Annotated in this window: 153 protein-coding genes (1 of these 153 only partly in view); 89 read left to right on the top strand and 64 right to left on the bottom strand. The window is 70.2% G+C overall.

Going from position 1 to position 176,841, the window contains the following annotated elements; genetic code table 11:
* Both ABZS40_RS06515 and ABZS40_RS06510 read right to left on the bottom strand, forming a co-directional pair.
* The coding region (locus ABZS40_RS06515) for a cellulose binding domain-containing protein (RefSeq protein ID WP_354942338.1) at positions 1-1,168 on the bottom strand (1,168 nt) is incomplete at its 3' end.
* A gap of 282 nt (positions 1,169-1,450) precedes the next feature.
* On the bottom strand, positions 1,451-2,410 hold the full coding sequence (locus tag ABZS40_RS06510) for a PaaX family transcriptional regulator C-terminal domain-containing protein (protein ID WP_354942337.1): 960 nt from the start codon (positions 2,408-2,410) through the stop codon (positions 1,451-1,453).
* Between the two features lie 94 nt (positions 2,411-2,504).
* Between ABZS40_RS06510 and ABZS40_RS06505 the strand changes: the two genes are divergently transcribed.
* The 3 genes from ABZS40_RS06505 (at position 2,505) to ABZS40_RS06495 (ending at position 3,810) form a co-directional block, all read left to right on the top strand.
* A complete protein-coding gene (locus tag ABZS40_RS06505; protein WP_354942336.1) occupies positions 2,505-3,023 on the top strand; it encodes a YcxB family protein in 519 nt (172 codons plus the stop codon).
* A gap of 132 nt (positions 3,024-3,155) precedes the next feature.
* Entirely contained in the window at positions 3,156-3,530 is a 375-nt protein-coding gene (locus tag ABZS40_RS06500) for a cupin domain-containing protein (RefSeq protein WP_238679635.1), read from the top strand.
* Between the two features lie 67 nt (positions 3,531-3,597).
* Positions 3,598-3,810, top strand: a complete 213-nt coding sequence (locus ABZS40_RS06495; RefSeq protein ID WP_354942335.1) for a hypothetical protein — start codon at positions 3,598-3,600, stop codon at positions 3,808-3,810.
* Here ABZS40_RS06495 and ABZS40_RS06490 read toward each other — a convergent pair.
* Genes ABZS40_RS06490 through ABZS40_RS06480 form a run of 3 tightly spaced genes read right to left on the bottom strand, consistent with a single transcriptional unit; the run spans position 3,761 to position 5,013 of the window.
* Positions 3,761-4,105 carry a hypothetical protein gene (locus ABZS40_RS06490; RefSeq protein WP_354942334.1) on the bottom strand — a complete coding sequence of 115 codons (345 nt, stop codon included), beginning with the start codon at positions 4,103-4,105 and terminating at the stop codon, positions 3,761-3,763. The genes ABZS40_RS06495 and ABZS40_RS06490 overlap by 50 nt on opposite strands.
* A gap of 18 nt (positions 4,106-4,123) precedes the next feature.
* Positions 4,124-4,360: a hypothetical protein gene (locus ABZS40_RS06485; protein ID WP_354942333.1), complete on the bottom strand. Its 237-nt coding sequence runs from the start codon at positions 4,358-4,360 to the stop codon at positions 4,124-4,126.
* Entirely contained in the window at positions 4,357-5,013 is a 657-nt protein-coding gene (locus ABZS40_RS06480; protein ID WP_354942332.1) for a pyridoxamine 5'-phosphate oxidase family protein, read from the bottom strand. The genes ABZS40_RS06485 and ABZS40_RS06480 overlap by 4 nt, the downstream gene beginning before the upstream one ends.
* Positions 5,014-5,122: 109 nt before the next feature.
* Here ABZS40_RS06480 and ABZS40_RS06475 point away from each other — a divergent pair, with 109 nt between their 5' ends.
* Both ABZS40_RS06475 and ABZS40_RS06470 read left to right on the top strand, forming a co-directional pair.
* Complete coding sequence (locus ABZS40_RS06475; protein WP_354942331.1) at positions 5,123-5,680, top strand: CGNR zinc finger domain-containing protein; 558 nt, start codon at positions 5,123-5,125, stop codon at positions 5,678-5,680.
* Positions 5,681-5,720: 40 nt separating this feature from the next.
* On the top strand, positions 5,721-6,218 hold the full coding sequence (locus ABZS40_RS06470) for an N-acetyltransferase (RefSeq protein WP_354942330.1): 498 nt from the start codon (positions 5,721-5,723) through the stop codon (positions 6,216-6,218).
* Between the two features lie 58 nt (positions 6,219-6,276).
* Here the strand turns inward: ABZS40_RS06470 and ABZS40_RS06465 are convergent, their stop codons facing one another.
* Together ABZS40_RS06465 and ABZS40_RS06460 are read right to left on the bottom strand one after the other, a co-directional pair.
* Complete coding sequence (locus tag ABZS40_RS06465; RefSeq protein ID WP_354942329.1) at positions 6,277-7,731, bottom strand: alkaline phosphatase PhoX; 1,455 nt, start codon at positions 7,729-7,731, stop codon at positions 6,277-6,279.
* A gap of 113 nt (positions 7,732-7,844) precedes the next feature.
* A complete protein-coding gene (locus ABZS40_RS06460) occupies positions 7,845-8,720 on the bottom strand; it encodes an NmrA/HSCARG family protein (protein WP_354942328.1) in 876 nt (291 codons plus the stop codon).
* A gap of 103 nt (positions 8,721-8,823) precedes the next feature.
* On the opposite strand from ABZS40_RS06460, the gene ABZS40_RS06455 reads away from it, so the two are divergent.
* Positions 8,824-9,303: a MarR family transcriptional regulator gene (locus ABZS40_RS06455; protein WP_354942327.1), complete on the top strand. Its 480-nt coding sequence runs from the start codon at positions 8,824-8,826 to the stop codon at positions 9,301-9,303.
* A gap of 20 nt (positions 9,304-9,323) precedes the next feature.
* On the opposite strand, the gene ABZS40_RS06450 is transcribed toward ABZS40_RS06455, so the two are convergent.
* The 4 genes from ABZS40_RS06450 to ABZS40_RS06435 form a co-directional block, all read right to left on the bottom strand.
* Positions 9,324-9,920 (bottom strand): VanZ family protein, encoded by a 597-nt coding sequence (locus ABZS40_RS06450; RefSeq protein WP_354942326.1) that lies wholly within the window; start codon positions 9,918-9,920, stop codon positions 9,324-9,326.
* Positions 9,921-10,070: 150 nt separating this feature from the next.
* Entirely contained in the window at positions 10,071-11,009 is a 939-nt protein-coding gene (locus tag ABZS40_RS06445) for a hypothetical protein (protein ID WP_354942325.1), read from the bottom strand.
* Entirely contained in the window at positions 11,006-11,353 is a 348-nt protein-coding gene (locus ABZS40_RS06440; protein ID WP_354942324.1) for a PadR family transcriptional regulator, read from the bottom strand. The genes ABZS40_RS06445 and ABZS40_RS06440 overlap by 4 nt, the downstream gene beginning before the upstream one ends.
* Before the next feature lie 145 nt (positions 11,354-11,498).
* Complete coding sequence (locus tag ABZS40_RS06435; RefSeq protein ID WP_354942323.1) at positions 11,499-12,974, bottom strand: arabinofuranosidase catalytic domain-containing protein; 1,476 nt, start codon at positions 12,972-12,974, stop codon at positions 11,499-11,501.
* Positions 12,975-13,178: 204 nt separating this feature from the next.
* Between ABZS40_RS06435 and ABZS40_RS06430 the strand changes: the two genes are divergently transcribed.
* Complete coding sequence (locus tag ABZS40_RS06430) at positions 13,179-14,192, top strand: LacI family DNA-binding transcriptional regulator (protein ID WP_354942322.1); 1,014 nt, start codon at positions 13,179-13,181, stop codon at positions 14,190-14,192.
* Between the two features lie 10 nt (positions 14,193-14,202).
* Here ABZS40_RS06430 and ABZS40_RS06425 read toward each other — a convergent pair whose 3' ends face one another.
* The 4 genes from ABZS40_RS06425 to ABZS40_RS06410 all read right to left on the bottom strand — a co-directional run bounded on the left by ABZS40_RS06425 (position 14,203) and on the right by ABZS40_RS06410 (position 19,021).
* The gene (locus ABZS40_RS06425) at positions 14,203-15,915 is read right to left on the bottom strand and encodes a trehalase family glycosidase (RefSeq protein WP_354942321.1); all 1,713 of its coding nucleotides are present in this window, start codon (positions 15,913-15,915) and stop codon (positions 14,203-14,205) included.
* Between the two features lie 56 nt (positions 15,916-15,971).
* The gene (locus tag ABZS40_RS06420) at positions 15,972-16,796 is read right to left on the bottom strand and encodes a carbohydrate ABC transporter permease (RefSeq protein WP_354942320.1); all 825 of its coding nucleotides are present in this window, start codon (positions 16,794-16,796) and stop codon (positions 15,972-15,974) included.
* Positions 16,793-17,632: a sugar ABC transporter permease gene (locus ABZS40_RS06415; RefSeq protein ID WP_354942319.1), complete on the bottom strand. Its 840-nt coding sequence runs from the start codon at positions 17,630-17,632 to the stop codon at positions 16,793-16,795. Before ABZS40_RS06415 ends, ABZS40_RS06420 begins: the two co-directional genes overlap by 4 nt.
* Positions 17,633-17,782: 150 nt before the next feature.
* Positions 17,783-19,021: an extracellular solute-binding protein gene (locus ABZS40_RS06410; RefSeq protein ID WP_354942318.1), complete on the bottom strand. Its 1,239-nt coding sequence runs from the start codon at positions 19,019-19,021 to the stop codon at positions 17,783-17,785.
* A gap of 299 nt (positions 19,022-19,320) precedes the next feature.
* On the opposite strand from ABZS40_RS06410, the gene ABZS40_RS06405 reads away from it, so the two are divergent.
* From ABZS40_RS06405 to ABZS40_RS06390, 4 genes are all read left to right on the top strand, one after another.
* Positions 19,321-21,156 (top strand): RICIN domain-containing protein, encoded by a 1,836-nt coding sequence (locus ABZS40_RS06405; RefSeq protein WP_354942317.1) that lies wholly within the window; start codon positions 19,321-19,323, stop codon positions 21,154-21,156.
* A 187-nt stretch (positions 21,157-21,343) separates the two neighbouring features.
* Positions 21,344-22,918: an arabinofuranosidase catalytic domain-containing protein gene (locus ABZS40_RS06400; protein ID WP_354942316.1), complete on the top strand. Its 1,575-nt coding sequence runs from the start codon at positions 21,344-21,346 to the stop codon at positions 22,916-22,918.
* 584 nt (positions 22,919-23,502) lie between these two features.
* The gene (locus ABZS40_RS06395; protein ID WP_354942350.1) at positions 23,503-24,960 is read left to right on the top strand and encodes an endo-1,4-beta-xylanase; all 1,458 of its coding nucleotides are present in this window, start codon (positions 23,503-23,505) and stop codon (positions 24,958-24,960) included.
* A gap of 228 nt (positions 24,961-25,188) precedes the next feature.
* The gene (locus tag ABZS40_RS06390) at positions 25,189-26,571 is read left to right on the top strand and encodes an RICIN domain-containing protein (protein WP_354942315.1); all 1,383 of its coding nucleotides are present in this window, start codon (positions 25,189-25,191) and stop codon (positions 26,569-26,571) included.
* 71 nt (positions 26,572-26,642) lie between these two features.
* Here the strand turns inward: ABZS40_RS06390 and ABZS40_RS06385 are convergent, their stop codons facing one another.
* Positions 26,643-27,413, bottom strand: a complete 771-nt coding sequence (locus tag ABZS40_RS06385; protein WP_354942314.1) for a FadR/GntR family transcriptional regulator — start codon at positions 27,411-27,413, stop codon at positions 26,643-26,645.
* 147 nt (positions 27,414-27,560) lie between these two features.
* On the opposite strand from ABZS40_RS06385, the gene ABZS40_RS06380 reads away from it, so the two are divergent.
* The 8 genes from ABZS40_RS06380 (at position 27,561) to ABZS40_RS06345 (ending at position 35,614) form a co-directional block, all read left to right on the top strand.
* Positions 27,561-28,823: an extracellular solute-binding protein gene (locus tag ABZS40_RS06380; protein WP_354942313.1), complete on the top strand. Its 1,263-nt coding sequence runs from the start codon at positions 27,561-27,563 to the stop codon at positions 28,821-28,823.
* Positions 28,824-28,827: 4 nt separating this feature from the next.
* The gene (locus ABZS40_RS06375; protein ID WP_354942312.1) at positions 28,828-29,808 is read left to right on the top strand and encodes a sugar ABC transporter permease; all 981 of its coding nucleotides are present in this window, start codon (positions 28,828-28,830) and stop codon (positions 29,806-29,808) included.
* On the top strand, positions 29,808-30,635 hold the full coding sequence (locus ABZS40_RS06370) for a carbohydrate ABC transporter permease (RefSeq protein ID WP_354942311.1): 828 nt from the start codon (positions 29,808-29,810) through the stop codon (positions 30,633-30,635). Before ABZS40_RS06375 ends, ABZS40_RS06370 begins: the two co-directional genes overlap by 1 nt.
* Position 30,636: 1 nt before the next feature.
* Positions 30,637-31,860, top strand: a complete 1,224-nt coding sequence (locus tag ABZS40_RS06365; protein ID WP_354942310.1) for a mandelate racemase/muconate lactonizing enzyme family protein — start codon at positions 30,637-30,639, stop codon at positions 31,858-31,860.
* Positions 31,861-31,966: 106 nt separating this feature from the next.
* Positions 31,967-32,992, top strand: coding sequence for an alcohol dehydrogenase catalytic domain-containing protein (locus ABZS40_RS06360; RefSeq protein ID WP_354942309.1), 1,026 nt, complete (start codon positions 31,967-31,969; stop codon positions 32,990-32,992).
* Complete coding sequence (locus tag ABZS40_RS06355) at positions 32,989-33,750, top strand: SDR family NAD(P)-dependent oxidoreductase (RefSeq protein ID WP_354942308.1); 762 nt, start codon at positions 32,989-32,991, stop codon at positions 33,748-33,750. Before ABZS40_RS06360 ends, ABZS40_RS06355 begins: the two co-directional genes overlap by 4 nt.
* Positions 33,747-34,625, top strand: coding sequence for an amidohydrolase family protein (locus ABZS40_RS06350; protein WP_354942307.1), 879 nt, complete (start codon positions 33,747-33,749; stop codon positions 34,623-34,625). Before ABZS40_RS06355 ends, ABZS40_RS06350 begins: the two co-directional genes overlap by 4 nt.
* A complete protein-coding gene (locus ABZS40_RS06345; protein ID WP_354942306.1) occupies positions 34,622-35,614 on the top strand; it encodes an aldo/keto reductase in 993 nt (330 codons plus the stop codon). Before ABZS40_RS06350 ends, ABZS40_RS06345 begins: the two co-directional genes overlap by 4 nt.
* Positions 35,615-35,703: 89 nt before the next feature.
* Here the strand turns inward: ABZS40_RS06345 and ABZS40_RS06340 are convergent, their stop codons facing one another.
* Positions 35,704-39,246 carry a ThuA domain-containing protein gene (locus ABZS40_RS06340; protein WP_354942305.1) on the bottom strand — a complete coding sequence of 1,181 codons (3,543 nt, stop codon included), beginning with the start codon at positions 39,244-39,246 and terminating at the stop codon, positions 35,704-35,706.
* A gap of 522 nt (positions 39,247-39,768) precedes the next feature.
* On the opposite strand from ABZS40_RS06340, the gene ABZS40_RS06335 reads away from it, so the two are divergent.
* From ABZS40_RS06335 to ABZS40_RS06305, 7 genes are all read left to right on the top strand, one after another.
* Positions 39,769-41,280, top strand: a complete 1,512-nt coding sequence (locus tag ABZS40_RS06335; RefSeq protein ID WP_354942304.1) for a sugar ABC transporter ATP-binding protein — start codon at positions 39,769-39,771, stop codon at positions 41,278-41,280.
* 55 nt (positions 41,281-41,335) lie between these two features.
* A complete protein-coding gene (locus ABZS40_RS06330; protein ID WP_354942303.1) occupies positions 41,336-42,307 on the top strand; it encodes an ABC transporter permease in 972 nt (323 codons plus the stop codon).
* A 2-nt stretch (positions 42,308-42,309) separates the two neighbouring features.
* Positions 42,310-43,293, top strand: a complete 984-nt coding sequence (locus tag ABZS40_RS06325; RefSeq protein WP_354942302.1) for an ABC transporter permease — start codon at positions 42,310-42,312, stop codon at positions 43,291-43,293.
* 25 nt (positions 43,294-43,318) lie between these two features.
* A complete protein-coding gene (locus ABZS40_RS06320) occupies positions 43,319-44,491 on the top strand; it encodes a substrate-binding domain-containing protein (protein ID WP_354942301.1) in 1,173 nt (390 codons plus the stop codon).
* A 6-nt stretch (positions 44,492-44,497) separates the two neighbouring features.
* Positions 44,498-45,349: a sugar phosphate isomerase/epimerase family protein gene (locus tag ABZS40_RS06315; RefSeq protein WP_354942300.1), complete on the top strand. Its 852-nt coding sequence runs from the start codon at positions 44,498-44,500 to the stop codon at positions 45,347-45,349.
* Between the two features lie 80 nt (positions 45,350-45,429).
* Complete coding sequence (locus tag ABZS40_RS06310) at positions 45,430-47,823, top strand: RICIN domain-containing protein (protein WP_354942299.1); 2,394 nt, start codon at positions 45,430-45,432, stop codon at positions 47,821-47,823.
* A gap of 678 nt (positions 47,824-48,501) precedes the next feature.
* A complete protein-coding gene (locus tag ABZS40_RS06305) occupies positions 48,502-50,043 on the top strand; it encodes a polysaccharide lyase family 1 protein (protein WP_354942298.1) in 1,542 nt (513 codons plus the stop codon).
* A 54-nt stretch (positions 50,044-50,097) separates the two neighbouring features.
* Here ABZS40_RS06305 and ABZS40_RS06300 read toward each other — a convergent pair whose 3' ends face one another.
* The 5 genes from ABZS40_RS06300 to ABZS40_RS06280 form a co-directional block, all read right to left on the bottom strand.
* Positions 50,098-51,408, bottom strand: coding sequence for a radical SAM protein (locus tag ABZS40_RS06300; RefSeq protein WP_354942297.1), 1,311 nt, complete (start codon positions 51,406-51,408; stop codon positions 50,098-50,100).
* A 61-nt stretch (positions 51,409-51,469) separates the two neighbouring features.
* Positions 51,470-51,874, bottom strand: coding sequence for a superoxide dismutase, Ni (gene sodN, locus ABZS40_RS06295; protein WP_354942296.1), 405 nt, complete (start codon positions 51,872-51,874; stop codon positions 51,470-51,472).
* A gap of 114 nt (positions 51,875-51,988) precedes the next feature.
* Positions 51,989-52,786 carry an inositol monophosphatase family protein gene (locus tag ABZS40_RS06290; RefSeq protein ID WP_354942295.1) on the bottom strand — a complete coding sequence of 266 codons (798 nt, stop codon included), beginning with the start codon at positions 52,784-52,786 and terminating at the stop codon, positions 51,989-51,991.
* A gap of 78 nt (positions 52,787-52,864) precedes the next feature.
* Positions 52,865-54,262: a hypothetical protein gene (locus ABZS40_RS06285; RefSeq protein WP_354942294.1), complete on the bottom strand. Its 1,398-nt coding sequence runs from the start codon at positions 54,260-54,262 to the stop codon at positions 52,865-52,867.
* Positions 54,263-54,440: 178 nt separating this feature from the next.
* The gene (locus ABZS40_RS06280) at positions 54,441-54,887 is read right to left on the bottom strand and encodes a hypothetical protein (protein ID WP_354942293.1); all 447 of its coding nucleotides are present in this window, start codon (positions 54,885-54,887) and stop codon (positions 54,441-54,443) included.
* A 208-nt stretch (positions 54,888-55,095) separates the two neighbouring features.
* Between ABZS40_RS06280 and ABZS40_RS06275 the strand changes: the two genes are divergently transcribed.
* Positions 55,096-55,857 carry a GNAT family N-acetyltransferase gene (locus tag ABZS40_RS06275; RefSeq protein WP_354942292.1) on the top strand — a complete coding sequence of 254 codons (762 nt, stop codon included), beginning with the start codon at positions 55,096-55,098 and terminating at the stop codon, positions 55,855-55,857.
* Positions 55,858-55,900: 43 nt separating this feature from the next.
* Positions 55,901-56,620 carry a tetratricopeptide repeat protein gene (locus ABZS40_RS06270; protein ID WP_354942291.1) on the top strand — a complete coding sequence of 240 codons (720 nt, stop codon included), beginning with the start codon at positions 55,901-55,903 and terminating at the stop codon, positions 56,618-56,620.
* On the opposite strand, the gene ABZS40_RS06265 is transcribed toward ABZS40_RS06270, so the two are convergent.
* From ABZS40_RS06265 to ABZS40_RS06255, 3 genes are read right to left on the bottom strand one after another with little or no spacing between them, the layout of a single operon-like run.
* The gene (locus ABZS40_RS06265) at positions 56,617-57,333 is read right to left on the bottom strand and encodes an NAD(P)-binding domain-containing protein (protein ID WP_354942290.1); all 717 of its coding nucleotides are present in this window, start codon (positions 57,331-57,333) and stop codon (positions 56,617-56,619) included. The two genes, ABZS40_RS06270 and ABZS40_RS06265, sit on opposite strands and share 4 nt — an antisense overlap.
* 28 nt (positions 57,334-57,361) lie before the next feature.
* Positions 57,362-58,390, bottom strand: a complete 1,029-nt coding sequence (locus ABZS40_RS06260; protein ID WP_238686411.1) for an LLM class flavin-dependent oxidoreductase — start codon at positions 58,388-58,390, stop codon at positions 57,362-57,364.
* Entirely contained in the window at positions 58,383-59,432 is a 1,050-nt protein-coding gene (locus ABZS40_RS06255) for an LLM class flavin-dependent oxidoreductase (protein WP_354942289.1), read from the bottom strand. Before ABZS40_RS06255 ends, ABZS40_RS06260 begins: the two co-directional genes overlap by 8 nt.
* Before the next feature lie 109 nt (positions 59,433-59,541).
* Here ABZS40_RS06255 and ABZS40_RS06250 point away from each other — a divergent pair, with 109 nt between their 5' ends.
* The 4 genes from ABZS40_RS06250 to ABZS40_RS06235 all read left to right on the top strand — a co-directional run bounded on the left by ABZS40_RS06250 (position 59,542) and on the right by ABZS40_RS06235 (position 63,951).
* Entirely contained in the window at positions 59,542-60,033 is a 492-nt protein-coding gene (locus ABZS40_RS06250) for a MarR family transcriptional regulator (RefSeq protein WP_354942288.1), read from the top strand.
* Positions 60,034-60,230: 197 nt separating this feature from the next.
* On the top strand, positions 60,231-62,099 hold the full coding sequence (locus ABZS40_RS06245) for an ABC transporter ATP-binding protein (RefSeq protein WP_354942349.1): 1,869 nt from the start codon (positions 60,231-60,233) through the stop codon (positions 62,097-62,099).
* A 53-nt stretch (positions 62,100-62,152) separates the two neighbouring features.
* Positions 62,153-63,292, top strand: coding sequence for a sensor histidine kinase (locus tag ABZS40_RS06240; protein WP_354942287.1), 1,140 nt, complete (start codon positions 62,153-62,155; stop codon positions 63,290-63,292).
* Positions 63,289-63,951 (top strand): response regulator transcription factor, encoded by a 663-nt coding sequence (locus ABZS40_RS06235; RefSeq protein ID WP_354942286.1) that lies wholly within the window; start codon positions 63,289-63,291, stop codon positions 63,949-63,951. Before ABZS40_RS06240 ends, ABZS40_RS06235 begins: the two co-directional genes overlap by 4 nt.
* 58 nt (positions 63,952-64,009) lie before the next feature.
* Here the strand turns inward: ABZS40_RS06235 and ABZS40_RS06230 are convergent, their stop codons facing one another.
* The 3 genes from ABZS40_RS06230 to ABZS40_RS06220 all read right to left on the bottom strand — a co-directional run bounded on the left by ABZS40_RS06230 (position 64,010) and on the right by ABZS40_RS06220 (position 65,950).
* A complete protein-coding gene (locus tag ABZS40_RS06230) occupies positions 64,010-64,327 on the bottom strand; it encodes a DUF6223 family protein (protein ID WP_354942285.1) in 318 nt (105 codons plus the stop codon).
* A gap of 383 nt (positions 64,328-64,710) precedes the next feature.
* Positions 64,711-65,130 carry a nitroreductase family deazaflavin-dependent oxidoreductase gene (locus tag ABZS40_RS06225; protein ID WP_354942284.1) on the bottom strand — a complete coding sequence of 140 codons (420 nt, stop codon included), beginning with the start codon at positions 65,128-65,130 and terminating at the stop codon, positions 64,711-64,713.
* 61 nt (positions 65,131-65,191) lie between these two features.
* Positions 65,192-65,950 carry a hypothetical protein gene (locus ABZS40_RS06220; RefSeq protein WP_354942283.1) on the bottom strand — a complete coding sequence of 253 codons (759 nt, stop codon included), beginning with the start codon at positions 65,948-65,950 and terminating at the stop codon, positions 65,192-65,194.
* Between the two features lie 345 nt (positions 65,951-66,295).
* Here ABZS40_RS06220 and argS point away from each other — a divergent pair, with 345 nt between their 5' ends.
* On the top strand, positions 66,296-68,014 hold the full coding sequence (argS, locus tag ABZS40_RS06215; RefSeq protein ID WP_354942282.1) for an arginine--tRNA ligase: 1,719 nt from the start codon (positions 66,296-66,298) through the stop codon (positions 68,012-68,014).
* Positions 68,015-68,035: 21 nt separating this feature from the next.
* On the opposite strand, the gene ABZS40_RS06210 is transcribed toward argS, so the two are convergent.
* From ABZS40_RS06210 to ABZS40_RS06200, 3 genes are all read right to left on the bottom strand, one after another.
* Positions 68,036-68,377, bottom strand: coding sequence for a metalloregulator ArsR/SmtB family transcription factor (locus tag ABZS40_RS06210; protein ID WP_112585316.1), 342 nt, complete (start codon positions 68,375-68,377; stop codon positions 68,036-68,038).
* A gap of 199 nt (positions 68,378-68,576) precedes the next feature.
* A complete protein-coding gene (locus ABZS40_RS06205) occupies positions 68,577-69,770 on the bottom strand; it encodes an endo-1,4-beta-xylanase (protein WP_354942281.1) in 1,194 nt (397 codons plus the stop codon).
* A gap of 376 nt (positions 69,771-70,146) precedes the next feature.
* Positions 70,147-70,977 carry a PIG-L family deacetylase gene (locus ABZS40_RS06200; RefSeq protein ID WP_354942280.1) on the bottom strand — a complete coding sequence of 277 codons (831 nt, stop codon included), beginning with the start codon at positions 70,975-70,977 and terminating at the stop codon, positions 70,147-70,149.
* Between the two features lie 189 nt (positions 70,978-71,166).
* Here ABZS40_RS06200 and ABZS40_RS06195 point away from each other — a divergent pair, with 189 nt between their 5' ends.
* Positions 71,167-72,072, top strand: coding sequence for an alpha/beta hydrolase (locus tag ABZS40_RS06195; RefSeq protein ID WP_354942279.1), 906 nt, complete (start codon positions 71,167-71,169; stop codon positions 72,070-72,072).
* Positions 72,073-72,088: 16 nt separating this feature from the next.
* On the opposite strand, the gene prfH is transcribed toward ABZS40_RS06195, so the two are convergent.
* Positions 72,089-72,706, bottom strand: coding sequence for a peptide chain release factor H (gene prfH, locus ABZS40_RS06190; RefSeq protein WP_354942278.1), 618 nt, complete (start codon positions 72,704-72,706; stop codon positions 72,089-72,091).
* Entirely contained in the window at positions 72,703-73,890 is a 1,188-nt protein-coding gene (locus tag ABZS40_RS06185) for an RNA ligase RtcB family protein (RefSeq protein WP_354942277.1), read from the bottom strand. The genes prfH and ABZS40_RS06185 overlap by 4 nt, the downstream gene beginning before the upstream one ends.
* A 172-nt stretch (positions 73,891-74,062) precedes the next feature.
* On the opposite strand from ABZS40_RS06185, the gene ABZS40_RS06180 reads away from it, so the two are divergent.
* The gene (locus ABZS40_RS06180; RefSeq protein ID WP_354942276.1) at positions 74,063-74,593 is read left to right on the top strand and encodes an adenylate kinase; all 531 of its coding nucleotides are present in this window, start codon (positions 74,063-74,065) and stop codon (positions 74,591-74,593) included.
* A gap of 21 nt (positions 74,594-74,614) precedes the next feature.
* Here ABZS40_RS06180 and ABZS40_RS06175 read toward each other — a convergent pair whose 3' ends face one another.
* Positions 74,615-75,253: a methyltransferase domain-containing protein gene (locus ABZS40_RS06175; RefSeq protein ID WP_354942275.1), complete on the bottom strand. Its 639-nt coding sequence runs from the start codon at positions 75,251-75,253 to the stop codon at positions 74,615-74,617.
* 99 nt (positions 75,254-75,352) lie between these two features.
* Here ABZS40_RS06175 and ABZS40_RS06170 point away from each other — a divergent pair, with 99 nt between their 5' ends.
* Entirely contained in the window at positions 75,353-76,132 is a 780-nt protein-coding gene (locus ABZS40_RS06170; RefSeq protein WP_354942274.1) for an SDR family oxidoreductase, read from the top strand.
* 9 nt (positions 76,133-76,141) lie between these two features.
* Here the strand turns inward: ABZS40_RS06170 and ABZS40_RS06165 are convergent, their stop codons facing one another.
* Positions 76,142-78,373 (bottom strand): hypothetical protein, encoded by a 2,232-nt coding sequence (locus tag ABZS40_RS06165; protein ID WP_354942273.1) that lies wholly within the window; start codon positions 78,371-78,373, stop codon positions 76,142-76,144.
* Positions 78,374-78,659: 286 nt separating this feature from the next.
* Here ABZS40_RS06165 and ABZS40_RS06160 point away from each other — a divergent pair, with 286 nt between their 5' ends.
* The 18 genes from ABZS40_RS06160 to mmsB (ABZS40_RS06075) all read left to right on the top strand — a co-directional run bounded on the left by ABZS40_RS06160 (position 78,660) and on the right by mmsB (ABZS40_RS06075) (position 102,692).
* The gene (locus tag ABZS40_RS06160; protein WP_354942272.1) at positions 78,660-79,808 is read left to right on the top strand and encodes an FUSC family protein; all 1,149 of its coding nucleotides are present in this window, start codon (positions 78,660-78,662) and stop codon (positions 79,806-79,808) included.
* 91 nt (positions 79,809-79,899) lie between these two features.
* Complete coding sequence (locus ABZS40_RS06155) at positions 79,900-80,424, top strand: hypothetical protein (protein WP_354942271.1); 525 nt, start codon at positions 79,900-79,902, stop codon at positions 80,422-80,424.
* A 70-nt stretch (positions 80,425-80,494) separates the two neighbouring features.
* A complete protein-coding gene (locus ABZS40_RS06150) occupies positions 80,495-81,337 on the top strand; it encodes a DUF4097 family beta strand repeat-containing protein (protein ID WP_354942270.1) in 843 nt (280 codons plus the stop codon).
* Positions 81,338-81,370: 33 nt separating this feature from the next.
* Positions 81,371-82,348, top strand: coding sequence for an ATP-binding cassette domain-containing protein (locus tag ABZS40_RS06145; protein ID WP_354942269.1), 978 nt, complete (start codon positions 81,371-81,373; stop codon positions 82,346-82,348).
* Positions 82,345-83,133: an ABC transporter permease gene (locus ABZS40_RS06140; RefSeq protein ID WP_354942268.1), complete on the top strand. Its 789-nt coding sequence runs from the start codon at positions 82,345-82,347 to the stop codon at positions 83,131-83,133. Before ABZS40_RS06145 ends, ABZS40_RS06140 begins: the two co-directional genes overlap by 4 nt.
* A 598-nt stretch (positions 83,134-83,731) precedes the next feature.
* A complete protein-coding gene (gene araB / locus ABZS40_RS06135; RefSeq protein ID WP_354942267.1) occupies positions 83,732-85,414 on the top strand; it encodes a ribulokinase in 1,683 nt (560 codons plus the stop codon).
* Positions 85,411-86,103 carry an L-ribulose-5-phosphate 4-epimerase gene (locus ABZS40_RS06130; RefSeq protein WP_354942266.1) on the top strand — a complete coding sequence of 231 codons (693 nt, stop codon included), beginning with the start codon at positions 85,411-85,413 and terminating at the stop codon, positions 86,101-86,103. Before araB ends, ABZS40_RS06130 begins: the two co-directional genes overlap by 4 nt.
* A 138-nt stretch (positions 86,104-86,241) precedes the next feature.
* A complete protein-coding gene (locus tag ABZS40_RS06125; RefSeq protein WP_354942348.1) occupies positions 86,242-87,237 on the top strand; it encodes an ABC transporter substrate-binding protein in 996 nt (331 codons plus the stop codon).
* Positions 87,238-87,424: 187 nt separating this feature from the next.
* On the top strand, positions 87,425-88,966 hold the full coding sequence (locus ABZS40_RS06120) for a sugar ABC transporter ATP-binding protein (protein WP_354942265.1): 1,542 nt from the start codon (positions 87,425-87,427) through the stop codon (positions 88,964-88,966).
* The gene (locus ABZS40_RS06115) at positions 88,963-90,033 is read left to right on the top strand and encodes an ABC transporter permease (RefSeq protein WP_354942264.1); all 1,071 of its coding nucleotides are present in this window, start codon (positions 88,963-88,965) and stop codon (positions 90,031-90,033) included. Before ABZS40_RS06120 ends, ABZS40_RS06115 begins: the two co-directional genes overlap by 4 nt.
* Positions 90,030-91,019 carry a galactofuranose ABC transporter, permease protein YjfF gene (gene yjfF / locus ABZS40_RS06110; protein WP_354942263.1) on the top strand — a complete coding sequence of 330 codons (990 nt, stop codon included), beginning with the start codon at positions 90,030-90,032 and terminating at the stop codon, positions 91,017-91,019. Before ABZS40_RS06115 ends, yjfF begins: the two co-directional genes overlap by 4 nt.
* Before the next feature lie 26 nt (positions 91,020-91,045).
* Entirely contained in the window at positions 91,046-92,548 is a 1,503-nt protein-coding gene (araA, locus tag ABZS40_RS06105) for an L-arabinose isomerase (RefSeq protein WP_354942262.1), read from the top strand.
* Positions 92,549-92,891: 343 nt separating this feature from the next.
* Positions 92,892-95,000, top strand: coding sequence for a family 43 glycosylhydrolase (locus tag ABZS40_RS06100; RefSeq protein WP_354942261.1), 2,109 nt, complete (start codon positions 92,892-92,894; stop codon positions 94,998-95,000).
* 411 nt (positions 95,001-95,411) lie between these two features.
* Positions 95,412-96,398 (top strand): LacI family DNA-binding transcriptional regulator, encoded by a 987-nt coding sequence (locus ABZS40_RS06095; RefSeq protein WP_354942260.1) that lies wholly within the window; start codon positions 95,412-95,414, stop codon positions 96,396-96,398.
* Positions 96,399-96,712: 314 nt separating this feature from the next.
* Positions 96,713-98,368, top strand: coding sequence for a ricin-type beta-trefoil lectin domain protein (locus ABZS40_RS06090; RefSeq protein ID WP_354942259.1), 1,656 nt, complete (start codon positions 96,713-96,715; stop codon positions 98,366-98,368).
* Between the two features lie 312 nt (positions 98,369-98,680).
* Positions 98,681-99,823 carry a multiple monosaccharide ABC transporter substrate-binding protein gene (gene chvE / locus ABZS40_RS06085; RefSeq protein ID WP_354942258.1) on the top strand — a complete coding sequence of 381 codons (1,143 nt, stop codon included), beginning with the start codon at positions 98,681-98,683 and terminating at the stop codon, positions 99,821-99,823.
* An 83-nt stretch (positions 99,824-99,906) separates the two neighbouring features.
* Positions 99,907-101,445, top strand: a complete 1,539-nt coding sequence (gene mmsA, locus ABZS40_RS06080; RefSeq protein WP_354942257.1) for a multiple monosaccharide ABC transporter ATP-binding protein — start codon at positions 99,907-99,909, stop codon at positions 101,443-101,445.
* A complete protein-coding gene (gene mmsB / locus ABZS40_RS06075; protein WP_354942256.1) occupies positions 101,442-102,692 on the top strand; it encodes a multiple monosaccharide ABC transporter permease in 1,251 nt (416 codons plus the stop codon). Before mmsA (ABZS40_RS06080) ends, mmsB (ABZS40_RS06075) begins: the two co-directional genes overlap by 4 nt.
* A 58-nt stretch (positions 102,693-102,750) precedes the next feature.
* On the opposite strand, the gene ABZS40_RS06070 is transcribed toward mmsB (ABZS40_RS06075), so the two are convergent.
* Complete coding sequence (locus tag ABZS40_RS06070; RefSeq protein ID WP_354942255.1) at positions 102,751-104,130, bottom strand: DNRLRE domain-containing protein; 1,380 nt, start codon at positions 104,128-104,130, stop codon at positions 102,751-102,753.
* A gap of 220 nt (positions 104,131-104,350) precedes the next feature.
* Between ABZS40_RS06070 and ABZS40_RS06065 the strand changes: the two genes are divergently transcribed.
* The 4 genes from ABZS40_RS06065 to ABZS40_RS06050 all read left to right on the top strand — a co-directional run bounded on the left by ABZS40_RS06065 (position 104,351) and on the right by ABZS40_RS06050 (position 109,606).
* Positions 104,351-105,646: an MFS transporter gene (locus ABZS40_RS06065; RefSeq protein WP_354942254.1), complete on the top strand. Its 1,296-nt coding sequence runs from the start codon at positions 104,351-104,353 to the stop codon at positions 105,644-105,646.
* Positions 105,643-106,626 (top strand): hypothetical protein, encoded by a 984-nt coding sequence (locus tag ABZS40_RS06060; RefSeq protein WP_354942253.1) that lies wholly within the window; start codon positions 105,643-105,645, stop codon positions 106,624-106,626. Before ABZS40_RS06065 ends, ABZS40_RS06060 begins: the two co-directional genes overlap by 4 nt.
* A 122-nt stretch (positions 106,627-106,748) precedes the next feature.
* A complete protein-coding gene (locus ABZS40_RS06055) occupies positions 106,749-108,275 on the top strand; it encodes an alkaline phosphatase D family protein (RefSeq protein WP_354942252.1) in 1,527 nt (508 codons plus the stop codon).
* Between the two features lie 14 nt (positions 108,276-108,289).
* Entirely contained in the window at positions 108,290-109,606 is a 1,317-nt protein-coding gene (locus tag ABZS40_RS06050; RefSeq protein ID WP_354942251.1) for a hypothetical protein, read from the top strand.
* Here ABZS40_RS06050 and ABZS40_RS06045 read toward each other — a convergent pair.
* From ABZS40_RS06045 to ABZS40_RS06020, 6 genes are all read right to left on the bottom strand, one after another.
* Entirely contained in the window at positions 109,593-110,537 is a 945-nt protein-coding gene (locus ABZS40_RS06045) for an ATP-binding cassette domain-containing protein (protein WP_354942347.1), read from the bottom strand. The genes ABZS40_RS06050 and ABZS40_RS06045 overlap by 14 nt on opposite strands.
* A gap of 23 nt (positions 110,538-110,560) precedes the next feature.
* The gene (locus tag ABZS40_RS06040) at positions 110,561-113,599 is read right to left on the bottom strand and encodes an FtsX-like permease family protein (RefSeq protein ID WP_354942250.1); all 3,039 of its coding nucleotides are present in this window, start codon (positions 113,597-113,599) and stop codon (positions 110,561-110,563) included.
* A gap of 78 nt (positions 113,600-113,677) precedes the next feature.
* Entirely contained in the window at positions 113,678-114,325 is a 648-nt protein-coding gene (locus ABZS40_RS06035) for an ATP-binding cassette domain-containing protein (protein ID WP_354942249.1), read from the bottom strand.
* Positions 114,326-114,472: 147 nt separating this feature from the next.
* Positions 114,473-115,039: a TetR family transcriptional regulator C-terminal domain-containing protein gene (locus ABZS40_RS06030; RefSeq protein WP_354942248.1), complete on the bottom strand. Its 567-nt coding sequence runs from the start codon at positions 115,037-115,039 to the stop codon at positions 114,473-114,475.
* 51 nt (positions 115,040-115,090) lie between these two features.
* Positions 115,091-115,756: a hypothetical protein gene (locus ABZS40_RS06025; RefSeq protein ID WP_354942247.1), complete on the bottom strand. Its 666-nt coding sequence runs from the start codon at positions 115,754-115,756 to the stop codon at positions 115,091-115,093.
* A gap of 30 nt (positions 115,757-115,786) precedes the next feature.
* On the bottom strand, positions 115,787-118,195 hold the full coding sequence (locus ABZS40_RS06020) for a PEP/pyruvate-binding domain-containing protein (RefSeq protein WP_354942246.1): 2,409 nt from the start codon (positions 118,193-118,195) through the stop codon (positions 115,787-115,789).
* Positions 118,196-118,316: 121 nt separating this feature from the next.
* Between ABZS40_RS06020 and ABZS40_RS06015 the strand changes: the two genes are divergently transcribed.
* The 3 genes from ABZS40_RS06015 to ABZS40_RS06005 all read left to right on the top strand — a co-directional run bounded on the left by ABZS40_RS06015 (position 118,317) and on the right by ABZS40_RS06005 (position 122,451).
* A complete protein-coding gene (locus tag ABZS40_RS06015; RefSeq protein WP_354942346.1) occupies positions 118,317-118,976 on the top strand; it encodes a M23 family metallopeptidase in 660 nt (219 codons plus the stop codon).
* 73 nt (positions 118,977-119,049) lie between these two features.
* The gene (locus ABZS40_RS06010) at positions 119,050-119,280 is read left to right on the top strand and encodes a DUF2188 domain-containing protein (protein WP_354942245.1); all 231 of its coding nucleotides are present in this window, start codon (positions 119,050-119,052) and stop codon (positions 119,278-119,280) included.
* Between the two features lie 162 nt (positions 119,281-119,442).
* Complete coding sequence (locus ABZS40_RS06005; RefSeq protein ID WP_354942244.1) at positions 119,443-122,451, top strand: fibronectin type III domain-containing protein; 3,009 nt, start codon at positions 119,443-119,445, stop codon at positions 122,449-122,451.
* A gap of 166 nt (positions 122,452-122,617) precedes the next feature.
* Here the strand turns inward: ABZS40_RS06005 and ABZS40_RS06000 are convergent, their stop codons facing one another.
* The 4 genes from ABZS40_RS06000 to ABZS40_RS05985 form a co-directional block, all read right to left on the bottom strand.
* Positions 122,618-123,601 (bottom strand): hypothetical protein, encoded by a 984-nt coding sequence (locus ABZS40_RS06000; RefSeq protein WP_354942243.1) that lies wholly within the window; start codon positions 123,599-123,601, stop codon positions 122,618-122,620.
* A gap of 16 nt (positions 123,602-123,617) precedes the next feature.
* A complete protein-coding gene (locus tag ABZS40_RS05995) occupies positions 123,618-124,163 on the bottom strand; it encodes a hypothetical protein (RefSeq protein WP_354942242.1) in 546 nt (181 codons plus the stop codon).
* A gap of 159 nt (positions 124,164-124,322) precedes the next feature.
* The gene (locus ABZS40_RS05990) at positions 124,323-125,345 is read right to left on the bottom strand and encodes a DUF4331 family protein (RefSeq protein WP_354942241.1); all 1,023 of its coding nucleotides are present in this window, start codon (positions 125,343-125,345) and stop codon (positions 124,323-124,325) included.
* 172 nt (positions 125,346-125,517) lie between these two features.
* A complete protein-coding gene (locus tag ABZS40_RS05985; RefSeq protein ID WP_354942240.1) occupies positions 125,518-126,777 on the bottom strand; it encodes a family 16 glycosylhydrolase in 1,260 nt (419 codons plus the stop codon).
* A gap of 344 nt (positions 126,778-127,121) precedes the next feature.
* Between ABZS40_RS05985 and ABZS40_RS05980 the strand changes: the two genes are divergently transcribed.
* Positions 127,122-127,520: a hypothetical protein gene (locus ABZS40_RS05980; RefSeq protein ID WP_354942239.1), complete on the top strand. Its 399-nt coding sequence runs from the start codon at positions 127,122-127,124 to the stop codon at positions 127,518-127,520.
* Between the two features lie 9 nt (positions 127,521-127,529).
* On the opposite strand, the gene ABZS40_RS05975 is transcribed toward ABZS40_RS05980, so the two are convergent.
* The 3 genes from ABZS40_RS05975 to ABZS40_RS05965 all read right to left on the bottom strand — a co-directional run bounded on the left by ABZS40_RS05975 (position 127,530) and on the right by ABZS40_RS05965 (position 131,395).
* On the bottom strand, positions 127,530-128,987 hold the full coding sequence (locus ABZS40_RS05975; protein ID WP_354942238.1) for an aminotransferase class V-fold PLP-dependent enzyme: 1,458 nt from the start codon (positions 128,985-128,987) through the stop codon (positions 127,530-127,532).
* A complete protein-coding gene (locus ABZS40_RS05970; protein ID WP_354942237.1) occupies positions 128,977-130,662 on the bottom strand; it encodes an ATP-binding cassette domain-containing protein in 1,686 nt (561 codons plus the stop codon). Before ABZS40_RS05970 ends, ABZS40_RS05975 begins: the two co-directional genes overlap by 11 nt.
* Positions 130,663-130,774: 112 nt before the next feature.
* Positions 130,775-131,395, bottom strand: coding sequence for a TetR/AcrR family transcriptional regulator (locus tag ABZS40_RS05965; protein WP_354942236.1), 621 nt, complete (start codon positions 131,393-131,395; stop codon positions 130,775-130,777).
* A gap of 68 nt (positions 131,396-131,463) precedes the next feature.
* Here ABZS40_RS05965 and ABZS40_RS05960 point away from each other — a divergent pair, with 68 nt between their 5' ends.
* From ABZS40_RS05960 to ABZS40_RS05915, 10 genes are all read left to right on the top strand, one after another.
* Positions 131,464-132,195, top strand: coding sequence for an SDR family oxidoreductase (locus tag ABZS40_RS05960; protein WP_354942235.1), 732 nt, complete (start codon positions 131,464-131,466; stop codon positions 132,193-132,195).
* Between the two features lie 174 nt (positions 132,196-132,369).
* Entirely contained in the window at positions 132,370-132,762 is a 393-nt protein-coding gene (locus ABZS40_RS05955) for a PPOX class F420-dependent oxidoreductase (RefSeq protein ID WP_354942234.1), read from the top strand.
* Between the two features lie 171 nt (positions 132,763-132,933).
* Positions 132,934-134,109, top strand: coding sequence for a glutathione-independent formaldehyde dehydrogenase (locus tag ABZS40_RS05950; protein WP_354942233.1), 1,176 nt, complete (start codon positions 132,934-132,936; stop codon positions 134,107-134,109).
* Positions 134,110-134,641: 532 nt separating this feature from the next.
* On the top strand, positions 134,642-136,189 hold the full coding sequence (mmsA, locus tag ABZS40_RS05945) for a multiple monosaccharide ABC transporter ATP-binding protein (RefSeq protein ID WP_354942232.1): 1,548 nt from the start codon (positions 134,642-134,644) through the stop codon (positions 136,187-136,189).
* The gene (gene mmsB, locus ABZS40_RS05940; protein ID WP_354942231.1) at positions 136,186-137,484 is read left to right on the top strand and encodes a multiple monosaccharide ABC transporter permease; all 1,299 of its coding nucleotides are present in this window, start codon (positions 136,186-136,188) and stop codon (positions 137,482-137,484) included. The genes mmsA (ABZS40_RS05945) and mmsB (ABZS40_RS05940) overlap by 4 nt, the downstream gene beginning before the upstream one ends.
* Positions 137,485-137,536: 52 nt before the next feature.
* The gene (locus tag ABZS40_RS05935) at positions 137,537-138,640 is read left to right on the top strand and encodes a sugar-binding protein (protein WP_354942230.1); all 1,104 of its coding nucleotides are present in this window, start codon (positions 137,537-137,539) and stop codon (positions 138,638-138,640) included.
* Between the two features lie 112 nt (positions 138,641-138,752).
* The gene (locus tag ABZS40_RS05930; protein WP_354942229.1) at positions 138,753-140,015 is read left to right on the top strand and encodes an ROK family transcriptional regulator; all 1,263 of its coding nucleotides are present in this window, start codon (positions 138,753-138,755) and stop codon (positions 140,013-140,015) included.
* 170 nt (positions 140,016-140,185) lie between these two features.
* Positions 140,186-141,154: an ATP-binding cassette domain-containing protein gene (locus ABZS40_RS05925; RefSeq protein WP_354942228.1), complete on the top strand. Its 969-nt coding sequence runs from the start codon at positions 140,186-140,188 to the stop codon at positions 141,152-141,154.
* Positions 141,151-141,981, top strand: a complete 831-nt coding sequence (locus ABZS40_RS05920) for an ABC transporter permease (protein ID WP_354942227.1) — start codon at positions 141,151-141,153, stop codon at positions 141,979-141,981. The genes ABZS40_RS05925 and ABZS40_RS05920 overlap by 4 nt, the downstream gene beginning before the upstream one ends.
* Positions 141,982-142,134, top strand: a complete 153-nt coding sequence (locus ABZS40_RS05915; RefSeq protein WP_354942226.1) for a hypothetical protein — start codon at positions 141,982-141,984, stop codon at positions 142,132-142,134.
* Between the two features lie 48 nt (positions 142,135-142,182).
* On the opposite strand, the gene ABZS40_RS05910 is transcribed toward ABZS40_RS05915, so the two are convergent.
* The 3 genes from ABZS40_RS05910 to ABZS40_RS05900 all read right to left on the bottom strand — a co-directional run bounded on the left by ABZS40_RS05910 (position 142,183) and on the right by ABZS40_RS05900 (position 144,552).
* Complete coding sequence (locus ABZS40_RS05910) at positions 142,183-143,172, bottom strand: transporter (RefSeq protein WP_354942225.1); 990 nt, start codon at positions 143,170-143,172, stop codon at positions 142,183-142,185.
* Positions 143,169-144,059 (bottom strand): ABC transporter ATP-binding protein, encoded by an 891-nt coding sequence (locus tag ABZS40_RS05905; protein WP_354942224.1) that lies wholly within the window; start codon positions 144,057-144,059, stop codon positions 143,169-143,171. The genes ABZS40_RS05910 and ABZS40_RS05905 overlap by 4 nt, the downstream gene beginning before the upstream one ends.
* Positions 144,060-144,144: 85 nt before the next feature.
* Positions 144,145-144,552, bottom strand: a complete 408-nt coding sequence (locus ABZS40_RS05900; RefSeq protein ID WP_354942223.1) for a GntR family transcriptional regulator — start codon at positions 144,550-144,552, stop codon at positions 144,145-144,147.
* A 245-nt stretch (positions 144,553-144,797) separates the two neighbouring features.
* Here ABZS40_RS05900 and ABZS40_RS05895 point away from each other — a divergent pair, with 245 nt between their 5' ends.
* Positions 144,798-146,066 (top strand): Nramp family divalent metal transporter, encoded by a 1,269-nt coding sequence (locus ABZS40_RS05895; protein ID WP_354942222.1) that lies wholly within the window; start codon positions 144,798-144,800, stop codon positions 146,064-146,066.
* A gap of 119 nt (positions 146,067-146,185) precedes the next feature.
* Here ABZS40_RS05895 and ABZS40_RS05890 read toward each other — a convergent pair whose 3' ends face one another.
* Both ABZS40_RS05890 and ABZS40_RS05885 read right to left on the bottom strand, forming a co-directional pair.
* The gene (locus ABZS40_RS05890) at positions 146,186-146,458 is read right to left on the bottom strand and encodes a hypothetical protein (RefSeq protein WP_238677066.1); all 273 of its coding nucleotides are present in this window, start codon (positions 146,456-146,458) and stop codon (positions 146,186-146,188) included.
* Positions 146,459-146,634: 176 nt separating this feature from the next.
* Positions 146,635-147,219: a hypothetical protein gene (locus tag ABZS40_RS05885; protein WP_354942221.1), complete on the bottom strand. Its 585-nt coding sequence runs from the start codon at positions 147,217-147,219 to the stop codon at positions 146,635-146,637.
* Between the two features lie 423 nt (positions 147,220-147,642).
* On the opposite strand from ABZS40_RS05885, the gene ABZS40_RS05880 reads away from it, so the two are divergent.
* The 5 genes from ABZS40_RS05880 (at position 147,643) to ABZS40_RS05860 (ending at position 152,955) form a co-directional block, all read left to right on the top strand.
* Positions 147,643-148,752, top strand: coding sequence for a ricin-type beta-trefoil lectin domain protein (locus ABZS40_RS05880; protein ID WP_354942220.1), 1,110 nt, complete (start codon positions 147,643-147,645; stop codon positions 148,750-148,752).
* Between the two features lie 197 nt (positions 148,753-148,949).
* Positions 148,950-150,068 (top strand): hypothetical protein, encoded by a 1,119-nt coding sequence (locus tag ABZS40_RS05875; protein ID WP_354942219.1) that lies wholly within the window; start codon positions 148,950-148,952, stop codon positions 150,066-150,068.
* A 29-nt stretch (positions 150,069-150,097) separates the two neighbouring features.
* Positions 150,098-151,147 carry a nitronate monooxygenase gene (locus ABZS40_RS05870; protein WP_354942218.1) on the top strand — a complete coding sequence of 350 codons (1,050 nt, stop codon included), beginning with the start codon at positions 150,098-150,100 and terminating at the stop codon, positions 151,145-151,147.
* Between the two features lie 67 nt (positions 151,148-151,214).
* Positions 151,215-152,306 (top strand): SRPBCC domain-containing protein, encoded by a 1,092-nt coding sequence (locus ABZS40_RS05865; RefSeq protein ID WP_354942217.1) that lies wholly within the window; start codon positions 151,215-151,217, stop codon positions 152,304-152,306.
* A 13-nt stretch (positions 152,307-152,319) separates the two neighbouring features.
* Entirely contained in the window at positions 152,320-152,955 is a 636-nt protein-coding gene (locus ABZS40_RS05860; RefSeq protein WP_354942216.1) for a hypothetical protein, read from the top strand.
* Between the two features lie 45 nt (positions 152,956-153,000).
* Here ABZS40_RS05860 and ABZS40_RS05855 read toward each other — a convergent pair whose 3' ends face one another.
* A complete protein-coding gene (locus ABZS40_RS05855) occupies positions 153,001-155,037 on the bottom strand; it encodes a glycosyl hydrolase family 28-related protein (RefSeq protein WP_354942215.1) in 2,037 nt (678 codons plus the stop codon).
* Positions 155,038-155,256: 219 nt separating this feature from the next.
* On the opposite strand from ABZS40_RS05855, the gene ABZS40_RS05850 reads away from it, so the two are divergent.
* Both ABZS40_RS05850 and ABZS40_RS05845 read left to right on the top strand, forming a co-directional pair.
* A complete protein-coding gene (locus ABZS40_RS05850) occupies positions 155,257-156,351 on the top strand; it encodes a PIN domain-containing protein (protein WP_354942214.1) in 1,095 nt (364 codons plus the stop codon).
* A gap of 101 nt (positions 156,352-156,452) precedes the next feature.
* A complete protein-coding gene (locus ABZS40_RS05845) occupies positions 156,453-159,113 on the top strand; it encodes an AAA family ATPase (RefSeq protein WP_354942213.1) in 2,661 nt (886 codons plus the stop codon).
* A gap of 68 nt (positions 159,114-159,181) precedes the next feature.
* Here ABZS40_RS05845 and ABZS40_RS05840 read toward each other — a convergent pair whose 3' ends face one another.
* Complete coding sequence (locus tag ABZS40_RS05840; protein WP_354942212.1) at positions 159,182-160,027, bottom strand: hypothetical protein; 846 nt, start codon at positions 160,025-160,027, stop codon at positions 159,182-159,184.
* A gap of 91 nt (positions 160,028-160,118) precedes the next feature.
* On the opposite strand from ABZS40_RS05840, the gene ABZS40_RS05835 reads away from it, so the two are divergent.
* From ABZS40_RS05835 to ABZS40_RS05825, 3 genes are all read left to right on the top strand, one after another.
* The gene (locus tag ABZS40_RS05835; RefSeq protein ID WP_354942211.1) at positions 160,119-161,207 is read left to right on the top strand and encodes a hypothetical protein; all 1,089 of its coding nucleotides are present in this window, start codon (positions 160,119-160,121) and stop codon (positions 161,205-161,207) included.
* Positions 161,208-161,364: 157 nt separating this feature from the next.
* The gene (locus tag ABZS40_RS05830) at positions 161,365-161,586 is read left to right on the top strand and encodes a hypothetical protein (protein WP_030335934.1); all 222 of its coding nucleotides are present in this window, start codon (positions 161,365-161,367) and stop codon (positions 161,584-161,586) included.
* A 185-nt stretch (positions 161,587-161,771) separates the two neighbouring features.
* The gene (locus ABZS40_RS05825; protein WP_354942210.1) at positions 161,772-161,933 is read left to right on the top strand and encodes a winged helix-turn-helix domain-containing protein; all 162 of its coding nucleotides are present in this window, start codon (positions 161,772-161,774) and stop codon (positions 161,931-161,933) included.
* Between the two features lie 434 nt (positions 161,934-162,367).
* On the opposite strand, the gene ABZS40_RS05820 is transcribed toward ABZS40_RS05825, so the two are convergent.
* The 4 genes from ABZS40_RS05820 to ABZS40_RS05805 all read right to left on the bottom strand — a co-directional run bounded on the left by ABZS40_RS05820 (position 162,368) and on the right by ABZS40_RS05805 (position 166,247).
* Entirely contained in the window at positions 162,368-162,916 is a 549-nt protein-coding gene (locus ABZS40_RS05820; protein WP_354942209.1) for a DUF1062 domain-containing protein, read from the bottom strand.
* Between the two features lie 221 nt (positions 162,917-163,137).
* Complete coding sequence (locus tag ABZS40_RS05815; RefSeq protein ID WP_354942208.1) at positions 163,138-164,199, bottom strand: Gfo/Idh/MocA family oxidoreductase; 1,062 nt, start codon at positions 164,197-164,199, stop codon at positions 163,138-163,140.
* 102 nt (positions 164,200-164,301) lie between these two features.
* A complete protein-coding gene (locus ABZS40_RS05810; RefSeq protein WP_354942207.1) occupies positions 164,302-164,967 on the bottom strand; it encodes a response regulator transcription factor in 666 nt (221 codons plus the stop codon).
* Positions 164,955-166,247, bottom strand: coding sequence for a sensor domain-containing protein (locus tag ABZS40_RS05805; RefSeq protein WP_354942206.1), 1,293 nt, complete (start codon positions 166,245-166,247; stop codon positions 164,955-164,957). Before ABZS40_RS05805 ends, ABZS40_RS05810 begins: the two co-directional genes overlap by 13 nt.
* Before the next feature lie 162 nt (positions 166,248-166,409).
* On the opposite strand from ABZS40_RS05805, the gene ABZS40_RS05800 reads away from it, so the two are divergent.
* The 3 genes from ABZS40_RS05800 to ABZS40_RS05790 all read left to right on the top strand — a co-directional run bounded on the left by ABZS40_RS05800 (position 166,410) and on the right by ABZS40_RS05790 (position 169,575).
* A complete protein-coding gene (locus tag ABZS40_RS05800) occupies positions 166,410-167,105 on the top strand; it encodes an SDR family oxidoreductase (RefSeq protein ID WP_354942205.1) in 696 nt (231 codons plus the stop codon).
* Entirely contained in the window at positions 167,099-168,733 is a 1,635-nt protein-coding gene (locus tag ABZS40_RS05795; protein ID WP_354942204.1) for an MFS transporter, read from the top strand. The genes ABZS40_RS05800 and ABZS40_RS05795 overlap by 7 nt, the downstream gene beginning before the upstream one ends.
* Before the next feature lie 74 nt (positions 168,734-168,807).
* Positions 168,808-169,575, top strand: coding sequence for a TetR/AcrR family transcriptional regulator C-terminal domain-containing protein (locus ABZS40_RS05790; protein ID WP_354942203.1), 768 nt, complete (start codon positions 168,808-168,810; stop codon positions 169,573-169,575).
* 24 nt (positions 169,576-169,599) lie between these two features.
* Here the strand turns inward: ABZS40_RS05790 and ABZS40_RS05785 are convergent, their stop codons facing one another.
* Entirely contained in the window at positions 169,600-170,421 is an 822-nt protein-coding gene (locus ABZS40_RS05785; protein ID WP_354942202.1) for a helix-turn-helix transcriptional regulator, read from the bottom strand.
* Between the two features lie 131 nt (positions 170,422-170,552).
* Here ABZS40_RS05785 and ABZS40_RS05780 point away from each other — a divergent pair, with 131 nt between their 5' ends.
* From ABZS40_RS05780 to ABZS40_RS05770, 3 genes are all read left to right on the top strand, one after another.
* Entirely contained in the window at positions 170,553-171,494 is a 942-nt protein-coding gene (locus tag ABZS40_RS05780) for an SDR family NAD(P)-dependent oxidoreductase (RefSeq protein WP_354942201.1), read from the top strand.
* Positions 171,495-171,591: 97 nt separating this feature from the next.
* Positions 171,592-172,794, top strand: coding sequence for a low temperature requirement protein A (locus ABZS40_RS05775; RefSeq protein ID WP_354942200.1), 1,203 nt, complete (start codon positions 171,592-171,594; stop codon positions 172,792-172,794).
* Positions 172,795-172,802: 8 nt separating this feature from the next.
* Positions 172,803-174,971: a hypothetical protein gene (locus tag ABZS40_RS05770; RefSeq protein ID WP_354942199.1), complete on the top strand. Its 2,169-nt coding sequence runs from the start codon at positions 172,803-172,805 to the stop codon at positions 174,969-174,971.
* A gap of 32 nt (positions 174,972-175,003) precedes the next feature.
* Here the strand turns inward: ABZS40_RS05770 and ABZS40_RS05765 are convergent, their stop codons facing one another.
* From ABZS40_RS05765 to ABZS40_RS05755, 3 genes are all read right to left on the bottom strand, one after another.
* Positions 175,004-175,402: a hypothetical protein gene (locus tag ABZS40_RS05765; protein WP_354942198.1), complete on the bottom strand. Its 399-nt coding sequence runs from the start codon at positions 175,400-175,402 to the stop codon at positions 175,004-175,006.
* Entirely contained in the window at positions 175,399-175,848 is a 450-nt protein-coding gene (locus tag ABZS40_RS05760) for a hypothetical protein (RefSeq protein ID WP_354942197.1), read from the bottom strand. The genes ABZS40_RS05765 and ABZS40_RS05760 overlap by 4 nt, the downstream gene beginning before the upstream one ends.
* Positions 175,849-176,214: 366 nt before the next feature.
* Positions 176,215-176,841, bottom strand: the 3' portion of a protein-coding gene (locus ABZS40_RS05755) for an alpha/beta hydrolase (protein WP_354942196.1). It continues 252 nt past the right edge of the window; only the last 627 of its 879 coding nucleotides appear in the window; its start codon lies off the right edge, out of view — the gene reads right to left on this strand; it ends in the stop codon at positions 176,215-176,217.

The following is a 176,841-nucleotide window of genomic DNA, read 5'->3' as shown; positions in this document are numbered from 1 at the left end:
TGCCGGTGCCCTGGAAGCCGAAACTGGTGGCCTGGCCTGCGGCCAGTCGCCCGTTGTAGCTCTGGTTCGCGACGGTGATGGTCCCGCTGGTGCCGCTGCTGACCCCGTTCCAGAGCGAGCTGACCGACGCGCCGCTCGGCAGGGTGAGGGTGACCCGCCAGCCGGTCAGCGCCGTGGTTCCCGCGGTGACGCTGACGCTGGCGACGAATCCGCCGTTCCGCTGGTCCTGGACGGAGTACACCGCTGTGCAGCCGGGGGTGCCGGTCGGCGGCGGCGTGGTGGGCGGTGGAGTGGTCGGAGGTGGGGTGGTGGGTGGCGTGCCGTCGTCGAGCGTCAGGTTCTTCTGCTGGACGTTCCACTGGCTGCGGCACAGACCGCAGTCGGAGCCGACGAAGTTGCGGCCGGCGGTGGCGTCGCCCTTCAGTCGCCACTTCAAGTAGAGAGTCGCCACCCTGCCGAACTCGCCGCCGTTGGCCTGGTCGTAGGTGCCGCCATGCCCGACGTTCAGGTTGCCCATGAAGGCGGGCAGGCCCGCGGGCAGCTTGCCCCAGTCGTCCATGGCGTTCGGGTAGGCGATGTCGCTGGGCCCGCCGACGAAGTAGGCGATCGGCTTGGTCAGCCTCCTGAGCTGATAGTCGTCGGCGTCGTTGAGCAGACCGCTGCTGAAGATGCCGGTCGTGGTGACGCGCGGGTCGTTCGAGACGGCGTACGCCTCCAGACCTCCGCAGGAGAAGCCCGCGACGGCGACCTTGCTCGTGTCGATCTTGTTGTAGTACTTACTGCCCTGCCGGGAGTTCTCCGCGACCGCCCAGTCGATGGACTGGGTGAGCATCTGGGAGGTGGTGGAGCCGGACCCGTTCGGGGCGCCGTTGGCGATGGCGAGGAAGCCGTGGGAGGCGATCTCGCGGAGAAAGTTGCCCTGGGAGAGGCCGTTGGCCGAGCAGCCGCCGTTGCCCCACACGACGATGGGCAGGCGTTCGGACGGGAGGGTCTGCGGCCGGAAGATGGTGTGGTTGGCCAGGGTGGCCGAGGTTTCGTAGTCGGCGGGGTAGGGGCCGGAACCGCCGATGGCGGCGGACGCCGGTGTCCCGCCGAGCGCCATGATCACGGAGGTGACCGGGACGATGGTGGCCGCCAGCCCCGCGTAGATCTTTGCTCGCCTTCTCATTGCATCCTCCAGGAACAGTCACTGTGGCGCTCCCCGCGGTGGCGGTTGTGTCACTCGCGCCCCGACGAGAGTGGTCAGCGCTGGCCACGGGTCTGGTCGACGTGGGCGCGTCGCGGCCTGGGCGGCGGCCGTGCCCTCGGTCGCCGCTGCCCGCTCGTTCAGCGCCGGCGACCGCCCGGCCGCGGTCCCTACAGGCGCTCCGATGGGAGCTGTATGCAGTTACTATCACTGCGGCAACGAAAAGTGTCAATGTCTGGTTGGCTCTGGCCGGCCGCGACGTCGTCAGCCGGCGAGTGGGCCGCTGCCGTGCTTTCCGCCGGTCGGCTCCGGCCGCGAGGGATCCCTCGACGCCTGGAAGTGGGTGATCCACGAGGCGGCATCCGGCCAGTGCGGTGTAGCCACCTCGACCAGACGCGCCTGAGCGAGTGAGCCGAGCAGGGTGTGGATGTCCAGGAAGGTCTCCCTGGCCTCCTGGCGAGGCCAGGGCTCCGGCAGCAGGTGCGGGGGCAGGTCCGGGTCGATGTCGGCGAACTTCCGCCAGGAATCCATGGCGGAGGTCCGAGCCACCAGCGCCCGGGCCGCGTCCACCTCCCCGTCGCGCGCGGCCGCCCGCAGCTCCGCGTACTGCTCGATGAAGCCGGAGTACGCGGAGGCGAGCCTGGTCAGGTCGTACGCGGAGGCCGGACCGTGCGGCCCGGTCTCCTCGTCGAACCGGGCATGCAGAACCGACCATCGGGCACCCTCGACGTGGTGCAGCAGCTCGCGCAGCGCCTCCTGCGCCGGCGCGGCGTCGGAACCCGGGCGGATCCACACGCTGTCGTAGAGGCCCACGAACCCCAGTGCGCTCAACGACCTGCGGAGCGCATGACGGGAGGCCTGGCCGGCGTTCGGAACGGAGAAGGACGCCAGCACCCATTCGCCGGTCCAGAGCGCCGGGCGGGAGCCGAAGTTCAGGAAGTGCCGCATCCGAAAGCGATGCTTGGCGATCGCCTGCGGCGTGAGGTGGTAGACCGGCGACCGGCCCTTCCTCCGCATTGCGATGAGACCCCGCTTGACCAGCCGGGACAGCGCCGCGCGGGCGCTGGACTCGCTGACCCCGAACTCCCGCAGAATCGCGATGACCGCCGTCGACGGCAGGTCGGCGTCCGAGGAGTCGAGGTACTCGCCGAGGACAGTCGTCAGCAGATGCTGAGGGCTCGACCCCGCCTGGGCCCGGGGCACTCGGACGTCGTCGGCGTTCACCTCATCAGACTGCCGCACCAGGGTGCCCACGGCTCGTCAGGTGGGGCGGGCGCAAGGTGCCGTCAGGGGCGGGTGGAGGCACTATCGTTCTGGCGTGCACATCCGTTTCGACGTCCCCGCCGATCCCGCCTACCCGGGCCGGGTGGCCGCCGCGCTCGGCAACGCCCGGCTCCGCAGATTCGGCTACATCGGAGCGGTCCTGGCGGCGGTCGGGGTCGTCGGTCTCGTCGTCTCGCGAGGGTTCGGGTGGGGCGAGCGGAGTTCGCCGCTGTGGACCACGCTGGTGGTGGCCGGCGTGCTGTCGATGCTGTACCGGCCGTGGGTCCTGGCGCGCGCCCGACGCCGCTCCGGTAGCTACGCCGTCGAGGGCGCCTACGACATCACCGATGACAACATCATGATGCGCAGCGGTTCGGAGTCCGGCGGCATCGCCTGGGACGGGGTCGCCCAGGTGCGGGACGCCGGAGATTTCTGGGTCGTGTACGTCGGCCGAATGCCGGCGACCGTGATCCCGCGCTGGCTGATGTCCGCCGAGGACGCCGAGACGTTGCGCGCCCACATGACCGAACGAGGGCTGCTGCCGTTTCCCCGGGCTGATGGGCCGAGGCCGTAACCGAGGTCGGCTCCGCGGAATCGGCCCCCGTGTCGGCATCCCCGCCCCTGATCGTCTGCCGCTCCCTATTCTCGACGGGGATGCACCAGTCCGAGTAGTGGCCGTCGGCCCGACGGTCTACAGGAGGCCGTCATGAGCAGCACGGATCGACCCGAGGGGATCAGCCCCACAGCGGTGGAGTCAGCACCAGGGCTGTGGCGGATCGACCTGCAACGGCACGACCTCAGCATCCCCGGTCGAGAGGTCATTCAGACTCGGGTGGAGTTCACGCCGGATTCGCCACCGTTCAAGCATTTCCACCCCGGTGAGGAGATCATCTGCGTCCTTCAGGGAACGCTCGAATATCGGCTGGAGGGGCAGCCACCCATGGTGTGCAATCCCGGCGACGCGCTCACGGTCCCATACGGCGTGCACCACCAGGCCCGCAACGTTGGCGACGGTATCGCTGTCGAACTGGCCACGTACGTCGTCGAGAAGGGGAAGCCACTTCTCACCAAGGTGGAGTGAGATCTGCACTGCCGGCATAAACCACCGTCGCCGTTTGTGCGATCGGCGCGCTGGGCAGAAGCACACCATGACGAGTGAACGGGTCAGGTCTGTCGGTCGTTACACCATGCGGACCCTCGGCGTGCTGGCGATCGTCGTGGGCGTGCTGGGGGGCGTCTCCAGCCTGACCCAAGGCAACCTCGTCGGGGTGATCCTCGGCGTCGTCTTCATCGCCGGCGGGGCGTTCCTGATCAAGCGCTCCGGCGCAGCGGCGACACCGAGGCCGCGGAGCACGCGCTGACGTCTGCGGGGTTCATGGTCACCGTGGTCGTCGCGGTGCCCGACCACGGTGACTGCTCCGCGACGACCGCCACCACATCCAGTGAGGCGTTGTCGCCGCTGACATAGACGGTCGGCCAACCGGTCGCCTCCAGCACGAACCCGATCACCGGGCCGTTGACCACGCCGATCTCCGGCGGACCGTGCAGCGCCGGCACCGCCGTGACGCGCACGTCGCCGACCTCGGCGTACTCGAAGGGCCGCAGGCCGGTCGCTCCCGGCCCGAGATTCGGCGCCCCCGCCGTGGTGGTGAACACCCGTCGGGCCCGGCGCGCTTACTCCCGCCCGGAGACGTCGAGGTTGTCGATGTGGTGTTCGTGCGACACGAGCACCACGTCGACCGGGTCGAGGTCCGTGGGCGCCGCGCTCGGGCCGGTGAACTTGGTGGCGGCGACCGGCCCGTCCTGGTACGTGCGCGGATCGTCGAAGGTCGGGTCCAGCACGACGCGTTGGCCCGCGTAGTCGAGGACGGCCGTGGGGCCGCCGACGGCGCGTACGGTCAGCTTGTTCATGGTGTTCTCCCTGGCTGGTGATTCGCCTCCTCGCGGAGGGCCTGGTTTTCGGCGCGCAGGCGGGCAAGTTCGTCGCGCACCGGCGCGAGCGCGTCCGAGAGTTCCGCCTCGCTGAAGCGGGGCGTGATGTGTTGGGGGCAGTTCCAGTCGTAGCCCTGCACCTTGACGGTGATCAACCGTTCCACCCGGCCCGATGGCCCGGGCACGCTCAGCCTTCCCAGCAGCTCCTCGAACCCGGGGTCTCGCACGTCGGTGACGTGCGCCGTGCCGATGATCTTGAGTCGGCGTTGGTGGGCGTAGTCCATGAGCAGCAGCGAGACCCGGGGTGACGTGGCGAGGTTGCCGACCGACAGGTACTGCCGATTGCCGCGCAGGTCGGCCCAGCCGAGGACGCTGTGCCCGTCGGTGGGGTCAAGGACGTGCAGGAAGCCGGGTGGGCCGCCGCGGTGCTGTAGGTACGGCCAGCCGTTCTCGCCGACGGTGCCGAGGTAGAAGTTGTCGCGTTCGGAGATGAAAGCGGCCTCATCGTCACTGAATGTCGCATCCGTGTCCCAGCCGGCGGTCATGCGCTGGATGGCGGGCCGGCTGCCGTAGCGCTGTTGCGCGGCGACCACCGACGCGGTGGTCAGTTCCTCCAGGTAGCGGTGTGGCATGACGAGCACCTTCCAGGGGTCACCTAACCATCGTCCCGTCTTTCACCGGTAAGAAGATATGTCGCGGCGACTAACCTTTCAAACGGCGGACGATGGTAAGGTCGGCGGCATGACACGTCGGCCACTGGTGGGCGAACCCCTCGCACTGGACCTGGTCAACACCCAGTGGGCCGAGCGGGGTCGCATGGTCGACCTGTTCGACGAGCCGGACGGGTTGCGGGGATGGCTCGCCGAACACCACCTGGAGAGTGACCCCGCGGCGGTGGAGACCCCGTTGCGGGAGACGCGTTCCGCGCTGCGCCGCGTCCTCGAACAGCCCGACGAGGCCGCCGAACGGGGGGTCAACGCGATCCTCGCCCGTGGCGCCTCGGGCTACACGCTTCGCAAGGGGGCCGTGCAGGAGCGGCACGAGGTCGACGCCGGGTGGCTCCCCTCCTGGCGAGCGGCCATCAACTACCTGGACCTGCTGCGCCAGCAACCCCACCGCATCCGACGCTGCGGTAACCCCGCCTGCGTCCTGCACTTCTACGACACGTCGCGCAACGGCACCCGACGCTGGTGCTCGATGGACGGCTGCGGCGCTCGCGCCAAGGCCGCCCGTCACTATCAACGCCAGCGCGTCACCCCTACCGCCCAACGCCAAGAGCACGGGGTACGGGTCGACTAGGTGCCCGGGCACCTGCCGAATGGCGCTAGCCTCGGCCCTCATGACCTGGCTGCCCGATGAGTTCGTCCACCCCGTCCATGTGCCGGTGCCCGACACCGCGCTGCATCTGCGGCCGATCCGCGAGGCGGACACCCCTCTCGACCACCCCGCCGTGATGGGCTCCCGCGAGCGCCTGTGGGAGATCTTCGGCCCGGCCTGGGGGTGGCCCAGCGAGACGATGACCTACGAAGAGGATCGCGTCGACCTGCTGCGGCACGAGCAGGAGATAGCCGCGCACCAGTCGTTCAACTACGCGTTGCTGGACGAGGGGGAGACGGCGATCCTCGGCTGCGTCTACATCGACCCGCCGGAGCGCACCGGCTCCGACGGCGAGGTCTCCTGGTGGGTGGTGGACGACCTGGTGGGCAGCGAGGTGGAGGCTGCGGTGGACGCGCTGGTGCCGCAGTGGATCGCCGCCGACTGGCCGTTCCGCCAGCCCCGCTATCTGGGCCGCGACATCGCCTGGCAGGACTGGCTGGCGTTGCCGCGCGTCTCCTGACCGGGGCCGAGCCTGCTGGGGCCAGGCGAGACTGCCTGGCCCCCACGTCGGGGCTCGGTCAGCCCAGGTACTTCTCCCACGGACCAGTGATGGCCAGGGTGAGGCCCGGGTCCTGCATGTTGACGAAGAGCACCTTGCCGTCCGCGCTGAAGGTAGGCCCGCAGAACTCCGAGTCGTTGAGCTGGTTGCGGGCGATGGCGTACGTGGGCCCACCCGGGATCGTGCTGAGCACGTGCGAGGCGCCAGTGCCGTCCTCGGCGAGCACGAGGCTTCCCCACGGGGTGACTGTCACGTTGTCCGGGCCGTCGAAGGTGAGGTCGGTGTACTTGACCGGCGCACCCTCCTCGGAGGCGGTCTGGTGCGGGAAGTACGTCACCAGCTGGATGGTCTGGTTCTTGTAGTTGTAGAACCAGACCATTCCGTCGTGCGGCGCCGCGTCCGCCGGCAGGTCACCCTCGTCCCAGGCGTAGGAGTTGACCACGTACACGCCCTCGTCGGTGGCCCACACGCCCTCGAACTTGCGTCCCCGGGTGACCTCGCCGTCGGCGAACTGCTCGCGCACCGACTTGGTGCGCGCGTCGCGGTCCGGCACCTCGATCCATCGCACCGGGAAGGGGCGGCCCAGCTGGGCGGAGGTCAGGTAGGCGACGTCCGGCAGCACCGACCCGTCCTCCATGATGATCTGCATCGCGGCGAGGACACCGGCGTTCGGTGCGAGGCGGGTGAGCACGCCGGGGCCCAGCTTGACGCCGTGTGGCGCCGTCCAGCGGTAGAAGAGGCCGTTGGGCTCGTCGGCGTCCTCGGAGAGGTAGACCCGGGTGCGGTCCTTGTCGACGGCCAGGGCCTCGTGGGAGTAGCGGCCCAGGCACTTGATCGGCTTCGGGTCGGCGCTGCCGTCGGCCCACACCTCGAAGACGTAGCCGTGGTCCTTCTGGTAGACGCCGGACCGGCTGCCCTCCTCCCACGTGTCGCCGGCCCGGTCCTCGGTCTCCTCGCAGGTGAGCCAGGTGCCCCAGGGGGTAGGCCCGCCGGCGCAGTTGGAGATGGTGCCGGAGAGCGCCACGAACTCACCCAGGTTGCGGCCCGCGAGGTCGGTCTTGATCACGGTGCAACCGCCGGCGTCGACGGCACCGGCGTCGTAGACCGTTCCCTTGACGTGCGGCACGCCGAACTCGGCGCCCGGGTCGATCTCGTGGTTCTGGATCAGGGTGTACCGGCCGTGGCCGGCGTCGTAGACGGCCATGCCGTCATGGTCCGACGGGGTGGTGCCCTGGCCGCGGTCGAGCCGGGTGACGCCGGTCCGGGTGACCACCGTGTAGCGGAAGCCCTTGGGCAGGGCCAGAACTCCCTTGGGGTCGTCCACGAGCGGCGGAAAGGGCACGTTACCGGGCTTCACCGGCGGGTGCGGCCGGGCCGGGCTGGCCTGGGCCAGGGACGGCAGGCCGCCTGCGACGGCAAGGCCGACGCCGGCGGCGGCGCCGCTGGCGAGGAAGGTACGACGAGAGGAAGGCACGTGGATCAACTCCTGGTCAAGACAAGTGCGATGACTGGCAGCCAACTCCTTCGGGCGGACAGCGACACGTCACCCGTGGGATCGGGCGGTGACATCGGAGTTAAGAGTCAGGGTCACGCACGCGTCGCGGGCAGCAGGGCGGACCAGTCCTGGGCGAGGGCCCAGTCGGCGAAGCTGTGCCAGCCGACCTCCGGGTAGTCGCGGCGCAGCGCGGTGACGTCGACGGTCAGGCCCACGGTGCTGAAGTAGTCGAACATGGCCGCCAGGTCGGTGGACCGCTGCCGAACCTGGGCCAGCGGCACCTGCACGTGGGTGATCGGGCGGCCGATGGCTCCGGCGATGATCTCGGCGAGTTGGGTGGGTGTGCGTTCGTCGGAGGCGATGTCGATGCGATGGCCGGCGAACTCGCCCGAGCGTTGGAGGACGAGCGCGGCGAAAGCGCCGATGTCGACCGCCGGGATGAGGGTGAGCGGCCGGTCGGCGGGCATCGGCCAGGCGAAGGTGCCCCTGCCCAGGCCGTCGAGCGTCCAGCCACTGGCGTAGTTGTCCATGAAGGCGGCCGGCGCGATGATCGTCCAGGGCACTGTCGAGGTGCGCAGGTGCTGCTCGATGAGGTGCTTGCTCTCGTAGTGCGGGATGCCGGTGCCGCGGTCGGCGTGGGCGACGGTGGTCAGCACGAGGTGACCGAGCCCGGCGGCTGCCGCCGCGTCGACGAGGGTCCGGCCCTGCCGGACCTCGGTGGCGAGGTCGGTGCCGAACGGTGTGGTGACCGCGAACAACGAGTCGGCTCCGGCGAGCGCGGCGTCGAGGGACGCGCGGTCGTCGAAGTCGGCCCGGCGCACCTCGGCCCCGAGGTCGCGGAGGGCTTCGGCGGCCGGCGAGGTGGGGTGGCGGGTGATGGCGCGTACCCGGTGGCCGGCCGCCAGCAGGGCGCGGGCGGTGGCACCGCCTTGGGCTCCGGTGGCGCCGGTGGCGGCGACGGTGAGCACGGGTCCTCCAGGAGGGTAAGATAGCTGCGTAGCGCATTAACTGCGTCACGCAGTAGATTATGGCGGATTACTGCGTCACGCAACTAGTTCAGAGGTGATGCGGTTGACTGCGAAGCGTCGGGCCCGGCTGTACGAGGAGATGTCGATGGCGTCCCGGCGCTATCTGGCCTCGTACGTCCTGTTCAACCAGGCCATCGCCGATCACCTGGGGCTCCACCCGACCGACGTGCAGTTCCTGAGCCTGCTCTCGGCGGCTCCCGCGCCGCCCACGGTGCGAGAGGTCGCCGATATGACCGGCCTGACCACGGGATCGGCCACCCGACTGGTCGACCGGCTCGAACGTGGCGGCTACGTCAAACGGACGCCCGATCAGGAGGACCGGCGCCGGGTGCTGGTCACCCCGGTGCCGGATCGCCTCGACCGGGTCACCGCGGTCTGGGACGACCTCGGCAAGTCCTGGCAGACACTTCTCGACGAGCACACCGACGATGAGCTGGAGGTGATCACGCGCCACATGAACCGAGCGCATGACCTCAGCCACGCCCAGATGCGTCGCCTGCGGTCCCAACCGACGCCCGACTGAGTAACTCCCGCCTTCGACGCTCAGCGTCCCGCTGCCGAGGTCGGCTGGGGTTCGCGCTCGGTAAACGTGTCGGGTGTGGCTCGCCACCAGCGCCGGGACGCCAGCGCCGCAAGCCCGGCGCCCACGGCGTTGAGCAGGATGTCGTCCACCGACGACACCCGGTCCAGCCGCAGGACGTACTGGGCGGTCTCCACGAGGACCGAGCAGCCGGCCGCGAGGACCAGGATCCGCGGTACCGACGCCAGCGCCGGGAACCGCAGCGGGGCGAAGAAGCCCAGGGCCGCGAAGACCAGCAGGTTGCCGACGACCTGGACCGTCGCCGTCAGCGGGCCCCCGTCGGAGAAGATCGTGAGCAGGTCGCGCAGCGGCACCAGGGTCACCCGACCGGAGACGACACCGGCCTGGTCGCCCGGCAACATGATCATCCATACCCACGGCACGGTGCCGTAGACGATGCCGACGTCGGCCAGCGACGTCCGCCACGCCGCCGTGGTGCCGGCGGCACGGCGGCGGCGTGCCAGGGCCCAGACCGCCAGCGCGGCCAACGGCAGGACGACCACCGTGTTGAGGACGACGCCGTTGAACGTACCGAGCCAGCCGTGCCAACCCCTGATCATGCGACCCCCGCTGTTCGCCCAGCCCCGAAACCTACCTGGCCCGGGCGGTGTGCGGTTGCTCGTTCGTGACACCCGCGCGACCTGGCGACCGCAGCGGATCGTGCTCTGCTGCGGTCGCCTCTCGTCTGACCAGAGCTGGTGTTCAGCGCGTCACGAAGCCATCGGTCGACGGGCGAGGTGACCGATGCCAGTCATGGTGGCAGCGGCCACCGCGATGAGGATTGCCAGCGGTAGCGGCTGACCGTCGAAGTGCTGCATCGCCGTGTTGACGAGCAGCCGGTCGGGGATGAGCCATCCGGCGAGGAAGCCGGTGAGTCCGACGCCGACGATGACGGCGGGCCGGTGACGGCGGACCGCGAATGCGGCGGCGACAGCGGCGGTGGCGGCGGCGTGGATCCCGATCACGGTCGGCACGGCGTCGGAAACGTAGACGCCGTGGCGTCCCCATTCTCCGGTCCCTTTCCAGGCGAGGATGCCGAGCGGGACAAGGGCCCACCAGAACAGGCGCGGCCGGGGCGCGGTCCACCGCTCGCGGGCGGCGATCGCGAGCAGGCCGAGGATCAGAACCGGTGGGGCGTACGCGAAGAGTTGTTGGCCTGGGTTGATTCCCATTCCGGCCCCGCTGAGCACGTCAATGACGAACCAACCAACGGTGACCGTCAGGAATATTGCCTGCAGGGTGAGGGCGGTCCGGGTCGCGCCGCACAGCCAGGCGATCAGTGGTGCGAGGGGCAGCAGGCCGAGGACGACTAGCTGCGGCCAGCTGGCGATGAGGGCCGGCATGTCGGTGGTGAGGACGGCGCCGGTGAACAGGTCCAGGGTGTGACCGGCGGGCTGGGTGCCGGCGGCGACGAGCAGGGCACTGAGCCCGGTGGTGAGGGCCGTGGTGGTGACGGGCGTGGTGAGCCGCAGCCGGATCGCCAGGGCGACGATGTTCAGTGTCTCGTGCCGGCTCGGGTGTCGACGGCCGTGGTCGAGGTCCAGCAGCAGTCCGAGCAGTTCCTCGCCGCGGGCGGTGCGGTGCGTGGCTGGCAGCAGGCGCAGCAGCCGTCGATATCGTCGTTCCAGCGGGCTCACGTCCGGGCTCATCCGATGGTCCCAAGACGCGGGGCGTTGCGGGCGGCACGCTTGTTGAGGCGCTCCTCGGCGAGCCGGACCGCGGCGGCCATCCGCCGGCTCTCGGCGCGGATGGCGTCTGCCCCCGCGTCGGTCAGTTTGTAGAAACGGCGCAGCCGGCCCTTCTCCACCTCATCGTGGTCGGGGGCGATGAGCCCTTGGGTGACGAGGCGGTCGAGGGCCCCGTAGAGGGTGCCAGCGCGTAACCGGATCCGGCCGTCGGTCATCTCGTCGACCTCCGTCACCACGGCGTAGCCGTGCCGGGGCTGGTCGGCGAGGGCGGAGAGGATCAGGAACGTCTGCTCACTGATGTCCATACACGATATATACCGCACCACGATATATAAAGCAACGATGTCGCACGATGGGGTGGCGGGGCCGTCATCGGCCGAGTGAGGTCGCCGGTCGTGCCGCCTCGTGAAGCTCGCGGGGGGCGGCACGACCGACCGATCGTGCGGTGGGTCAGTTGCGGGTAGACCAACGCTGGTTGGTGCCGCCGTTGCAGGACCAGAGAATGAGTCTGGTCCCGTTGCCGGTGGCGGCGGCGTTGGCGTCGAGGCAGAGCCCGGACTGGACGCCGGTGATGGTGCCGTTGGAGTTGAGGTTCCACTGTTGGTTGGTGCCGCCGTGGCAGTCCCAGATGATGGCTTGGGTGCCGTTGGTGGTGCCCTGGCCGAGGGCGTCGAGGCACTTGTTGCCGTACACCTGGAGTTGTCTGCCGGCGGTGTAGGTCCAGCGCTGCGCGGTGTTGCCGAGGCAGTCCCAGAGTTGGACCTGGGTGCCGTTGGTGGTGCTGCCGTTCGGTACGTCGATGCAGCGGCTGGATTGACCGCCCACGACCTGGACGTTCTGTTGCGGGTTGCCGCCGCCGACCGGCGCGTAGGCGGCGGCGTTGATGTTGGCCTGGACGGCGTTCTCGGTGGCCGCGGTCGGGTAGCCGGAGGTCAGTACGCCCTCGAAGAAGGTGCCGCGACCGGTGATGCTGTTGTCACCGCCGATGCCGAGCAGGATGGCGCCCTCCTTCTTCATCGGGTGGTAGCCGTTGGGGCGTGGCCCGTCGAAGTAGGTCGTCAGGCTGCCCGACTGGGCGTTGCCGCCCCGGATCGCCCAGTGGTTCGGCTCGCCCTTGACCATGGCGGTGACGAAGCGGTGGTTGATCGACGCGATGTTGTTGTAGCCCGCGTTGACGCCGGAGAACAGCCCCCACTCCAGGTCGGCCATGATCCAGGGCCCGGCCCCCGCGCCGTAGCCCCACTGCTTGTTGGCGCCGAAGTAGACGGTCTCCATGATGGCGCGTTCGTCGGCGAGGCTGTTGGTCTGCGCGTTGCCGTAGTCGAAGCAGCACCACTGGTTGTAGTGCGTGCCGTCGACGACCGCGTAGATGCCCTCGGGCTGGTCGCCGGTCGCGACGCCGTTGGTGTTGTTGTTGCGGTAGCCGGTGCCGGGGGCGATGTAGACGCCGTACGCCTTCTGGCCGCCGACGGTGACCGGCGCCGCCTTGGCGTCGGCGAGGTTGTCCCATCCGCCGGGGGCGGGACCGGCGAAGCCGCCGGGGGGCGCCTGGGTGAGGCGGTTGTTGCGGCCGGACTGGTCGTAGATGATCGTGATCACGCAGTTGGTGTTGGCGCAGAACGTGTCCTGGGTGGCGGCGTTGGCGTAGCCGCCCTCGCTGAGCACGCCGACGTCGCGGGTGGTGTTGTCCGAGGAGCGTCGAACCTGGTAGAGCGGGCCGTTGTAAGCGCCGTACAGCGCGCGGGTGGTGCTGTGCGCGGCCACGCACGGGGTGCCGCCGGAGGCGTAGATGTCACACGGACCCGTGCCGGCGGCGTGGGCGACGCCCGGCGTGTCCGTGACCACATAGGCGCCAGCGCCGACGACGAGGACGAACAGGGTCCCGGCGGCGGCGATCAGGCGACCCAGTTTTCTCTTCACGTTCATCGGATCCTTTCGGTGTGTGGTGGGGGTGGTCTGCGGCTGTGGAATTGACGTCACACGTCATACCTGTGACATTAATGGGCGTCCATCTATTGGCGCTAGTTGGCACGCGTTGGTCATCGATCGATGAGCCTGAGGACGGATATGCTGGTCGGCGGAGCAAGGTGCGTCCCCGTATCGGGGCAAGAATCGATTCGAGGGCGATTGATGAACATCGGGGAGATCGCTCGCCGGGCGGGGGTGTCCCGCAGCACCGTTTCCTACGTGCTCAGCGGAAAACGCAGCGTGTCGGAGGCGACCCGCCAACGGATCCAGTCGGTCATCGACGAGTTGGACTACCGGCCGAACGCCAGCGCCCGTGCTCTCAAGGAGGGGCGCAGCCGCACCCTCGGGCTGGTCATCCCGCCGGCGAGCCAGCGGCTGACCGACATGCAGCTGGGCTTCGTCGCCAGCGTCGTCGAGGCCGCCGCCCGCCACGACCTCGACGTGCTGCTGTCCCCCTCCGGCGGCGACCATGACCGGTCGTTCGAGCGGATCGTCACCGGGCGTCGGGTGGACGGCGTGATCCTCATGGAGATTCGGCTGGCCGACGACCGGGTGACCCGGCTGACAAAGGCCGGGCTGCCGTTCGTCACCATCGGCCGGACCGCCGAGCCGCACGGGATGAGCTGGATCGACATCGACTATGCCGGGCTGATCGCCCGCTGCGTGCAGCACCTGGCCGACCTGGGGCACCGGCACGTGGCACTCGTGAACCGGTCCGCCGAGTTGGTGGCCGCCGGATACGGCCCCAGCCATCGCGCGCTGACCGGCTTCCGCGCGGCGGCGGTGGAGCGGGGGTTGATTGGCGTGGAGGTGTGCAGCGGCGACGACACCGCCTCCGGCGAGGCGTGCATGGAGCAACTGCTCGCGACGCACCCCGAGGTCACGGCGGTGGCCACCATCAACGAGGCCGCACTACCCGGAATGCAGCGCGCGTTGACCGGTGCCGGTTTGTCGGTTCCACGCGACTTCTCCGTCGCCGGAGTCGCCGCGCAGCACTGGGCGGAGGATTTCCGCCCGCCACTGACCGCCGCCGACGTGCCGATGGTCGAGATGGGCGCCGAGGCGGTGTCGCTGCTGCTGGAGATCATCGCGGCTCCCGGCGCCGTGCCACGACACCGCCTGTACAGCCCGCCCATCTCGTTGCGTTCCAGCACCGGCCCGGTCCGGGCCCGCTGATCCGAGCCGGCTACCCGCCCCTGACCCGCCGTTCCTCCTGGGCGGCGGCGAGGATGAGATAGCTGCTGGCGGTCCAGGTGTAGGCGCGGTCCCGCAGCCCGGTGCCGGTCTCGGCGTCGAAGTTCTCCGCGAAGCCGGACTTCTCGCACAGCGCAAGGAACCGCCGACTGATGTCGTCGGCGATCCTGGTCTGCCCGGCCCGGCGCAGGCCGTCCTCGACCAGGACGGTGGAGGGCGCCCAGATCGGGCCACGCCAGTAGCCGTCGGCGAGGTAGTGGGCCGAGTCGGTCGGCTCGGTGGCCAGCCCGTGCGTGGTCAGGTGGGTTTCGACGCCGCGCGCCAGCGCGGCGGCGACCGGGGCCGGCAGGTCGGCCCCGAGCGCGACGGGCATCAGGTCGAGCAGACTGCGGCTGGTTCGGCCCTGCCCGGTGTGGGGGTCCCGGGCGCAGAAGCGTTCGCCGTCCCACAGGTCGCGCAGCATGGCCCGGTGGATCCGGTCGGCCTCCTCCGACCAGCGGGTGGCCGGCTCACCCAGCTCGGTGGCGAGGTCGGCGAGGCAGCGAAGCTGCGAGACCAGGAATGCGGCGAGGTCAGCCGTTTCGAGGACCCGGTTGTCGTCGAAGGTGGTGGCGTTGTCCCAGCCGCTGTCGTTGCCGTGCTGGTAGTGCGGCAGGTCGTGGCCGGGAGCGCGCCGCGCGTCGAGCCAGAACCCGGTCCAGCGGGCGAGCCGGTCGTACGTCTGCGCCAGCGCCGCCCGGCCCGGTGGCTGGGGAAGGCGTCGGCGCAGGTGTCGGAGGGCCCAGCCGTGGATGGGGGGCTTGACGTAGTTGTGCAGGACCTCGGAGTGGGTGACCGAGTCGGGGAGGGCGCCGGCCTCGTCCTGGTGGTCGAAGGGCAACTGGAACTGGTGCCAGGCCAGCTCCGGCTCACCGGCCGCCAGGGCGATCGCGTTGAAGCAGTGGTCCCAGCTCCACACCTTGTCCATCCAGTGCTTGGACATCAGGACAGCCGGCCGGGTGACGAAGCCCGCCGGGGCGACAGTGGCCGACCAGAGGACGTACGCGGCCAGCTCGGCGGCCGGGGTCTCCGGACCGCGCCAGGGCGCGATCGCGTCGACGAACGCGGTGAACTCCGCGAACCGGTCGCGGCACAACTGCTCGAAGGTGACGGATCCGACGTACGGACGGCGGGCGGTGGCGTACTCCTCGATCGCGATCTCCCAGGGCCGGTCGCCGGAAAGGTCCAGGGACCGGTCGGCGGTGCCGAGCGCCTGGGCGCCGTCGGTCCGCGACAGAGCGCCGGAAAGCACAGTGATGCGGTAGCGGCGACCGGTCTCGTACGAGGTGAACACGTGTGATCCGTCGACCGGGTCGGCGTACAGGTAGGTGCCGCTGAACGGGGTGAGGGTGTGTGCCGACGCAGCCACCCGCAGGCCGAGCCGGTGACCCCGGATCCGCAGGGTGTCCGGCGCGTCGTAGACGGCCTCGATCCGGTCGACCCCGTTGCGCCAGGTCAGCAGCGCGGGGGTGGCGACGACTGTGGTGCCGGCGACCGTGGGGGCCAGACGCAGTACGGGGTGCAGACCGGTCTGGTGCGAGACCAGGTGCAGATCGTCGGCGTACGTCTTCTCGGCTACCACCGGGGAGATGTTGAACCAGGATCCGCGGTAGCTGAACGGGATGTCCTGGATTCCGAACTCCGGACCGGACGGGGCGGCGGTCATGGGTGGCGGGTGCCTCTCTGTGGTGCGGGTGGTCAGTCCTCGACCGCCGCGGATGGTCAGTCCTTGACGGCGCCGGCGGTCACGCCCATTGAGACGTACCGCTGGGCCAGGATCAGCAGCACCGCGGCGGGGATCGAGGCGACGACGGCGGTGGCCATGATGGCGTTCCACTGCTGGTTGTTGTTGCCGATGTAGTGGTAGATGCCGAGGGTGATCGGCTGATGGTCGCCGCCGCCGGCCAGGGTCGAGGCGAAGATGAAGTCCGACCAGGACCACAGGAACGCGAAGAGCGACACCGTGACGATCGAGTTGCGGCTGACCGGCAGCACGACCGACCAGAAGGTCCGCAGCCGACCGGCGCCGTCGACCACGGCGGCCTGGAGCAGCTCGTCGGGGATGCCGGACATGAAGGCCGTGAAGATCAGGACAGCGAACGGCACCGCGAGCGTGGTGTCGGCCAGGATCAGGCCGGGCAGCGTGTTGAGGACGCCGAGGGTGAGGTAGATGGCGTAGAAGCCCATCGCCATGATGATCCCCGGGATCATCTGCGCGATCAGCAGCACGAAGCTCAGTGCCGGGCCGCCGGGTGGCCGGAGCTTCGCCAGCGCGTAGCCGGCGGGGGCGGCCAGTGCCACGGTCAGCGCCACAGTGCCGAGGCCGACCAGGAAGCTGGTCCCGAGGTACGGCAGCTGCTGGTCGAGCACCGCGCGATAGCCGTCCAGGGTGCCGTTGGTGGGGAACAGGTGTGGGGGACTGGCCCGCATGTCCTGGTCCCGCGTGAAGGACACGTTGATCATCCAGTAGACGGGGTAGAGCATCAGCCCGGTCAGCACCAGACCGATTCCGGTCTTCCACCAGGTCCGCGGCGTCGAGGTGGTCATCGCAGCTGCTGCCTCCGCTCGATCCGGATGTAGACGAGGCCGGCGATCAGAGCCAGCACGATGAGCAGGTTGCCGATGGCCGCGCCCGGGCCGAACTCGGGCAGCAGGTTGCCGAATCCGAGCCGGTACGACCAGGTGGCGAGTGTGGCCGAGGAGCCGGTCGGGCCGCCCTTCGTCATGATCCAGATGATGTCGAAGACCTTCAGCGTGTAGATCAGCCCCAGCAGCAGCGTGATCAGGGAGACGGGGCGCAGCAACGGGAAGGTGATCCCCCAGAACCGTTGCCACCCCGTCGCGCCGTCGAGCGCGGAAGCCTCGTACATCTCGGTCGGGATCGCCTGTAGGCCGCTGTAGAGCACCACCAGGTTGAACGGGATGCCGATCCAGACGTTCGCGATGATCACCGAGGTGAGTGACCAGCCCGGCGAGGTGAGCCAGTTGACCCTGTCGATTCCGACGACGCCGAGCGCGGCGTTGACCAGCCCCGAGTCGCTGTTGAGTAGCCACGACCAGGTCGACGCCGAGACGATCAGTGGCAGCAGCCACGGTACGAGGATCAGTGCCCGCAGCGTGCGCGACAGCGGGAAGTGCTGGTGGAAGAAGAGGGCCAGGGCCATGCCGATGGTGAACTGGAAGGCGAGCGAGGCCGCGGTGAAGACCAGTGTGTGCGTCAGCGTCGGCCCGAATGCCGGGTCGGTCAGGACCGTCCGGTAGTTGTCGAGGCCGGCGAAGGGCGCCCCGCCCTGCACGAACGAGCGGACGGTGTACTCGCGCAGGCTCAACTCGACGTTGCGGTAGAGCGGGTAGGCGTAGAACGCCGCCAGGTAGATGGTCACGGGTGCCAGGAAGCCCCACGCCCACCATCGGCTGGGCCGGCGGGAACGGGAGGGGGCAGGGCCGGATGGGGCGGCGGTCGCCGCCCCACCCTGCTCGCGTACTGCGGTGGAGGTCTTCGTCGTGGAGGGCATGGTGTCGGTTCGGATCGCTTACCTGGTCGAGGCGGCGGTCTGCGCGGCGGCCAGTGCCTCCTGTGGCGACTTTCCGCCGCTGAGGGCCGACTGCACAGCGGTCCACAGCGCTTCGGAGATCTTCGGGTACTTCGTGCCGAGGTCGTCACCGGTGCGGCCCTTGGCTGCCCGGACCGCCTCCACCCAGACCTTGAGCTTGGGGTCCGCGGTGGCCTGTCGCTCCTGTACGGCGGCGACGGGTGCGACGTAGGAGAGCGTGGTGTCAGTGGTGAGGAGGTTGTCGGCGTTGGTCAGGCAGGTGACGAGCTTCTGCGACGTCTCGTACCGGTCGGTCTTCTTCTGCACCGGAATGGACACGAACTCACCGCCGGTGGGCGCCGGGGCCGGGCCGCCCGCGCTGGCCGGGATCGCGATAGTGCCGTACGAGAAGCCGAGCTTCTCCGCGTTGGCCAGCTGCCAGGTGCCGTTCTCGGCGAACGCGTAGTCGCCGGTGGCGAACTCCTGCCAGCTGGTGGTCTGGGTGTTGTTGATGACGGAGTTCGGGGCGTGGCCCTGCTTGAGCCAGTCGGTCCAGAGCGTCAACGCGGACACCGCCTGCGGTGAGTCCAGACTGGTCAGTTGGGCGCCCGATCCCCAGAACCAGGGCAGGAACTGGAAGCTGCCCTCCTCGGTGCCGATCGCGGAGAAGGTGATGCCCTTCTGCCCCTTGGCCTTGACCTTGGTCAGTGCCGCGGTCAGTGCGGTCCAGTCCTTGACGGCGGCGGGATCGACGCCGGCGGCGGTGAGCACGTCCTTGTTGTAGTAGAGGGCGAGGGTGTTCGCCCCGATCGGCACCCCGTAGGTCTTGCCGTCGCTCTGGCCGGCACCGAGCAGGTTCTTCTCCATGGCCGAGACGTCCAGCTTGTTGTCGTCGGTGGTGGTGAGCGCACCAGCTTCGGCCAGAGTGGAGATGACCGGGTTGTCCACGATCAGCACGTCCGGTGAGTTTCCCTGCTGGGCGGCGAGCAGCGCCTTGTTGGTCAGGTCGGTGGTGTCGTAGCCGGTCCGCTCGACAGTCACTCCCGCGGAGGTGCCGCACTTCTTGAGCAGCGCGACCCACTCGGAGTCGTCGGTGAACTGCGGATACGGGTCCCAGACGAGGTAGGCACCACCGTCGGCGCCACCGTCGGCGGACGACGAGCAGGCGCTGCCCGTCAGTGTGGCGAGAGCTATCACGGCGACGGCGGCGAGGCGCCGCCGACGACTGAGTCCGGTCATGTGGTGCCTCACTTCAAATCGATCGTCAGGTGGAGTTCGTGGGTTGATCGTCGCGGGTTGGACCAGTCCAACCATGAGGCGAATCGATTCGACGAATCGGTTCGCCCGAAGATAGGTCTGGCCATGCCCGGGGGTCAAGGGTCAGTTGGCCGCGCCGGGGGGATGGCTGGGCAACACGGACGTCACCGGGCCGTCACTTCATTGACATGGTTCAGTTCCCGGTCCTACGATCCGTGCGAATCGATTCGCAAGTGCTGCCCTCCGGAGAGCGTCCCCCGCGCCCCACCAAGGAGCCGCCCGTGAAAACCCCGTCCCGCAGCAGCTCAGGACGAGTCCGTGTGTTCGTGGCCCGACTCGTCGTCGGCCTGCTCGCCGCCGCTGCTGCCGTCACCGCCGTCTCGTCCCCCGCCCAGGCCGCCGACGAGTCGATCAGCGTCAACTTCGCCACCACCAGCGGTGCGCCGACCTACCGCGCCTCCGGCTGGATCTACGGCATGACCGAGAACGCCAGCGGTCCGGCCGACCACTTCTATCGGGACGTCAAGTTCCAGTACATGCGCGCCGGCGGCGCGCAGCTCCCGGGCAGTGGCTGGGTCGGCGGAACCTACGACCGCCGCTGGAACTCCACAGTCGCCCAGGCGCGTCGGACCACCGCCCTCGGCGGGAAGTTCATCATCCTGCCGCACGACCTCTGGGGTGCCGACGGCGCCGGAATCTCCCGCTTCCCCGGAGACAACGGCAACTGGACCGACTACGACAACTTCCTGACCCGCCTGATCAGCGACGTCCGGGCGTCCGGGCTGTCGGTGCAGTGGGACATCTGGAACGAACCCAACATCACCATCTTCTGGAACCGGCCGATCTCCCAGTACCTCGAACTGTGGCGGCGGACCTACCAGCGCATCCGGGCGGAGTTCCCCAGCCAGCTCATCGTCGGGCCGAGTTGTGCCTGCGTACCGTCGACCAACCACGCCTTCTGGAACCAGTACCTGGACTTCGTCCGCTCGACGAACACGGTGCCGGACATCATCAGCTGGCACTCGCTGCCCGGTGACCCGGTGGCGAACGTCGCCGCCGCCAACGCCACCCTCGACCCGCGCGGCATCGCCCACCCGCGTCCGTACCAGATCAACGAGTACGGCGCGCCCGACGAGCAGAACCCGGCCGACGGCGCCTGGTACATCGCGCGCCTGGAGCGGGCCAAGGCCGACGGCCTGCGGGCGAACTGGGCCAGCGGCGGCAGCCTGCACAACGACCTCGGCAACCTGTTGATCCGTAACTCGGCCGGCCAGCACCAGCCCAAGGGGGAGTGGTGGAACTACCGCTTCTACGCCTCCCAGGTCGGGGAGAACGTCGCGGTGACCCCCAGCCAGTCGTACGACGCGTACGCCACGAAGGCGGCCGGGGTGGCGAAGGTGCTCATCGGCGGTGGTCGTACCACCGGGAACCTGACCGTCAACCTGCAACGCCTGGACACCACCAGCGGCATCGTGCAGAACAACCAGGTCCGGGTGCTCACCCAACGCATCCCGCACAACGGTGGCGGCGCGGTGGCGGGGCCGGTAACCGTCTCCAACAGCGTGGTCGGGGTGTCCAGCAACAACGCCACAGTCATCCTGCCGTACAACAACCAGACCGACACCTACACCGTCACGCTGCTGCCCCCCGCGGACGGTGGCTTCCAGTCGGTGGCGGTGGCCCAACACTCCCAGCAGTGCCTGAACAACGCCGGCCTGAGCACCGCCGACGGCAACGTCCAACAGCAGAACTACTGCGACGGCGGTGACCAGCAGCTCTGGAACTTCCGCCCGGTCGCCGGCGTGGCCAACACCTACACGGTGGTCAACCAGCAGAGCGGCAAGTGCCTCGACGTCAGCGGCGTGTCGACCGCCGACGGCGCGGCAGTGCACCAGTGGACCTGCCTGAACAGCCTCAACCAGCAGTTCACGCTGCGCAAGGTGACCTACTCGGGCAACGACTCGCACGACTACCAACTCGTCGCCCGGCACAGTGGCAAGTGCGTCGATGTCAACGCGGTCTCCACGGCGGCCGGCGCGCTGGTCCACCAGTGGACCTGCAGGGCGGTCAACCTGGGCAGCCCGTTGAACCAGACGTGGCGGCTCCTGGGGCGGTAGGCGTCCAGGGGGAGGTGCCGCGCTGGCCGTCCGCCCAACGGCCAGCGCGCCACCTCACCACCGCATTCATTGACATGAATTAATTAAAGGTCATACGATTCGCTCCGAATCGATTCGCCACCGCCACCACCCCCCGTGGCGCGTCGACACCCCCCACCGCGCTTCCACGACTCCGAGGAGCCACCTCGTGCGAACCCCGTCCCCCCTCGGGCCAGGAACAGCCCGTGATCTCGTCCCGAGACGTCGTCACGCCCGACGTCTGACCGCCCTGGCGGCCGCGCTGGTCGGCGTGCTCGTCGGCATCGGCGCCGCCCCCGGTGCCCCGTCGCCGATCGCCGAAGCCGCCGCCGCCCCGATGGCGGCCGCCATCGAGCCGGGGCAGAGCACCCGGATCGTCGGTACGCCGTCCGGCCGCTGCCTGGAAGTGCCCAACTCCAGCACCGCCAACGGCACGCAGACGCAGCTCTGGGACTGCAACGGCGCCGCCGGCCAGACCTGGACGTGGACGTCGACAAAGCAACTCCAGGTGTACGGCAACAAGTGCCTGGACGCCTCCGGCCGCGGCACCGCCAACGGCACCCAGGTGATCATCTGGGACTGCAACGGCCAGAACAACCAGCAGTGGAACGTCAACAGCAACGGCACCATCACCGGCGTGCAGTCCGGGCTGTGCCTCGACGCCAACGCGGCCGCCACCGCGAACGGCACCAAAATCATCCTCTGGGCCTGCAACGGCGGCGCGAACCAGCAGTGGGCCTCGCCGACCACCACCCCGCCGCCGACCAACCCACCGACCGGCGCGCGCCCCTGCGACATCTACGCCTCCGGCGGCACCCCGTGCATTGCTGCGCACAGCACCACGCGGGCGCTCTACGAGGCGTACGCCGGCAACCTCTACCAGGTTCGACGCTCATCGGACAACACGACCCGCAACATCGGGCTGACGGGCACCGGCGGCACCGCCAACGCGGCGACGCAGGACTCGTTCTGCTCCGGCACGACCTGCGTGATCACCGTCGTCTTCGACCAGTCCGGGCGCGGCAACGACCTCTGGTACCAGGGGTCGAGCGTCGTTCCGGGCTCCCCGCAGAGCAGGCCGGCGACCGCGACCTCGGAGTCGCTGACCGTTGGCGGCGCGAAGGCGTACTCGCTCTACATCAACCCCGGCAACAGCTACTGGCGCGACGGGCACCTCACCGGTGTGCCGACCGGCGCGGCGCCCGAGGGCATGTACATGGTGACCAGCGGGACCCACGTCAACAGCGGCTGCTGCTTCGACTACGGCAACAGCGAGACGACCAGGAAGGCCGACGCCGCCGGGGCGATGGACGCCATCAACTTCGGTAAGCAGTGCTGGTTCGGCGGCTGCTCCGGCAGCGGCCCGTGGGTGCAGGCCGACCTCGAGTGGGGTCTCTTCCCGGGTGGCAGCAGCTCCTGGAACCCGAACCAACGCGCGTTCACCAGCAAGTTCGTCACCGCGACGCTCAAGAACAACGGCGTGTCCCGCTTCGCCATCAAGGGCAGCGACGCGCAGGCCGGCAGCCTCTACACGCTGTGGGACGGCTCGCTCCCGTCGGGATACAGCCCGATGAAGAAGCAGGGCGCCATCATCCTCGGCAGTGGCGGTGACTGCTGCAAGCCCGACGGTGGCGCCAACCTGAGCGCCGGCACCTTCTACGAGGGGGCGATGGTCGCCGGCTATCCGTCCGACGCGATCGAGAACGCCGTGCAGGCCAACGTGGTGACCGCCGGATACCGCTGATCCTGGCGGCGTCCGAACGAGTCGTGCGCCGGTCACCAGCTCATGGTGACCGGCGCACCGCCGACCTGGTCGCCGGAATGCGCGCCGGGGCAGCCGTCTCCACGTAGCTCGGCCACCAGGTGCTCGTGAACCGCTCACAGTCGCGGCCGGCGACTGTGAGCGATAACAGGGTTGCCCTCCGGCACGCTCCGGGCGGCGCGGTGGTACGACTCGTTCGCTGATCGCGCGGCGGCTGAGCACGGTTGCCCTGGGCCTTTGGTTACCGGGCGGAACGTGGCGTCCCGGGAGATCGGCGTGAACGGTCCGTTACGTCTTGACGAACGGCATGTTATCGCTCACTCTCGATATAGAGGACGATCGTTCCCGTGGTTCACCGGGCGAGCCGCACGGGTCGTACCTCCGATCACGGCGTTCGCAAGGGCATGCGGACGTCACTCGGTACCCGGCAGTTGCCGGCGACAGCCCTCTCGGACTGTGCGTGCTGATGCCGGGCGGCCAGGATGACCGTCCCGCTCAGTCGCCCCGAGCGAAGTGGCACATCACCACCACCGATGCAACCACTGAAAAGGAACGCCATGAAACCCATGAGAACGATGCTGGCGGCGGCGACCATCGCCGTCGCCCTCACCACCGGTATGACGGTGGCGCTGACTCCCGCATCCGGTGCCGGCACGACCTTGAAGGCGGCCGCGGCCGAGAAGGGCCGCTACTTCGGCGCGGCCGTCGCGACCGGCAAGCTCTCCACCAGCGCCTACGCGACCATTTTGAACCGTGAGTTCAACAGTGTGGTGCCCGAGAACGAGATGAAGTGGGACGCCACCGAGCCGCAGCAGGGTCGGTTCAGCTACACCGGTGGTGATCGTCTGGTCAGTCACGCGCAGGCCAACGGCATGAGCGTGCGGGGCCATGCGTTGTTGTGGCACGCGCAGCAGCCGGGCTGGGCGCAGGGCATGTCGGGCAGCGCGTTGCGCAACGCGGCGATCAACCATGTCACCCAGGTGGCGGCGCACTACCGGGGCAAGATCTATGCCTGGGACGTGGTGAACGAGGCGTTCGCCGACGGTGGTGGCGGTGGGCGTCGGGACTCGAACCTGCAGCGCACCGGTAACGACTGGATCGAGGCGGCGTTCCGGGCGGCGCGGGCTGCGGATCCGGGTGCGAAGTTGTGTTACAACGACTACAACACCGACGGGATCAACGCGAAGTCGACGGGGATCTACACCATGGTGCGGGACTTCAAGTCTCGTGGCGTGCCGATCGACTGCGTGGGCTTCCAGTCGCACCTGGGCACCTCGCTGGCCGGTGACTACCAGGCCAATCTGCAGCGGTTCGCCGATCTCGGTGTGGATGTGCAGATCACCGAGCTGGACGTGATGACCGGCGGCAACCAGGCCACCATCTTCGGCGCCGTCACCCGGGCCTGCCTGGCCGTCTCCCGCTGCACCGGCATCACCACCTGGGGCGTGCGCGACTGCGACTCGTGGCGTGGATCGGACAACGCCCTGCTGTTCGACTGCAACGGCAACAAGAAGGCCGCGTACACCGCCGTCCTGGACGCCCTGAACGGTGGCTCGACCCCGCCCACCACGCCCCCGCCGGGCTCCGGGGTGGACACCAGCGCCTGGTACGTGTTGGTGAACCGCAACAGCGGCAAGGCGTTGGACGTCTACGCCTCGGCCACCAACGACGGGGCGCGGATCAGCCAGTGGACGCGCAACAACGGCGTCAACCAGCAGTGGCAGTTCGTCGACTCGGGGAGTGGCTACTACCGGGTGAAGGCCCGCAACTCCAGCAAGGTGCTCGACGTCAGCGGCTTCTCCACCGCCGACGGCGGCGCGATCGTGCAGTGGGGCGACCTCAACGGCACGAACCAGCAGTTCCGGCTCGCGAATTCGGCTGACGGCTACGTGCGCCTGATCAACCGCAACAGCAACAAGGCCGTCGAGGTGCAGGGCGCGTCCACCGCCGACGGCGGAAACATCGTCCAGTACGCCGACTGGGGCGGCAACAACCAGCAGTGGCAACTGGTCCCCATCGGCTGACGACCGCCGCCATCGCCTAAGGGAGCGGGAGTTGCCGGCCGCTCGGGATCCGGCCGGCGCCCGCCCCGGCGAGGTGTGACGAGTGGCGGCCCGCCCTCTACAGAGCGGGTCGCCGTACCCCCGCACGACAACCCAGACGTGCTGACGCCACCACCAGGACGCCGGCACGCACGCCAGGGCACGCGCGCGCGTTCTGCTCGTGGGTGACCCCGATCGAAGGAGTGGACCATGAAAGCCCTCGGTGAGGCTCGTCCCGCCTCTCGACAGAGACGCTGGCGGTCAGGGTTGGCCGCGGCGGCGGCCGCGGTCATGGCAGCCAGCACACTCGTCGCGGTCAACGCGACGCCAGCGGCGGCGGCGACAGTGGACACCAACGCCTGGTACGTGCTGGTGAATCGGAACAGTGGTAAGGCGTTGGACCTGTATGCCTCGGCTACGAATGACGGCGCGCGGATCAGTCAGTGGACGCGTAACAGCGGGGTCAATCAGCAGTGGCAGTTCGTGGATTCCGGGGGTGGCTTTTACCGGGTGAAGTCGCGGCACTCGGGCAAGGTGCTCGACGTGAGTGGGTTTTCCACCGCTGATGGTGGGGCGGTCGTGCAGTGGGCTGATCTGAACGGGACGAATCAGCAGTTCCGGTTGGCTGACTCGGACGGTGGTCATGTTCGGTTGATCAACCGCAACAGCAGCAAGGCGGTGGAGGTGCAGGGCGCGTCCACGGCCGACGGTGGAAACATCGTGCAGTACGCGGACTGGGGCGGCACCAACCAGCAGTGGCAGCTCGTCGCCGTCGATGGCGGCAACCCACCGCCGTCGGGCGGTAGCGGGTGCGGCAAGGCGCCGACGCTGGCCAGCGGCACGCACACGATCCAGAGCAACGGCAAGAGCCGGACCTTCATCCTGCGGGTGCCCGCCAACTACAACAACAGCAACCCGTACCGGCTGATCTTTGCCTTCCACTGGCGAGGTGGCACCATGCAGGAGATCTCGTCCGGCGGCACCAGCGGGACCGCGTGGTCCTACTACGGGCAGCAGGAGCAGTCGAACAACAGCGCGATCCTGGTGGCGCCCCAGGGGTTCGGCAACGGCTGGGGCAACTCCGGCGGTGAGGACATCACCTTCGTCGACGACATGCTCAGCCGGATCGAGAGCAGCCTCTGCGTCAACCCGAGGCAGCGGTTCGCGCTCGGCTTCAGCTGGGGTGGCGGCATGAGCTACGCCGTCGCCTGCGCGCGGGCCACCGTCTTCCGGGCCGTCGCGGTCATCTCCGGCGCGCAGATCAGCGGGTGCAGCGGCGGTACGCAGCCGATCGCGTACTTCGGGCTGCACGGCATCTCGGACAACGTCCTGAACATCTCCCAGGGCAGGGCGCTGCGGGACACCTTCGTCCGCAACAACGGTTGCACCGCGCAGAGCCCGCGCGAGCCGGCCGGCGGCAGCCGTACCCACATCACGACCGCCTACTCGGGTTGTCGGGCCGGATACCCGGTGCAGTGGGCCGCGTACGACAACGGCCACATGCCCGGCCCGGTGGACGGCACCTACGCCGAGAGCGGCATCACCACCTGGACCAAGGGTGAGATCTGGAGGTTCTTCGCCCAGTTCTCGTGACACCTGTCGGCCACAGTCGGCGGCGCCTGCTCCCGTACCTGGGGGCGGGCGCCGCCCGGTGCGAGTGACGATCAGCGTTCGAGGCGGACCGGGCTCCCCGAGCCACTGCGACGGACCAGCCATGCCTCGGTGATGTGGGTGAACATCGCCTCGGCGGCGCCGTTGGGATCGTGGGCCGCGATGCGTTCGTAGATGCGTCGGTGACCCTGGTTGGACGCCACGCACAACGCGCGTTCGGTCCGGCCCATGTAGCGGGCGGTGTTGATGACCTGGCTCTCCAGCGCGCGGACGACGCCACGGGCGATGCGGTTCCCGGATGCCTGCATGATCATGTCGTGGAAGGCCCGGTCGTGGTCGTGGTAGGTGACGTGGTCGTCGACGAGTTCGTCCATCCGGTCCACGATGGCCCGCAGTCGATCGACGGTCTCGCTGTCGGCGAGGCGGGCGGCGACGTTCGCCATGTCGGACTCGAGCACCCGCCGGGTGACGACCAGGTCGTCGAGGATGGCGAGACTGTCGTCCACAGCGATGGTGGCCGCGAGGACGAGCTCGTCGAGCATGTCCCAGTGTGACGGTGGGGTGACCATGGTGCCGGCGCCCTGGCGGACCTGCACCAGCCCCTTCTCCTGCAGGATCTTCACTGCTTCCCGGACGACGGTCCGGCTCACGCCGAAGGTCTCGCAGAGGATCGGCTCGGGAGGCAGAGACGTCCCGGACGGGTGTACGCCGCGGACGATGCGCTCCACCAGTTCGGCGGTGACCGCCCTGGCGAGGTTGGTCGGCCGACGCACCCACGCCGGGGTCGCCGGGCTGTTCAGGGCTGTCTCCTGCGGTGGCGTCATGTCCCCCTCCGAATGGCTCGCCGTGGCACGACGTCTGGCTCAGTGTACGGCCGACTGTTGACGTCACACGTCATACGAGTCACCTTTCGGTCAACATTTGGCTCGCGGGGCACCCGCCGGCCACCCCTTATCTAGAGGTGACAATCGATGAGACAGCGCGCAATATGGTCGGCCGTCCTCGTTGTGGGCCTGGCCCTGGCCGGTTGTGGAAGTGCTAGCGATTCGGGCAAGTCAACCAGCTCTGACGGCAAGTTGGTCGTGTGGGACTGGAAGTCCGGCGAGCCGTTCGCCAAATCCTATCTGGACAAGGCCAAGGCCGACTTCAAGAAGAAGCACGCCGACGTCGAGGTCGAGTTCGTCGCGCAGCCCTTCGACCAGTACTACACCCTGCTCGGTGCGGCGATCCAGTCCGGCAAGGGCCCCGACGTCATGATGTTCAACGGCGGTGGCCAGATCCGCGACCGGGTGGACGCGTTGGTGCCGATCACCGACTACGTGGCCGAGGACAAGCAGCGGTTGGCCGGCTGGGACGCGTTCACCAAGGACGGCAAGGTCTACGGCGGCCCGGTGACGCTGCAGGGCTACCCGATCTACTACAACAAGGAGATCTACCGGAAGGCCGGCCTCGACCCGGCCAGCCCGGCCACCACCTGGGACAAGTTCGTCGCGGACTGCGCCGCCATCGCCAAGGCCAGCTCCAGGTGCTTCGCCCTCGGCAACAAGGAAGGCGTCGGCATCCAGTTCTGGCTCTCCAGCATGGGGTCGGTGACCCTCACCGCCGCGGAGTACGACGCCTGGATCACCGGCAAGCGCGACTGGACCTCGCCCAACGTGAAGCGGATCTTCGAGCTCTGGAAGGAGACCGGAGACAAGAAGATGAACACGGACGGGGCCAACTCGACCGCCATGTTCAACGACTCCTTCGCAACCTTCCAGTCCGGCAAGGCCGCCCATGTCATGGGCCTCATGTCGGACGTCGGGCACTGGAAGTCCTTCAACGAGTTCCTCACTGCGGAGAAGCTCGGCGTCATGAAGGCCCCGGTCGTCACCGCCGGCACCACCCCGAGCCTGCCGTACGACGGTGGCATCGGCTACGCCGTGGCCAAGTGGACGAAGGACCCGAAGGTGGCCGCCGACCTGGTGCGGTCCCTGACCTCGGCCGACGCGTTGAAGGCGTTCTACGCTGACGCCGGCGCGATCGCCGCCGACATCACTATCGACGTCTCGCAGGCCGGCCCGGCTGCCTCCACGATCGTCGGCGAGCTGAAGACCGGCAAGCCGGCTCTGCACGTCGCGCTCTCCTCGAAGACGATCGACCTGATGGGGCGCCTCTCCCAGCAGCTGCTCAGCGGTTCGATCACCGTCGACGAGGTGGTGAAGCAGTTGGCCGCTTCCGACCAGGCGGGCTGACCTCGTGCCGATCGGAGACACGCAACCGTCGGTCCGCCCGGCTTCGGCCGGGCGGCCCGGCGGCCCGGCGGTCACATCCCCTGCGCACCGCGGTGGCACCCGTCCCCGGAGCACCCGTGGCGGCCTGGGGGCCGAGCGCTACGCCCCCTACATCCTGGTCGCTCCGGCCGTCCTGATCATCGTGGCGCTGCGGCTCTACCCGCTGATCCTCGGAGTCAACTTCTCCTTCACCGGCGACGGTGACCAGAACGGAGACTCGGTCGGGTTCGGCAACTACCAGGAACTGTTCGGTGATCCGCTGTTCCGGACCGCGCTGGGCAACGTCGGCCTGCTGGTGTTGCTGCTTCCGGTGGCGGTGGCGATCCCGGGTCTCCTCGCCACGTTCATCTTCCTCCGCGTGCCGGGCCACCGCTTCTACCGCAGCGTCTACTTTTTTCCGGCGGTGCTCTCGCCGGTCATCGTCGGGGCGATCTTCAACCTGCTGCTCGCCTTCGACGGCCCCCTCAACGCTGTCCTCGGGTCGTTCGGTGTCGGTCCGGTGGACTGGCTCGGGGACCCGGACGTCGCGATGTTCATGGTGGTGGGCGTCCACATCTGGGCCACCTTCGGGATGGCACTGGTGGTGTTCCTCGCCGGCTTCGCCACGCTGGACGCCGCGCTCCTGGACGCCGCACGGGTTGACGGCGCGTCACTGCGCCAGGTCGTCTGGCACGTGATCATCCCGAGCCTGGCCCGGACCATCCAGTTCGTCTTCGTGACCACGATGATCGGGATGCTGACCTCGATGTTCGGGCTGCTCTTCGTGATGACCAGCGGCGGCCCGGAGGGCTCGACATACCTGCCGGAGTACTACATCTGGATCCAGCAGGGCCAGATGAACCGTCCGGCTCTCGCGTCCGCCGCGTCGACGATCCTCTTCGCGATCATGCTCGTGGTGGGCATGTTGCAGATCAAACTGCTCGAACGATCGGGAAAGGTGGACTGATGTCCCGCGTACGACTGGGGCGGTGGATGATCGCCATCCCGATGTCACTGCTCGCGGTGGCGACGATCTACCCCCTGCTGTTCACCGCGAACGTCGCGTTGAAGACCCGCCGGGACTACATCCTGGACCGGTTCTCCCTGACCAGCACTCTGCATTGGGAGAACATCAGCACGGCGTGGAGCAGCGTCGGCATGGGTCGATACTTCGTCAACTCGCTGGTCGTGGTGACGTCGTCGGTGCTGCTGCTGCTCCTGCTCGGGTCGATGGCCGGCTTCGCGCTGAGCCAGTTGCGGTTCCGTGGCTCGTCGGCGTTGTTCCTGGGCTGCCTCGCGGGGCTTTTCATCCCGTTCCAGGTGATCATGGTGCCGCTCGCCCGGATCATGGCCGACACCGCGCTGATCGACACGTACCCGGGTCTGATCCTCGTCTACGTGGCCCAGTTCCTGCCCTTCACCGTCTTCCTGATGACGAGCTACTACAAGGGCATCCCACCGGAGATCGTCGACGCCGCCCGGATCGACGGCAACACCGTGTACGGCGTGTATCGCCGGATCATGCTGCCACTGGGCACGCCGGCGCTGCTGTCGGTCGGCATCCTCAACGCCCTGTTCTGCTGGAACGACGTCCTCATGGCGTTGGTGATGATGCCCTCGGCCGAGAACCGGACGCTCATGATCGGGGTGACCTCGTTGCGAGGGCAGTACTCCGACAACATCCCCACCTTCGCGTCCGGGGTGCTGATCGCCGCGATACCCGTCCTGTTGGTCTACCTGTTCCTCCAGCGCCAAATTGCCGACGGCGTGGCCGCCGGTTCCACGAAGGGTTGACATGCGGATCACGGGATATCGGACGCTCTCCACGGTCCAGGAATGGGGCCGACCAGTCGGCGACGCCAACGGTGTGTTCGCCGACGGGGTGGTTCCGGTCTCGATCGTCATCGTCGACACCGACGAGGGCATCTCGGGAGTCGGCCTCGGGCCGCACGTCGAGATCGAGCGGATCTTCCCAGCCATCGAGGGTGAGGACCCCCGGGCCGTGACGTCCCTGTACGACCGCATGTTGCGGCACACTTTCAAGGCGGGCCACGCGGGGCCGGTGTTCGGCACCATCGGCGCTCTGGACACCGCGCTCTGGGACATCAAGGCGCAGGCCGTCGGCGAGCCGCTGTGGCGGCTGCTGGGCGGACGGGACCGGCGGGTCACCGCCTACGCGTCCGGGCTGGACATCGGGCTCACCGACGACGAACTCGTCGCGGAGTACGAGGTCTACGCGAGCCACGGCCTGCGAGCGGCCAAGCTCAAGGGCGGCCTCGACATCGAGCGCGATCGGCACCGCCTGAGCCTGGTCAGGGAGGTCCTGACCGAGGCCGGGCACGGTCGACGGCCGGGCCTGATGCTCGACGTCAACGAGGCGTGGACCCGCAAGCAGGCGGTCCGGCATGTCTGCGAACTGGAACGGACCCTGGATCTCATCTGGATCGAGGAGCCGGTCCGGCGCTGGGATGCCGAGGGTCTCGCCGCGGTCAGCCGAGGCGTGTCCGCGTCGGTCGCCACCGGTGAGAACCTCACCGGGCTCGAACAGTACCGTCCGCTGATCGCCGCCGGCGCTGTCGACATCGTCCAGATGGCGGCCGTCTGGGGGGTCACCCACTTCCTGCGGGCGTCCGCCCTGGCCCACGCCCACGACCTGCCGGTCAGCCCGATCGGCAACAGCCCGGTCGGGCTGCTGCACGCTGCGACCTCGGTGCCGAACCACCTGACCAGCGAGTTGCAGGACCTGCACGCGCCGGTTGGTGTCTCCATCGACCTGCACGTCGAGGATGGCGCCTTCATCCTCGGCGACTCACCCGGGCTGGGGGTCCGGGTGGACGAGGAGCGGATCCGGGCGACCAACCGCCGACCGCAGGCGCAGACGGCCGACAGCCCCAACGTCCGGCCGGAGCGGGCCGGACGACGGCTGCTGGCCGGGGTCGACGGGGTGATCCCCACCCGCCAGGTGCCTGTCGTGCCGCTGAACTCCCGCAACGAGGTGTCGCCGACCGTACGGCACTGAGCTGACCACCAGAACAGGAAAGGCGTGGGTGCATCGCGACGGCGATGCACCCACGGCCATGCCCGGTCGGCACGACCGACGTACCGACCGTCGAGACGGAGGAACGATGAAGGCAGTCGTCTACCGGGGAGCGCGACACCTCGGAATCGAGAACCGCGACCCGGAGCCACCGGGCCGCGGCCAGGTACGGATCGACGTGGCGTACACCGGGATCTGCGGTACGGATCTGCACATCTACCACGGGGACATGGACGCCCGGGTCGGTGACTCCGCCATCATCGGGCACGAGATGTCCGGGCGGATCGCAGCCGTCGGCGAGGGCGTGACCGGTTGGAACATCGGTCAGCCCGTGACCGTGATGCCGACCCGACCCTGCGGGCGCTGCGCCGCCTGCCGGCGGGGCAACTCCCACGTCTGTCACGCGATGAACTTCCTCGGCATCGACTCACCGGGTGCCATGCAGTCCTCCTGGACCGTGCCGGTGGAGCTGGTCCTGCCGCTTCCGGAGGAGTTGCCCCTCGACCACGCGGCGCTCGTCGAGCCGGTGGCGGTCGCCGTGCACGACGTACGCCGGGGGAACGTGACCGCCGACGACCAGGTGGTAGTGGTCGGTGGTGGGCCGGTCGGCGTCCTCATCGCCACCGTCGCGCGGAGCCGTGGCGCGCGGGTGCTCCTCGTCGAGCCGGACCCGTTCCGACGCGAGGTGGCCGAGGGGATCGGGATCGAGGCAGTCGACCCGCGAGCGACCGATGTCGTGGCGCTCGTCAACGACCGTACCGATGGCGAGGGCGCCGACATCGCCTTCGAGGTGTCCGGCGCACCGGCCGGCGTCACCACGGCGGTCGACGTCCTCACCACTCGCGGGCGGCTGGTCATGGTGGCGATCCATCCCCAGCCCCGCGAGGTCAACCTGCACCGGTTCTTCTGGCGTGAGCTGGAACTCCTCGGTGCCCGGCTGTATCAGCGCGACGACATGGTGGAGGCGATCCGGTTGGTCGCCTCGGGCGCGATCCCGGCACGGCAGCTGATCTCCCGGGTCGAGCCGGTCGAGGCGGCCAGCGCGGCCTTCGAGGCGCTGGAGGGTGGCGGCGTCATGAAGGTGCTGCTCGATGTGCGGGAGGGTAACCAGTGACGGCGTTGTTCGACCTGTCCGGCCAGACGGCCGTCGTGACCGGGGCGCGGCGCGGTATCGGCCTCGCCATGGCCGAGGCCCTGGCCCTGGCCGGTGCCGACATCGTGGGCGTCTCCGCTCAGCTCGAAGCGGAGGGCAGCGAGGTCGAACGCCGCGTACGCGCCGCCGGCCGCCGGTTCACCGCACTGCGGGCGGACCTCGGCGACCGGGCGGCCGTGCACCGGTTGGCCCGCGACATCGTCGCTCTCGGGCCGGTCGACATCCTGGTGAACAACGGCGGCACCATCGCCCGGACCCCGGCCGCGGAGCACCCGGACGAGATGTGGGACCACGTCATCGAGGTGAACCTCAGCAGCCAGTTCATCCTCAGCCGGGAGATCGGCCGGACGATGGTCGAGCGCGGCCGAGGGAAGATCATTTTCACGGCGTCGCTGTTGAGTTTCCAGGGCGGCATCACCGTCCCCGGCTACGCCGCGTCGAAGTCGGGCATCGCCGGCCTCACCAAGGCGCTGGCGAACGAGTGGGCGGCCCACGGGGTGAACGTCAACGCCATCGCGCCCGGCTACATCGCCACCGACAACACCCAGGCGCTGCGCGACGACCCCGACCGCAACCAGGCGATCCTCGGCCGGATCCCGGCCGGGCGGTGGGGCCGGGCCGACGACCTCGGCGGTGCCACGGTGTTCCTGGCGTCGGCCGCGTCGGACTACGTCAACGGCGTCGTGCTGCCCGTCGACGGCGGCTGGTTGGGCCGATGACTGGCGCACAGGAGCCCGGACACGCCGGGATCGTCGACGCACACCACCACCTCTGGGTCCGCGCCCGGCACCCGCAACCGTGGATCGACCCGGTGACCATGGCGGCCATCGACGCCGACTTCGAACCCGCCGATCTCGCGCCGGCGGCCCGGGCGGCCGGGGTCACCGCGACAGTGGTGGTGCAGTCCGTCGCCTCCGACACGGAGACGGTGGACCTGCTGCGCGTGGCGGACGAGGACACACTGGTCCGTGGTGTCGTCGGCTGGGTGGACCTGACCGCCGCCGACGTTCCGGAGCGCCTCGACGGGCTGCGGGCCGCCCGAGGTGGCGAACGCCTCGTCGGTATCCGCCATCTCGTGCAGTCCGAGAGCGACCCGGCGTACCTGGACCGTCCCGACGTCCGTCGGGGGATCGCGGCGGTGGGCGCCGCCGGCCTCGTCTTCGACCTGCTGGTACGCCAACACCAGCTCCCCATGGCCGCGCGTCTCACGCGTGACCTGCCCGAGGTGAACTTCGTCCTCGACCACCTGGGCAAGCCCGCGCTGGGCAGCTCGGAGATGGCCGAGTGGAGCCGGGGCCTGCGGTCGTTGGCGGCCTCGCCCAACACCACGGCGAAGCTCTCCGGGCTGGTGACCGAGGTGCCGCTCCCGCACTGGACGTCGGGCGACCTTCGACCCGCCGTCGAGGACGCTCTGGACGCGTTCGGGCCGGACCGACTGATGTTCGGCTCGGACTGGCCGGTATGTCTGCTCGCCAGTTCGTACCAGCTGTGGGTCGACACCCTGGCGGAGCTGCTGGAGGGCCAGGACGGGGCGGACCGGGTGTCGGTCTGGGGCGGGACGGCACGCCACGTCTACGGGCTGGGGCCGTCATGATGGCGCGCGCGCTGCCGCGCCGCCCGCAGCTGCGGCTCACCGAGCTGGGCTTCGGCGCGGCCCAGGGGGGCAACCTGTACCGGACGACGTCGGACGAGGAGTTCGCCTCTGCGGTCGACGCCGCGTGGGAGGCGGGTGTCCGGTACTTCGACACCGCGCCGCACTACGGTCTCGGGCTGTCCGAGCGCCGCCTCGGCGCCGCGCTGCGCCAACGGCCGCGCGACGAGTACGTGGTGTCGACGAAGGTCGGGCGACTCCTTGTGCCGTCGCCCCGGGACGCGCACCTGCGGGACTCCGACGGGTTCGATGTGCCCGCGACCCACCGGCGGGTGTGGGACTTCAGCCGCGACGGCGTGCTCCGCTCCATCGAGGCCAGCCTGGGTCGGACCGGGCTGGACCGGATCGACGTCGTCTACCTGCACGACCCGGACGACCACTGGGAGCAGGCCGCGCACGAGGCCGTACCCGCCCTGATCGACCTGCGGGACCAGGGCGTCGTGGGTGCCATCGGTGCCGGCATGAACCAGTCGGCGATGCTGGCGCGGTTCGTCCGGGAGACCGACGTCGACGTGATGATGTGCGCCGGGCGGTACACGCTGCTCGAACAGGGCGCGGCCGCCGACCTGCTGCCGGCCGCCGAGAACCGCGGAGTGGGCGTGGTCATCGCTGGCGTCTACAACTCGGGGCTGCTCTCGCGGGACCGGCCGCCGGCCGACGCCGTCTACAACTACCAGCAGGCCCCGGCGGCGCTGATCGAGCGGGCGCGGCGGATCGCCACGGTCTGCGAGAGGTACGGGGTGACCCTGCCGCAGGCGGCCCTCGCCTTCGTCCGCCGGCACCCGGCGGTGGTGTCGACTGTGGTCGGCGTCCGCAACGAGGCGCAGGCGGTCGAGACGGTGCGACGGTCCGGGATCGTCGTGCCGGAGGAGTTGTGGGACGACCTGGCGGCGGCCGGGCTGCTCGCCGCGCCGCCCGGCCGGTCTGCCTGATCGACGACGACGTCCCGGCCGGGACCGGCTCCGTTACTCGGACACCGGTCCCGACCGGGACGTCAACCGTTACCGCGACAGCCGTGAGGTCACACTGCGGTGAACCGCCACTGCTGGTTGGCGGCGCTGTGGCAGGTCCACTGCAACAGCCGGGCGCCGTCGGTGGTGGCGGCACCGTTGACGTCCACGCAGAGCCCGCTCAACACATTGCGCACCGTGTACACGCCGGAGGTTCCCGTCGCGGTGGCCGTGAACTTCTGCTGGTTGCCGTTGTTGCAGGTGGCCTGCTGGAGGAAGGCGCCCGCCGCGGTGGAACTGCCGACCACCTCGACGCACTTGCCGCTGTGCACCGCCTTCAGGTAGACCGCCCCGCTGCCGGCGTCGACCGCCTGCCACTTCTGGTTGTTGCCACCGGTGGACGCCCACTGGGTGATCTGGGCGCCGTCGGCGGTGGAGACACCGCTGACGTCCATCAGCTTGTTGCTGTGCTGCGCGGTGACCGTGTAGGTCTTGCCCGCCAGGCCACCACCGGTGCCGGGTGTTCCGACGCCGTTGCCGCCAAAGGTGTGCGAGTCCAGATCGAACGAGTTGCTGCTGTTCTTGAACACCATGTAGAGCGTCTGTGTCCCGCTGGTCGCGGCGACGCTCACCGGAGTCGTGGACTGGTAGTTGTCCCAGCCGCCCGTACTGGGCACCGTGGTGGTGGCCAGCAGGGTGCCGGTCGGCGAGCCGGCGCGCAGCTCGATCGAACCGCCACCGGAGGGCGACGACACCCGGTAGCTGACCGTCGAGATGCCCGACAGGTTCATCGGGCTGAACGCGATCCAGTCGTTGGTGGAGATGTCACCGACGCGCTTGGTGCTCTCCGCCGCCGACTGGTCGACGACCCGGATGCCGGACTGGCTGCTGAAGTACTCGGACTGCTTGTGCTTCGGTTGCAGGATCGCCTGTGCGGTGCCGGTGAGCGGGGACCCGCCCCCCGAACCGCCGTTGTCGGTGTACCGCGCGTTCAGCACGTAGAACAGGTTGGCGCCATCGGGGTGCCCGCCGAGCAGGTCGGTGGAGATGGTGCCCGAGCAGCCCGGGTACTCGGTGGTCTCGTGTGCGTGGTCGTCGTGACCCAGCGCCGGGTTGAGGATGACCTTCGAGCAGTCGACGGTGCCGCCGTCCGGATCGGTCACGGTGATCTGGTACGACACCTTGTCACCGAAGGTCAGCATGCCTCCGTTGCCGGGTGTGGTGATGGTGACCACCGGTGCGCTGTTGCCGACGGTGATCGGGACGTTGGCGAAGCCCGTCTTACCGGTGCTGTCGGTGACCTTCAGCTGGGCCGTGTAGTTGCCGTTGGAGGTGTACGTCTTCGACGGGTTGGCCGCCGTGGAGGTGGTGCCGTCGCCGAACGTCCACAGGTAGCTCAGCGTGTTGCCGTCCGGGTCGGACGTGCCCGCGCTGCTGAACTGGACGGTGAGCGGCGAGGAGCCACTGGTGGGCGTGCCGGTGGCCTTGACGATCGGTGACCGGCCGCCCTGGATGTAGTCGATCCGGTAGAGCCCGGAGTCGCTGTTGCCGCCACCGAAGTTGGTGCCCCACTCCAGCAGGTAGAGCGAGCCGTCCTTGCCGAACTCCATGTCCATCGGCTTGTTGAACCCACCACCGGGCAGGAACGGGTTGGTGCGGGTCACCGCAGAGGAGGAGTCGAAGTGCACCTCCTTGACGTAGCTGCGCGACCACTCGTAGAAGAAGTGCACCCCGTCGTAGTAGGGCGGGAACTTCGTCGCGGACGGGTTCGACGCGTCGTACCGGTAGACCGGGCCGCCCATCGGCGCGGAGCCGCCGGAGCCCAGCTCCGGGAAGTTCGACGAGGCGGGGTAGCCATACCAGAGGTTGGGCATGACGACCGGCTTCAGGCTGGTCAGACCGGTGTTGTTCGGCGAGTTGTTGACCGGCGCGGAGCAGTTGAACTTCGAGCCGACGACGCCGGTGTCCGGGTTGAACGGCGCGTACGGCTGGTTGTCGCCGTGGCAGAACGGCCAGCCGTAGTTGCCGGGCGTCTTGATCACGTTCAGCTCGACCAGGCCCTCCGGGCCACGGTTGGTGGTGGGCGGGTTGCGGTCCGGGCCGTAGTCGGCCAGGTAGACCCAGCCGGTGGCCGCGTCGATCGAGAATCGGAACGGGTTGCGGAAGCCCATCGCGTAGATTTCCGGCTTGGTCTGGGCCGTGCCCTGGGGGTAGAGGTTGCCGGACGGGATGGTGTAGCTGCCGCTGGCTCCGGGACGGATGCGCAGCAGCTTGCCGCGCAGGTCGTTGGTGTTGCCCGCGGTCCGGGCGGCGTCCAGGTTGGACTTGCCCGAGCGCCAGTCCAGCGGGGCGTAGCCCTGCCAGTTGGGGTCGAGGTTCGGGGGTGTGTCGTCGCCGGTGCCGATGTAGAGATTGCCGTCCGGGCCGAACTCGATGTAGCCGCCGGTGTGGCCGGGTTCCGGGAAGGTCCGGTCCCGGTACGCCGGGATGTCGATGATCGTCACGCCGCTGGACGTGTTCAGCGTGTCGCCGCTCATCGTGAAGCGGGAGACCCGGTTGACGTCGGTCGAGCTGCTCGCCGGCGAGTGGTACAGATACACGTACCCGTTGGTGGCGAAGTTGGGGTCCAGCGCCATGCCGGTGAGGCCGTCCTCACCGCCGGTGTAGACACTCAGCGTGCCGGCGGTCACCGTGCTGTTGGTGGAGGGCTTGAAGACCTTCAGCTGCCCGCCACGCTGGGCGTAGAACACGCGCCCGTCCGGGGCCACTGCCATCGCCATCGGGTCGACGGTGTTGTCGTCAAGGGTGCGCTTCTCGAAGTTGCCCCAGACGGTGCCGCCGCAGTCGCCGGGAGCGTTGCCGGCGGCCCACTTGATGCCACCGAGGACGTGGTTCTGGAAGTTCGTTTCGCTGTAGGAGGCGATCGCGTGGCCCATCGCGGTGGCCCACACCCGCCCGCCGCCGGTGTCCCGACACCAGGAGATCGGGTGGTCCGGGCCCATCGCCCGGGAGCCCGGGTTGTAGGTGCGCTCGTCGGCGGTCACCAGGACGTGCACCTTGCCGCGCGGGTTGGCGTCGAAGTTGTACCACTCCTCGCTGCGGGTCCACCGATCCGGCAGGCTGGCCGTCGACGGGTGCTTCTTGTCGGCGACGATGGCGGTGCCCTGCAGCACGCCGGGCGAGTGCTCGGGCATGTGGGCCCCGGCGTTGATGGTGTTGTCCCACCACGGGTACTCAGACTCGATGCCCATGTCGGTGGCGTTGTGGATGGCGACGATGCCCTTGCCGCTGGCGAGGTAACCCTCCACCGCCTGGCGCTGCGCCGCCGAGGTCCAGACCATGCCGGAGGTCTGGAGCATGACGATCACGTCGAAGGTCGCCAGGTTGCTGGCGGTGAAGACGCTCGAGTCCTCGGTCGCCACCACCTCGAAGTTGTTCGCTGTGGCCTGCTGCTGGAGCATGCTGATGCCAGCCGGGATCGAGTCGTGCCGGTAGCCGGTGGTCTTGCTGAACACCAGGGCGCGGAAGGCCGGGGCCGCCGAAGCGGGTGGAGCGAGTCCGAGCGCCAGTAACAGGCCGGCGATCACCGAGATGAGCAATGTGTTACGACGCATGCCGTCTCCTAGGTTGGGCGGGCGTAGGGATTGCGACCACGGGTCCTACGACGCGTCAGGTTGACCTGGACACGCGAGGGACACGGGCGCGCTGGTCTGTCCTCATGCCGTTCGCCGCAACGGCAGTCAGACCCGCGGGACGTCACACAGCGTGATGCTGGCAGCGGTTCTCGTCCCGGTGGTCCACGAGGTCAGGATGGGCTAAAGATTGATAACTGTCAATCAAACGCGGGAACATCCGACGTCCTGCCCGGTGGACGGCGGTCGCGCTCGGCTCCCTCGCTGCGGCACCGCCTGTCGATCGCGGCCCGGCCTGGCAGTCGGGCTTGATCGAGGATTGCGGACCCGCATCCAAACATCTATCTTCATACGTGTGATGTTTCCTGGATGTCAAGGCAATGTTTTCGACGCGCGAACGTAAGTCGCCGCTGTTCCTACGAAAGTTTGATGTCCAGCGCCTCGAAGTCGCCGTAGTGTGGCATTTAATCTCGTCGATGACTACTGTCTGTGAGGGCTTTCGGGATGTCAGATCCGCCGCCGACGCCGCTTCTCACCCTTCGGGGCATCGGCAAGTCCTTCCTCGGAGTCCGCGTTCTCGACGGTGTCGACCTCGATGTCGCGCCGGGCGAGGTGCACGCCGTGGTCGGCGAGAACGGTGCCGGGAAGTCGACCCTCATGAAGATCGTCTCGGGCGGGTACGCCCCGGACGGGGGCACTGTCGAGTTCGCCGGTGCGACGCGTACGTTCCGTGGCCCGCGCGACGCGCAGCGGGCCGGCATCGGCATCATCCACCAGGAGTTCAACCTGCTCCCGGAGCGCACCGTCGCCGAGAACGTCTACCTGGGGCACGAGCCGGTCCGACGCGGGCTCGTCGATCGTCGGGGGATGGTCGACCGCACCACGCGGCTGCTCGCCTCGATCGGTGAGACCGCGTTGCCGGCCGACGCCCGGGTGGGGCAGTTGGGCGTCGCGCAGCAGCAGGTCGTCGAGATCGCCAAGGCGCTCGCCCTGGACGCGCGGCTGCTCATCATGGACGAGCCGACCGCCGCGCTGGCCGACCACGAGGTCGAGCTGCTCTACGGGCTGGTGCGCCGCCTCCAGGAGCGGGGCATCGGGCTGCTGTACGTCTCGCACCGGCTCGCCGAGGTCTTCGACCTGTCCGGTCGGATCACAGTGCTCAAGGACGGCCGTCGGATTACCACAGTGGACACCGAGGTCACCACCGCCGGCGAGTTGGTGCGGCACATGGTCGGCCGGGAACTGTCAAGCTACTACCCCGACCGGGCCGCCCCCGAGGACCGGGGCCCGGTGCGGCTCAACCTTCGCGACGCGGGAAACCGGAAGCTGCGGGACGTCAACCTCCAGTTGCGCGCCGGCGAGGTGCTCGGCATCGGCGGCCTCCAGGGCTCGGGGCGCTCGGCGCTGGCCCGTGCGATCTTCGGGGTGTCGCCGTTCACGACCGGCGACGTCACGCTCGACGACCGGCCGGTCCGACTGCGCTCGCCCCGCACCGCGATGCGGGCCGGCATCGCCTACGTCACCGAGGACCGTAAGGGCGAGGGGATCGTCCCCCGGCAGTCGGTGCTGGACAACGCGCTGCTCGCCAGCCGGGCCGTCTTCGCCGCCCGATCCGGCCGGGCGGCGAGGACCGCCCGGGTGCGCGAGTTGCTGGCCGCCGTGGAGATCCGCGGCGCCGGCGACGACCAGGAGATCCGCTTTCTGTCCGGGGGCAACCAGCAGAAGGTCGTGCTGGCCCGATGGCTCGCGCTCAACCCGCGGATCCTGCTCTTCGACGAGCCGACCCGGGGCATCGACGTGGGCGCGAAGTCAGCCATCCACGACCTCGTCCGCCGCCTCGCCCGTGACGGCGCGGCAGTGCTGATGATCTCGTCCGATCTACCGGAGCTGCTGGGGATGAGTGACCGGATCGTCGTCATGCGGGACGGCCACGTCGCGGGCGAACTGCCCGCCGGCGCGACCGAGGAGGAGGTCGTCGCGCTGGCGGTCGGCACCGTGCGGGAGACGGCCCAGTGAGCGCGAGGAGTGAGCCGGGGTTGCGAGCCCCGCAGTCGCGAACCGAGGTGAACCAGTGAGCGCTCTGTCGCTGTTGCCGACCCGGCGTTCCGTACCGGGCGTCTTCGTGGCCCTGACGCTGACCCTGACGATCGGCTGGCTGGTCGTCCTGCTCGACGGTGGTCAGCTCTTCAACCAGTCCACAACCGTGAGTCTGCTGCATGTGGCCGCCGGCCTCGGTCTGGTCGCTGTGGGCCAGACCCTGGTCATCCTGGGGGGCTCGCTCGACCTCTCGGTGGCGTACGTGATCAGCCTCAGCACCCTCGTCGCGGCCGAGACGATGAACGGCAGCGACGGCGCGGTGCTGCCGGCGATCGGCCTGGTGCTGGTCGTCAGCGCCGGCGTCGGGTTGCTCAACGGGCTCCTCGTCACCAGGTTCCGGGTCAACGCGTTCATCGCGACCCTCGGCGTCGGGCTGCTGCTCAAGGGTTACCTCGACAACGGCTACGACGGCCCGGCCGGCACCACCGCACCCTCGCTGGTGCAGGCCCTCGGCTACCAGCGCGTCGGGCCGGTGCCGGTGTCGTTCCTGCTGCTGATAGCGGTCACCGCGGCGGCCTGGTTCGCGCTCTCGCGGACCCGCTTCGGCCACCATCTGGTCGCCGTCGGCGGGGATCCGGAGGTGGCCCGGCTCTCCGGCGTCCGCAACGACCGGGTCCTCGTCACCGCCCACGTCCTGTGTTCGATGTGCGCGGGCCTCGCCGGCATCTACCTCGCCAGTCGGCTCGGCTCGGGCGCCCCGCGCGTCGGTACCGAGGGCCTCTACGACCTGGAGTCGATCGCAGCGGTGGTGATCGGCGGTACCGCCCTCGCCGGTGGGCGCGGTGGCGTCATCGGCACTGTCGGCGGGGTGTTGCTGCTGGCCAGCATCGACGCCATCTTCAACCAGCTCGAGGTCGACGCCTTCTTCAAGCAGGTGATCCGGGGCGTCATCATCATCGCCGCGGTCGCCGTCTACGCCCGCCGGGCCATGCGAAAGGCGGCCTAGCCATGCAGACCGTCCAGCCCCGTTCCCTGCCGCTGCGCCTGCCGCGGGTGCGTCCCGGTGGCGTCCTGCCGATCCTCGCGATTCTCGCGGTGCTGTTGGTGCTCGTCGGCATTCGGCAGCCCGACTTCCTGGCCCCGCAGTCGCTGATGTCCTTCCTCGGTCGTTCGGCGCCGATCATCCTGCTCGCCGCCGGCCAGTACTTCGTGATCGTGTCCGGTGAGTTCGATCTCTCGGTCGGTTCCCTGGTCACCGCTCAGGTGGTGGTCGCCGCGCGGCTGATCGACAGCGACCCGACACGTACCTGGCCGGTGGTGCTGCTCCTGCTCGCCTTCGGCGCGCTGGTCGGGCTGGTCAACGGACTGATCACGACACGGCTGCGGGTGCCGTCGTTCATCACCACCCTCGGCATGTTCCTGATCCTCGTCGGCGCGGTCTACCTGTGGTCCGACGGCGCCCCGAAGGGTGGGCTCTCCGAGGAGTTCCGGCGGTTCGGCCGCCGGGCCTTCGAGGACGTGCCGGTGCTGGGCCGCGTTCCGTACGCGCTGCTGGTCCTGGTGGTCCTGGCGGTCGCGGCCGTGCTGCTGATGCGCTCCGACTTCGGCCGGACGCTGGTCGCCGTCGGCGACAACCCGCGCACCGCCGAGTTGAGCGGCGTACGCGTGTGGCGTACCCGGACCTTCGCCTTCATCCTCAGCGGGCTCGCGGCGGCGGTGGCGGCGATCCTGCTGGGCGGCTACAGCGGCGTGTCGTTCCAGGCCGGCGCGGGCCTGGAGTTCGGTGCGATCACCGCTGTCGTCCTCGGCGGGGTGGCGCTCGGCGGGGGTCGCGGCGCGGTCGTCGGGGCGATGCTCGGCGCGCTGACCCTCGAACTGCTGTTCGCCCTCATGAATTTCTACGGCGTCTCCGGCGCCCTCAGGTCGACCGTCCAGGGCGGCATCATCCTGCTCGCCGTGGCGGTCTCGGCAACGCGTCCTTCTTCGAGATAAAGGGGAAACCATAGTGCGACGTTCCATGGCGGCCATTGCCGCTGTCACATTGCTGTCCCTCGCCGCCTGTGCCACCGACGAGCCGGCCGCGAGCCCGTCGGGAAGTGCGTCCGCCGCCACTGGGTCCGGCACCGGGGACCAGTCGAAGTTCTTCGTGCAGGCCGACTACGACGCCGAGTTGGCGCTGCTCGACGCGGCACCGACGGGCCCGGCCGACAAGCCGTGGGAGCAGGTGCTCAACCCGACGATGGTCGACACGGCCAAGTTCAAGAAGAACGGCCCGCACAAGATCTGCTTCTCGAACGCGGCCCTGAACAACCCCTGGCGGCAGGTCGGGTTCAAGACCATGCAGGCCGAGGTCGAGGCGCAGAAGACCCGCATCAAGGAGTTCGTGCACGTCGACGCCGAGGGCAAGGACCAGAAGCAGATCGCGGACATCAACGATCTGCTCGGCAAGGGCTGCGACGCGCTCATCGTCTCGCCGAACACCACCGCCACGCTCACCCCTGCCGTCGAGGCGGCGTGCAAGGCCGGGCTGCCGGTCGTCGTCTTCGACCGTGGTGTCAACACGAAGTGCCCGGTGACGTTCATCAACCCCATCGGCGGTTACGGGTTCGGCCACGTCGGGGCCGAGTTCGTCAGCCAGAAGATGAAGCCCGGCGGCAAGGTCCTCGCCCTGCGGATCCTGCCCGGCGTCGACGTCCTGGAGACCCGCTGGTCGGCGGCGAAGGTGGCGTTCGACAAGGCGAAGGTCGACGTCGTCGGTGTCGAGTTCACCGATGGTGACCCCGCCAAGACCAAGAAGATCGTCGACGACTACATCCAGCGGTACGGCACCATCGACGGGGTCTGGATGGACGCCGGAGCGGTGGCCGTCGCGGCGGTCGAGGCGTTCCAGGACGCGGGCAAGCCCGTTCCGCCGATGAACGGTGAGGACCAGCTCGACTTCCTGAAGATCTGGAAGGACAAGAAGCTCACCGCGATCGCGCCGACCTACCCGACCTACCAGTGGCGTACGCCGATCATCGCGGCGCTGCGGATCCTCGACGGCCAGCAGGTGTCCAGCCCGTGGAAGCTGCCGCAGCCGACCGTCACCCAGGACAACCTGGACCAGTACCTCGACGCGGGCATGCCGCCGCTGCACTACGCGATGTGCGGCTGCACCGACCTGCCCGGTTACCCGCAGCGCTGGAAGTAGGGTCCGATGTACGCCATCGGCGTCAACCCCTGGGTCTGGGCCTCGCCGGTCGACGACAAGGCCCTGGCCGAGCTGATCCCGCGGATCGCCGCGTTCGGCTTCGACGCGGTCGAGTTGCCGATCGAGCAGCCCGGCGACTGGGACCCGATCCGTACCCGGGACCTGTTGGCGGCGCACGGCCTTGTCGCCGCCGGCGTCTGCGCGGTCACCCCGCCGGGGCGGGACCTGGTAGACGCCGCACCAGCGGTCGTCGAGTCGACGGTGGCGTACCTCCTGGGTTGCGTGGCGAGCGCGGCGGCCGTCGGCGCTGGATGCGTCGGCGGTCCCGCGTACGCCTCGGTCGGCCGTACCTGGCGGATGTCGCCGGCGGCTCGCGCGGCCTGCTACGCGGATTTCCGGCGAGCCCTGGCGCCGGTCGCGGAGCAGGCCGGCGAGGTGGGCGTGAGCATCGGTGTCGAGGCGTTGAACCGCTACGAGACGAGCGTCGTCAACACGATCGAGCAGACGCTCGAGCTGATCGACGGGCTTCCGTCGAACGTCGGCATCATGATCGATACCTATCACATGAACATCGAGGAGGCCGATCCCTACGCGGCCCTCGCCGTCGCCGGCCGGCACATCAAGCACGTCCAGGTCAGCGGCACCAACCGGGGCGCTCCCGGTGCTGACCACTTCGACTGGCCCCGCTTCTTCGCTGTCCTGAAGGACACCGGCTACCAGGGCGCGATCTGCATCGAGTCGTTCACGGCGGAGAACGAGGCCATCGCCACCGCCGCGGCGATCTGGCGTCCGTTGGCCCCCTCCCAGGACCGTCTCGCCACGGATGGCCTGCGCTATCTCCGGGAGATCCTCGGATAGACAGCCACGACCCGCCACCCCCGCGCCGGTCGAGGCCGTCCCTTCACCTCCCCCCGTTCTCACGTCAGGAGCACCGTCCCGTGTCCTCGTCCATCTCGTCGCTGCGCCGACTGCTGGCCGGCGCCGCCGCGACAGCGGTAACCGCAGTGGTCGCGGTAACCGCCTCGGCGTCCCCGGCCCTCGCGGCCACCACCACCCTCTACGCGTCGCCCTCCGGCAGCGGCACCGCGTGTTCCGCCAGCCAACCGTGTTCGCTGACCGCCGCCCAGACCGCGGTACGGGCGATCAACAGCGCGATGTCCGGTGACATCGTCGTCGAGTTGGCCAATGGCGCGTACCGCCTCTCGGCGCCGCTGCGGTTCACCGCGGCCGACTCGGGCAACAACGGCTATCAGGTGATCTGGCGGGCGGCCTCCGGCGCACGTCCGACGATCACCGGCGCCCGGGCGGTCACCGGTTGGTCGCTCGTCGATTCCGGGAAGAACATCTGGCGGGCCAACGTCGGCGCCGGGCTCGACTCTCGTCAGCTCTACGTCAACGGGGCCGTCGCCACCCGGGCACGCACCGCCGTGAACCGCTCCGACTTCACCTTCACCACGTCCGGCATGCGGTTCACCAACGGCGCGCTCAGCTACCTGAACAACCTCGGCAACCAGAACCGGGTCGAGGTGGAGAGCGTCGGCTCGTTCACCGACCGGTACTCGCCGGTGCAGAGCATCAGCGGAAACTTCCTGACGATGCAGCAGCCGGCGTGGAACAACAACACCTTCGGCTTCGACACGCTGTCCCGTCCGCACCGCGCGGGCCCGTTCTACCTGGCCAACGCGTACGAGTTCCTGGACACGGCGGGGGAGTGGTATCTCAACCCGAGTAACGGCCAGCTCAACTACATCCCGCTCAGCGGACAGAACATGAGCTCGGTCAGCGTGGAGCTGCCGCAGATGCAGTCCCTGGTCAACGTCGGCGGCACCTACGACGCGCCCGCGCACCACATCTCGTTCAGCGGCATCACCTTCACCGGCACCAGCTGGCTCGGCCCGAGCAGCAGCAACGGCTTCGCCGACCAGCAGACCGGCGCGCACATCGTCGGTTCCTGGGCCCGCCCGTCGGACGCGCTGACCTCCTGCCAGGAGGGTTGCCCGCTGTTCGAGGCCACCCGCCCGAGCTGGGCCCAGATGCCGGCCGCGGTGCAGGTCTCCGCCGCCAACACCATCAGCTTCAGCGACTCCCAGTTCGTCAACCTCGGGCAGACGGCCATCGGCATCGGCAACGACGCCAACGCCCACGCCAGCGGCGTCGGCCTGGGGGCCAACAACATCACCGTCACCCGCTCCGAGATCGCCCGTAACTCCGCCGGTGGCATCGTGGTCGGCGGCGTGCGCGCCGACGCCCACCACCCCAGCGACCAGCGGATGGTCAACCGCAACGTCACCATCAGCAACAACCGGGTGCACGATCTCGGTCTGGAGTACCGGGGCGTCGTCTCGATCCTGACGACCTACGTGAACACCTCGCTGGTCTCGCACAACGAGGTCTACAACATGCCGTACACCGGGCTGTCGGTCGGCTACGGCTGGGGCGCCAACGACGCCGGCGGCAGCCAGCACTACGCCAACCGTGGCCTGTACAACTACCAGCCGCGGTACTCCACGGCGACCACCGCGGCCAACAACCAGGTCATCGGCAACTACGTGCACGACGTCATGCAGCAGATGACCGACGGCGGGTGCATCTACTCGTTGTCGGCGAACCCGGGCGGGTTGATCGCCGAGAACTACTGCCTGCGCACCAACGGCTGGTTCGGGCTCTACTTCGATGAGGGCTCGCGCTACTACACCGCCCGCAACAACGTGTTCTCCTCCACCGGCACCTGGGCCACCGCCAACTACTACTACGCGGAGAACATGGGCAACTTCACCGTCACCAACAACTGGTCGACCAGCAGTGGCACGAACGTGACGAACGGTGACCGCGGCAACGTCGTCAACGGCAACGTCACGGTCAGCAACGGCAACTGGCCGTCGGGCGCGCAAACGGTGATCAACACGGCCGGCGTGCAGAGCGGTGGCAGCACCAACCCGACGAACGTGCAGATCGTGGGCGTCCAGTCGGGCCGCTGTGCCGAGATCGGTAACTCCAGCACGACCAACGGCACGCAGGCCCAGATCTGGGACTGCATCAGTAACGTCGCCAACCAGCGGTGGACCCACACCGCGAGCCGGCAGCTCATGGTCTACGGCACCAAGTGCCTGGACGCCTCCGGCCAGGGCACCGTCAACGGCACGAAGGTGGTGATCTGGGACTGCAACGGTGGTGTCAACCAGCAGTGGAACGTCAACTCCAACGGCACGATCACGGGCGTGCAGTCGGGTCTCTGCCTCGACGCGAACGGTGCTGCGACGGCGAACGGAACGAAGTTGATCCTCTGGGCCTGCAGCGGCGGCACCAACCAGCAGTGGCAGCTGCGCAGCTGAGCTGGCGACGGGTCCGGGTCGGGGCGAGACGCCTCGGCCCGGACCTGTCCGGTTGTAGCCCTTCGATCCTCGCCGTCGGACGACTTCGCCACTGACGCGCCGCACGAGGCGTGCCAGGACGAGCAGTGGACGGTCCCCGCGCCGCTCGACCCTGTGGAGATCGCCCCCACGGCTCACGGCTGGGCCTGGCCTGGGTCAGGAGTCCGTGCTCGTCGCGGGCGCGCCCGCCGCCGCCAAGCCCGACGCGGGCGACCCTCGCCGGTAACCCGCCGGCGATCTTGCACTTACTGTCCCGACGAAACGCCTGAAACCGGGTATCTCGGCGACAGAAACTGCAAGATCGCGCGGAAGCGTCGCGGCCCGGACCGCGCTGGCACGCGCATCCGACTCTCTCGCGCGCACTGCAACAAACCTGCAAGCGTCAGGTATTGCCTTCAGGGAAACCGCTTTCCTACGATTGCGTCACATCGATGTTTCGTTTACCCGTCGAGCGAGCGGCGTCACCGGGAGCGCCCCGTTCGCGCGGCACATCCCTGCTTCCACCAGGGCACCAGATGTCTCGATGCAATCCTTGCGATTGACTGTCGCCAATCTCTTAAAGATGTCCCGTCGGCAGGCGCGGTCGCGATGTCCGTCGAGGCGAAGCCTGGAACGAGACGAATGCGAAGGTGAGACGACATGAGACGACCAGTCGTGCTGCGACATCACGCAGTGCTGGCCACAGCGGCGGTGGTGATTGCGGCCGGGGTGGCCCTGCCGACCCCGCAGGCATCGGCGGCGGTCGGCAACGCCACCGGCTACGCCACCCAGAACGGCGGGACCACCGGCGGCGCGGGCGGGCAGACGGTCCGGGCCACCACGGGCACGGCGATTCACGCGGCACTGTGCGGTCGGGCCAGCAGCAGCACCCCGATCACGATCGAGGTCACCGGGACCATCAACCACGGCAACACCAGCAAGGTTTCCGGGTCGAGCTGCAACACCGCCGCCGGCGTGATCGAGCTCAAGCAGATCAGCAACGTCACCATCATCGGGGTCGGCAGCGGCGCCGTCTTCGACCAGCTCGGCATCCACATCCGGGACTCCAGCAACATCATCATCCAGAACGTGACAGTGCGGAACGTGAAGAAGTCGGGCTCGCCCACCTCCAACGGCGGGGACGCCATCGGCATGGAGAGCACGGTCCGCAACGTCTGGGTCGATCACGTCACACTGGAGGCCTCGGGCGGGGAGTCCGAGGGGTACGACGGCCTGTTCGACATGAAGGACAACACCCAGTACGTGACGCTGTCCTACAGCATCCTGCGCAACTCCGGTCGCGGCGGCCTCGTCGGGTCCAGCGAGAGCGACCTGTCGAACGGCTTCATCACGTACCACCACAACCTCTACGAGAACATCGACTCTCGCACGCCGCTGCTGCGCGGTGGTGTCGCGCACATCTACAACAACCACTACGTGAGCCTGCACGAGTCCGGCATCAACTCCCGCGCCGGAGCCAGGGCCAAAGTGGAGAACAACTACTTCCGCGACTCCAAGGACGTCCTGGGCACCTTCTACACCAACGAGCGCGGCTACTGGCAGGTCGCCGGCAACGTCTTCGACAACGTGACCTGGTCCAGCGCCGGCAGCGAGAACTACCCCGCCGGCCCCAACCCGACCTCCAACACCACTGTCAGCATCCCGTACCCGTACAGCCTCGACGGGGCGAGCTGTGTGCCGGACATCGTCCGTCAGACGGTCGGCGCCAACACCGGCCTGAAGGTGTCCAACGGCAGTTGCTCGCCGCAGACCCCGCCGCCCACCACCCCGCCGCCGACCACGACGCCCCCGCCCACCACTCCGCCGCCCACCAGTGGGACCAACCTCAGCCTGGGCGCCGGCGCCGACGGCTCCAGCAAGGCGAGTGGGACCAGCTACGGCAACGTGCGCGACGGCGACCTGAGCACCTACTGGTCGCCGGCCGGGTCGACCGGCACGATCTCGATCAAGTGGGGCTCGGCGACCCAGGTGTCCCGAGTGGTGATCCGCGAGCCGTCCGGCACCCAGGGCTCCATCGGGTCCTGGCAGCTGATCAACAACGACAACGGAGCTGTCCTGGCCGCCGGCAGCGGGGCCGGTTCGATCACCTTCTCGGCGGCCGCGATGAGCAAGATCAACTTTAAGATCAACAGCTCCGGCGGTACGCCACGGGTGGGCGAGTTCGAGACGTACGCCAGCTAGCAGCGAGCGCGGGCGGGAGCGGCAGGCCAGGCCACTCCCGCCTCTGCGTGCCTGTCACGAATCCGTGGACGGCAGGGTGTCCATGAAGGAGCTGACCGAGAAGACCGCTCGCCCCGGCCCGGCGGGGCCGTACCCGGGCGGGCTGGACAGGCCATGGGCGTCCATCGTCGCTCGGTACGCCTCCAGCAGGCGGACGTGGTATTCGAGAGGCGCGCCCTGCGGGTTCGTCCGGCCCAGGGGCGTGGTGGGCTCCGGGCACCAGGTGGTGAACCGGGGCGTGATCCCCCGGGACATGAAGTAGTCGAGCCCCTCGGTGGTGGAGGCGATCGCCTCGTCGACGCTGGTGAAGCCGTGCGGGGCGGCCATCTCGACGCCCGCCACGAAGTTCGGGATCACGTTGCGCGGGCCGAACACCTCGGCGGAGTCGAGGATGCGCCGGTGCCACTCCTCCCGACCGACGTACCGCTCCTTGCCCGGGCAGTACAACTCGAACAGCCGCTTGTCCCACACCTCGTAGTTGGGGTGGTAGATGCGGATTCCGTAGTCGTGGAACCGCTGCACATCGGCTCGGGGCAGCGCCTGGGCCACGACCTTGCCGATCCAGCGTCCCGGAAACCGCTCCTCGATCGCCTGCGCGTACCGGCCGTAGAAGTCGGCCTCGTCCAGCCCGTTGACCTGCGAGGTGATGCTGCCACCGGTCAGCGTGTACGCCTGCGACGCGCGGTCGACGTCGTGCCGGTTGATGATCTCAAGGGCCTCGAGGACCTCGTCAACGGGCTTGACCCCGGTGTAGGGCCGGCCGGCCTGCTTGTGCTGCCGCCAGTTGTGGTTGATGTCGCAGTACTGGCACTCCTCCTTGGCGCCGAAGTACTGGCAGACCCGGAACGCGGTGAGGTAGATGAGATAACCCCACTGGATCGTCGGGGCGACCTCCATCACCTGCTTGCCGTTGGCGAGCGTGTGGCGGTAATACGCCGGCATGGGGGGCAGCCCGACATCGGCGATCGGCCGGCCGTCCAGGAAGAGGCGCAGTCGACCGTCGCTGTCGGTGCCGACACGGTACGGCGAGCTGGGGTTGGTGCGAACCGACACGACGGTACGGCGCAGCTCGTACGGACCCCCGGTGAGCACGATCTCCTCCGGTGGTCGGCGCAGCGCGGCAGTCCCCAGCTCCGGCAGTGTCCGGTGATCGAAGGAGAAAATGAAGTACGACTTCGGCTTCACGTCGCCGTGCTCGTTGTCGGTCAGTGCCGCGTCGTCGAAGGCGAGCCCGCCTCGCAGCAGGTCCTCCTTGAGGACCGCCTCCCGCGGCACGTGTGGAAAACGGCCCATCAACTCTTCGACGAGGTCGGTGCGCGACGTCATGCGGTTCCTCCCGGATGCGGTGCGCCGAACCGGGTGGCCGGTGCCACCCGGTGCCGGCTGATCAGCTCTGCTTGGTCTCCCAGAAGATCTTCGAGATCTCCTCGATCTTGCCGAGGAGCTGCTCGGCGACCGCCGGGTCCGCGGCGCCCTTCGCGCCGCCGGCACCTGCCAGCTTCGTCGCCTCGTTGAAGAGGCTGTGCAGCTGGGGGTACTTCTCGAAGTGCGGCTGCTTGAAGTAGTCGGTCCACAACACCCAGAGGTGATGCTTCACCAGCTCGGCTCGCTGCTCCTTGATGAGCAGCGAGCGGTTGCGAAACTCCGGGTCGTCGCTGGCCTGGTACTTCTCGGAGATCGCCTTGATCGACTCGGCCTCGATGCGGGCCTGCGCCGGGTCGTACACGCCGCAGGGGAGGTCGCAGTGCGCGCTCGCGACGGTATGCGGGCGGAGAAGGCGGGACAGGAACATTGGGATCCCTTCGTCGGTGGGCGTTCGGCTGACGTACGTCCGGGCGCTGCGGCCCTGACGTGATCATCTAGGCACGCTAGAACCTCAACCGCACTTCATGTCAAGGCGAGTCGATCACGAGCTCTGATTCCGGATGAGCGTCAGCAGGGCGGCGTGCGTCCGCTCGTCCGCGGCCGCGACGAGACCGTCCCCACCGGCGTGCAGCGGCTGGCCGTCGAGCCCGGTGACCACGCAGCCGGCCGCCTGGCAGAGCGCGATTCCGGCCGCGAAGTGGACGCTGTTCCGCAGGTCGTGGCGGTCCGTCACATAGGCGGCGCGGCGACCGGCGGCGACCCAGGCCACGGCGAGGCTGGTGGAGACCACCCGGGGCCGGAACTGTTCGAGGAAGCCCTCGTCCGCGAGCATGCGGGCGGCCAGGAAGACGTCCCGGTTGGGGAAGGGCGGGTCGAGGTTGAGGTCGACCAGTGTCGAGTCGGCCGACGGGACGAGACGCTCGTCCGTCCCCGCGGCCCGGACGTACGCGGCGGTGCCATCGGTCCAGAACACCTCATCGGCGAACGGGTCCACCGAGGCCGCCACTGTGACGTCCGACCCGGTGCGCAGGGCGACGTTGACCGAGGCCAGCGTGGTCCGCACGGCAAAGTTCAACGTGCCGCACAACGGGTCGACCAGCCAGGTGCGCCCGTTGTCGCCAGTACCCGTGCGCCCGCTCTCCTCGGCGACCACGGCGTCGTCCGGACGCGCCTTACCCAGGACGTCCAGGATGGCCTGCTCGGCCTCGACGTCGGCGGCGGTGGCGAAGTCACCGGCGGTCTTCATGACGCGCGTCAGAGTTGAGCCGTACCGGGAGCGCACAACTGCGGCTCCAGCTTCCGCCGCCTCGATGGCCAGCGCATGGTCTGTGATCGACATGCACGAACCATAGGAGCTGTGGGCAACGTCGATGACCCGCCCGCCCGGTTGACCGGGCGGGCGGCGGTCACGACCGCATCAGCAGGTGCAGTCCGGCGGCACGATGTAGAAGAAGATGCTCGTGCTGCTCGCCTGGTACGTGGCGTTGCCGCTCCAGGTGAACTCGTACTGGAACTGCGGGTAGGTGCTGGCGTCCATGGTCGGTGGCGAGTCGCGGTAGGAGAAGGTGCCGTTTTCGGCGGTGGTGACCCTCGGCAGGTCGACCGACGAGCCGTCCGGGCCGATCCGCCGTACGGTCAGGCGTAACCTCGCGCCGATCGACTCCGCGTTGCCGTCGGTGACCCTGCCCTCGATGACCGCCTGCTGGCCGTTCAGGAGGGTGCGGTCGGGCGACGTGGCCTCGATGCCGGACGGCTGCTTCTGCACGGTGCCGGTGATGGTGCCGGTGGTCCTGCGGTGGGTGGAGTTGCCGTCCCACGTCACGGTGTAGGCCACCTGACCGGTCCTGCTCACGGTGTCGTCGAAGCCGAAGCCGCAGGAGGCGTCGGTGGTGACGTTCGGCAGTCGCTGGGCCGCGCCGCCGTTGATCCGCCGGCTCACCTGAACCACTGTCGGGCCCGCGCAGGCGCCGTCGTCGTAGGTCACGGCGCCGGCGACCCGGAACGACAACCCGAGGTACGCCGGGTCCACCACCTGCCCGGTGATGTGCGAGTCCGGCGACGACACGGTGATCTCGTGACTGGCGGACGATTCCGCGTACACCGAGTCGCCGTTCCAGCTGACGGTGTAGACGTGCCGGCCGCCCTGGGTGGGCGTGTCGAGGACGGTGAAGGCCCCCCGGCTGTCGGTGGTGACGTTGGACAGTTGCTGGAAAGCACCGTCGAGGCGGTTGTTCCAGATCATCCGGCTCACCACCAGCTCCTGTGGCTGCGCGGGGGCCTTGCCGTCGAGGCCCAGCGTGCCGGTGAGCGACAGCTGTCTGCCGTCCCTGCCGTTCGTCGGTCCGGCGAGGGTGAGCGTCGCGGCACGACCGGCTACCGCAACGGTCACCGAGGCGGTACTGCCCTGGTAGTTCCCTGTCGGGAACCAGTAGGCGTCGTAGCGGAGGTGGCCGCTCACCGGCGGAATGTCGGTGAGGGTGAAGGTGCCGTCGACAGCGGTGGTGGTGTGGAGCGTGGTCCAGGTCTCGTCCGGCACGACGCGGTTGACCGCCAACTCCTGCGCCCCCGGCTCGGCGCCGTCCTCGAGCGTGAGCCGGCCGGTGATGGTGATCGGGTCGAGGGCGGTCGCGGAGGCGGGTGCGGTCAGGGAGATGGCCGACGTGGGCAGCGTCGGCTCATCGACCGCCCCGGCCACCCCGCCGGCGGCGGCCGGCCCGGCGATGCTGACCACGACCATGGTCACTGCGGCGGTCGCACTGGCAACCTGGCGTGGCAGTGCGGTGCGGACCCGTGCGGAAGCTGATCGGTACGACATGATCCCCCCGTCTGGAGCGACACCTCGTCGCTCCGAGCGGGATCATGGCCGGCCCCTCCGACAGGAATCCACCCGAGTGCGCCGGCTGGTACGACATTCTCACATGTCGATAAATGCGACACCGCTCCGAGCGCCTTCCGGAGCACTGCGGCGACGGTGCGGACGCAGTGGGGGAGGGTCAGGAGATCGCCCTCTGCACCAGCTCGGTGATCTTCTTCTCCACGGCCGGGCTCCACTGCTGCAACGCGTACGCCACCGGCCAGAGATCCCCGTCGTCGAGGTTGGCCGGGTCCTGGAAGCCCAGTGTCGAGTACCGGTAGTTGAACTTGCCCGAGTCCTGGAAGAAGACGACGATCTTGCCGTCTTCGTTCGCGTAGGCGGGCATCCCGTACCAGGTCTTCGGCATCAGGTCCGGGGCGGCGGCGGTCACCGTCACGTGCACGCGCTCGGCGAGCGCGCGGTCCTCCGGCTCCATCTGCGCGATCCGGTCGAGGACCGCTTGCAGCCCGTCCGCCTTCTTGGCGCCCTTCTTGCCCTCGGCGCGCAGCTCGTCGGCGCGCTCCTTCATCGCGGCCCGCTCCTCGGGGCTGAAGCCGTCGGACTTTGTCGTGGTCTTCGCTGACATTCTCGGGCTCCCTCTCGTCGTCCAGGTCGGCGTGCAGCCGTTCACCTGGGGAAAGGCTAGGCCGCTCGGCGCTGTCGGGCTTCTCGATTCCTGATCGGTTCGGAGCCGGACCGCAGGTGGCGGTCCTCGTGCCCGCGATTTGCCGGTCAGCGTGATCGGTGACTAGGTTGTCGACCGAAGCAGAACGACCGGTCTAGGGAGTCCCGTCATGAACATCAGCGCCGATCGGATTGCGGCGGCGTACTTCGACGCCTTCGAGACGCTGTGCAGGGTGACCCCGAAGGGCGGTTACGCCGAGCGGGGCACCGCCCGCGCGGGTGTGACCCAGGCCGGCGTCGCGACGCTCAACGCGGCCTACGACAGGTCCACCGAGCCCGACCTCGGGTCGCTCGACGAGATGGCGACCGAGGTCGGCAGGCAGGCCGCGCACTGGTCGATCATCGTTCGGGGGGAGGCGGGCGGCCAGGTCGCTGACCTCGCGGCCCGGCACGGCCTCCTCGAACGCAGTGAGCTGCCCCTGCTGGCGTGCGCGGCGGACGACCTCACCTTCCGGGCCACCTCGGCCGAGCGCCCCTCGGTCCGTCAGGTCGGCGCCGCCGAGAACGACCTCTACACCGACGCCCTCACGCGGAGCTTCGCGGTTCCCGAGGGCCTCTTCGGATCACTGATGGGCGGTGCGGTGCTCGACGCCGACCCCGTCACCGGCTACCTGGCCGAGGAGTTCAACCGGCCCGTCGGCACGGGGCTCGGGATGTGGACCTCCGGGGTGGTCGGCGTGTTCAACATCGCCGTCGTTCCGTCCGCCCGGGGCCGTGGCCTGGGCCGGGTGATCACCGAGTCGGTTCTGCGGGACGGCTTCGCGGCCGGCGCGGACGCCGCCTACCTGCACACCAGCGTGATGGGTCGGCCGCTCTACGAGTCGATGGGCTTCACGCTCATGGAGACCTGGACCATGTTCCACGCGCGGTGACTGACGATCTTGGCCGGGCGGTGTCAGTGATGAGGGAGAGGCCATGACCTTCAGTGAGAACGTGCGCTCGGCGTTTCGCCGAGGCGAGACCGACGCCGTGGTGCGGATGAGCGAGGCCGAGATCGAGCGGGCCCAGGCGGCCGGTGACCTGGCGGGCGAGGTGGAGGCCCGGTACAGCCTCGCCCGGGTCGCCATTCGCGGCGGCGACCTGCCGGGCGGAGGGGCGCGGGCCCGGGAGGCTCTCGCGGTGGCGCTGCGCTCCGGCGACCGGGCCCTGGAGGAGCGACCGCGGCACATGCTGGCCGGCGTGGCGAGGATGTCCGGCGACCTGCTCCGCGCCCGGGACCTGTACCGGGAGAGCATCGCGCTCAACGAGGCGCTGGGCCACCCCGAGACGGTCAACTCCGAATTCCACAACCTCGCGTTCTGCGAGTTGGGGCTGGGCAACCTGGACGTGGCCCGGACACTGTTCGCCGAGAACCGCGAACGCGTGTTCCACAACGGCTGGGCCGACTTCGTGCCGTACGTCTGCGTTGCGGGCGCCGCGCTCGCGACCGCCGAGGGGGACCACTCCCGCGCGGCCCGGATGATCGGTGTCGCGGACGCCGCGTTCGCGGCGCTCGGCCAGGTGCCGGACCCGGACGACGCGGCGGACCTCGCCAGGATGCGCGCCGCCGCGACCGAGGCGCTCGGCCCGACCGGCTTCGACGAGGAGTACGCCGTGGGCCAGCACCTCGAACCGAGGGCGGCCTTCGGCGTCTAGGCCGCCTCGGGTGAGGTCGAGGCTCGGGCGGCGGTGATGGTCCGTCCCCGCTCCGACTCTCCGAAGCGGTCGAGCATGGCGCGTACCTCGTCGGCGCTCACGTTGGCGCCGAACAACTCGCTGCCCGGTTCGAGTCGTACCCCCTCGGCCAGCGGGCCGGCGACGACCGGATCGAAGCCGAGGGCGTCCACCAGGGCCGCGACCTCGGTGAGGTCGGCGTTGTCGTCGCCGGCGATCGCGATGGCCTTGCGGCCGGCCACCCCCGTCGGCCGCGCCTCGTCCTCCAGGTCGTGGTAGCCCATGTGGTTGAACGCCTTCACGACACGTGAGCCGGACAGGAACGCCTGGACGGTCTCGCTCGACGAGGTACGCGGGTTGGTGAGGTCGTCGCGGATGCCGTCGATCTCCCACCAGTAGTTCATGGCATCGACGACCAGCTTGCCGCGCAACGCCTCGGCGGGAACGCTGCGGTACTTGCCCAGCGGCAGGGCGAGGATGACGACGTCGGCGTCGGCCGCCGCCTCGACCGCCGTGGTGGCCTCGGCCCCGGGGGCGAGGACCTCGACGGTGAGGGCGATCTTCGCCGGGTCCCCGGAGCCGGCCACCAGTACCCGGTAGCCGGCGGCGACGGCGAGCCGGGCGAGCACCGTGCCCACCTTGCCGGCCCCGAGGATGCCGAGGGTCGCGGGCCGGCTCCGGTCGTTGTCGAACATGGTCGTCCTCTCGCTGGGGAAGTGCTGGTCAGGCCAGCAGTTCGCGGACCATGGGGATCACCTTGGAGCCGTAGAGCTCCACGGCGCGCATCCGGGCGCTGGCCGGCTGCGCTCCGGCCGAGTAGATGAGGTCGAACCGGCCGACGCCCAGGCTGCGGATCGCGCGAGCCATCCGGCGGGCCACCGTCTCCGGTGAACCGATGTAGAGGGAGCCGTTCTCCACCTCGGAGTCGAACTCCTGCCGGCGGATCGGGGGCCAACCCCGTAGTTTGCCGATCCGGTCCCGCATGATCCGGTAGTGCGGCCAGTAGATCTCCTTGGCCTGTTCGTCGGTGTCGGCGATGAAGCCCGGCGAGTGCATGCCGACCGGGTGCGCGGTCGTACCGAGCTGGTCGGCGGCCCGGCGGTACAGGTCGATGTAGGGCGCGAAGCGTTCGGGGGCGCCGCCGATGATGGCGAGCATGAGGGGGAGCCCGTACTGGGCGGTGCGGACGACCGACTGCGGCGAGCCGCCCACACCGACCCAGGTGTCCAGGTGACCCGATTCGGTCTTCGGGAACACGTCGGCGTTCTCCAGCGGGGCACGCAGGGTGCCGCTCCAGGTGACCGGCTTCTCGTCCAGCAACTTGACGAACAGTTCGATCTTCTCCTCGAACAGCGTGTCGTAGTCACGCAGGTCGTAACCGAAGAGCGGGAACGACTCGGTGAACGAGCCACGACCGAGGATGACCTCGGCGCGGCCGTTCGACAGCGCGTCCACCGTGGCGAAACGCTGGAACACCCGTACCGGGTCGTCCGAACTCAGCACCGTCACGCCGGAGGCCAACCGGATCCGCGAGGTGCGGGTGGCGATTCCGGCCAGCACCGTCTCCGGTGTGGAGACCGAGTACTCCGGCCGGTGGTGCTCACCCAGGGCGATGACGTCGACCCCGAGTTGGTCGGCGAGCACCGCTTCGTCGACGACCTGCCGGATCGCCGCCGCGTGGGAGACGAGCTTGCCGTTGTCGTCCTCCGGTACGTCGCCGAACGTGTCCAGGCCGAACAGCAGATCAGACATTGGTGGGCTCCTTAGCCAGCAGCTCCCGGACCCGCGGCGCGACCTCACTGCCCAGCAGTTGGATGGTGCGCGCGCGTGCCTCGCGGGGCAGGTGCATGATGTCGTACTTCAGGTCGAAGCGGCTCAGTCGCAGGTCGCGAGCGACAGTGGCGATCTTCTGCGCCACCGTCTCGGGCGAACCGACGAACAGCGCCCCGTGGTCGATTTCGGCCTCGTAGCGCGCGCGGTCCGGTTTGTAGAAGCCGCGTTCGGCGGCCAGGGCCGCTACTACCGGCTGCCAGTATCGCCACCACGTCTCCACCGCCTCCTCGTCGGTGTCGGCGACAAGGCCGAGTGAGTGCTGCCCGATTGGGTGCAGGGTATGCCCGAATTGTTCGAGCGCCCTGGTGTAGAGGTCGACGTGGCCGGCGAAGCGCTGCGGACGCCCGCCGATGATCGCGAGCATGAGCGGACGTCCGTGCCGGGCGGCGCGGATCACCGAGTTCGGGCTTCCTCCGACGCCGATCCAGGTCGGGATGCCACCCGCCCGCATCCGTGGGTGCAGCCGCTGCGCGGTCAGCGGGGTTCGTACCGTGCCGGACCAGGTGACCGGTTCGTCCTGCTGAAGCCGCAGGAAGAGGTCCAGCTTCTCCTCGAACAACCGCTCGTAGTCAGCCAGGTCGTAACCGAACAGCGGAAACGACTCGGTCGCCGATGCCCGCCCGAGGACGATCTGGGCGCGGCCGTTGGAGACGGCGTCGAGGGTGGAGAACTCGTGGTAGAGCCGTACCGGGTCGTTGGTGCTGAGCACGGTGACCGAGGTGCCGAGGCGAATTCGCTCGGTCGCCGTCGCGACCGCCGCCAGCAACACCGGTGTCGCCGAGTCGTTGTGGCCCTCGCGGTAGTGCTCACCGACGCTGAACACGTCGATTCCGGCCGACTCGGCGAGCCGTGCCTCGTCCACGAGTAGCCGTACGGTCTCGGCGTCGCTCAGGACCCGGTCGCCGTCGGTGGCCACCTCCCCGAACGAGTTGAGCCCCAGCTCGAAGTCTGCAGCTGCCATCGTCTCCTCCTCGGTGCAATCCGCCGGCGACCCGCGTAGGCGGACCTACCGGTTGACGTGTCAATGATGTTAACTTGGCGATTGACACGTCAATTCCCGGGAGAGTGAGATGACGGAGGCCACACCCGGCCGGCGGGGCGGACGCCAACTCCCCACCGCCGACGAACTGCGAATCTGGCGGGACTTCATCGAGACGACGGCAGCGCTCGGCTCCCGGCTCGAGTCCCGCCTGCAGGGCGACTCCTCGCTCTCGACCGGGGACTACTCAGTGCTCCTCGCCCTCAGCGAGGCGGAGGGTCAGGCCATGCGGTCCTCCGAACTCGCCTCGCACATCGGGTGGGAGCGGAGCCGGCTCTCCCACCATCTCGGGCGAATGGAGCGGCGCGGCCTGATCCGCCGCCAGGAGTCCGCCACGGTTCCGCGCGGGGCGGAGGTGCTGCTCACGACGGCCGGCGCCGAGGCGTTCAGGGGAGCCACCTTTCCTCACCTGCGTGCCATTCGGGAGATCTTCGTCGACGCCCTCACCCCGGAGCAGATCATCGCGGCGGGCGAGATCGCCACGGCGCTGCGGGCGCGCCTGGACGTCCTGACCAAGGAGTGATCGCCACGCATCAATAACTGCTAGTGCGCGGACGATTGCCGAGAGCTACATCCGGGTGGTCCAATCCTCCAGAAAGCCTGCTCCGCTGCCCGGGAGGTATGTCCATGAGCGAGACCGCCACCGCAGAGGCCCACAGCGCCACGCCCGGCAAGCCCCACCCTGGGCGCACGGAGTCGTTGCTGCCGGAGTTGCGGGAGATGTGGTGGGAGACGGGGGTGCGGGCGCGCGCGGAGGCCGGCGTCTTCGCCGTCTTCGCGGAGTTGCCCAGGCTCGTCTGGACAGCCCTCGGCATCAGTTGGCGCGCGGACCGGCTGCGTACCGGTGTGGTGGCCGCGGCGACGGTCGGCGCGGGGGTGATGGCGGCCTTCGGCCTGTTGGCCACCCAGCGGGTGTTGGTGGAGCTGTTTGCCGGCGGGCCGACCGCCGACAAGGTGCGGGCGGCGCTGCCCGCGCTGGCCGTGCTGGCGGCGACGGTCGCGCTCCGCGGCGGGATGGGCATCGCCATCGGGTACGCGGAGAACGGGCTGCCGCCCCGGGTGAGCCGCGAGGTGGAGCGCGGTCTGTTCGAGGTGTCCACGGCCGTGCGTCTGGAGGCGTTCGACGCCGACGCGTTCGCCGACGACATGGAACGCGCCTCCCGCGGCACCGAGTCGACGATCGAGCTGGTGCAGGCGTCGATGAACCTGCTGGCCGGGCTGGCCGGGCTGCTCGCCGTGGCGGCCGCCGTCGTCATCATCCACCCGCTGCTGTTGCTGGCGTTGCTGGTCGCCACGGTGCCCAACGCCTGGGCGTCGCTACGCTCCGGGCATCTGCGCTACCAGACGTACACCGCCGGGTCGGTGCGCCGACGTCGACTGTGGTTGCTGCACAAGCTGATGGCCGAACGCGCCTCGGCCCCGGAGCTGCGCTCGTACGGGCTGCGCGGCTTCCTCCTCGACCAGTACGACCGGGTGATGCGGGTGGAGACCGACATCCAACTCACCCTCGCCCGACGGGTCACCACCACGACCACGGTCGGGGCGATCATCGGTGGCCTCGCCACGGGGACGGTCTACGTCCTGCTCGGGTTGCTGCTCCTGGACGGACAGATACCGCTCGCCGCGGCGGCGACCTGCGTCATCGCCCTGCAGTCCGCCCAGCGGTCCCTGGCCATCGCCACCTTCCAGGTCGACCACGTCTACACCCAGGGCCAACACTTCGGCGACTACACGGGCTTCATGGCCCGTGCCGCCGCCTACCTGCCGGACAGCGGACGACAGGTGGCCACGGCCGGCCCCGAGCCGCTGCGGGAGTTGACAGTCAACGAGGTGAGCCTGCGCTACCCCGACCGGGAAGACCTCGCTGTGAACGGTGTCACGCTGACGATCACCGCTGGGCAGACGGTCGCGTTCGTCGGAGAGAACGGCTCGGGCAAGACGACCCTCGCCGCGATGATCGCCGGCCTCCGCGTCCCCACCGAGGGCAGTATCGACTGGAACGGTAAGCAGTTGTCGAGTTGGGACGCCGAAGGGCTGCGCGCCCGGATCGCTGTGGTGACGCAGGAATACCACAAGTGGCCCTTCACTGCGGCCACGAACATCGCCATCGGCGACGTCGACAGCGAGGCCCGGCAGGACCGCATCGAGGCCGCCGCCGGCCGCGCGGTCGCCCACGACATGATCAACGACCTTCCCCACGGGTACGAGACGTTGCTCGACCGGACCTTCGCACGAGGCCAGGACCTCTCCGGTGGGCAGTGGCAGCGCATCACCGCAGCCCGCGGGTTCCTGCGCGACGCCGAACTGCTGATCATGGATGAGCCGTCCTCCGCGCTCGACCCACGCGCCGAGGACGCCCTGTTCCAGGCCATCCGCGACCGGAAGGGGCACGCCACCACGATCCTCATCACGCACCGGCTCGCGAACGTCCGGCACGCCGACCGGATCTTCGTCCTGCACCACGGCCGGCTGGTCGAGGCCGGCACCCACACCGACCTCGTCGCCACCGGCGGCCGGTACGCCGAACTCTTCGCCCTCCAGGCCGCCGGCTACGACGCGAACCTGGCCGAAGGTCGCCAGCACACCTGAACCGTCCAGTCAGACCCTCTCCTGTTCAATGGCGGGAGGCTAGGCTTCGGCGCATGTCAGGGTGGCGGGGCCGGAGGGCGGACGTGGCCCTGGTGCTCGCCGTGGGTCTGGTCGCCGTCGTGGGCCTGGTGGTGCAGTCGCGCGGCATTGACACCGCCGCCGAATGGGCGGCGCTGCTGGCGGTGCTGCTCTCCTCCGGTGCGCTGTACGTCCGTCGGCGCCACCCGGTACCGGTGGGCGTCGTGGCACTGGCCGCCATCGGCGCGTACGGGGCGTTGCTGCACCGGCCCGGCCCGATCATGTTGGTGTTCGTCGTGGCGCTCTACACCATCGTCGACGAGGGGTACGTCGCGGTCGCCATCGGGCTCGGTCTCGCCTCGGTGATCGCCTTCGCCGTGGCAGACGGCTACAACCGTTCTCCGAACACCATGAACGGGGCGACGCTGCTGCACGCCGGTTGGCTCGTCGCGGTCATCGTCGGTGTGACCCGCAACCGCCGCGCCTACCTCGCCGAGGCGCAGGCCCGAGCGGTCGTCGCCGAGCAGCGGATGGAGGAGGAGGCCCGGCGACGGGCCACCGAGGAGCGGCTGCGCATTGCCCGGGAGTTGCACGACGTGCTCGGGCACCACCTGTCGTTGATCAACGTGCAGGCCAGCGCCGCGTTGCACCGACCCGACCCGGTCCGCTCCGAGCAGGCCCTCACCGCGATCAAACAGACCAGCAAGGAGACGCTGAGTGAGTTGCGCGCGACGCTGGGCGCACTGCGGCAGGAGGCGGGCCCAGCGGTCATGCCCACACCCGGTCTGAACCGTCTCGGTGATTTGATCAGGACGGCCGCCCGGCCGGAGTTGGAGATCCGCACCGAGTTGGCCGAGACGCTGTTGCTACCGCCGGAGGTCGATCTGGCGGTGTATCGGATCGTCCAGGAGGCGCTCACCAACGTGGCGCGTCACGCGAGTGCGACGGCCGCGGTGGTTCGGGTCCGTCCCGATCACGACGACGTGCTCGTGGAGGTCGAGGACGACGGCACCGGCCGACCGGGTTCGCCGGGCAGCGGGATCCTCGGAATGCGGGAGCGGGCGCGGGCACTCGGCGGTTCGCTGACCACGGGCTCGCCGCCGGATGGGGGCTTCCGGGTCTGTGCTCGTCTGCCGATGCGGCCCGGACCGGCAGCGGTGGGGGAGCAGGTGTGATCCGGCTGCTACTCGTCGACGACCAGACCCTGGTGCGCGCCGGCTTCCGGTCCATTCTCGACGGCGAGGACGGCCTTGAGGTGGTCGGTGAGGCTGCCGATGGATTTGAGGCGGTGCGGCTGGCTCGGCAACTGCGGCCGGATGTCGTCCTCATGGACATCCGGATGCCGGGGCTCGACGGCCTGGCCGCCACTGGTGAGATCGTCGCGAACTCCGAGGCTCGCGTGATCATCCTGACCACGTTCGACCTGGACGATTACGTCTACGGCGCGCTGCGCGCCGGTGCCAGCGGCTTCCTGGTCAAGGACACCGAGCCGGCCGAGTTGATTCACGGAGTGCGGGTGGTGGCCCGGGGTGACGCGCTGATAGCGCCGTCGATCACGCGGCGGTTGATCGCCGAGTTCGCGGCCCGGGCCAAGCATCCCGACCCTGGGCCGCGACTGAGCGTGCTCACCGAGCGGGAGCGTGAAGTGCTGACGCTGGTCGCCGCCGGCCTCTCCAACGACGAGATCGCGGTGCGGTTGGTGCTGAGCCCGGCCACCGCCAAGACGCATGTCAGCCGGATCATGACCAAGGCCCACGCCCGGGACCGAGCCCAGTTGGTGATCCTCGCCTACGAGTCAGGCCTGACTGTTCCTGGCTGGCTTGCCCGTTCCTGACCACAGCTCCGGCTGACCGGCGGAGCAGCACCGGGGCGCCGCCCTGCGTCCTGACCGGTCAGGCGGTCAGCCGAGCGGTGCGGCGGGCGCGGACCAGGGCCAGCCCGCCGAGAAGCACGCCGACCACCCCAACCGCCAGGGCCACAAAAGCGCCGCCTCTTCCGTTACCCGTACCGATACCACTGTCGGACGTGGCCACCACCAGCCCGCCGAGCGCCATGCTGATCAGCCCCGTCGCCAGGGCCAGGACGGCTCCGAAGCTGCCCGAGCCGGTACCGAGGCGACTTGCGGGGCGGGCCAGGGCCAAGCCTCCGATGACCGCGCCGACCAGCCCCAGCAGGACGGCGACACTGGCACCGAAACGCCCGGAACTCATGGAAAGAGCAGTGGCGGCGGTTGGCTGGGCCGTGACGTGCGCCGCTGCCGGTGCGGCTAGCTCGATCCCTCCAAGCGGGGCGGCTACGGCGGTGGCAAGCAGGTGACGGATGGACATCGTGGATCCCCTCGGTCGCAGGACGGGTACTGGCGGCAGCGTATGTACCGGACTGCTCGTGAGTCGTCATGCCGGAGTTGCCGATGGGCCTACCACCCGGGATGTACGCGCTCGGGAGGGCGTACCGCCGCAGTTGTCTCACCAGGATTCTTCAGATCACCGTCCGGCACCTGTCACCTCCACGCGAGCCGGCCACCAATGCGTCTCTGACCTGCGGTTCGGCCTGCCGGGCATGATGAATTTCGGCCTGCGTCTCTAACTCGCGCTCAGCCGTCAACCTGAGCGCCACCCGATCTGGGCTCCAGCACCACCAGTGTCGTTTCCGACGATCGCCGCGCCGCGTGGGCCTCGAAGTTCTTGTCGGCCTCGCGCCAGCGTGGCCACAGTCGCGACCGCTCGTCGTCGGTGGCGACGCGACCGCGCACCAGCCGCCGCCCGTCGGCCAGCTCGACCGACGCGTCCGGGCGGGCCTGGAGGTTGAGCCACCAGGCGGGGGCACCTGCGCCCCACCCGTTCATTGCCACCCCGACCAGGTTCGGGCCATCCTCGAAGTACGCGACGATGACGCTGCGCTGCTGACCGGTGCGGCGACCGGTCGTGGTCAGCCGCAGCGTGCCCCAGCGGTGCTCGCGCGGTCGCCACAGCCCGACGCGGCTGCCGGTGACCCGGTACAGGCCCCGGTGCACCGACCAGGCCAGCCGGATGAACCACCGCGGCGGAAGCCCGCGTCGACGGCAGCCGGATGAACTACCGCTGCCAGGCGTCGATGGCGCGTGCGCCGTCGCGGACGACCCGGTCCAGGATGGCGGGGTTGCCGCTGGTGCCCTCCCACCCCTCGTCGTCGAAGACCGTCACCGTGCTGTCGACGCGGGCCACAGCGATCTGGCTGGACGCGGTGCCGCCGGTTCGTTCGCCGTTCAGGCTCATCTCGGGCCAGGTCCGGGTCAACAGCAGCGCCTCGTTCCCGACGCCGGCCAGCACCTTGCTCGTGACGGTCACGCGGCTTCCCGACCGGTCGTAGGAGGGGCACGCCTGCACAGCGGTGCGGAGACGGTCCAGGTAGGCCGAGGCGCCAGCACCGTCGAAGGTGAAGATGGTCTGGTGGATCATCCCCTGCGGCACGTTGCTGGAGGGCTCGCCGGCCTTCTGGTAGGTGACGGTCATCGCGGCGCTCGCGGTGACCTGCCGGCCGCCGGTGCCGAACTCGTTGCCGCACAGCGTCGGCAGGGCCTCCTCGACGGGCGTCGTCCGTCGCGGAGACTTGCGCAGCTCGGCGGGCAACTCGACGAAGGCCGAGGTCGGAATGGTCACCCGGGTGCTCGCGCTCGGGGATGGTGAGTCTGTCGGTGGCGCCGACGACGCCGTCGCGGTCGTCGGTGCCGAGGTCGCCGGGACCGACCCGGGAGGATTCTCGGTGGTGCTGCAGGCAGCGGTCAGTGCGATGGTGCCGAGCAGCGCGAGCGCACGTCGCGTACGGGCTGCTGGCAGTTGCGTGTTTCGGCTCATGATCACCTCTTGTCGTCCCACGGGGCAGTTCCCTACCCTGCACCGACCGAAACGACCATGCAGCGCCTCGGACGTGGACCGGACAGCGGAAAGGACGTGCCCGGCGTCGGCCGGACCGTTAGGCTGCCCCGCATGACCAGCGTGATCGCTCAGTGCACCGGACTGTCGTATGACGTCCAGGTCGGTGCGGGGCGACGCCGGCGATTCGTCGCCCGCCCGCGCTGACCTGTTTCCTGCGACCGGCGGATCGAGCCGCCGGTCGTTCGCTGGTCGTCCTCGGTCCGCCCGTATCTCCCCGTCAACGGCTCGCGTGACGGCGCGGGTCCGAGCGAGATCGGCGTACTCATGGATCTTGAAAAGTTGTTGTCCGACCGGCTGGCGCCGGCGTTCGCGGCGGTGGCCGGCAGCCCGGTCGACCCGCTCGTGCGGCGGTCTCTTCGTGCGGACTTCCAGTCCGACGCGGCGCTGGCGCTGGCCCGGCGGCTCGGCCGCCCGCCGCGCGACATCGCCGCGGCGGTGCTGGCGCACGCGGTGCTCGACGACGTCGGGGTGTCGGCGGAGGTCTCCGGGCCTGGTTTCCTCAACCTGACGGTTGCCGACCGGGCCCTGGCCGACCTGGTGGCCGGGCTGGCCGGCGATGCTCGGCTCGGCGTGCCGTCGACGGCGACGCCGCAGACCGTTGTTGTCGACTACTCGGCGCCCAACGTGGCGAAGGAGATGCACGTCGGGCATCTCCGCTCCACAGTCATCGGCGACGCGGCGGTGCGGCTGCTGGATTGGCTCGGGCACCGGGTGGTGCGGGCCAACCACCTGGGTGACTGGGGGACACCGTTCGGCATGTTGATCGAGCACCTGGTCGACCTGGGTGAGGCCGAAGCCGCGCAGAACCTGTCGATGGGGGACCTGGACACCTTCTACCGGGCGGCCCGGGTGAAGTTCGACGCCGACGAGGCGTTCCAGGAACGGTCGCGGCTGCGGGTGGTCGCGTTGCAGGGCGGCGACGAGCGGACCCGGCGGTTGTGGCGGCTGCTGGTGACGCAGTCCGAGCGGTACTTCCTGACCGTGTACGACCTGCTCGACGTGAGGTTGTCCGCTGCCGACTTTCGGGGCGAGAGCGCCTACAACGATCTGCTGCCGGACGTCGTCGACGACCTGGATCGGCTGGGGATGCTGCTGCCCAGCGGTGGGGCCGAGTGCGTCTTTCCGCCCGGGTTCACCGCTCGGGACGGCGAGCCGTTACCGCTGATCGTGCGCAAGAGCGACGGCGGATACGGCTATCCGGCCACCGACCTGGCCGCGCTGCGGCAGCGCGTCGGCGAGTGGGGCGCGACCCGGCTGCTGTACGTCGTGGGCCTACCGCAGCGGCAGCACTTCGCGATGGTGTTCGCCGTCGCCCAGGCGGCCGGTTGGCTCTGCCCGCCGGCCCGGGCCGAGCACCTGGGCTTCGGGTCCATCCTCGGTGCCGACGGGCGGATGCTGCGCAGCCGGGCCGGTGGGTCGGTGAAGCTCGTCGGGCTGTTGGAGGAGGCTGTCGCCCGCGCCTCCGACCTGGCCCGGAGCAGGAACCCGGAACTCGACGCCGGGACCGCCGAGGAGATCGGCCGCGCGGTGGGCATCGGTGCCATCAAGTACGCTGACCTGTCCGTCGACCGGACCAAGGACTACGTCCTGGACTGGGAGCGGATGCTGGCGCTGGACGGCAACACCGCGCCCTACCTCCAGTACGCGTACGCCCGGATCCGGTCGGTGCTGCGGCGGGCCGGGACCGCCGTGCGGCCGGACGCGCCCATAGTGGTGGGGCAGCCGGCGGAGCGCGCGCTCGCTGTCGAGCTGCTCGGCTTCGCCGGGGTGGTCGGCGAGCTGGAGCGGAGTCTCGAGTTTCACCAGCTCGCCGGTTACCTGCACCGACTCGCGACCGCGTTCAACGCGTTTTACGAGCGCTGCCCGGTGTTGCGTGCCCCGGACGAGCTGCGGGAGAGCCGGCTGCTGCTGGCCGAGCTGACCGCCCGGACCCTGCGGCAGGGGCTGCACCTGCTCGGCATCCGCACGCTGGAGCGGATGTGACGAGCCGGCCTCCCGGCCCGGTCAGCGGGCCCTCTTCGTCGCCCGCTTCCGGGGCGGCGTCAACAGGTCGGCGATCTGCGCGATCGCGGCGGGCACCAGGCGGTAGTACGCCCAGACCCCGCGCTTGTCGCGTTCGAGTAGGCCAGCCTCGGTGAGGATCCGAAGGTGATGACTCACAGTCGGCTGGGAGAGATTGAGCGCCGCGGTGAGGTCACTCACTGACGCCTCACCTTCCGGCGCGGACTGGATCAGGCTGAGCAACCGGAGTCGCGCCGGATCGGCGAAGGCCTTCAGCACCCCCGCTAGCCGCTCGGCATCGGCCCGCTTGATGGGATCGCCGGTGAGCGGCGAGATCGCAGGCATGGCAGTTTTCGCAGTTCCCACGCCTGCCATAGTGACACCAACACCATCAATAAACCGGCAGATCCGGCACCAGCCCTCCGATGGCGTCCGGATGGCGCAGCGGAACCACCGAACGTGAGTCGAACGCCGACGTCCGTGGTGGCACAAGGGCCGTGTGGAGCTTCCCGACGCTCCACACGGCCCCACGGTGATCCGCGCGTCAGCGGCGGGGTCTGGGTGCGATGCGGGGCAGGACGTACGGCGGCCCCGCGAAGATCAGGTCGGACTTCAACTCCTGGTACGCCCGCTTGGGCTGGTAGTTCTCGTCGTAGATGGTGGCCAGGCCCTCCGGCGGGTCGTCGAACCAGCCCGGCACCCACGAGTGTTTGTCACTGAAACCCCAGACGGTGTACGACAGGCAGCTCCGCACGGCGAGGCACGCCTTCATCAGCACGCTGAAGTTCGCGGCCGACGCCTGCAGCCGGGGGTTGATCTCCTCCGAGTTGCCCGCCTGGACGCCCTCCGTCAGCTGGCTGCGGACGTCGACCTCGGTGAACGCGGTCGCGACGCCGAGCCCGCTGAACTTCTTCAGCGCGGCGGTCACCTGGAGGGTGTCGAAATTGCCGTACTGGGTGCCCAGGTGGCCCTGGGAGCCGACTCCGTCGATCGGGACACCCTGGGCGCGCAGGCTCTTGGTCATGTCGTACACGAACTGGGTCTTGTCGTCCGCCGGGTTGCCCGAGCCGAACGCCTCGATGTTGTAGTCGTTGTAGAACAGCAGGGCCTTCGGGTCGGCGGCCCGCGCCCAGCGGAACGCGTCAGCGATGTAGCCGGGCCCGAGGTTCTGCGCCCAGAAGCCCTTGTAGTGCAGGGTCGACGGGGTGTCCCACGGGTCGCTGACCGCCTCGTTGACCACGTCCCACTGCCAGATCTTGCCCTTGTAGCGGTTGACGACTGTGGTGATGTGCTTGCGCAGCAGCTCGCGCAACTCCTGCTTGCTGATGGAACCGTCGGCGACGCCGCTGGTCAACCAGGCGGGCAACTGGTTGTGCCAGACCAGCACGTGACCGCGCACGCTCTGCCGGTTGCGCTTGGCGAACTCGACGAACTGGTCGGCCGGCCCCCAGTTGTAGGTGCCGCGGGTCGGCTCCAGGCTCTCCCACTTCATCACGTTCTCGGCGGTGACCGAGGCGAACTCGGAGGAGACCAGCTTGCGGTACTGCGGGTCGCTGGCGTCGTTGAGGGCATCCATGTTCACCGCGGTGCCGACGTGCAGGCCGTGGCGCAGGCCGAGGGTGCCGAGGCTTTGCGTCGTGGGGTCGTACGGCCGACTCGCGGTCGCCGGCACCGTGTTCAGAGTGGCGATTGTCGCGACGGCGACGAGGCCGACGGTCGACCACTGTCTTAACTTCATGTGCCTGCCTGCCCTTCCAGACGATCAATAGACAAATGTCGATCTAGGAGGTGAGGGTCCGGTGTTGGCCGGGTGGAGACGCGAGCTGGTCGGGTGACGCCGGTAGTTCCGGCCGGAAACCGGAAACCCGCTCGAAACGTTAAGCCGATCTATGTCTGGCCGTCAACGCTGAAAACTTCCGGAAATTCATCACATGACCTGCATCGCGCTGAGTGGCTAGCGGTCGAAACTTTCGGAGGCCGACGATCGGCGGCTGCGGCGTGAGCGCAGGGCGCGGCGGGCACGGCACATCTCGCGGCGACGTCGTGGCGGCGCACACGGCCGGGCATCGTCGACGCGGTGGCCGACGATGCCCGGTGACGTTGACGAGGACCGGTCAGCGCAGACCGGCGAAGAGGTCGTCCTCGGGGGTCGGCGCGCCGGTACGGTCCCGGACCCGCACGAAGGTCTCCACGCCCATCAGCTCGGTGAACCGCTCCTGGCCCAGTTGCAGGAAGAAGATGTTCTCGGTCTGACTGGCGTGAGTGGCCAGCGCGTCGAACTTCTGCGCGCCGTACTTGCTCGTGTCGACCCAGGTGGTGATCTCGTCGTCGGGGAGACCGAGCTGCGGGCCCGGCTCCGACGCCGCGTCCGGCTCGGCCCACTCGACGCCGAGCTCCTTCATGATCCGACCGAACTCAGCGAACGCCGTACGCGGCACAGTGGTCCAGTAGACCTTCGCCGGAACGTCCGTCTGCTCGACCGCCGCCATGGTGATCCGATGAGCCTGGATGTGGTCCGGGTGGCCGTAGAAACCGTTCTCGTCGTACGTGACGATCACGTCCGGCCGGTACTGCCGGATCAGCTCCGCGAGCCGGGCCGCCGCATCCGCCACCGGTGTCGTCCAGAAAGCGCCGGGCAGGTCGTTGGTCGGCCAGCCCATCATCCCGGAGTCGGCGTAGCCGAGGGTCTCCAGGTGGGTGACGTTCAACGTGGCGCAGCTTGCCTCCAACTCGGCCTGACGCATCGCCACCACGGCGGCCGCGTCGTGCCCCTCCTCGCCCGGCTTGACCCCACCCGGGCCGTCCCCACATCGCCCGTCGGTGCAGGTCACGAGCACGGTGGTGACCCCCTCGGCGGCATAGCGGGCAAGGACGCCGCCGGTGCTCGTCGCCTCGTCGTCGGGGTGGGCGTGCACCGCCATCAGGGTCAGAGGTCGCTCAGCCATGCCATCACCCTACGGTCATCCGGCTACGGCCTCACGACCTCCACCGGGAACGTCCGCGGGAGCGGGCATCCTACCCAGTTCGGCATTCGTCGAGCCGCCCTTGTCTGAACGGCGTTCAGGCTCCGGGCAGGTCGTTAGATTCGGGCGTGATCGGCACATTCGAGCAGGTCCGGACGCGGGGAGAAGTCGATGGCAGAGGCCGCTGGCGGGTTCACCGACCTGCGACAGGTCGACGCCGGAGTCCTGAACGTCGGATATGTGGACGCCGGGCCGCCCGACGGGGACGCGGTGATCCTCCTGCACGGGTGGCCCTACGACATCCACAGCTTCGCCGACGTCGTACCGCTGCTCGCCGCGGCCGGTCAGCGGGTCGTCGTCCCGTACCTGAGGGGCTACGGCACGACCCGGTTCCTCTCCGACGACACGATGCGAAACGGCGAACCAGCTGCCATGGGGCTCGACCTGATCGCCCTGATGGACGCCCTGAAGATCGACACCGCGAAGCTTGCCGGGTTCGACTGGGGCGCACGGACCGCAGATGTCGTTGCCGCCCTGTGGCCGGAGCGCTGCCGAGGGCTGGTCTCGGTCAGTGGCTACCTGATCGCCAGCCAGGCATCCGGTAAGGCGCCGTTGCCGCCGAAGGCGGAGTTGGCGTGGTGGTACCAGTACTACTTCGCCACCGAGCGAGGGCGGGAAGGTTACGACAGGAACCGGCGCGACTTCAACAAGCTGATCTGGCACAGCGCATCGCCCAAGTGGACGTTCGACGACGCGACGTACGACCGCAGCGCGGCATCGTTCGACAACCCCGACCACGTCGACATCGTCATCCACAACTACCGCTGGCGGATGGCCCTCGCCGACGGCGAGGCACAGTACGACGAGATCGAGAAGCGCCTGGCCACGCAACCGAAGATCACGGTGCCCAGCATCTCCATGGAAGGCGACGCCAACGGCGCGCCCCACGTCGAGCCCACCGTCTACGCCAAGCAGTTCACCGGCCCGTACGAGCACCGGACCGTCGGGGGCGGCGTCGGGCACAACCTGCCGCAGGAGGCGCCGCAGGCGTTCGCGGACGCGGTGCTGGAGGTTTGAGCCGCTGGCCTCCCGGTCACCGGGGCGTCGGACGTTCCACCCGCACCGGATCGCCGCGAACCAGCTCGTCGTGGATGCGCCACCGGGCGGTGGTGACGGCACGTCGCGCCGCCTCGTCGCCCTGCTCGATGCGGTGGCGCAGCAGATCCAGGGCGATGCGGCGGTTGAGGCTGAACTGCCGCTCCTCGTCCACCACGACCACCAGGCCCGAGGGGCGGTGCGTTGCGCGTACCGCAGTGCTGGCCTTGTTCCGGTGCTGACCACCCGGCCCGCCGGTGCGGCAGGCGACGATGTCGACGTCCGCCTCGCGGAACGTCGTCGGCCGGGCGTCGCTTTCGGGCGGCTGGGCGGTGACGTACCAGTTCTTCCGGCCGACGCCCGACCGGTACGGGCTGGGGGCCTGCCAGCACAGCGTGCCGGTCCACGAGGCCGCGAACGCCTCGGCGTCGACGCCGGAGATCCGGATCAGCACCGACCGGCAGGTGCCGGCGCGGTCACCGGGCACCGCCTCGACCTGCTGGATCGTCAAACCTCGGCGGGCGCCCTCGCCGCGCAGCCGGTGCAGCAGTTGACTCAGTGCCCAGGCGCACTCCTGAGGCCCACGCCCGGCCGACAACAGCAGGAACGCTGTCACGACCGGCCTCGCCGGCCGCGGTGGCCCCGCCGGTCCGGTCGTGCGGCGGACCCGAGGTCGGGCGTCTTGTAGGTGACCACTGGCGTCGTGCTGACCACCGGCGTGGCCAGTTGGTGCTCGACCAGGTCGGCGATCACCTGCTCGATGCGCTTGTACGCCGTGGGCGCCTCCTCGAAGAGCAGCTGCCGGTCACCGCACACCACCAGCGACCCCACCGGCGTACGGCGTAGCTCCTCAACCGTGTGCTTGGCCCGGCCCCGCCGCAGGGCGTCGGCGCGCGACATCTTGCGGCCGGCGCCGTGGGCCACCGAATGGTTGGCCTCCGGCCCGGCGTGCGCGGCCACCAGGTAGGACGCCGTTCCCCGGGTACCGGCGATCAGGACATCGCGCCCGTCACCCGGCGCCGCGCCCTTGCGGTGCAGGTAGACCCCGTCCCGGACCTCGACCAGGTTGTGGCACTGGTCGACGATCGGCGCGGTGGGCTCGGCCCCCAGCGCGTGCGCCACCCGGGCGGCCAGCACCCGGCGGTTGAGCGAACCCCACCGTACGGCGTCGTCGTGCATACCCAGGTAGGCGGCGGGGTCGGGCGCCGCCCCGGCGCCGTGGACCTCGGTGTGCGCCCGGAGGATCCGCTCGCCCAGGCCACGGGAACCGCTGTGCACGATGAGCACCAGATCGCCCGCGTCCAGCCCGAGCCGGCCCGCGTGCCGCACGTCGAAGACGGTGTCGACGCGGGCCAGCTCCACGAAGTGGTTGCCCCGGCCCACCGTTCCGAGACCGTCCAGGTGACCGGCCGGGACGTCACCGTCGACGGCGGCCCAGGCGGGGTCGTCGGCGTCGCGTACCGGGTCGAGCGCCTGGTCGAGGTCGGGGAACCGGGCGGCGAGCCGTTCCGGTACGGCCCGCTTGAGCTTGATCGGAAACACGGCGATGCCGCAGCCGATGTCGGAGCCCACCAGGAACGGGTACAGCACCGTCGACGCCATGGCCGCGCCGATGGGCGCGCCCTTGCCGGGATGCAGGTCCGGCATCGCGGCGACGTGCCGCATGCCGTCCAGGGCGGCGACCTGTTGGCACTGTGCGAGCGCATCGGACTCGATCCAGCTCGCGGGTGAGGCGAACACCGTGACGGTGGCCGGGGCGGACGGGGGCAGGGCCTCCCGAGGGAGGTGGTGCTGGGACAAGGAGGCTCATCTCTGGCGGCGAACGTGAAAGCGGACGGCGTCACGGCCCCCGGGAGGCGTCACCGGTGGCGCGGAGCAGGGGGTGGAGTCCGTCAGTACGTCATGGATGACACTCTGGCCGAGGCGCGCCAGGCACGACAACCGATTTTTCTTCACGACGTACGCTGCCGCGATGAGCGCACCGCGTCGCATCCTGGTCTACGGGGTGTACGGCTCCGGCAAGTCCACCCTCGCGGCGCGATTGGCCGACCATCTCGGACTGACCTGGTATCCGGTGGACGACCTGCTCTGGCAACCGGGCTGGGTCGAGGTGCCGGTCGCCCAGCAGCGCAGCCGGATCGAGGAAATCTGCCGACGGGACCGCTGGATCATCGACGGGGCGTACCACGGCTGGCGGGACGTCCCGATGGCCCGCGCCGACCTGGTCGTCGGCCTGGACTATCCACGATGGCGTTCGTTCGGACGGTTGCTCCGCCGCACCGTCCACCGGGTGGTCACCGGCGAGGTGATCTGCAACGGCAACCGCGAGTCGCTGAGCAGTGTGCTGTCCCCGGACTCGATCCTGGTGTGGCACGTCACCGCGTTCGGCAGGGCCCGGCGGCGGATGCGGGCCTGGCAGGCCGACCCGTCCGCGCCGCCCGTGGTGTTGCTGCGCTCCCCAGCGGAGCTGGACGTCTGGCTGGCCGGGCTGCCCCGCCGGTGAGCGGTGCGATCGACGGCGGTGTCAGGCCGGCCTGAGCGCGCGTCCGAGGACGCAGGGGGAGGAGGGGCTGTTGCTGGTGGCCGGGAAACGGAACCTGCGCAGCTGCTCCACCTCAAACCCGGCCGCCCCGATGGCGGCGACGGTGTCGCGGTTGGTGTGGCAGCCGGCGAAGAGCCTCGGCCACAGTGTGGCGTCGAGGAGTCGTTGGGCGCGGTGCAGACCGGTGGCCTCCTCGGCGGCCACGTGTTCGAAGAACCGCACCTGGCCCCCGGGGCGCAGCACCCGGCTGATCTCGGCCAACGCGCTCGCCTGATCGGGCACTGTGCACAACACCAACGCCACCACCGCCGCGTCGAACTCGCCGTCCCCGGCGGGCAGCGCCTCGGCCAGACCGTCGACGACAGTGACCGGCACCGGCGAGGCCGAGGCGGCGCGCTCGGCAGCGGCACGCAGACGCCGCTCCGGCTCGACAGCGAGGACCTGGGTCACCCCCGGCGGGTAGTGGGCGAACATTCGCCCGTTGCCCGCACCGATCTCGATCACCCGGCCGGACAGACCGGCGACCAGGTCCCGCCGGAACGCCGCCGTGCCGGCGCGGTCCATGGCGACGCTGAGCCGCTCGTAAACCCGAGCGAACACCGGGTGGGACACCGTGGCCACGTCGACCTCCTGAGCTCCGTTGAACTGTTCTCCGGCGATTGTCCTGCATCCGCGCACGCTTTCCGTCTTACTGGGTGGCAGCACGATTCGACCCAGTGCATGCAGACAGGACGTGGTTCGGCCATGAAGATCGTCGTCATCGGGGGCAGCGGCCTCATCGGTTCCAAGCTCGTGGACCGCCTCGGCGCCCAGGGCCACGAGGCGGTGCCGGCATCGCCGAAGACCGGCGTGAACACCCTGACCGGCGAGGGAGTGGCCGACGCGCTCGCCGACGCCGAGGTCGTCGTCGACGTGTCGAACTCGCCGTCGTTCGAGGACGCCGCCGTACTGGAGTTCTTCGAGACCTCGACCCGGACCCTCCTCGCCGCCGCGTCGGACGCCGGGGTGAACCACTACGTGGCGCTCTCCATCGTGGGGTGCGACCGGATCCCGGACAGCGGGTACATGCGCGCGAAGGTCGCCCAGGAGAAGCTCGTCGTCGCGTCCGGACTCCCGTACTCGGTGGTGCACGCCACCCAGTTCTTCGAGTTCCTCCAGGGCATCATCGACACCGCCACGGAGGGCGACACCGTGCACCTCGCGCCGGTGCTCATTCAGCCGATGGCCGCTGACGACGTCGCGGCCGCGGTGGCCGAGGTCGCGCTCGGCGCGCCGACGAACTCCGTGGTCGAGGTCGCCGGCCCGGAGCAGTTCCGCCTCGACGAACTGGGCCGCTCCCTCCTCGCTGACCAGCAGGACCGTCGTTCGGTGGTGGCCGACCCCGACGCCCGGTACTTCGGCGCCAAGCTGGGCGAACGCTCCCTCGTCCCGGCCGACGGTGCCCGCCTCGCCGGCACCGGCCTGGACGACTGGCGTACCCGGGCGGGCCGGGGACACTGAGCCGGACCGCTACCGCGATGTCCCGGGTGGGCCGGCCCGCCCGCCGAGGCGCTGCACCAACTCCTGTACCGCCTCGGTGAACGGCTCGTCCGACTCGCCCGGCCTGTGCCCGTGGATGGGTGGGGCGACGCTGTCGCCGGGGGGCGCCACCAGGCCGCAGGGATCAGCCTGTCGGCGATCCACTCCGGTTGCCGGGTTCCCGGTGCTGACCGACGCGGGTGACGGGCTCGGAGAGAAGATCCAGCCACCGATGGGGTCGGTGTCGCGCCACAGGTTCACCCAGCGCCAACCCACCCGCCGGCCGATCTCGTGCAGTGCCGAGTCGTCGACGTACGCGGGGAAGAGCCGTGCGTAGAGGCGGCGCAGCGGGGATCCGTGGGTGAGCAGGGCGACCCGGTCGCCGACCTGCGGCGGCAGCCGGAGCACCGTGGCGGCGAGCAGGACCGAGCCGTGGCTGTGCCCGGTGAGCAGCACCCGGTCGCCGCGTTCGACGAGGTAGGTGATCCGGCGGACCAGTTCCGGCACGGCCCTCTCGGAGTAGCAGGGCGGCGCGAACGGGTGGGCGGCCCGGGGCCAGAACGTGCCGAGGTCCCAGAGCACACCGATGTGCCGGCGGTACGGCTCGGTCCGGTACGCGAAGATGCCGCCGATGATCAGGCCGAGGATGATCGCCGCGACCACCCAGCCAGCGAACACGAGGGCGAACGTGATCGCCGTCGCCGGCAATCCGATGTTCCGCTCGATGACGTCGCCTGGGAACTGCCCGAGCAGGCCGATCGTGGTGGTGGCCGTACCGAGTCCGGCGAGGCAGCCGTAGACCACTGCCAGCGGCACCAGTTTCTCGGTGAAGCGAGCCCGGGCTATCGCGTCTCGGACCTGCCGCAGTCGGGGCCCTGCCTCGGCCGGCGGGTTCGGGAAGTCGCGCGCGACGATCGCCGCGGCGGCCCGCCGCCGACCGCGACGGGAGATCAGGATGACGAGGCCGGCGACGATCACGGTGATCAGCACCGCGCGGAAGAAGCCGTAGATCGCCCACACGTAGGCTCGGGGTGGGCCTGCGGCGACGCCTTCCGCGGTTGGCATGTCGCGATCCAGGAAATCCGCCACCCGGCCGACCAGTTCGGCCGAGTACGCCACCGCCATGCTGATCCCTGTGGCGGCGACCACGAGAGCGCCCAGCCCGAACAGCGGGATGGCGCTGCGCTCCCGGCACTGCTGCCAGAGCAGCACCACGCCCAGCGCGGTCAGCAGCGTCGTCTGGGCCACGAACAGACCGGTCAGCGTCGAGTCGTAGCCGGGGAGTTCCCGCTCCTCAGGCCAGGGTTGCGCACTGGTCAGCACGTGCGCCACGACGACCACGGTCAGGATGATGGCAGCGGTCCGGAGGATGCGGGTGACCCGGTCGAGCCGTTTGTCGCCGGGGGCCCGGTCGATCAGGGACGGCGTGCAGAGCAGCCCCACGCAGCCCGTCAGGATCACCCCCGTGACCGCCGTCAGCGCGATCGTGGCCGCCGAAGCGCCACTCGCGCCGCGGGCCAGGAGCAGTGCGAGGTCCAGCGTCGCGAAGGCCGCGGCGACGTGGATGGCGCGCAACCGGCCCACCAGTGGCTCGGCGTCCCACTGGCCGAGGGTGCCGAGGCGGGACGCGGCGATGTCCTCATCGGGTGCGCGAAACGCCTCGAACGTCCGCTCCGGACGGCAGCTGACCCGCCAGACCAGGCCGACAGCGGCGGCCGGAACCAGCGCGAGCACCGCCAGCCGCAGGCCGACCGGCTGTCCACCCAACCAGGACAACCAACTGCGTCCCGCCAGGCAGTCCGGCGAGGCCAGGCACTTCCAGCCGACGAGGTCCAGGGCCACGCCGGCGATGGCGAGCACGTACAACACGGTGAGCGTGAGCGCCAGAACCCGGCACAGGGACTTGACCGTCGCCTCGGAACGTGGGTTCGCCGGGCGCATCCAGATCGCGACGTTGACAAGCATGAAGGGGAGCAGGAAGACCACCGCCAGGGTGCGGGCCACGGTCCCGGAGGGCAGGTCACCCCAGCGGTACGCCTCAAGCGTCACCCCGTGCGTGCCGGTGCTCTCCGAGTACCGGGGGCGCGGCCGGTAGAACCCGCCACTGTGGTCACCGGCGACCTGCGCTGTCTGTTGCAGGTCCAGCACCTGTGCGGCGCTCGCGCCGGAGACCCCGTGCACCCGTAGCTCCACGACGTCACCGGAGTCGTCCGGCCCGCTCAACCGCGCTGATCCATCCGACGTCCCCCCGAGGCGTCTCGCAGCCCTTGTCCCGCGGCGAGCCCGACATCACGCGCGGGGCCGCCGACCGCGGTGACGGCAGAGCCGGGTCTACCCGATCCGGACGCCCTCAATCCCGGCCGGCCGGGGCGCTACCGCCCCGATAGGGCCCACCCGGCTGCGGTCGACCGGCTCTGGGCGTACGCCGAGAAGGCGCTCGCCTCGCGCTGAGGACGGCCGGGCCACGCCGGGCGAGGATTGATCCGGTCGTGGCGGGGTAGGTGCCGCCATGGTCGCTGCCGGTCGGCGCGGAGCGGACGCGGGCCCGTCGACAGTCGTTCGGTGGTGGGACCGCGTGGTGGCCGCGTTGCGCGAGCGGGTCCGCCGCGTTCGGACCATCGGCGGCCTGGCCCTACAGGCCGGCCTGGCCGCGGGGCTGTCCTGGTTCGTGGCGCATTCGCTCCTACAGGTGTCGCAGCCGGTCTTCGCGCCGATCTCCGCCGTCTCGACGCTCGCCGCGTCAGTCGGCCAGCGGTTGCGTCGCACCGTCGAGCTGATCATCGGGGTCACCGTCGGGGTGCTGATCGGCGACGCGCTGCTCCTGGTGATCGGCACCGGGTGGTGGCAGCTCGCCCTGATCGTCGTGCTGGCGATCGTCGTCGCGCTCTTCCTCGCCGGTAGCGCGGCCGTGGTGATCCAGGCCGGGGCGACGGCGGTGCTGATCGCCACGCTCAGCCCGACCGTCCGGGATCTGGAGATCCCCCGGTTCGTGGACGCGCTCATCGGGGGAGGGGTGGCGCTGCTGGTCACCGCCGTGTTGCTGCCGCTGAACCCGCTGCGGGTGCTCAACCGGGCCGCGCGGCCGGCGTTGGATCTCCTCGCGTCCCAGCTCGACGCCACCGCCGAGGCGCTGACCGAGCGGGATGCCGCTCGGGCCCGTACCGCCCGGGGTGAGCTGCGGCAGAGCGCGGGCCGGTTGAAGGCGTTCGTCGAGGCGACCCAGGGCGCCCGGGAGGCGAGCACCCTGTCGCCGGTGTACTGGCATCAACGGCACGGGCCGGTGGGCCGCTACGCGCAGGCGGCGGAGCCGATCGACCGGGCGATGCGCAACAGCGGCACCCTGATCCGACGATCGGTGACGCTCATCGAGGACGGCGAGCCGGTGCCGGGGTCGTTGCCGACGGCGGTGGCCGGTCTCGCCGAGGCGGTCCGCCTGCTGAAGCGGCAGTTCGCCGCCGGCGACGAGCCGAACCGGGCACGGGAGCAGGCGCTGCGGGCGGTTCGGACGGCCGGGCACGCCTATCGGGACGGCGTCGGCTTCTCCGGTGCGGTGGTGGTGGCACAGGTCCGGACGACAGTCAGTGACCTCCTGGTCGCCTCCGGGCTGAGCCAGGAGGACGCGAATCACCTGGTCCGGAGGGGCTTCGGCGACGTCTGAGAGTCAGCTGACCCCCGCCGGAGCCACGCGGCGGCACCTTCCTGAGCCATGACTGTTGCACTGTGAGCCAAAGTGATGCCATGATGGTGCCATGGAGCTGAGGTCATACGTCGAAAACCTGCGTAACGAGTTCGCCGTGGCCGCGGAGGGCGTGGACCCGGAGGCCCGGGCGCTGGCCGAACGACTCTTCGCGCAGTTGGAGGCGGCCACCCGTCTCACTCTGCTCGAAGCGCTGTCGGACGCGGCCGACGAGATCACCCGTGACCTCGCACCGGGCTCGGTGCACGTGCGGCTGCGCGGGCGCGAGCCCGACTTCGTGGTGACGCCGGCCAGCCTGCCCGTCGAGGTGGTGAGCGAGCCCAGCGGCCCGCCACCGCTGTCGGTGCCGGTGTCCGCGCCCGACGGTGACGAGGGCGGCACCTCACGGATCAACCTGCGGCTCCCCGACCACCTGAAGGCCAGCGTCGAGGACGCCGCCGGCCGCGCCGGGCTCTCGGTCAACGCCTGGCTGGTGCGTGCCGTCGCCGGTGCCATCGGGGCGGGCGACACGGAACGTCGTCCACCCCGTCGGCCGGAGCCGCGCTCCGGCCAGCACTTCACCGGCTGGGCCCGCTAACTTCCCGTACCCCTTCCACCTCGCCGCCGACCAGCGGCGACCTTCGCCGACCACATTTCGGGAGACCACCATGCCTGTTTTCGAAACGCCAGAACCGATCTCCGTTCAGATCGAGCTGCCGATCGGCGATGCCTGGATCGCCGCGAGCGACCGCACCGACACGGTGGTGACGGTGCGGCCCCGAGACCCGTCGAGCAAGGCCGACGTGAGCGCCGCCGAACAGAGCACCGTCGAGTTCGCCGCCGGGCGGCTGGTGATCCGGGTGCCGAAAAGCTGGCGCCGCTACGGGTTCGGCCCCGGGCCGTCGGTCGACGTCCAGATCGAGGTGCCGACCGGGTCGCGGGTGTACGCCGAGGCGGCGTGGGCGGCGTTCCGCTGCGAGGGCCGGCTCGGCGAGTGTCGGATCAAGACCGGCAGCGGCATCCGCCTCGACGAGACCGGGCCGTTGGAGATCGACAGTAGCCACGGCGAGGTCGCTGTGGAGCGTGTGCTGGGCTCCGCCCGGGTGAAGGCGTCGTCCGGCAAGGTGCGCATTGGCGCGGTCGACGGCACCGCCGAGATCAAGAACTCGTCCGGCGACTGCTGGATCGGCCGCAGCGCCGGCGACGTCCGGATCAACACGGCCTACGGCGACATCACAGTGGACGCGTCGCAGGCCTCGGTGACGGCGCGCACCGCCTACGGCAACCTCCGGCTGGGTGAGGTCACCCGCGGCGCGGTCGACGTACAGACCTCCTACGGCGCGATCGAGGTCGGCATCCGTCGCGGGACCGCCGCCTGGCTCGACGTCAGTTCCAAGCACGGCCGCGTGCACAACGCGCTGGAGTCGACCGACAGCCCGGCGCAGACCGACGAGACGGTCGAGGTCCGGGCGAACACCTCCTTCGGCGACATCATGATCCGCCGCGCCTGACCAACCGCCCCGCCGACCACAGATGAGGAGACCATGACCAGCTCCATGAACCCCGCGATCGTCGCCACCGACCTGCGCAAGTCCTACGGCGACAAGGTCGTGCTGGACGGCATCGACCTGATGATCACCGAGGGCACCATCTTCGCGTTGCTCGGTCCGAACGGCGCCGGCAAGACCACCACCGTGCAGATCCTCTCCACCCTGATCGACGCCGACGGCGGTAACGCCCGCGTCTTCGGCCACGACCTGACCCGGGAACCCGACGCGGTACGCGCGCTGATCGGCGTCACCGGCCAGTTCTCCGCCGTCGACAACCTGCTCACCGGTCGGGAGAACCTGACCCTGATGGCCGACCTGTGCCACCTGGACAGGGCCGCCGGTCGGCGGCGGATCGCCGACCTGCTCGACCAGTTCGACCTGACCGATGCGGCGGGCAAGCCGGTGTCGACGTACTCCGGCGGCATGCGTCGCCGGCTCGACCTCGCGATGACCCTGGTCGGCGAGCCCCGCGTCATCTTCCTCGACGAGCCGACCACCGGCCTCGACCCGCGCAGCCGCCGGGCCATGTGGCACATCATCCGCGCACTGGCCGCCGAGGGCGTGACCATCCTGCTCACCACGCAGTACCTGGAGGAGGCCGACCAGCTCGCCGACCGGGTGGCGTTCCTCGACCACGGCCGGCTGATCGCCGAGGGCACGCCGCGCGAGCTCAAGCGGCTCATCCCGGGCGGCCACGTCGTGTTGCAGTTCGCCGACCAGGAGGGGCTCGACTCGGCGGCCCGGACGTTCGAGGCTGCCACCCGGGACGACGCGGCGCTCACCCTCCAGGTGCCGAGTGACGGCGGGGTCGGATCGCTGCGATCCCTGCTCGACCAGCTCGACCGCGCCTCGATCAGCGTGGCGGCGCTCTCCGTGCACACCCCCGACCTCGACGACGTCTTCCTCACCCTCACCGGTCAGCCCGACACCCGGGCCAGCCGACCCGACCACGAAAGGGCTCCCGCGCGATGAGCACCCTCTCCCTCGCCGTCCGCGACTCGAGCACCATGCTGCGGCGCAACCTGCTGCACATGCGGCGGTACCCGTCGATGACGTTCCTGCTCATCGGCATCCCGATCATCATCCTGCTGCTCTTCGTCTACGTCTTCGGCGGCACGCTCGGTGCCGGCCTCGGTCCGTCAGGAGACCGCTCCCAGTACGCCAACTACGTCACCCCCGGCATCCTGCTCATCACCGTGGTCAGCGCCGCGCAGGGCACCGCCATCTCGGTCGCGATGGACATGACCGAGGGGATCATCGCCCGGTTCCGCACGATGTCGATCTTCCGACCGTCGGTCCTGACGGGTCACGTGCTGGGCAGCCTGGTCCAGACCATGCTCAGCCTCGCGGCCGTCACCGTCGTGGCGCTGCTGGTCGGGTTCCGGCCCACTGCCAACGCGGTCGAGTGGCTCGCGGCAGTCGGCGTCCTCGCCATGATCACCTTTGCGCTGACCTGGCTGTCCGTCGCCCTCGGTCTGGTCAGTGACAGTGTCGAGACGGCCAGCAACCTTCCCATGCCGCTGATCCTCCTGCCGTTCCTCGGCAGCGGGTTCGTCCCCACCGACTCCATGCCGACCGCCGTGCGGCTGTTCGCGGACTACCAGCCCTTCACGCCCGTCATGGAGACCCTGCGCGGCCTGCTGCTGGGCACCGGCATCGGGGCCAACGGGATCATCGCGGTCGTCTGGTGCGCCGTGATCAGCGTGGGCTGCTTCTTCTGGGCCAAGGCCCTGTACAACCGCAACCGGGCGGCCTGATCCGACCGGCGCGCTCGGTCTCGCCTCCGCAGGTGGAGAGCCGGCGGCTCGGCCCACAGGGGTCGGGCCGCCGGCTCTCCTGCTTTCGGGCCGCCCGACGCTCCGTCGGGCGCGCGGGACGACCGGGCGGCGCGGGCACACCAAGGCGTTGAATGTTATCGATAACACAGGGCTGCGGCCCGGCTTCGCGCCGGGCGGGTCGCCCTCCGGAGCGCTCAGCCATGAGTCCGCATGGTCGTCAATGGCTGTCGGGCGGATCCGAGCACGCGACCGCGGCGTTCCGGGAATGTTATCGCTGCCATCATCGCCGGGGGGAGAAGTGGTCGGTATCGGACGGCGATGCCGCAATGTGCGGCGCACTGGACCGATCGCGCCGCCTGTCGACGGGTCTCCGGGCGGTTCTCGTTCCGGACGCCGGCCCCATTCGTCGGATGGCTGCCGCAGTTGACGCCGGAATCGAATGGTTTGCACCGGTCCGCTATCTACCCTCCCGAGTCGGTCCGCCTTTCGCGTTCCGTTACGGAGCTGTTGCGGCTAGATGTCTTGACGAGCCTGGATGTGAGCGTTAACACTATCCCCGTTAACGGTGGAGGTGAACATGAACCGTGTGGACGGAGCTGACGACCGCTACGTCGTCGGTGTCGACTACGGCACCCTGTCCGGGCGAGCTCTGGTGGTCCGTGTCGGCGATGGTGCCGAGTTGGGGACCGCGGTGCACGAGTACGGCGATGGCGTGATCAGCACGGCGCTTCCGGGAGGTCGAACCCTGCCCCCGGACTGGGCCCTGCAGAACCCACAGGACTACCGCGACGTGCTGCGGTACGCCGTTCCGGCGGCGGTGTCCGCCGCGGGGGTGGACCCGGCGGCGGTGGTCGGCATCGGCATCGACTTCACCGCCTGCACCGTGCTGCCGACGCTCGCCGACGGCACCCCGCTGTGCGAGACCCCCGAGCTGCGCGACCGACCGCACGCCTGGGTCAAGCTGTGGAAGCACCACGCCGCGCAGCCGCACGCCGACCGGATCAACACGCTGGCCCACGAGCGGGCCGAGCCGTGGATCGGCCGGTACGGCGGCAAGATCTCCGCCGAGTGGCAGTACGCCAAGGGCCTTCAGATCCTGGAGGAGGACCCGGAGGTCTACGACCGGGCCGAGCGCTTCATCGAGGCGGCCGACTGGATCGTCTGGCAGCTCTGCGGCACCGAGACCCGCAACGTCTGCACGGCCGGCTACAAGGGCATCCTGCAGGACGGTCACTACCCCTCCGAGGGCTTCCTGACCGCGCTCAACCCCAACTTCGGCGACTTCGTGGCCAAGCTGGACGGCCCGTTGCTGCCCCTCGGCGCCCGGGCCGGCGCGCTCACCGCCCAGGCCGCCGTCTGGACCGGCCTGCCGGAGGGGATCGCGGTGGCCGTCGGCAACGTCGACGCGCACGTCACCGCGGCGTCCGCGCAGGCGGTGCGGCCCGGTCGGCTGGTCGCCATCATGGGCACCTCGACCTGCCACGTCGTCAACGGCGCGGAGGTCGCCGAGGTGGCCGGCATGTGCGGTGTGGTGGACGGCGGCATCAGCCCCGGCGCGTGGGGTTACGAGGCTGGGCAGAGCGGTGTCGGCGACATTTTCGGCTGGTTCGTCGACCACGCGGCCCCGGCCGGCATCGACTCGCACGAACGCCTGACCGAGTTGGCCGCGAGTCAGCCCGTCGGCGCGCACGGCCTGATCGCGCTGGACTGGTGGAACGGCAACCGTTCCCTGCTGGTCAACCACGACCTCAGCGGGATGATCGTCGGCATGACCCTGGCCACCCGGCCGGCGGACATCTACCGTGCCCTGCTGGAGTCCACCGCGTACGGCACCCGGATGATCATTGAGGCGTTCGTCGACGCCGGAGTCCCGGTGAACGACCTGGTGATCGCCGGTGGTCTCACCAACAACGCGCTGCTGATGCAGATCTACGCCGACGTGACCAGGCGACCGCTGAACATCATCGCCTCGGCGCAGGGGCCGGCGCTGGGCTCGGCGATCCACGCCGCCGTCGCCGCCGGTGAGTTCCCCTCGATCCACGAGGCGTCGCAGGCGATGGGTCGGGTGCACGAGGCCGTCTACCGCCCGAACCCCGAGCGGGCCCGCGCCTACGACACCCTCTACGCCGAGTACCGGGCCCTGCACGACCACTTCGGTCGTGGCGGCAATGACGTCATGCTCCGCCTGCGGGCGATTCGCAACGCGGCGGTCGAGACCGCCGCGACCACCCACGAGGCCCCGCTGGAGGTGGTGGCGTGAACGCCGAGGCGACCCGACAGATCAGCGAGCTGCGCGAGACCGTCGCCCGCCTGCACGCCGAGCTGACCCGGTACAACCTGGTCGCCTGGACGTCGGGCAACGTCTCCGCGCGGGTCCCCGGCCAGGATCTGATGGTGATCAAGCCGAGCGGGGTGAGCTACGACGATCTCACCGCGGCCACGATGGTGGTGTGCGACCTCGACGGCGTTCTCGTCGAGGGCGATTTCGCCCCGTCCAGCGACACCGCGGCCCACGCCTACGTCTACCGGGCCATGCCCGAGGTCGGTGGGGTCGTGCACACGCACAGCTCGTACGCGACCGCCTGGGCCGCGTGTGGGGAGTCGATCCCCTGTCACCTCACCGCGCAGGCCGACGAGTTCGGTGGGGAGATCCCCATCGGCCCGTTCGCGCTGATCGGCGGTGACGACATCGGCAAGGGCATCGTCGCCACGCTCGCCGGGCACCGCTCGCCCGCGGTGTTGATGCGCAACCACGGCGTGTTCACCATCGGCCGCGACGCCCGCGCGGCGGTCAAGGCGGCGGTCATGTGCGAGGACGTGGCCCGCACCGCGCACCTGGCCCACACCCTTGGGCAGCCGGTCCCGATGGCCCAGGCAGACATCGATGCTCTTTATGACCGTTACCAGAACGTCTACGGTCAACAACCAGTCGCACCGGCAGGTTCCTGACCCTGCACCGATCATCCAGGACCCGTCGGTCTGCACCACGACGCACCAGCACGCACCACCCGCGTACGCCGCTCCTGCGCACCTCGGCGGCTGCCGCGGTTACCCACCACATCCAGCCAAGGAGATTCGATGGGAAAGATGCGAATGCAGTCCGCTTCGTGGCGCGCTGCCGCGGTCCTCGCCAGCGTGCTGCTCGTCGGCAGCGTTGCGGCCTGCGGTAACAGCGACACCGGCGGCGGCGGCACCAAGGATGACGGCAAGATCACGATGGGCTTCTCGCAGGTCGGTGCGGAGAGCGGGTGGCGTACCGCGAACACCATCTCGATCAAGGAGGCCGCCACGGCGGCCGGAATCGAGCTGAAGTTCGACGACGCGCAGCAGAAGCAGGAAAACCAGATCAAGGCGATCCGCAACTACATCCAGCAGAAGGTCGACGTGATCGCCTTCTCGCCGGTGGTGGAGTCCGGGTGGGACACCGTGCTCAAGGAGGCCAAGGACGCCAAGATCCCGGTCATCCTGACCGACCGCTCGGTGGACTCGGCCGACAAGTCGTTGTACAAGACCTTCCTCGGCTCGGACTTCATCAAGGAGGGCCGGCTCGCAGGCGAGTGGCTGGTCGAGCAGAAGAAGACCGCCTCGGGTCCGGTGAACATCGTCGAGCTGCAGGGCAGCACGGGCGCGGCGCCGGCGAACGACCGCAAGAAGGGCTTCGGTGAGGCGATCGCCGCCAACCCGAACCTGAAGGTCATCGCCTCTCAGACTGGCGACTTCACCCGGGCCGGCGGTAAGCAGGTCATGGAGCAGTTCCTCAAGGCCAACAAGCAGATCGACGTGCTGTTCGCGCACAACGACGACATGGGTCTGGGTGCGATCGAGGCGATCACCGCTGCCGGCAAGGTCCCCGGCAAGGACATCACCATCATCACGATCGACGCCGTCAAGGACGGCATGCAGGCTCTCGCCGACGGGAAGTTCAACTTCATCGCGGAGTGCAGCCCGCTGCTCGGCCCGCAGCTGATGGACCTGGCCAAGAAGGTCAAGGCCGGCGAGGAGGTGCCTGCTCGGATCGAGACCGAGGAGACCACCTTCACGACCGAGCAGGCCAAGGAAGCTCTGCCCAACCGTAAGTACTGATCGACGACGGGGTCGCCGCGTTCGCGTGGCGGCCCCGCCGCGTCGCCTCCCTACCCGAAACGGACCGGGCTTGGCCCGCGACGACCCCCGTACCACGCCCGCCCGAGCGCCCCCAGGGACGACCGGGCGGGCGTGGCGGGAGTGTAGCGGCCCTTCCGTGTCGACAACCCAGAAGAGGTCTGATGGGATGACGGATAGCCGTCCGGTCCTGACGATGACCGGGATCAGCAAGTCCTTCCCCGGGGTGCGCGCACTCCACGACGTCAACTTCCGGCTCTTCCCCGGCGAGGTGCACGCCCTGATGGGCGAGAACGGCGCCGGCAAGTCGACCCTCATCAAGGTGCTCACCGGCGTCTACGACACCGACGAGGGCGCGGTCACCCTCGATGGCGAGCCCGTGTCGTTCACCGGGCCGATGCAGGCGACCGCCGCCGGTGTGAGCACCGTCTTCCAGGAAGTCAACCTCTGCACCAACCTCTCGGTGGCGGAGAACATCTTCATCGGCCGTGAGCCTCGCCTCTTCGGCGCCGTCCGTTGGGGTGAGGTCCGCCGCCGCGCCCGGGCCCTGCTGGCCCGCCTCGACCTCGACCTCGACGTCAGCGCGCCTCTCGGCTCGTACTCCCTGGCGATCCAGCAGATGGTCGCCATCGCCCGCGCGATCGACATCAAGGCCCGGGTGCTGATCCTGGACGAACCGACGTCCAGCCTCGACGCCAGCGAGGTGGCGCAGCTGTTCCGCATCATGCGGCAACTGCGCGACGAGGGCATCGCGATCCTGTTCGTGACCCACTTCCTCGACCAGGTCTACGAGATCGCCGACCGGATCACCGTGCTGCGCAACGGCGGGCTCGTCGGCGAGTACCTCACCACCGAGCTGCCCCAGCTCTCCCTGGTCGAGAAGATGATCGGCAAGGAGCTCGACGTCCTGGAGGGCATTGAGGAGCACTCCCGGCGGGACCTCGCCGCGCTGGAGGAAGGCACCCCCCTGGTGGCGGTGTCGAACTTCGGTCGGGCGGGTGCGGTCGAGCCGTTCAGCCTCACCATCCACGCCGGCGAGGTGGTGGGCCTGGCCGGCCTGCTGGGCTCGGGGCGTACCGAGGTCGCGCGGTTGTTGTTCGGGGCCGACCGGACCGACGGCGGTCAGGTGACGATCGACGGCACGGCGAGCAGCCTCCGCACCCCCGCGCAGGCCATCGACCACGGCATGGGCTTCTGTTCGGAGAACCGCCGGGCCGAGGGGATCGTCGCGGACCTGTCGGTCCGCGAGAACATGATCCTCGCCATGCAGGCTGCCCGCGGCTGGCTGCGGCCCATTCCGCGTCGCCGCCAGGACGAGCTGGTCGACAAGTACGTCAAGGCCCTCAACATCCGGCCCGCCGACCCGGAGGTGCCGGTACGCAACCTCTCCGGAGGCAACCAGCAGAAGGTGCTGCTGGCCCGGTGGCTGATCACCGAGCCACGACTGCTGATCCTCGACGAGCCGACCCGGGGCATCGACATCGGCGCGAAGACCGAGATCCAGAAGCTCGTGACGCAGCTGTCCGACGGGGGCATGGCGGTGCTGTTCATCTCCGCCGAGCTGGAGGAGGTGCTGCGCCTCAGCCACAAGGTGGCCGTGATGCGGGACCGGCAGATGGTCGCGCAGCTCGCCAACGACGAGAGCCTGGACGCCGACCGCATCATGCAGACCATCGCCAGCGGAACCCACCGGGAGGAGGCAGACCGATGAACGACACCATGAGCCGCTACCGGACGATGATCGGTCACCGGCTGTTCTGGCCCGCCGCCGTGCTGTTCGTCATGCTCGCCGCGAACACGATCTACCGGCCCGGGTTCCTGTCCATCGAGCTCAAGGACGGGCACCTCTACGGCACGCCGATCGACATCCTGCGGCTGAGCGCACCGCTGATCCTCGTCGCGCTGGGCATGACCCTGGTCATCTCCACCGGCGGCATCGACCTGTCGGTGGGTTCGCTCTGCGCGATCAGCGGCGCGATCGCCTGCATGTACATCAGCAAGCAGCCCGACCAGAACAGCCTTGGCGTGGTGGTCACCGCCCTCGCGATGGCGATGGGCGTCTCGCTCGTGCTCGGCGCCTGGAACGGGGTGCTGGTGGCCGTGATCGGTATCCAACCGATCATCGCCACCCTGATCCTGATGGTCGCCGGCCGGGGCCTCGCCCAGCTGATCACCGAGGGCCAGATCATCACCATCAACTCCGAGCCGTATCGGGCGATCGGCCTGGGCCACGCGTTGACCCTGCCGCTGGCCATCTTCATCGCGCTCGCCGCGGCCCTGCTGGTCGCCGCGTTCACCCGTCGCACCGCACTCGGCATGATCATCGAGTCGGTGGGCGGCAACGCCATGGCCAGCCGGCTCGCCGGCATCCGGTCCGGCCGGGTCATCTTCCTGGCGTACGTGATCAGCGCCGCGTGCGCCGCGGTCGCCGGTTTCATGATGACGGCCAACGTCTCCAGCGCCGACGGCAACGCCGCCGGCCTCTGGGTCGAGCTGGACGCGATCCTCGCGGTCGTCATCGGCGGTACGTCCCTCGCGGGCGGCCGGTTCTTCCTCAGCGGCACGATCATCGGCGCGCTGATCATCCAGACCCTGACCACCTCGGTCTACGCCATGGACATCTCACCGCAGACCTCGCTGCTGTTCAAAGCGGTCGTCGTCATCGCCGTCTGCCTCATCCAGGCGCCGGCCTTCCGGGCCCGGTTCAGGCGCCGTAGGCGCAACACCCCGCCGCCCGCCACCATCGCCGACAAGCCGAAGGAGCAGGTGCCGGCATGACCACTGGAACGCTTACCGCCGGTCGTACCCGGTTCCGGCTGCCGAGAAAGCAGATACCGGTCCTGGCGACGCTCGCCCTGCTGCTGCTGATGTACGGCATCGGCGTCTCGCAGTACACGGCGTTCTCCAACGTCCAGGTCATCTTCAACGTCTTCATCGACAACGGCTTCCTGCTCGTCGTCGCGGTGGGCATGACCTTCGTGATCCTCACCGGTGGCATCGACCTGTCGGTCGGTTCGGTCGTCGCCATGACGGCGATGGTGTCGGCCGCGCTGCTCCAGGACGGCATGCCGGCGGCGCTGGTGCTGGTCATCGCCCTGCTCATCGGCCCGACGCTCGGCCTGTTGATGGGCTGCGTCATCCACTTCTTCGAGATCCAGCCGTTCATCGTCACGCTCGCCGGGATGTTCTTCGCCCGGGGCATGTGCACCTTCATCTCCGGCGCGTCGATCCCGATCACCGACGGTTTCTGGACCTCGATGTCGCAGGAGCGGATCGGTAACCCCCAGGGCAACTTCGTGTCGATCAGCGTGCTGATCGCCTTCGTGGTGGTCGTCATCGCCGCGTACACGCTGGCCTACACCCGGCTGGGACGCAACGTCTACGCCATCGGCGGCAACCCGCAGTCGGCGCTGCTGATGGGCCTGCCGGTGGGGCGGACCCGGATCGCCGTCTACACGATCAGCGGTCTGTGCTCGGCCATCGGCGGGATCCTGCTGTCGTTCTACACCCTCTCCGGCGCGCCGCTGATCGCCGTGGGGATGGAGCTGGACGTCATCGCCGCCGTCGTCATCGGTGGCACGGTGCTCACCGGTGGCGCGGGCTACGTCTTCGGAACGGTGCTCGGCGTGCTGGTCCTCGGCGTGATCCAGACTCTCATCACCTTCGACGGGAGCCTCAACTCCTGGTGGACCAAGATCGTGATTGGCGGTCTGCTCTTCGCGTTCATCCTTCTTCAGCGCCTCATCGGAATCCGTTACAAGTGAACGCCCCTCTCGCGGAAGGCAACACCATGGCACCACACACCGAACCCGAGATCTGGTTCCTCACCGGCAGCCAAGGCATGTACGGCGAGGAGACGCTCCGCCAGGTGGCCGAGCAGTCTCGCCAGATCGCGGCCGCGCTCGACGACTCGCCGCAGATTCCCGCCCGCGTGGTCTGGAAGCCCGTCCTGACCAACAGCGGTGAGATCCTGCAGGTCTGCCGGGACGCCGCCGCTCAGAGTGCCGTCGGGGTCATCGCCTGGATGCACACGTTCTCGCCGGCCAAGATGTGGATCTCCGGCCTGGACGCGTTGCAGACGCCGCTGCTGCACCTGCACACCCAGGCCAACGTTCTGCTGCCGTGGAACGACATCGACATGGACTTCATGAACCTGAACCAGGCCGCCCACGGCGACCGTGAGTTCGGGTACATCCAGACGCGTCTCGGTGTGGCCCGTAAGACGGTGGCCGGGCACGTCAGCGACCCGCGGGTGACCACTCGGATCGGGGCGTGGGCCCGCGCCGCGCTGGGCTGGTCGGCGATGCGGTCGCTGCGCCTGGCCCGCTTCGGTGACAACATGCGCGACGTCGCGGTGACCGAGGGCGACAAGGTCGAGGCCGAGCTGCGGTTCGGGGTCTCGGTCAACACCTACGGCGTGAACGACCTGGTCGAGGTGGTCGGCGAGGTCACCGACGCGCAGGTGGACGACCTGGTCAAGGAGTACGAGGACACCTACCGCATCGTCGGCGAACTGCTGCCCGGCGGCGAGCAGCACGACTCGCTGCGGTACGCCGCGCGCGTGGAGTTGGGCATGCGCGCCTTCCTGGACGCGGGCGGGTTCCGGGCCTTCACGACGAATTTCGAGGACCTCGGGGGGCTGCGTCAGCTGCCGGGCATCGCCGTGCAGCGGCTGATGGCGGACGGCTACGGCTTCGGCGGTGAGGGCGACTGGAAGACCTCGGTCCTGGTCCGCACCCTCAAGGCGATGTCGGTGGGCGTGAGCGGCGGTACGTCGTTCATGGAGGACTACACCTACGACCTCACCCCGGGCAGCGAGGTGGTCCTCGGCGCCCACATGCTGGAGGTCTGCCCGACGATCGCCTCCGACGTGCCCAACGTGGAGATCCATCCGCTGAGTATCGGTGGCCGGGAGGACCCGGTCCGGCTGGTGTTCGACGCCGCGCCCGGTCCGGCCATCGTGCTCGGGCTGGCCGACATGGGGGAGCGCTTCCGGCTGGTGGCCAACGAGATCGACGTGGTGGCGCCGCCGCAGCCGCTGCGCCGGTTGCCGGTTGCCCGGGCCGTCTGGCGTCCGCGCCCCGACCTGCCGGTCTCGGCCGAGGCGTGGATCACCGCGGGCGCACCGCACCACACGGTGCTGTCGCAGGCGGTGGGTGTGGAGGAGCTGCACGACCTCGCGGAGATGAGCCGCACCGAGCTCGTCGTCATCGACGCCGCCACGGAGCCTCGCCGCTTCGCCGACGAGCTGCGCTGGAACCAGGCCTACCACCGGCTGGCCCGCGGCTTCTGATTCGCGCGGCTCGGCCGCACCTCGGACGGGTGGCCCGTCCCTGCCTGACATCCCTCGGGCAGGGGCGGGCCACCCGTTTGCGTGTCCGTTAGCACGGTCACGAGCTGATTGGGTTACGTCTTGACTAAGGCCGTGTTATCGCTCACAATTTATAACCAAGACGGTCGATGTCTGTGGCTGGCCCGGCCGCGATCATCTCTCTCCCCGTGTTCAGTAGATCAGTGCCGTGAACCACGGTGAGTGATGTTAGCGATCACATTGTGCCATCAGGCCAGCTCGGCACACCGCCCAGTGCCGTGGATGACGACCCGGGCCGTTCGGAACGCATTGTCAGAGGAGGATCATGGTTGCCATCGGTCGGGTTCCCTGGACAACACGAGCGCGGGGGCGTGGTCGGCTGTCGCGACTCGTCGCCGCCGCGGTCGCTGTGGTGGTCGGCGGCGCTCTGGCGGCTGTCGCGCCGACCGCCGCGTCAGCGGCGACGGTCGACACCAGCGCCTGGTACGTGCTGGTGAATCGGAACAGTGGTAAGGCGTTGGACCTGTATGCCTCGGCTACGAATGACGGCGCGCGGATCAGTCAGTGGACGCGTAACAGCGGGGTCAATCAGCAGTGGCAGTTCGTGGATTCCGGGGGTGGCTTTTACCGGGTGAAGTCGCGGCACTCGGGCAAGGTGCTCGACGTGAGTGGGTTTTCCACCGCTGATGGTGGGGCGGTCGTGCAGTGGGCTGATCTGAACGGGACGAATCAGCAGTTCCGGTTGGCTGACTCGGACGGTGGTCATGTTCGGTTGATCAACCGCAACAGCAGCAAGGCGGTGGAGGTGCAGGGCGCGTCCACGGCCGACGGTGGAAACATCGTGCAGTACGCGGACTGGGGCGGCACCAACCAGCAGTGGCAGCTCGTCCGCGTCGACGGCGGGACCGACCCCACGACGCCACCCCCGTCGAACGGCACGTACTCGAACCCGGTGGTCTGGCAGGACTTCGCCGACGTCGACATCATCCGCGTGGACAACGCCTACTACATGTCGGCGTCCACCATGCACTACTCGCCTGGCGCGCCCGTCCTGCGCTCGTACGACCTGGTCAACTGGGAGTTCGCCGGACACTCTGTACCCAAGCTCGACTTCGGCTCGAAGTACGACATGAGCGGCGGTAACGCATACGTCGACGGGATCTGGGCGTCGACGTTGAACTACCGGCCGAGCAACCGGACGTACTACTGGGCCGGGTGCATCGACTTCGCGCAGACCCACATCTACACCGCGTCCGCCGTCGACGGCACCTGGAGCAAGCACACCACCATCCCCAACTGCTACTACGACGCGGGGATGCTGATCGACGACAACGACACCATGTACGTGGCGTACGGCAACGGCGCCATCAGCGTGGCGCAGCTGTCCGCGGACGGGAAGTCCCAGGTTCGTGCCCAGCAGGTGTACACCACACCGTCGAGCATCGGGACGCTGGAGGGCGCCCGCTTCTACAAGCGCAACGGCGCCTACTACATCTGGCTCACCCGCCCGGCCAACGGCCAGTACGTGCTGAAGTCGACGAACGGCCCGTTCGGCCCGTACGAGCAGCGTCAGGTGCTGCTCAACCTGCCCGGTCCGATCTCCGGTGGCGGTGTGCCGCACCAGGGTGGGCTGGTGCAGACCCAGAACGGCGACTGGTACTACATGTCCTTCATCGACGCGTACCCCGGTGGTCGGATGCCAGCCATGGCCCCGATCACCTGGACCGGCGACGGATGGCCCGTGCTCCAGACGGCAAACGGCACGTGGGGCAGCACGTACCCGAAGCCGAACCTGCCCGCGCCGCCCCGGGCGGTCAAGCCGCTCACCGGCTCCGACACGTTCGCCGGCACCACGCTCGGCCCGCAGTGGGAGTGGAACCACAACCCGGACAACAGCAAGTGGTCGGTCAACAACGGGCTGAACCTGCAGGCCGCCACCGTCACCGGCGACCTGTACAAGGCGCGAAACACGCTGACCCACCGCATCCAGGGCCCCACCTCGACCGCGACGATCGAGGTGGACTACTCCACCATGCGCGACGGTGATCGCACCGGCTTGGCGGTGCTGCGCAACTCGTCGGCCTGGATCGGAGTCCGACGGGACAACGGGTCCACCCGACTGGTCATGCAGAACGGGCTGACGATGGACGGCAGCTGGAACACCACCAGCACCGGCAGCGAGGTGGCGAGCACCGCCGTCTCCGGCGGCAGGATCTGGTTGCGCGCCAACGCCGACATCAGACCCGGCTCCGGCCGGCAGGCCCGTTTCTCGTACAGCACCGACGGGGTCAACTTCACCTCGTTCGGCAACGCCCTGACGTTGGCGAACAACTGGCAGTTCTTCATGGGCTACCGATTTGCCATCTTCAACCACGCGACGCAGGCACTCGGTGGCGCGGTCACCGTGCGGCGGTTCGACCTGACCACCCCGTGACACCAGTCACACGACGATCGCTCTGACCGGTGGCGCTGGCAACTCAGGCCTGGCGGCAGGTGAAGTCAGCGCCACCGCGTCAGGTCCTCGCCGGCCTGCTCCACGCTCTGTCCAGGAGCGAGGGCAGGCCGGCGTAGCACGTCGGGACCTGCCCCGTACCGGTTGGTGGGGGACTGCGGACGGGCACCGCGTTGTACGGCTTCGGCGCGTCGCGCGGTCCCCGCACAGCCGTGCCGTGTTCGGGGCCGTCGCTGGCGTAGACTGTCGGCGATCCAGCGCTGGTCACCTGGGATTCAGCACCGGCGTGGTGACTGAGCGAGGGGGATCGGGCCGGGCCGCTCCAGTCGACGTCGACGGGCTGCGGGCCGGAGATGTAGCGGGGGGAGCGAAATGGCCGTCCACGGTCCCGCGATGACGGACGTTGCTCGTCTCGCCGGTGTCTCCCACCAGACGGTGTCGCGGGTGCTCAACGGGCACCCCAACGTCCGTGAGCAGACCCGACTTCGGGTACGCGCGGCGATCGCCGAACTCGGCTACCGCCCCAATGGCGCGGCACGGGCCCTGGTGACCGGTCGATCACAGGTCATCGGTGTGGTCGCGCAGAACACGACGCTCTACGGTCCGGCGTCGCTGCTGGCCGCCCTGGAGCAGACCGCCGCTGCAGAGGGTTTCGCGGTCAGCGTCGGCAGCGTGCGAAACCTGGACCACCGCTCCATCTCGGCGGCCGTCGAGCGGCACCTGTCGCACCGGGTCGCCGGCATCGTGGTCATCGCCCCGGTCGAGTCGGCCGGTGAGGCGCTGGAGCGCCTGCCCAAGGATGTCCCGCTGGTCACTGTCGACGGTGACCCGAGCCGGCCGGTGCCGCTGGTGACTGTTGACCAGGTGGCGGGCGCCAGGGCGGCGACGCAACACCTGCTCGACGCCGGGCACCGCACCGTCTGGCACGTCTCCGGGCCGACCGACTGGTTCGACAGCGTCGGTCGGATCGACGGCTGGCGGCAGGCGCTGCTGGCCGCCGGGCTGGATCCGCCGCCGCCGATGCCGGGGGACTGGTCCGCGGCGTCGGGTTACCGGTGCGGGCAGATGTTGGCGCGGATGCCTGAGGTCACCGCCGTCTTCACCGCCAACGACCATCTCGCGCTGGGCGTGCTGCGGGCGCTGCACGAGTTCGGTCGACGGGTGCCGCACGAGATCAGCGTGGTCGGCTTCGACGACGTGCCGGAGGCGGCGTACTTCATTCCGCCGCTGACCACGGTTCGACCGGATTTCGACGCGGTGGCGCGGGCGAGCCTTCAGATGCTGCTGTCCCAGATCGAGTCGGGCACCGGTGGGGCGCTGCGGCAGACCATCGCCCCGGCTCTGGTCGCCCGCGAGAGCGTCGCCCCACCTCGTCGCTGACGTCCGAGCCGACCGGACGTCGCCTCCCGCGGGCGTGGGGGAGCAGTCCCCCCGCCGCTGCTCCGCGCTCAGTGGGTCCGCGCCAGCGTGCGCCAATGTCCGGCTGCTCCACCCGATAAGACGCAACTCGATGGGTTGCAGCGTGTGACAAATCGATGTCGGGCGATACAACGCCGTGCAGGTATTGAACCTCGTGAAATGTCGCCGTAACATGATGAGCGTCTCTGTTAACGCTAACAAAAATTGGCGTCCCACCATCGGCGTACCGACCAGAGATCGTCATCACGGGCGGGCGTCACCGACAAGGAGGCTCGATGAACCGCATCACCCGAGGTCGTCGCTGGGGGAGCGTACTGGCGGCCGGAATACTGCTCGCCGGTGCCCTGGTCGGCCTTCGCGCGCCGACAGCGCAGGCACTGGACAACGGCGTGGCGCGAACTCCCCCCATGGGTTGGAATTCGTGGAACTCGTTCGGCTGCAACATCAACGAGGCGCTGATCCGGCAAACGGCCGATGCGATCGTCAGCAGCGGCATGCGGGACCTGGGCTACAACTACGTCGTGGTCGACGACTGCTGGTTCAACCCCAACCGGGACAGCTCCGGCAACATCCAGGGCGACCCCGGCCGGTTCCCCAGCGGGATGAAGGCGCTCGGCGACTACCTGCACGCCCGGAACCTGAAGTTCGGCCTCTACCAGGTGCCGGTCGACAAGACGTGCGCGCAGTACTTCGGCGCCTACCCCGGCGCGACCGGCAGCCGTGGCCACGAGGTGCAGGACGCGCGCCAGTTCGCCGCCTGGGGTGTCGACTTCCTCAAGTACGACTGGTGCTCGCCGGAGGGCAGCATCAACGACCAGGTGACCACCTTCGCCAAGATGCGTGACGCGCTGGCCGCCACCGGCCGACCGATCGTCTACAGCATCAACTCCAACAGCATCCACGCCAAGACCGGCCCGCAGCGCAACTGGGGCGACGTGGCGAACATGTGGCGAACCACCGAGGACATCACCAACGCGTGGGACACCGGCCAGAGCAACGGCTACCCGATGGGCATCCAGAACATCATCAACGTGACAGTTCCGCTGGCGTCCTACGCGAGGCCGGGTGGGTTCAACGACCCGGACATGATGGAGGTCGGTCGCGGCGGCATGAACGACACGGAGATGCGCAGCCACTTCGCGATGTGGGCGATCATGGCGTCTCCGCTGATCGCCGGCAACGATGTGCGGAGCATGAACGCAGCGACGCAGACCATCCTCAAGAACGCCAACCTGATCGCCATCAACCAGGACTCGCTCGGGTTGCAGGGGACGCAGGTGTCGTTCGACGGCACGCGTCGGGTGCTGGCCAAGCGGCTCGCCAACGGTGACGTCGCCGTTGCCCTCCTCAACCAGGGCGGCTCGACGACGACGGTCTCGACCACGGCCGCGGCCATCGGCAAGTCCGGCTCGTCGTTCACGCTGGTGGACGCCTGGACCGGTGGCACCAGCTCCAGCAGCGGGACGATCAGCGCCAGCGTCCCCGCGCACGGCACTGTGGTGTACCGGGTCAGCGGTGGCGGGACGACTCCTCCGACGACGCCGCCGCCGACCACGTCGAGCGCGTACGCCAGCGCCGCCTCGGGCCGCTGCCTCGACGTGCCGAACAGCAACACGACCAACGGCACGCAGCCGGTCATCTGGGACTGCAACGGCGCCGCCAACCAGCGCTGGACCAGCAGCGGTCAGACCCTGCAGGCCCTCGGCAAGTGCCTGGACGCGCCGCTCAACGCCGCGGCCGGCGCCAAGGTGCAGCTCTGGGACTGCAACGGCGGGACCAACCAGCAGTGGGCGGTCAACGCCAACGGCACGATCAGCAACACGCAGTCCGGGCTCTGCCTGGACGTCAACGCCAACGCCACGGCAAACGGCACCACGGTGATCCTCTGGACCTGCACCGCAGCGGCCAACCAGCGGTGGTCGCAGCGGTAGCCGATCGGGTCCGCCGACCGCCGAGGTCGCGGCGACCCACCTGATCCGGCGGTAGTGCTGGTGCCCGCGGACGACAGACGCCGTCCGCGGGCACCGGTCTGTAGAGTGCTGCGGAAGACACGCTGAGTTGCCGCGTCCCGGCCCTTCCGGCGGATCGGCCACATGACTACGCTCGCCTGGATGCTCCGTTACGAGACCGTGACACCGGTATTTCGGATCTGGTGTTGACGCAATCTATGTGAGCGCTAACACTACCCGAAAGATGACACTTGGCCCCGGCAGTCGGCGGGGGAGTCCAGAGAGGAGAAGCCGGTGGGCAGGAAATTCCTGGTTGCTCTCGGCGGCGCGGCACTCGCGCTCAGTTTGGCGGCGTGCAGCGGCGGGGGTGCGGGCAGCGGCGAGAAGAGCGGCGACGAGAAGCCCAGCGATCTGACCATCGGTGTCTCGATGCCGACCCAGACCTCGGAGCGGTGGATCGCCGACGGCAACGCGGTGAAGTCGAAGCTGGAGGCCAAGGGCTACAAGGTCGACCTCCAGTACGCCGGCGACGACATCCCCACGCAGTCGCAGCAGGTCGACCAAATGATCACCCAGGGTGCGGATGTCCTCGTCCTCGCGGCGATCGACGGCACCGCGCTCAGCAGCCAGCTGCAGGCCGCCGCGGCCGCGAAGATCCCGGTCATCTCCTACGACCGACTGATCCGTGGCAGCAAGGACGTCGACTTCTACGTCAGCTTCGACAACTACAAGGTCGGCGTCGCCCAGGGCACCGCGCTGCTCGTCGGTCTCGGCCTGCTGAACAAGGACGGCTCGAAGGGCACGGCCAAGGGGCCGCTGAACGTGGAGCTCTTCGCCGGGTCGCTGGACGACAACAACACCCAGTACTTCTTCGGCGGCGCGATGGACACGCTGAAGCCGTTCATTGAGGACGGCACGCTGGTCGTCAAGTCCAAGCAGACCACCCCCGAGCAGGTAGCCATCCTGCGGTGGCAGCAGGAGACCGCGCAGAAGCGGATGGAGAACCTGCTGACCTCGGCCTACAACGACGGCTCGAAGGTCGACGGGGTGCTCTCGCCGTACGACGGCATCTCCCGGGGCATCATCACCGCCCTTCAGAACGCCGGCTACGGCAAGGGCGCGAAGAAGCTCCCGGTGGTGACCGGCCAGGACGCGGAGATCGCCTCGATCAAGCTGATCAACGACGGCGTGCAGAGCTCCACGGTCTTCAAGGACACCCGGCTGCTGGCGGAGCAGGCCGTGAACGCGGCCGAGGCGTTCCTGCAGAAGAAGCAGCCGCAGTCCAACGACACCAAGACGTACAACAACGGCGTCAAGGTCGTCCCGGCGTACCTGCTCCCGATCGCGACCGTCTACAAGGACGACATCAAGGCGACGCTGATCGACTCCGGCTACTGGACGGCGGAAGAGGTCGCCGCCGGTCAGGCCAAGAAGTAAGCCACTCGTCGGGCCCGGCGGTCACCCGCCGGGCCCGACGCCTGGGCGCGTACCACGTCCAGACCTGACGGAGGACAGTGACCATGGACGACACCATCCTCGAGATGCGTCGCATCACCAAGACCTTCCCCGGCGTGACCGCGCTGGAGGACGTCACCCTCGCAGTGCGCCGGGGGGAGATCCACGCCATCTGTGGTGAGAACGGCGCCGGCAAGTCCACCCTGATGAAGGTGCTGTCCGGCGTCTACCCGTCCGGCTCGTACGACGGCGAGATCCTCTTCGACGGCAAGCCGATGCAGTTCCGTGGCATCCGCGACAGCGAGGCCAACGGCATCGTCATCATCCACCAGGAGCTCGCCCTGGTGCCGTACCTGTCGATCGCGGAGAACATCTTCCTCGGCAACGAGCGGCGCGGCCGCAGCGGGCTCATCGACTGGAACTTCGCCAACGCCGAAGCGGCGAAGCTGCTGGCGTCCGTCGGGCTGCAGGAGAACCCGGTCACCCCGGTCATCCAGCTCGGCGTCGGTAAGCAGCAGCTGGTGGAGATCGCCAAGGCGCTGTCGAAGAAGGTGCGCCTGCTCATCCTGGACGAGCCGACCGCCGCGCTCAACGACATCGACTCGGCGCACCTGCTCGACCTGTTGCGGGCCCTCAAGGAGCAGGGCATCACCTGCATCATGATCTCGCACAAGCTCAACGAGATCACCGCCATCGCCGACTCGACCACCGTCATCCGCGACGGACGCGCCGTGGAGACCCTCGACATGCGCTCCGAGGACGTGACCCAGCAGCGGATCATCCGGGGCATGGTCGGGCGCGACCTGGACAGCTTCTACCCCGACCGCGAGTCGTCCCCCGGTGACGAGGTCCTGCGCATTGAGGACTGGACGGTGCGCCACCCGGTCCAGGACCGGATGGTCGTCGAGAGCGTCGGCCTCTCCGTGCGCGCCGGCGAGGTCGTCGGCATCGCGGGCCTCATGGGGGCCGGGCGGACCGAGCTGGCCATGAGCGTCTTCGGTCGGTCCTACGGGCGCGACATCCGGGGCCGACTCTTCGTCCACGGGCGGGAGGTGCAGGCGCGCACCGTCGCCGAGGCGATCGACAACGGCATCGCCTACGTCACCGAGGACCGCAAGCGCTACGGCCTCAACCTCATCGACGACGTGCGGCGCAACGTGTCCGCCGCCGCGTTGGACCGACTGTCCCGCCTGGGCTGGGTGAACGGCAACGAGGAGATCAAGGTTGCCGAGGCGAGCCGCAAGGAGATGAACATCCGGACGCCGAGCGTCATGGCGGTGGTCGGCAAGCTCTCCGGCGGCAACCAGCAGAAGGTCGTGCTGTCGAAGTGGCTGTTCACCGACCCGGACGTGCTGATCCTCGACGAGCCCACCCGCGGGATCGACGTCGGCGCCAAGTACGAGATCTACACGATCATCAACCGGCTGGTGGCCGCCGGTAAGGCGGTGATCGTCATCTCCTCCGAGCTGCCGGAGCTGCTCGGAATGTGCGACCGCATCTACACCCTCGCCGCCGGCCGGATCACCGGCGAGATGCCGGTGGCCGAGGCGACTCAGGAGAGCCTCATGGAGCTGATGACCAAGGACAAGGAGCTCGTCGGATGACCAGCATCAAGACCCCTTCGACGGAGCGCCCCACGCCCCCGGACAGCACGCCCGCCGCCGCCCTGCACAGCGGGACGAGCGACCTGCGGGCGCTGGTGTTGAACAACCTGCGGCAGAGCGGGATCTACGTCGCCCTGGTCGTCATCGTCGCGCTCTTCGCGGTCCTGACCGACGGGGTGTTGCTGAGCCCCGGCAACATCACCAACATCGTCCTCCAGTACTCGTACATCCTGGTCCTCGCGATCGGGATGGTCATCCTGATCATCGGCGGGCACATCGACCTGTCGGTCGGATCGGTCGTCGCGCTCACCGGAGCGGTCTCCGCCGTCCTGGTGATCCAGCAGGGCCATCCGTGGTGGATCGGCGTCGTGGCCGCGCTGGTCGTCGGCGTCGTGGTCGGCGCGTGGCACGGGTTCTGGGTGGCGTACGCCGGCATTCCGGCCTTCATCGTGACCCTGGCCGGCATGCTGCTGTTCCGGGGTCTGACCCTGCGGGTGCTCGACAACATCTCGCTGTCGCCGTTCCCGTCCGAGTACCAGCAGGTCGCTGCGGGCTTCCTCAACGGCCTGCTCGGCGGGCAGGGCTTCGACGCCTTCACGTTGCTGATCGGCGCCATCGCCGTGGCCGGCTACGCGGTCAGCGGCTTCCGCACCCGCGTGGCGCGTATCCGCTACCAGCAGCCCGTCGAGTCGTTCCCGCTCTTCGTCGCCCGGGTCGTGCTGGTCGGCGCGGTCCTCATGTACTTCGCCTGGCAGCTGGCGCACGCCCGAGGGCTGCCGATCGTGCTGATCATCCTGGCGGTCCTGGTGCTGGTCTACGGCCTGCTCACCCGGCGTACCGTCTTCGGTCGCCAGGTCTACGCGATCGGCGGCAACCTGTCGGCGGCGGCGCTGTCCGGGGTGAAGGTCCGCACCGTCAACTTCTGGATGTTCGTCAACATGGGCTTCCTGGCGGCGGTCGCCGGCGTCATCTACTCGTCGCGGTCGAACGGCGCCCAGCCCGCCGCCGGCAACATGTTCGAGCTGGACGCGATCGCCGCGGCCTTCATCGGCGGCGCGGCGGTCACCGGTGGCGTGGGCACCGTGGTGGGCGCGATGGTCGGTGGTCTGATCATGGCGGTGATGAGCAACGGCATGCAGCTGATGGGCATCGACCAGTCGACCCAGTCGGTGGTGAAGGGTCTCGTCCTGCTCGTCGCGGTCGCCTTCGACGTCTACAACAAGCGTCGTGCCGGCACCGCCCGCTGACGCTTCGACGGGACGCACGTGCCCCCTGCCCGCCTGGCGGACAGGGGGCACGCGTCCGTCAGTGGCAGGTGGTGGTGCCGGTGTCGGTGTAGGTCTGGCCGGCTACCGGTACGAACTGCCAGTCGTAGCTGTTGGAGTGCAGGGTGAACTTCAGGACGCCCCAGGCTGAGCTGTTACGCGCCTCGCTGTTGGGCTGGATGGTGCCGAAGCCGTAGTGGCCGGCGCCGCCCATCCCGGCGACGAAGCTGCGCAGGCCCCGGCTGGAGTCGGCGCCGCCGGCCGGGTTCATCGGGGCGAACCGCTCGTACACGTGGTTGTGCCCCCACACCACGACGTCGGCGTTGTAGTCGTAGAGCGCCTGGTACAGCGGACGCGTCGACGTCGACGGCGCGTGGTTGGAACTGGACGTGAAGAGCGGGTGGTGCCAGTACGCCAACGTGCACGGCTTGCCGCTGGCGGCCAGGTCCGCGCGCAGCCACTGCTCCTGCGTCGAGCCGGCCGACATGCTGATGTTCGAGTTCAGCGACACGACGTGCCAGTTGCCGAGGTCGTACGAGTAGTAGCCGCGACCGCTCGGGCCGGCGGACGTACCGAAGTAGTTGTAGTAGCCGGTCGCGCCCGACGTGTTGTAGTCGTGGTTGCCCGGCGACGGGCGGGTGCGGGACTTGTGCCGACCCCAGGTGGGCCCGTAGTAGCTGTTGAACTGCGACGCCGTCCCGCTGTCGTAGACGTTGTCGCCGGTGGTGAAGACCGTCCCCGGGATGCTGTCGAGCAACGTCGCGGTGGCGCTGTCGCCGGAGCCCGAGTCGGCGATGTCGCCGGCACCGACGAACACCGGGTCGCCCGACGGTGGTGGCGTGGTGCTCCCGGTGGTGACCACCAGTTGCGGAGTGTCGGCGCCACTCTCGCGGGTGTCGTAGTAGGCGCCGTCACCGCTGGTCGAGGTGGCGCCGAAGCTGTACGTGCCGTTGCCGGTGACCGCGGCCGTGACGTCGACCTCGTACCAGGTGTTGCCGCTGACCGCTCCGATAGTGCCGAGCGTGGCCCCGTCGATGGTCGGCTGGTTGTTCCAGGTGGTGCCGGTCTCCGACCAGGTCGTGTTGGACATCCGGCGGAACGTCCCACCGGCGTCGCTGCCGCTGTTGCCGCTGATCGTGCGCAGTCGCAGTTTGGCGCCGGTCACCGTGCCGCTGACACCGCTCACTGTGAAGCGCAGGAACGAGCGCCGCACTGGCGAGTTGTCGACCACGATCTGCGTGGACGTGCCGTAGTTGGTGGTGGCCGTGTCGCTCTGGACGTAGGTGTCGGCGACCGGCGTGAAGGTCACGCTCGCCGCCGACGCCGCGCCAGCGCCGGTCACGACGACGGCGGCGGTCGCGGCGACGATCACCGTGACCACCCCCAGCGTCACCGACGGACGGGGAAATCGAATGTCCATGCAGGACTCCTTACCTCGTGGGAGAAGCGCAAGGAATGTAGGAAGGTCGATGAGCCGGTGGGCGACAGGCGGATGAACAGTGCGTCCCGGCAGGCGAACACCTCGGTGTTGTCAGCCCGTTCATCCGACCCTCGCCGGGATGCCACCCGCGGTCCGTTGTGCCTCCTCCACTGGGTACGGACGATGGCTGCCCGTCGACCGCCGATCCGAGGAGATGCTCGTGTACCTGTCGACCGTCTCCCGACCGGTCGCCGACGAACCCGGATCGGGGCCCCGACGCCGCCGGTTCGCGATGGTCAGCGGCAACGTCGTCGCGCTCGGCACTGTCAGTCTGATCACCGACGTGTCGGCCGAGATGGTGGCCGCGGTGCTGCCGCTCTATCTGGTGCTGGGCCTGCACCTCAGCCCGGTGGCGTTCGGCGTGCTGGACGGCGTCCACACCGGCGCCACCGCGCTGCTGCGGGTCGTCGGTGGTTTCGCGGCCGACCGGTTCCGGCGGCGCAAGCTGATCGCCGGCGTCGGGTACGCGCTCTCGGCGGTCGCGAAGCTCGGCCTGCTGCTCGCCGGTCGGTCGATCCCGGCGATCGGCGCCGTCATCGCCGTCGACCGGATCGGCAAGGGGGTGCGCAGCGCGCCGCGCGACGCGCTGATCACGCTCTCCACGCCCCCTGAGGCGCTGGGTCGGGCGTTCGGGGTGCACCGGGCGATGGACAGCGTCGGCGCGTTCCTCGGGCCGCTCGCCGCGTTCGCGGTCCTGCTGGTCGTCGGGCAGTCGTACGACGCGGTCTTCGTCACCAGCTTCTGCGTCGCGGCCCTGGCCGTGGTGGTGCTCGTGCTCTTCGTCCGGGAACAGCCGGACGGTGCGTCGGCGGGCGGTGCGTCGGCGGGCGAGACCAACGACCCGAAGGTGTCCGTCCGGGAGGCGTTCGGGCTGCTGCGCGTCGGACCGGCCCGGCGGCTGGTGCTGGCCGCCGCGATGCTCGGGCTGGCCACCATCGGCGACGGCTTCGTCTACCTGGTGCTGCAACGCCGGATGGACCTCGGCCTGCGCTGGTTCCCGTTGCTCGCGGTGGGGACCAGCCTGGCGTACCTGCTGCTCGCCGCTCCGCTCGGCGTACTCGCCGACCGGATCGGTCGCCTGCCCGTGGTGATCGGCGGTTACACCGCCCTCGGTGCGACGTACCTGCTGCTGGCCGGCCCGGTCGACGGTTGGCCGCTGATCGTCCTGGCGCTGACGCTGTACGGCGCCTTCTACGCGGCCACCGACGGCGTGCTCATCGCGCTCGCCGCTCCGGTGCTGCCGGCGCGCCTGCGGACCACCGGAATCGCGTTGGTGCAGACCGGGCAGGCGCTCGCGTACCTCGTCTCCTCCGTGCTGTTCGGTCTGGCCTGGCAGGCGTGGGGGCCGGAGAACGCGATCCGCGTGGCGGCCGTGGCCGTCGCCGGCGTCCTGGTCGGCACGCTGCTCCTGCTGGCCTCCCCGTCCCGACTCACCACCCGGAAGGTGCCACGATGACCGCGATGTCGACCCGAGCGAAGCTGGGCGTGGTGGTCGCCTCGGCCGTGCTGTTGGGCACCGTGGCGGCCGGCTACGCCGCCACGGCCGCGCAGGCTCCCCGGACGCCGCCACCCGCCGGCGGCGAGCAGGCGGTCACCCTGGCACCCGGGCCGCGCCTGCTGGCGATCACCGACCGGCACGTCTCCACCGTCGCCGCCACCGACCCCGCCGGGCCGCGAACCGTCGCCGGCCTGGAGTGCCTCCGGGTGTACGCGGCGGCTGGCACCGGGGTCTGCCTGAAGCCGGAGACCGCGTGGTCGTACCAGGTTGTCGTGCTCGACGCGACGCTGCGCCAGACCCGGGCGGTCAGTGTGCCGGGGCTGCCGAACCGGGCCCGGGTCTCGGCCTCCGGCCGGATGGTCTCCTGGACGACGTTCGTCGGTGGCGACTCGTACACCTCCAGTGGCTTCTCCACCCGCACCGGGATCCTCGACACCCGCACCGGCACCACGATGGCCTCGCTCGAAGAGTTCGCGATCACCCGGGACGGCCGGGGCTACCGCAACGCGGACGTCAACTACTGGGGCGTCACCTTCACCGCCGACGACAATCACTTCTACGCGACGATGGCGACCGGGGGCAGGAGGTATCTCGTCCGGGGTGACCTCGCCGCCCGCACCGTCGAGACGCTGAAGGAGAACGTCGAGTGCCCGTCGCTGTCACCGGACGGCACCCGGCTCGCGTTCAAGGAGGCGGTCGACGCCGACCCGGCGAAGGGCTGGCGGCTGTCGGTCCTGGACCTGTCGAGCATGCGGGTCACCGCGACCGCCGAGGTCCGCAGCGTCGATGACCAGGCCGCGTGGCTGGACGGCGGGAAGCTGGCCTACACGCTGCGCCGGGACGACGGCCAGCCCGACGTCTGGAGCGTCCCGGCGGACGGGTCCGGCACGCCGACGCTGGTGATCCCCGGCGCCGAGTCGCCCTCGCCGCTCACCTGACGGTCCGGCCGCTTGCGCCGGCGGTTCGGACACCTGAACGCCTTGGCGCGGACAGCATTCCGTCATGTCGGATTCCGCCGCGCAGCCATCGCCGTTCATCGACGTTCCCGAGGCTGTTGACCATGACAAGGCTGAGCCGTCGCATCTTCGTCCTTGGTGGACTGGTGACCGCCGGAGTCGCGGTGACACCCCGCCAGGGTGCCCGCGCCGCGGCGCCGTACCCCTTCAAACTCGGTGTGGCATCCGGTGATCCGGCACCCGACAGCGTGGTCCTCTGGACCCGGCTGGCACCATCCCCGCTCAACGCCGACGGGCAGGGTGGCATGGCCAACGCCGACGTGACAGTGGAGTGGCAGGTGTCCACCACCGACCGGTTCACCTCGCTGGTCGCCTCCGGCTCGGTGGTCGCCCGGTACGCCGACGCGCACTCCGTGCACGCCATCGCGGGCGGGCTCGCCGCCGACTCCGACTACTATTACCGGTTTCGGGCCCAGGGCCAGATCTCGCCGGTCGGGCGGACCCGGACCACCCCGGCGCCCAGTTCCTTCGGCCGCGACCTGGTGATGGCCTTCGCCTCCTGCGCCCACTACGAGGCCGGCTACTACACGGCGTACCGGCGGATGGCCGAGGACAACCCGGGCCTGATCCTGCACCTCGGCGACTACATCTACGAGGGTGGCGTCGGCAGCTCCACGGTGCGCCAGCACGTCGGCGCCGAGATCGTGTCGCTGGCCGACTACCGCCGTCGGTACGCGCTGTACAAGTCCGACCCGGATCTCCAAGCGGCCCACGCGGCGGCACCCTGGCTGGTGGTGCCGGACGACCACGAGGTGGAGAACAACTACGCCAACATGGTCCGCAACGACAGCAGCCCCACGCTGACCGCCGCCCAGTGGACCGCCCGGCGCACCGCCGCGTACCGGGCCTACTACGAGAACATGCCGCTGCGACCGGCGTCCGCCGCCAACGGCAACAGCATCCCGCTGTACCGGCGCGTCCGGTGGGGGCAGCTCGCCACCTTCCACATGCTCGACACCCGGCAGTTCCGCGACGACCAGGCCTGCGGGGACGGTTGGAAGGTCTGCGCCGACGCGGACCTGGCCTCCCGGTCGCTGACCGGCGCCAGCCAGGAGGCGTGGCTGCTCGACGGGCTGGCCCAGCGCTACGGCACCTGGGACATCCTCGGCCAGCAGGTCTTCTTCGCCCAGCAGCTCGACGCGAACGGGGCGGCGAGCATGGACGCGTGGGACGGCTACCGGGCCTCCCGCAGCCGTATCCAGACCGGCTGGCAGCAGCGTGGGGTGCGCAACCCGCTGGTGCTCACCGGCGACGTGCACCGGTCGTGGGCCAACGACCTCAAGGCCGACTACGCCAACCCCTCCTCGGCCACCATCGGCACCGAGCTGGTCTGCACCTCGATCAGCTCGACCGGCAACGGCAGCGGCAGCACCACGGTCCCTAACGCGGCGGCCAACCCGCACCTGAAGTTCTACTCGGACCGGCGCGGCTACGTCCGTACCACGATCAGCCGCAGCCAGGTCCGCGCGGACTTCCGCGCGGTGAACACCGTGACCGAGCACGGCGCGGCGGCGTCCACAGTGCGCTCGTTCGTCATCCTCGACGGCCAGCCCGGCCTGCAGGCCGGATAAGGGAGAGCGCCACCATGACCGTGACAACCGCACTGCTCACCGCGTCCCTGCTGGTCCCGAACGTGCTCCTCGGCCCGACCGCGATGACCGCCGAGGCGGTCACCTGGACCACCGCGAACAGCGTCGCCACCGGCGACCAGGACCTGCCCTCCATCGCCATGAACCGCAACGGCCACGTCGCCGTGGTCTGGGAGGACGACCGCGACAGCACCGCCCCGGAGGACGACACCCACAGCGAGATCTACCTGCGGCTGTTCCGCGACGGCACACCCGCGTACGAGCTGAAGCTCTCCACCGGAGGAACCAGCGGAGCCGCCTGGCGGCACATCAGTCCCGACGTGGGGCTCGACGACCGGGGCAACGCCGTGGTGGTCTGGGCGGCCGACGGCGACGGTAACGGCGTCTACAACATCCAGTACCGGGTGGTGTCGCCCACCGGCGCGGTGCTCGGCTCGGGGCAGGCCAACGCCAACGACGCCGGGCAGCAGATCTGGCCGAAGGTCTCGGTCGACCCGGACGGCGCGCCCACCAATGCCGCCGCCGTCGGCTTCACAGTGGTCTGGGAGGATGTGCAGGGCACCGCTCCCGCCACCGTCAAGGCCGCCGGCTTCACCGCCGCCACCACCAAGGCGTACGAGGTGACGGCCTCGCAGACGACGGGCACGCACCACCGCCCCGACGTTGCGGTGTCCGCCTCCGGTGAGGCGCTGGTGGTCTGGGACGAGGACGCCGACGCGAACGGCTCGTACAACATCGGGCTGACCCGGCTGGCCCGCTCCAACGGTGCCGTGGCGCTGTCGCGGCGGACGGCCAACGCCCAGAGCGGCGGACAGCAGCAGCGTGCCTCGGTCGCGGCGAACTTCGCCGGGGACTTCACCGTCGGGTGGGAATCCGACCACACCGGCACCCGGGGTGTCTGGGCCCGATCGTTCACCGCTGCGGGCACGGCCCGGCACGACGAGGTCCCGGTCTCCACCGGAACCGGTGCCATCGCCCCGGGGGTCGGCATCGACGACCAGGACAACGTGGTAGTGGGCTGGACGGTGTCCGGCGCCAACCCGGACGTCTGGGCGCGGGGCCTCAACCCGGACGGCACGTCCACCGGCCGGCTGGCGGCCCAGGCGCTGAGCCAGACCACGACGGGTCGCCAGGAGCACTTCGCGGTCGCCGCGTCGCCCTGGGGCGAGGTGAGCGTCTGCTACACCGACGACAACGACGGCAACACCTTCGACCAGGTGCTCCTCGGCCTGGGGACGACGAACTCCACCTGGCTGATGTCCGCCGACGAGCTGCGTCGGCTGAAGGCGCGGGCGGGCGTCACGACCCACTGAGCCGGTCGTGGCCCGGCTCGCCGCTGGCCCGTGCCACCCCGTCGTCCCCGTCACCGGACGACGGGGTGGCCACCGCGCGCAGAGTGATCGAGTGATCGGTGTGGTCGACCTCGAACAACGTCTCGGCCGGGAAGGTCGCCAACGTCTCGGGCGGCAACTGGATCGTGCCGTCGCCGGCCACCACTGCGAAGTCCCGGCCGTTGCGCCCCTCGGCGCCGACCCGGCCGTCCCGGATGGTGACCGCTCGGCCCAGTTGGGCGCCCACCTCGCCGTCGTGGGTCACCACGACCACAGTGGTGCCCCGCTCCGCGTTGACGGTGGCGAGTGCCGCGAGCACCTCGTCCCGACCGGACGCGTCGAGCTGGCTGGTCGGCTCGTCGACCAGGAGCAGCCCGGGCCCGGCCGCGAGCCCCTGCGCCAGAGCGGCCCGCTGACGTTGCCCCGGGGTCAGGTCGCCCACCCGCCGAGCACCCGCGCCCGCGAGACCGACGAGGTCCAGGATCGCCTCCGGTGGGTCGAGCCGGCGCCCGGCAATGCGTGCCGCGGGTCGCTGTGCCAACCAGATGTTGCGCGACATCGACACGTACGGCAGCAGGTTGCGTTCGGCGCCCTGCAACACCGTGCCGACCGTGGCCCCGCGAAGGGCCGCCAGGCCCTTGGACGAGAGCCGCGACAGCTCATGGTCGCCCACGTACACGCGGCCGGCAGAGGGTTGCATGAGCCCGCCGAGGATCGCCACCAACGTGGACTTTCCCGAGCCGGACGGCCCCACCAGCGCCAGCATCTCGCCGGCGGCGATTCGCAGGTCCACGCCGGAGAGCGCGACCACGTCGCCGGTGCCTGTGGAGTAGATGTGGATCAGCCGATGGCAGGTGACGGCCACACCCCCGGCAGAGCTGGTCGTCGGCCCGCCGCGCGGCGCGGAGGCCATCGCCTCGTCCTGCGGCGTGGCGGTCATCGGCTGCTCCGGCGGCGTACCGAGGCGGCGACGACCCGACCGAGCACGACCGCCGTGAGGGCGAACAGCGCGATGGTGGGCACCGTGAACATCAGCAGACGGCCGACGTCTGGCCAGTCGGGCACCGGGACCGGCGAGCGGCCGTCGCTGAACAGGCGCTGCCCGCCCCGGGTGAGCAGCCAGATCACCAGGGTCGCGAGGCCGCCCGACACGGCGGCGACCGCGACCGGCCACCCGTAGCCGCCCCGGACGGCGCGTGGCGGCAACCCCTGCCGACGCAGCGCCACCAACATGGCCACCCGGGCACGCTGCTCGGCCGCCGCCATCGCGATCAGGCCGGCCGCTCCGATCAGCACACCCCCCAGCGCGGCGAACAGGTTGAAGCGCAGGGCCAACGCCGCACCCTGCCGATCGAAATCCTGCCGTACGCCGGCGGTCGTCCGCTCGGACTTGACGACCAGACCCTGGGCGCGAAGCCGATCGAGGACGTCGACGGGAGCTGACCGCGTCAACCAGACCTCCTCGTTGCCGCTCTGGCTGGCGACGGCGAGGCGATCCGCGTACTCCAGGTCGACGACCAGGCCCGACCCACCGAGCCGGGGCAGACGGCCGGCCACGCCACTGACCGTCGCCATGGTCGGTGTTCCGTCGACGCCGTCGTACGGATGCGCCCCACCGAGCGGCGTTCCGACCGATCGGGTCAGATAGCCGGGGAGGGGGAACGGCGCATCGACAACAGCGATGCCGGCCGGCGTCGCACGCCGGTTCTCCGTCACCGTGAGGACCAACGCCGCATCCGTTCCGCTCGCGGCACCGAGGAACGTGTCGTCCGGGTCGGACAGCCGCCACCGCTGCAGGTCGGCGAACTGTGCGCCGGTCAGCACCACCGTGTCGCGTCCGCCGTCCTCATCGCTGCTGCGCAACTCCTCGAAGCGGACCTCCAGGTCTCGGGAGACCACCGGAGCAACGATTTCGACCTTGATCACTCGGCATCCCTGCGCGCACTCGGGCACCTCAAGGGGGTAGGCCTTGCGGACGGGCTCGATGTCCTCGCGGGGGAGGACCACTCGGGTGCCGTTGGCGCTGGCGACCGTGACCGCGAGGCGGACCCGATTCCCGGCGAAGGCCTCGGCGTCGAAGCTGGCGGAGAGGACCATGGTGAGCAGTCGCCCCCGGACGTACAGCGGCTCACCGGGCGCGGGTGGGCGGATCTTCCGCGCGACGTCCGCCAGGGACATGCCGTAGGACGGATGCGGCGTCGCCACCGTCGCCAGGCGGTCGGAGTCCACCGCGAGCAGCGGTGTGCCGGCCTCGGAGGACGCGGTCGTCACCACGGCGGCCATCGCGAAGCGACCCTCGGGATCAGCGGCCCGCACGGCAGCCAACAGGTGCGAACGGGACGTCGCGTCGACCTGGACCACGCGTGGCGCGCCGACCTCGACGACTGCCCGGTCGCTGTAGGCGACCGACGCCACCTCGCTCGTCGCGGCGGTGAAGGCGAGCATCGCGACGACCACGGTGAGCAGCGCGATCAGGGGTCGGAAGCGTGGTTGCCGAGCCACCTGCAGCAGGGCGAGACCGGCGGCCGTCCGGCCGCGCGCCAGTAGCGCCGCGCCCGCCGCCCCGCCGATGATCATCGCGACCCGCGACAGCAGCACACCCGCGGCGAGCGCCCCGACGACCGGTGCCACCAGGGCCAGCCCGCTGGGCGGTCCGCCGGAGCGCACCTGCACCACGGCCGCCGCGGCGACGGACACCGCGACGAGGTCACCGATGGTCGCCCGCCACCCGCGGATCCGTGTCGGCACCCGACGCAGCAGGTCGACGACCGACGCGGACAACATTCGAGCCTGTGCCAGCAGCACCGCGGCGAGCGCGCCGGCCGCGCCGACGGCGGCGAAGCCGATCACTGTGGCGTCCACAGTGACGTCGGTCCGCGCCGGGAGGGTGTGCGCGGCGAGCAGCGTGGTGGCGGCGACGCCGAGCAGGCAGCCGAGGGGGATCGCGATCAACACGGGTACGGCGTGCTCGCCGATCGCCAGCGCCCACAGCCGTCGGCGCTGCACCCCACGGAGCAGGAGCAGGCCCTGCTCCGGCCGTCGCTGGTCCGCCGCTGAGCTGACCGCGACGAAGAGGACCAGCCAGCAGAGCAGGACGAGCAGCCCGGCGCCCAGCGTCACGCCGTCGGCCAACTGCCCGCGTTGCAGGGCCACCCGGTCGAGCAGGCTGGACAGGCTGGTGCCGCCCCCGAGGCCCTCGCGGCTTCCGTCGCGCGTCACCACCGTGACCGCGGAACGCAGGTCCGCCACGGACCGGGTGTCGAACAGGCGCTCGGTGACGTAGAGGTCGGCCGTCGACCGATACAGGATGGCCTGGTCGTCGGTCAGGGGCGCGGCCTCGGCGGTGAAGATGGCGTCCTCCGCGCTGCCCACGGCCGACGTGCTGGTCGGGCCCGCCACGGCCGGTCGGATGTATTCCGCGCCCAGCCAGAACGGATCGCTCGCGTCCAGCGGTTGGTAGATGCCGGCCACCCGCACCGGCACCGCGCCGAACGTGAACTGGTCGCCGACGGCGACACCGAGACGCGCGGCGGTGTGGGTGCCAACCATGACCTCGGGGAGTTGCCCCCTTGAGGTGGCCCGGGGGCAGGCGCCGGCCACTGTGACCCGCTCGCAGACCCCCGTCCGGAAGACCAGGATCGAGGTCACCGTCCCGGCCCGACCGGCGGCGACGCCACCACTCTGGGCACCCAGCACTACCTCGAAGCCGGCCGGCGTCAGTTTCCTGACCGTGTCGGCGAACGGCGTCCGTGCGGGGTCCCCGGGCACCCCCGGATATTCGACGGGATCGGCGAGCCGCAGCCGAAGCTCGTTCGGCGTCGCCCTGGAAACCTCGTAGCGGGCCAGGGCCTGGCCGGCGGCGGCACCATAACTCGGCGCGGTCGCTGCGGCGGCACTGGCGAGCACCGCGAGCAGGAGCACCGCCAACGCCTGCGCCCGGCGGGCCGCGATCGCACCCCAGATGACGGTCAGCATTGACCCCGAGGCTATCGAGCCGTTCGCCGGCTCGCCGCCCCGTGCGACCGGACCGAGACCTACCGGTTACCGGAGTCCTCAGTCGCGGAGGATCTCCGCCCGCCCCTCGACGAGGTGCAGCTCCGCTTCGCAGGCGGCGGCCACCTCCGGGTCGTGAGTGGCGAACACGACGGCCGCGCCCCTGCGCGCCTCGTCGTGCAACAGGTCCAGCACCCGCTTCCGATTGCCCGCGTCCAGTTCGCTTGTCACCTCGTCGGCCAGCAGCACACGTCCGCGCAACGCCAGGCCCCGGGCAACCGCCGTACGCTGTTGCTGGCCACCGGACAACTCCTCGACGAGCTGGTCGGCCTGGCCGGCGAGGCCCAGCAGATCCAGCATCGCGGCGGTCTGCTGGCGGGCCTCCGGCGCTGCCACGCCGCCAGCGACCAGTGCCACCTGCAGGTTTTCGGTCGCGGTCAGGATCGGGGCCAGGCCATTGTCCTGCGGGATGAGGACGATCCGATGCTCGACCCCGTGATCACGGTCGCGTAGCGCCTGCCCGTCGACTGTCACCGCGCCGTCGCGTGGGCGCAGCAAGCCGGCCATCGCGTGGAGCAGGGTGGTCTTGCCGGCACCTGACGACCCGGTCAACGCCAGCACCCGACCCGGGCGGACCGTCACCGAAACCTCCCGGAGGACGGCCGGCGCGTCGCCGTAGCCGACCGAAACCCCGTGCAAGCTCAGCATGTGCCACCGCCCCTCCCCGGCACCGATGATGCGCAGACTGCCACGGCGAGCGGGAGTCGCACAATCCCGTCGATCCGCTGGCGGTAAGACGCGGTCACTCGGCGCGGGTCAACCGCTCGTAGAGGACCCCGGCGACCAGCGACGGGATCAGCCGAAGAGCAGGTCGAGGTGGGCGTCCAGTGCGCCCAGCGCCTGTTCGGCTGTGTACTGCCCGCCCAGCAGGTAGACACCGAGCCCCTCCATCAGCGCCAGCAGGCCGGCCGCGGCGGCGGCGTCGTGGCGGTCGGGCAGGACGCTGGCGATGAAACCGGTGAACTGCGCCGTGTCCTCGTGCAGGCTGGGCGCTGCCGATGGTCGCACCGCCGTGTAGGCGAGGAACGCGAGTGCCACCCGCCCATTGTCGCGGGTGCCTTCGTCGAGCGGCAGCAGCGCGGCGAGCATCGTGCGCAGCAGCAGCCGAGGCGACGGGGTCTCGCCCAGCCGTGCCACCGCCTCGGTGACCCGTAGTTGGCTGCGCTCACGCACCACGCTCAGCGCGAACGCCATCATCTCGTCCTTGGTCCGGAAGTAGTGCTGGACCATCCCGGCGGACACTCCGGCCTCGGCGGCCACGTGTCGGAGGCTGACGGCCTCCAGGCCCTGATCCGCGGCGACCCGCATCAGCGCGTCCGCGATGAGGGTGCGTCGCTCCTGGTGATCGACCTTCTTGGGCATGGCCTCGATCGTTTCACAGTGGGTGGCCCGGACACTCCGCCAGCGCGGCGGTCACCGGCTGACGGTGTGGCTCACCGGGGTGCCCCGCGCGCTGCGCAGCAGGGCGTCCGGGTCGTCGGCGTACAGTCGCAGCTCGTTCATCGGCGTGGACCCGGTCTTCGGCAGGTCGAAGGTCAGCGGCCGGCGCAGCAGGACGTCGACGCTGGTCTGGCTGCCGACCGAGATGGACACCACCCGACGGTCACCCTCCTGCTCGACCTGCACCGACCTGCTCGACGGCAGCGAGCGGTGGCGCTTGCGCAGGGCCTCGACGTCCGTCCACGGGATCCAGATGTCGATGCCCCAGCTCAGCCGCACCCGCAGGCCCCGGTCGCCCACGACATGCGGGTGGATGGTCATGCTGGCGAACAGGCCGATCATCCAGAGCAGACCCCAGATGCCGAGGCCCAGCACGATCCAGCGGGCGGGCCGCCACGGCACCACGTGGGTGACCACGACGTCGAAGATCGGGATCTCCACTACCGACAGGCCGATGAAGATGCCCAGGATCGGCTTGACCACGCCGAGATAGCCGAACGGCTCGTCGCCGGGCCCCAGCGGTAGCGGGCGTCGCCGCGCCCACACGTACAGGCTGCGCCACGTCGCGGCCTCGGCCTCGGCCGCCCGACGCAGCAGCGGGCCCACCCGCGCCCTGGTCGGTGTCTTCGTGTCGGTCATGGTCGTCCTTCTCGCTCGGTGGGGCGACGGTCAGTGCAGCGTGACGGTTCCGGCGGCACCGTCGACGGTGACGAGTTGCCCGGTGGAGATGGTCCGGGTGGCGTCCGGCACGCAGATGACGGCGGGAATGCCGTACTCACGGGCCACCGTCGGGCCGTGCGCCATGATCGCCCCGGTCTCGGTGACCAGCGCCGCCGCGGTGAGGAACAGCGGGGTCCAGCCGGGGTCCGTGGTCGCGGCCACCAGGACGTCACCGGGCTCGACGTGGGCGGTGCCCGGGTCGTGCACGACCCGGGCGGGGCCGGTCACCCGGCCCGCCGACGCACCCACCCCGGTGAGCGTCCCGTCGCCGGCCGCGGCCGCCGGCAGGACGGCCTCGACATCCGTGCCGTCGGAGAGCAGTGCCACCGGCACCGTCCGACGCCGCAGCTCCCGGCGGTGCACCGCCCGTCGGGCGGTGACGGTGTCGCGCAGATCAACACCCTGGTGTACGGCGGTGTGCACCTCGTCGAGGGTCAGGAACATGATGTCGTCCGGCTCGTCCAGCAGGCCGGAGCCGTGCAGGTCGGCGCCGATGAGCAGGAGTTGGCGGCGGGTCTCGCGCAGCGGGTACAGCCCGGCGAACTTGCCGGCCTCGCGCAGGCCGGCCAACGATCGCGCCCGGCGCAACAGGAAACCGGCGATCCTGCCCCGAACCGGCCGCCGACGGCGAGCCCGCGTGACCAACTCGCGCAGCGCTGTCTCCGCCGCCGATGCGGCCCGCTGGAAGCGCTGGTCGGGGCCCTGTTGCGGATCGGTGACCCGCAGGTAGTTGGCGACCGCGGCGAAGACCGGCGTCGGGTCCTCCGCCCAGCGCGGCACCCCGAGGTCGACTTCGGCGACGCCCCGGTGACCGTAGACGTCCAGGAAGGCCGCCATGCCGATGTCGGGCAGCGTGCCGCGCAGGTGGCGTGCGGCCAACTCGGCCGGTGGGGTGTCGAGGAGAAGCTGGCGGTGCTCGCCCACGCCCTGGGCGAGCCGCCACAGGGCCAGGTCCATCTCGATGGTGACGTTGTGCGGCATGCCGCCCAGCACGGTGTGGATCTCGTCAGGGCCGGCGACTCCAGTGAGCAGCGTGCTCGGTAGGGCGGCGGCGAGCATTCCGGCCACGATCGGCCACATGATCGCGTCGGCGCTGTCGTCAGTGTCGTCCTCCTGCGCCTGCACGAACCGCAGCCGGTCGGCGGCGGTACGCAGGTCGGCGGGGGCGGCCGAGCGTATTCTCAGCTGCTCGATCGCCTCGAACATCCGGGCCCGCGCGGCCTCGGGCCGGGCCAGCGCCCGCAGGATCCCCAGCACCGCGCGGCGGGCGGTCCGCAGCGACGCGGCCCCCGGCGCTCCACCGCGCCGGGCGCCGCCGCTGGTCGGGGCGAACCGGGGATCGGCCAGCACGTGCTGCATCACCGCCTGGGCGCGCGGCCCGAAGTCGACAGCCAGGAGCTTCACCAGTCGCTTGCGGGACGACCGGTCGCGCGCGAGGTCGGTCAGGTCGCCGTAGAGGCGGCCGCCGATGTCGACGATCTCGACCCGTACCCCGAGCGCGGCGAGCATCGCGGCGATCTGCGTCCGCAACGTCGACATGCCCATCGGGGTGACCGGTTGCAGCATGCCCTGGACGTGCCCGAACTCCAGGTAGACGCGGGGGAGGGGCTTCTCGCTGCGCGGTGGGGCGGGGAACAGGCTGGTGATCGGCCGGGACTGGAGGAGCCACAGCACGTCGTCCGCGTCGGTCGCCCACTCGACGTCCTGTGGGCAGCCGAAGTGGGCCTGCAACCGCTCGCCGGTGGCGCGGAGGCGGGCCAGTTGGGTGGACGTCAGGCATCCGGCCTCGGCGCGCGTGACGTCGTCGAGGATGTAGTGGTCGACGGCCGTGGCGCCGTCCACCACTGTCGTGCCGAGGCCGGGCGCGGCGTCGACGGCCATCTCGTCGCGGCGGCCGGTCAGCGGGTTCGCTGTGAACAGCACTCCCGCCACAGTGGGTGTGACCATGCGCTGTACGACGACGGCCATCCGCACCGTTTCATGATCGATGCTGCGGGCGTCGCGGTACGCGGTCGCGCGGTCGCCGTGCAGCGAAGCCCAGCATTTCTCGATTGCGGCGATCAGCTCGGCGGTGCCGGTGACGTTGAGGACGGTGTCCTGCTGCCCGGCGAAGCTCGCGTCCGGTAGGTCCTCGGCGGTGGCGCTGGAGCGCACCGCCACCGGGCCCTCACCGAGCCGCTGGTAGGCGGCGACGACGTCGGCCGTGGGGACGACGCCGAGCCGGTGAGCCTCGGTGGTGACGCAGAAACCGTCGGGGACCTGCTCGCCGTGCCGGATCAGCTCGCCCAGCCCGGCCGCCTTGCCGCCGACCAGGGCGGTCATGGCGGCGGTCACCTCGGACAACGCGATCACGTACATGACGGCCCACTCTCTTTGCAATACGACTGCATTGCATCTCACGGTATCTCTTTCACGGTGCGACTGCAATGTCACTGCTCGAGGGTGCGACCTCGGAGCCGACATGTTGCCGGGATCTGCCATGCTCGGGCCGGTGACGCCCGGCCGCCCGACCAGAGCCCGTTCCCACCGCCGCCCTCGAAGCCGTGCCATCCGTGTCCTCCTCGCGCTCGTCGCGGCGGCGGCGGTCCTGGGCGTCGCGGTGGTCGCGGTGCCGATGCTGCGACCGGCCGGGCCGCGCCCGCTCTTCCAGATGCCGGTGACCTGCGGCGAGACGTGGCAGCTCAGCACCTACCCCGGTCACGACGACTACGACGTCGACTTCTTCCCGACCGAGGGCGAGACGTGGGGGCGGCCGGTGCTCGCGTCGTACGCCGGCACGGTCACCGTGGCGGGCATCAACGGCTCGCTGGGCGGTCGCAACCCGGAGAACCCGGAAGGCCCGCGGGGGCGCGGCGGCGGCTACTGGGTGAAGATCGACCACGGCGGCAAGTGGGAGACGCAGTACCTGCACATGCTCGAACCGCCGCTGGTCACTGTCGGTCAGAAGGTCGCCCAGGGTGACCAGATCGGGCGGCTCGGCAGCACCGGCAACTCCGGGGCGCCGCACCTGCACTACGAGCAACGCCGCGGCTGGGACAAGGTCGAGACCCACTTCGACGGCACGCCGTCGGGCATCACCACCGACGAACGCGAACAGATCCTGCGGCGGGTGAGCAACAACTGCCCGGCCGTCTCCTGAGGACGGCGGTTTGCCCGGCCCGGCTCTGGGCACTGATTGGGGAGACAGTTCAGACGCAGGGAGGGAGCCGGTCATGGCCAAGGGTGATGTCGACACGTACCACGAGGACGGGCAGTGGAAGAACAAGCCGGAGGGCCACGAGCGGGCCACCAGTACGCATGACGTGAAGGCTGACGCGCAGGCCCAGGGTCGCGAGATGGCGGCCGACCGCGGCGTCGAACACGTGATCAAGAAGCAGGACGGCACGATCGGGGAGAAGAACACCTACCCCCGCAGCCGTGATCCTCGGGACATCGAGGGCTGACAGTTTCCAGTCTCAGCGGACCGACCTCCCCCGGCGTGACCGAGGAGGTCGGTCCGCTTTTGCGCGGCCGGAACCGAGCCGGCTTTATCCCTGTAAGAGAAATATGGGCGTTTTAGGGGGATATAGTCCAGCTCGGGACTGGAGTGCAAGCTGGGAGTGGACATGTCGTTTCGGGGCCGGCGTCGTCCGAGCAGCATCGCAGCGCTGGCGGTGGCCGTGACCGTTGCAGTTCTCGCGGTCGCACCGCGTCCGGCGTCGGCGGCCGGGTCCGTCCTGTTCGACCAGCCGTTTCGCAACAACACCGCGAACGGCATCGGCGCCGTGGCGGTGCCGGGCGTGCCCGTCGCCCTCGCGACCAACGCCGCCTGTCTGAGCGCGGCCGGCAACTCGACCACCGGACCACTGCTGAGTTGCACCACGTCCACAGACCCGCAGGGCTCCGGCAAGCTGCGCCTCACCCCCGCCACCCTCAACCGGGAGGGTGGGGTGTTCGGGGCGGTGGGCGTACCCACCTCGCAGGGACTGCACGTCACCTTCAACACCTACCAGTACGGCGGCATCAACCCGGGGGCGGACGGCGTCGCCTTCGTCCTGGCCGCCGTCGACCCGGCCAACCCGAGACCCCCGTCCACCCTCGGCCAGCCGGGCGGCTCGTTGGGCTACTCGGCGGCGTTCAACGGCGCGTCGGCGGGCCTCTCCAACGGCTACCTCGGCGTCGGGCTGGACGTCTTCGGCAACTTCAGCAACAGCACGTACCAGGGCACCGGCTGCACGAACCCGCCGTACATCTCGACCACCAACGGCCGGGTCCCCGGCCAGGTCGTGATCCGTGGGCCGGGCCGCAACTCGGTCGGCTACTGCGCGATCAACAGCACCGCCACCAACACGTTGTCGGCGGCACTGGCGCTGCGTGCCGCCACCCGTGCCGCCTCGGTGGTGCCGGTCGAGGTGGTCGCCAACACCACCTCGTCACCGTTCACCACCGACACCGGCATCACCGTTCCGGCCGGCGAATACCGGGTCAGGTTCACCCCGGTCGGCGGCGCGGCGCGGACCCTGGCCGGCAGCCTCCCGGTCGTGTCGCCCACCCTGTACCCCTCACCGACCTGGCTGAACGCCAACGGCTACCCGCGGCAACTCGCCTTCGGTTGGGTGGGCTCGACCGGCGCGGTCACCGACTTCCACGAGATCGACAACGCGCGGGCGGTCAGCTTCAACCCGGTACCGGACCTGAACGTGTCGCAGACCAGCGCGGTCGGGGCCAGCCCGCAACCCGGTGACCCGGTCACCTACTCGATCACCGCCGGGGTCGACGTCGGCGCCACCGAGACGTCACCGATCTCGGTCACCCAGACCGTGCCCGCCGGTGTCGTCCCCCGTGCCGCGTACGGCTCCGGCTGGGTCTGCGCCGCACCGTCCGGACAGACCATCACCTGCACCAACAGCAACGGCCCGTTCGCCGGCGGCACCTCCCTGCCGCCCATCACCGTCGTCGCGACGGTCACCGGCACCGGCGTGACGCCGACGCAGATCCAGACCGCGACGGTGGCGACCTCGTCGTCGATCGACGCGAACCCGGGCCTGGCCACCAGCACCACGCCGGTCGCGCCGGCCACCGCACCCAGCGGCGTGACCGTCACCCCGGCCCAGAGCTCGGTCTCCGGGGGCATCCCGGTCACCGTCGGCGGCAGCAACCTCACCGGAGCGACAGCGATCAGCATCGGTACGGCCGCCGAGCAGCAGGCCGGCACGTCGGTGCTGCTGGTGCCGTGCACCTCCGGCCCGGCCGCCGGCTGTTTCACAGTGAACCCCGACGGCACCCTCGCCATCTCCGCCATGCCCGCCCGGTCCAGCCCGGCGACGGTCACTGTCAGCGTCGTCACCCGAGGCTCGGCCGGATCGGCGAACTTCGTCTACGCGTCCACACCGGGCACACCGACCGCGCCCACAGCGGTCGCGGGCGTCACCAGCGCCACAGTGAGCTGGACCGCGCCGGCTAACAACGGCAGCCCGATCACCAGCTACCTGATCACCCCGATCCGGGACGGCGTCACCCAACCGACGGTCACCTTCGACGCCTCCACCACCAGCCGCACCCTGACCGGGCTGACGGCCGGTGCGTCGTACACCTTCCGGGTGGCGGCGGTGAACGCCTTCGGGACCGGCGCGGCAAGCCCGCCCTCGGCGGCGGTGGTCCCGTACACGCTGCCGGGAGCGCCGACCAACACCTCGGCCACCGCCGGAACCAACGCCGCCACGGTGAGCTGGACGGCCGCGGCCAACGGGGGGTCGCCGATCACCGGTTACACCGTCACGCCGTATCTCGGCGCGGTGGCGCAGACACCCCGGGTGTTCAGCGGAACCGCCACGACCCAGATCGTCACCGGGCTGACCGCCGGCGCCACGTACACCTTCCGGGTGGCCGCGACGAACGCCGCCGGGACCGGCCCACAGTCGGCCCCCTCCGCGTCGGTCACTGTCAACGCGCCGCCGACGCTGACCTTTCCACCGCCCCCACCCGGCAAGGCGTACGACCCGTACCAGTACCAGTTCACTGTGAACGGCGGCACGGGCCCGTTCGCCTGGTCGGTGAGCGCCGGGAGCCTGCCCGCCGGGCTGACCCTCGACCCGGTCACCGGCCTGCTCTCCGGCACCCCCACCGTCGCCGGGACGTACCCGTTCACCGTCCGGGTGACCGACTCGTTCAACCAGGCGGCGACCCGACCGGTCGAGCTGGTCATCACCCCGCTCGGCGGGCTCTCCATCAGCGTCCCGGCAATCTCGCCACTCGGCACCGTGACCTCGGGGACGACAGGCGTCTCGGGCCAACTCGGCCCGGTGACTGTCAGCGACGACCGCGGGCCGTTCTCCGGAAACTGGGTCACCGTCGTCTCCAGCACGAGCCTGACCACAGGCTCCGGCTCGGGTGGCGAGACCATCCCCAACAGCAACATCACGTACGCCTCCGGGCCCCTCCTTGCCAGCACCGGCGTCGGATCCTTCGTCCCGCAGCCCGGGGCGGTGCTGAACACGCCGCGTACGGCCGCCGGGTGGTCCGGCCAGACCGGAGGCCCGAACTCCGCCACCTGGAACCCCACCCTGTTCGTGACCCTCCCGTCCGGGCTGGTGGTCGGCGACTACGTGGCGGTCGTGACCCACTCCGTCATCTAGCCCCCGCCCCCGCCCCCGCCCCCGGTCGATCATGGAGTTGTGGTGGGGGCAAATCGGCTTGTCGTTCTCAAGTCAGGCACCACAAGTCCATGATCGACTCTCTGGACGATGCTGCCCGGCCGTTCCGGAGGGAACGGCCGGGCAGGTTGTGTGGCTGGGGCGCTGGTCAGGCCAGCTGGGTCCGGTGCCGGCGGACGAGGTACCAGCCACCAAGGGTGACCAGCACCAGCAGGGCGACCCCGCCGACCGTGTAGACGAGCCAGCTCGGCCCGCTGGACGTCGCTACCGTCATCGGCGCCGCGACGGGGAGGACGATCTTCCCGGTCGCGGTGCGTTCCACGGTGCCGCTGGCGAGCTTCGCGTTCACGTCCCAGGTCCCGGCGGGTAGGGCCTGGTTGACCTCGATCCGAACCTGACCACTCTGGCCGGGCAGGATCGTCACGCCGTTTGTCACCTTGAACGGGCCGGCCTGGACCGTCGCCTTGGTCAGCGACAGGGTGCCGGTCATGTCCAGCGCGCGTTCGCCGGTATTGGTGACCTTCGCGGTGACCACGGGGAACTCACCGGTGCCGGGCTCCGCGGCCAGCCCCTCGATCCGGAAGTCCGTCGGCGGCTCACCACCCGGACCGATGTCGAGGTAGACCCGGATGCCCACCCGGTGGATCTGGGTGACGTTGCCGGTGCGTTCCTTCGCGCTGGTGACCTGGGCCCAGATCGCGGCGTACCGCTCGCCCTTCGATGCCTTCTTCGGCACGGCGACCTCGACCTCGACCGGTCGTCGCTCGCCCGGGTCCAGCTCCATCGTCGCGGTCTTCAGCCGGATCCACCCGCTGAGTTCGTTGCCCGTACGCCCCTCGGGCACTGTGAAGGCGTTGTTCTCGACGGATGCCGCGCCGGAGTAGAAGTCGATCTTCTGCGTCTCGTCCGAGGTGTTCTGCACCTCGACCCGGCGGTTGATCGTCGTCCCTGGCTTCAGGTGATCCACGATGTAGACCTGGGCCCGGGGATCCTGCACTCGGCTTGCCGGGATGTCGAGCATCCGGATGCTGATCGCGGCTTCCTCGGCCGGGTCCTGTCGCTGCTCCCGCACGGCAACGGCTGGTGCCGCCGAAACCCCGAGCGCCACGAGGGCGACCGAGGCCAGCAGCACCAGCCGGCCGAGCGGCTCAGAACACCGAATGTGTCACCGTCCCCGTGTAGACACCCTGGACGGTGCCGACCGGGATGTTCACCGAGAGCGTGGGGTTCCAGGTGGCGAAGTTGTTGCCGGTGCCGCCGGTGTGGGTCATCGCCGTCCGTGGAACGTTGATGATCACCTGCTGGGCGGCGGTGGGCTGGCCCGGCGTGAAGGTGCCGCTACCGGCGGTCGCAGTGGTGGGGCCCGACCAGTACAGGACGTTGATGTTCGGGATCGTCTCCCCGGACGAGCCACCGCCGGTGACGAAGTCGGTGGAGATGACGTTGGCGGTCCAGTTGGGGGTGAGCGAGCCGCGCTGGTCCAGCACGGTGACCGGGCCGAGCTGACCGGTTACGGTCGAGCCCTCCACGCCGTGACCGATGTTCGCCGTCGCCGGCACCGTGATCGACAGGCCGCCGGCTGCGTCGACGGTGAGGGTCACGATCGTGTCGCCCGTCGTGTCCGCGGCGGCCGGTCCGGCGAGCGCGACGACGGCAGCGACACCGGCCAGGCCCGCGAGAATCTTTCTACGCATCGAGTCTCCTTTGTCCTAAAGAACCCTGAGAAGCACTTAAGAGACTAACTGCGCAAAACGCCCATAAAGGCCCGAATAGCGCGAGCGTCACCCGGTGGGCGTCCGCTGATCGCGGCAAGGGCTCGGCGCCGTGTCGGCCGCCGAGCCCCGCGAGCAGATTCAGGCCGCGACCACGTACGGGAACGTGGCGGAACGGGCGGCCTTGGTGACCTCCGAGGTGAGGCCGGCCGTGGTGCCGGTGTTGAGGACCAAAGAGAACATCACCTCGGGCGCGTTGTCGGCCAGGGTGCGCCCGTTGCGCACCGCGAAGCCGAAGTTCGCGGCCGTGCCGACCTTGTAGGACAGCAGGTCGGGGTAGAGCTGCCGGGCGACGCTCCAGCCGTACGCCTGCGGATCCGGTGCTGTGCCGTTCGCCTTGACCACCCCGGCGACCGCGTTCGCGATCTCCTCGCCGCCCTCGGTGAGGTCGGTGCTGGGGTGCCGGAAGTTGGCGGGGTCGGAGAAGTCGGTGTCGTGGGGCCAGAAGATCGGCCACATCATGGGGTGGCCGGCGCGGTTGATCTGCCGCCATCCGCCGGCGTCGGTGGCCAGCATGGTGCGACACCACACGCCGATCTCGGTGCCGTCGCGCAGCAGTGGCTCGTCGTGGGAGACCTCAAGGACGATCGACTCGACGGTGGTGCCGGCGAAGCTGTTCTTGGCCTGGTCGACCCGCCAGGCGGAGCGGTCCACCCGCGAACCGTTCTTGACCGCGCCGTTGATGGTGGCGAGTTCGTCGAGGTCGACGAAGAAGGGGTCGGTGATCCGGCCGGCCCAGATCCGGACGTTGCCACCGGTCGTCACCTCGCCGGTCCGCCCCTCGGCGACGGGGGTGCCCATCGCGGCGTCGTCGCGGGCATCCGCCCCGGTGAGCTCGTACAACTGGAGGGCCTGCCGGGCGTCGCCGTCCGGCTCGCCGAAGGCGAACCGGTAGGTCAGGTCCTCCACCTCGGTGCCGTTGATGTGAATCTTGATCTCGTAACGCGCCTCGGCGTGGAAGCCGCGCTTGATGTCGGCCTTGGTCACCGAGCTGTTGACGTCCATGACGAACACGGTGGCGCGGTCACCGTTGAAGACGTACAGGTCGTCGATGTACAACTGGCCGCCCTGGGCGGCCAGGGGCGTATCGAGGTGGTGCGACATGAGCTCACTCCCGGAACTGCCGGATTCTGGACTAATCCGAACATAGTGGGCGTAAGCCGAGCCTCCCCGACCATTGAGGTAATCCGGTTCGACGAGGTGAGCGGAGGCCCTCCAACGGCGGTGGGCCGCCCGAGTCTCTCCTCGGACGGCCCATGCCTTCGTGCTCGGATCGTCAGATGCGGGACCACTTCTGGTTGGCGGCGCCGAGGCAGTCCCACAGGTGCAGCTTGCCGCCGTTGTTGGGGTTAACCTCCCGTACGTCCACGCACCTGTTGGCGTTGAGGTTGACCAGGTCGCCGGAGGCGTTGAGGGTGAAGCGTTGCGCGGTGTTGCCGTTGCAACTGACCAGGTTGACCTCGGTGCCGTTGGCGGTGCCGGCCCAGGCCGGGTCCATGCACTTGCCCATCGCGCGGATGGTCCCGTCGGAGGCGAAGGTCCAGCTCTGGGCCGCCGTGGTGTTGCAGTCCCAGATCTGGAGTTTGGCGCCCTCGACCGGGTTGGCGCCGGGGATGTCGATGCAGCGACCGCTCTGCGCGCCCCGGATCCGGTTGGTGCCGGGGGTTGGGTCGCCCCCGCCACCCGAGGTGTAGCTGGACACCCTGACGTAGTCGACGAGCATCTGCTGCGGGAACTGGGTCGAGCCGTCCGGGTAGCCGGGCCAGTTACCCCCGACCGCCACGTTGAGGATCATGAAGAAGGGGTGGTCGAACACCCAGCGGTTGCCGCCGAGCCGAGCGGGATCGACCCGGTGGAACTGCACGCCGTCGATGTACCAGGTGATGACGTTGGGCTCCCAGTCCACCCGGTAGGTGTGGAACGTGTCGGCGAGCGGCGCGCCGAGGGTGCGGCTGCCCGTGATGCCGCCGCCACCTGAGTAGCCGGGCCCGTGCACGGTGCCGAAGACGGTGTTGGGCTCCCGGCCGATGTTCTCCATGATGTCGATCTCGCCGGCGTCGGGCCACCCGCCGCCGGTGCCGAGCATCCAGAAGGCCGGCCAGATGCCCTGACCACGCGGGATCTTGATCCGGGCCTCGAACCGTCCGTACGTCTGGGTGAAGGTGGCCGCCGTCAGCAACCGTGCCGACGTGTACTCGCAGCGCCCGTAGTGGCACTGGTAGTTGGCGGGGTTGTCCCGGCGGGCGGTGATGACGAGGTTGCCCTGGCCGTCGTGGACGGCGTTGCTGGTGCTGTTCGTGTAATACTGCCGCTCGTTGTTGCCCCAGCCGCCGCCGCCGGTGTCGAACCGCCACTTGTTCTGGTCGACGGGCGTGCCGGCGGCGGAGTTGAACTCGTCCTGCCAGCTGATGGGGCCGATGGCGGCCTCGGCCCGGTCGGGGTGCGCCGGGACGACGAGCGCCGTCGCGGTCGCGACGAGGGCGGCCGCCAGGAGTACGAGGGGGCGGAAGCGGAGGCTGGGCCGGGTTGTGAACACGGGAGGCTCCTCAGCTTGGGGGTGATGGAGGCGGTTTACCAGGGTAGAGAGCGCTCTCTAAAGCGAAGCATGTCGATATCATGTCTTTCTGTCAAGAGTGTTTCCAATATCACGACCGTCCGTTACCGCCCGATGCTGAGCAGTGAGCGGCGGAGCACCGACCCGGGTCATCACAGTGGCATCGCTCGATGTATCCGAGTTGGACAGCATTACTCGACAGCTGTCGAATCGACCCTTCCTATTGCCGTGGGGCGTCCACGCGGGACAGGATGACGAGGCGTGCCGGAAACCTTCCCGTAACCTGCGCGCTGCTGGTCTCTGTCACAAGGAAGTGGGAGTCAGTCATGAGCGAGGCGTCGACGGCGCTGGGTGTGCGCCTCTACCCGGATCTGGTCGAGCGGGGTGGCCTGGCCCCCGCGCTCATCGAAACCGCTGCCCGCCACGGGCTCGATGTGGGCCAGGTGACCGCGCCGGAGCAGGGGCGGGCCCGATTCACCTGCGCCGAGCTGCACTCCGACGAGGGCGTGGTCTGCGTGGGGCTGGGATCGCAGGCCCGATACTTCATGATCGACCTGCGCGTCTCGGGAGAGGTTCTCGCCCGCGGTGACGTCATGGACCTGGCGCAGGTCGCCCAGGTGGCCGCGGCCTGGCGGGCTGGCCTGACGTTCGCCGAGCTGACCGCCCGGTTCCCGTTCATGGAGGAGATCAAGCACCGTCCGGCACCGGTGGCCCAGGTCAGCTAGCCGGGCAGGTCAGCAGCGCAGCCGGGGCGGCAGTGGTGCGTCGGCACCGACGTCCCGGTTGAGGTAGGTCGACTGGACGAAGTCGACGAAGCGTTCCGCGTCGGTCGCGATGGAGGCCAGTCCGAACGAGACGCGGACCGCGCCGCCCGTCGGTAGCCCCAGCGCGGCGAGGTACTGGTCGATCGTGTCGACCCCCGCCAACAGCCGCTGCCGCATCGACGTCCGGCTCATCCCGAACGCGCCCTCGGCCGCGCCCGGGTTGCAGAAACAGCCGGTACGCAGGGAGAAACCGGCCGCTGCCGCCTCCCGGGCCACGAGCCGTTCGTCGAACAGCGTGCCGTCCGGGTGGCGGAGGTTGAAGGTCAGCGTGCCACCGCGCCCCGCACCCGTCGTCGGTCCGTACACCTGGACCAGCGGCCCGCCGGTGTCGTGCCGCAGGGTGGCCAGCCGCTCCAGCAGCCACTCGGTGAGCAGGCCGACCCGGGCGTGGACGAGGTCCACGCCGATCGAGTCGAGCCAGCGCAGCCCGAAATCCACGTCCGGGATGCTCAGGAAGTTGAGCGTGCCGTCCTCGAACGCCGACTCGTCGTCCATCGGCCGGTGCCAGTCGCCCTGCACGCTCACCGCGCGGATCGTGCCGCCGGCGAACCACGGCCGGCGCAACCGGGCCAGCGCCGAACGGCGGGCCAGCAGCGCGCCGACCCCGGTGGGATAGCCGAAGAGCTTGTACCAGCTCAGGCAGACGAAATCCGGCCGGACGACGCTGAGGTCCAGCCGGTTCGTCGGCGCGTAGGCGGCCGCGTCGAGCAGCACGTCGTATCCGCGCTGGTGGGCCAGCTCCACCCAGCCCAGCGGGTGCTGCACCCCGGAGAAGTTGCTCTGCGCCGGATAGGCGAACAGCCCGGGCCGACCCCACCGACGGGCCAGGCTGCGTCGGCCGGCGTCGAGCGCCGCGACCAGTGCCGACTCAGCGACCCGCAGTTCCGGCCCGTTGAGCGGCACGTAGCGTACTGACGCGCGGGCCGAGCGGGCGTACTCGCGGATGCCGTTGACCGAGTTGTGGTTGTCCCAGGTGAGCACCAGCGGCGCGGCCCGGCCGAAGTCGTACGCCTCGCCGACCAGCCGGCAGGCGCCGCTGGCGTTCGGGGTGAAGATGACCGCGTACTCGTCCGGGTCGGCGCGGAAGAAGTCGAGCACCGCGCGTCGCGCCGACTCCACCAGCGAGCCCGCCGCGACGCTCGTGGGGTTCTCCGAGTGTGGGTTGCTGTACAGGCCGGCGAGCAACCGGTCGTGGTGGGCGCGAACCTGGGCCCGGGCGGCCACCCCGGCCCCGGCGTAGTCGAGGTACACCTGGCCGTCGGTGTCCAGGTGTCGGTACTCGGTGGCGCGCAGCTCGTCGATCCGGCCGGTAGCTGCGTAACCCGGCAGCGCCGTGGGGGAGGCGGGCGGCGTCGGGTCAGGACGCACGACGGGGATCCCGTCGGAGCAGGACCGCCCAGGCCGCGCCCAGGAAGAGCAGCACGAAACCGCCGAGCACCAGCCAGTCGACCCACACCGGCCGGGAGAAGCTGTCGCCGTACGTGGCCAGCAGCGGCGGGCCGAGCGGGGAGCCGCCGTCGCGCCAGAGCCGCTCCACCCCGGCGGTGTGCCCCAAGCCCTCGAACGCCCACCGGTTCGACATCGCGTAGCTGAGCCACTGACCACCGACCGCCATGGCCGGCACCGGCAGGATCGCGCCGACGAACAGCACCTGTGGGAAGCAGAGCATCGGCAGCATGAGCGTCGCCTGGGCCGCGTCGGACACGGCCGCCGAGCAGAGCAGACCGAGGGCGAGCGCCGCCGCCGAGGAGAGCAGCAGGGTCGCGTACAGGGCGGCGAAGTCGGCGCCGCCGACCGGCGGCAACCGGTCCATGCCGCGCAGCACCCCGAGCAGGGCCAGGTCCACCAGGGCCAGCAGCGGCAGCAGCACCGCGACCTTCGCCAACAGGTACGGGACCAGCCGGACCCCGGCCAGCCGCTCCCGGCGCAGGATCGGCAGCTCGGTGCAGATCTGGAGGAGCCCGTAGGTCAGCCCGAAGAAGAAGCCGCCGAACGCGATCCAGAACAGGATCATCACGGTCACCGTCGGGCTGGGGCTGGTCGGCTCGAACGCTCCCGGGCGGAACAGCAGCGCGAACATGCCGAGCACCATCAGCGGCGAGCCGAGCAGGATCGCCAGGGTCAGCCGGTTGCGGACGACGATCTCCGCGTTGCGCGCGGTGAGGACCGCCCACTGGCGCAACCGGCCGACGCGCCGGGGCGGCGTCACGGCGACGTCACCGTCTTCGGTGGTACGGGACGGCTGCCCGGTCGCGCGCTGCTCGGCGAAGCGATCGGGCCACTCGGCGGGTTGCGTCGCTTCGTCGAGCCGGAGGTGCACCTCGGCCAGGGATCGCACGCCGAAGAACTCCCGGGCGGCGGCCGGGGTGCCGGTGAACGCCAGCCGGCCCTGACGGGTCAGCACGACGACCCGGTCGCAGTGGTCCACGTCGGTGATCTGGTGGCTGGTCAGCACGACGGTGGCGCCCGTGTCCGCCAGCGCGCGGAGCACCCGGAGCAGTTCCACGGCGATCGCCGGGTCCAGTCCGGAGGTGGGCTCGTCCAGGAAGAACACGCCGGGCCGGGTGAGCAGCTCGACGGCGATGCTGGCGCGCTTGCGTTCACCGCCGCTGAGCAGGCCGACCGGCGTGGTGGCCCGGTCGGTGAGTCGCAGCTCGGCGAGCACCTCCGCGACCCGGTCACTGATCTCGACCGGCCCGGTGGTGGAGGGCAGGCGCAGTCGGGCGGCGTACCGCAGGGTGCGGGCCAGGGGCAGCTCGCGGTGGATGATGTCGTCCTGCGGAACGACACCGATGGTGTCGGCCGCGGCGGTGCCGTCGTACGTCACGGTGCCCGACGCCTGTCGCTGTACCCCGGCGAGGATCTCCAGCAGTGTGGTCTTGCCGGCGCCGCTGGCACCGATGATCGCGACCAGCTCGCCCGGCGCGATGCTCAGGGAGATGTCGGTCAGGATCTGCCGACCGCTCCGGACACTCTGGCCCAGACCCTGAGCGGCGATGCCGACCCCGGCACGCGGGGGAGACGTGGTCTGCTCGGTCGTCATGTCGAGTGCTCGATCCGGTCGGGGAGTGGTCCGCCTGAATATCGTGCCTCGCCGATGCTACTGAGCGGCCGCGCAGTGCGCCCGGAGTGGACGGTCAGTGACCGTCGTCCGTTCAGCCGGTGGTGGTCCGCGCCTGCGCCGGCACCTGGAGGAGATCGAGGCAGTTGCGCCACAGCGTCTCCATCTGAGTCGGATCGTTGAGCAACTTCGCGAGCAGGACCCGCCCCTCGATCTGCGCGACGATCGATCGGGCGGCCTCCCGGCTGTCGACCGCCGGGCCCGCCAGGCCGCGCTCCTTCGCCTCGACGACGACCTGCTCGATGAGGCTGATCTGCTCCTCGAAGATCTCTTGGAGCCGGCCGCGGATCTCCTCGGCCTGGTTGCTGAGTTCGAGGGCGAGGTTGCCGAACAGGCATCCCGCGACCACGCCAGCCTTCTGCTGGCCGACGCGCTGGACCTCCTCGGTGGCCTCGAACAGGTCCCGGAGCCGCTGTAGCGGGTCGCGTTCGCTGCCGAGCAACTGCTCCCACTGGCGGCGCTGGGTGACCCAGTGCTCGTCGATGACGGTGCGGGCGAGCGCCTGCTTGGACTCGAAGAAGTAGTAGAAGCTGCCCTTCGGCACGCCCGCCGCCGCGCAGATCTCGGCCACGCCGAGCGCCGTGTAGCCGCGTTGCTCGATCAGCGTGGCGGCCGCGTCGAGGATCTTGTTCTTCGCGTCACTGGTCCGACCCATGCCTCGACGATACACGACCGGTCGGCTAGCTTCTAGTAGACCAGTCGTCTAGGGGAGGTGGTTCCCTCATGAACAGCAGCCCCATGAACAGCGGTCAGGGACAGCGGGTCGCCGTGATCACCGGCGCCTCCCAGGGCATCGGCGCCGACCTCGTGGCCGCCTACCGCAAGCTCGGGTACGGCGTCGTGGCGACCTCGCGCTCGATCGGCGCGTCCGACGACCCGGAGATCGTCACGGTCCAGGGCGACATCGCCGAGGCCGACACGGCCGAGCGGGTGGTGCGTGCCGCACTGGACCGGTTCGGGCGGATCGACACGGTGGTGAACAACGCCGGCGTCTTCGTCGCCAAGCCGTTCACCGACTACACCGACGAAGAGTTCGACCTGGTCACCGGAGTCAACCTCGCCGGTTTCTTCCACCTCACCCGACGCGTCCTGCCGCACCTGCTGGCCGGGGGCTCGGGGCACATCGTCAGCATCACGACCAGCTTCGTCGACCAGCCCAGTTCGCACGTTCCGTCGGCGCTCGCGTCGCTGACCAAGGGCGGCCTCAGCTCGGCCACCAAGTCCCTGGCCATCGAGTACGCGGCGCGCGGCGTACGGGTCAACGCCGTCGCCCCCGGCATCATCAAGACCCCGATGCACCCGGTCGAGACGCACCAGACGCTCGCGGGCCTGCACCCGGTCGGCCGGATGGGCGAGACCAGCGACGTCGTCGACGCCGTCCTCTACCTCGAGTCCGCCCCGTTCGTCACCGGCGAGATCCTGCACGTCGACGGTGGGCAGAACGCCGGTCACTGATTCGGCCCGGCGGCGGCGGGTGAGACACCCCGCGCGGGGGGTACGTGAGTGGCACGGCCACCGCCTCGCGCGCCGGTGGATCGCCGGTCGCCGCCGGCCGGCGGCATTGATCATTTCGTGCGACCGTTGGCGGGTGATCAACACGAGGTTGGTCACCTGGAAGGAGACCGTCTCGTGGATCTGCCCGACGACCTGCTCACCTTGCTGCGCGAGCCGAGCACCTGCTTTGTCACGACGCTGATGCCCGACGGCTCACCGCAGCTCACCCAGACCTGGGTGGACACCGACGGCAAGCACATTCTGATCAACACCGTCGAGACCCACCAGAAGACCCGAAACGTCCGGCGGGACCCACGGGTGGCGGTGGCGATCTCCGACCCGCAGAAGCCGGGCCGCTACCACGAGGTCCGGGGGCGGGTGGTGCGGACCAGCACCGAGGGCGCCGCCGAGCACATCGACCAGTTGGCGCAGCGCTACCTCGGCGGGCCGTACCCCTGGTTCGGTGGTCGTGACCAGATCCGGATCATCCTGACCATCGAGCCCGATCGGGTGCGTTCGATGGGCTGACGGCGGTCAGGTGTCTCGGCGGGGCCGCCGTGCCTCGGCTCGGCCCGGCGGGGCCATCGTGCCTCGGTCGGCTAGCCCGGGGTACCGCCCCGTCGGCCACTGGTTCGGGCAGGCATGAACGGCCCAGCCGGGGGAAGACCGGCCGTTCCACCGCCGAACAGGAGAGCCGGGATGAGAGCCGTCGTCTACACGGACGTCCGGACGGTCGCGGTGCGGGAGGTGCCCGACGCGACACTGGAGGCGGAGACCGACGCGCTCGTGCGGATCACCTCCACCGCCCTGTGCGGCACGGACCTGCACATGTACGACGGACGGACCAGCGCCGAGCCCGGCCTGGTGCTCGGTCACGAACCGTTGGGCGTGGTGCGGGAGGTGGGCGCCGCGGTGCAGACCGTCCGGCCGGGCACCCGGGTGGTGATCCCCACGCACCTGTTCTGCGGGACGTGTGTGATGTGTGCCCGCGGGCTCTCGGCGGCCTGTCTGCGGGTCCGGGCCGAGGGGCCGGGTGCGGCGTACGGGTACGCGGGGATGGGCCCGTACCGGGGTGCGCAGGCCGACCTGCTGCGGGTGCCGTGGGCCGACGCCAACTGCGTACCCCTGCCCGGGGAGCCGGGGGACGCGTACGAGGACGACTTCGTGCTGCTCGCCGACGCGTTCGTCACCGGGTGGCACGCCGCCACCCTGGCCGACGTCGAGCCGGGCGACACCGTGGCGGTGTTCGGCGCCGGCACCGTCGGTCTGCTCGGCGCCTACTCGGCGCTGCTCCGGGGCGCCCGGGTGGTGTACTCCGTCGACGGGGTCGACGCCCGACTCGACAAGGCCGGCGAGATCGGGGCCGTACCGATCGACTTCCGGCGGGGCGACCCGGTCGAGCAGATCCGCGCCGACCGGGCCCGGACCGGGCTGCCCCAAGGCGAGGAGAAGCTGGGCGGGGTCGACAAGGTCATCGACGCGGTCGGGTTCCAGGCCCGTGACCGGGAGCACCCCGACCGGGAGCGTCCGAACCAGGTCATCGCCGACGCGGCCCGGCTGGTCAACGCCGCTGGCGCGATCGCGGTCGCCGGTGTGTACCCGGACCGGGACCCACACCCCGGGCCCGGCGCGGACGGTCACGAGGACCTCGTCGCGCCGTGGGGAGCGCTGTTCAGCAAGGGGGTGGCGGTCCGGTTCGGTCGCACCCACGACCGCCGCTACACCGTCCTGCTGCGGGACCTGGTCGTCGCGGGCCGGGCGCGGCCCAGCATGATCGTCACCCACCACGGCACCCTGGCCGACGCCCCCGAGTTGTATCGCCACTTCGACCGGCGGGAGCACGGAGTGATCAAGGCGGTGCTGCACCCGCGCTGACCGGAGTGGGCGAGGCGGTGGGCCGTCACGAACTGCGCTTAACGGACGCCAAGGCACTGACCTGTCGTAGGGTGCCCCCCGCCCGGCGACGGTGCCTGTCGATGCGCCCGGCCGGCAGAGGCGTGGGTCACATCAGTGGCCCGAGGTCAATGGTCCGCCGCTCGTACGGCGTTGGACCTGGTGCCCGATCATCATCGCTCGATGGCGTGGTGGGTGCGCTGCGCCACCGGCCGCACCCTCCCCGGCGCGTCTTGCCTGGTGGGAAAGCTGCGGGGAGCGGCGCGGGTCGATTGGCGCGTTGTCGCAGGTCGGCGTGGGTGCTGTGGTCGAACCGGGCACTGCGAGGGGCTGTGGTGGCCGCTGTGGCAGGCGAACACTGTGCCACATCTATATTGCCGGATTGTTACTTTTTCAACAGTCCCTCGCCTTGCGGATGGCCCTCCGGCCGCAATACGTTGCCGTCAACAACAAAACCAAGTGAAGGTTCAACCTTCCGGAGGCAACCGATGACGTTGGCGAGGTGGTACGAGCGATGAGCGACGTGCCCATCCTCCTTGAGATGCGCTCCATCACCAAGGAGTTTCCCGGAGTCAAGGCCCTCTCCGACGTCAACCTGGTGGTTCGCGCCGGCGAGATCCATGCCATCTGCGGCGAGAACGGCGCGGGCAAGTCCACCCTGATGAAGGTGCTCAGCGGGGTGTACCCGCACGGCACCTACGACGGCACGATCGTCTACCAGGGGTCGGAGAGCAAGTTCTCCGACATCCGGGCCAGCGAGAACGCCGGCATCGTGATCATCCACCAGGAGCTCGCGCTCATTCCAGGGATGTCGATCGCCGAGAACATCTTCCTCGGCAACGAACCGCGCAAGCGGGGCGCGATCGACTGGAAGGCCGCGAACCGGATGGCGCTGGACCTGATGGCCCGGGTCGGTCTGGAAGAGGACCCGGACACCCTGATCAAGGACATCGGGGTCGGCAAGCAGCAGCTCGTCGAGATCGCCAAGGCGTTCGCCAAGGACGTGAAGCTGCTCATCCTGGACGAGCCCACCGCGGCGCTGAACGAAGCCGACTCCAAGCACCTGCTGGACCTGCTGCGTGGGTTCCGCTCCCGTGGCATCACCTCGATCATGATCTCGCACAAGCTCAACGAGATCGAGGCGATCGCCGACCAGATCACCATCCTGCGCGACGGCCGGACCGTGGAGACCCTCGACGTCAAGGCGGACGGGGTCGACGAGGACCGGATCGTGCGGGGCATGGTCGGCCGTGAGCTGAGCAGCCGGTTCCCGGACCACACGCCGAAGATCGGTGACGTCTTCTTCGAGGTCCGCAACTGGAACGTCCGGCACCCGATCTCCGCCGAGCGGCAGGTCTGCAAGAACGAGAGCTTCGTGGTGCGCCGCGGCGAGATCGTCGGCTTCGCCGGTCTCATGGGCGCGGGCCGTACGGAACTCGCGATGAGTGTCTTCGGCCGCTCCTACGGGGTGTTCGAGTCGGGCACGATCGTCAAGGACGGCAAGGAGATCGTCCTGAAGTCGGTGGCGGATGCCATCGACAACGGCCTCGCGTACGTCAGCGAGGACCGCAAGGCGATCGGCCTCAACCTGCTCGACGACATCAAGACGTCGACGGTGGCCGCCAAGCTGTCCAAGATCTCGCACAACGGCGTCCTGAACGAGGTCGAGGAGTACCAGGCAGCTGAGTCGTACCGCAAGGAGTTGCGGACCAAGGCCCCGACGGTCGACGAGAGCGTCTCCAAGCTCTCTGGCGGCAACCAGCAGAAGGTCGTCCTGGCCAAGTGGATGTTCACCGACCCGGACCTGCTGATCCTCGACGAGCCGACGCGCGGCATCGACGTGGGCGCCAAGTACGAGATCTACGGCATCATCCAGCGGCTCGCCGACCAGGGGAAGGGCGTCATCGTCATCTCCTCGGAGCTGCCTGAGCTGATCGGGCTGTGCGACCGCATCTACACAGTGTTCGAAGGCGCCATCACGGGCGAGATCGCCCGGGCGGACGCCACCCCGGAAACCCTCATGAAGCAGATGACCTCGACGAAGAAGATGGCCACACGATGAGCCGATTGAAGGACCTTCAGAAGAACCTGTTCGGAGGCACCACCTCCAACGCTCGCCAGTTCGGAATGATCTTCACTCTGGTGGCGATCGTCGTCCTGTTCCAGATCCTGACCGACGGCCTCACCCTGCGGTCGGACAACCTGATCGCGCTGTTCCAGCAGAACTCGTACATTCTGATTCTGGCCATCGGCATGCTCATGGTGATCGTCGCCGGGCACATCGACCTCTCGGTCGGCTCAGTCGCCGCCTTCGCGGGCATCCTGGTGGCCAAGTCGATGACCGACTGGTCGCTGCCCTGGCCCGTCGCCATCCTGTTCGGCCTCGCCATCGGTGCGCTCATCGGCGCCTGGCAGGGCTTCTGGGTGGCCTACATCGGGGTTCCGGCGTTCATCGTCACCCTGGCCGGCATGCTGCTGTTCCGTGGTGGCAACCAGTACATCGGTAACGCCAACACGATCCCGGTGCCGGAGGGCTTCCGGGAGATCGGCTCCGGCTTCCTGCCCGAGTTCGGTCCGAACACCGGCTACAACAACGCCACGCTGCTGCTCGGCCTGGCCGCGGCGTTGGCTGTGGTGTGGCGCGAGATCCAGGCCCGCAAGACCCGACGGGCCATGGACGCCGACCCGGCGCCCATGTGGATCTCCATCCTGCGGATGGCCATCATGGTCGGCGTCATCGCCTTCGCGGCGCTGCGCTTCGCCAGCGGTCGCGTCGGCACCAGCTTCCCGATCTCCGGCATCATCCTGCTGGTCCTGGTGATCGCCTACTCCTTCTACACCCGCAACACGGCCGGTGGCCGGCACATCTACGCGGTGGGCGGCAACTCCCGGGCGGCCGAGCTGTCCGGTGTGAAGCTCAAGCGGGTCAACTTCTTCGTCATGATGAACATGTCCGTCCTGGCCGCGCTGGCCGGCATGATCTTCGTGGCCCGTTCGGCGGCCTCCGGACCGCAGGACGGCAACGGCTGGGAGCTGGACGCCATCGCCGCGGTCTTCATCGGTGGCGCGGCCGTCGCCGGCGGTATCGGCACCATCAGCGGGTCCATCGTCGGTGGTCTCGTCATGGCCGTGCTCAACAACGGCCTGCAGCTGATGGGCGTCGGCACCGACCGCGTCCAGATCATCAAGGGCCTGGTCCTGCTGCTGGCCGTCGCGATCGACGTCTACAACAAGAGCCAGGGGCGGTTCTCCGTCATCGGAAGTCTGATGCGGCCGTTCCGTCGGGACGACTCCGCCCCACCCGCCTCACCGCCGGACGCGGAGCGCGAGCCCGCCAAGGCAGCGGTGTCCGGCTGACGGCCACCGACCTCTCTACCCGCCTCACCATCTAGAAAGGCAAGTCCTCACCATGCGTAAATTCTTCGGCACGTCGGTGGTGGCCATCAGCGCCGCCGCCATGCTGGCCCTCGCCGGCTGCGGCTCCGGCCGCGACGGCGACAGCGACTCCGGCGGCGAGGCCGCCAAGGGCTTCGCGGCGAACTCGCTGATCGGCGTGGCCCTCCCGGCAAAGACCTCGGAGAACTGGGTCCTCGCCGGTGACCTGTTCACCAGCGGCCTCAAGGAGGCCGGTTTCGAGGCCCAGGTGCAGTACGCCGGCGCGTCGACCACTGTCGCCGACCAGCAGGCCCAGATCACCGCCATGGTGACCAAGGGCGCCAAGGTCATCGTCATCGGCGCGACCGACGCCGCGCAGCTGTCGACCCAGGTCGCCGCTGCCCACGCCCAGGGCGTGAAGGTCATCGCGTACGACCGGCTCATCACGAACACCCCGGACCTCGACTACTACGTCGCGTTCGACAACTTCAAGGTCGGCCAGCTCCAGGGCCAGGCCCTGCTGGACGGCATGAAGGCCAAGAAGCCGAACGGCCCGTACAACATCGAGCTGTTCTCCGGCTCGCCGGACGACAACAACGCCGGTGTCTTCTTCAACGGTGCGATGGACGTGCTCAAGCCGGAGATCGACAAGGGCAACGTCGTTGTCGCCTCGGGTCAGAAGGAGGTCAAGCAGACCGCCATCCAGGGCTGGAAGGCCGAGGGTGCGCAGGCCCGCATGGACCAGCTGCTGACCTCGACCTACGGCAGCAAGGAGCTGGACGGCGTCCTCTCCCCGAACGACACGCTGGCCCGCGCCATCCTGACCTCGGTCAAGGGTGCTGGCAAGCCGACCCCGATCGTCACCGGTCAGGACTCCGAGGTTGAGTCGGTCAAGTCGATCGTCAAGGGCGAGCAGTACATGACGATCAACAAGGACACCCGCAACCTGGTGAAGGAGACCATCAACATGGTCAAGGCTCTCCAGGCCGGCGACAAGCCGCAGGTGAACGACACCAAGTCCTACAACAACGGCAGCAAGGTCGTCGACACGTACCTGCTCCCGCCGGTCGCCGTCACCAAGGCGAACGCGGCTGAGGCGTACGCCACCGACCCGAAGCTCGCGCCGCTCACCAAGTAATCACCGCACGGTAGGTAGTAACGCCGATGGGTCCCGGGGTCTCCTCTACCGGGACCCATCGTCGTCCCTGCACCCCCGCACCAACCGGCTCGACCCGGAAGGAGGTCTGACCGTGGCGACACCAGTACGGGCCAGGCCAGCCGGCGTCGGCCGCAACGCCGAATCCCCGCTGCCATCGGTCCCCGGCGCCAGCCAGGAGGAGATCCGGCGGCAGAACCTCGGCGCTGTGCTGCGCTACGTCCACCTGCACGGACCGACGTCCCGCGCCGAGCTGACCAGCCGGCTCGGCCTCAACCGAAGCACCATCGGCGCCCTCGCGGCCGACCTGGTCACCAGCGGCCTGGTCACCGAGGAGGCCCCGACCACCGCCCGCCGCGCCGGCCGCCCCTCGCTGGTGGTCAGCCCCCGCTCCGACCGGGTCTACGCCCACGCGTTGAGCATCGACGCGGACCGGCTGCGCGCCGCCCGGGTCGGCCTCGGCGGGCAGATCCTCGATCGACGGGAGATCCCCCGACCCAGCGGCATGTCGGCGATCGAAGCCGTCGGGCCCCTCGCCGACCTGGTCCGCGAGATGGAACGCTCGGTGGCCGGCGACGCGCTGCTGGTCGGCGGCGCCGCCGCGGTCACCGACACCACCCGCGACCCGGACGGCAGGCTCCGGATCGCCAGCATCGACGAGACGCTCGGCGCCGCGCTGGAGGCGGAGTTCAGCTCCGGCCCCGGTTTCGTGGCCGGCGACCTGGCCGACATCGCCGGCCTGGCCGAGCACGTCCGGGGTGTCGCGGTCGGCATCGACGACGTCATCTACCTGCACGGCGACCTGGGCATCAGCGCCGGCATCATCGTCGGTGGCCGACTGGTGATCGGCCACCGGGGTCACAGCGGCAAGGTCGGCCACATGGTCGTCAACCCCAATGGTCTGCCCTGCGGCTGCGGTTCACGCGGTTGCTGGGAGACTGAGATCTCCGAAGCCGCGCTGTTGCGGCACGCCGGCCGTGACCCGAGCGACCGCGCGGCGGTGGCCGAGGTGCTGCGCGCGGCGGCGGAGGGCGACCCGACCGCCCGCGCGGCGGTCGAGCAGGTGGCGGACTGGCTCGGCTTTGGTGTGGCGAACCTGGTCAACGTGGTCAACCCGGACGCCGTGGTGTTCGGTGGCTCGCTGCGCGACATCTTCACCGCCGGCGCGGACGTGGTCCGGGACCGGCTCGACACCATGCCGTTGCCCGCCTCCCGCGAGCACCTGCGGTTGCGCGCGGCGGCACTCGGCCGCGACGCCGTCCTGATCGGCGCCGCCGAGTTGGCGTTCGACAAACTCCTGGCCGACCCGTTGAACGTCGGCGTCGCGGGCCAGGTCGGGACCGCCGAGCCCGAGTAGCCGCGACTGCCCGCCGGCGCCGCCTGGCTCCGAAAGCGTCCTGACGTCGGCCGCGACGATTGCCGCTGGCGCCATCCTGCCCCACTCAGCCGGGCCTTCAGAAGGCTTCCCGTACGCGCTATCGTACGTCGTACGGTAGGGCGGGCAGAAGTTGCGGGAGGGGAAGCGCTGTGACGACAAGGGCCGACGCGATAGTGGCGCAAGGGCTGCGCAAGCGGTATCGGGACCGGTACGCGCTGGACGGGTTCGACCTGCGGGTGCCGCGGGGAACCGTATGCGGCCTGCTCGGCCCGAACGGGGCCGGCAAGACCACCTCGGTGCGGATCCTCTCCACCCTGCTCCGACTCGACGAGGGTCGTGCCGAGGTGGCCGGCTTCGACGTGGCCCACCAGCCCGACCAGGTGCGCTACCGGATCGGGCTGGTGGGGCAGCATCCCGCGCTCGACGAGGCGCTGAGCGGCCGGCAGAATCTGGTGCTCTTCGGCCGGCTGTTTCATCTGGGTCGCCGCCGGGCCCGCCAACGGGCGGTCGAGCTGCTGCAACGCTTCGGTCTCGCTGACGCCGCCGAGCAGCCGGTCAGCACGTACTCCGGAGGCATGCGCCGACGGCTCGACCTGGCGGCCGGCATGATCCTGGCCCCGGCGGTCCTCTTCCTCGACGAGCCCACCACCGGGCTGGACCCACGTGGTCGCAACGAGGTGTGGGAGTCGGTCCGGGAGTTGGTACGCGCCGGCACCACAGTGCTGCTCACCACCCAGCAACTCGACGAGGCCGACCAGCTCGCCGACCGGATCTCGGTGGTCGAGGCCGGCCGGGTGATCGCCGAGGGAACTCCGGACGAGCTCAAGGCCCGGCTCGGCGGCGACCGGATCGAGGTGGTCGTCGCCGCGCCGACCGACCTTTCCGCCGCCGTCGCCCAGGTACGCCGGGCGGCCGACGACGAACCGACTGTCGACGTGGACCGGCGGATGGTGAGCGTCCGGGTCGGTCACCAGGCCGGCGCGCTCGTCGACGTGTTGCGGGCGCTCGATGCCGTGAACGTCCCGGTGGCGGACGTCGCGCTGCGCCGGCCAACCCTGGACGACGTGTTCCTGCACCTCACCGGGCACCGGGCGGCGAACGCCGAGGTGGCAGCATGAGCGCGGTGAGCATGCCGGCCCCGCCGGTGGATCTGACGCCCGGCCGGCCCACCCTCCTGGCCGACAGCAGCACGCTGATCTGGCGCGGCCTCGCCCGGTGGCGACGCGATCCCGGCCCGCTGATCGCCTCGCTCGGCTTCAACATCCTGATCGTGCTGATGTTCGCCTACCTGTTCGGTGGCGCGATGCAGGTGCCCGGCGGTGGGAGCTACCGAGAGTTCCTGATGCCCGGCATGTTCGTGATGACCATGGTCTTCGGCATCAGCCTCACCACGATCGCCGTCGCCGAGGACCTGGAGCGCGGGGTGACCGACAGGCTCCGATCGATGCCCGTCTCGCCGCTGGCGCCGCTGGCGGCGAGGGCTGTGGCCGACATGCTGTTCGCGCTGGTCACCCTCGGGGCCCTGCTGCTGACCGGTCTCGCAGTCGGGTGGCGGGCACACGGTGGGGTCGGCGCCACACTGGCGGCGGTGGGACTGATCCTGCTGCTGCGCTTCGCAGTGATCTGGGTCGGCATCTTCCTCGGGTTGGTCACCCGCGGGCAGACGGCCGTCGTGGCCGTGCAGACCCTGGAGTTTCCGCTCGGCTTCCTCTCCAACGCGTTCGTCGCGCCGTCCACAATGCCCGCCTGGCTCGGCGCGGTGGCCGCGTGGAACCCGCTGTCGGCGACCGTCGGCGCCACCCGCGAGCTGTTCGGCAACCCCGGCTGGGGCGGCGACTCCTGGGCGGCGCAGCACTACCCGTGGCTGGCGGTGCTGTGGCCGCTCGTCCTGGTCGCGGTCTTCCTGCCGCTCTCGGTCGCCCGCTACCGACGGCTGACCGGCTGAGTGGACGCCACGGCCGAGCGCCGGCGCGGCACGCTCACCGTGCACGCCGTCCACGAGGACGTGCCCTTCATTCCGGAGGTGACCAGGGCCGTGCACGAGGAGCTGCACGACCTGGCGTCCTGGCTGTCGCTGACCGTCGAGGGCCTGCGCTGACGGGTGCTCGTCGAGGCCCCCGCTCCCCGACGAGCACCCGTCGCCCAACTAGGCGATCCGGCGGATCCGGCGCACCGCCAGGTAGAGCAGGAGCACGGCGAGGGCGACGAAGATGCCCGTCTCGATGCCCTGGAACAGCCAGAACCGGTCCGCCGGCTGGTAGAGCTGCCAGTTGTACGCGCCCGGCTCGAGGCCCAACTCGGAGCCGCAGACCCGACCGTCCGGCCCCTTGCCACCCGGCGGGCACTGGATCCGGCCGCCCTCCGCGATCATCGTGCCGTCGGGATTCCGGACGCCCTGCGCGAGGACCCAGTCTCCCCGGCTGATCTCCGGTGGCCCTTCACCCTCGATCGGGAAGGTCTGGGTCTGGGCCGGCTGATAGTGCCGTCGGGCCAGCAGCTCCACCGCCGCCCGTACGCCGATGAAGCCGGCGAGGGTGATGCCCATGGCGGGCAGCATCCGCTTCCAGACGGTGCCGGCGAAGACGCCGAGCGCCACGGCGAACAGGGTGTACCCGATCGGGACGATGCCCTGCAGATCGAAGACGATCATGCCGAACCGGCCCTCGTGCGCGGCCTTGGTGAGCGGGTCGACCCACCAGGACATGCCCAGCCCGTAGACCGTCGCGAGGATCAGAACGGACCCGCTCACCAGGCCGAACTTCACCAGGGCCCAGTGGGTCCGGCCGACGCCCTGGGTCCAGATGAACCGGTGCGTGCCCTGCTCCACCTCGCGGGCGACCAGCGGCGCACCCCAGAAGAGGCCGACCAGCACCGGCAGGGTGATCAGCAGTACGGCCACCAGACTGAGGTTGCCGTACTGGTTACCGAAGCGCCGATAGCCCGCATCGCACGTTTCCCGGGTCGCCTGCGCCACGTCGGCGCGGGCGAGTTGGCTGGCGCAGTCCGTCAGCCCGAGGTCGGAGAAGGTGTGCCGCATCGCCAGGCCGATCGGCACCAGCAGGGCGGCCAGTGCCGCGAGCCCCAGCAGTGTGTAGAACGCCTGCTTGCGATGTTGCCGCCAGGTCAACCAGATCATGCTGCTACCCCCCACTCGCTGTGACTGGTCTGCGTGGTGCCGTCGGCCAGGTAGGCCAGCACGACGTCCTCCAGGCTCACCTCGCGGACCGTCCAGGCCGGATCGGTGACCGGCCCGTCGGTGCGGACGAGCAACGTGGACTGCCGGTCGGTGTGGCTGGCCCGGATCACTGCGGCGACGCCCCCGACAGCGCCGCCGTCGTGCCGCGGCCCGACGAGCTGCCGGTGCCCGGCGACCAGGTCGTCGACAGCGCCGGTCAGCTGTACCTGGGAGGCGTTCAGCACGATCAGGTAGTCGCAAACGCGTTCCAGGTCGGCCAGCAGGTGCGAGGAGAGCAGAACTGTGGTGCCCGACTCCGCGACGCTGCCCATCAACGACTGGAGGAACTCCCGTCGAGCCAGGGGGTCGAGGCTGGCGACCGGTTCGTCGAGCAGCAGCAGCCGCGGCTGCTTGGCCAGTGCCAGGGCCAGCGCGACCTGGGCCCGTTGACCGCCGGAGAGCTTGCCGACCGGCTTGTCCGGCGGGATGCCGAGCTGCGCCAGCCGCTGGCGGGCCAACGCCGCGTCCCACCGCTTGTTCAGCTTGCCGCCGGCGATGACCAGCTCGGCCGCGGTGAAGTCCCGGTACAGCGGGGTGTCCTGGGCGACGAAACCGATGTCGGCCAGGCCCTCCGTGTCGCCGTACGGGGATCGACCGAACACCCGGACCGTGCCCGCGTCGGGCTTGAGCAGCCCGACGGCCAGGTGCAACAGCGTGCTCTTGCCCGCGCCGTTCGGCCCGACCAACGCGGCGATCCGGCCGGCCGGCAGATGCAGCGAGCAGTCCCGCAACGCCCAGGTGCTGCCGTACCGCTTGCCGAGCCGGTCTGCTTCCAAGACCATGTCCATCCCGTGTCCTCTCGTTCCGTTCACGCCACCGCTTCGCGGTCGCGCGAGCGCTTGTGGTGCCTGATGGTTCGTTCGCTCTGCTCGCTCACGCGGGCTCCTTCTGCGGGGCGTCGTCGGCGAGGGTGGCGCGCAGCGTCGTCTCCACCAGGGCGATGACGTCCTCGGCCGTGAGGCCGGCAGCCTCTGCCCGGTGCAGCCAGGCGACCAGGTCGTCGCGCAGTTCGGCCTGGTTGGGCAGGGACGCGCCGGCCAGGGTGCGCTGGACGAACGTGCCCACCCCGGGTCGGCCACCGACCAGACCCTCGATCTCCAACTCCCGGTACGCCTTCAGCACCGTGTTCGGGTTGATCGCCAGGGATTGCGCGACGTCCCGGACCTTCGGCAACTGGTCGCCCGGTGTCAGCAGGCCAACCCGTAGCGCCTGTTTCACCTGCTGCACGAGCTGCATGTAGGTGTTCACCTTCGACCGGCTGTCCAGTACGAACTCGATCACTCCCGATGATCCTTCCTGTTGTCCTACGACAGTAGGACTAATAGACAGCTTCATCAGTGGCCCACCGGCTGTCAAGCCCGCGCGGCAGGTTCTGTCCGAACGTGGCGCGTCCCGTCCGGCACGCCGTGTGTTGTGCCGGTGCGCCGGGCCGATGCTCGTGGCACCGGTAGGCCAGCGGTTGGCACCGACGGGTCAGCCCGAGGGGAAGGGACCGGCAGCGATCCGCGTGGACGGGGAGGTGTTCGATGGTCACCAACGAACTGACGACGTCGAGGGCGACTCCACTACAGGCCGCTCGCGCCCGGGGCCGCGTACGCGGGCGGTTGATCCTGCTCGGCCCGGCGTTCGTCGCCGCCGTCGCCTACGTCGACCCCGGCAACTTCGCCACCAACTCCGCCGCCGGCGCCCGCTACGGCTACCTGCTGGTCTGGGTCGTGGTGGTGGCCAACCTGATGGCGATGCTGGTGCAGACGCTCACCGCGAAGCTGGGTCTGGCCACCGGGCGCAGCCTGCCCGAGCTGTGCCGGGAACGCCTACCCCGGCCGGTGAACCGGATGATGTGGGTGCAGGCCGAGTTGGTCGCCATGGCCACCGACCTGGCCGAGGTGATCGGTGGCGCGGTCGCCCTGTACCTGCTCTTCGGCGTGCCCCTGCTGCCCGGCGGGATCATCATCGGCACTGCCGCGTTCGCCGTGCTCGCCCTGCGCTCGCGCGGGTACCGCGCCTTCGAGGTCGCCATCGCCATCCTGCTCGGGGTGATCGTGCTGGCCTTCGCCGCCAACCTGCTCGCCTCCGGCTCCGATCCCGGCTCGGCCATGGCCGGCCTGGTGCCGCGCCTGCAGGACACTGACAGCGTGCTGTTGGCCGCTGGCATCCTCGGCGCGACAGTCATGCCGCACGTCATCTACGTGCACTCCGCGCTCACCCGCGACCGCATTCCCGCCGCCGACGACACCGAGCGTCGGATCCTGTTCCGCGGCCAGCGCACCGACGTGCTGCTCGCCCTGAGCGCGGCCGGCGCGGTCAACCTCGCCATGCTGCTGATCGCCGCGGCCAGCTTCCGGGGCGGCGGTCCGGGCGGTGCGGACAGCCTGGAGGGGGTGCACGCCGGGCTCGGCCAGACCATCGGGACCACCGCCGCGTTCGGGTTCGCCGTCGCCCTGCTGGTCTCGGGGCTCGCCTCCACGAGCGTCGGCACCTACGCCGGAGAGGTGATCATGCAGGGCTTCCTGCGGCGGCGGGTGCCGCTGCTGCTGCGCCGGCTGGTCACCCTGCTGCCCGCGCTGGCCGTGCTCGCCATCGGCCTCGACCCGACCCGGGCGCTCGTGCTGTCCCAGGTCATCCTCAGCTTCGGCATCCCGTTCGCGCTGATCCCGGTGGTCGCCTTCACCCGCCGCCGCGACCTGATGGGCAACCTGGTCAACCACCCGCTCACCACCGCCGCCGCGTCCCTGGTGGCCGTGCTGGTGGTCGCGCTCAACGCGTTCCTCCTCTGGCAGGTCGTCGCCGGCTGAGCCGGCCGGTCGGCGTCGCCGGTTGAGCCGGCCGGTCGGCGTCGCCGGTTGAGCCGGCCGGTCGGCGTCGCCGGTTGAGCCGGCCGGTCAGCGGCGTGGGCTGAGCCGCGCCGGCGTGGTCAGGTGCGACGCCCCTCGTCGCGGGCCGGGATCTCCTGGCGCTGTTCGAGGGCGTCCGCCGGGTTGGCGTCTGCCGGCAGCGACGTCACCTCCTCGAGCGTGCCCGCCGGGAAGGCGCCCTGCTCGGCCAGGTCGGCCTCGGCCGCCTCCGGGTCCACGTCACCCGACACCCGGTCCGGCGGCCCGACGTCGAACGCGTCCTGTCGTTGTTCGAGGGCATCCGCCTCCGGCGGAGGGAACGTGTCGCCCTGTTCATCCCGGTACGTGCTCATCGGAGCCTCCCACCCGGCGGGTGTCGACGTGCCGCCGGGCCGCTGCCTACCCGCCAGCGCCGCACTCAGGCCGCCGCGCTGGTCGAGATCTGGGCCGTATCCGGGATAGTGCTGCCCCCGCCGCTGCGGAAGCGGCACCATCCCGGTCGTTGCGCGGATCTGGAGAGGGGCTCGCGTCACGCCCGGCGGCAGTGGCCTGCGGTGGGCTTTCGTACCGTGGTGGGCGCCCCCAGGTCGACGGGGTTCGGGCCGCCCGAGCAGGCCAACGCGCCCACCTGGCCGCCGGCGAGGATGGGCGCCGACGCGGTACCGGTCAGCGCCAGCGGCCCGGATACCCGGGCTCCCACCATCGTGACGTGGTCGGAGGTGCCGGTCAGCGCCACAGCGCCGCGTACCTCGGTGTTCAGCACCTCGACGGCCGCAGCGCGGGACGCCGTCAGGTTTCCGGCGATCGAGGAGCTCTGGGCGACCAGGGCGGCGCCGGGCGCGACGGTGACCGGGCCGGTCACGGTGGCCGCGCGCAGGCAGGTGACACCGGTGGTGACGGTCAGCGGGCCAGCGTGTCGGCCGGTGACCACTGTGGTGCAGGCCGGTGGAGGCGGGATCAGCGTGGCCACGAACGCGCGGGCCGGCCCGATGTTGCCGACGGCGTCGATGTCCCGGTACTCGATGCGGTGCCGGCCGTACCCGGGAGACCGCTCAGCGAACGGAGACACGGACAGGCCGCCCGAGCCGAGGTTGCCGTAGACCAGGCCGTCCACGTCGGTGCCGGTGGCGGTAACAGGAACGGCGATCGGGCGTCGGTGGGCAGTCCCGCCGCGACACACAACCCCGCTCTGATCCGCACCCTCTGCCCCTTCCATGGCCGGTCGGCCTGGCGGCGCCGGGCCCGGCGGGGGCGCCGTCGTCCGGGCCTGCCGCGACCGTGGACATCTCGGACCGTGCCGGTCTCCGCACCGACAGGTAACCCTCAATGGGCGTCGAGGCCGGTCAGATGGAGGCGGGGACCCCCCGGACCGCTCGGCGCAGCCAGCCCGGCGTTCGGCTCGCGCCCGTGCCGGAACCGGCCCAGCCTGAACAGCCCATCGCCCACCATCAATGGATGTGTCCGGTTGGGGTCGTCGTTTTCGGCGGACGGCGTACCACCGACGATCCCGGACGACCTTCGAGGAGAGGGATCAACCATGCGATGGAACGCACGACAGGCCGCCGCCGGGGCCTTCGGGCTCGTCCTCGGGGCTGCGCTGGCGCTGGCCCAGGTCGCACCCGCCCAGGCCGAGTCGAACGGTGGCGTACGTGTGATGCCACTCGGTGACTCGATCACCGATGGCTTCAACGTGCCCGGCGGGTACCGGATCAACCTGTGGCAGCGGCTGGCCGGCGGCGGCTACACCGTCGACTTCGTCGGCTCCGGGTTCAACGGGCCGGCCAGCCTCGGTGACCACGACCACGAGGGCCACTCCGGCTGGCGCATCGACCAGCTCGACGCCAACATCGTCACCTGGTTGCGGGCCACCGATCCGCGTACCGTGCTGCTGCACATCGGCACCAACGACGTGAACCAGAACTACAACCTCGCCACCGCTCCGGCCCGGCTCTCCGGCCTCATCGACAAGATCAGGTCGACGGCTCCGGGAGCGGATGTCTTCGTCGCCACCATCACCCCGGAGGCAGACCCGAACCTGGAGGCCCGGGTGCAGGCGTACAACGCGGCGATCCCCGGGATCGTGGCGCAGAAGGGCAGCCGGGTGCACCTGGTCGACATGCACGCCGCGCTCACCACCGCCGACCTCGCCGACGGCGTCCACCCCAACGCCGGCGGGTACGACAAGATGGCGGCCCGCTGGTACGCCGCGTTGCAGTCGGTGCCCGGCAGCCTGGTCCCGGCGGGCGGACCGCCGGTGGGCACCGCCGTCGGCCTGGTCAACCCCGCCTCCGGGCGTTGCCTGGACGTGAACGGCGCCAGCACCACCGCCGGCGCTGCCACGATCATCTGGGACTGCCACGGGGACACCAACCAGCGGTGGACCCGCACCGCTGCCGGGGAGCTGCGGGTCTACGGCGACCGGTGCCTGGACGTGAACGGTGGAGCAGGCGCCGACGGTACGAGGGTGCAGATCTGGACCTGCAACGGCACCGCCGCGCAGCGCTTCACGTTCCGCACGGACGGCACTGTCGTGCTCGCCTCCGCCGGCAAGTGCGTCGGCGTGACCTCCGCCGGCACGGCCAACGGCACTACCACGCAGCTCTGGACGTGCAACGGCAGCGGCGCCCAGCGCTGGTCCGTCCGCTAGCGGACGCCCCGGGTCGGTCCACGTCGTACCGTGGCGGGGCCGGCCCCGGGGCGGGCCGTGACCGGTCCGACGGCGGTCAGTCGGCCGTCGCCTCGGGTGTGGTGTTCCGGCGCGTCCCCCCGATGACCGTCGACCGCGGCCGGGATCGGCCAGGATGGGCGGGTGGCCGGTCACGGCCGCGACGAGGAGGGTGGGCGATGCGGGTACGTGGACGGCTGACCCGGGGGCGGCGTGCTCGGGCGGGAGCGGTGCTGACCGCGTTGCTCGCGGGCGCGGTGCCGCCGGCCGTGGTGCCGGCGCCGGGCGCTGCCACGGCGGGCGCGGCGGCGGCGGGGACGCCGGTCTGCCAGGTGCGCGACGACCGGCTGCGCGAGATCTCCGGGATGGTCGCCACCGACGACGGGTACGTGGTGATCAACGACGGTGCCGACGACGAGGCCCGCCGCCGGATCTTCTTCCTCGACCAGCGCTGCGCGGTGGCGCGCACCGTCTCCTTCCCGTCCCGTCCCCGCGACACCGAGGACCTGGCCATCGGCCGGGACGGCACCGTCTGGGTCGCCGACATCGGCGACAACGACAGCTCCCGGACGACGGTCGGCGTGTGGCGGCTCGCGCCCGGGGCGAAGAGGCCGGTGCTGCACCGGATGACCTACCCGGACCGTCCGCACGACGCCGAGGCGCTGCTGCTCGACGCGTCCGGGCGGCCGCTGATCGTCACCAAGGGCGGCAGCGGCACCGTCTTCCTGTACGCGCCGACCACCGCGCTGCGGTCGGACGCGACGACGCCGCTGACCGCGCTCGGCCAGGTGACAGTGCCCTCGACCACGACCAGCAACCCGTTCTCGTTCCTGGGGCGCGGGGTGATCACCGGCGCGGCGGGCGCGCCGGACGGACGGCGGGTGGTGCTGCGCAGCTACGCCGACGCCTTCGAGTACGACGTGCCCGACGGCGACGTGGTCCGCGCGTTGACCACCGGCACCCCGCGGATCACCCCGTTGCCGGACGAGCCTCAGGGCGAGTCGATCACCTACAGCCGAGATGGCGGGTCGTTGCTCACCGTCTCCGAGTCCGCCGGTCAGTCAGCCGGCACCCGCTCGACGATCCTGCGCTACCCGGCCACCGCCACCACGCACACCGCCGTGCCACCCACGCGGTCCGACGACCCGGTCGCGCCCACCGCGGTCCGTCCGGCCGCCGGACAGGTCGGCGGCGGAGAAGGTGGGCGGACGTGGCCGCTGGCCCTCGGCGCGGGCACGCTGCTGGTCCTGCTCGGGTTGGCCGCCGCGCTCTGGTGGAGGCACACCGCGCGCCAGTGATCGGGCCGGGCCTGCGGCAGGATGGGGGGATGTCCGTCCTGTCCACGTTGCGCCACCCGATCATCGCCGCCCCGATGGCTGGTGGCCCGTCCACGCCCGCGCTGGTGGCCGCCGTGTCCTCCGCGGGTGGGCTGGGTTTCCTCGCCGCCGGGATGATCGACACCGGTCGGCTGGTCGCCGACGTCGCCGAGGTTCGCGCGCGTACCGATCGGCCGTTCGGTGTGAACGTCTTCCTGCCCGACCCCGGCGGCGTCGACGAGGCCGCCGTCCAGGCGTACGCGCAACGGCTCGCCCCGCAGGCCGCGCAGCGCGGGGTGAGCCTGGGCGAGCCGGTGGGCGGCGACGACGCGTACCCGGAGAAGCTGGCCGCGCTGCTCGCGGACCCGGTCCCGGTCGTGTCCTTCGTGTTCGGGCTGCCCGACCGGGCGGCGGTGGCCGCCCTGCGTGAGCGGGGCACCGAGGTGTGGGCCACCGTCACCCGCCCGGACGCCGCGAGCGCCGCCGCCGACCTGGGTGTGGACGCGGTGGTGGTGCAGGGCACCGAGGCCGGTGGGCATCGCGGTGGCCTGCCGGACGACGACGACTACGGGTTGCTGCCGCTGCTCCGGCTGACCGCCGCCCGCTGTGACCGGCCGTTGGTGGCCGCGGGCGGCCTCGTCGACGGCCCCTCGGTGGCCGCCGTGCTGGCCGCCGGCGCCGCCGCCGCGCAACTCGGCACCGCCTTCCTGCGCTGCCCGGAGGCGGGCAGCTCGCCGATGCACCGGGCGGCGGTGGCCAGTGCCACGCCGACCGCGTTGACCCGGTCGTACACCGGTAAGCGGGCCCGTGGCGTGGCCAACGACTTCCTGCGTCAGCACGACGCGGTGGCACCGCACGGTTACCCCCAGGTGCTGCACCTGACGCGTCCACTGCTCGCCGCCGCCCGGCGCGACGCGGACGCGTCGATGGCCAACCTGTGGGCCGGGCAGGCGCACCAGCTGGCCCGGGACGTGCCGGCGGCGCAGGTGGTCGCCGAGGTGAGCGCCGACGCCCGGGCCGCGCTGGCCACAGTGGTCGAGCGGTTCAGCCGCTGGGGCTGACCAGGACGCCGGCAACCGGCTCGGGCGGGCGGGCATGGCCAGGCGGGCAACCCGTTAGAGTCTCGCCGTGATCGAGATCGGTGCGCTGGTCGACCTGTCCCACCCGGCTGAGCGGGTCTGGCGCGCTCTGACCGATCGGGGGTTGCTCGGCCGGTGGTTCGCCGAGGCCGAGATGGTCGAGGGCGTACCGGACCGGATGCTGCTGCACACCGCCGGCCTGCCCGGCTTCGAGGCCAACGTCGAGGTCGAGGTGACCGAGCGGCAGGAGCCGGACCTCCTCGTGCTGGCCTGCGACGAGGCCGGTCGGCTCAGCGAGCTGACCTGCACGGTCACGGCCACCAAGCAGGGCTGCCGGCTGGAGCTACGGGAGGTCAGCACGCACGGCGCGTGGTCCGCTGAGCAGCACGACCCCCGCGAGCAGCAGCTCCGGCAGGCGCTGACCGTCCGGCTGCCAGCCATCCTCGACTGGATCGCCTTCCAGCAGGTCGACCTGCGCCGCGCCGACGGTCAGATGACAGCGGAACTGCCGCTGATCGGCGTACGCGGCAGGCCCGGTCGCAATCCCCGTCGGCGTCGGACGCTGGTCGCCCTGGTCGCCGGGGCCGTGCTGGTGGCGGGGACGGCGGCATGGGTGACGTTGCCGCCCGACGCGAAGCCGGCCGCCGCGCCCGCAGCGACCGACACCGCGTCGCCGACCGTGACGGCCGGCAGGACCGCCGTCGCCCCCACGGCGACCCCCTCGGCGCGCCCCTCACGGACCACCGCGTCGGCGACCACCCGGCCGAGCCGGACCCCGTCGGCGAAGCCCTCGCGGACGCCCGCGTCGGCGGCGCCACCTCCGCCACCGACGCCGATCACCGCCCGCTACGAGACCGAGTCCGACCGACTCTTCGGCTACACCGGCGAGATCGTGGTCGGCAACCCCGGTGGCGCGCCGGTGGCGGACTGGGCCGTGGTGGTCACCCTCGCCGAAGGCACCACCGTCGACGACGTCGACGGCGCGAACTGGCGACAGGACCGACGGGTGGTCACCTTCACCGGAGCCGCCGTGGCGGCCGGGGGATCCCAGACGATCAGCTTCGACGTCCGCGACAGCCGGCCGAAGGCCCGGGAACCGGAGAGCTGCACGATCGGGGGGCAACAGTGTGCGGGCCTCTGACTAGGCTGCCGTCATGGCACTGCTGCACAGGGCGACCCTGCACCCCACGAAGCTGGACCTGCTGACGGCCTGGCTGCCCCACCGACGGTGGTTCGCCGGACCGACAGGCGTCGAGGTGGTGAGCCGGGGCGCCTACCGCTTCGACGACCCGGCCGGCGAGGTCGGCATCGAGACGATGCTGGTCGGTGCCGCCGACGGGCCGGTCCACCATGTCCCGCTCACCTACCGCGCCGCGCCCCTCGACGGCGCGGACGGGTGGCTGGTCGGCACCACCGAGCACTCGGTGCTCGGCCGGCGCTGGGTGTACGACGGCTGCGTCGACCCGGTGTACGCCGCCGCGCTCGCCCACGCGATCCTCAGCGGCAGCGGCCAGGCGGAGCAGTACTTCGAGGTCGACGGCCGGCGCGAGGTGCGTGAACCGACGGTGACGGTCGTCGTCGACAGCGCCGCCGACGCCCAGGTGCCGGCCGTGGGCGCGGTGCGACGGGTGGTCGACGAGGACCGCACGCTCATCGACACCGACACCGTCGAGCTGGTCGTCGTGCGCAGGCCCGGGGCCGGGGCCGACGGGCCGGCCGGGGGCACGCTGAGCGGCAGATGGCACGGTCAGCCCACTACCGTGCCGCTGGCGTACGTCAGGACGCGCTGATCTGTGCGCGGTGGGCGGCCCGATCGCTCGGGCCGCCCACCGCTGTCACCACTGCGCCGGAGGCGGGGGCGGCGACACGGGCGGCCGGTCGTCGCAGGTGATGGTGTTGGGCAGCAGCCACGGCGCGAGCCACCCGCCGTCGTTACCGCCGAGGTCGGTCAGTGTGAACTCCGAACCGGCCGGGGTGAAGTGGAACGATCCGCAGTTGTTGACGCCTACCGCGCCGACGTTGCGGGCGTCCACGTTGGCGAACGAGGCCGACCCGGCCGCGCGGGCGCTGACCACCGAGGTGCCGGTGCCGTCGACCCGGACGTCCCGGAACCGCGCATCGGAGATCGAGTAGAGATCCTTCACCGGCCAGTCGCTGACCAGCATGATTGCGTTGTACGTGTTGTCCAGGTACGCGTCGCCGGTCACCTCGATGGGCGCCTCAATGCTGCGATCCAGGGCGAAGACCCAGATCGCGCCCAGCCCGATGTTCCAGTTCAGCTCGTACGTGCCGGCGCGGGCGGTGGTGTTGTTGGTGAACCGCAGGTACCCGGTGAACGGCTCCGCGCCGAAGCGGGCCCCGGCGTGCAGGCCGCTGCCCTCGCGTACCGGGTCGGCGACCAGGTTGTGCGAGACGGTGGTGTCGGTGCCGCCGTAGATGGCGATGCCGTTGGCCAGGGTCGGTGACTGCACTGTGTTGTGGTCGAACGTGTTCCGCGCGTTGGCCGTCTTCTCCGACCACATCGCCAGGCCGTCGTCGCCGGTGTTGCGGACGAAGTTGTGCGACACCAGGGAGTCGGTCACGCCGGTGTGGAAGTTGAGCGCGTCGGCGATCTGGTCGACGATGATGTTGTTGGTGACCCGGACGTTGCGCATCGGGCCGTCGAACCAGAGGCCCGCCTTGGTGTGGTGCAGGTAGAGCCCGTCGATGGTGGAGTCGCTCATCGCTCCGCCGATGGCGTTGACCTGGTCGGTGTCGATGCGCTCCCGGACGTCGCCCTCGATGGCGAAGCCGGAGAGGTGCACGTTACGGCTGCCGCCGTCGGCGGCGTCCCGCCCGTAGAACCCGACTCCGGTGTGCACCGAGCCGTCCGGCGCGGGAGTCGGCAGGGCGACCTCGCGGCCCCTGATGGTGGTGTACCAGTTGCCGGCGCCCTCGATGGTCACGTCGTCGACGATGATGTGCCGGTTGACCTGGTAGGTGCCCGGCGGGATGTAGACCTTGAGGTGGGCGCGCCGGGCGAAGGCGATGGCCCGGTCCAGCGCGTCGGCGGAATCCCGCCGGCCGGTGGGGTCGGCGCCGAACGCGAGCACGTTCGCGGCGAGCAGCCGGACGTGCGGTGGCGCGACCAACTCGGAGTCGAGCAGGTCGATGACGGTCCAGGCGGCGGCGCTACCGGGCGGCGCGGTGAGCCGGACCTTGTCGCCGGCCCGGTAGGTGCGCCCGAGCAGCAGCCTCTGCTCGTCGTAGAAGTGGGTGGGCCGGAACGGCTTGTCGATGCTCGGATACGGCGTGGTGGCCGACGGCACGCACTGGCACTCGGTGATCCACCAGTCCGGGTGCAGCAGCCCGGCCTGCGGGTCGTTGGTGAACGGGTACTGGTTGTAGAGCCACGAGTACTGCGAGGTGAGCGTCATGGTGCGCAGGTGCTTGCCGTTGACGGCGACCCGCAGCGGCGCGGTGATCCCACCACCCTGCGGCGCGTCCGGGATGCTGTACCGCACGGTGATCCCGTTCGCCGCGCTGGGCAGCACGAACTCCACGTACTCCCCGGGGGTGAGTCGGACCGCCCGGCGGCCGGAAGCCTCCGCGGGCAGCGTGTAGGCGGACCGGTCGGGTCCGATGATCTCGCCGTTGGTGCGGGCGTTCTCCGCTTCCTGCTCGAGGAAGTCGACGTCGGCGCCGCGTCCGGCGACCAGCGCCGGATCGAGGGCGGCCCGGGTGACCACCGGCTGCGCGCCAGCGGACCCGGGTGGACTGGCGGCGGCCGCGGTGGGCCCGGCGACCAGCACGGCGAGACCGGCCGCGAGCGCGACGGCGGTGCCGCTGGGCCGGCCGGGGCGTCCCCGCGCCGGCGTGAGGCTGCGAAACATCGGTGACCCTCCTGGGTGGGTGGTGGTGGAGGTCCGCCTGGCGCTCCCCCGACGCCCGACATTGATCGTCATGATGCAGCACCAGACATGGCACTGCAAGACACCTATCGAACATTGAAAATAAACGACTATCAGGCCGCAAGAAATGGACGGTCGTCGAGTTGAGGTGTCGCGCGTCGTCCGCCCCGACCAGCTCAGGCCCGGCGTAGGCTGGTCCGCGTGGATCAAGAAGACCGGATTGCCCTCTTCCTCGACTATGAGAACCTCGCGTTGGGCGCGCGCGACCATCGCGGCGGCGCGGCCTTCGACTTCCGGCCCATCGCCGACGCGCTGGCCGAACGAGGTCGGGTGGTGGTCCGGCGGGCGTACGCCGACTGGTCCTACTTCGACGAGGACCGCCGGATGCTCACCCGGTCCCACGTCGAGCTGATCGAGATCCCGCAGCGGATGGGCGCGTCCCGCAAGAACGCCGCGGACATCAAGATGGCCGTCGACGCCATCGAGTTGGCGTTCGAACGCGACTACATCTCCACCTTCGTGATCTGTAGCGGTGACAGCGACTTCACCCCGCTGGTGCACAAGCTGCGCGAGCTGAACAAGCGGGTCATCGGCGTCGGGGTCGAGGGGTCCACCTCGGGCCTGCTTCCCCCGGCGTGTGACGAGTTCCTGTACTACGACCGGCTGGAGGGCGTGGACATCCCGCCGGCCCGTGGCCGGCGCGCTCGTCCCACCACCCGGCAGGCCGGCGCGGAGCAACGCCCACCCGAGCCGGAGCGGGAGCACGAGCCGGAGGTGGACCGCCGGCCGACGGGGGAGGAGCCCGGCCGGGACGTGGACGCCCTCGCCGTGTTCGTCGCCCAGTCGGTCGCCGGGTTGCAGGGCAGCGCCAACGGTGAGGTCACCGCCTCCCGGCTCAAGCGCACTCTGCTGCGCAAGGACCCGACCTTCAGCGAGTCCGACTACGGCTTCCGCACCTTCGGCGAACTGCTGCGCCACCTCGCCGAGCGCAACGTGATCGAGCTGGCCGAAGGTCCGGCGAAGGGTGACCCCGAGGTCTCACTGCCCGAGCACGGCGACCGGGAGGTGGCGTTCGGTCTGCTCCGGGGTGTCGTGGCGGACCTGGGTAGCGGCGGCAACCCGGTGGCGTTGTCCGGGTTGAAGAACCAGGTACGCCGGGCCCGCCCCGACTTCAGCGAGAAGAAGCTGGGCTACCGCAGCTTCCTCCAGTTCTGCAAGGCCGCCGCCACCGCCGGCGTACTGGACCTGCGCTGGAGCCCCGAAGCCGACGACTACCTCCTGACGACCCAGGGGTGACCGTCGGAGCCGGACAACCGTCGACCGCTGTCGAGCGGGAGTGCCGGAGCTGCCCATAGGGTGGGCGGTGGGGCTGTCCCGAGGGCGAGGTGAGCGTCGGCATGTCGGGACGTGGCGAATGGACACTCGTCGGCCGCGACGACGAGCTGAAGACCATCGAGGACGTGGTGTCGGCGCGGCTGCCCGGGTTGGTGCTGGTCGGCGATGCCGGGGTGGGCAAGACGCGGCTGCTGCGCGAGGCGCTGGCCCGCGCCGCCGAGGACGGCGTGGAGTGCCACTGGGTCTCGGCGACCGGCGCGGCGCGGTCCATTCCGTTCGGTGCCGTCTCCCACCTGATACCCGCGCCGACCCGATCCCGCGCCGACCCGGTGGGGCTGGTCGTCAGCGTGGAGCGCGACTTCGCCCGTCGGGGGGCCGACCGACCGCTGGTGATCGGCATCGACGACGCGCACCTGCTGGACGAACCGTCGGCCGGGCTGCTGCACCAGCTCGCCGTGCACGGGCTGGCGGTCGCTGTGGCGACCGTCCGTGCCGGCGAACCGCTCTCCGACGCCCTCACCTCGCTGTGGGCCGGGTCGGGTCGGCGACTGGACGTACGCCCGTTGCCCGCCACCGCCGTGGAGCACCTGCTCGACGAGGCGGCCCCGGGCCCGCTCGACGCGATCAGCCGCCGCCGGCTGACGCACCTCGCCGACGGCAACCCGCTGCTGCTGCGGGAGCTGCTGGCCGACGCGATGGACACCGGCGGGCTACGCGAGTCGCGCGGGATCTGGCGCTGGTGCGGCACGGCGTCCGGCAGCCCTCGGCTGGCCGAACTGGTCAGTGCCCGGCTGCGCGCCCTGGAACCCGCCGCGCGCCAGGTGCTGGAGGTGGTGGCCTGCGGCGAACCGCTGTCCCTGGCCCTGCTGGAACGAGTCACCGACCCGGCCGCCATCGAGGCCGCCGAACGCAGCGGTATGGCGGTCGCGGAACGCTCCGGCGCCCGGACCGCCCTGCGGATGGCCCACCCGCTCTACGGCGAGGCGCTGCGGGCCAGCATGCCGGCCAGTCGTTCCCGAACCGTCTTCGGGCAACTCGCCGACGTACTGGCCGGCATGCCGCTGCGCCGCCGCGACGACGCCCTCGTCGCCGGGGTGTGGCAGCTCCGCTCCGGCAGCGTCCACCACCCGGGCATCGCGCTCGCCGCCGCCCGGCAGGCCATCGACCGGTTCGACATCGACCTCGCCGAGCGGTTGGCCCGCACCGCGTACGACGCGGGGCAGGGCTGGGAGGCGCAGTGGCTGCTGGCCCGGGTACTGCAGTACCAGGCCCGCAGCCAGGAGGCGTTCGACATGCTCCCGCCGGCCCCGCCCGCGGGCAGCAAGCGCCTGGCGATCTGGGCGATCACCCGGGCCGGCCTGCTCTACTGGGGCCTGGATCGGATCGACGAGGCGCACGACACCCTGCGGATGGTGCCGGCGGGCGCACCGGGCCACGACCTGACCGAGGCCACCCGGTCATGGGTGCTGTTCTACGACGGGCGGTGCGAGGCGGCGCTGGAGGTCGGCCAGGCGGTGCTGAACCGACCCGACATCGGCGTACGCGCCGCCAGCTGGGCGACCATGGGCGCCGCCTCGGCAGCCGGAATGCTCGGCCGACTCGATCTCGCGGCGGAGCTGGCCGAGCGGGGCCGGGCGGTGCTCGCCGCCGAACCGGAGCGGCTGCCGTGGAACGAGGCCCAGGTCGGCCTGGGGCTGTGCTACGCCCGGTACGCCGCCGGGGAGCTGACCGGGGCAGCCGAGCTGGCTGACCGGGGCTACCGCGACGCGGTGGCCAGCGACGCGCGGGGGATGGTCGCCGTCTGGGCGGGGTTCCGAGGGATCATCGGCAGGACGCAGGGCCGGCTCGACGCCGCCGCGGCCGACCTGCGGGAGGCCATCGCGTTGGTGGAGGAGAACGACCAGTACCACCTGGTGCGCACGTACTGGGCCGAGCTGGCCGGCGTCTGTGCCCTGGCCGGCGACCTGCCCGGTGCCCGTCGGTGGTTGGCCGCCGCCGACGCGCGGGAGCGGGCCGCCAACCGACTCTTCCACCCCTGGGTCGAACTGAATCGAGCCTGGGTGGAGGCCGCCGAGGGTGATCTCACCGCCGCGATCCGTACCGCCCGCAACGCCGCCGACCTGGCCCAGGACAGTGAGCAGCCCACCATCGAGGCGGTGGCGCTCTACGAGTGCGCTCGACTCGGCGCGCCGGAGGCGGTACGGGACCGGCTGACCGACCTCGCCGACCAGCTCGGCGGACTGGCAGCCACGCTCGCCACCGCTGCCGACGGTCTGGTCCGCGCTGACGGGCCGGCGCTGGAGACGGCCGCGGACGACCTCGTCGCCCGCGGCCACACACTGCTCGCGGCCGAGGTGCTCGGTGCCGCCGCCCGTGCGTACGCCCGGCGCGGCCGGCCCCGGGTGGCGGTGGCGCAGCGGGCCGCGACGCTGACCCGGAACTGCCGCTCCGTCCACACGCCACTGCTCGCCGCGGGCGCTGCGGACGTCGAACAGGCGACGCTGACCCGCCGGGAGCGGGACGTGGCCATGCTCGCCGTGACGATGCCGAGCCGCAGCATCGCCGACCGGCTGGGGCTGTCGGTCAACACGGTCAACAACAACCTGGCCCGGGTCTTCACCAAGCTCGGCGTCCGCAACCGGCAGGAGTTGGCAGTGGTGCTCGGCCACGCCCGACCGGGAGCGCGGGACAGGTCACCGGGTGCGATCCACCCTCCACAGTAGGTAAGGGCGACTGATCTATCGGGTTACCGCACGTCTGCCTACCGTGCGGTAACACCTACCGGTGCATCTCAGTCCCAGGAGGACGGCATGAGCCAACTGGACCCGAGCGGGCCGCCAGGACCGCGACCCACCAGGTCAGTCCACATCCACAATGCTCTCTTCGCCGCCGGGGTGGCGGTGGTCGTGGCCGTGGTCACCACTGTGGTCGTCCCGGCCGCAGGCGGTGCCCCGTCCCCAGCCGTCGCGGCCAGACCCGAGCCGGTGTCGTACGAGGCGCCGCCGTGTACCCGTGAGCTGGAGGGCACCACCTGGCTGCTCGACCCGTGCGTCAAGCCGGGCGGGAAACTTCCGGCCGAGGTCGAGGCGCGGCTCACCCAGATCCGTACCCACAATGCCGCCGTCGCCGACAACTGCCCCGACCCGACCGACACGCCGTCGCCCTCGACCTCACCGACCAGGGCGACCCGGCCGCCGGTGACGGCCGAGCCGATCTCGCAGCGGGCACCCGCCGCGACCGCTACCGCACCCACCTCAACGGGATCGCCCACGTCCACGGCGTCGCCCACCGCCACGGGGTCGCCCTGCCCCTCCGGCAGTGCCTCGCCGTCCGGTTCCAGCTCTCCTTCGGGTACGGCGTCGCCGTCCGGGAGCGCGTCCCCGTCGGACAGCGCGTCGCCGTCGGAGAGCGCATCTCCGTCGGACAGCGCGTCGCCGTCAGAGAGCGCCTCCCCGTCAGAGAGCGCCTCCCCGTCGGACAGCGCGTCGCCGTCGGACAGCGCCTCCCCCTCGGACAGCGCCTCCCCGTCGGACAGCGCCTCCCCGTCCGGCACGGCCTCCCCGTCGGACAGCGCCTCGCCGTCCGGCAGTTCCTCGCCCTCCGAATCGGCGTCCCCGAGCGAATCGGCGTCACCCACCGACGACCCGTCGAATCCGACCGACCCGCCCACCGGACCCACCGGGGGACCGCCTCCGCCGCCACCCCCGCCGCCGACCGGCTGCCCGAACGTGAGCGGCAACCCCACCCTCGTGGACGCGAACAAGGACCGGATCCGCTGCCGCGAGGTGCAGACGGTCTCCGACGACACGGTCCTCACCCTCACCGGGGACTCGATCAGTTCGTCACACCACCAGTTCGGCTTCGGCGTGGGCCCCGGCTGCCCGTCGACCTCGTTCGACGGCCGCGGCATGCCCGGCAACAACGGCGTCTACAGCTACGGCCGGCGCTACTTCGACATGGACGGCAGCGTCGTCGACTACGACAACTACGCCCGCACCGGCTACGGCACCGGTGACATCATCGCCGGCCGCGCCGGCCCGGACGCGTGCGGCAACGCCTGGGGCCGAGTGGCCAGCCCGCTCGGCCTCGCCACCGCGCGGATCGCCAAGGCGAAGGCGGACGGGCACCACGCGTACCACGCCACCACCGGCGGCGTGAACAACACCAACTGGACCACCGTCCTGACCCGGCTGGCCATGTGCCGCGGGCTCGAGTTCGCGGCGGAGACCCTGGACCCGTACGGCGTCTTCCGCTTCGAATGGGCGGCCGTGGGCGGCAAGGCCGGCATCGTCACCAACGGCGGCGGCTGCAACTTCTGGCTGGATCTGCCGGTCGGTGAGGACTACTACATCAACATCGGGGTGCCGCGCTACGACGGCCCGGCCCACTACGCCGGCATCACCGGCGACGCCACCACGATCGTCAACTCGCTGCTCGGCGCCGGCGCGGACAAGGTGGTGTGGATGCTGTACTACGACATCACCCCGGCCAACGTCGACGTCGGCCAGTACGCGTGGGCCAAGCTCAGGTCGCTCCTGCCCACCGGGACGCACTCCTACCTGCCGGCGGCGCCGGTGTCGACACTGCAACCGCTGATCGACCCGCTCTGGGTGGGCACCGTGCGAGGCGTGATCAGCGATCTCAACTGGGCCATCCAACTCGGCGTCCCGTTCGACCCCGCCGTCCGGGTGGCGATGCCGCCACCGTTCACTCCGGGTGACCTCCAGATCACCGCCGAGGGTGGCTCGCCGCACCCGAGCCCCTCCGGGCAGGACGCCTTGGCCAACACCCTGGCAGGGGTGCTCAGCGGCATGTGAATCGCGCCTGATTCGTTACTCAGGACGGGGAGGAGCCGCCGTCGCGGTTCCTCCCCGGTAACGGTCAGGTTGAAGTGCGCCGGATTTACGACTATCGCCCTACTATCCACCCTGCTGCGCCGTACCCTCGGCGCAAAAATTGCTATACGGTCGGCGAATGAAGGTCGAGGAGCATTGGTGGAACGGAGACACGACCCCGCGCGGGCGCCGGGACGTGTACATCCGTACTGACGGGCAGGGTTGGGAGGTCCGCGCCCAGATCGGTGGGGCGTCGGGTCGTGAGCGGGTGCAGCAGTGCCCAAGCCGGGCCTCGGCGGCCATCCTCGCCGACGCCTGGCGCGGCACTCACCCATCCTGGCGCGAGCTGAAGCAGCGCTGATCCGGCACCGGGCCGGGTCGGCAACGCTCCCGGGCTCCTCCAGCCCGGCGCGCCCGCCGACCGGCCCGGCGCTCGGTAACCACTGACCAACTCGGCTACGGTCAGCTCGCAGGTCATCCCTTCTGCAGCATGACGGAAGCAACGTCTGCCAGAAGCGCCAGCGCCCAACCGACCACTGTCGCGAGGTGGCCGAGGATCTCGCCGCCCGCATCAAGAGCGGCGAGTACGCGGCGGGGGAGCGTCTACCCACCTACAACGAACTATCGGACCTCTACGACGTCAGCGTGACCACGGTCCAGCGGGCGATCATCGTTCTGCAGACCCGCGGCTTGGTGGTGGGCCTCTAGGGGCGTGGCCTGTGGGTCGCCGAGGATGTTGGATCTGCCTGATCACATGATGAGGATCAGTTCATGGCGGGCCGGCTCAACTTCTCATCAAGTGATCAAGTGATGATAAGTAGGTCCCGGGGAGCGGATTGAGCTACTTTTCATCACCTGATCAATGGATGGTGGCGGATCTCCGTGTCTCCGCCCTCAGGTCGGGTATCCGAAGGGCTGCCGGTCGCGCCCGATGGAGGTCGCCCATGTCGCAGGGTCCCGACGAGGAGAACCCCAGGATCGACGAGGAGGTCCGAGAGGCCGAGCGTCGGCTCGCCAACCTCGGCACCTCGTCGGACGACGCGCTGACCGACGACGACGCCCGCGCGCCGGACGGTGCTCCCGCCGAGGAGAACGCCGATCAGGGCCTGCCCGGCGTCCCGCCGGACAGGCCCTGGCGTCGGTCAGCGCTTCAGCGTGAAGGTGAAGTCGCCGGAGCGCTTGCCGCTCAACCGGACTGCCGAAACGACTTTTCCCTCCATGATCAGTCGGTCGACCTCGGCCCGCGACAGACCGCAGCCATCAGCGATCAGTCGTGTCGGCCGGACCGGGATCCGTGCCGCGTTGCGGACCGCGACGTCGATCACGTCGAGGTCCAGGTGATCCGGTCCGCCGGTGTCGAGACGCCAGGCGCTGTCCCAATCGAGGACGAACCGGTTTCGGTGCTGGACACCCGGATCCTGAAGCAGTTCGGCGGTCAGGCCGGGGTCGTTGTCATGCAGCCGGTCCAGCAGTTCGGGTGGGATGGAGCGCACCGTCATCCGCTCCAGGACGGTGAGCTTCGCCGTCTCCCCGCACCCGGTGCAGAGCGCGAGCAGCCAGGCGTCGAGGAGCTTGTGGTTGGCGTTGACACGGAACTTGCCGCTCGCCCGAAGGCGTTGGGACGCGCACGCGTGGCAACGGCGGCGAACGATCGGTAGGCAGGTGGGCACGACGGCCCAATTTTCGAGCACAGAAGTACACCGGTTTCAGTGAGAAGTCCGCAGCAAAAAGGAGCGCGGCGCAGCTGCGCGACGCGCGACAGATCAGCTCTCGGGAGGTCTCACAGGGTGTACAACGGCACGTCCTTGCCTAGACGACCTGGTTGCGCAGCACGGTAACGGCGCGCGGCGGCGCCGTTCCACTGGTTTTCGCGCACGCGTCAGGAGCCCGGGTGGCCGGACGTGCGAACCGGTCAGACGGTCGGGACCGGCAGCACCACGCCCTCGGCCGCCGACCGGTGCGCCAGCTCGATCAACTCGACAGTGTGGACCGAGTCCCCGGGGTCCACCGGCATCGGCGCGCCGTCGCGCAGCGCAGCCGCCACCTGTGCGTAGAAGCTCTGGTACGCGCCGGGCTCCGTCGGCACCGGCCGCAGGTCACCGTCGACGCCGAGCAGGCCGTAACGGTCCGGCGGGACCTCGCCCCAGCCCGGCTGGCCCGGTCGGCCGCCGTCGTGCAGCGCCGCCTCCTGTACGTCCAGCCCGTAGCTGGTGTAGCCGGCCCGATCGCCCAGCACCCGCAGGCGCGGCCCGATCTGAGCGGTCACCGCGCCCATCCACAGGTGCGAGTGGACCCCGTTGGCGTGGGTCAACGCCACGAAGGCGTCGTCGTCGACGGCCGCGCCCCCGCGGCGACGGTCCACCTCCGCGTAGACGCGGTCGACAGGGCCGAACAGCTGCACCGCCTGGTCGACGAGGTGGGCGCCGAGGTCGAAGAGGGCGCCGCCGGCCTCCTCCGGACCGGCGAGCTCCCGCCAGCCCGGCTTGATCGTCGGACGGAACCGCTCGAACCGGGACTCGAAGCGCAGCACCTGCCCCAACTCGCCCTGCTCGACCAGGCGGCGGACGGTCAGGAAGTCGCCGTCCCAGCGCCGGTTCTGGAAGACCGTCAGCGGCACCCCACGCTCGGTCGCCTCGTCGATCAGCACCCGGCCCTCCGCGGCGGTGGGGGAGAGGGGCTTGTCGACGACGACCGGCAGGCCGGCGGCGAGCGCCGCGCGCGCCATCGGCACGTGCTGCCGGTTCGGTGTCGCCACCACGACCAGGTCCAGGGCGTCCGGGGTACGCCACAGCTCGTCGGCGTCGTCGACCAGGCGGGCGTCCGGGAAGTGCTGTCGCGCCTGCTCGCGTCGCTGCGGATCACGGGTCACGATGGCGTCGAGCCGCAGCCCGGGAGTCGCGGCGATCAGCGGCGCGTGGAACACCCGGCCCGCCAGCCCGTACCCCAGCAGACCAACCCGCAGCGCCTTCGCCATGCCGTGCCCCCGTCCTGATGGTCCGCGCCCTGAGCTGGCGCCGGTACCGCTGAGGAGAATCTACGCCGGGGGCGGTAGGGCTCCATCTGGGCCCGGCGCCGTTCAGGTCACCGGGTCGGCGCGCAGGTAGGTGAGGACCGCGAGCACCCGACGGTTGGTGTCGTCGCTGGGCGGCAGGTCGAGCTTCAGCAGGATGTTGCCGACGTGCTTGCCGACCGCCGCCTCGCTGACGTGCAACCGGCCGGCGATCGACGCGTTGGACCGCCCCTCGGCGAGCAGCGCCAACACCTCGCGTTCCCGGGCGGACAGCGCGGCGAGCGGGTCGCGGGGGCGGTGCAGAAGTTGCCGAACCACGTCCGGGTCGATGGCGGTGCCGCCGCCGGCGACCCGGCGCAGCGTGTCGACGAACTCGGTGACCTCGGCGACCCGGTCCTTGAGCAGGTAGCCGACCCGTTGGCCGTCGCCGCTGTCCAGCAGCGCCGCCGCGTAACCGGTCTGCACGTACTGACTCAGCACCACGACCGGGAGGTCCGGTCGCTCGGTGCGCAGCGCGACGGCCGCGCGCAGCCCGTCGTCGCGGCGGCCCGGCGGCATCCGAATGTCGGTCAGCACCAGGTCCGGTTGGTGGTCGCGGGCCGCAGCCAGCAGGTCCGGCGCGGAGCCGACGGCTGCGCACACAGTGAAGTCGAAGCGGGTCAGCAGGGCGACCAGACCCTCCCGCAGCAGCACCTCGTCCTCGGCGAGCACCACCCGGGTCACCGACGACATGGCAGCTCCACCCGGACCACTGTAGGCCCGCCGGGCGGGCTGGACAGCAGCAGCCGGCCATCCACGGCGGCGACCCGGTCGGCGAGCCCGGTCAGGCCGGTGCCCCGGGCCGGGTCGGCGCCGCCGTGACCGTCGTCGGTCACCTCGACGACGAGGTCACCGCCGACCCGGCTGAGGCGTACGTCGGCGCGGGTCGCCCGGGCGTGCCGGGCCACGTTGCCCAGCGCCTCGGAGACCACGAAGTAGGCCGTCGTCTCCACGATCTCCGGCAGCTCGTCGTGCGCGTCGGCGTGCACGGTGACCGGGATGGTGGCGCCGTCGGCCAACTCGCGTACGGCGCCGGCCAGGCCGAGGTCGGTGAGGCTCTGCGGGCGGATGCCGTGCACCAACTGCCGCAGCATCACCATCAGGCCCCGGGCCTGGTCGTGCGCGACGGCGAGCGGTCGGGAGGCGGGAGAGTCCTCGGGTACGTCCAGCCGGGCCAGCCCCAGCTGGAGGGTGAGGCTGGTGAGCCGGGGCTGCGCGCCGTCGTGCAGGTCGCGCTCGATGCGGCGGCGTTCGGCCTCGTACGCGCCGACCAGTCGGGTGCGGGAGCGGGTGACCTCGCGCAGCGCCGCCGCGTCCACCGGGTGGGCCAGCAACCACCGCGCCACGGCTGCCTGGACGGCGGCGAGCAGACCGGCGGCGTACCAGAGCACCGGGATCAGCAGCACCCCCACTATCGCGTACGGAATGGCTTCGCCGGTGGTGTCGATCGGCTGCCAGATCACCACCGGCTCGTTGGCGTCGCCGGCCAGCCAGGGGCTGGTGATCATCCCGAGGTCGAGCAGCACCAGGACCAGGAACACCCAGTACGCGACCGGCGTGAACCCGCCCAGCCAGAACAGGTACGCCACTTCCCGCCAGGTCGCGGCGCTGCGGTAGCGGGCGACCAGGCCCGGCCACGGCGACGAGGCCAGCGGACGATTGTCGACGAGCCCGACCCGCCACCGCTCGACGACGGCCACCGCGAAGCTCAGGAGCGGGGCCAACACCACCAGGATGACGCTGCCGGTGATCAGGAACAGCATCAGCGCGATGCTCGGCGGTCGGCCGTGCTGCCGGAGCGTGCTGACGACGGGCAGCATGGGTCCGCCGATGATGAGCAGCCCGACACCGAGGACGCCGGCGATCGGCACTGTGGTCACCAGGTAGGCCAGCGCGCGCCAGGGCCACGCGGAGATCAGCCAGCGGCGGCGGCGCAGCGCCTCGGCCAGGTGCGAAGGGTGTTCCGTGGTCATGCAGCAGACGCTAATCGGGAGCGAGCGGGTGCCCCAGCCGTCCAGATCCACTCTTCAGGGTATGCCCAGCACTACCGGCGAACGGGTGTGCGGGGTCCGGAAACGGGAAGAACGCGCCGTCACGCGGCTCGCGTGACCTGTGCTGGCGGCGGCTGGAGAGACATGGGTGCCAGAACCTTCGTGGTGGTCGGCGGGACCAGCGGTCTCGGCCTCGCGGTGGCCCGACTGCTCGTCGACGAGCACCAGGTCGTGGTGTTCGGCAACGTGCCGGCCGAGGTGGCTGCCGCGACCGACGAGCTGGGTTGCGACGGCGCCGTCTGCGACATCTCCTCCTACGAGCAGGTCCGCGACTCCTTCACCGAGGTGGTCGAGCGGTACGGCACGATCGACGGGGTGGCGGCCTGCGCCTCCATGTGGGCGGGCGGCGACCTGGGGGACCTGTCGGTGGAGCACATTCGCCGGGCCGTGGAGATCAACGTTCTGGGCATCACGTACCTGCTGCGGGAAGCGGTGCAGCACCTGCACCGGCAGGGCCACGGCAACGTCGTCTACATCGGCGCGCTGGCGCTGGCGGCACCCCGGCCGGGCATCCCCGTCTACCGGGCCACCAAGAGCTACGGCAACAGCCTGGTCGACTCGCTGGCCGAGGCTCAGCACAGCAACCGGGTCAAGGTGATGCAGCTGCATCCCGGGCCGATGCCGACGCGGCTACAGGAACGGGTCGGCGCCGAGTTCCTGGACGAGGTGTACGCCATGCCCGAACAGGTCGCCACCGAGGTCGTCCGGCTGCTGTCGCTGGAACCCGACGACCTCTACGTCTCCGGTGAGCGCGTGCTGCGCGCGGACGGGCGGTGGTGACGGCCGCAGCCGGACCCGCCGACCGTCCGGCCTCGGCCTGGGCACCGCTGCGGACGGCGGTCTACCGCAACCTGTGGCTGGCCCTGCTCGCCGCGAACGTCGGCACCTGGATGCAGACCGTCGGCGCGCAGTGGCTATTGATCAACCACTCCAACGCCTCCACTCTTGTCGCGTTGGTGCAGACCGCCAGTCTGCTGCCGGTGCTGCTGCTGGCGTTGCCCGCCGGGGTGCTGGCCGACAGCTTCGACCGCCGGCACCTGCTCATCGCCGTGCAGCTGTTCCTGGTGGCGGTGGCGGTGGCGTTGACGCTGCTCACACTGGCCGGCCGGATGCCGCCGGCGCTGCTGCTCACCCTCACCTTCGCGTTCGGGGTCGGGCAGGCGCTGACACTGCCGGCCTGGGCGGCGGTGATCCCGGAGCTGGTGCCGCAGGACCAGCTGCGGTCGGCGTCCGCGCTCGGTTCGATAAGCGTGAACGTGGCGAGGGCGGTCGGGCCTGCGGTGGCCGGCGTGCTGATCGCCCGTACCGGCGTCGCCCCGGTCTTCGGCATCAACGCGGTCGCGTTCGGGATCTTCGCGTACGCGCTGTGGCGGTGGCGGCCCGGTAACGCCCGCGCGGTCGAGGTGCCCGAGCGCTTCACCGCCGCGTTGCGTGCCGGCAGCCGCTACGTACGCCACTCACCGACCGTACGTCGGCTGTTGCGCCGGGCGCTGGTCTTCGTGGTCCCGGCCAGCGCGCTGTGGGCGTTGCTGCCGTTGGTGGCGAGTCGGCGACTGGGCCTGGGCTCCGGCGGGTACGGGGTGCTGCTGGCCGCCCTCGGCGTGGGCGCCATCGCGGGTGGCGTGCTGCTGGCCGTGATCCGCACTCGGCTGTCGGCCAACCAGCTCCTGCTGATCGCCGGGGCGCTGTTCACCGTCTCGTTGACAGTCGTCGGCACCGTGCGGGCGGTGCCGCTGGTGCTGCTCGCCCTGCTGCCCGCCGGGATGGCCTGGGTGACGGTGCTGGCCAACGTCAACGCCGAGATTCAGCTCTTCCTACCCAGTTGGGTACGGGCCCGGGGCCTGGCCGTCTACCAGGTGTGCTTCGCCGGTGGGCAGGCCGCCGGCGCGCTGCTCTGGGGTCTGGTGGCCGAGATGGCCGGGCTGCCCCCCGCGTACCTGGCGGCGGCGGCGCTGATGCTTGTCGGCACTCTGACGAGCCGGATCTGGCCGTTGCCGGACCTGCGGTCTGTCGACCGGGAACCGGCGGCCTACTGGCCGCAACTGCACCTGGCGCACGAGCCGGACCCGGGGGTGGGACCGGTGCTGGTGACCGTGCAGTACACCGTCCGGCCGGAGCGGACCCAACGCTTCCTGGCGGCCATGGACCTGGTGCGTGGCGCGCGGCAGCGGACCGGCGCGATGCGCTGGGGGCTGTTCCGCCCGGCCGAGACGGTGGACCGGTTCGTCGAGGTGTATCTGGTGCCGTCCTGGGACGAGCACCTGCGTCAGCACGGTGGCCGGTTGACCGGCGAGGACCGCGCTGCCGAGCAACGGGCCCGGGAGCTGACCGACGGGGAGCCGGAGGTCCGACACCTGGTGCCCGCCGCAGCCGGTCCGACGCTGTCCGACGACCGCGAGGCGCTCTGACAGCGCGTGGGGCACCCGGAAGCAGCCCGGCGCGGGCGTACTGCGTACGGCCGCGTTGTTAGGATGGCCGCACCATGGCGAGTGAGCGCAAGGCGACCGCGGACCCGGCCCGCAGCCTGGCCCTTCTCTGGCGCACCCGGGAGCCGACCAGCCGCAGCGCCGGTCCGGCGCTCAGCGTCGACCGGGTCGTCCGGGTCGCGATCGACATCGCCGACGCCGAGGGGCTCGACGCGCTGACCATGCGTCGGGTGGGTGAGGCGCTGGGGGTCGGCACCATGTCGGTCTACACCTACGTGCCGGGCAAGGCCGAACTCGTCGCCGTCATGATCGACACCGCGTACGGCGAGATGCCGCGCCCCACCGTCGAGGGCGACTGGCGGACCCGGCTGGAGCGGATCGCCCGCGACAATCTGGCGCTCTATCAGCGGCATCCCTGGATGCTGCGGGCCGAGACGACCCGACCGGTGCTCGGCCCGCACCTGATGGTCAAGTACGACTACGAGCTCGGCGCGATCGTCGACATCGGGCTCACCGACGTGGAGGTCGACGCGGTGCTCACCCTCGTGCTCGGTCACGTGAAGAGCGCCGCCCGGGCCGCTTCCGAGGTGGTCGACCTGGAACGCGAGACCGGCATGACCGACGGTCAGTGGTGGCAGTCGCACGCGCCGTGGCTGGAGACCTTCCTGAAGCCCGGCGCCTACCCGATCGCGTCCCGGGTCGGCACCGCTGCCGGCCAGCAGCACGGCGCCGCGTACGGCCCGGAGTACGCGTTCGAGTTCGGTCTGCAACGCGTCCTCGACGGGATCTCGGTGGTGGTCGCCGAGCGGGCGGCCAACCGGTAACCGGCCTGCTCCGGGGACGGCGACCTAGCGTGGTGCTGCCCGTCGAGCCAGCCGGGCCAGCGAGCGCGCCGACGGGCTGCCCGGCTCGGCGTGATAGACGACCAGCGACTGGGTGGTGCCGCTGATCGTGAGCTTCTCGTAGCGCAGCGCCAACTCGCCCAGCTCAGGGTGTTGGAACACCCGCACCCCACCGCCCGCGCGGGCGGTGACGTCGTGCCGGGCCCACAGCCGCCGAAACCGCTCGCTGCCGGCCGTCAGCTCCTCCACCAGCTCGAGAAGGCGGGGGTCGTCCACCTCGGGGCCGACCTGTGCGCGCAGGCCGGCCACCGCGTTGGCCGCGACCGCCGTCAGAGCCGGGTAGAGCGCCGGCACGCTCGGGTCCAGGAAGACCGCGCGCAGCAGGTTCACCCCGGCGGTGAAGATCGGCGCCAGCGCGGTCGCGGCGGGGTTGGCGAAGAGCACGTCCAGGTGTCGACCGTGCACGAAGGCGGGCGTCTCGGCCCACGAGCCGACCAACTGCCGGATCCCCACCGGCACCCGCTCCGATGGTCGCGTCCCCCGGCGGGAAGGCACCGGCCGGGCCAGGCCGTGCAGGTGTGCCGCGGCGTCCGCGTCCAGCCTCAACGCGCGGGCCAGGGCCTCGATCACCTGCGTCGACGGGTGCCGGTCACGCCCCTGCTCCAACCGCAGGTAGTAGTCGGCGCTGATGCCGGCGAGCAGGGCCGCCTCCTCGCGCCGCAGGCCGGGCACCCGCCGACGGCCGTGCGCGGGCAAGCCGACGTCACCCGGCCCGATCAGCTCGCGCCGGGCACGCAGATATTCGCCCAGCGGGCCGGCCGTGCTCACCCGCCCATCGTAGGAGCCGCCGCCGACCGCCCAGCCTGGTCCTGCCACTACCAGGAAAAACAGGGAACCGGCTAGCGCCCGCCGTTGGGGTGACAGTGTCGGGGTAAGCGTGATCGAGAGACGGGACAGCAATGACAGAGCGCATCACGACCCCCTTTGGATTCGCCTCGACCGCCGACGAGGTCATTGCCGGGGTGGACCTGAGCGGCAAACGGGCCATCATCACCGGCGGCGCCGCCGGTATCGGCATCGAGACGGCCCGTTCGCTCGCCGCCGCCGGCGCCGAGGTGGTGCTCGGGGTCCGCCGGGTCGCGGCGGGTGAGCAGGCCGCCGCCGACATCGCGGCCAGCATCGGCGCGGAGCGGGTCACCGCCCGCGCGCTGGACCTGGCCAACCAGGATTCGGTACGCCAGTTCGTCGCCGGCTGGGACCAGCCGCTGCACATCCTGGTCAACAACGCGGGGATCATGGCGCTGCCCGAGCTGGAGCGCACCGCCGAGGGCTGGGAGATGCAGTTCGCCACCAACTTCATGGGGCACTTCGCGTTGACCGTCGGCCTGCACGACGCCCTCGCCGCGGCCGGCGGCGCCCGGGTGGTGTCGGTCAGCTCCAGCGGCAACCTCTTCTCTCCGGTGATCTTCGACGACCTGCACTTCGCGTTCCGGCCGTACGACCCGCTGCTGGCCTACGGGCAGTCCAAGAGCGCCGAGGCTCTGCTCGCCGTGGAAGCCACCCGCCGCTGGGTCGGCGAGGGCATCTACTCCAACGCGCTGAACCCGGGCGCGATCGCCACCGGGTTGCAGAAGCACACCGGTGGGCTGAAGTCGCCGAAGGAGATGCACAAGACCCCTCAACAGGGCGCGGCGACCTCGGTGCTGCTCGCGGCATCCCCGCTGCTGGACGGCGTCGGCGGTCGCTACTTCGAGGACTGCGCGGAGGCCCCGGTCGTCACCGAGCGGCCGGCCGACTACAGCGGCGTGGCCGCGTACGCGGTCGACCCGGGCAACGCCGAGCGGCTCTGGACCGTGGCGTCCGACCTGGTCTCCCAGCGCGGCGTCCCCGCCGGGCGCTGACCACGACGGCCCGGCTCGGCGGAACCGACCCGGGCGCGGCGGTCCGGGTGGTACGACTGGGGCGGCGGTGGCAGCTGCGGGCCGGGGAAGGATGGCGATGGCGAGCGGGCTTCCGGCGCGGCTGCTGCAACGGCGGGAGAACCCCCGCAGGGCGTCGTTCCTGGAGCTCTTCTTCGACCTGGCGTTCATCTTCGCGCTGACCCGGTTGTCCCGGGCGCTGCTCGACGACCTCAGCTTCACCGGCGGCTTCCAGGTGCTGCTGATGTTGGCGGCGCTGTGGTGGGTGTGGTTCGTGACGGCGTGGTCGGCGGACTGGTTCGACCCTCGGGCCCCGCTGATCGTCACCCTGCTGCTGTGGACGATGTTCGGCGGCCTGTTGATGGCCGCCGCCGTACCCACAGTGTTCGACGGGCACGCCATGGTGTTCGCCGTCGCCTATGTGGCCATCCACCTGGGTCGTGGGGCGATCCTGATCCCCGCCCTGCGGGGGCACCCGCTCCAGGTGCGGAGCCTGCGGGTGGCGGTCTGGTTCGCGATCTCCGGTGTGCTCTGGGTGGTCGGGGCGGCCGTCACCCCGGCCCGGGAGGTGCTCTGGGCGCTCGCCCTCGTGCTGGAGTTCTCCCTGGCTCGGCTGCGCTGGCCGTTCCCGTGGCTCGGACGCAGCACCTGGCCGGAACTCCAGGTGAACGGAACGCACCTCTCCGAGCGGTACCAACAGATCTTCATCATCGCCCTGGGTGAGCTGATCCTGATCGCCGGCATCACCTACAGCCAGTCCGGCCTGGGCCGGGACAGCACTGTGGCCTTCGCCCTGGCGTTCGTGACCGCGGTGGCCCTCGCCCGGCTCTACCTGGTGCCCGCCGGCGGGCGGCTCGGCGCCAGAATCGAGGCGGAGGGCCCGCCCGGCAGCAAGTTGACGCTGATGGCGGGCTACCTGCACCTCATCATGATCGCCGGTGTGCTGGCCACCTCGGTGGCCATGGAGATGACGATCGACCATCCGGGAGAACACGAGACGGGGCAGACGATAGTGGGCGTCATCGGCCCCGCGCTGTTCCTGACCGCCCGGATCATGCTCGCGGCTCTGGTCGACGGCAGGTGGCCCTGGGCGCGCCTGGTCGGTGTGCCGGCCATCATCGTGGGCGGGCTGGCCACCGTGCGGTCCCCGCAACTTGTCAACAGCGCCGTCGTCGCCGGGGTGTTGCTGCTGATCGTCCTGTTCGACGCGATGCCGGGACTGCGGCGGTTCATCCGCCAGTCCGGGGAGAGCGACGCGCCCGCCCACCGGCGACCCGGATAGCTCCGCCGATGCCTGGGGGAGGGCCGCAGCACGGCGACCAACCGCGACGACACGACGTGGTGGAGTTGCGGGTGCACGGCGTGTCCGGGGCGGACCCCACTGTCATCCTCGACCAGCCGCAGGTCCGGCAGGTTGCCGGCGACGGCAGCGGAGGCTTCCACCGCCCCGCCCGTTCCGACGACGTCGGCCCGGACGGGGTGACGTTGGAGGCGTACCGCTGGGGTGACCTGCCGACGGGCACCGTCGGCCGGACTCTCGCCATGGTCTTCCTGCTGCCGTTCATGCTCAGCAACGTGGCAGTGTGGATGCGCCCCACCGGCCGCCGCCGCGCCGCAGCGGTCAGCGTGCTGTGTCGGCTCCTCGCGCTCAACCTCACAGTGCTGTACGTGGTGTCCATCGCCGGAGTCGCCCTCGACCTGCTCGCCTGGCGGTGTCTCGGCGTGGCCCGCTGCCGCCCGCCCTTCGACACCATGGCCGGGCTCGACGGCCGGCACGTCGGGGAACGGCTGGCCGTGCTGGCGCTCCTGCCGATCGCCGCCATCGCGGTGCTGCGTCTCCTCGGCACCCGTCGGCCCGGCCCGGCCGACAACCCACTGTGGGCCGTGGAGCCGCTGGTGCACCGGCTGCGCGCGATCCACGTCGCCGCCGCGCTCGCCGTACTCAATGTTGTGCTGCTGACCGCCCGCCGCGCCGGCGGGGCGACGCTTCCCACGACGCTGCTGCTGGCGCTCAGTACGGCGGTCTTGCTGGTCTGCGTCGGTCTGCTCGCCGCTCCGGGGATGATCGACCGGGCGGCGACCGCGCAAACGGCCACCTGGACCGCCCGCACGGCGGCCGCGGTGGCAGCCGTCCTGAGCGTGGCGACCCTCGTCACCGTGGCGAGCGACCGGCGCGACTGGTCGTCGGCGACCGGGCTTCCCGGCTATGACGGGATAGCGGGTGTGGCGCTGTTCGGCCAGATGATGTTGCTGGTGCTGCTCAGCGTGGTGGTGCTGTGGCGGCGCGGTCGGGTGGGCGGCCGGTCCGCGCTGCCGGGTGGCCTGGGCGCGGCGGTCCTCGCCGCCCTCGCTGTCGGTCTGACCGGCGCGCTCGCCGCCGGCCTCGTCTACCAGACGGGGGAGCTGCTCGATGGCTACCGCGGTGACGGTGGGCCACCGTTGCCGTACCGCTGGACGCTGCTGGCCTTCTTCCTGCACGTGGTCGCGGCGGTGCTGCTGTGCGGCGCGTTGACAGTCGTGTCGCGGCGGCGCCGGCGGCGTGCGGCAGCGGCGATCACCACCCGTGACTTCCCGGTCGTGCCGCCGGAGGCGGTCGGTCGGCTGCGGCTCGCGACGAAGACCGTCGCCCGGGCGCGGTTCACCGAATGGTTGGGTCTGCTGTCCGCCACGTACGCGGCGCTCGCGGTGGTCGGGCTGACCACGAGTCTGGTGGGGCGTACCGGGCGCGACCCGGAGGAGTTGGCGTGGCAACTGTTCGGGCTGCCGGCCGGGGCCGTCCAGATGGGGCTCAGCGGCGGCAGTCTCCTCCTCGCCGCGTTGCTGTTCACGCTGTTGGCGGGTGGCGTGTTCGCCTATCGGACCGCGTGGTTTCGCCGGCACGTCGGGATCCTGTGGGACCTGGGCACCTTCTGGCCCCGGGCCGCGCACCCGTTCGCCCCGCCGAGCTACGCCGACCGCGCGGTGCCGGAACTGGCCGACCGGATCAGCCAACTGGCCGAGCGGCACGTCGGGGTGTTGCTCTGTGGGCACAGCCACGGGTCCGCGCTGCTCGCTCTCGCGGTGCTGCGGCTGCCCCCGCGCGTACGTCAACGGGTCGCGCTGCTCACCTACGGGTCGCCGCTGGACCGCCTGTACGCCCGGCTCTTTCCGGCCTACCTCAACGAGAAGGTGCTGCGTGAGGTGGGGGAGCGGGTCGAGTGGCGGTGGCTCAACCTCTGGCGGGACACCGACCCGGTCGGTGGCTGGATCTTCGCCGCACACCGCCCCGGCGATCCGCCCACGGACCCGGCCGATCCGGCGGGCCAGGTCGACCGGCGGTTGCGGGACCCACCGGACCTGCTGTCGGCGCCGGGGGAGCGGTGTGCGCCGCCGCTACGGGGGCACCATCCGGGCGAGACCGACCCGGAGTTCCGGGCGGCGGTGCGCGAACTCGCCGAACGCCTTCGTGGTGCTGGCTGAGGCTTACTGTCCGCAGGGGGCGACGACGCCGGTCAACGGTCCATCTCGGGGATCCGGTCGGACTCCGCCACCGTCGCTCGGACCTTGCGGAGGGTGGCGTCGGGTGCACGGATCGCGATACGCCAGCGGTCCAGCGTCCGAGTGAGCACCCGGACCACGAACTGCAGCTGGTTGACCTGCTCGCGGAGTATGCCCAGCTCGGACCGGGCGCTGAACGCCTCGCCCTCTAACTGGGTGATCCGCGTCTGCAACGGCTGCACGAGCGTGAGGGCGGCCTCGGTGAGCGTGTCGGCGGCATCGGCCTTGAACTTGCCGCGCTGCACCACGACGGTGGCGATGGCGGCCAGGCCGGTGCCTCCGCCGAGGATGCCGAGCACGCTGAGCGCCACCTGCACCCAGTGCGGTGCGGTTGGCGCGGGTGCGGTGATCACGTGACACCTGCCTGCAACTGTTCGTAGGTCACAAATTCGCACGCTCGGGCCAGGCGGCGAAGATCAATGGCTATCTGCGCGGCCCGCCAGAGCGACCCGACAGTCACCGCCATCACGAACGACGTGGCGACGATGGAGTTTCGGCCCGACATGACCAATACGGCCACCGCGTACATGCCAGTGATCGTGCCGAGCACCAGCACCGACGCGAGTTCGAGGCCGAGCCCGGTGGAGAGCCGGCCGGGCCACAGGATGCCCAGTAGTCCACCCACGCCCACCGCGATCAGACCCAGCTCCCAGGCGACCTGGATCGGCTCCGGCATGGACGTCTGGACGGACGTCGGCCGGACATTGAGGGTCATCATCAGGATGCCGCAGAGAGGCGCTGCAACCAGGACAGCGATCTCGTACGGCTGGTGGCGGGATCGGATACGTAGGTTTCCCACGGCAACTCCTTGGTCGAGGACCGGCGCCCGGCAGTGCCCCGTGGACCAGTGCCGATCGGTGGGTCGCGACCCTTGAGTTGCGGTCCGTGCGGCGGAGCCCAGTGGTTCGTTGCCTGTGGACGGTCGTTGGGCGAGAAGGTGAAGCGACTCGACGTCGTTGGCTGCCGTTATCTGCCTGTGTATCACCGATGCCCGGTCGGCGTCCACCTGGTGTAACGTCGCATTCCCGCAGGTCAGGGCCGCTTTTGGGCTGTTTCTGAGCCGTGGGGCGGATCGGGGGCGGCGACCCGACCCCTCATCACCCCGGTGACAACCAGTGTCGGATATCTTGCCCAGGGTGACAGTGGTGGCCGGGTCGCCGATCGATCAACGGGCGAGCAGGGCGCGCAGCGCCCGGAGGACTTCCGCCGGGGCCTCCTCCGCCATGAAGTGTCCGCAGGTGACCGTCTGGTGGTTCAGGTCGGGTGCCCAGGCCCGCCACACCGCCGCCGCGTCGTAGCCCAGCGCCGCGCCCCAGTCCTGCTGGAGCACCGTCACCGGCATCCGCAGCTGGTTGCCGGCCGTCCGGTCGGCGGCGTCGTGGGTCACGTCGATCCCGGCGGACGCCCGATAGTCGGCGACGATCGAGGGAACGGCGTCGCGGGACGCGCGCAGGTACGCGGCCCGCACCTCCGCCGGCAGGGCACCCGGATCACGGGTCCAGACGTCCAGGAAGTGACCGAAGAAGGCGTCCGGGCTGCCGGCGATCAGCTCCTCCGGCAGACCGGGCGGCTGCGCCATCAGATAGAGGTGAAACGCCACAGCGGCGCTGGCGCCGTGCAGCACGTCCCACATGTCAAGTGTGGGTAGCACGTCGAGCAGGGCCAGGTGACTGATCGCCGCCGGATGGTCGAGGCCGGCGCGGAACGCGACCAGGGCGCCCCGGTCGTGTCCGGCCAACGCGAACCGATCGTGACCGAGCGCGCCGGCCAGCGCCACGATGTCGGCCGCCAT

Origin of the sequence: Micromonospora sp. NPDC005324, from assembly GCF_040607155.1 — a bacterium.
Taxonomy (GTDB): Bacteria; Actinomycetota; Actinomycetes; order Mycobacteriales; family Micromonosporaceae; genus Micromonospora; species Micromonospora trifolii.
This window is presented reverse-complemented; position numbering and strand designations above follow the sequence as displayed.

What these genes read in the sequence shown, in the direction of transcription:
- ABZS40_RS06500 (WP_238679635.1), top strand. Translation starts at nt 3,156, where the DNA reads ATGAGCAGCACGGATCGACCCGAGGGGATCAGCCCCACAGCGGTGGAG.
- ABZS40_RS06495 (WP_354942335.1), top strand. Translation starts at nt 3,598, where the DNA reads ATGACGAGTGAACGGGTCAGGTCTGTCGGTCGTTACACCATGCGGACC.
- ABZS40_RS06485 (WP_354942333.1), bottom strand. Translation starts at nt 4,360, where the DNA reads ATGAACAAGCTGACCGTACGCGCCGTCGGCGGCCCCACGGCCGTCCTC.
- ABZS40_RS06480 (WP_354942332.1), bottom strand. Translation starts at nt 5,013, where the DNA reads ATGCCACACCGCTACCTGGAGGAACTGACCACCGCGTCGGTGGTCGCC.
- ABZS40_RS06475 (WP_354942331.1), top strand. Translation starts at nt 5,123, where the DNA reads ATGACACGTCGGCCACTGGTGGGCGAACCCCTCGCACTGGACCTGGTC.
- ABZS40_RS06470 (WP_354942330.1), top strand. Translation starts at nt 5,721, where the DNA reads ATGACCTGGCTGCCCGATGAGTTCGTCCACCCCGTCCATGTGCCGGTG.
- ABZS40_RS06450 (WP_354942326.1), bottom strand. Translation starts at nt 9,920, where the DNA reads ATGATCAGGGGTTGGCACGGCTGGCTCGGTACGTTCAACGGCGTCGTC.
- ABZS40_RS06445 (WP_354942325.1), bottom strand. Translation starts at nt 11,009, where the DNA reads ATGAGCCCGGACGTGAGCCCGCTGGAACGACGATATCGACGGCTGCTG.
- ABZS40_RS06440 (WP_354942324.1), bottom strand. Translation starts at nt 11,353, where the DNA reads ATGGACATCAGTGAGCAGACGTTCCTGATCCTCTCCGCCCTCGCCGAC.
- ABZS40_RS06435 (WP_354942323.1), bottom strand. Translation starts at nt 12,974, where the DNA reads ATGAACGTGAAGAGAAAACTGGGTCGCCTGATCGCCGCCGCCGGGACC.
- ABZS40_RS06430 (WP_354942322.1), top strand. Translation starts at nt 13,179, where the DNA reads ATGAACATCGGGGAGATCGCTCGCCGGGCGGGGGTGTCCCGCAGCACC.
- ABZS40_RS06425 (WP_354942321.1), bottom strand. Translation starts at nt 15,915, where the DNA reads ATGACCGCCGCCCCGTCCGGTCCGGAGTTCGGAATCCAGGACATCCCG.
- ABZS40_RS06420 (WP_354942320.1), bottom strand. Translation starts at nt 16,796, where the DNA reads ATGACCACCTCGACGCCGCGGACCTGGTGGAAGACCGGAATCGGTCTG.
- ABZS40_RS06410 (WP_354942318.1), bottom strand. Translation starts at nt 19,021, where the DNA reads ATGACCGGACTCAGTCGTCGGCGGCGCCTCGCCGCCGTCGCCGTGATA.
- ABZS40_RS06395 (WP_354942350.1), top strand. Translation starts at nt 23,503, where the DNA reads ATGAGAACGATGCTGGCGGCGGCGACCATCGCCGTCGCCCTCACCACC.
- ABZS40_RS06390 (WP_354942315.1), top strand. Translation starts at nt 25,189, where the DNA reads ATGAAAGCCCTCGGTGAGGCTCGTCCCGCCTCTCGACAGAGACGCTGG.
- ABZS40_RS06385 (WP_354942314.1), bottom strand. Translation starts at nt 27,413, where the DNA reads ATGACGCCACCGCAGGAGACAGCCCTGAACAGCCCGGCGACCCCGGCG.
- ABZS40_RS06380 (WP_354942313.1), top strand. Translation starts at nt 27,561, where the DNA reads ATGAGACAGCGCGCAATATGGTCGGCCGTCCTCGTTGTGGGCCTGGCC.
- ABZS40_RS06370 (WP_354942311.1), top strand. Translation starts at nt 29,808, where the DNA reads ATGTCCCGCGTACGACTGGGGCGGTGGATGATCGCCATCCCGATGTCA.
- ABZS40_RS06365 (WP_354942310.1), top strand. Translation starts at nt 30,637, where the DNA reads ATGCGGATCACGGGATATCGGACGCTCTCCACGGTCCAGGAATGGGGC.
- ABZS40_RS06360 (WP_354942309.1), top strand. Translation starts at nt 31,967, where the DNA reads ATGAAGGCAGTCGTCTACCGGGGAGCGCGACACCTCGGAATCGAGAAC.
- ABZS40_RS06350 (WP_354942307.1), top strand. Translation starts at nt 33,747, where the DNA reads ATGACTGGCGCACAGGAGCCCGGACACGCCGGGATCGTCGACGCACAC.
- ABZS40_RS06345 (WP_354942306.1), top strand. Translation starts at nt 34,622, where the DNA reads ATGATGGCGCGCGCGCTGCCGCGCCGCCCGCAGCTGCGGCTCACCGAG.
- ABZS40_RS06340 (WP_354942305.1), bottom strand. Translation starts at nt 39,246, where the DNA reads ATGCGTCGTAACACATTGCTCATCTCGGTGATCGCCGGCCTGTTACTG.
- ABZS40_RS06335 (WP_354942304.1), top strand. Translation starts at nt 39,769, where the DNA reads ATGTCAGATCCGCCGCCGACGCCGCTTCTCACCCTTCGGGGCATCGGC.
- ABZS40_RS06325 (WP_354942302.1), top strand. Translation starts at nt 42,310, where the DNA reads ATGCAGACCGTCCAGCCCCGTTCCCTGCCGCTGCGCCTGCCGCGGGTG.
- ABZS40_RS06320 (WP_354942301.1), top strand. Translation starts at nt 43,319, where the DNA reads ATGGCGGCCATTGCCGCTGTCACATTGCTGTCCCTCGCCGCCTGTGCC.
- ABZS40_RS06315 (WP_354942300.1), top strand. Translation starts at nt 44,498, where the DNA reads ATGTACGCCATCGGCGTCAACCCCTGGGTCTGGGCCTCGCCGGTCGAC.
- ABZS40_RS06305 (WP_354942298.1), top strand. Translation starts at nt 48,502, where the DNA reads ATGAGACGACCAGTCGTGCTGCGACATCACGCAGTGCTGGCCACAGCG.
- ABZS40_RS06300 (WP_354942297.1), bottom strand. Translation starts at nt 51,408, where the DNA reads ATGACGTCGCGCACCGACCTCGTCGAAGAGTTGATGGGCCGTTTTCCA.
- sodN (WP_354942296.1), bottom strand. Translation starts at nt 51,874, where the DNA reads ATGTTCCTGTCCCGCCTTCTCCGCCCGCATACCGTCGCGAGCGCGCAC.
- ABZS40_RS06290 (WP_354942295.1), bottom strand. Translation starts at nt 52,786, where the DNA reads ATGTCGATCACAGACCATGCGCTGGCCATCGAGGCGGCGGAAGCTGGA.
- ABZS40_RS06285 (WP_354942294.1), bottom strand. Translation starts at nt 54,262, where the DNA reads ATGTCGTACCGATCAGCTTCCGCACGGGTCCGCACCGCACTGCCACGC.
- ABZS40_RS06280 (WP_354942293.1), bottom strand. Translation starts at nt 54,887, where the DNA reads ATGTCAGCGAAGACCACGACAAAGTCCGACGGCTTCAGCCCCGAGGAG.
- ABZS40_RS06275 (WP_354942292.1), top strand. Translation starts at nt 55,096, where the DNA reads ATGAACATCAGCGCCGATCGGATTGCGGCGGCGTACTTCGACGCCTTC.
- ABZS40_RS06270 (WP_354942291.1), top strand. Translation starts at nt 55,901, where the DNA reads ATGACCTTCAGTGAGAACGTGCGCTCGGCGTTTCGCCGAGGCGAGACC.
- ABZS40_RS06265 (WP_354942290.1), bottom strand. Translation starts at nt 57,333, where the DNA reads ATGTTCGACAACGACCGGAGCCGGCCCGCGACCCTCGGCATCCTCGGG.
- ABZS40_RS06260 (WP_238686411.1), bottom strand. Translation starts at nt 58,390, where the DNA reads ATGTCTGATCTGCTGTTCGGCCTGGACACGTTCGGCGACGTACCGGAG.
- ABZS40_RS06255 (WP_354942289.1), bottom strand. Translation starts at nt 59,432, where the DNA reads ATGGCAGCTGCAGACTTCGAGCTGGGGCTCAACTCGTTCGGGGAGGTG.
- ABZS40_RS06250 (WP_354942288.1), top strand. Translation starts at nt 59,542, where the DNA reads ATGACGGAGGCCACACCCGGCCGGCGGGGCGGACGCCAACTCCCCACC.
- ABZS40_RS06245 (WP_354942349.1), top strand. Translation starts at nt 60,231, where the DNA reads ATGTGGTGGGAGACGGGGGTGCGGGCGCGCGCGGAGGCCGGCGTCTTC.
- ABZS40_RS06240 (WP_354942287.1), top strand. Translation starts at nt 62,153, where the DNA reads ATGTCAGGGTGGCGGGGCCGGAGGGCGGACGTGGCCCTGGTGCTCGCC.
- ABZS40_RS06230 (WP_354942285.1), bottom strand. Translation starts at nt 64,327, where the DNA reads ATGAGTTCCGGGCGTTTCGGTGCCAGTGTCGCCGTCCTGCTGGGGCTG.
- ABZS40_RS06220 (WP_354942283.1), bottom strand. Translation starts at nt 65,950, where the DNA reads ATGAGCCGAAACACGCAACTGCCAGCAGCCCGTACGCGACGTGCGCTC.
- argS (WP_354942282.1), top strand. Translation starts at nt 66,296, where the DNA reads ATGGATCTTGAAAAGTTGTTGTCCGACCGGCTGGCGCCGGCGTTCGCG.
- ABZS40_RS06210 (WP_112585316.1), bottom strand. Translation starts at nt 68,377, where the DNA reads ATGCCTGCGATCTCGCCGCTCACCGGCGATCCCATCAAGCGGGCCGAT.
- ABZS40_RS06205 (WP_354942281.1), bottom strand. Translation starts at nt 69,770, where the DNA reads ATGAAGTTAAGACAGTGGTCGACCGTCGGCCTCGTCGCCGTCGCGACA.
- ABZS40_RS06200 (WP_354942280.1), bottom strand. Translation starts at nt 70,977, where the DNA reads ATGGCTGAGCGACCTCTGACCCTGATGGCGGTGCACGCCCACCCCGAC.
- ABZS40_RS06195 (WP_354942279.1), top strand. Translation starts at nt 71,167, where the DNA reads ATGGCAGAGGCCGCTGGCGGGTTCACCGACCTGCGACAGGTCGACGCC.
- ABZS40_RS06180 (WP_354942276.1), top strand. Translation starts at nt 74,063, where the DNA reads ATGAGCGCACCGCGTCGCATCCTGGTCTACGGGGTGTACGGCTCCGGC.
- ABZS40_RS06170 (WP_354942274.1), top strand. Translation starts at nt 75,353, where the DNA reads ATGCAGACAGGACGTGGTTCGGCCATGAAGATCGTCGTCATCGGGGGC.
- ABZS40_RS06160 (WP_354942272.1), top strand. Translation starts at nt 78,660, where the DNA reads ATGGTCGCTGCCGGTCGGCGCGGAGCGGACGCGGGCCCGTCGACAGTC.
- ABZS40_RS06155 (WP_354942271.1), top strand. Translation starts at nt 79,900, where the DNA reads ATGGAGCTGAGGTCATACGTCGAAAACCTGCGTAACGAGTTCGCCGTG.
- ABZS40_RS06150 (WP_354942270.1), top strand. Translation starts at nt 80,495, where the DNA reads ATGCCTGTTTTCGAAACGCCAGAACCGATCTCCGTTCAGATCGAGCTG.
- ABZS40_RS06145 (WP_354942269.1), top strand. Translation starts at nt 81,371, where the DNA reads ATGACCAGCTCCATGAACCCCGCGATCGTCGCCACCGACCTGCGCAAG.
- ABZS40_RS06140 (WP_354942268.1), top strand. Translation starts at nt 82,345, where the DNA reads ATGAGCACCCTCTCCCTCGCCGTCCGCGACTCGAGCACCATGCTGCGG.
- araB (WP_354942267.1), top strand. Translation starts at nt 83,732, where the DNA reads ATGAACCGTGTGGACGGAGCTGACGACCGCTACGTCGTCGGTGTCGAC.
- ABZS40_RS06125 (WP_354942348.1), top strand. Translation starts at nt 86,242, where the DNA reads ATGCGAATGCAGTCCGCTTCGTGGCGCGCTGCCGCGGTCCTCGCCAGC.
- ABZS40_RS06120 (WP_354942265.1), top strand. Translation starts at nt 87,425, where the DNA reads ATGACGGATAGCCGTCCGGTCCTGACGATGACCGGGATCAGCAAGTCC.
- ABZS40_RS06115 (WP_354942264.1), top strand. Translation starts at nt 88,963, where the DNA reads ATGAACGACACCATGAGCCGCTACCGGACGATGATCGGTCACCGGCTG.
- yjfF (WP_354942263.1), top strand. Translation starts at nt 90,030, where the DNA reads ATGACCACTGGAACGCTTACCGCCGGTCGTACCCGGTTCCGGCTGCCG.
- araA (WP_354942262.1), top strand. Translation starts at nt 91,046, where the DNA reads ATGGCACCACACACCGAACCCGAGATCTGGTTCCTCACCGGCAGCCAA.
- ABZS40_RS06100 (WP_354942261.1), top strand. Translation starts at nt 92,892, where the DNA reads ATGGTTGCCATCGGTCGGGTTCCCTGGACAACACGAGCGCGGGGGCGT.
- ABZS40_RS06095 (WP_354942260.1), top strand. Translation starts at nt 95,412, where the DNA reads ATGACGGACGTTGCTCGTCTCGCCGGTGTCTCCCACCAGACGGTGTCG.
- ABZS40_RS06090 (WP_354942259.1), top strand. Translation starts at nt 96,713, where the DNA reads ATGAACCGCATCACCCGAGGTCGTCGCTGGGGGAGCGTACTGGCGGCC.
- mmsA (WP_354942257.1), top strand. Translation starts at nt 99,907, where the DNA reads ATGGACGACACCATCCTCGAGATGCGTCGCATCACCAAGACCTTCCCC.
- mmsB (WP_354942256.1), top strand. Translation starts at nt 101,442, where the DNA reads ATGACCAGCATCAAGACCCCTTCGACGGAGCGCCCCACGCCCCCGGAC.
- ABZS40_RS06070 (WP_354942255.1), bottom strand. Translation starts at nt 104,130, where the DNA reads ATGGACATTCGATTTCCCCGTCCGTCGGTGACGCTGGGGGTGGTCACG.
- ABZS40_RS06060 (WP_354942253.1), top strand. Translation starts at nt 105,643, where the DNA reads ATGACCGCGATGTCGACCCGAGCGAAGCTGGGCGTGGTGGTCGCCTCG.
- ABZS40_RS06055 (WP_354942252.1), top strand. Translation starts at nt 106,749, where the DNA reads ATGACAAGGCTGAGCCGTCGCATCTTCGTCCTTGGTGGACTGGTGACC.
- ABZS40_RS06050 (WP_354942251.1), top strand. Translation starts at nt 108,290, where the DNA reads ATGACCGTGACAACCGCACTGCTCACCGCGTCCCTGCTGGTCCCGAAC.
- ABZS40_RS06045 (WP_354942347.1), bottom strand. Translation starts at nt 110,537, where the DNA reads ATGGCCTCCGCGCCGCGCGGCGGGCCGACGACCAGCTCTGCCGGGGGT.
- ABZS40_RS06040 (WP_354942250.1), bottom strand. Translation starts at nt 113,599, where the DNA reads ATGCTGACCGTCATCTGGGGTGCGATCGCGGCCCGCCGGGCGCAGGCG.
- ABZS40_RS06035 (WP_354942249.1), bottom strand. Translation starts at nt 114,325, where the DNA reads ATGCTGAGCTTGCACGGGGTTTCGGTCGGCTACGGCGACGCGCCGGCC.
- ABZS40_RS06030 (WP_354942248.1), bottom strand. Translation starts at nt 115,039, where the DNA reads ATGCCCAAGAAGGTCGATCACCAGGAGCGACGCACCCTCATCGCGGAC.
- ABZS40_RS06025 (WP_354942247.1), bottom strand. Translation starts at nt 115,756, where the DNA reads ATGACCGACACGAAGACACCGACCAGGGCGCGGGTGGGCCCGCTGCTG.
- ABZS40_RS06020 (WP_354942246.1), bottom strand. Translation starts at nt 118,195, where the DNA reads ATGTACGTGATCGCGTTGTCCGAGGTGACCGCCGCCATGACCGCCCTG.
- ABZS40_RS06015 (WP_354942346.1), top strand. Translation starts at nt 118,317, where the DNA reads ATGCTCGGGCCGGTGACGCCCGGCCGCCCGACCAGAGCCCGTTCCCAC.
- ABZS40_RS06010 (WP_354942245.1), top strand. Translation starts at nt 119,050, where the DNA reads ATGGCCAAGGGTGATGTCGACACGTACCACGAGGACGGGCAGTGGAAG.
- ABZS40_RS06005 (WP_354942244.1), top strand. Translation starts at nt 119,443, where the DNA reads ATGTCGTTTCGGGGCCGGCGTCGTCCGAGCAGCATCGCAGCGCTGGCG.
- ABZS40_RS05995 (WP_354942242.1), bottom strand. Translation starts at nt 124,163, where the DNA reads ATGCGTAGAAAGATTCTCGCGGGCCTGGCCGGTGTCGCTGCCGTCGTC.
- ABZS40_RS05990 (WP_354942241.1), bottom strand. Translation starts at nt 125,345, where the DNA reads ATGTCGCACCACCTCGATACGCCCCTGGCCGCCCAGGGCGGCCAGTTG.
- ABZS40_RS05980 (WP_354942239.1), top strand. Translation starts at nt 127,122, where the DNA reads ATGAGCGAGGCGTCGACGGCGCTGGGTGTGCGCCTCTACCCGGATCTG.
- ABZS40_RS05970 (WP_354942237.1), bottom strand. Translation starts at nt 130,662, where the DNA reads ATGACGACCGAGCAGACCACGTCTCCCCCGCGTGCCGGGGTCGGCATC.
- ABZS40_RS05965 (WP_354942236.1), bottom strand. Translation starts at nt 131,395, where the DNA reads ATGGGTCGGACCAGTGACGCGAAGAACAAGATCCTCGACGCGGCCGCC.
- ABZS40_RS05960 (WP_354942235.1), top strand. Translation starts at nt 131,464, where the DNA reads ATGAACAGCAGCCCCATGAACAGCGGTCAGGGACAGCGGGTCGCCGTG.
- ABZS40_RS05950 (WP_354942233.1), top strand. Translation starts at nt 132,934, where the DNA reads ATGAGAGCCGTCGTCTACACGGACGTCCGGACGGTCGCGGTGCGGGAG.
- mmsA (WP_354942232.1), top strand. Translation starts at nt 134,642, where the DNA reads ATGAGCGACGTGCCCATCCTCCTTGAGATGCGCTCCATCACCAAGGAG.
- mmsB (WP_354942231.1), top strand. Translation starts at nt 136,186, where the DNA reads ATGAGCCGATTGAAGGACCTTCAGAAGAACCTGTTCGGAGGCACCACC.
- ABZS40_RS05935 (WP_354942230.1), top strand. Translation starts at nt 137,537, where the DNA reads ATGCGTAAATTCTTCGGCACGTCGGTGGTGGCCATCAGCGCCGCCGCC.
- ABZS40_RS05920 (WP_354942227.1), top strand. Translation starts at nt 141,151, where the DNA reads ATGAGCGCGGTGAGCATGCCGGCCCCGCCGGTGGATCTGACGCCCGGC.
- ABZS40_RS05910 (WP_354942225.1), bottom strand. Translation starts at nt 143,172, where the DNA reads ATGATCTGGTTGACCTGGCGGCAACATCGCAAGCAGGCGTTCTACACA.
- ABZS40_RS05905 (WP_354942224.1), bottom strand. Translation starts at nt 144,059, where the DNA reads ATGGACATGGTCTTGGAAGCAGACCGGCTCGGCAAGCGGTACGGCAGC.
- ABZS40_RS05895 (WP_354942222.1), top strand. Translation starts at nt 144,798, where the DNA reads ATGGTCACCAACGAACTGACGACGTCGAGGGCGACTCCACTACAGGCC.
- ABZS40_RS05890 (WP_238677066.1), bottom strand. Translation starts at nt 146,458, where the DNA reads ATGAGCACGTACCGGGATGAACAGGGCGACACGTTCCCTCCGCCGGAG.
- ABZS40_RS05880 (WP_354942220.1), top strand. Translation starts at nt 147,643, where the DNA reads ATGCGATGGAACGCACGACAGGCCGCCGCCGGGGCCTTCGGGCTCGTC.
- ABZS40_RS05875 (WP_354942219.1), top strand. Translation starts at nt 148,950, where the DNA reads ATGCGGGTACGTGGACGGCTGACCCGGGGGCGGCGTGCTCGGGCGGGA.
- ABZS40_RS05870 (WP_354942218.1), top strand. Translation starts at nt 150,098, where the DNA reads ATGTCCGTCCTGTCCACGTTGCGCCACCCGATCATCGCCGCCCCGATG.
- ABZS40_RS05860 (WP_354942216.1), top strand. Translation starts at nt 152,320, where the DNA reads ATGGCACTGCTGCACAGGGCGACCCTGCACCCCACGAAGCTGGACCTG.
- ABZS40_RS05855 (WP_354942215.1), bottom strand. Translation starts at nt 155,037, where the DNA reads ATGTTTCGCAGCCTCACGCCGGCGCGGGGACGCCCCGGCCGGCCCAGC.
- ABZS40_RS05845 (WP_354942213.1), top strand. Translation starts at nt 156,453, where the DNA reads ATGTCGGGACGTGGCGAATGGACACTCGTCGGCCGCGACGACGAGCTG.
- ABZS40_RS05830 (WP_030335934.1), top strand. Translation starts at nt 161,365, where the DNA reads ATGAAGGTCGAGGAGCATTGGTGGAACGGAGACACGACCCCGCGCGGG.
- ABZS40_RS05815 (WP_354942208.1), bottom strand. Translation starts at nt 164,199, where the DNA reads ATGGCGAAGGCGCTGCGGGTTGGTCTGCTGGGGTACGGGCTGGCGGGC.
- ABZS40_RS05810 (WP_354942207.1), bottom strand. Translation starts at nt 164,967, where the DNA reads ATGTCGTCGGTGACCCGGGTGGTGCTCGCCGAGGACGAGGTGCTGCTG.
- ABZS40_RS05805 (WP_354942206.1), bottom strand. Translation starts at nt 166,247, where the DNA reads ATGACCACGGAACACCCTTCGCACCTGGCCGAGGCGCTGCGCCGCCGC.
- ABZS40_RS05800 (WP_354942205.1), top strand. Translation starts at nt 166,410, where the DNA reads ATGGGTGCCAGAACCTTCGTGGTGGTCGGCGGGACCAGCGGTCTCGGC.
- ABZS40_RS05790 (WP_354942203.1), top strand. Translation starts at nt 168,808, where the DNA reads ATGGCGAGTGAGCGCAAGGCGACCGCGGACCCGGCCCGCAGCCTGGCC.
- ABZS40_RS05780 (WP_354942201.1), top strand. Translation starts at nt 170,553, where the DNA reads ATGACAGAGCGCATCACGACCCCCTTTGGATTCGCCTCGACCGCCGAC.
- ABZS40_RS05775 (WP_354942200.1), top strand. Translation starts at nt 171,592, where the DNA reads ATGGCGAGCGGGCTTCCGGCGCGGCTGCTGCAACGGCGGGAGAACCCC.
- ABZS40_RS05770 (WP_354942199.1), top strand. Translation starts at nt 172,803, where the DNA reads ATGCCTGGGGGAGGGCCGCAGCACGGCGACCAACCGCGACGACACGAC.